General features: G+C 43.3%; 162 protein-coding genes, 7 tRNA genes, 3 rRNA genes and 30 pseudogenes (2 of these 202 running past the window's edge). 142 read left to right on the top strand and 60 right to left on the bottom strand.

Annotated elements, in window-relative coordinates:
- The 7 genes from ilvN to ACOBWA_RS03560 form a co-directional block, all read left to right on the top strand.
- Positions 1-86, top strand: partial view of an acetolactate synthase small subunit gene (gene ilvN / locus ACOBWA_RS03530; protein WP_057758828.1) — the 3' end only. It extends 412 nt beyond the left edge of the window; 86 of the gene's 498 nt are visible here — the last part of the coding sequence; the start codon falls outside the window, past its left edge; it ends in the stop codon at positions 84-86.
- 134 nt (positions 87-220) lie between these two features.
- Complete coding sequence (ilvC, locus tag ACOBWA_RS03535) at positions 221-1,237, top strand: ketol-acid reductoisomerase (RefSeq protein WP_102092529.1); 1,017 nt, start codon at positions 221-223, stop codon at positions 1,235-1,237.
- A gap of 348 nt (positions 1,238-1,585) precedes the next feature.
- Positions 1,586-2,017: a hypothetical protein gene (locus ACOBWA_RS03540; protein ID WP_101204855.1), complete on the top strand. Its 432-nt coding sequence runs from the start codon at positions 1,586-1,588 to the stop codon at positions 2,015-2,017.
- 363 nt (positions 2,018-2,380) lie between these two features.
- A complete protein-coding gene (locus ACOBWA_RS03545) occupies positions 2,381-2,593 on the top strand; it encodes a cold-shock protein (protein ID WP_057758834.1) in 213 nt (70 codons plus the stop codon).
- Between the two features lie 265 nt (positions 2,594-2,858).
- The gene (locus tag ACOBWA_RS03550) at positions 2,859-3,428 is read left to right on the top strand and encodes a DUF421 domain-containing protein (protein ID WP_420230225.1); all 570 of its coding nucleotides are present in this window, start codon (positions 2,859-2,861) and stop codon (positions 3,426-3,428) included.
- Positions 3,429-3,885: 457 nt separating this feature from the next.
- A complete protein-coding gene (locus ACOBWA_RS03555) occupies positions 3,886-4,635 on the top strand; it encodes an electron transfer flavoprotein subunit beta/FixA family protein (protein WP_057758837.1) in 750 nt (249 codons plus the stop codon).
- A 152-nt stretch (positions 4,636-4,787) separates the two neighbouring features.
- Positions 4,788-5,720, top strand: coding sequence for an electron transfer flavoprotein subunit alpha/FixB family protein (locus ACOBWA_RS03560; RefSeq protein ID WP_414559108.1), 933 nt, complete (start codon positions 4,788-4,790; stop codon positions 5,718-5,720).
- 206 nt (positions 5,721-5,926) lie between these two features.
- Here the strand turns inward: ACOBWA_RS03560 and ACOBWA_RS03565 are convergent, their stop codons facing one another.
- Together ACOBWA_RS03565 and ACOBWA_RS03570 are read right to left on the bottom strand one after the other, a co-directional pair.
- On the bottom strand, positions 5,927-6,721 hold the full coding sequence (locus ACOBWA_RS03565) for a TrmH family RNA methyltransferase (RefSeq protein WP_414559109.1): 795 nt from the start codon (positions 6,719-6,721) through the stop codon (positions 5,927-5,929).
- Positions 6,722-6,826: 105 nt separating this feature from the next.
- On the bottom strand, positions 6,827-7,810 hold the full coding sequence (locus ACOBWA_RS03570) for a class 1 fructose-bisphosphatase (protein ID WP_420230226.1): 984 nt from the start codon (positions 7,808-7,810) through the stop codon (positions 6,827-6,829).
- A 389-nt stretch (positions 7,811-8,199) separates the two neighbouring features.
- Between ACOBWA_RS03570 and ACOBWA_RS03575 the strand changes: the two genes are divergently transcribed.
- From ACOBWA_RS03575 to ACOBWA_RS03585, 3 genes and pseudogenes are all read left to right on the top strand, one after another.
- A complete protein-coding gene (locus ACOBWA_RS03575) occupies positions 8,200-9,273 on the top strand; it encodes an aspartate carbamoyltransferase catalytic subunit (RefSeq protein ID WP_057758845.1) in 1,074 nt (357 codons plus the stop codon).
- 58 nt (positions 9,274-9,331) lie between these two features.
- A pseudogene (locus ACOBWA_RS03580) lies at positions 9,332-10,542 on the top strand (dihydroorotase).
- A 55-nt stretch (positions 10,543-10,597) separates the two neighbouring features.
- The gene (locus ACOBWA_RS03585) at positions 10,598-11,083 is read left to right on the top strand and encodes a DUF2127 domain-containing protein (RefSeq protein ID WP_371548220.1); all 486 of its coding nucleotides are present in this window, start codon (positions 10,598-10,600) and stop codon (positions 11,081-11,083) included.
- 78 nt (positions 11,084-11,161) lie between these two features.
- Here the strand turns inward: ACOBWA_RS03585 and ACOBWA_RS03590 are convergent.
- From ACOBWA_RS03590 to ACOBWA_RS03600, 3 genes and pseudogenes are all read right to left on the bottom strand, one after another.
- Positions 11,162-12,435 (bottom strand): annotated as a pseudogene (locus tag ACOBWA_RS03590) (cation:proton antiporter).
- 154 nt (positions 12,436-12,589) lie between these two features.
- Entirely contained in the window at positions 12,590-14,206 is a 1,617-nt protein-coding gene (locus ACOBWA_RS03595; protein ID WP_420230227.1) for a DUF2254 domain-containing protein, read from the bottom strand.
- Positions 14,199-15,782, bottom strand: a complete 1,584-nt coding sequence (locus ACOBWA_RS03600) for a YihY/virulence factor BrkB family protein (RefSeq protein WP_420230228.1) — start codon at positions 15,780-15,782, stop codon at positions 14,199-14,201. The genes ACOBWA_RS03595 and ACOBWA_RS03600 overlap by 8 nt, the downstream gene beginning before the upstream one ends.
- A gap of 256 nt (positions 15,783-16,038) precedes the next feature.
- Between ACOBWA_RS03600 and wrbA the strand changes: the two genes are divergently transcribed.
- Together wrbA and ACOBWA_RS03610 are read left to right on the top strand one after the other, a co-directional pair.
- Positions 16,039-16,656 carry an NAD(P)H:quinone oxidoreductase gene (gene wrbA / locus ACOBWA_RS03605; RefSeq protein WP_114701670.1) on the top strand — a complete coding sequence of 206 codons (618 nt, stop codon included), beginning with the start codon at positions 16,039-16,041 and terminating at the stop codon, positions 16,654-16,656.
- Positions 16,657-16,810: 154 nt separating this feature from the next.
- A complete protein-coding gene (locus ACOBWA_RS03610) occupies positions 16,811-17,260 on the top strand; it encodes a hypothetical protein (RefSeq protein WP_238069000.1) in 450 nt (149 codons plus the stop codon).
- Between the two features lie 109 nt (positions 17,261-17,369).
- On the opposite strand, the pseudogene ACOBWA_RS03615 reads toward ACOBWA_RS03610, so the two are convergent.
- A pseudogene (locus ACOBWA_RS03615) lies at positions 17,370-18,147 on the bottom strand (DUF3108 domain-containing protein).
- A gap of 478 nt (positions 18,148-18,625) precedes the next feature.
- On the opposite strand from ACOBWA_RS03615, the gene groES reads away from it, so the two are divergent.
- From groES to ACOBWA_RS03630, 3 genes are all read left to right on the top strand, one after another.
- Positions 18,626-18,916 (top strand): co-chaperone GroES, encoded by a 291-nt coding sequence (gene groES / locus ACOBWA_RS03620; RefSeq protein WP_057758860.1) that lies wholly within the window; start codon positions 18,626-18,628, stop codon positions 18,914-18,916.
- A gap of 123 nt (positions 18,917-19,039) precedes the next feature.
- Positions 19,040-20,680: a chaperonin GroEL gene (groL, locus tag ACOBWA_RS03625; RefSeq protein ID WP_238052264.1), complete on the top strand. Its 1,641-nt coding sequence runs from the start codon at positions 19,040-19,042 to the stop codon at positions 20,678-20,680.
- 381 nt (positions 20,681-21,061) lie between these two features.
- Positions 21,062-21,433, top strand: a complete 372-nt coding sequence (locus ACOBWA_RS03630) for a hypothetical protein (RefSeq protein ID WP_420230229.1) — start codon at positions 21,062-21,064, stop codon at positions 21,431-21,433.
- Between the two features lie 283 nt (positions 21,434-21,716).
- Here the strand turns inward: ACOBWA_RS03630 and ACOBWA_RS03635 are convergent, their stop codons facing one another.
- Entirely contained in the window at positions 21,717-22,172 is a 456-nt protein-coding gene (locus ACOBWA_RS03635) for an Lrp/AsnC family transcriptional regulator (protein WP_165598234.1), read from the bottom strand.
- A 147-nt stretch (positions 22,173-22,319) separates the two neighbouring features.
- Here ACOBWA_RS03635 and ACOBWA_RS03640 point away from each other — a divergent pair, with 147 nt between their 5' ends.
- The 4 genes from ACOBWA_RS03640 to ACOBWA_RS03655 all read left to right on the top strand — a co-directional run bounded on the left by ACOBWA_RS03640 (position 22,320) and on the right by ACOBWA_RS03655 (position 25,127).
- Positions 22,320-23,237 carry a DMT family transporter gene (locus ACOBWA_RS03640; RefSeq protein ID WP_420230230.1) on the top strand — a complete coding sequence of 306 codons (918 nt, stop codon included), beginning with the start codon at positions 22,320-22,322 and terminating at the stop codon, positions 23,235-23,237.
- A gap of 18 nt (positions 23,238-23,255) precedes the next feature.
- The gene (locus ACOBWA_RS03645) at positions 23,256-23,657 is read left to right on the top strand and encodes a hypothetical protein (protein WP_420230231.1); all 402 of its coding nucleotides are present in this window, start codon (positions 23,256-23,258) and stop codon (positions 23,655-23,657) included.
- Positions 23,576-24,433 (top strand): aminotransferase class I/II-fold pyridoxal phosphate-dependent enzyme, encoded by an 858-nt coding sequence (locus tag ACOBWA_RS03650; RefSeq protein WP_420230711.1) that lies wholly within the window; start codon positions 23,576-23,578, stop codon positions 24,431-24,433. Before ACOBWA_RS03645 ends, ACOBWA_RS03650 begins: the two co-directional genes overlap by 82 nt.
- Before the next feature lie 103 nt (positions 24,434-24,536).
- Positions 24,537-25,127: a glutathione S-transferase family protein gene (locus ACOBWA_RS03655; RefSeq protein ID WP_420230232.1), complete on the top strand. Its 591-nt coding sequence runs from the start codon at positions 24,537-24,539 to the stop codon at positions 25,125-25,127.
- A gap of 109 nt (positions 25,128-25,236) precedes the next feature.
- Here ACOBWA_RS03655 and yaaA read toward each other — a convergent pair.
- Positions 25,237-26,048, bottom strand: a pseudogene (gene yaaA / locus ACOBWA_RS03660) (peroxide stress protein YaaA).
- 497 nt (positions 26,049-26,545) lie between these two features.
- Between yaaA and ACOBWA_RS03665 the strand changes: the two are divergent.
- The 6 genes from ACOBWA_RS03665 (at position 26,546) to ACOBWA_RS03690 (ending at position 31,315) form a co-directional block, all read left to right on the top strand.
- On the top strand, positions 26,546-27,697 hold the full coding sequence (locus tag ACOBWA_RS03665; protein ID WP_420230233.1) for a Re/Si-specific NAD(P)(+) transhydrogenase subunit alpha: 1,152 nt from the start codon (positions 26,546-26,548) through the stop codon (positions 27,695-27,697).
- Positions 27,698-27,812: 115 nt separating this feature from the next.
- On the top strand, positions 27,813-28,148 hold the full coding sequence (locus ACOBWA_RS03670; RefSeq protein ID WP_219621845.1) for a proton-translocating transhydrogenase family protein: 336 nt from the start codon (positions 27,813-27,815) through the stop codon (positions 28,146-28,148).
- Positions 28,145-29,545, top strand: a complete 1,401-nt coding sequence (locus ACOBWA_RS03675; RefSeq protein ID WP_102092432.1) for an NAD(P)(+) transhydrogenase (Re/Si-specific) subunit beta — start codon at positions 28,145-28,147, stop codon at positions 29,543-29,545. The genes ACOBWA_RS03670 and ACOBWA_RS03675 overlap by 4 nt, the downstream gene beginning before the upstream one ends.
- Before the next feature lie 278 nt (positions 29,546-29,823).
- Positions 29,824-30,360 (top strand): acyl-CoA thioesterase, encoded by a 537-nt coding sequence (locus tag ACOBWA_RS03680; protein WP_420230234.1) that lies wholly within the window; start codon positions 29,824-29,826, stop codon positions 30,358-30,360.
- Between the two features lie 176 nt (positions 30,361-30,536).
- On the top strand, positions 30,537-30,746 hold the full coding sequence (gene iscX, locus ACOBWA_RS03685) for a Fe-S cluster assembly protein IscX (RefSeq protein ID WP_021812734.1): 210 nt from the start codon (positions 30,537-30,539) through the stop codon (positions 30,744-30,746).
- A 65-nt stretch (positions 30,747-30,811) separates the two neighbouring features.
- On the top strand, positions 30,812-31,315 hold the full coding sequence (locus ACOBWA_RS03690; RefSeq protein ID WP_420230235.1) for a GyrI-like domain-containing protein: 504 nt from the start codon (positions 30,812-30,814) through the stop codon (positions 31,313-31,315).
- Between the two features lie 140 nt (positions 31,316-31,455).
- Here the strand turns inward: ACOBWA_RS03690 and dapE are convergent, their stop codons facing one another.
- Together dapE and ACOBWA_RS03700 are read right to left on the bottom strand one after the other, a co-directional pair.
- On the bottom strand, positions 31,456-32,673 hold the full coding sequence (gene dapE / locus ACOBWA_RS03695) for a succinyl-diaminopimelate desuccinylase (protein ID WP_420230236.1): 1,218 nt from the start codon (positions 32,671-32,673) through the stop codon (positions 31,456-31,458).
- A gap of 62 nt (positions 32,674-32,735) precedes the next feature.
- Positions 32,736-33,491 (bottom strand): 2OG-Fe(II) oxygenase, encoded by a 756-nt coding sequence (locus ACOBWA_RS03700; protein WP_420230237.1) that lies wholly within the window; start codon positions 33,489-33,491, stop codon positions 32,736-32,738.
- Between the two features lie 141 nt (positions 33,492-33,632).
- On the opposite strand from ACOBWA_RS03700, the pseudogene ACOBWA_RS03705 reads away from it, so the two are divergent.
- The 7 genes and pseudogenes from ACOBWA_RS03705 to rrf all read left to right on the top strand — a co-directional run bounded on the left by ACOBWA_RS03705 (position 33,633) and on the right by rrf (position 41,508).
- Positions 33,633-34,519, top strand: a pseudogene (locus tag ACOBWA_RS03705) (23S rRNA (adenine(2030)-N(6))-methyltransferase RlmJ).
- Between the two features lie 26 nt (positions 34,520-34,545).
- Positions 34,546-35,460: a CDP-diacylglycerol--serine O-phosphatidyltransferase gene (gene pssA / locus ACOBWA_RS03710; protein WP_227543695.1), complete on the top strand. Its 915-nt coding sequence runs from the start codon at positions 34,546-34,548 to the stop codon at positions 35,458-35,460.
- A 774-nt stretch (positions 35,461-36,234) separates the two neighbouring features.
- Positions 36,235-37,773 (top strand): 16S ribosomal RNA (locus ACOBWA_RS03715).
- A 75-nt stretch (positions 37,774-37,848) separates the two neighbouring features.
- Positions 37,849-37,925, top strand: a tRNA-Ile gene (locus ACOBWA_RS03720).
- 9 nt (positions 37,926-37,934) lie between these two features.
- Positions 37,935-38,010 (top strand) — tRNA-Ala (locus tag ACOBWA_RS03725).
- 346 nt (positions 38,011-38,356) lie between these two features.
- Positions 38,357-41,211: ribosomal RNA gene (locus tag ACOBWA_RS03730) — 23S ribosomal RNA — on the top strand.
- Positions 41,212-41,394: 183 nt separating this feature from the next.
- Positions 41,395-41,508 (top strand): 5S ribosomal RNA (rrf, locus tag ACOBWA_RS03735).
- Together the 16S, 23S and 5S rRNA genes with 2 tRNA genes alongside form the textbook arrangement of a ribosomal RNA operon.
- Positions 41,509-42,408: 900 nt before the next feature.
- On the opposite strand, the pseudogene ACOBWA_RS03740 reads toward rrf, so the two are convergent.
- From ACOBWA_RS03740 to ACOBWA_RS03750, 3 genes and pseudogenes are all read right to left on the bottom strand, one after another.
- Positions 42,409-43,391 (bottom strand): annotated as a pseudogene (locus ACOBWA_RS03740) (purine-nucleoside phosphorylase).
- A gap of 777 nt (positions 43,392-44,168) precedes the next feature.
- On the bottom strand, positions 44,169-45,173 hold the full coding sequence (locus ACOBWA_RS03745) for a hypothetical protein (protein ID WP_420230238.1): 1,005 nt from the start codon (positions 45,171-45,173) through the stop codon (positions 44,169-44,171).
- 293 nt (positions 45,174-45,466) lie between these two features.
- The gene (locus ACOBWA_RS03750; protein WP_420230239.1) at positions 45,467-45,886 is read right to left on the bottom strand and encodes a hypothetical protein; all 420 of its coding nucleotides are present in this window, start codon (positions 45,884-45,886) and stop codon (positions 45,467-45,469) included.
- A gap of 121 nt (positions 45,887-46,007) precedes the next feature.
- Here ACOBWA_RS03750 and ACOBWA_RS03755 point away from each other — a divergent pair, with 121 nt between their 5' ends.
- The 3 genes from ACOBWA_RS03755 (at position 46,008) to ACOBWA_RS03765 (ending at position 47,682) form a co-directional block, all read left to right on the top strand.
- The gene (locus ACOBWA_RS03755) at positions 46,008-46,421 is read left to right on the top strand and encodes an OsmC family protein (protein ID WP_165597480.1); all 414 of its coding nucleotides are present in this window, start codon (positions 46,008-46,010) and stop codon (positions 46,419-46,421) included.
- 1 nt (position 46,422) lies between these two features.
- The gene (locus ACOBWA_RS03760) at positions 46,423-46,887 is read left to right on the top strand and encodes a flavodoxin family protein (protein WP_420230240.1); all 465 of its coding nucleotides are present in this window, start codon (positions 46,423-46,425) and stop codon (positions 46,885-46,887) included.
- A gap of 105 nt (positions 46,888-46,992) precedes the next feature.
- Complete coding sequence (locus ACOBWA_RS03765) at positions 46,993-47,682, top strand: DUF938 domain-containing protein (protein ID WP_420230241.1); 690 nt, start codon at positions 46,993-46,995, stop codon at positions 47,680-47,682.
- Positions 47,683-47,796: 114 nt separating this feature from the next.
- Here the strand turns inward: ACOBWA_RS03765 and ACOBWA_RS03770 are convergent, their stop codons facing one another.
- A complete protein-coding gene (locus ACOBWA_RS03770; RefSeq protein WP_420230242.1) occupies positions 47,797-48,588 on the bottom strand; it encodes a dienelactone hydrolase family protein in 792 nt (263 codons plus the stop codon).
- A gap of 558 nt (positions 48,589-49,146) precedes the next feature.
- Between ACOBWA_RS03770 and ACOBWA_RS03775 the strand changes: the two genes are divergently transcribed.
- The 3 genes from ACOBWA_RS03775 (at position 49,147) to ACOBWA_RS03785 (ending at position 52,349) form a co-directional block, all read left to right on the top strand.
- Positions 49,147-51,234, top strand: a complete 2,088-nt coding sequence (locus tag ACOBWA_RS03775; RefSeq protein ID WP_420230243.1) for a catalase — start codon at positions 49,147-49,149, stop codon at positions 51,232-51,234.
- Between the two features lie 327 nt (positions 51,235-51,561).
- On the top strand, positions 51,562-52,185 hold the full coding sequence (locus ACOBWA_RS03780; RefSeq protein ID WP_420230244.1) for an MBL fold metallo-hydrolase: 624 nt from the start codon (positions 51,562-51,564) through the stop codon (positions 52,183-52,185).
- On the top strand, positions 52,185-52,349 hold the full coding sequence (locus ACOBWA_RS03785) for a hypothetical protein (RefSeq protein ID WP_420230245.1): 165 nt from the start codon (positions 52,185-52,187) through the stop codon (positions 52,347-52,349). Before ACOBWA_RS03780 ends, ACOBWA_RS03785 begins: the two co-directional genes overlap by 1 nt.
- Before the next feature lie 86 nt (positions 52,350-52,435).
- Here the strand turns inward: ACOBWA_RS03785 and ACOBWA_RS03790 are convergent.
- The 4 genes and pseudogenes from ACOBWA_RS03790 to ACOBWA_RS03805 all read right to left on the bottom strand — a co-directional run bounded on the left by ACOBWA_RS03790 (position 52,436) and on the right by ACOBWA_RS03805 (position 56,478).
- Positions 52,436-52,511: transfer RNA gene (locus tag ACOBWA_RS03790), tRNA-Lys, on the bottom strand.
- A 159-nt stretch (positions 52,512-52,670) separates the two neighbouring features.
- Positions 52,671-52,746 (bottom strand) — tRNA-Lys (locus tag ACOBWA_RS03795).
- A gap of 194 nt (positions 52,747-52,940) precedes the next feature.
- Positions 52,941-54,889: pseudogene (locus ACOBWA_RS03800) on the bottom strand (MacB family efflux pump subunit).
- Positions 54,890-55,159: 270 nt separating this feature from the next.
- Positions 55,160-56,478: pseudogene (locus tag ACOBWA_RS03805) on the bottom strand (efflux RND transporter periplasmic adaptor subunit).
- 252 nt (positions 56,479-56,730) lie between these two features.
- Here ACOBWA_RS03805 and ACOBWA_RS03810 point away from each other — a divergent pair.
- Positions 56,731-57,291, top strand: coding sequence for a hypothetical protein (locus ACOBWA_RS03810; RefSeq protein ID WP_420230246.1), 561 nt, complete (start codon positions 56,731-56,733; stop codon positions 57,289-57,291).
- 29 nt (positions 57,292-57,320) lie between these two features.
- Here the strand turns inward: ACOBWA_RS03810 and ACOBWA_RS03815 are convergent, their stop codons facing one another.
- The 3 genes and pseudogenes from ACOBWA_RS03815 to leuS all read right to left on the bottom strand — a co-directional run bounded on the left by ACOBWA_RS03815 (position 57,321) and on the right by leuS (position 62,136).
- Positions 57,321-58,418, bottom strand: coding sequence for a DNA polymerase III subunit delta (locus ACOBWA_RS03815; RefSeq protein ID WP_420230247.1), 1,098 nt, complete (start codon positions 58,416-58,418; stop codon positions 57,321-57,323).
- 162 nt (positions 58,419-58,580) lie between these two features.
- Positions 58,581-59,294: a hypothetical protein gene (locus tag ACOBWA_RS03820; RefSeq protein WP_102092981.1), complete on the bottom strand. Its 714-nt coding sequence runs from the start codon at positions 59,292-59,294 to the stop codon at positions 58,581-58,583.
- 66 nt (positions 59,295-59,360) lie between these two features.
- Positions 59,361-62,136: pseudogene (gene leuS, locus ACOBWA_RS03825) on the bottom strand (leucine--tRNA ligase).
- A 135-nt stretch (positions 62,137-62,271) separates the two neighbouring features.
- Between leuS and ACOBWA_RS03830 the strand changes: the two are divergent.
- A complete protein-coding gene (locus ACOBWA_RS03830) occupies positions 62,272-62,643 on the top strand; it encodes a Spx/MgsR family RNA polymerase-binding regulatory protein (protein ID WP_420230248.1) in 372 nt (123 codons plus the stop codon).
- Positions 62,644-62,770: 127 nt separating this feature from the next.
- Here ACOBWA_RS03830 and argB read toward each other — a convergent pair whose 3' ends face one another.
- From argB to ACOBWA_RS03860, 6 genes and pseudogenes are all read right to left on the bottom strand, one after another.
- Positions 62,771-63,682, bottom strand: coding sequence for an acetylglutamate kinase (gene argB, locus ACOBWA_RS03835; protein WP_057758912.1), 912 nt, complete (start codon positions 63,680-63,682; stop codon positions 62,771-62,773).
- A 77-nt stretch (positions 63,683-63,759) separates the two neighbouring features.
- A complete protein-coding gene (locus ACOBWA_RS03840; RefSeq protein WP_420230249.1) occupies positions 63,760-64,671 on the bottom strand; it encodes a hypothetical protein in 912 nt (303 codons plus the stop codon).
- A gap of 44 nt (positions 64,672-64,715) precedes the next feature.
- The gene (locus tag ACOBWA_RS03845; protein WP_420230250.1) at positions 64,716-65,567 is read right to left on the bottom strand and encodes a hypothetical protein; all 852 of its coding nucleotides are present in this window, start codon (positions 65,565-65,567) and stop codon (positions 64,716-64,718) included.
- Positions 65,568-65,693: 126 nt separating this feature from the next.
- Positions 65,694-66,158, bottom strand: a complete 465-nt coding sequence (gene dut / locus ACOBWA_RS03850) for a dUTP diphosphatase (protein WP_420230251.1) — start codon at positions 66,156-66,158, stop codon at positions 65,694-65,696.
- Positions 66,159-66,265: 107 nt separating this feature from the next.
- Positions 66,266-67,669: a magnesium transporter gene (gene mgtE, locus ACOBWA_RS03855; protein WP_101206268.1), complete on the bottom strand. Its 1,404-nt coding sequence runs from the start codon at positions 67,667-67,669 to the stop codon at positions 66,266-66,268.
- Between the two features lie 156 nt (positions 67,670-67,825).
- Positions 67,826-69,858, bottom strand: a pseudogene (locus ACOBWA_RS03860) (UvrD-helicase domain-containing protein).
- An 825-nt stretch (positions 69,859-70,683) separates the two neighbouring features.
- On the opposite strand from ACOBWA_RS03860, the pseudogene ndhC reads away from it, so the two are divergent.
- The 14 genes and pseudogenes from ndhC to ACOBWA_RS03930 all read left to right on the top strand — a co-directional run bounded on the left by ndhC (position 70,684) and on the right by ACOBWA_RS03930 (position 88,034).
- Positions 70,684-71,306, top strand: a pseudogene (gene ndhC / locus ACOBWA_RS03865) (NADH-quinone oxidoreductase subunit A).
- Between the two features lie 174 nt (positions 71,307-71,480).
- Positions 71,481-72,149: a NuoB/complex I 20 kDa subunit family protein gene (locus ACOBWA_RS03870; RefSeq protein ID WP_101206265.1), complete on the top strand. Its 669-nt coding sequence runs from the start codon at positions 71,481-71,483 to the stop codon at positions 72,147-72,149.
- 152 nt (positions 72,150-72,301) lie between these two features.
- Positions 72,302-74,077, top strand: a complete 1,776-nt coding sequence (gene nuoC / locus ACOBWA_RS03875; protein ID WP_420230252.1) for an NADH-quinone oxidoreductase subunit C/D — start codon at positions 72,302-72,304, stop codon at positions 74,075-74,077.
- 146 nt (positions 74,078-74,223) lie between these two features.
- The gene (gene nuoE / locus ACOBWA_RS03880; protein WP_057758927.1) at positions 74,224-74,733 is read left to right on the top strand and encodes an NADH-quinone oxidoreductase subunit NuoE; all 510 of its coding nucleotides are present in this window, start codon (positions 74,224-74,226) and stop codon (positions 74,731-74,733) included.
- Positions 74,730-76,154: an NADH-quinone oxidoreductase subunit NuoF gene (gene nuoF, locus ACOBWA_RS03885; protein ID WP_420230253.1), complete on the top strand. Its 1,425-nt coding sequence runs from the start codon at positions 74,730-74,732 to the stop codon at positions 76,152-76,154. The genes nuoE and nuoF overlap by 4 nt, the downstream gene beginning before the upstream one ends.
- Before the next feature lie 10 nt (positions 76,155-76,164).
- Positions 76,165-79,245 carry an NADH-quinone oxidoreductase subunit NuoG gene (gene nuoG, locus ACOBWA_RS03890; protein WP_420230254.1) on the top strand — a complete coding sequence of 1,027 codons (3,081 nt, stop codon included), beginning with the start codon at positions 76,165-76,167 and terminating at the stop codon, positions 79,243-79,245.
- Between the two features lie 52 nt (positions 79,246-79,297).
- Positions 79,298-80,290, top strand: coding sequence for an NADH-quinone oxidoreductase subunit NuoH (gene nuoH / locus ACOBWA_RS03895; RefSeq protein WP_420230712.1), 993 nt, complete (start codon positions 79,298-79,300; stop codon positions 80,288-80,290).
- 55 nt (positions 80,291-80,345) lie between these two features.
- Positions 80,346-80,894 carry an NADH-quinone oxidoreductase subunit NuoI gene (gene nuoI, locus ACOBWA_RS03900; RefSeq protein ID WP_010198902.1) on the top strand — a complete coding sequence of 183 codons (549 nt, stop codon included), beginning with the start codon at positions 80,346-80,348 and terminating at the stop codon, positions 80,892-80,894.
- The gene (nuoJ, locus tag ACOBWA_RS03905) at positions 80,891-81,634 is read left to right on the top strand and encodes an NADH-quinone oxidoreductase subunit J (RefSeq protein WP_101206260.1); all 744 of its coding nucleotides are present in this window, start codon (positions 80,891-80,893) and stop codon (positions 81,632-81,634) included. The genes nuoI and nuoJ overlap by 4 nt, the downstream gene beginning before the upstream one ends.
- Before the next feature lie 98 nt (positions 81,635-81,732).
- Complete coding sequence (gene nuoK, locus ACOBWA_RS03910) at positions 81,733-82,041, top strand: NADH-quinone oxidoreductase subunit NuoK (RefSeq protein ID WP_025653102.1); 309 nt, start codon at positions 81,733-81,735, stop codon at positions 82,039-82,041.
- Between the two features lie 4 nt (positions 82,042-82,045).
- Entirely contained in the window at positions 82,046-83,920 is a 1,875-nt protein-coding gene (gene nuoL, locus ACOBWA_RS03915; protein WP_420230255.1) for an NADH-quinone oxidoreductase subunit L, read from the top strand.
- Positions 83,921-83,922: 2 nt separating this feature from the next.
- Positions 83,923-85,548: an NADH-quinone oxidoreductase subunit M gene (nuoM, locus tag ACOBWA_RS03920; RefSeq protein WP_420230256.1), complete on the top strand. Its 1,626-nt coding sequence runs from the start codon at positions 83,923-83,925 to the stop codon at positions 85,546-85,548.
- Positions 85,549-85,551: 3 nt separating this feature from the next.
- Positions 85,552-87,030 carry an NADH-quinone oxidoreductase subunit N gene (locus tag ACOBWA_RS03925; protein WP_201555948.1) on the top strand — a complete coding sequence of 493 codons (1,479 nt, stop codon included), beginning with the start codon at positions 85,552-85,554 and terminating at the stop codon, positions 87,028-87,030.
- A gap of 176 nt (positions 87,031-87,206) precedes the next feature.
- Positions 87,207-88,034, top strand: a complete 828-nt coding sequence (locus tag ACOBWA_RS03930; RefSeq protein WP_420230257.1) for a ferredoxin--NADP reductase — start codon at positions 87,207-87,209, stop codon at positions 88,032-88,034.
- Between the two features lie 108 nt (positions 88,035-88,142).
- Here ACOBWA_RS03930 and ACOBWA_RS03935 read toward each other — a convergent pair whose 3' ends face one another.
- Complete coding sequence (locus tag ACOBWA_RS03935) at positions 88,143-88,922, bottom strand: hypothetical protein (RefSeq protein ID WP_224737876.1); 780 nt, start codon at positions 88,920-88,922, stop codon at positions 88,143-88,145.
- A gap of 581 nt (positions 88,923-89,503) precedes the next feature.
- Here ACOBWA_RS03935 and ACOBWA_RS03940 point away from each other — a divergent pair.
- Complete coding sequence (locus ACOBWA_RS03940) at positions 89,504-90,391, top strand: energy transducer TonB (RefSeq protein WP_420230258.1); 888 nt, start codon at positions 89,504-89,506, stop codon at positions 90,389-90,391.
- A gap of 183 nt (positions 90,392-90,574) precedes the next feature.
- Positions 90,575-91,450, top strand: a complete 876-nt coding sequence (locus tag ACOBWA_RS03945) for a mechanosensitive ion channel family protein (protein ID WP_101206253.1) — start codon at positions 90,575-90,577, stop codon at positions 91,448-91,450.
- Positions 91,451-91,499: 49 nt separating this feature from the next.
- Here ACOBWA_RS03945 and ybeY read toward each other — a convergent pair whose 3' ends face one another.
- Both ybeY and ACOBWA_RS03955 read right to left on the bottom strand, forming a co-directional pair.
- Positions 91,500-92,099, bottom strand: coding sequence for an rRNA maturation RNase YbeY (ybeY, locus tag ACOBWA_RS03950; RefSeq protein WP_420230259.1), 600 nt, complete (start codon positions 92,097-92,099; stop codon positions 91,500-91,502).
- 313 nt (positions 92,100-92,412) lie between these two features.
- Entirely contained in the window at positions 92,413-93,516 is a 1,104-nt protein-coding gene (locus tag ACOBWA_RS03955; protein WP_179798643.1) for a PhoH family protein, read from the bottom strand.
- A gap of 599 nt (positions 93,517-94,115) precedes the next feature.
- Here ACOBWA_RS03955 and ACOBWA_RS03960 point away from each other — a divergent pair.
- The 4 genes and pseudogenes from ACOBWA_RS03960 (at position 94,116) to ACOBWA_RS03975 (ending at position 98,160) form a co-directional block, all read left to right on the top strand.
- Positions 94,116-95,443: pseudogene (locus tag ACOBWA_RS03960) on the top strand (UbiH/UbiF/VisC/COQ6 family ubiquinone biosynthesis hydroxylase).
- Between the two features lie 183 nt (positions 95,444-95,626).
- Positions 95,627-96,892, top strand: a complete 1,266-nt coding sequence (locus ACOBWA_RS03965; protein ID WP_420230260.1) for an FAD-dependent monooxygenase — start codon at positions 95,627-95,629, stop codon at positions 96,890-96,892.
- 37 nt (positions 96,893-96,929) lie between these two features.
- Positions 96,930-97,421 (top strand): PIN domain-containing protein, encoded by a 492-nt coding sequence (locus ACOBWA_RS03970; protein WP_420230261.1) that lies wholly within the window; start codon positions 96,930-96,932, stop codon positions 97,419-97,421.
- 139 nt (positions 97,422-97,560) lie between these two features.
- Positions 97,561-98,160 carry a hypothetical protein gene (locus ACOBWA_RS03975; RefSeq protein WP_420230262.1) on the top strand — a complete coding sequence of 200 codons (600 nt, stop codon included), beginning with the start codon at positions 97,561-97,563 and terminating at the stop codon, positions 98,158-98,160.
- Between the two features lies 1 nt (position 98,161).
- Here the strand turns inward: ACOBWA_RS03975 and ACOBWA_RS03980 are convergent.
- Positions 98,162-99,072: pseudogene (locus tag ACOBWA_RS03980) on the bottom strand (lysine exporter LysO family protein).
- A 264-nt stretch (positions 99,073-99,336) separates the two neighbouring features.
- Here ACOBWA_RS03980 and ACOBWA_RS03985 point away from each other — a divergent pair.
- From ACOBWA_RS03985 to ACOBWA_RS03995, 3 genes are all read left to right on the top strand, one after another.
- Positions 99,337-102,045, top strand: a complete 2,709-nt coding sequence (locus tag ACOBWA_RS03985) for an alpha/beta fold hydrolase (RefSeq protein ID WP_420230263.1) — start codon at positions 99,337-99,339, stop codon at positions 102,043-102,045.
- 77 nt (positions 102,046-102,122) lie between these two features.
- A complete protein-coding gene (locus ACOBWA_RS03990; RefSeq protein WP_420230264.1) occupies positions 102,123-103,241 on the top strand; it encodes a patatin-like phospholipase family protein in 1,119 nt (372 codons plus the stop codon).
- Positions 103,238-104,065: an SDR family NAD(P)-dependent oxidoreductase gene (locus ACOBWA_RS03995; RefSeq protein WP_420230265.1), complete on the top strand. Its 828-nt coding sequence runs from the start codon at positions 103,238-103,240 to the stop codon at positions 104,063-104,065. The genes ACOBWA_RS03990 and ACOBWA_RS03995 overlap by 4 nt, the downstream gene beginning before the upstream one ends.
- 26 nt (positions 104,066-104,091) lie before the next feature.
- Here ACOBWA_RS03995 and ACOBWA_RS04000 read toward each other — a convergent pair whose 3' ends face one another.
- The 3 genes and pseudogenes from ACOBWA_RS04000 to nadA all read right to left on the bottom strand — a co-directional run bounded on the left by ACOBWA_RS04000 (position 104,092) and on the right by nadA (position 108,226).
- A complete protein-coding gene (locus tag ACOBWA_RS04000; RefSeq protein ID WP_420230266.1) occupies positions 104,092-104,985 on the bottom strand; it encodes a phosphatidate cytidylyltransferase in 894 nt (297 codons plus the stop codon).
- Between the two features lie 121 nt (positions 104,986-105,106).
- Positions 105,107-107,017, bottom strand: coding sequence for an L-aspartate oxidase (gene nadB / locus ACOBWA_RS04005; protein ID WP_420230267.1), 1,911 nt, complete (start codon positions 107,015-107,017; stop codon positions 105,107-105,109).
- 70 nt (positions 107,018-107,087) lie between these two features.
- Positions 107,088-108,226: pseudogene (gene nadA / locus ACOBWA_RS04010) on the bottom strand (quinolinate synthase NadA).
- Between the two features lie 359 nt (positions 108,227-108,585).
- On the opposite strand from nadA, the gene ACOBWA_RS04015 reads away from it, so the two are divergent.
- From ACOBWA_RS04015 to ACOBWA_RS04025, 3 genes and pseudogenes are all read left to right on the top strand, one after another.
- Positions 108,586-109,617, top strand: a complete 1,032-nt coding sequence (locus ACOBWA_RS04015) for an NUDIX hydrolase (RefSeq protein WP_420230268.1) — start codon at positions 108,586-108,588, stop codon at positions 109,615-109,617.
- A gap of 160 nt (positions 109,618-109,777) precedes the next feature.
- Positions 109,778-110,638 carry a carboxylating nicotinate-nucleotide diphosphorylase gene (gene nadC, locus ACOBWA_RS04020; protein WP_420230269.1) on the top strand — a complete coding sequence of 287 codons (861 nt, stop codon included), beginning with the start codon at positions 109,778-109,780 and terminating at the stop codon, positions 110,636-110,638.
- Between the two features lie 350 nt (positions 110,639-110,988).
- Positions 110,989-111,593: pseudogene (locus ACOBWA_RS04025) on the top strand (MarC family protein).
- 116 nt (positions 111,594-111,709) lie between these two features.
- Here ACOBWA_RS04025 and ACOBWA_RS04030 read toward each other — a convergent pair.
- A pseudogene (locus ACOBWA_RS04030) lies at positions 111,710-112,311 on the bottom strand (LysE/ArgO family amino acid transporter).
- A gap of 166 nt (positions 112,312-112,477) precedes the next feature.
- Here ACOBWA_RS04030 and ACOBWA_RS04035 point away from each other — a divergent pair.
- The 3 genes from ACOBWA_RS04035 to ACOBWA_RS04045 all read left to right on the top strand — a co-directional run bounded on the left by ACOBWA_RS04035 (position 112,478) and on the right by ACOBWA_RS04045 (position 114,657).
- Positions 112,478-113,206 (top strand): hypothetical protein, encoded by a 729-nt coding sequence (locus ACOBWA_RS04035; RefSeq protein ID WP_420230713.1) that lies wholly within the window; start codon positions 112,478-112,480, stop codon positions 113,204-113,206.
- Positions 113,207-113,486: 280 nt separating this feature from the next.
- Positions 113,487-114,065: a hypothetical protein gene (locus tag ACOBWA_RS04040; protein WP_420230270.1), complete on the top strand. Its 579-nt coding sequence runs from the start codon at positions 113,487-113,489 to the stop codon at positions 114,063-114,065.
- Between the two features lie 40 nt (positions 114,066-114,105).
- Complete coding sequence (locus tag ACOBWA_RS04045) at positions 114,106-114,657, top strand: hypothetical protein (protein WP_420230271.1); 552 nt, start codon at positions 114,106-114,108, stop codon at positions 114,655-114,657.
- A gap of 137 nt (positions 114,658-114,794) precedes the next feature.
- Here the strand turns inward: ACOBWA_RS04045 and rluB are convergent.
- A pseudogene (gene rluB / locus ACOBWA_RS04050) lies at positions 114,795-115,720 on the bottom strand (23S rRNA pseudouridine(2605) synthase RluB).
- Between the two features lie 322 nt (positions 115,721-116,042).
- Between rluB and folD the strand changes: the two are divergent.
- Together folD and ACOBWA_RS04060 are read left to right on the top strand one after the other, a co-directional pair.
- A complete protein-coding gene (gene folD / locus ACOBWA_RS04055; protein WP_420230272.1) occupies positions 116,043-116,921 on the top strand; it encodes a bifunctional methylenetetrahydrofolate dehydrogenase/methenyltetrahydrofolate cyclohydrolase FolD in 879 nt (292 codons plus the stop codon).
- Positions 116,922-117,115: 194 nt separating this feature from the next.
- On the top strand, positions 117,116-117,538 hold the full coding sequence (locus ACOBWA_RS04060) for a phosphate-starvation-inducible protein PsiE (protein WP_420230273.1): 423 nt from the start codon (positions 117,116-117,118) through the stop codon (positions 117,536-117,538).
- 77 nt (positions 117,539-117,615) lie between these two features.
- On the opposite strand, the pseudogene corA reads toward ACOBWA_RS04060, so the two are convergent.
- Positions 117,616-118,769: pseudogene (gene corA, locus ACOBWA_RS04065) on the bottom strand (magnesium/cobalt transporter CorA).
- Between the two features lie 162 nt (positions 118,770-118,931).
- A complete protein-coding gene (locus tag ACOBWA_RS04070) occupies positions 118,932-119,321 on the bottom strand; it encodes a DUF2237 family protein (protein WP_057759025.1) in 390 nt (129 codons plus the stop codon).
- Between the two features lie 488 nt (positions 119,322-119,809).
- Here ACOBWA_RS04070 and ACOBWA_RS04075 point away from each other — a divergent pair, with 488 nt between their 5' ends.
- The 15 genes and pseudogenes from ACOBWA_RS04075 to ACOBWA_RS04145 all read left to right on the top strand — a co-directional run bounded on the left by ACOBWA_RS04075 (position 119,810) and on the right by ACOBWA_RS04145 (position 136,717).
- Positions 119,810-121,108 (top strand): ATP phosphoribosyltransferase regulatory subunit, encoded by a 1,299-nt coding sequence (locus tag ACOBWA_RS04075; RefSeq protein WP_420230274.1) that lies wholly within the window; start codon positions 119,810-119,812, stop codon positions 121,106-121,108.
- A gap of 198 nt (positions 121,109-121,306) precedes the next feature.
- On the top strand, positions 121,307-122,596 hold the full coding sequence (locus ACOBWA_RS04080; protein WP_057759029.1) for an adenylosuccinate synthase: 1,290 nt from the start codon (positions 121,307-121,309) through the stop codon (positions 122,594-122,596).
- Positions 122,597-122,854: 258 nt separating this feature from the next.
- The gene (locus ACOBWA_RS04085) at positions 122,855-123,271 is read left to right on the top strand and encodes a lysozyme inhibitor LprI family protein (RefSeq protein WP_101206216.1); all 417 of its coding nucleotides are present in this window, start codon (positions 122,855-122,857) and stop codon (positions 123,269-123,271) included.
- Positions 123,272-123,693: 422 nt separating this feature from the next.
- Positions 123,694-124,125, top strand: coding sequence for a nucleoside-diphosphate kinase (gene ndk / locus ACOBWA_RS04090; protein WP_057759031.1), 432 nt, complete (start codon positions 123,694-123,696; stop codon positions 124,123-124,125).
- Between the two features lie 513 nt (positions 124,126-124,638).
- Entirely contained in the window at positions 124,639-125,868 is a 1,230-nt protein-coding gene (gene rlmN, locus ACOBWA_RS04095; RefSeq protein ID WP_420230275.1) for a 23S rRNA (adenine(2503)-C(2))-methyltransferase RlmN, read from the top strand.
- A gap of 210 nt (positions 125,869-126,078) precedes the next feature.
- On the top strand, positions 126,079-126,522 hold the full coding sequence (locus ACOBWA_RS04100; RefSeq protein WP_420230276.1) for a tetratricopeptide repeat protein: 444 nt from the start codon (positions 126,079-126,081) through the stop codon (positions 126,520-126,522).
- Positions 126,516-127,013, top strand: coding sequence for a hypothetical protein (locus ACOBWA_RS04105; RefSeq protein ID WP_420230277.1), 498 nt, complete (start codon positions 126,516-126,518; stop codon positions 127,011-127,013). Before ACOBWA_RS04100 ends, ACOBWA_RS04105 begins: the two co-directional genes overlap by 7 nt.
- Entirely contained in the window at positions 127,010-127,822 is an 813-nt protein-coding gene (locus ACOBWA_RS04110; RefSeq protein ID WP_420230714.1) for a helix-turn-helix domain-containing protein, read from the top strand. The genes ACOBWA_RS04105 and ACOBWA_RS04110 overlap by 4 nt, the downstream gene beginning before the upstream one ends.
- 158 nt (positions 127,823-127,980) lie before the next feature.
- Positions 127,981-129,095 (top strand): annotated as a pseudogene (gene ispG / locus ACOBWA_RS04115) (flavodoxin-dependent (E)-4-hydroxy-3-methylbut-2-enyl-diphosphate synthase).
- 123 nt (positions 129,096-129,218) lie between these two features.
- A pseudogene (gene hisS / locus ACOBWA_RS04120) lies at positions 129,219-130,507 on the top strand (histidine--tRNA ligase).
- A 69-nt stretch (positions 130,508-130,576) separates the two neighbouring features.
- Entirely contained in the window at positions 130,577-131,371 is a 795-nt protein-coding gene (locus ACOBWA_RS04125) for a YfgM family protein (RefSeq protein ID WP_420230278.1), read from the top strand.
- Between the two features lie 146 nt (positions 131,372-131,517).
- A complete protein-coding gene (locus ACOBWA_RS04130) occupies positions 131,518-131,754 on the top strand; it encodes a hypothetical protein (RefSeq protein ID WP_420230279.1) in 237 nt (78 codons plus the stop codon).
- A gap of 2 nt (positions 131,755-131,756) precedes the next feature.
- Positions 131,757-132,725 carry an outer membrane protein assembly factor BamB gene (gene bamB / locus ACOBWA_RS04135; protein WP_420230280.1) on the top strand — a complete coding sequence of 323 codons (969 nt, stop codon included), beginning with the start codon at positions 131,757-131,759 and terminating at the stop codon, positions 132,723-132,725.
- Positions 132,726-133,118: 393 nt separating this feature from the next.
- Complete coding sequence (der, locus tag ACOBWA_RS04140) at positions 133,119-134,540, top strand: ribosome biogenesis GTPase Der (protein WP_057759046.1); 1,422 nt, start codon at positions 133,119-133,121, stop codon at positions 134,538-134,540.
- Positions 134,541-134,746: 206 nt separating this feature from the next.
- Positions 134,747-136,717 (top strand): sensor histidine kinase, encoded by a 1,971-nt coding sequence (locus ACOBWA_RS04145; RefSeq protein WP_420230281.1) that lies wholly within the window; start codon positions 134,747-134,749, stop codon positions 136,715-136,717.
- 184 nt (positions 136,718-136,901) lie between these two features.
- Here ACOBWA_RS04145 and ACOBWA_RS04150 read toward each other — a convergent pair whose 3' ends face one another.
- Together ACOBWA_RS04150 and ACOBWA_RS04155 are read right to left on the bottom strand one after the other, a co-directional pair.
- A complete protein-coding gene (locus ACOBWA_RS04150) occupies positions 136,902-138,068 on the bottom strand; it encodes a D-alanyl-D-alanine carboxypeptidase family protein (protein WP_420230282.1) in 1,167 nt (388 codons plus the stop codon).
- Between the two features lie 500 nt (positions 138,069-138,568).
- Positions 138,569-139,003 (bottom strand): MCR_0457 family protein, encoded by a 435-nt coding sequence (locus tag ACOBWA_RS04155; protein WP_057759051.1) that lies wholly within the window; start codon positions 139,001-139,003, stop codon positions 138,569-138,571.
- A gap of 540 nt (positions 139,004-139,543) precedes the next feature.
- On the opposite strand from ACOBWA_RS04155, the gene surE reads away from it, so the two are divergent.
- From surE to modB, 12 genes and pseudogenes are all read left to right on the top strand, one after another.
- Positions 139,544-140,362: a 5'/3'-nucleotidase SurE gene (gene surE / locus ACOBWA_RS04160; RefSeq protein WP_420230283.1), complete on the top strand. Its 819-nt coding sequence runs from the start codon at positions 139,544-139,546 to the stop codon at positions 140,360-140,362.
- Positions 140,363-140,497: 135 nt separating this feature from the next.
- Positions 140,498-141,286 (top strand): peptidoglycan DD-metalloendopeptidase family protein, encoded by a 789-nt coding sequence (locus ACOBWA_RS04165; RefSeq protein WP_420230284.1) that lies wholly within the window; start codon positions 140,498-140,500, stop codon positions 141,284-141,286.
- Positions 141,287-141,355: 69 nt separating this feature from the next.
- Entirely contained in the window at positions 141,356-142,654 is a 1,299-nt protein-coding gene (locus tag ACOBWA_RS04170) for a lytic murein transglycosylase (protein WP_420230285.1), read from the top strand.
- 420 nt (positions 142,655-143,074) lie between these two features.
- Positions 143,075-144,370: a gephyrin-like molybdotransferase Glp gene (glp, locus tag ACOBWA_RS04175; RefSeq protein ID WP_420230286.1), complete on the top strand. Its 1,296-nt coding sequence runs from the start codon at positions 143,075-143,077 to the stop codon at positions 144,368-144,370.
- A gap of 130 nt (positions 144,371-144,500) precedes the next feature.
- Positions 144,501-145,613, top strand: a complete 1,113-nt coding sequence (moaA, locus tag ACOBWA_RS04180) for a GTP 3',8-cyclase MoaA (RefSeq protein ID WP_420230287.1) — start codon at positions 144,501-144,503, stop codon at positions 145,611-145,613.
- 128 nt (positions 145,614-145,741) lie between these two features.
- Positions 145,742-146,272 carry a molybdenum cofactor biosynthesis protein B gene (gene moaB / locus ACOBWA_RS04185; protein ID WP_420230288.1) on the top strand — a complete coding sequence of 177 codons (531 nt, stop codon included), beginning with the start codon at positions 145,742-145,744 and terminating at the stop codon, positions 146,270-146,272.
- 56 nt (positions 146,273-146,328) lie between these two features.
- Complete coding sequence (mobA, locus tag ACOBWA_RS04190; protein ID WP_420230289.1) at positions 146,329-147,042, top strand: molybdenum cofactor guanylyltransferase; 714 nt, start codon at positions 146,329-146,331, stop codon at positions 147,040-147,042.
- 30 nt (positions 147,043-147,072) lie between these two features.
- Positions 147,073-147,578, top strand: a pseudogene (moaC, locus tag ACOBWA_RS04195) (cyclic pyranopterin monophosphate synthase MoaC).
- Positions 147,579-147,671: 93 nt separating this feature from the next.
- A complete protein-coding gene (locus tag ACOBWA_RS04200; protein WP_420230290.1) occupies positions 147,672-147,953 on the top strand; it encodes a MoaD/ThiS family protein in 282 nt (93 codons plus the stop codon).
- A gap of 94 nt (positions 147,954-148,047) precedes the next feature.
- Positions 148,048-148,539 carry a molybdenum cofactor biosynthesis protein MoaE gene (locus ACOBWA_RS04205; protein WP_420230291.1) on the top strand — a complete coding sequence of 164 codons (492 nt, stop codon included), beginning with the start codon at positions 148,048-148,050 and terminating at the stop codon, positions 148,537-148,539.
- On the top strand, positions 148,532-149,401 hold the full coding sequence (gene modA, locus ACOBWA_RS04210; RefSeq protein ID WP_160021605.1) for a molybdate ABC transporter substrate-binding protein: 870 nt from the start codon (positions 148,532-148,534) through the stop codon (positions 149,399-149,401). The genes ACOBWA_RS04205 and modA overlap by 8 nt, the downstream gene beginning before the upstream one ends.
- 74 nt (positions 149,402-149,475) lie before the next feature.
- Complete coding sequence (gene modB, locus ACOBWA_RS04215) at positions 149,476-150,177, top strand: molybdate ABC transporter permease subunit (RefSeq protein WP_201579381.1); 702 nt, start codon at positions 149,476-149,478, stop codon at positions 150,175-150,177.
- Between the two features lie 157 nt (positions 150,178-150,334).
- Here modB and ACOBWA_RS04220 read toward each other — a convergent pair.
- Positions 150,335-150,411: transfer RNA gene (locus tag ACOBWA_RS04220), tRNA-Asp, on the bottom strand.
- Positions 150,412-150,448: 37 nt separating this feature from the next.
- Positions 150,449-150,524, bottom strand: a tRNA-Val gene (locus tag ACOBWA_RS04225).
- A gap of 549 nt (positions 150,525-151,073) precedes the next feature.
- Here ACOBWA_RS04225 and ACOBWA_RS04230 point away from each other — a divergent pair.
- From ACOBWA_RS04230 to ACOBWA_RS04270, 9 genes and pseudogenes are all read left to right on the top strand, one after another.
- On the top strand, positions 151,074-151,844 hold the full coding sequence (locus tag ACOBWA_RS04230; protein WP_420230292.1) for a phospholipase D-like domain-containing protein: 771 nt from the start codon (positions 151,074-151,076) through the stop codon (positions 151,842-151,844).
- Entirely contained in the window at positions 151,784-152,602 is an 819-nt protein-coding gene (locus tag ACOBWA_RS04235) for a phospholipase D-like domain-containing protein (RefSeq protein WP_420230293.1), read from the top strand. Before ACOBWA_RS04230 ends, ACOBWA_RS04235 begins: the two co-directional genes overlap by 61 nt.
- A 118-nt stretch (positions 152,603-152,720) precedes the next feature.
- Entirely contained in the window at positions 152,721-153,887 is a 1,167-nt protein-coding gene (locus ACOBWA_RS04240) for a sel1 repeat family protein (protein ID WP_420230294.1), read from the top strand.
- A gap of 59 nt (positions 153,888-153,946) precedes the next feature.
- Positions 153,947-154,174 (top strand): hypothetical protein, encoded by a 228-nt coding sequence (locus ACOBWA_RS04245; RefSeq protein WP_420230295.1) that lies wholly within the window; start codon positions 153,947-153,949, stop codon positions 154,172-154,174.
- 132 nt (positions 154,175-154,306) lie between these two features.
- The gene (locus tag ACOBWA_RS04250) at positions 154,307-155,863 is read left to right on the top strand and encodes a 3-deoxy-D-manno-octulosonic acid transferase (protein ID WP_420230296.1); all 1,557 of its coding nucleotides are present in this window, start codon (positions 154,307-154,309) and stop codon (positions 155,861-155,863) included.
- A pseudogene (locus ACOBWA_RS04255) lies at positions 155,860-156,581 on the top strand (16S rRNA (uracil(1498)-N(3))-methyltransferase). Before ACOBWA_RS04250 ends, ACOBWA_RS04255 begins: the two are co-directional and overlap by 4 nt.
- A gap of 263 nt (positions 156,582-156,844) precedes the next feature.
- A pseudogene (locus tag ACOBWA_RS04260) lies at positions 156,845-157,968 on the top strand (extracellular solute-binding protein).
- 171 nt (positions 157,969-158,139) lie between these two features.
- Positions 158,140-159,815: pseudogene (locus ACOBWA_RS04265) on the top strand (ABC transporter permease).
- A gap of 124 nt (positions 159,816-159,939) precedes the next feature.
- Positions 159,940-161,265: an ABC transporter ATP-binding protein gene (locus ACOBWA_RS04270; RefSeq protein ID WP_420230297.1), complete on the top strand. Its 1,326-nt coding sequence runs from the start codon at positions 159,940-159,942 to the stop codon at positions 161,263-161,265.
- 33 nt (positions 161,266-161,298) lie between these two features.
- Here the strand turns inward: ACOBWA_RS04270 and ACOBWA_RS04275 are convergent.
- A pseudogene (locus ACOBWA_RS04275) lies at positions 161,299-162,148 on the bottom strand (methyltransferase domain-containing protein).
- 56 nt (positions 162,149-162,204) lie between these two features.
- The gene (locus ACOBWA_RS04280; protein WP_420230298.1) at positions 162,205-162,486 is read right to left on the bottom strand and encodes a hypothetical protein; all 282 of its coding nucleotides are present in this window, start codon (positions 162,484-162,486) and stop codon (positions 162,205-162,207) included.
- Between the two features lie 415 nt (positions 162,487-162,901).
- On the opposite strand from ACOBWA_RS04280, the gene ACOBWA_RS04285 reads away from it, so the two are divergent.
- From ACOBWA_RS04285 to ACOBWA_RS04320, 8 genes are all read left to right on the top strand, one after another.
- Positions 162,902-163,126 carry a hypothetical protein gene (locus ACOBWA_RS04285; protein WP_420230299.1) on the top strand — a complete coding sequence of 75 codons (225 nt, stop codon included), beginning with the start codon at positions 162,902-162,904 and terminating at the stop codon, positions 163,124-163,126.
- 243 nt (positions 163,127-163,369) lie between these two features.
- Positions 163,370-166,162: a DNA gyrase subunit A gene (gene gyrA / locus ACOBWA_RS04290; RefSeq protein ID WP_201605403.1), complete on the top strand. Its 2,793-nt coding sequence runs from the start codon at positions 163,370-163,372 to the stop codon at positions 166,160-166,162.
- Between the two features lie 174 nt (positions 166,163-166,336).
- A complete protein-coding gene (rarD, locus tag ACOBWA_RS04295) occupies positions 166,337-167,407 on the top strand; it encodes an EamA family transporter RarD (protein WP_420230300.1) in 1,071 nt (356 codons plus the stop codon).
- Positions 167,408-167,645: 238 nt separating this feature from the next.
- Positions 167,646-168,716 carry an EamA family transporter RarD gene (rarD, locus tag ACOBWA_RS04300; protein ID WP_101206186.1) on the top strand — a complete coding sequence of 357 codons (1,071 nt, stop codon included), beginning with the start codon at positions 167,646-167,648 and terminating at the stop codon, positions 168,714-168,716.
- A gap of 194 nt (positions 168,717-168,910) precedes the next feature.
- On the top strand, positions 168,911-169,336 hold the full coding sequence (locus ACOBWA_RS04305; RefSeq protein WP_420230301.1) for a glutathione S-transferase: 426 nt from the start codon (positions 168,911-168,913) through the stop codon (positions 169,334-169,336).
- The gene (locus ACOBWA_RS04310) at positions 169,333-169,569 is read left to right on the top strand and encodes a glutathione binding-like protein (RefSeq protein WP_420230302.1); all 237 of its coding nucleotides are present in this window, start codon (positions 169,333-169,335) and stop codon (positions 169,567-169,569) included. Before ACOBWA_RS04305 ends, ACOBWA_RS04310 begins: the two co-directional genes overlap by 4 nt.
- Before the next feature lie 209 nt (positions 169,570-169,778).
- Positions 169,779-169,982 (top strand): hypothetical protein, encoded by a 204-nt coding sequence (locus tag ACOBWA_RS04315; RefSeq protein ID WP_227522978.1) that lies wholly within the window; start codon positions 169,779-169,781, stop codon positions 169,980-169,982.
- A 103-nt stretch (positions 169,983-170,085) separates the two neighbouring features.
- Positions 170,086-171,234, top strand: a complete 1,149-nt coding sequence (locus ACOBWA_RS04320; protein ID WP_420230303.1) for a ribonuclease Z — start codon at positions 170,086-170,088, stop codon at positions 171,232-171,234.
- A gap of 40 nt (positions 171,235-171,274) precedes the next feature.
- Here ACOBWA_RS04320 and ACOBWA_RS04325 read toward each other — a convergent pair whose 3' ends face one another.
- Entirely contained in the window at positions 171,275-172,246 is a 972-nt protein-coding gene (locus ACOBWA_RS04325) for an ATP-binding protein (RefSeq protein ID WP_420230304.1), read from the bottom strand.
- A 192-nt stretch (positions 172,247-172,438) separates the two neighbouring features.
- Here ACOBWA_RS04325 and ACOBWA_RS04330 point away from each other — a divergent pair, with 192 nt between their 5' ends.
- The 3 genes and pseudogenes from ACOBWA_RS04330 to ACOBWA_RS04340 all read left to right on the top strand — a co-directional run bounded on the left by ACOBWA_RS04330 (position 172,439) and on the right by ACOBWA_RS04340 (position 174,643).
- The gene (locus tag ACOBWA_RS04330) at positions 172,439-173,464 is read left to right on the top strand and encodes a serine/threonine protein kinase (RefSeq protein WP_420230305.1); all 1,026 of its coding nucleotides are present in this window, start codon (positions 172,439-172,441) and stop codon (positions 173,462-173,464) included.
- Positions 173,465-173,631: 167 nt separating this feature from the next.
- Positions 173,632-174,191, top strand: a pseudogene (locus ACOBWA_RS04335) (DJ-1/PfpI family protein).
- Between the two features lie 176 nt (positions 174,192-174,367).
- Positions 174,368-174,643, top strand: a complete 276-nt coding sequence (locus ACOBWA_RS04340; protein WP_420230306.1) for a ribbon-helix-helix domain-containing protein — start codon at positions 174,368-174,370, stop codon at positions 174,641-174,643.
- A 212-nt stretch (positions 174,644-174,855) separates the two neighbouring features.
- On the opposite strand, the gene ACOBWA_RS04345 is transcribed toward ACOBWA_RS04340, so the two are convergent.
- From ACOBWA_RS04345 to ACOBWA_RS04355, 3 genes and pseudogenes are all read right to left on the bottom strand, one after another.
- Positions 174,856-174,940 (bottom strand) — tRNA-Leu (locus ACOBWA_RS04345).
- Between the two features lie 206 nt (positions 174,941-175,146).
- Positions 175,147-176,928 (bottom strand): sigma 54-interacting transcriptional regulator, encoded by a 1,782-nt coding sequence (locus ACOBWA_RS04350; RefSeq protein WP_420230307.1) that lies wholly within the window; start codon positions 176,926-176,928, stop codon positions 175,147-175,149.
- A gap of 90 nt (positions 176,929-177,018) precedes the next feature.
- A pseudogene (locus ACOBWA_RS04355) lies at positions 177,019-178,382 on the bottom strand (two-component system sensor histidine kinase NtrB).
- Positions 178,383-178,516: 134 nt separating this feature from the next.
- On the opposite strand from ACOBWA_RS04355, the gene rimO reads away from it, so the two are divergent.
- The 12 genes and pseudogenes from rimO to ACOBWA_RS04415 all read left to right on the top strand — a co-directional run bounded on the left by rimO (position 178,517) and on the right by ACOBWA_RS04415 (position 193,676).
- Complete coding sequence (gene rimO / locus ACOBWA_RS04360) at positions 178,517-180,103, top strand: 30S ribosomal protein S12 methylthiotransferase RimO (protein WP_420230308.1); 1,587 nt, start codon at positions 178,517-178,519, stop codon at positions 180,101-180,103.
- Between the two features lie 172 nt (positions 180,104-180,275).
- Positions 180,276-181,001: a UMP kinase gene (gene pyrH, locus ACOBWA_RS04365; RefSeq protein WP_057759121.1), complete on the top strand. Its 726-nt coding sequence runs from the start codon at positions 180,276-180,278 to the stop codon at positions 180,999-181,001.
- 112 nt (positions 181,002-181,113) lie between these two features.
- On the top strand, positions 181,114-181,656 hold the full coding sequence (frr, locus tag ACOBWA_RS04370; protein WP_420230309.1) for a ribosome recycling factor: 543 nt from the start codon (positions 181,114-181,116) through the stop codon (positions 181,654-181,656).
- A gap of 400 nt (positions 181,657-182,056) precedes the next feature.
- Complete coding sequence (gene uppS / locus ACOBWA_RS04375; protein WP_420230310.1) at positions 182,057-182,815, top strand: polyprenyl diphosphate synthase; 759 nt, start codon at positions 182,057-182,059, stop codon at positions 182,813-182,815.
- Positions 182,816-183,004: 189 nt separating this feature from the next.
- Complete coding sequence (locus ACOBWA_RS04380; RefSeq protein ID WP_420230311.1) at positions 183,005-183,814, top strand: phosphatidate cytidylyltransferase; 810 nt, start codon at positions 183,005-183,007, stop codon at positions 183,812-183,814.
- A 185-nt stretch (positions 183,815-183,999) separates the two neighbouring features.
- Positions 184,000-185,201: pseudogene (gene ispC / locus ACOBWA_RS04385) on the top strand (1-deoxy-D-xylulose-5-phosphate reductoisomerase).
- 96 nt (positions 185,202-185,297) lie between these two features.
- Entirely contained in the window at positions 185,298-186,674 is a 1,377-nt protein-coding gene (gene rseP, locus ACOBWA_RS04390) for an RIP metalloprotease RseP (RefSeq protein WP_238053219.1), read from the top strand.
- A gap of 262 nt (positions 186,675-186,936) precedes the next feature.
- Entirely contained in the window at positions 186,937-189,336 is a 2,400-nt protein-coding gene (gene bamA, locus ACOBWA_RS04395; RefSeq protein WP_420230312.1) for an outer membrane protein assembly factor BamA, read from the top strand.
- A gap of 146 nt (positions 189,337-189,482) precedes the next feature.
- On the top strand, positions 189,483-190,499 hold the full coding sequence (gene lpxD / locus ACOBWA_RS04400; RefSeq protein ID WP_394124294.1) for a UDP-3-O-(3-hydroxymyristoyl)glucosamine N-acyltransferase: 1,017 nt from the start codon (positions 189,483-189,485) through the stop codon (positions 190,497-190,499).
- A 52-nt stretch (positions 190,500-190,551) separates the two neighbouring features.
- Complete coding sequence (gene fabZ, locus ACOBWA_RS04405; RefSeq protein ID WP_420230313.1) at positions 190,552-191,061, top strand: 3-hydroxyacyl-ACP dehydratase FabZ; 510 nt, start codon at positions 190,552-190,554, stop codon at positions 191,059-191,061.
- A gap of 183 nt (positions 191,062-191,244) precedes the next feature.
- Positions 191,245-192,024, top strand: a complete 780-nt coding sequence (gene lpxA / locus ACOBWA_RS04410) for an acyl-ACP--UDP-N-acetylglucosamine O-acyltransferase (protein ID WP_420230314.1) — start codon at positions 191,245-191,247, stop codon at positions 192,022-192,024.
- A 299-nt stretch (positions 192,025-192,323) separates the two neighbouring features.
- Positions 192,324-193,676 carry a sodium-dependent transporter gene (locus ACOBWA_RS04415; protein WP_102094408.1) on the top strand — a complete coding sequence of 451 codons (1,353 nt, stop codon included), beginning with the start codon at positions 192,324-192,326 and terminating at the stop codon, positions 193,674-193,676.
- A 141-nt stretch (positions 193,677-193,817) separates the two neighbouring features.
- Here the strand turns inward: ACOBWA_RS04415 and tgt are convergent, their stop codons facing one another.
- Positions 193,818-194,969 (bottom strand): tRNA guanosine(34) transglycosylase Tgt, encoded by a 1,152-nt coding sequence (gene tgt, locus ACOBWA_RS04420; RefSeq protein WP_102078127.1) that lies wholly within the window; start codon positions 194,967-194,969, stop codon positions 193,818-193,820.
- A gap of 321 nt (positions 194,970-195,290) precedes the next feature.
- Here tgt and ACOBWA_RS04425 point away from each other — a divergent pair, with 321 nt between their 5' ends.
- Entirely contained in the window at positions 195,291-195,884 is a 594-nt protein-coding gene (locus ACOBWA_RS04425) for an SOUL family heme-binding protein (RefSeq protein ID WP_420230315.1), read from the top strand.
- Between the two features lie 63 nt (positions 195,885-195,947).
- Here the strand turns inward: ACOBWA_RS04425 and asd are convergent.
- Positions 195,948-197,080, bottom strand: a pseudogene (gene asd / locus ACOBWA_RS04430) (aspartate-semialdehyde dehydrogenase).
- A gap of 439 nt (positions 197,081-197,519) precedes the next feature.
- Here asd and ACOBWA_RS04435 point away from each other — a divergent pair.
- Positions 197,520-198,650, top strand: a complete 1,131-nt coding sequence (locus tag ACOBWA_RS04435) for an endonuclease/exonuclease/phosphatase family protein (RefSeq protein ID WP_420230316.1) — start codon at positions 197,520-197,522, stop codon at positions 198,648-198,650.
- A 479-nt stretch (positions 198,651-199,129) separates the two neighbouring features.
- Here the strand turns inward: ACOBWA_RS04435 and ACOBWA_RS04440 are convergent, their stop codons facing one another.
- Positions 199,130-200,473, bottom strand: coding sequence for a peptidylprolyl isomerase (locus ACOBWA_RS04440; RefSeq protein ID WP_420230317.1), 1,344 nt, complete (start codon positions 200,471-200,473; stop codon positions 199,130-199,132).
- A 203-nt stretch (positions 200,474-200,676) separates the two neighbouring features.
- Positions 200,677-203,769 carry an LPS-assembly protein LptD gene (locus ACOBWA_RS04445; RefSeq protein WP_420230318.1) on the bottom strand — a complete coding sequence of 1,031 codons (3,093 nt, stop codon included), beginning with the start codon at positions 203,767-203,769 and terminating at the stop codon, positions 200,677-200,679.
- 380 nt (positions 203,770-204,149) lie between these two features.
- Here ACOBWA_RS04445 and ACOBWA_RS04450 point away from each other — a divergent pair, with 380 nt between their 5' ends.
- Together ACOBWA_RS04450 and murU are read left to right on the top strand one after the other, a co-directional pair.
- Positions 204,150-205,253: an aminoglycoside phosphotransferase family protein gene (locus tag ACOBWA_RS04450; RefSeq protein WP_420230319.1), complete on the top strand. Its 1,104-nt coding sequence runs from the start codon at positions 204,150-204,152 to the stop codon at positions 205,251-205,253.
- 46 nt (positions 205,254-205,299) lie between these two features.
- Positions 205,300-206,037, top strand: a complete 738-nt coding sequence (gene murU, locus ACOBWA_RS04455) for an N-acetylmuramate alpha-1-phosphate uridylyltransferase MurU (RefSeq protein ID WP_420230320.1) — start codon at positions 205,300-205,302, stop codon at positions 206,035-206,037.
- Between the two features lie 178 nt (positions 206,038-206,215).
- Here murU and ACOBWA_RS04460 read toward each other — a convergent pair whose 3' ends face one another.
- The 7 genes from ACOBWA_RS04460 to ACOBWA_RS04490 form a co-directional block, all read right to left on the bottom strand.
- Positions 206,216-206,332 (bottom strand): DUF2474 domain-containing protein, encoded by a 117-nt coding sequence (locus ACOBWA_RS04460; RefSeq protein ID WP_101206161.1) that lies wholly within the window; start codon positions 206,330-206,332, stop codon positions 206,216-206,218.
- A gap of 95 nt (positions 206,333-206,427) precedes the next feature.
- On the bottom strand, positions 206,428-207,444 hold the full coding sequence (cydB, locus tag ACOBWA_RS04465; RefSeq protein ID WP_057759155.1) for a cytochrome d ubiquinol oxidase subunit II: 1,017 nt from the start codon (positions 207,442-207,444) through the stop codon (positions 206,428-206,430).
- A complete protein-coding gene (locus ACOBWA_RS04470; protein WP_101206159.1) occupies positions 207,444-208,940 on the bottom strand; it encodes a cytochrome ubiquinol oxidase subunit I in 1,497 nt (498 codons plus the stop codon). The genes cydB and ACOBWA_RS04470 overlap by 1 nt, the downstream gene beginning before the upstream one ends.
- Before the next feature lie 452 nt (positions 208,941-209,392).
- On the bottom strand, positions 209,393-211,798 hold the full coding sequence (locus tag ACOBWA_RS04475) for an esterase/lipase family protein (protein WP_420230321.1): 2,406 nt from the start codon (positions 211,796-211,798) through the stop codon (positions 209,393-209,395).
- A 372-nt stretch (positions 211,799-212,170) separates the two neighbouring features.
- A complete protein-coding gene (locus ACOBWA_RS04480; RefSeq protein ID WP_420230322.1) occupies positions 212,171-213,220 on the bottom strand; it encodes a tetratricopeptide repeat protein in 1,050 nt (349 codons plus the stop codon).
- 250 nt (positions 213,221-213,470) lie between these two features.
- Entirely contained in the window at positions 213,471-214,109 is a 639-nt protein-coding gene (gene coq7, locus ACOBWA_RS04485) for a 2-polyprenyl-3-methyl-6-methoxy-1,4-benzoquinone monooxygenase (protein WP_201571247.1), read from the bottom strand.
- A 252-nt stretch (positions 214,110-214,361) separates the two neighbouring features.
- A complete protein-coding gene (locus ACOBWA_RS04490) occupies positions 214,362-215,693 on the bottom strand; it encodes an MFS transporter (RefSeq protein ID WP_420230323.1) in 1,332 nt (443 codons plus the stop codon).
- 483 nt (positions 215,694-216,176) lie between these two features.
- On the opposite strand from ACOBWA_RS04490, the gene ACOBWA_RS04495 reads away from it, so the two are divergent.
- From ACOBWA_RS04495 to ACOBWA_RS04510, 4 genes are all read left to right on the top strand, one after another.
- A complete protein-coding gene (locus ACOBWA_RS04495) occupies positions 216,177-216,566 on the top strand; it encodes a hypothetical protein (RefSeq protein WP_420230324.1) in 390 nt (129 codons plus the stop codon).
- Between the two features lie 26 nt (positions 216,567-216,592).
- On the top strand, positions 216,593-218,017 hold the full coding sequence (locus ACOBWA_RS04500) for a hypothetical protein (protein ID WP_420230325.1): 1,425 nt from the start codon (positions 216,593-216,595) through the stop codon (positions 218,015-218,017).
- Between the two features lie 35 nt (positions 218,018-218,052).
- The gene (locus ACOBWA_RS04505) at positions 218,053-219,735 is read left to right on the top strand and encodes a BamA/TamA family outer membrane protein (protein WP_420230326.1); all 1,683 of its coding nucleotides are present in this window, start codon (positions 218,053-218,055) and stop codon (positions 219,733-219,735) included.
- Positions 219,736-219,837: 102 nt separating this feature from the next.
- Positions 219,838-224,832: a translocation/assembly module TamB domain-containing protein gene (locus tag ACOBWA_RS04510; RefSeq protein WP_420230327.1), complete on the top strand. Its 4,995-nt coding sequence runs from the start codon at positions 219,838-219,840 to the stop codon at positions 224,830-224,832.
- Between the two features lie 150 nt (positions 224,833-224,982).
- Here the strand turns inward: ACOBWA_RS04510 and hemP are convergent, their stop codons facing one another.
- The gene (hemP, locus tag ACOBWA_RS04515; RefSeq protein WP_227672156.1) at positions 224,983-225,141 is read right to left on the bottom strand and encodes a hemin uptake protein HemP; all 159 of its coding nucleotides are present in this window, start codon (positions 225,139-225,141) and stop codon (positions 224,983-224,985) included.
- A 299-nt stretch (positions 225,142-225,440) separates the two neighbouring features.
- Here hemP and ACOBWA_RS04520 point away from each other — a divergent pair, with 299 nt between their 5' ends.
- From ACOBWA_RS04520 to cgtA, 4 genes and pseudogenes are all read left to right on the top strand, one after another.
- Positions 225,441-226,562: an NUDIX domain-containing protein gene (locus ACOBWA_RS04520; protein WP_420230328.1), complete on the top strand. Its 1,122-nt coding sequence runs from the start codon at positions 225,441-225,443 to the stop codon at positions 226,560-226,562.
- A gap of 449 nt (positions 226,563-227,011) precedes the next feature.
- Positions 227,012-228,244, top strand: coding sequence for a lipocalin family protein (locus tag ACOBWA_RS04525; protein WP_420230329.1), 1,233 nt, complete (start codon positions 227,012-227,014; stop codon positions 228,242-228,244).
- A gap of 353 nt (positions 228,245-228,597) precedes the next feature.
- Positions 228,598-230,039: pseudogene (locus ACOBWA_RS04530) on the top strand (glyceraldehyde-3-phosphate dehydrogenase).
- Between the two features lie 290 nt (positions 230,040-230,329).
- Positions 230,330-230,686: the beginning of an Obg family GTPase CgtA gene (cgtA, locus tag ACOBWA_RS04535; protein WP_057759175.1), read on the top strand. Its footprint extends 849 nt past the window's final position; only the first 357 of its 1,206 coding nucleotides appear in the window; its start codon is at positions 230,330-230,332; its stop codon lies beyond the right edge, outside the window.

The raw sequence follows: 230,686 nt of genomic DNA on the forward strand, positions 1-230,686 counted from the left end.
ATGTGATTGGCCGTGAGCGTATCATGGAAGTGGTTCGCTCAGGTGTTATCGGTATTGCCCGCGGTGAAAAAACCCTAAGCATTTAAGTATTTATCAAGACCAGTTTAAACCAATATTTATTTATCTAATCAACAAAGCGCTTATCTTAGTCATTATATTGACTACAGCATAAGCGTTTACTATCCATGGCAAGCCATGATTGAGAACAAGGACTCTATTTATGAACGTTTATTATGACAAAGATTGTGACCTATCTATTATCCAAGGTAAAAAAGTTGCCATTATCGGTTACGGTTCACAAGGCCATGCACACGCGCTTAACCTACAGGATTCAGACGTCGATGTAACTGTTGGTCTACGTGCAAACTCAGGATCATGGAAAAAGGCTGAAAATGCTGGTCTAAAAGTTGCTGAAGTAGAAGAAGCGGTAAAAGCTGCTGACGTTATCATGATTTTGACGCCTGACGAGTTCCAAAAAGAGCTTTATAATGATGTGATCGAGCCAAACATCAAAGAAGGCGCTACACTAGCTTTTGCTCACGGTTTCGCAATCCATTACAACCAAGTGGTACCACGTGGCGATCTTGATGTCATTATGGTTGCACCAAAAGCACCAGGTCATACTGTACGTTCAGAGTTCGCTAAAGGCGGCGGTATCCCTGATCTTATCGCTATCTATCAAGACGCTTCTGGTCAAGCCAAACAGTTAGCATTATCGTATGCTGCTGGCGTTGGTGGTGGTCGTTCAGGCATCATCGAAACAACGTTCAAAGATGAGACTGAAACGGATCTATTCGGTGAGCAAGCCGTACTTTGTGGTGGCGCAGTAGAGCTAGTTAAAATGGGCTTTGAGACGCTAACAGAAGCGGGCTATGCACCAGAAATGGCTTATTTTGAATGTCTACATGAGCTAAAGCTGATCGTTGACTTGATGTATGAAGGCGGCATCGCTGACATGAACTACTCAATCAGTAACAACGCTGAATACGGTGAATATGTTACTGGCCCTGAAGTTATCAATGAGCAGTCACGTGAAGCCATGCGTAATGCACTAAAACGCATCCAGTCTGGTGAATACGCGAAGATGTTCATCTCTGAAGGCGCAACCAACTATCCATCAATGACTGCGCGTCGTCGTAATAACGCTGATCATCAAATCGAAATCACTGGTGCCAAGCTACGTGGCATGATGCCATGGATCGGCGGCAACAAAATCATCGATAAAGACAAAAACTAAGTTTTATACCGATAAAAGTCTTATACCGATAAAAGTCTTATACCGATAAAAGTCTTATTCAGATAAAAATCTGATTTAGATAAAAATCTGATTTAGATGAAGTAGCCCGTGTTATCACTTGATAGCATGGGTTTTTTTATGCAAAGTATTTGATAGGCGCTTTGCGCTTTGATTTGAATCGGGGTTATCGGTTGAAAACTATTAATTGCTACCCAATATAAGCAGGCACCTTAACATTGGCCAAAGCGCCTTTGCGATCAACATTTATCATTGTTCTTACCCGTTTCTAAATATTCGAAGCGGGCGGATGCTTCATTCTCACTTTCTATAGATAATAGGTTGTATGCTGTGCAAATATCTTATTCAGACTGGCTAACGCCGCAATTCGTATATATTACTCTTAGCGCTGTGGTAGCAGTTTTAATTTGGATAGAAGGGGAGATGCTCAAACAGACCGATGGCAAACTGCCTCAATCTAAATTCTTCAAAGTCAGTTCATTGTTAGATACTCTATGGTTCTTCATATCAGTGGTGATTTTATACGTTATTGATTTGACCCCATTAGCTATCGCAGTGCCAGCAGCATATGGCATATACACGACCTTTGGCTGGATATATGGTACCAAGCTACTGAAGCGTAAAGGCATCCCTGACTCTCCTAAAGACTTGGTCATTCCAGCAAAATATATTGCCTACAGTCAGTCATTTTCATTGGTGTTTTTTGCGTTATGTTTGCTCGTATTGAGTTCAGCATGGTTACCAACATCACCATTGCAGTGATTGATATTCCAACCTACTATCATCTATGTCGACTTATTTAATTAGTGGTTTATTGATGAAGTTATGGTGCATTTATAAATAAAAACTATTTCATATCAATAAGATATGGATCTGATTAATATCGATGTTAGCTTGCAACAATAGTGAGTATTTATTTACAAAAATCAGCAATTTAGACTGTTCCTACCATAGAAAACTGTTATAATCAGACTGTACTCAAAATATTTGAGGCAAAAAATGCAAATTTTCTTTAAGATTATTTAGCATTTTTGGCCGCCGCATTTAGCAGAAAATATTAGGGTATATATCAATTAATCGGTGATGACACAAGTCTCGCCAACAGTTAAAGAGTCAGGAAAATTTATGTCAGATAAAGTTGAAGGCACTGTAAAGTGGTTTAATGAAGCTAAAGGTTTTGGTTTTATCGCTCAAGACAACGGCGGACAAGACGTATTCGCTCACTACAGCGCTATCCAAGGTAACGGTTTCAAAACTCTAGCCGAAGGCCAAAAAGTGTCTTTCATCTTAGGTGATGGCAAAAAAGGCCCACAAGCTGAGCAAATCGAAGCTATCTAATCTCATTTATTATTAGGCTAACTGCTTGCCAGTAAGCTTAATGACAATAAGATTATCAATACGCATTGATTACTTTGTTTGTTAAAACAATAAAAATACTGTATCGACTTTAAAAAGAAGCAACCTCTTATCAGGTTGCTTTTTTATGGGAGTTTTTGGTATGACAAAGTGTTGGTAATGTAAGGTACTATTGATTTTGACGGTCAACATCATCAGGTAATAACGAACAATGATTTAATAAAAATGTAATAGATAAGGTTGTATTATGAAGTGGGAAAATTGGCTTTCAATTGACTGGCAACAGGTGCTCGGGATTTCTTTATCTGCTGTAGGCTTTTATGTAGGGCTGATGTTGTTTACTCGATTGATGGGTTTACGCAGTTTTTCTAAGTTATCAAGCCATGATTTTGCGATGACGGTTGGTATTGGTAGTATATTGGCGTCGACAGTATTGTCAGATAAGCCATCTCTATTTCAAGGGTTATTCGCTGTTGCGGTATTATTCTTAATTCAGGGCGTTATTTCAGTTATCAGACGTAAGATCAAGCCGCTAAAAGCTTTGATAGATAATCAAGCTATTATCCTAATGGCTCATGGTGAGTATCTAGAAGACAACTTAAAAGAAGCCAATCTTAGTACTAGCGATGTCCAAGAAGTGCTGCGTAAAAATGGTATCAAAGCGAAAACAGAAGTGTTTGCAGTGATTATGGAAACGACAGGTGATATGAGTGTCATCAAGAATAATGATGTTGAACCTGACTGGTCTTTATTTGACGATATACGAGATAGCGAATTATTGCTTGGTGCTAGTAAGAATAGTAAGTCGCAGGTCTAGCCTGACTAATTAACTAACTATTCTTATCCGTTAACATCAAAGAGATAAATAATAACAAAATATTAAGTAAAGCTAAGGCTTAGAATGCTATAAAGGTACGAGTATTTTAAGCTACTGAACAATAAAAATCGTGAAACGATGTGCTTATAGAGTATTTATTATAGAGTGTTGACAAATTTATGACGCATTATTCACGGCGTTGTCTTGACCTTATCTGCCTGCTGACGCAAGATACATAGGTCTGATAATAACGGTTGGCTTAGCTTTAGCAGATTTCATTAGTAAGAGATACAATGCTAATATGCTCTTAGATATTGGCTCATCTTTCTTAGTTAACTATATTCTGTTGATGTAGTAATAACCTTGAGCAGTATTTTGAACGACAATTTGAACCACAACGAACCTTTGGTTCTTAACTGACAATTTTTAACTCATAACATTAATAAACGAGGAACGTATGAAAGCATTAGTAGCGGTCAAGCGTGTCATTGATTATAACGTAAAAGTTCGTGTAAAAGCCGACAACTCTGGCGTTGACTTATCAAACACTAAAATGTCAATCAACCCTTTTGATGAAATCGCAGTAGAAGAAGCGGTTCGCCTAAAAGAAGCTGGCGTCATTGATGAGATCATTGTTGCTTCAATCGGTCCAAAAGAGTCACAAGAGCAGATTCGTGCAGCCCTAGCGCTAGGTGCTGACCGTGGTGTGTTAGTCGTAAGTGACGAAAAACCATATCCATTACAAGTTGCTAAGATTCTAAAAAGTATCGCCGAAGCTGAAAGCACTGATATTATCTTATTAGGTAAGCAAGCGATTGATGATGACAACAACCAAACTGGTCAGATGCTAGCGGCATTGATGGGTATCGGTCAGGGTACGTTTGCATCAGAAGTGAAAGTTGAAGGCGACAAAGTAAACGTAACGCGTGAAATTGATGGCGGCCTACAAACTGTTGCTCTTGATTTGCCAGCGGTTATCACGACTGATCTACGTTTGAATGAGCCACGTTATGCTAAATTGCCTAACATCATGAAAGCGAAGAAAAAGCCACTTGATGAGAAAACGCCAGCTGATTTCGGTGTTGATATGACATCTAAGCAAGAAATTATTAAAGTCGTGCCACCTGCTGACCGTAAAGCTGGTATTACAGTAGGGTCAGTTGATGAGTTGGTCGATAAGCTAAGAAACGAAGCAAAAGTCATTTAATGTTTTAATGATTGGATGCTTCGCTACGGCATATCCTGTACAAGACTATGAATTTGACTGCTTTATCTTAGATTAAATGATAGTTGCTCAAATAGCTTTGTACACAAACAACCGCATGAATAGATAATACGAATATATAAAGGACTAAAACCATGGCAATTTTGGTATATGCAGAACATGACAATGCCAGTCTAAAAAAGGCAACTTTAAACACCATCGCTGCTGCTAAACAAATGGGTGATGATATCCATGTATTGGTTGCTGGTAGTGGTAGCCAAGCTGTTGCTGATGAAGCGGCAAAAGCAGAAGGCGTGACTAAAGTACTATTGGCTGACAATGCTGCTTATGAGCATCAATTGGCAGGTAACGTAGCGCTATTGGTTGCTGATATCGCTGGTGATTACAGCCATATCCTAGCGGCTGCGACCACGACTGGTAAAAACTTTATGCCACGCGTTGCTGCGTTACTTGACGTCAGCATGTTGTCTGAAATCTCAGGTGTGGTAGATGCGCAAACGTTTGAGCGTCCTATCTATGCAGGTAATGCGACAGCGACAGTAAAAACCACAGAAGACAAAGTGGTACTAACAGTACGCACTACGGCGTTTGACCCAGTGGCAAGCGAAGGCGGTTCAGCTACTGTTGAAACTATCGATAACGTACAAGAAACTGGTAAAGCTCGCTTCGTTAACGAAGAAATGGCTAAGTCTGATCGTCCAGAATTGACCTCAGCTGGTATCGTTGTTTCTGGTGGTCGTGCCTTGGCAAACGGTGAAAACTTCACCAAGTACATTGAGCCATTGGCTGATAAGCTAGGCGCTGCTGTTGGTGCATCACGTGCTGCTGTTGACGCAGGATATGTACCAAACGATATGCAGGTCGGTCAAACGGGTAAAATCGTTGCACCGCAGCTATATATCGCAGCTGGTATCTCAGGCGCAATTCAGCATTTGGCTGGTATGAAAGATTCTAAAGTCATCGTTGCTATCAACAATGACCCAGAAGCACCTATCGCTAGCGTTGCTGATTACTTCTTAGAAGCTGATCTATTTGAAGCATTGCCTGAGCTAACTAGCAAGGTTTAATATATAGTCACAGAACTACTAAACGGCTACGGCGTTACCCTCCTTAGATGTACTATTTGTACAATCTGCAGTCGGCTGCCTTGTATTCGTCTTAGACTTCTTTGACTATATCAGTAGTAGACAGATAATAAAAAACCCACTATTAAATGATAGTGGGTTTTTTTATGCTTGATAGATAGGGTTTTAATAGCAGGTATAAATGGACGCTAAGAGTATTGTCTTTGACGTAAGGTCTCATATAGACATAAAGACCCTGCAATCGCTACATTTAAGCTCTCTTGACCGTTTGGCTGCGGTAATGCTATCGGCGTGGCACATTGCATTAGCTCATCGCTAACGCCTTGACCTTCATGACCCATAATCCAAGCCACAGGCGCAGATAAATCGTGCTCGTAAATGATAGTATCTGTATGTGAGCTAGTCGCCAAAAGCGGCACTTGTACATGATCTAAAATATTTTGCGTACTCAAGCCTTCATAAATAGTCAGGGCAAACTGTGCACCCATACCTGCTCGTAGTGTCTTGGGAGACCAAGCTTGAGCGGTCGCACTGGTACATAGAATATTGCGGATACCGACGGCTGCTGCTGTACGTAGCAGCGTACCAACATTCCCGCTATCCTGCACGTCGTTCAAAATTAAGCAGTCCTCATCGATCATCGATAGGCTAGGCGTTGGCACTTTGATCACTGCCATGATATCGATGCCAGTACCTAAGCTACGAATACTCTCATAAAGTGCGTCTGACAAAGTAAAAATAGGCGTATAAGTGGGCAGGCGAGTCAATACCTGCTGAACTTCAGGGTGACTACGCGCTGATTCAGATAGTAGTATCTGAGCAAAAGGATAGTCACTACGTAGCGCAGCATCTATCAAATGGACGCCTTCTATGACTGTCTGACCGTTCTTCTTACGCTGGCGTGCTTGGGACAACAGTGCTTTTACAAGCTTCACTGTTGTGTTCTTATCTGAGGTAATCAGCTCGGTGGGATTTAATACCATAGTGGATCGCTTAGAGAAGGGTAAAGGAGTCGTTTAGATAACCAACACAATGCCTATTATTGATTTAGCATTATGTTGGCTACTCTTAACAGGTGCGTCAATCAATTATTTTTCAGAATAATTTACGTGTAAATCTTTCACATAATTGACTTCGTTTTTGCTACCGAGTACTACAGGAACACGTTGATGGATATCAGTCGGTTCGATATCTAGGATACGATTGACCGCGTCTGTCGCAGCACCACCGGCACGTTCAATCAATAGGCTCATTGGGTTGGCTTCATACATCAAACGCAGTTTGCCCGCTTTATGAGCATATTTGGTATCAAACGGATAAGTGAACAGACCACCGCGGCATAAGATGCGATGGACGTCACCAACCATGGCTGCTACCCAACGCGTATTAAAATCGCGTCCACGTACACCTGTTTCACCAGCGATTAACTCATCAATGTACTGTTGCATCGGTTCACGCCAGTAACGATAATTTGAGCTATTGATAGCATATTCGCTTGTATCGACATCGATTTGCACATTGTCTTCTATCAGCACATAGTCAGACGTCTCTGGATCTAGGCTAAACATCACGACTTTATCAGCGATAGTTAGCGCTAGGACAGTAGAGGTGCCATATAGCAAATAACCGGCTGCTAGCTGTTTATTGCCGGCTTGCAAATAGTCGCTGTTTTCACTGGTTTGACCTTGGCGATCATACGGTAAGATAGAAAAAATCGTACCTACAGCCATATTGATGTCGATATTTGATGAGCCATCTAATGGGTCAAATAGTACCAATAGGCTACCATCGTCATTAGCAGGGGTCGCGTCATCGAGCTCTTCTGACGCAACACCAGCACAATGTGTATTTTTTGCCAATGCATCTAGTAGTAGGTCATTGGCCAGTACGTCTAGTTTCTTCTGATCTTCGCCTTGGACGTTTTGATTACCTGCTTCGCCTAAAATATCTGCCAGAGCACCTTTTCTAAGCAGTTGTGAAATTGTCTTACCGACATCAGTGACAGTGGTAATCACGTCATTGAGTGCAGGGCTAGTGGCATGTTGGTTTAGATAGTCTGCTAAGGTCGTCATAAGGCTTCCTAATAAAGGGTATGGAAAATAAAAGAACGGATAGGTGTCAAAGTAAAGAAGTAGGTGGTATTTAGCACACCTGAAATAGGTAAATTCTTAAATAGCTAATACGGCATCTTTGTCCCGACCACAAAATCGGCTACACTATATCTATTGTTATTCATTTATAGTTTTGTCAGAATTATTCTCTATGAGAATACAGCATGTCTACTCACGCTTTCTGATTGTCTGCTGAGGCTATTTTTTGGTCGAATTTGATTACGGTAAATTGTAGCAAATAAGCGTCAAAATGTCCTTTGTATCTATGCCTATCAGTGATAAATGATCGAACAAAGATGAATAAGTGATTACTATAGACTCATATAAACCCACAATAAAGACTCGCCATTATGTCAAATTCTATCGATAGTAGCGCTACACAACCAGTCTCACCGACTGATTATGCAAAATTTGATCCCAGTACGATTCATCAAAGGCTCAATACTTCACTAAGTCGTCCGCAGCTCAACACCGATGGCAGTATCAGGCATTTCTTAGGTGTTGAAGGTCTTAATAAAGCACAGCTCAAAGCTATTATTGCAAAAGCAGAGACTTTCTTTGATGAAAATGGACAGCTAATCAATCGTCCTGAGTTAGACGGCTACACGGTCATGAATTTGTTTTTTGAACCATCGACTCGTACACGGACGACATTCGAGGTGGCAGAAAAACGTTTGGGTGCCAATGTACTCAATATCGATATCGAACGTTCTAGTACCAAAAAAGGCGAGAGTCTGCGCGATACGTTGTGGAATCTACAGGCTATGACCGCGGATATCTTTGTAGTTCGACATTCAGCATCAGGTGCCGCGCATTTTATGGCGACAGAAGTGACGCCTGATATCGCTATTATCAATGGCGGTGATGGCTGGCATGCGCATCCCACTCAAGGAATGCTCGACATGTTGACCATTCACCGTGAAGCGCCGCGCCCGTTTGAAGAGCTGTCTATCGCAATCGTTGGTGATATTAAGCACTCACGCGTGGCACGCTCTGATATCAGTGCATTGCAAACACTAGGTGTGACAGACATCCGTGTTTGTGCGCCGCGCACTTTACTGCCAAAAGGTATTGAGCGTTTTGGCGTGCAAGTATATGAAAACATGGACGAGTGTGTCACCGACTGTGATGTGATCATGGGATTAAGAATACAAAATGAGCGTATCGGTTCGCCGCTATTGGCATCCTCAAGTGAATACTATAAGCATTATGGAATCACGCCAGAGCGAGTAGCGCTCGCTAAACCTGATGCACTAGTGATGCATCCGGGGCCGATGAACCGCGGTGTTGAGATTGCCTCTAGTGTGGCTGATGGCGCGCAATCCGTTATCTTAAAGCAGGTAAATAACGGCATTGCCATTCGCATGGCAGTCTTATCACTTGCGATGGAAGGTCAACGCGCTCATCAAGCGGCTGGCAAATAATAGGCTGCCGAGCGACTTATTCTCATTTATTTCATTTTATTGATACGGTAATAACGTTATGTCTACCATGCTTAATACGGATGTACCCATCCTTAATCATTTACCAAAAGCATTTAAAGATGCATTGCCGCAAATTGCAACAGAAAAACTATCTACACTCGATTCTGACCGTGAGATGTGGTTATTGCCACCACTAGTAGATCTATGCGCGCGTTTGCGTGAGCCAGGCCAGCAGCAACACGGTACGCTAAAATCAGAAGGCAGCGCTGCTCGTGGTAATGGATTTTTGCATGTGGTGACGCCACCTGATACCAATCCTATTTTAGAAAATGGCTCACTCTTAAAAGGTTTACGTGAGCGCGCCTTGAGTGATGGCGGGATTTACTTGCATATTTTGGGTGCATTGACCACAGGGTTAGAGGGCGAACGACCATCTAATATCGCAGGGCTTAAAAAGGGCGGCTGTATTGCGGTATCTAATGCGCGTAGACCTTTTCGTAATGACTTAGTATTGCTACGTACACTAGAATACGCGGCGACTTTTGGTATGAAAGTATTCTTTTATCCTGACGAGCCAAGTCTGTCTGGAGATGGCGTGGCACATGAGGGCTATATTGCTTCTTATCATGGTCTACAAGGGATCCCTTGGATTGCAGAAACGGTTGCACTGTCTACGCAGCTATTGATGGTGGAAGAGACTGGAATCGCTGCTCATTTTAGCCAGTTATCATGTAAGTCTTCCATTGAGCTCATGCGCTGGGCAAAAGACAAAGGTCTGCCGGTTACGTGTGATGTTGCGATGCATCAGCTGTATTTAACTGATGACAATCTTGAAGGCTTTAATGCTCAGGCATATGTGTTGCCACCGCTACGTAGCAATACTGACCAACAGGCAATCCGCCGCGGATTAAAAGATGGCACTATTGATGCTATCTGTAGTCATCACGAGCCATTGAACAGTACCGCCAAAAAGCACCGTTTGCTGAGAGTACGCCAGGTATCTCAAACTTTGATACGTTTATGGCGCTGGCTTGTCAGCTGGTAAATGATGAGGTGTTAACACTCTCGCAACTGGTAGACAAAATCTGCCTAAATCCTGCAAAAATCGCAGGTATTAGCGAGCAGTATGAAGCTATCGGCGGTGCAGTATTAGTCGATCCTAACCTTGAGTGGCAAGTAACCGCGCAATCGATGCTATCGAGTGGTAAAAACACGCCGTTTTTCAATCAGCAGTTGCAAGGACGTGTTGTGGAGACATTCTTTGGCTAATTTGCCCCGACAGGATAACCGTCTGCCGCCATCCTCGAAGGATAAAGGGGTTACCATGAATGGTCAGCAAGAAAAATCGCGCAGTACGGCGAGTGAGTCTATCAAAGCGGTGGCCATTTATGAGGTAGTCAAAGGTGTTGGTGCGTTACTAGGAGCAGGGGCATTATGGTGGTGGCATACCAATCTTGAGCATTGGCTGACGACCGCAACCGTTACTTGGCAGCACAGTTTCGGCCATATGCTTGCCCCGCAAATTGACAGTGCCGTACGTATTGCTCAGCAAGCAAGTAAAAACTGGCCGATGTTTTTATTATTGATATTCGCTTATGCCAGTTTGCGCTTCCTCGAAGCCTATGGCTTATGGCATGACAAAACATGGGCATATTGGTTTGGGGTACTAGGCTACGGGGTATTTATTCCTATAGAAATCTACTATCTGATCGTTAGCCCGTTTGACTGGTTTAAGCTTGGGATACTGGTTTCTAATCTGCTTATTATTATCGTGGTTTATCGCAATATGAAACGAAAGGGCTTGATATAACGTTTAAATTTAAGTCAAAAAATCCAGCATAAGACAAGTATCTTATGCTGGATTTTTTGTGCCTGTTATATTTTTAGCTTATACGTTTGCTACTCTTTCATCCTTACGAATGCTTTTAGCGACTTTACCGACGCTTAGACCTTGTACCAAGATGGAGAAAATCACCACCGCATAAGTGAGTGCCAATAGAATCTCGCGTTCAGCCCCGATTGGTAGCTGTAATACTAGCGCGACTGAGATACCACCGCGTAAGCCGCCCCACGTCAGAACTTTCCATGCGCCTGTAGGCAAATCAAGCTGACGATGAAAGGTCTTGGTCGTCATGCCTACCACGATAAATCGAGCAATCAGCGCAATCAAAATCGTCAAACCACTCGCAATAAATAAATTGCCTGAATAAGCAATCATCACCACTTCTAGACCAATGAGTACAAACAAAATGGCGTTTAAAATCTCATCAATCAATTCCCAGAACAAATCAATATAGTGACGTGTCTTATCACTCATGGCTAGCTCGCGACCACGATTGCCAACCATCAGACCCATCATGACCATGGCGAGTGGCCCTGATAAATGCCAATGACTGGCCAGCGCATAGCCACCGATGACACCTGCCAACGTTAATAGCACTTCTTCTTGATAACTATCAATACTTTTAAGCAAGTAATACAAAATCGCACCAAGTACCAGTCCGAATACAACGCCGCCACCAGCTTCAACCGCCAATGTATGAGCGACGTAGTTGGCAGTAGGGATATCACCGCTAGATAAAATCCCTAGCAGTAAGACAAAAATAACCACGCCGATACCATCATTGAACAATGACTCGCCAGCGATGACAGTCTCGATGCTCTTTGGAGCACCTGCTGACGACAGGATACCCATGACAGCAATAGGATCGGTAGGGAAATAAGCGCCCCAAATAACAGACACCAGAGAAACGGCAAGCCGAAACCAAACAACGGCAACATAAAATAAATCGCGGTCGCAATGAGCATCGCCGATATGATCGTACCAAGTCCAGCAAGGATGCCGATAGGTAGCTTGTATCGTCTTAAATCACCAATATTAACGTGTAATGCGCCTGCAAATAGCAACATCGACAGCATACCGTCTAAGAGTACTTCGGTAAAATCAAGTTGCTCCAATAAACTGACTTCGTAATCAATTAGCTGATCAAATCCTAAGAAGCCTAAAAATATCGCACCGATTGACAATAAGATAGAGATGACCATGACGCCGATAGTTGTCGGCAAACCGATAAAGCGGTGGTTAATATAAGTTAATGAAGCGGTAATCGACAAAAATATGGCGCTGATTTCTAGGATGGTGAGGCTGGTTGCAGATGCCATAAAAAGTAGGTCTCATATAAATATAAAAAGTATCCAAAGCGCAGGGCTTATAGGGACGTTATAAGTGTTGTTAGCTCTAGGTGTTGTGCTTATAAGTAATGTACTTATAAGGGCTGGTACGGTTATTTATTTAAACAGTTAATTGGTCATATCATTAACTAGACTGTGTCTGTAACGCTTGACGAATATCCGCTTCAAAATTACTAACATAAATAAAATGCTTGTGCTGAGCATCCTTATCAAGGATGAATTTCTTGGCTTGTTCGCACATAGCGACCAAATCATCGACCAGCTCTTGATAATTTAAATTCTCTTCACCAGCGCGCTGAATCAGATGCAATTCATGTAATAGTGTTTGCTGCTGTGCGCTGTTTACCCGTGCATAGTTGAGATTTACCATTGCCTGACATAATGCTTTTAATACCATTAGGTCAGCAGCTGCATAACGACGTATCTCACCGAGTGATACATTGATAAAGTCAGAAATTTTGGGGATATGAGTGACTAGTGCCAATATGGCCAGTCGCTTCTGTTTGATAGTATTTTCAGAGCTATCGTTAGTCTCTGATTGCGGTATGTGAAAATGATAAGGGCTTGGTGGCTGACGCCGCATCATGATACTCAGACAGCTGGTTAGAGACTGGACGCAATTGACCGCAGTCTTTGGATCATTGATACCAGGGGATAGTGCGCGTACAGCAATTTCCGTCATTTGACCTAAGCTATAGGCGATGTCGTTGGAGTGCGCCAATCGTTGCTCAAGTCGCAGGCAACCTGCCAGACGTTGCCAAAACAGTCCATCAGGTGCTTTAGGTATTACTGCTAGATGCGGGGTCGCTGTCCTTTGGCGATTATTTGGATGAGATGCAGGCCGTTGATAAAAGTAACCAATGACATTTTTGTCAGTGACGTAATTACCGAGGTTGATATGCATTTGTACCACGCCCCCATAGTCTTGTGACAGCGCAATCAATGACTCAAGATAAATCTGCTGTAGATAACCTGAATTTGGTGAATAAATCGGCATAGCAGGCCAGTTTTGGAACTGCTCGATATCATGGTGCTCAGCATCGCGTTGATGTTGGATATCACAATGATCGTTATACCAATAGTAAATGTTTGCAATTGCATCGTTGCTAGCATTTTGAATGACGTGTGACGCTTGAATGGCATGTACCATATGCTGCACAAAATAAACTAAAAGCAGCGCACAGATAATTGCCATGATAATAGCAAAAGTTACTGCCAATTGCGGCACACCATAAGCTACGTCAGACTTATGGATAGATTTTAGTACCAGTAAGCTATAGCTAAATGTACCGATAAAAGCGCCAAGGACAAACTGATTTGGTGTGTCGGTCAAAAAGTTACGTAGCAGCCTTGGACCAAACTGTGAGGATGCCATCGACAAGACGGCGATTGTAATCGAAAACGTCGTACCTGCCACGCCCAGTACCGCACCAGCGATGGCTGTCATAATCGCGCGCGCCGCTTCGTCATCACCAGTAAAGGCAAAGGAGATCTCTTTTACCGTTTCACGATCAAAATGCTGATCAATCGCGACTAGTAAAGGAGCAAGCAAAATACCCACGATGACACAAGCGGTTGGGATAAACCAATAGGAGCCAATCAGCCACTGCCACAAATTATTTAGGCGATCAGGCAAGTCGGTCAGCGTTTGTATTGACCACAACTTAGTGAACTGCTTAAGCCTGTTTTGACTTGCATTGATCGTACGTGTCCAGACACTGTCTCCATCATTTTTATTCACTGTGATGAGCCTTAGGGTTATCTGCTTCTGTAATAATAGCGTTTTTATGCGCACTTCTGGTCATATCTGTCTCAGCATGACTATCACTAGTCCCTAGAGGTATGATGGCTTCATTGTCGTGATCGTCATATTCAATAGCGCTGTCTTTGTCATAAGCCATCGGCTCTAGGTGCGGTGATGCTTCTAGATGTGGATCATTACCGTTGTAAGCACTCTCATTATGTCTATCTAGATTATCATGTCGTTGTACGTTTTCAGTGGCGGCAGAGGTTTTTCTAAATAATTTATGGTCATCGCCATGCTTATTAGTAGACTGTTTACGCGGTTCGCTATTGGCAAAGATAGCATTTAGCGGCAGATGCAGTTGCTGTTTGGCATACGCTTCAGTATTTTCAAAACGTTTTACCAATAAACTTAGCCAAGGCTTTTGACCTTCCAGTTTCATCTCATCCAACTCGTCCTTGATAGGAAGTGGGTAGGGCAAGGTACGATAAAAGTCCCATAACGTCATTCTACTCAGGTCTCTTTTGAGTACGTAGTCATCATCATCTGTCATGGTGATAAGATTGCTGTCTTGCAGGTAGTTGATATAGGTATACCATTTCGGCAGCTCTTTGCGACCTAAGACATTGCGCAGCGCTTGTTCGCTAACGGCTTCACCTTTTAAGTGGTGGGTATAGACCAAATTCAACATATCTAACAAGCTGAGTAACGGGTGACGAGGGTAGACTTCTTCTGTCTCAAAAATGGTCAAGGTATAGCTGATTTCAACGCCTAATAAAATCAAATTCCACGACAGATAAATCCATAGTAGAAAGATAGGCAATGCGGCAAAAGCGCCATAAATCGCTTCGTAGCTGGTAAAGTTAGCCATCACTGTACCAAACAGATGCTTCATTAATTCAAAGACAATGGCCACAAACACGCCAGCGATGGCTGCATTTTTTGCTGGTACACGCGCCTTTGGAATAAACCAGTACATACCGATAAAGCCCGCCATCGTAATACCAATCGATGCCATTTGTACCCAAAAGCTCCAGTCGATACCGTAGCCTGCAATTTGACGATTAAGAAAGCTCAGACTCTGTACGGTACTTGAAGCGATAAAAGCGGTGCCCAATACCAGCGGCCCTAGGGTAACTATAGTCCAATAACGCAGCATGCTTTTGATGCCACCAGAGCGATCTTCTACTCGCCAGATTTGGTTAAACGCGCGCTCGATGGTGGTCAAGGTCATGATAGTCGTAAAGAATAAAATCATGGCACCGATAATGGTTAGATTGGATGATTTTTCGGCAAAGCTATTAATGTACTCACTAACTTGCATGCTCGATTGCGGCAATAGATTACTATAAATGACGTCATAGATCTGCGCTCTAACCGATGCGAGAGCTGGTACGGATGATAAAATCATCAGTAATACCGTTAATACCGGTACGATCGACAGCATAGTGGTGTATGTCAGCGAAGCTGCCTTTTGCTGGCAATTATCTTCAAAAAAATGCCGAGTCAAAAACCGTAAGAACTGAAACCAACGCTGTTGTAAAAACGGGAGTTTTTGAGATAATTTTTCCATGTCGACCATTAAGCAAAAGTAAGAGTGACAATAGTGTAACAAAGATGAACGGTTATCATCTGCGGTTTAATTGTGTCAAAATGCACTACCTAGCACATCAGATACAATATAAGTCAGGTTATCAATCATGGTTATTTGCATGACAGTGAATGACTCGGGCATAATGTGCACATATTCTACAATGCCAGTTAGTCATATATTTCGCCGCATTTTTGGTGGCCAGTATGGCTAACGATTTTATAAGGAAGCTTTGCTAATGAGTCAGACCGACCCTTATGTTTTGGTGCTTTATTATTCTAATTACGGTACGACTAAGACATTAGCATATGCTATCGCTCAAGGTATTGAAGATGCTGGCATGACCGCGCGTATCCGTACGGTACCGACAGTGGCACCTGAAACCACGTCAAGCAAGCCTGCGATACCTGATGAGGGCGACTTGTACTGTACGATGGACGATCTCAAGGACTGTAGCGGTCTTGCGCTTGGTAGTCCAACCCACTTTGGTAATATGGCCGCACCCATGAAGTATTTTTGGGACAATACCGTGACCCTATGGCTGGCAGGGAACCTACAAAACAAGCCTGCATCGGTGTTTACGGCGACAGGTTCCATGCATGGTGGCCAAGAAACGACGTTGTTGACGATGATGTTGCCCCTGATGCATCACGGTATGGTTATCGTAGGTGTGCCCTATGCAGAGCCAGCATTGAACCGTACTCATCGCGGCGGCACGCCTTATGGTGCTAGCCATGTCAGCGGTGCATCGCATGATCAGCCAATATCTGCTGACGAGCGAGATTTGGGTATTGCGCAGGGTCGCCGTTTAGCGATTACGGCAGCTGCATTAGCACAGGCTAATTGGAGCCGATAAGTAACTTTTATAAACCTGCTGTCTAGAAGCGTCTGAGTCTCAAAGTTTATGATTGAATTCCTATAATCACTTGATTATAAGCAAGTGGTTATAATCAAGCTCTACTTATTCACATTCAGCAGTATATTATTCATTTAGGAAATCAAAATATCTAATGGCCACAACCCGCTCTAATACAAAGCCTCTTAAAACGGTTAAGCCTATCGCACCTATTGCACAGCGCTTAAAGGTTACGTGGTTAATTTGGCTCGTTTATAGACTGCTCGGATTGCCTATCTTTATTAGTATCTTTAATCCTAGTAGCCCTGATATTGTTGGCGGTATTGCTTGGCAGGCATTATGGCTAGTGCCCGCATTGATTTTGACGCCATGGATATTGCGCGGTCGTTCACCTTATGCATTGTTAATAAGCAGCATGTTTACCTTGGTATATTTGGGTGCGAGTGGCGTGGTGTTGTTTACTCGTATATATGGCAGTAGTTGGGCAGAAATCGCCGTATACTTAGCGGATTTCTTACTATTGCTTGCCATTAATGTTTGGCTATTTATTCTGCTTAAACGCCTGCCTTCGATGAACAATGTTGTGAAGAAACCTCGTCAATAATTGAAGTTATCTAAAGCCTAATAAGTTATACCTATCAATCTAAAACCATAAAAAGCGGCACTCCATCTAGAGCGCCGCTTTTTTGTTTATAACTTTCAAGATAAGTAGATTAGTTAATCTTAGTTAATTCTAAATCCATTTTCTTACCATCGTTAATTTGGCTAACTTTAACTGGCATATAGTCCAAGCTTGGGGCTAACCAAAAACTGGTAGAGCGGCTATCGTCATCGTGGACGCGGTCAATGCGTACCGTATCAAAGGTACCCGCTGGTACGGTAATCTTAGTGCTGCCTGATTTTTTAAATGGCGTCTTCTCGATTTTGTCTTTTTTGCCATGTAATAATTACCAGAGAATTTACCGTTCAATAAATCCTGACGAATTTGTACCTCAAGGCTCAAATCATCAAAGGCTTGTTGCGACATATTCATAGTCGTCGACTTGCCTTTATAGTTACTGGTGACTTTTTTACTGCTTGGGTTAAAGTCTAGTTTGTGCGTGCGACCCATGCCAAGTAGTTTGTACGTAGTGCTTGCCTGCGTGGGACTGACATTGTTGCCATTAATCGTAAAGGTGCTGTTTTGTGAGGCGCTAGCCACACCAGCGACGCGAGCCTTAACGTTATATTTCCACGTATTACCAGATTTACTCAGCGTACGAGTTGCTGTGCCTTTGTATTTGTCCTCAACGGTAAAACTATAATCGGCAGTTGATGGTTGGACGGTTTTTGCGCTAGCTAGGTAGGTGCGGTCATACTCAAAGCTCCAACGGTAGAGATACTGATGCCTGTTACTAAGGCAGATAAAAATTTAGATGGACTGCGTTTTGCGTTATTAGCATTATCAATATTGTCGCTTGATGACTTTTTGTGCATTGATGAAAAACTCATAGATACCCCTTCATTAATTTATTGCCGATATAGCAATTTTTTTCGTTCGTTCTTATTATGTTTACCAGACCTATAATGGTCATACGCTGTTACATTTTCAAGCGTAGTGTCATACCGCTTCGTGTAGAGCTTGTAGCAAATGTTTCTATAGTTGATTTGGTATTGGTCAAAATATAAATTCAGCTCACTAATATTTTTAAATATTCCTATTTCTTGCCCTTTATTTTACTAGCATATCGACTCTATCAAATGTAAAGCATCGATATGAGATGTTGGTTGATCAATTTCTGCAAAATAATCTTGTAAATTTTTGGGCTTTACACTTGAACCGAACTCACCTTGCCCCCACTTTTTGTTACAAGCTCAAGGCTTATCTATAAAGCATTGTTTTTGGCAGTGTTTCCTATAGATACTGGTATTGAGACCATTAATTCAAATAAACCCTTAATTTTATTAACCAACTTTTGGAGTCATATCGATGAACATTCGTCCTTTACATGACCGTATTGTCGTCCGCCGCATAGAAGAAGAAACAAAGACTGCTGGTGGTATCTTGCTTCCTGGTTCAGCACAAGAGAAACCTTCACAAGGTGAAGTGCTTGCAGTTGGTAATGGTCAAGTTCGTGACAACGGTGAAACTCGTGCGTTAGATGTAAAAGCTGGCGACAAAGTTTTGTTCGGTCAATATGCTGGTCAAACCGTAAAGGTTGACGGTGAAGAACTATTGATTATGAAAGAGTCTGATGTATTGGGTGTGCTAGAAGGCTAGTCCTTTTGAGTATTATTTTATACTCAGCGCATTTTGATAGCAGTTTCTGATAATCGCTTTTGATAAGCAACTATCAAATCAATCAATTGTATTCTCATACTTATAATAGTGGAGTAATTTAACATGGCAAAAGACGTAAAATTCGGCATTGATGCCCGTAAACAAATGATGGACGGCGTAAACGTTCTAGCAAATGCAGTACGTGTAACACTAGGCCCTAAAGGTCGTAACGTTGTTATCGACAAATCATTTGGCGCACCTACCATCACTAAAGATGGTGTTTCAGTTGCCAAAGAAATCGAGCTAGAAAACAAATTTGAAAACATGGGTGCACAGCTGGTACGTGAAGTAGCTAGTCGCACTAATGATGTCGCTGGTGATGGTACAACCACTGCAACTGTATTGGCTCAGTCAATCCTACAAGAAGGCATGAAGTCAGTTGCTGCTGGCATGAACCCAATGGATCTTAAGCGCGGTATCGACAAAGCGGTACGTGAAGCAGTTAAAGAAATTCATAAACTATCAACGCCAGCTGACGATCACAAAGCAATCGCTCAAGTTGGTTCTATCTCTGCAAACTCAGACACCAAAATCGGTGAGCTGATTTCACAAGCGATGGAAAAAGTTGGTAAGCAAGGCGTTATCACTGTTGAAGAAGGTTCAAGCTTCGAAGATACCCTAGAAGTTGTAGAAGGTATGCAGTTTGACCGTGGTTATATCAGCCCATACTTTGCTAACAAGCAAGATAGCCTAACTGCTGAATTTGAAAACCCATATATCTTGCTAGTTGACAAAAAAATCAGCAACATCCGTGAGATCGTGCCATTACTTGAGCAAGTAATGCAGCAGAGCAAGCCGTTGCTAATCATCGCTGAAGATGTAGAAAACGAAGCACTAGCAACACTAGTTGTAAACAACATGCGTGGCGGCTTGAAAACTTGTGCCGTTAAAGCACCAGGTTTCGGCGATCGTCGTAAAGCAATGCTAGAAGACATCGCAACGCTAACTGGCGGTACTGTAATTTCTGAAGAGATTGGTCTAAGCCTAGAGACTGCTACTCTAGAGCAACTTGGTACTGCTAAGAAAGTGACGGTCGGTAAAGAAAACACCGTTATCGTTGATGGCGCTGGCAACAAAGCTGACATCGAAAACCGTGTTGAGTCTATCAACCGTCAAATCGAAGAGTCTACTTCTGACTATGACAAAGAAAAGCTACAAGAGCGTGTTGCTAAACTAGCAGGCGGCGTAGCAGTGATCAAAGTCGGCGCAGCAACTGAAACTGAAATGAAAGAGAAGAAAGACCGTGTTGACGATGCGCTACATGCGACTCGTGCAGCGGTTGAAGAAGGCGTTGTACCTGGCGGCGGTGTTGCCTTAGTTCGTGCGATGAATGCATTGTCTGAACTACGCGGTGATAACGACGATCAAAACGCTGGTATGAACATCCTACGTCGTGCGATGGAAGCACCACTACGTCAAATCGTAACCAACGCTGGCGAAGAAGCTTCAGTTGTGGTTAACGAAGTGAAGAGTGGCAGTGGTAACTACGGTTACAACGCAGCGACTGGCGAATATGGCGATATGCTAGAGATGGGTATCCTTGATCCAGCTAAAGTTGCTCGTTCAGCGCTAGAAAATGCTGCATCTGTGGCAGGCTTAATGCTAACGACTGAAGTTATGATTACTGACTTACCGCAAGGTGATGATGGTATGGCTGCTATGGGCGGCGGTGCTGGAATGGGTGGAATGGGCGGCATGATGTAATTTTACTTCTGCTGCAAAGCGATTTATCTTTGTCAGATACGCTCAATGTACAATAAGTACTATTTTTGCTTATCTTCCTCGGTAAATCGTTTTTCGCTAAAAGTATGATTTTGTCATAAAGTCTATTTGACTACTAAAGGCTCTGTTATCGAAAGATAGCAGGGCTTTTTTTTGTTTGATTTAAAGTAATAATTGGCATTGTGCAGAAAATCAGAATAGGGATAACTGATTAAAATTATCCATTACTTAATAATATTAGTATTACTAATATTAATTTAAATTTTCAATTAATAATTTATTAGGATATAGTTGATATAGCGAATATATTCGCTAACAGCGTTTTAACTTAGAAGGAATAAATTAATCCAAAAGGAATTCAAAATGAAGATTTTATCGATTGCGATGGTAGCATCAGCCCTAGTGTTAGTTTCTGCTAGTAGTTCAGCTGATCCTAGTTTAGATAGGTTTAAAATGCAAAAGCCGATGGAGATGTCTAGCGTTACTCATTCTAAAGTTATGCAGTTATCGTTTAACAATAAAGAGCGCTACACAAGCGAAAAAGAAATTTATGAAAAAGTTATGAGAGGTGCCAAAGCAAACGGCTTTGAGCTTAAAGAAATAGAAGCAATGAAAATCGCTCACATCGTTGACGGCGCTTTGGACAATGAGCCACCAGAAGCGGCTTCTATTAATATAAAAGTCACTATCCATTTAAAACGACCAATCAAAATAGAAGTTGAGATTTCCCTATAATATGGTGAATACAAATCTATTGTTAATAAGCTACCTACTATGAACGACTTACTTATCCCTCTAAAATAAAGTCCTAGTAATATTTCCTATATTAGGGCTTTGTAGTTAAAGCTCATCAAGTCCTCTATTAATCTGCCGTATCTCGTTTAAACGTCCATGTCGTCATATCATACACTTCTTTATCATAGCCATATTTTATCAAATTCAAATGAACTCATTATAGGTCTTTCTACTCAATAATTATCGAGCGAGACATTGTGCTCCTAGTCGGTACAAAAGAATCTCACACAAAAATAGGTAGAGTCGTCTTATTGATTACCTTTCTCACCGATAAATGAGTGTGTATATCTTTTACGCTAGCAAGCTTGTGCAGCTTACGTGTGAACCGCTCATAACCATCGAGATTGGGGCTTACCACTTCTAATAAATAATCATAAGAACCCGATACCACATGTCCATTAATCACCTCGTCCATATTGGACAGAGCGCGTTCGAAGGCTGCGATAGATTTTTCTTGGTGGCTGTTGAGACTGACCTCCACAAAGAAACTCATCGCAATACCTGCTTTGGCTTTGTTTACGTTCGCTTGATAGTTTTCTATATAACCTTCGTCCTCCAAACGCTTTAGGCGTCGCGCGCAAGGAGAAGGCGACAGCCCTATACGTTCGGACAGTTCGGCTGTAGATAAGCGCGCTTCTTTCTGGAGCACTTCCAAGATATGGCGATCGATTTTATCCATAATTTACCTTTTGGCTTTTTAAGCCAATAATTTTTATTTAATTAGCATTATCCACCAAATATTTGTAAAATTGCAATGAATAAATAGAGATAAAAGCGTGTATTTTAATCGATAATTGGTCTTTGTATAGCAGCCTAAGACACGACTATGAATACGATATTCCACCCCTCATCGCGCAAAAATCCTTTGTTTATTATGTCGCCACTAACCAAAGGCTATGTGGCTATGAGTATTGTATTATTGATTTGGTCAGGATTTGCGTTGACTGTACGAGCGGTTAGTACATCGTCGCTAAGTATTGCGGATGTCATGCTCATTCGTTTTAGTGTACCGCTGGTCTTATTGACTCCTTGGGTACTCTCTAGTTGGCATGAAGTCAAAAATATAAGACTGCCAGATATCATGTTCGTTTTACTTGGTGGCGTGCCTTTTCTTTTATTGGCTGCTTTTGGTGCAAGTACGGTACCAGCAGCTTATGTTGGTACTATTTTGACAGGGACGCCAGTTTTCTTTGCCGCAATATTGTCTTTTATTTTTTATCGTCAACGAATATCATTAAGAAAATTTGCCGCATTAATTCTTATTCTCTTTGGTATCGCTACTATGATTGGCGGGCGTGCACAGTCAATACCTAATAGTCTTCTGTACGGTGTGGGGTTATTGTTGATGGCAAGCCTGATTTGGGCGGGTTATACCTTAGGGTTAAAAAGCACCAAACTGAGTCCAATAGCTATTGCGATCGTGCTCTCTTATACCTCGTTTTTTCTGACATTGATGATGGTTCTGTCTGGTATTGTAGAGACGAATATAGGGTCTGTATCTTTTGATGAAGCGCTTCCGTTTATCCTAGTACAAGGACTTGGTGTAGGGGTGGTATCAACCATCGCGTTTTCTTATGCAGTCAAACAATTGGGCTCCATTCGTACCTTATTACTTGGCTCTTTATCCCCAGGATTAACCGCTATACTGGCTGCGCTGATACTCAATGAGTCTCTATCAGTCATTATGATATGCGGCATCGTACTCAGTACCATTGGTGTCATCTTGTCCAATCGAGCGAAATAAACTAATTAAGGAAGTATCATGATGTTAAACAATATGCCTATCATCAATGGTGATCCACTGTGGGCATTGTTAGGTAGGTTTCGCGCTGACCAGCGTAAACATAAAATAGATCTATTGGTTGGTGTCTATCGAGACGAGCATGGCAATACACCTGTGATGAAAACAGTGCAAGATGCAGAAATACATCTTGCTCATCAAGCGCATTCAAAGGCTTATGGCATGTTATCGGGTAACGCTAATTTTAACCAGCAAATGGCAAAATTTGTACTGGGTGACAGTCCAAGTCTAAAAACCAATGCACGATTCAGACGGTTGGGGCATCAGGTGCATTACGACTCATTGCTGACTTTATCGCCACGCTCTCTCCAGATTCAACCATTTGGATCAGCGACCCTGGCTATATCAATCATCGTCCGCTGATGGAAGGTGCTGGGTTAACGGTTGATACGTATCCATGGCAAAATAAAAATGGCCAGTTAGACATTGATGCGTGTTTTGCCGCGCTAGAAAAAGCAAAAGAAGGAGACGTACTGCTATTGCATGCGTGCTGCCATAATCCTACCGGTATAGATCCTTCTTTAGAGCAGTGGCAAATTTTTTCTGATAAATGTAAACAGAAAAATATTGTCCCGTTTATTGATATGGCGTATCAAGGTTTTGGAGATGATCCTGATGCCGATGCTGCAGGACTTCGTTTAATGATTGAAGACGCTGACTTTGCATTTATCGCCGCCAGCTGTTCAAAGAACATGGGTCTATACAATGAGCGTACTGGTATTGCCACGGTGATGACGACGAACCATGAGCGTCACGCAGATATACAGACACTCTTAGAAACCATCACACGTGCCAACTACTCCATGCCGCCCAATCACGGTGCCGCAGTGGCTTCTTATTTGCTAGACAGCCCAGACGCTTGGTTAGTCGAGCTGGCAAGCTACCGTGATAGGGTAGATACTATTCGCCAAGCATTAGGCGCAGCACTAAAAGATAGGGGTGCACCTGCAGAGTTTTTGGACATTTCGCAACAAAAAGGCATGTTTTCTCTATTACCGCTAACAGAAAATCAAATGCTGATACTGCAAGATGAGTTCGCTATCTACGGCATGCCAAATGGTAGAATCAATATTGCCGGTTTGAAAATGACGGAAATCCCTCAACTGGCGGGCGCCATCATATCGATTATTTCACGTTAGAGAATAATCTTTATAACTCAGTGCAATGGTTTTATCCATCAATCGCCACAGCAAGAAGGACACGACTATTTATACTTTATATTGGGATAAGGGTGGTGCCAATATGGCCACCCATGCTGTCTTTGAGGAGTTAGGCGCGTCTTATGAAATGATAGAAATAGACCTGTCTAAAAATATGCAAAAATCAGCTGAGTATCTAGCCATTAATCCAAATGGCAAAGTACCTACGTTGGTGCATCAGGGACAGGTTATTTATGAGTCTGCGGCAATTTTAATGTATGTGTTAGATCAGCACCCAGAGTCTGGGCTAGCACCTGACACAGGATGCTCTAAGCGCGGTGTCTATTACCAGTATTTGTTTTGGATGTCTTCTACACTACAAGAAGCTGCCAATCGTTGGGCACATCCCGAGCAGTACATTAGCGGCGAGCACAATTTGCAACAAGTGAAAGATAAAGCGAATGACGTACTAACCTACTGCTGGGGTATTGTTGAAAAGGGATTAGCAAATAATGGTCCATGGTTGTTGGGCGATAAATTAAGTGGGGCTGATTTTCATTTATTTATGATTGCTCACTGGAGTCAGCGATATGCGAGTCGAGCACAAGACTGGACACACCTAAGTGCACACTATCAAGCCATGCTAAACCGCGCCTCGATACAAGAAATGATGGCACAAGAAGGATTGTTGTGATCTGTTCATATGTTCAACCAAAGGATATCTGATGATTGGGCTAGAAGCACTGAATGCAATGCTTCTAGTGACCTCTAGGGATTGTAGTAAATATAGTTTTTATATCAAGCTACTGATCCGCCGCATCTCGTCTAAACGTCCACGTCTTATCATCAGACGCGTCTTCACAGTAGTAATACCCTGCCAAATCAAACTGCTTTAGCTGCTCAGCATTGGTCAGCTTATTATCAGCAGCATATTTGACCATCAGTCCACGTGCTTTTTTGGCATAAAAGCTAATCACTTTGTATTGACCATTTTTCTCGTCTTCAAATCGTGGCGTGACGATATTTGCCTTCAGTGCTTTCTTTTTACCGATTTAAAGTATTCATTAGAAGCCAAATTCACTAATACCTTGTCATCGCTGTCAGCCATACGCGCATTGATAACGTTAGTCACTTCCTCACCCCAAAACTCATAAAGATTGTCACCGCGCTCATTTTTCAGCTTGGTGCCCATCTCTAAACGATATGGCTGGATCAGATCGAGTGGCTTTAGTACTCCATACAGTCCAGACAAAATACCTAAGTGCTCATTGACATAAGTAGCGGTATCTTTGTCCATATGATACATATCAAGTCCAGTATAGACATCGCCATCGAACAAATAGCCTGCAGGCTTGGCGGCATTATCAGAGGCATCGTTAGTAAATGGTTGCGCTTCACTCCAATGCCATTGTTGATTGCGCGTGGCATTAAGCTGAGCCAAATCGTCAGATATGCTCATCAGCTCTTGTAGGTCAACAGGCTCTTTTGACTTCAGTACTTTCATCAATTCTTGTGAGCGCTTGATTAGCTCGGGCTGGCTATAGTAGTTGCCTAAATTCAATGGTATAGCGTCTGTTTCGTTCAGGGATTTGGCAGGTGAGAGTAAAAAATACATGGTTATTCCTTATTATAATGAATCGATGACGGGTTTTTTCGAGTGTCAAGTATTCTTATTATACGGTATGCATGGGTGGAACTTGACTTCACCTTGCTTATTTTATGTTTATTGACGTTATATTTTTAATAAAAAAACAGATTTAGGGTTAGAGAATAAATAGAGGTAGGCCTGTATCTATAAGGGCTAAGCGTTTTTCGGAAAAATAAAAGGCTTTAATATACCAACAAAAAGTATGCCAATGGTGTAAATACCTAAATTTTTATTTTACTTGTGGGTCATCATTAGACAATGAAACTTGACGAACGATATCTCTATAATAAAAAGGCATGATGGTAAAGTAGCTATCATTTATTAAATTGATAACCTTTGGTCGCTGTAATGGATTAATCATGATCAAAGGGTTTTGTCCCCTGTGCTTTTTAGATGTGCGTTGAGGGTATTAAAGGTAGTCGTGAGACGTAAATATAGTCATTGGACGTAAGTAAGGAGACGGTATGAAAATCGGTGTAATCAGTGCAGATATCACGAGCGAGAGCCGTGTAGCCATAACCCCAGACGCAGTCAAAAAATTGCGTAAACTTGGGTTTGAAGTCGTCATTCAGTCAGGTGCAGGCCAAGCAGCATACTATGCTGATGAGTTGTATCAGGCTGCGGGTGCCGACATTGCCAGTAGTCGCACCGAGGTGATTACCCAGTCCAAGATTATTACCACCGTCAGTGACCTACCAGCGGAAGCCACTGAAAGCTTATCGTCTGGTCAGATCGTCATTGGCATGCTCGACCCATATCGCAACACTCAGCTTGATACTTATGCAGCCAAAGGCGCGACAGTCTTTGCGATGGAGTTATTGCCTCGTACACTGTCACGCGCACAGAATATGGATGTATTGTCGTCACAAGCCAACCTTGCTGGTTATAAAGCCGTATTGCTCGCGGCCAATGAGTATTCACGTCCTTTCCCAATGTTTATGACTTCAGCAGGTACGGTTAAGCCAGCTAAGGTCGTTATCCTAGGTGTTGGTGTTGCAGGTCTACAAGCGATTGCGACAGCCAAGCGTTTGGGTGCAGTGGTAGAAGCCAGTGACTTACGTCCGACCGCTCGCGAGCAAGTGGAATCACTTGGTGGTAAATGGCTTGATGTGCCGATGAGTGCAGAGGAGGCTGAAACAGCTAAGTCTACCGGTGGTTATGCATGGACGCCATCAGAGCAATATGTCAAAGATCAAGCAGCTGTCGTAGATAAAGCGCTCAGTAATGCTGACATCGTTATTACCACGGCGCAGATTCCTGGTCGTAACGCACCGCGTTTGGTACATGGCGCAACGCTTGCCAAAATGAAGGCAGGTTCTGTACTGATCGATATGGCGGCTGGTACCGGTGGTAATGTCGAAGGCAGCGTGCCTAACGAAACCATCACCACAGACAACGGCGTACGTATCGTTGGTGCCGCCAATATCCCATCTATGCTCGCCGCACAGTCGTCAGATTTGTATGCCAATAACCTTGTTAACTTTATTACGACATTGATTGCACCTACTGGCGATGATGCATCGGCTAGCTTGGCACTTAACTTAGACATGGAAGACGAGATTCAGGGCGCACTGGCAGTGACACATGACAGTCAGGTACGACTGGCCAAACGCTAGTTTGAACAGTCTATTACCACATATTTCGTCACTACACATTTGCCAGTAATGAATAAATTTTTAGGAGGATTAGATGATTGCCACTATTTTAGCTGCAGCGCCAGCCGGTGCGGCCATGAGTAGCACACCATTTGTAGCGATTTTCACTGTATTTGTGCTCGCTATTTTTGTCGGATACTACGTGGTTTGGGGCGTAACGCCTGCATTACATACGCCATTGATGGCGGTAACCAACGCTCTATCAAGTATCGTCATAGTGGGTGCGATGCTACAGACTGTCACGATTGATGGTTCAATGTTTACACCGACCAGCTTGCTTGGTGCCTTTGCGGTATTTTTAGCCAGTATCAATATCTTCGGTGGCTTTGCGGTGACTGAGCGTATGCTTGCGATGTTTAAGCCGAAAGTGAAAAAAGCACCTGTAGCAACAGAAAATGGAGGTGACGCATGAATGATTTCTCAACAATGATTGCGGCAAATGCAGATTGGTTCTATCTAGTCGGCGCTATCCTCTTTGTTTTAACGTTACGTGGTTTGTCTAGCCCAAAGACAGCGATTCGCGGTAACCGTTTTGGTATGGCAGCGATGGCAATTGCCGTTGTGACTACCTTCTTTTTAGCAGAAGGCCCTGTGCTTTGGTTGATAATCGGTGCGATGGTGTTGGGTGCCCTTGTTGGTATGTGGAAAGCAAAAACAGTCGCAATGACCCAAATGCCAGAAACAGTAGCTTTGATGCATTCATTCGTCGGTTTGGCAGCGGTTGCGATTGCACTTGCGACGGTATTACACACTGAACAGCAGCATGGTGCCGTTGCTCGCATAGAGCTATTTATCGGTTGCTTCATCGGTGCGATTACATTCTCAGCCTCGGTCTTTGCCTTTGGTAAATTGGCAGCGAAAAGCTGGGCGAAAACATTGGTTGGCGGCTGGGTAAAACCGGTTCAAGCGCTACTATTCATTGCGATGATTGGGTTCGGTGGGGTGTATTTCGTCACTGATTCATTACCAGCATTTTATGCGATGGCAGTGATTGCGGTTATCTTTGGTTGGATGTGGATTGCCCCAATTGGTGGCGGTGATATGCCGGTGGTTGTATCACTACTGAACTCATTCTCAGGTTGGGCAGCAGCAGGTATTGGTTTTACCCTTGGCAACTCGATGCTGATTATCGCAGGTTCGCTAGTGGGTTCATCAGGTGCTATCTTGTCTTATATCATGTGTAAAGCCATGAATCGCTCACTGCTTAATGTCTTGTTTGGTGGCATGGGTACGTCAGCTGTTGCCGCAGGCGGCGATGATGGGGCACCGAAGAATTACAAAGCAGGCTCAGCAGAAGACGCAGGGTTCCTGATGTCTAATGCCAGTAGCGTGGTCATCGTACCAGGTTATGGTATGGCACAGGGCCGCGCACAGAATGCAGTAAAAGAGCTATATGAGTTGTTAAAAGAAGAAGGTGTTAACGTACGCTTTGCTATCCATCCAGTCGCGGGTCGTATGCCAGGTCATATGAACGTGCTGTTGGCTGAAGCTGATGTACCTTATGATGACATTTTAGAAATGGACGAGATCAACTCAGACTTTGCAAGTACAGATGTGGTCTTGGTTATCGGTGCAAACGACGTTGTGAACCCATCTGCGAAAGATGATCCTACTTCGCCAATCTTCGGTATGCCGATTCTAGAAGTCAGCAAAGCGCAGACGGTCATGGTCATCAAGCGTTCAATGAGTACTGGTTATGCAGGTCTGGATAACAGCTTATTCTACATGGACAAAACCATGATGATCTTTGGCGATGCCAAGAAAATGGTAGAAGAGATGGTACGTACTATCAATGGCGGCGGTCATTAATCTCTAAGCTATGTTTTTAACCATTATTATTTGCAGATAAGTTTTTAGATAAAGAAAGTCACTGAGGTGGCTTTTTTGCGTTAAAGTGGGCGACATTTATGAGCCGACTATGGATTGAGATTATTTCCAATTACGGTCAGTTTTTAATGATCACAATATTAACTGCGCTTTATGTACTCACTATACGGTATGCGCCTGATTAATTTTTTAGCTAATTTGAACTGCTTTAACGATTTACGATTACCAATTATAAATACGATGAAATAAGAGAAAAATTTATGAACATGCTACTGCGTTTTTTTATTATGGTTAGCTTGCTTAAGCAACAGCTCAAGCATCAATCGACGAGCGAAACTATCAATCTAGAGACATTGACTGCACCGACTGTACGTCATTATCGAATTTTGCCCCACGATATGGGATTTCGCGATCATTTACCCAATTATCGTTATTTATCATTTATTGAGCTAAACGTGACACGCTGGGTAAAGGCGTGCTGTCACGAGAAAGGCATTAAGTCGCTCAATTGGGTGATTGCCATGCAGGAGATGATTTATCTTAAGCAAATTAAATTTTTGGATAAAATGACGCTTAGCAGTGCAGTCGCAGGATGGGATCATAAATACGTGTATTTTGAGCATCGGTTTTTTGTCAAAAATCAGCTGATGGGCGTTGGTATGACCAAGTTTGTTTTTACAGATAGTAAAGGTATGCGCACACCAGAAGTATTAGATATGATGGGCGAGCAGTTGACAGATACGATTAACACATGGAATGAGCACCAAGTCGCGGTAAAATCGACCAAATCAGCCTAAGCCACATCGCAAAACAGTATTGAAACCCAGTATTGAAAAATAGCATCGTAAAATAACTTGGCTATAATCATTTGCTGAATTTTGGTAGGATAGAGCCCATCAAGTCGTCAATGTTAGGACGATAGCATCGTTTTTAAAATGATGATTCTCAAAACGACTAAAAATAAGGTACCGTTATGACCCCACAAAAATTAAAATGGACAGACAGCTTAGATATCGCGATTGAGCTTTATGAAAAATTCCCAGAAACAGATCCACAGTATATTCGTTTTACTGATTTGCATCGCTGGGTAACTGAGCTTGAAGGCTTTGATGATGATCCACAAAAATCAAATGAAGGCATCTTAGAAGCCATTCAAATGAATTGGATTGATGAAGCCGATTAATCGATTCAGTCTGCCAGCATTGCCACAAACAGAAAATCAAATAAACAGATAGAGAAGGCCGCATCATGACCTCACAAATTAAAGAGCTACCAGAAGCGATAGCTTGTCGCGGTATCAGCGTTCGTACCACTAATAACGCTGAGATAAGCCATGACACTGCCAAACTTGGTAGATTATGGCAAAAGTTTTATCAAAATCACGCGGGTGAACTCCCTGAAGGTGAAGACATTTATGGTGTCTATCACAACTATGAAAGCGATGATCTGGCAGGGGCGTTTGACGTTGTGGCCAGTTGGAAAGTAGCCAGCGAGCAAGATGCTCAGTCAGAAAGCGACAGTGTAGCCAGTACTAGTAATGTAATGACGGTTGATATTCCTGCAGGAAAGTACTTGGTATTTTCTGAAGAAGGTTACATGCCTAACACTGTGATGAATGCATGGGAAAGTGCTTGGGAGTATTTCAATGCGCCCGATTGCGAGCATACCCGAACGTTTAATATAGACTTCGAGCATTATATCGGTGGTAACTTAGAATACGGTCAAGTTGATGTCTATATTGGTATTGAATAAAGCTAGTAATTGGCTTAAGTAACTTAAGCTGATCAAGCCATTTTTGATAAAATAATGACAAAAAAGCGCTAACCTAAATCAGGTAGCGCTTTTTCTTTGAGCGGATGTCATCAATTAGACAGTCGCAATTAATACTACATTCAATCTAGCAACAAATTTTCCAAAATGCCTTCATAAATCTGGGCCAGTTTACCCAAATCATCGACTTCTACTTTTTCATCCACTTGATGAATCGTCGCATTACGCACACCCAGTTCAACGACTTGGGCACCAGTTGGCGCGATAAAGCGTCCATCGGAGGTACCACCAGAAGTCGATAGGGTGGTATCGACATCGGTCACTTTTTTGATGGCATTTTGACAGGCCGAAACCAGTTTTCCTTCAGGGGTCAAAAACGGCTGACCAGATAACTTCCAATGAATATCGTAGCTCGCTTTACTGTTGGCAAAGTGCTTATCAAAGATAGCATGCGTTTTTGCCTTTAGTTCATCTTCAGTCGTTTCAGTTGAGAAACGGAAGTTAAAAACCACGTTTAGCGTTTCAGGAATGACATTGGTTGCGCCAGTGCCGCCGTTGATATTCGATATTTGTAATGATGTGGCTGGGAAGTAGTCGTTGCCGTTGTCCCATGCGGTAGAAGTCAATTCAGCAAGGGCAGACATCGCCGCATGAATTGGATTAGATGCTAGATGTGGATAGGCGACATGGCCTTGTTTACCTGTAACGGTAAGCTCAGCACCTAGCGAGCCACGACGACCGTTTTTGATGATATCACCTAACGTATCAGTACTTGACGGCTCGCCAACGAGACAGTAGGTGATTTTTTCTTGACGAGCTTCTAAAGTTTCGATCACTTTGACCGTACCATTAATTGACGGCCCTTCTTCGTCCGAGGTGATTAAAAAAGCAATTGAGCCATTGTGCTCAGGATGATTGGCGACGAAACGTTCGGCTGCAACAGTAAAAGCTGCAATACCCGTTTTCATATCGGCGGCACCGCGTGCCCATAAATACCCATCAGCGATAGTTGGAGTAAACGGAGGGTAGGTCCAGTTTTTCTCATCACCTGTTGGTACGACATCAGTATGTCCAGCAAAACAAATCACTGGATCGCTAGTACCGCGGCGTGCCCATAAGTTTTTGACTTCAGCATGTTCACCGCTTTGTTTTCTATCGCCAAAATACATAAACTCGCAATCAAAACCTGCCTGCTCTAACCGTGCTGACAACATATCTTGGCAACCATCGTCATCGGGCGTTACTGAAGGGCGCTCTAACAGTGCAATACTTAAATCTAAGGTTTCTTGCTGATGAGTTGTGTGTTGCGACGTGCTTGATTGGTGATGAGAGTCAGACATGAATAAGCCTTTTGTATAATAAATTAAAATGGTAAATATAAATGAATAGTAGAGAATAAGTGCTAAATGGCTACTTCGACAAAGGGTACAAGACCATCACGGCGCATCCAAGTAGCGATAGAGTAGCGTTGGCGATGCGCGGTTTGTACTTGATGACGTAAATCGCTATCAAAAATGATTAGTCTATTGGCAACTGGCATCACTTCATGGTGCGTGCCATGCTTATCAACGACTTCTAGTACGCCGCCGTCAGTTGTTTCCCAATCATCATTGAGATAAAACACTGCTGAGATAACCCGTTCATCACGTCCAGCAGGGTTGTCACTGTGCCATTGATAGCCAAAGCCAGTCGGATAACACGCATAATGCGCTTCACTATGGCGAATACCAGCAAACAAACTACGATTGAATAGCAAGGCCAAAGCATTGATGCTTTGTAGATAGTAATAACCTGCAAAAAAGTCTTCGGTAATCCAGCGTATTCTATCACCGCGAATATCACTGATGCGAACACCAGCGGTCAGCTCTGCATCACGATAGTCAATAAAACCGCTTTCTGCTTGTAGTGCTAATAAGGCAGTACTATTGAATACGTCATCAATGATGAGCCAGCCGTCAGTGACAAAGGTGTCGAGCTGTTTATCCGTCAGCTTATCTTCCCAGTCCACTGTAAAGTCAGACATTTGCAATACGTGCTGAGTAGGAATTTCTTGGCTAACATTATGAGTATCTGGCAGCAGTAATGGTGGATTATCCTGACCTATCGGATGATCAATGACCAACGCTGTCTTGTTAAGGTTGCTAATAATCTGCGTCATTTCATCTCATTATTATCAATCAGCTGTCAATATACCGTCATTCAATACGTTTTTATTGAAAGCACTTACTAAAACCACATTATCTTTTACTCTGCCTATGCTACCATAGATGCAATTTTTCTTATTTAAACTTTTGAGATTATGAACTATAAACACGCCTACCACGCTGGTAACTTTGCTGATGTGGTTAAACACATTTTATTGGTACAACTGCTTAATCAACTGGGGCAGAAAAACAAACCGTTTTATGTGCTTGACGCTTATGGCGGTCGTGGACTGTATTCACTAAGCAGTGAAGAAGCGCGCAAAACAGGTGAGGCCAAAGGCGGTATTCAAGCTTTTCTAAAAGCAGATACCGAAAAGGCACCAGCTGCTGTCAAAGATTATATGGAAGGCATCAAGCAAGCCAAATTTACTTACGACAATAAAGTCTATCCTGGTTCGCCATGGTGGGTGGCCCATCACGTCGAAAAACCGCAGCTAAAAATCCTGATGCTGGCGTGCGTGCTGAGGCTTTTGAAGCCAAAGCGACTGAATACGATGCGTTAAACTATCAGCTACATAAGTTGCCAATTGGTATCCAGCATCGTGATGCTTTTGAAGGTATCACCGCTGTTATTCCACCAAAAGAAAAGCGCGGTTTGATTTTCCTTGATCCCCCTTATGAGCAAGAGCACAAAGATTTTACGCGCCTGATCGATTTATTAGTCGCAGCTTATAACAAATGGCCACAAGGAACTTATGCGCTTTGGTTCCCAATCAAAAACATCGAAGCCGTAGAGCTCTTCTACAAAAAGCTCAAACGTACTGAAATGAGACGTCAGTTGGTTTGTGAGCTAAACATTTATCCTAATGATGTTGCAGTCGGCCTGAACGGTACAGGTCTACTGGTTATCAATCCGCCATGGCAGTTTGATAACCATGCACGTGAGATATTACGTTTCTTACAGCCAGTACTAAAAGTAGAAGACGCGCCAAACTTGACGCCTGATAGTGCGACCAATGTGCGCTGGCTCGTCGGCGAATAGCAATAACGGCCAATAAGGATATTAAGATGACGACTCAGCCACCTATCGGCCAGCCGAATAATGCACCTGTGAACAATTCGTCCTTAAATGACGGCTCGTTGCAAGATAATGCAGCGACTCAGCCACCGTTTATTGATGAGCACGAATTTAATATTCGCCTAGCGGATAACGACAGCTATGATGGTTTGACATTTGAGGTGATTGAAGCTGAAGTAGCCGAAGGTAAGCGAGTAGTTAGTCGCGGTGTTTATTTGGCACCCAATCTGATCACAACCTTGTCGCTACTGTCAGGCTTTTACTCTATTTTGGCGAGTACGCAAGGCGAGTTCTATAAGGCAGCTTTGGCTATCTTTTTATCCGCTATTCTTGATGGCGCAGATGGACGTGTCGCACGTATGCTTAATGCGCAAAGTCCATTTGGTGAGCAATATGACTCTTTAGCAGATATGCTAGCGTTTGGTGTTGCCCCTGCTATTTTGATTTATAGCTTTGCTTTAGAGCCTTTGGGTCGTATCGGCATTGGCTGTGCGTTTGTCTTTACCGCTTGTGCTGCTTTTCGCCTTGCACGTTTTAACGTTCAGGTTGGTATTGTAGATAAAAAGTACTTTGTTGGTTTGGCCAGTCCACTGGCTGCTATATTGGTGACGTCCGCTGTGATGGTTGCAGTCGATCATAACGAGTGGATTGGTAAATACGATACAGCCGTCATGCTATTGTTTGCAGCTTGGGTCGTGACTTGCGGTCTACTGATGGTCAGCAATGTCAAATACTATAGCTTTAAAGAGTTCGATAAAAAGAAAGTGCCTTTTGTAGTGCTTATCATTGGGGTGCTAGTCATGAGCATCGTGCTCTATGATATTCCTGTTGGTATCTTAGCGATCGGTATTATTTATGCGTTATCAGGTATCGTGACTACGATTAAAACGAAAGTGAAAAGCTAGATACTGTATTTAGATTTTATATAAAGGAACTTACCGTCAGGTAAGTTCCTTTTTTACGCACTCTATATACTGCTGAAGTACACCAGCCCATATAAAAAAGCTAAATCTATAGATATAAAAGACAGTATTTAAAGTTTGATAGCGATAACAATAGGTTAGGTAAATAGAGTATCGCTGATAGAAAATAACTGAGATTATTTATAGAGTTTCCTTGTTTTCTATCTAAAACTCCGTATAATGCCACCCAGTCGAAAGGGAAGTGGTTTACTAATTTGGACGATGTAGATTGTTTGAATTAAATAGAAAATACTTCTTGACTAAATAAATATAGCGTCTATAATACGCACCTCATCAAGACGAGCTGGAAGTAGCTAGTGTGTAGATTACACATTGATAACCCAGTTAACTTGTTGAAACAAATTAAAAAAAGAAGTTGACAGACTATTAAATCATGATATGATGGTCAGCTCGCTAAATAGGATAAACCACATTGGCTAACTTATTTAGTTTGAAATACTAGCACTGGACGACAGTGTTAGACATTATTTAAAAGCATAACTAAAGAACAACTTGTGTGGATTTTTGCTGATTCAGAATGCTAAAAAATAAAGTTGACTATCTTTTCTTTTCGGGAAGATTATTAACTATAAAAATTATCATTTAAGACAGCAGAAAAACTCAAAGTTAATTCATTACGAACATAATTTTTAGCGATTTTGCCAGATTAGATGAGCCAAGTTTAGAAGCTTCTTTAAAGAGCTTCATAGCAAGATTAAACTGAAGAGTTTGATCATGGCTCAGATTGAACGCTGGCGGCAGGCTTAACACATGCAAGTCGAGCGGAAACGATGGTAGCTTGCTACCAGGCGTCGAGCGGCGGACGGGTGAGTAATACTTAGGAATCTACCTAGTAGTGGGGGATAGCACGGGGAAACTCGTATTAATACCGCATACGACCTACGGGAGAAAGGGGGCAGTTTACTGCTCTCGCTATTAGATGAGCCTAAGTCGGATTAGCTAGATGGTGGGGTAAAGGCCTACCATGGCGACGATCTGTAGCTGGTCTGAGAGGATGATCAGCCACACCGGGACTGAGACACGGCCCGGACTCCTACGGGAGGCAGCAGTGGGGAATATTGGACAATGGGGGAAACCCTGATCCAGCCATGCCGCGTGTGTGAAGAAGGCCTTTTGGTTGTAAAGCACTTTAAGCAGTGAAGAAGACTCTTCGGTTAATACCCGGAGACGATGACATTAGCTGCAGAATAAGCACCGGCTAACTCTGTGCCAGCAGCCGCGGTAATACAGAGGGTGCAAGCGTTAATCGGAATTACTGGGCGTAAAGCGAGCGTAGGTGGCTTGATAAGTCAGATGTGAAATCCCCGGGCTTAACCTGGGAACTGCATCTGAAACTGTTAGGCTAGAGTAGGTGAGAGGGAAGTAGAATTTCAGGTGTAGCGGTGAAATGCGTAGAGATCTGAAGGAATACCGATGGCGAAGGCAGCTTCCTGGCATCATACTGACACTGAGGCTCGAAAGCGTGGGTAGCAAACAGGATTAGATACCCTGGTAGTCCACGCCGTAAACGATGTCTACTAGTCGTTGGGTCCCTTGAGGACTTAGTGACGCAGCTAACGCAATAAGTAGACCGCCTGGGGAGTACGGCCGCAAGGTTAAAACTCAAATGAATTGACGGGGGCCCGCACAAGCGGTGGAGCATGTGGTTTAATTCGATGCAACGCGAAGAACCTTACCTGGTCTTGACATATCTAGAATCCTGCAGAGATGCGGGAGTGCCTTCGGGAATTAGAATACAGGTGCTGCATGGCTGTCGTCAGCTCGTGTCGTGAGATGTTGGGTTAAGTCCCGCAACGAGCGCAACCCTTGTCCTTAGTTACCAGCGGGTTAAGCCGGGAACTCTAAGGATACTGCCAGTGACAAACTGGAGGAAGGCGGGGACGACGTCAAGTCATCATGGCCCTTACGACCAGGGCTACACACGTGCTACAATGGTAGGTACAGAGGGCAGCTACACAGCGATGTGATGCGAATCTCAAAAAGCCTATCGTAGTCCAGATTGGAGTCTGCAACTCGACTCCATGAAGTAGGAATCGCTAGTAATCGCGGATCAGAATGCCGCGGTGAATACGTTCCCGGGCCTTGTACACACCGCCCGTCACACCATGGGAGTTGATTGCACCAGAAGTGGATAGCTTAACCTTCGGGGAGGCGTTCACCACGGTGTGGTTGATGACTGGGGTGAAGTCGTAACAAGGTAGCCGTAGGGGAACCTGCGGCTGGATCACCTCCTTATAGACGCATTCGGTCAGCAAGAATTCACAACAAGTTGTTCTTTAGTTTAAGCTTACGTTTTTAACAAACGTATTAGGGTCTGTAGCTCAGCTGGTTAGAGCACCGTGTTGATAACGCGGGGGTCGGTGGTTCAAGTCCACCTAGACCCACCATTTTACAATGGGGCCATAGCTCAGTTGGTAGAGCGCCTGCCTTGCACGCAGGAGGTCAACGGTTCGACTCCGTTTGGCTCCACCACTACTAAGACGGTTAAGTAAGCTTTAGATGCTAATAAATAAATAGGTATTAAATAGAAACAAGTGATTTTAACTGATTACTTCTTTCTGTTTTATACAGAATCTGTGACTCGACGAGAGCATAGAGACTATTTAAAAACATAGATATGAGTCTGGGTTAGGAAGAGCGTGTTCACGCGCACTTCTTAACCTTAATAACTCACCTCTTAACGACATCAGTTGTTATCCCAGGGGTGAGTTATTAAAAAAGTAAAGAGAACTGAATCAAGCGTATAAACATAGGTGATATCGTTATCATAATTAGATTGTATGACACTTAGAAGTCGAAAGACTACTTGGGGTTGTATGGTCAAGTAATGAAGCGCACATGGTGGATGCCTTGGCAGTCAGAGGCGATGAAAGACGTGACAGCCTGCGATAAGCTTCGGGGAGGCGGCAATATCCTGTGATCCGGAGATTTCTGAATGGGGAAACCCACTTACCATAAGGTAGGTATCCTAATTTATTAGGAAGCGAACGAGGGGAAGTGAAACATCTCAGTACCCTTAGGAATAGACATCAATTGAGATTCCCCTAGTAGCGGCGAGCGAACGGGGAGAAGCCGATTAATTCTAATGTAGAAGAACAGCGTGGGAAAGCTGACCGTAGTAGGTGATAGTCCTGTATTCGAAACATTAGAGTTAACATATTAAGTAGAGCGGGGCACGAGAAATCCTGTTTGAAGATGGGGGACCATCCTCCAAGGCTAAATACTCCTGACTGACCGATAGTGAACCAGTACCGTGAGGGAAAGGCGAAAAGAACCCCTGTGAGGGGAGTGAAATAGAACCTGAAACCGTGTGCGTACAAGCAGTGGGAGCCCACTTGTTGGGTGACCGCGTACCTTTTGTATAATGGGTCAGCGACTTATATTCTGTAGCAAGGTTAACCGTTTAGGGGAGCCGTAGGGAAACCGAGTCTTAATAGGGCGTTTAGTTGCAGGGTATAGACCCGAAACCGAGTGATCTATCCATGAGCAGGTTGAAAGTGCCGTAACAGGCACCGGAGGACCGAACCCACTGTCGTTGAAAAGCCAGGGGATGACTTGTGGATAGGGGTGAAAGGCTAATCAAACTCGGTGATAGCTGGTTCTCCCCGAAAGCTATTTAGGTAGCGCCTCGGACGAACACCATTGGGGGTAGAGCACTGTTTCGGCTAGGGGGTCATACCGACTTACCAAACCGATGCAAACTCCGAATACCGATGAGTGATATCCGGGAGACACACGGTGGGTGCTAACGTCCATCGTGGAGAGGGAAACAACCCAGACCGCCAGCTAAGGCCCCAAATTCCTAGTTAAGTGGGAAACGAGGTGGGAAGGCATAGACAGCTAGGAGGTTGGCTTAGAAGCAGCCATCCTTTAAAGAAAGCGTAATAGCTCACTAGTCGAGTCGGCCCGCGCGGAAGATGTAACGGGGCTCAAACTAGGAGCCGAAGCTGCGGATTTGAATTTGTTTTCAAGTGGTAGGGGAGCGTTGTGTAAGCCTGTGAAGGTGTGTTGTAAAGCATGCTGGAGGTATCACAAGAGCGAATGCTGACGTGAGTAACGATAATGCGAGTGAAAAGCTCGCACGCCGGAAGATCAAGGGTTCCAGTCCAACGTTAATCGGGGCTGGGTGAGTCGACCCCTAAGGCGAGGCCGAAAGGCGTAGTCGATGGGAAATCGGTTAATATTCCGATACTTGTTTATAATGCGATGGAGGGACGGAGAAGGTTATGTCAGCCTGGCGTTGGTTGTCCAGGTGAAAGGATGTAGGTTTATAGCTTAGGTAAATCCGGGCTATTCTATACCGAGATCTGATAGCAAGCTGTACTTGTACAGCGAAGTGGCAAATACCATGCTTCCAGGAAAAGCTTCTAAGCAATAGTTATAAACGAATCGTACCCTAAACCGACACAGGTGATCAGGTAGAGAATACCAAGGCGCTTGAGAGAACTCTGCTGAAGGAACTAGGCAAAATGGTACCGTAACTTCGGGAGAAGGTACGCTGTTGGTGGTGATAGGACTTGCTCCTTGAGCTGCTGGCAGTCGCAGATACCAGGCTGCTGCAACTGTTTATTAAAAACACAGCACTCTGCAAACACGAAAGTGGACGTATAGGGTGTGATGTCTGCCCGGTGCTGGAAGGTTAATTGATGGGGTTAGCGTAAGCGAAGCTCTTGATCGAAGCCCCAGTAAACGGCGGCCGTAACTATAACGGTCCTAAGGTAGCGAAATTCCTTGTCGGGTAAGTTCCGACCTGCACGAATGACATAATGATGGCAGCGCTGTCTCCAGCAGAGACTCAGTGAAATCGAAATCGCAGTGAAGATGCTGTGTACCCGCGGCTAGACGGAAAGACCCCGTGAACCTTTACTACAGCTTTACATTGAACTTTGACCTGACTTGTGCAGGATAGGTGGGAGGCTTTGAAGCCGAGACGCTAGTCTCGGTGGAGCCAATCTTGAAATACCACCCTGGTCATGTTGGGGTTCTAACTCAGGTATAACAATACCGAGGACAATGTATGGTGGGTAGTTTGACTGGGGCGGTCTCCTCCTAAAGAGTAACGGAGGAGTACGAAGGTGCGCTCAGACCGGTCGGAAATCGGTCGTAGAGTATAAAGGCAAAAGCGCGCTTAACTGCGAGACCCACAAGTCGAGCAGGTACGAAAGTAGGTCTTAGTGATCCGGTGGTTCTGTATGGAAGGGCCATCGCTCAACGGATAAAAGGTACTCTGGGGATAACAGGCTGATACCGCCCAAGAGTTCATATCGACGGCGGTGTTTGGCACCTCGATGTCGGCTCATCTCATCCTAGGGCTGAAGCAGGTCCTAAGGGTATGGCTGTTCGCCATTTAAAGAGGTACGCGAGCTGGGTTTAGAACGTCGTGAGACAGTTCGGTCCCTATCTACCGTGGGCGTTGGAAATTTGAGAGGATCTGCTCCTAGTACGAGAGGACCAGAGTGGACGAACCTCTGGTGTTCGGGTTGTCACGCCAGTGGCATTGCCCGGTAGCTACGTTCGGATGGGATAACCGCTGAAAGCATCTAAGCGGGAAGCCCACCTCAAGATTAGATTTCCCTAAAGAGCCGTTCAAGACTAGGACGTTGATAGGCAGGGTGTGGAAGCGCAGCGATGCGTGTAGCTAACCTGTACTAATTGCTCGTTTGGCTTGACCATACAACACCCAAGTGGTTTGTATGCAAGTCTAATTAATCTATCTTGTATAGCTCAGGCTATAGAATAAGAAAGAATATTTCGATATCACCTTTAACCTTGATTCAGTTAGGTTACAAGTTGATCGACAACAAGCTTAAACTTGAAGTCAACAATAACAACAACAGACTCATATCTAACCCCTTTGCTGACGACAATAGCGCGATGGCCCCACCTGATCCCTTCCCGAACTCAGAAGTGAAACATCGTAGCGCCAATGGTAGTGTGGTTCGCCCATGTGAGAGTAGGTCATCGTCAGCTCTCTATTCTGAAATATCCCCCGACATTAGCTTGTCGGGGGTTTTTCTTTGTGTCTATCTTTTATTCCTAGTGACCTACGTAGCAAATCCTATTTAAAGGTGAGCAGGAGTAACGACTGTCTGGGAGACAGTCGTCCGCAGTGCAAGGCAAGAGCTATGCTCGCAGTTAGCAGTGTTTTGCTTTAACGGCGCTCTTCTCGTTCGTCAACTTTCTATACCTAGATAAAGCCCCCAACGCTCAAGCAAAGAGGGCTTTTCTTTGGCTAACATTAAGAATTATTTTGCCAATGCTACAACGTATATGCGAACCTTACTACTTACAGAACCACAGATGTTTTCATTGCGTATATATTATTTTAAAGCGAAACCCGTGCCCTAAAACAAAAGAGATATCTATCATCAGGCAAGACTATGCCGTTGAATATAACCAAATGTATTAGATTATACCTAGCCAGTAAAGTTTATAAACGATAAAAGACACCATAATATCCGCTTCTACCCTTTTAGTATGCTAGAGGAGAGAGCCGTGAGGTATTAGGCATTGATATTGGGACAAGAAGCACCTTTTACTGCGAGTAATAAGGTATCTTTATTATTTAGCTGAGTGGCACTGTCATCTTTTGAGTAACTTAAATAGAATGATGAAACTTGCTAAAGATTGAATAGAGCTCTATATCAAGGATGAATCTTATAGCTTATTAATCGTATGCTATCTAATGAGCGTAAGTGGATAGAGGGATTAATCATTTTCTAATGAAGCTGAAATGGAAGAGCTATACTGATAGTAGATATATAAGCCATAGCAGTTTCCAGAATGAGCGTAAACCCATTCTAGAAACCACTTACTGACTGCTAACTATTAACTGTTTGTTGTATTACTTAAAATTTATCTTGGAGTTCTTTATTCTTCTTTAAATTTTGGCACACCTTTTTCCCAGACATCCCAATTGTCAACGATGTGATCGACAGTTTTTGATCCTACTAGCACGATATTTTCTACTGTTTCTGCAAAGCCACCAGCTGTTTCCCCTGGCGCTGGATCTAGATGTTGAAGCGTGGTCTCATTTGGATTACCTTGGTCAAAATTCACTGCGCCACGTAAGCTCATGATGCGTTCAATACCTACCGTTCTGTTAAGTACTTGTGCTATTGCAGCGGCTTCCATTTCAGTGATAATGTAATCATCTGCGTTATACAATTCAGCTATATATTGCGCTTGTTTAGACAACCCTGGTCCATGAAAAAGGTATCTCCTGTCATATGAGTGCCTACGGTGATAGCTGGGCTCCGTCGTGCTGCTGCATCAGGATATTTCATTCGATAGGCGCTGGCTTCTTTTGAGTCTTTTAAGGCAACTGACTGGCTTAGATGTAGATTCCATTTTAGCAGGTCAGAGTTAAGTTGATAGCGGCGAATATCTTCATAGCCTTTGCGTGGTGTAAACGTAGGTGCGCCTTTTTCACCTTCTTCAGCTTTCCAGCGGTGACCTAAGTCATAATCTACGAGCCAAGACGCCCAGCTTACATCACCTATCGTGCCTTTACTCGGTGATGTTCCTGCGACACCACTTAGAACAAAGTAGCTTTTGCTAAAGTCAAATTTGGGAGAAAGTGTGATTGCTTGCATGGACGCTGAAGACCCTACTTTACCCATCCCTAATACCGAACCACAGACACCTTCTGAATTACAATAAACTGGGCTATGGGCACCTTTTACTTTTATAGGCTTACTATCTGTAAAATATTGATTATACCAATGCTGAAATTCGCCTGCTTTATCCCCACTATTTTCACCAATTTCAAACATCGCTGCGATAAATACCTTCACTTGGATTTTATCTTGATGAGTTTCAGCTTGTGCATTACTGCAAAGTATGAATATCATGGTAAAAATAGATAAATGAAAAAAATGTTTTTTATAAACATATGGGACGCCTATTTAAAGTATTTGAGTCTGGATTTATAATTTAATTAGCAATAACTAAAAAATTCGCTAAAACTAAATAAATGCTTATATATCCAATACAGAATAGCATAATCTTTAGATAGGCTGGAGCGTTCAGTCAGTGTAGAGGGTAGGTCAAAAGGTTTTAGTTGGAGTAGAGTTTGCTTTCTCTACTAATTTTATTTAATTATTTATGCCGTGCAGTTGGTTTTTTCGATAAAGTATCTCAGGTATAGTTTTATCTATATCTTTGTGACCATATGCTATATTTCTTTGTTTATGAACTAACTATATATACAGCATCTGTGTTAATGGGTATTGGACTGGATATTTATTATTGTACAGCACTTAATAGCGACTCATACTATTTATGCTTTTCGTTATTTTAGGGCTTACTGATACTATTTTTAGGTTATCGGATATATATTTCAGTGTGTAGTAGAAAAAGACATTTTTCTACTACACATTCTAGCCTTCTTTTTTTGGGGTTACCTACTTACTACGATATTTTCTAAAGAAATGAAAACAATGTTGTTTGTCAAAAATTCAAATAATAGACTCATATCTAACCCCTTTGACTAACGCAAAAGGGGCTCTTTTTCGTCTGTAGATTGGTGTGGGAAAGCTACTAGTAATTGAGTTCATGAACTCTCCATATGATAGTCAAATAAAACTCTTATACGAAAAATTTGTCTAGAAAATATATAAAATAACAGATCATGATACATGTTTCTTGTCGAATATAAATACGTTGTGATGAATTGCTTCATTAGTCTTTTGAATATTAAATGTTTTCTTATCTTCAGGTAATCGTAGTACCTTTGGTAGTCGTGCTATTGCCATCTTTTCATTAGCAATGGCATAGTGACGATAGTATTCATTTAAGACTTCATTGCAGTCAAATTCTACGTAAACAATATTATCATTATGTTTTTTAGCTAAATTTATAATGGACAGAAAAAACTCATTTTTCGCTTCATTCTTTGAATGTTCCACATCTTCTAAAGTATAATTTGGTGGGAAACCGACCTTTATTTTTTGCCAAATACTACCATTTTCCTTAGTTTCAAGATAAAATTTTAATTTTTCTTCTAATTGATTTAACTGTATCAGGTTCTGTTCAGTACTATCGAAAGCTTCCTTGACAATTGCAATTATTTCTTTAGAAGCATTAGTGAAATTTTTAATCTCAAATTTTTTATCCTCTAATGAATCATAAATCGTATCTAGAAAATATTTGAAGCTAATTAGCCTGGCAATCATAACTTCTACATTAGAAGAATATGTAGCGATAGGTCGTAATTGAAAGTTTTGGAGATTATCTATAAGTTTATTAAAAATTTTAGTCAAATAATAAAATAAATAGTATCGATCATCACTATCAGTGACTGCATTATTAATTATATTAGGTAATTTATTCAAAATCGAAATTGTGATTTGGTGCTCATAGTCATTCATACGCTTACTGATATGATATTCTGTCTCTTCGCCGTCTTTTTTCAATTCTTTTTTGAGTAGAGGTATAATTTGTGTCTTACAAAGATGTTGTGCTTCTGCTATAAATTTGATGATTGTGTCTGATACACCAGCATCCAAAGTGTATAGTCGACTTGTACAGTATTTAACGTGTCGTATATAACGTTCTTCATCTATAAGCTCTTTTCTAATGACAACGTGTGTCAGATATACAAATAAATCATTACTACCGCCATCTTCATGCAAAAAACGTTTAATAGAATAAGGATTTTGTCTTGATTTGTCGGCAATACCTATTAAAAACCAGTAACGCTCACTTTCAATGACAAAGAACTTTTTACGCTTTGCCTCTCTTTTTATAATATCGGGTAATTTATCTTGTTCCTGAAAGTCTATATCAGTAGAATCCCATGCGCGAAAGTCTCGCCCCTGAATCTTTTGCTTAATAAATACTTCTTTAAAGTATGTTTTTACGATATCAGTATTTAAGTGCCTTATACCAGGTTGTACTATAAGATTTACATTATCGATCCAAAATGCTAAATCGTATAAAAATGCTTTTTTATACTTTCACGACTTTTTTGGTCTAAAATATGATCACCTATATCAATACGGTTAAGATAATCGATCATCGCCTCTACTTTATCAGCAAGTTCAATAGCATCATATGAATCCGGCTTGGACTCAATAAATTTCAACATCTGTATAGCAATTGCTTTTAGCTCTCGATGACGAATTGCTGTTTTAGATAACAAACTTCTCAAATCATCTGGAATGATATAAGTAAAATTTGGGCTAATATTCCTTTTTGATAATATTTTTTCGTACACACTTTTACGACTGGGTATATCGAGCTGCGGCAAAATACTGATAAGAATGGTTTTCCAGTTACCACCTAATGCTGGGTCTATCGATTTTAATTGATAAACTTGGTATTCTGAGAGCTCATACACATACATATTACAATTTCCTTTACAGAACTAATGTTTGCACAAATGCTCGCTATCTTAGCATCTATCAAATAACTATCACAGCATCTTTATTTCTCAGGCAGCTAGTTTAATAAACTAAGGTAAGATTATGACCACCTCAAAAGTAACCTACCAAGGCAATTTACGCACCCAAGCCATTCACCTACAGTCGAATAATCAAATCATCACTGATGCGCCGACAGACAATCATGGTAAGGGCGAAGCGTTTTCTCCGACTGATTTGCTAGCGACCAGTTTGGGTAGTTGTATCTTAACAATTATTGGTATCAAAGCCGAAGCGATGGACATCGATATCTCAGGTACGACCGCAGAAGTTACCAAAGTCATGGCGGCGAAACCAAGACGTGTAAGTGAAATACACGTTGTGGTTAATTTTTCGAAAGCATTGGACGAGAGTACCTTAAAACGGTTTTATAAAACCGCGTTGACCTGTCCAGTAGGCAATAGCTTGGATCCTGCCATTACTCAAAATCTAGTGTTTAACAATGGCACAGACGCCTAATATGTCTACTAAGACTTTACTCATCGTCGCTCATACGCCATCGCCCAATACTCAGAAATTGGCGCAGGCAGCTTATGACGGTGCCAATCATCCTGATATAGATATCACTGTCATTTTGAAATCACCGCAGGATACGCAGCCTGAAGACGTGTTGGCTGCTGATGCGTTACTGCTAGGTACGACTGAGAATCTGGCGTATATGGCAGGGCTGACCAAGGACTTTTTTGATCGTTGCTACTATCCTATATTAGAGAAGAAGCAGGGCATGCCATTTGCGGTATATATACGCGCAGGGCATGATGGTACAGGTACCAAGCTTGCGCTCAAAACGATTACAACGGGGCTACGTTGGTCATGGATTCAAGAGGCGCTGATACTACAAGGCGATTGGCAAGATAGCTTTGCTGAGCAAGTAGAAGAGCTTGCTATGACGTTGGCTGCTGGGGTAGAGGCAGGTATTTATTAGTTGTGAGTTGTGAGTTGTTTGGTAGTCACTAGGGCAGTATTAGACAGTGCTTGTTAATCTACTGCTACCAACGCTTAGCATAACAAACGGTCTGGGAGTATAGTGATGCATGACGATAATCTGGATAGCGATAATCCAAATAGTGAAGCAGATATTTCTGCATTGCCGTTTTCTCAAGCGTGTGAGAATAATAAACAGCCTATTCTAGAAGTACTCCAAACAGAGCTACAAGGCTTTAGTCATGTATTAGAAGTTGGCTCTGGGACGGGTCAGCATAGTGTCTACTTTGCGCCTCATTTGTCACATTTAAAATGGCAAACTAGTGATGTCACTGGTAATCATCGCCATATAATCGCTTGGCACAATGCGTATCCTACGCCCAATTTATATTCGCCATTAGCGTTTGATTTGGCGCATGACTCAGTACCTGTTAGTAGTCATTTAGATAACAGTCATTTAAATAGCAGTGATATAGACAAACCTTATGATGTGATATTTACGGCCAATACGCTGCATATTATTAGCTGGGCTTTGGTTGAGCGGTTATTTGCATTGGCTGGTGACGCACTACCTGTGGACGGTAAGCTGATTGTATATGGCCCTTTTAATGAGCATGGCAAATATACCAGTGAGGGCAATCAGCGATTTGATAGGATGTTGAGAGCAGGTAATCCTGATAGTGGCATTCGCGATAAAGAAGACATAGTCAGTTTAGCAAATGCTCATCATCTACAACTTTCTAAAACTTATGCAATGCCTGCTAATAATCAGCTATTGGTATTTCGAAAGAATTAAATACTTAGGACTGTATAAAAAAGACACCTCAATGAATCGTTATCAGATCTTAATTGAGGTGTCTTTTTGTTTGGGTTTGCTTATATTATTACTTATTCAACTTGTGCTGCTAGGTTATTTATATTCTTCTGCTAAAAAATCCAAGTAGCGTTTCCAAGAGCGCTCATCGGCGCGGGCATCATATCTATCGCTGCCAAATACGCTAAAGGCATGTGGCGCGCCGCTGTAGGTAACCATTTCGTGAGGTATCTTAGCCGCTTCTAATGTCTTGCCTAAAGTCGCAAAGCTCTCTAAAGAGACAGATTCATCAGCAGAGCCATGAAATACTAGGATTTCTCCCGTAGTTTTGTCATAGCTTTGACCCGTTGGAATATCGAATGCACCGTGGAAGGGTACAAAGGCTTTTTGCTCAAAGCCTGAGCGTGCTAACTCTAACGCGACCGTACCACCGAAACAGTAACCCATAGTCGTGCCTTTACGCACATCATTGCCTTGTAGTTGTCCTGCTGTTAATGCCCCTGCCAATATGCGACGCATTTTATTACGATCATCATATAGCTCCCCAGTTAGGCGTTTGTTTTCTTCGATAGAAGTGGGGCGAATACCTTGTCCAAACATATCGGCCGCTAATACGTTGTAGCCTTCAGCCGCTAACATCTCAGCACGTTTGCGCTCATAGTCAGTTAGACCATCCCAATCATGAATCAATAAGATAAAAGGGGCATTAGCTTTGTCCGCCTTGGCGTAATAGCCTTCGTACGCTTTGTCATCGACCGTATAGGTAACGCTCTTGGTCGTGATAGCAGCAGCCGTTTGACTGAACGTTAATGCCATTAGACCCATTGACGCGCCTACTAGCAATGAGTGATAAGGTTTTTTAGTCGGGGAGCTTAGAGTTGGTAACATGGTAGGTAGCCTTATAATTATATAAAAATAGTCGCATCGTCAAATCCAGATAAATCCGCCACATCGTCATCCTCGCCAACCATACTAAGGTATAGCTTGGGCTCGGTTTTCTTGTATCGAAATTATCTGAACTCAACGATATAAAAAGATAAATATAAGGCTAAAACCCTGCCAATTTATTTATCAATAGTCTCTGATACTTCATAAAAAGCATACCTTAAAGAATAACTACATTACAAGATTCTATTGTTAACGTTTATGTGCCTTTAAGACCATCTAAAGCAGCTGGTTTATAGCGTCTATAAACCTTAACCAAACATCAACAAGGTTTACTATATACGCAACTATATTTGACTTATTTTTTGGGTAGTATAAGTCCTAAGCCTATTATTCCTTTACGAATTTTAGTGCGGTATCAATTTAACGCTCGACAATGCTGAAAACATAGATAAATAAATGATAGATGAAGTCACCACTATCTCAAAGGATATCAAACCTGTGTAGGCACTCTTTTAATGATTTAAAAGATCACTCTCAATCTATTAGCTAGGACTTTTTATGAATAATAATATCGATCATACGGACCCCGCCAAAGACATGAACACGGAACGTGGCAATGGCGGTGAAACCCATCAGCGTGCAGGCGACGACACTAAAGTATTAACCACGCAGCAAGGTGTGGCCATCGCTGATAATCAAAACTCTCTAAAAGCAGGCTCACGTGGGCCGACGTTGTTAGAGGATTTTGTATTACGTGAAAAAATCAATCATTTTGACCATGAGCGTATCCCTGAGCGTATCGTCCATGCTCGTGGTAGTGCAGCACATGGTTATTTTGAGCTGACAGAGTCATTAGAAGAATATACGACTGCTAAAGTATTGACCGAAACAGGTAAGCAAACGCCACTATTTACGCGTTTCTCAACGGTAGCAGGTAACAAAGGTTCAAAAGATACGCCACGTGATGTGCGCGGTTTTGCTGTGAAAATGTATACAGGAGAAGGTAACTGGGATATCGTTGGTAACAACATGCCAATCTTCTTTATCCAAGACGCGATGAAGTTTCCAGATTTGATTCATGCGGTAAAACCAGAACCAGATCGCGGTTTCCCGCAAGCGGCATCTGCTCATGATACGTTTTGGGATTTTGTCTCACTAAGTCCTGAAACCATGCACAATCTAATTTGGCTAATGAGTGATCGCGGTCTACCACGTAGCCTACGTATGATGGAAGGTTTTGGTATTCATAGCTATCGCTTAATCAATAAAGACGGTAAGAGCACTTTTGTACGTTTTCATTGGAAGCCAGTATTGGGCGTACAGTCAACCACGTGGGATGAAGCAGTGAAAATCTCGGGCGCTGATCCTGATTATCATCGTCGTGACTTATTTGAGTCAATCAACAACGGTGACTATCCTGAGTGGGAGTTTGGCGTACAGTTATTTACTGAAGAAGAAGCCAATGAGTTCCCATTTGACCATCTCGATGCGACAAAACTGATTCCAGAAGAATTGGTACCAGTAAAAGTCGTGGGTAAGATGGTATTGAACCGTTATCCAGATAATTTCTTTGCAGAGACTGAGCAGGTAGCATTCTGCCCATCGCATTTGCCACCTGGTGTTGATTTTAGTAATGACCCATTATTACAAGGTCGTTTGTTCAGTTATCTAGACACACAGCTATCACGTCTAGGGTCGCCAAACTTTGCCCAGATTCCTATCAATGCGCCAAAATGTCCGTTTGCTAACAATCAGCAAGATGGTCATATGCAGATGCAAGTGCCTAAGACGCGTGTACTCTATGAGCCCCAAAGTCTAGATCCAACTCGTCCTCGTGAAAGCGCTAAACGTGGTTTCAACTCATTCCATGAGCAACTAGATGATGGCGTAAAAGGCCGCGTACGTGACGAGAGCTTTGCCGATCATTATAGTCAGCCACGTATGTTCTATCGTAGTCAGACAGCAACTGAGCAAGCACATATAGCAACTGCTTATGCGTTTGAGCTAGGTAAAGTAGACACAGCCCATGTGCGTACGCGTATGCTTAGCCATTTGATTCATATCGATGAAGACTTGGCCAATCGCGTAGCAACGGCCTTGGGTATGGAGCTACCAGAGCCAGCTGACGCAGCTGCACCTGTCCAAGACTTGGGAATCTCTAAAGCGGTACAAACTATTGGCCTAACGCCTGATAGTCTAAAAGGTCGCATGATTGGTATCTTAGTTGCAGAAGGCTCTAATAGCAGTGAAGTCAAAAAATTCGAAGATGCCGCCAAAGCGCAGGGTGCTAGCGTCAAGATTGTAGCGCCTAATAAAGAAGTCGTATTGGATGATGGTACACGCATACAAGCTGATGAGCGCCTCGCTGGTGGTCCGTCAGTGATGTTTGATGCTGTCGTTAGTATCATTATGCCTGACCAAGCTAAAAAGCTGGCCATGGACAGCTCTGCGTTAGATTGGTTCAATGATGCGTATAACCATTGCAAAGCCATCGCATATTGCGGTGCGACTGATGAATTTATCCTAAGTAAACTACCAGTTGAAAAAGATGATTTTGTGACGCCATTGGCCGAGTTAGATGCCTTTATTAGTAATGCTAAGTCTCGTCTATGGGAACGTGAGCCAAAGGTTCGTGATCTTGCATAGTTGATAAGTAGGTAATTTACGAAGTATCTAAAATAACAAATAAGATATTAAGTGTTTCCTTAAACCCAGCCTAAGCGCTGGGTTTTTGCTTTTGCTAATAAGGTGAGAGTTATCATGGATAGAATTATATAGGCGGTTATGAGTAGTAAGTTGTCCATAGTTAATTGTTAGCCGCATCGTCTCTTTATGTCGCCTTACTCTTGTATATAGTCACAAGCGTTCACTCAAAATCATTTCATTTGTGGTGACGGGCGCTATACTAAAGATTGGCTATAAAACTGAACAAAAGCCTCACAATAATAATGACGAATGAGGTAGGGAACACCAATGAGTCTATGTGAAATTGTACGTTTAGAAGGATATATCCAGAGTAGCTATCTGGCAGTATATCCAGATAAAATAATGCTGTTAGATGGCTGTTGTCGTGCTGATGTACCGATGGTGCTTGACTATATTGAGACAACATTGAAACGACCCATCACCGACCTAAAAGTAGTAGTAGTCACGCATATGCATCCGGATCATGCAGGCGGTGCGAATAAGTTTCGAGAAGAGACTGGCTGCCTGATTGTCTCAGCTGATAAAAAGAAGCAGTGGTATAGCGGTATTGGCGGGTGCACGATGCACTTCGTAGATATACATCTAGGATATTATGTGGCCAGACGTCAAGGTAGGCCATTTAAAAACCTATATTACTCGGCAAGTCTGAAACCAGATATCACCGTCACAGATGGTGAGCTTGTGCCACACTTTGATGAATGGCAAGTATTAGAGACCCCAGGTCACACGGATCGCGATTTGTCTTTGTTTCATCTGCCCAGTCGCGAAGTATATACCGCTGATTTAATCATTAAGTTGCGACACAAGTTCGTAGCACCATTTCCTGTCTACTACCCTAAGGACTATGTTCAGTCGCTAAAAAAATCAGAGCATTACAACCGTCAATGGTGATGATGGCTCATGGACGAGAGTTGGCGATGAGTAAGGCAGAGTTTGATGAGTTTATTGCTCATGCTCCTAAGCACCCACGTACCATCAAAGATACGATCAGACATAAACTACTATGGCGCAAGAGAGATAACTTTCGACTGTTTAAACGCAAGCATAATAAATAGAGGTGTATAAAAGCTAAAAAACATGTTCAAAAAGCCCAGACGAAAAAAAGCCCAATTACTAAGATAGTAACTGGGCTTTCTAAATATGGTGGGCTGTCCGCGACTCGAACGCGGGACCAATTGATTAAAAGTCAACTGCTCTACCAACTGAGCTAACAGCCCTGAAGAGTATATAAAAAAGCGATGCTTTTTAACTCTACAAGAGAAAATTCTAACTAAAGAACTTTCTAAAACTAAACATCTTAACGATGTCTTTTAAACTTATCTTTATTAGTCTACTACCGGATAGGGTAGAACGACTAATAAAGATTAAACTAAATATGGTGGGCTGTCCGCGACTCGAACGCGGGACCAATTGATTAAAAGTCAACTGCTCTACCAACTGAGCTAACAGCCCTAACGTTTAAAGTGTTTGTATCCCTAAACGTGAGAGCACATTATATATATTATTATGACAATTACAACCCCACATGATAAAAAAAGTGTAATTCTCTTATAAAATCGCCAATTTATTCCAGTTTCTTTAAATTTTTGCCATTATATCGATATTGACTGCTCTATTTTTGGCTAAAGCGAGTCAATAATCGATTATTAGTCTCGAGAAAGTGCTTCAACAGGATCTAATTTGGCGGCATTACGTGCTGGCAAGAATCCAAATACTACGCCAATTAACGTCGAACAAACAAAAGCAGCAATAATAGAGGTTGATGAATAGATAACTTTGAAATTATCACCGCCCACACTATTAATTAATTCACCAATGGCAAAGGCCAGTCCAATACCAATCAGCCCTCCTAAAATACAGACCAGAACGGCCTCAATAAGGAACTGCTGCATGATATCGCTCTGACGTGCGCCTACTGCCATACGTACGCCAATCTCGTTGGTGCGCTCGGTGACAGAGACTAGCATAATATTCATCACCCCAATACCGCCGACGATCAATGAAATAACAGCGACTGATGAAATAAGTAGAGTCATCGTTCCTGTCGTCGACTCGATTGTTTGACGAATAGAGTCTGAATTACGCAGCTCAAAGTCATCTTTACCATGGCGACTCTCTATTAAATCAGAGATGGCCGTCTCTGCGGCACTAGAAGAGATACTGTCATCTAACAACGCCACAAAGCGGTCGATATTGGTACTACCAGTGACGCGCGACATCACCGTTGTATAAGGCATATAGATGGTAGGCGTCGTCACACTGGGACCAAAGCCACCATCATTCTCTTCGAGGACGCCAATTACGCGTCCAGGTACACTACCAACCAGTATCACCTCACCAACAGGATTATCAATATCTGAGAAAAGGTCTGTTTAGCGTTGTCATCGATGATGATATCTTGACTACGTAATGTAATGCTTTTTGCATCAAACCCTTGCCCCAATGTTAATGCCTCACCAGTGACGTTTAGATAGTCTTCACCAACGCCATTGACGGTAGCATCCTCTTGTATATTACGATAGCGGACACTAGAGCTGGCATTTACCTGAGGGCTGACACTGATAATATAGGGCTGATTGCCGACCGCCTCTGCATCTTCTGGTGTCAAATTGTCATCATTATAGCGGCGTCTAGGATCGCCTCTAGGGTAGCCATCATTGACGGTAATGGTATTGGTACCTAACGAGCTGATATTGGCAAGGATTTGCTGCTGAGAGCCTTGTCCAAGACCTACGATAGATACAACCGCAGCGATACCGATGATAATGCCGAGCATAGTCAGTAGGGTACGCATCTTATGCGCGCGCATGGCAAGCAAAGACATTTTAAATGCTTCAAGCAGTCGATCAATAAAGCTACCAAAAGCACTTTTTCGATGTTCACCAAGGATAGACTCTGGTTTTTTGTCGGTGTGCTTATAATGCTCAGTTTGATAGTCAGCGATGACATAGCCATCTTTTAGCTCAATCACACGCTCCGCTTGTGCCGCTAGCTTTGGGTCATGAGTGACCATGATAATGGTATGACCTTGTGCGCTGAGGTCATGCAAAATTGCCATGACGTCTTCGCCAGACTTGCTGTCTAGAGCACCAGTTGGCTCATCTGCTAAGATAACATCGCCACCATTCATCAGTGCACGAGCGACAGAAACACGCTGCTGCTGTCCACCTGAGAGCTGATTGGGACGATTGTTGACCTTATTGCCAAGGCCGAGGTCAGTTAGTAGCTTCTCAGCACGATTGGTGCGTGCCTCGGTATCCATGCCCGCATACACGGCAGGGACGGCGACGTTGTCTTTGGCACTGATATCACCAAGCAAATGATAGCGCTGAAAAATAAAACCAAAGTGCTCACGGCGCAGTTCTGCTAGCTGATCGGCATCAAGCTTACGGGCGGATTGACCATAAATCTTATAATCACCAGCAGTGGCTTGATCTAGACAACCTAAGATATTCATCAAGGTGGACTTACCAGAGCCTGATTGTCCAATGATGGCAACCATCTCACCTTGGTGAATCGTCAGATTGATATCATGCAAGACGCGAATGGTTTGCTCACCAGCAGGGAACTCTCTGATAATGCCAGACAGCTCCATAATGGGCTTGCCTGATGCAGGATGGTTAGCGGTATTGGTTTTTGCCGGATTACTTAAGTTATCTGAGCTGTTTGAAGGGTTAGCAGTAGTGTGTGACCCTAAGTTTTGAGCCGTGCTACTTTCAGAGCTATCTTCACTCGACGGTTTAGGAGATTGAGATATAGTCATAGCAGTGTCTTTAATAAAGGCTAATAAGCGTTATAGTGTTGTTATGAAAGGGCTGCTATGTTTTTAGCAAGCCTTTCTTACTCAACATAGTCAAAGCACAAGTTACATTTGAGGTCCACCAGGTACGCGGCCGCTATCTGATTTCTTACCGCTCTCTTCACTGATGATTACTTCTTCCCCTTCTTTCAAACCACTTAAGATTTGCGCATTTACTCGGTTATCAATACCGACTTCTACAGTACGCTCTTCTACGGTTCCGTCATCTCTTAATACACGTACAAACTTGCCCGTTGTTGATTTGCCTTTTTCTTTAGTTCGCTTTTCTTGTATCACTGTTGATGGTACTAATAGAGTATTTTTGGCTTCGTTGACGATGATATATATCTGTGCCGTCATATCGATTCGAAACAAGCGGTCAGGGTTTGGTACTTCTACGTAGCCGACGTAATAGATAGCAGCGTCTGTCGAGCTGGTGCTACTGATCTGCTCTGGGGCAGGTTCGATAGCGGTTAATGTCGCATCATACTGTTTGTCTGGATTACCGATAATATTGAAATAAGCAGGCATACCAGCACTGACGTTAATGACATCAGCTTCTGAGATTTGCGCGTTGATACGTACGGTCGATAAATCTGCCAGCGTCACCAATGTTGGTGCCGTTTGATTAGCGTTAACCGTAGTGCCTTGCTCAGTGGTAATAGAAACGACGGTACCTGATATTGGGGCGCGAATCGTGGTATAGCTCAAATCTTCTTCAGCGGTACTCACATTGGTTCGTGATTTGCGTAGCGCCGCTTGCTGACTGTTGATATTGGCTTCAGTGGTCGCAATCGCGGCTTTTGCTGTATCGATAGCCGCACGCGCATTGGCAACGGCTGCTTTTGCGGTCTCAACACTGGTCGCTTGCGTGTCGTATTCTTGCTGCGAGATAGCATCGATAGCGACTAAGTCTTGCAAGCGTGCAAAATCAGACTGTGCTTGTTTGAGCTCAGACTGACGGCTGGCAAGGTCGGCATAGGCACTTTTCAGACTGGCTTGTTTGCTTAACGATTCTGCTTGCGCACTTTGTAGCGCGGCTTCGCTTTGTTCAAGACTGGCTTGTTCATTGCTCAGGCTGTTCTTCTGAGTCACTTGATCAATCTGCGCAATCAAATCGCCTTGTTTGACTTCGTCACCGACTTCAACATACAGGCGTTTTACTTCACCAGATACCTGTGCCCCTACATCGACGGTGTTTAACGCTTTTACTTTACCGGACGCCATGACATTGTTTTCAATATCACCGACTTCAACGGTTGCGGTTAAATAGTTAGGTGTGGTTTCTTCTGGTTTTAAAAAGTATAGGCCAAAGCCCCTAATGCTACGATAATTAAGGTAATGACACCCCATTTGATAGCAGACTTTTTGCTTATTTTGCGCATGACAACAATCCAATCACAATTAAATCAAGTGTAGATATAGTAGAGACTTCACCTACAAAAGGGAATGGAAATTAGTTTACGAAAGGTTAAGGGAATCTAGTTCTAAATAATTACTTTGAAGGAGTAAAATTTATTTTAATTTTATTAGACTTTTATCTACAATTTCAATAAAATGTAACTTTAATTACAATCAGTTATTAACCAGCAATATTCTCATAAAAAGTATTGCTATTAGCTTCAGGGATAAGAAGAATGTCGTCAATAATCATTCATAACAAAGAATATGGTATTTATCAATTTATAGGAAAAGTTGAAAGCACTTCAAAAGATAGAGAAACACATGTACATGGCGGTGGTGGTGGTGGTGCTGTTAGAAATGGTAATGGTGGTTCTGCACCAGTAAGAATAAGCTCGACGACAACTGTACATGATAAGTTTTTTCTGTTAAATGAGGAAACTAATATTGAAAAAGACGTTAGTCTTCAAAATTGGGACGTTTCATTAAGAGAAGGGCATATTGTACAAGTAATATGGGCAATTGCTCCTGGGAAAGGTGAAGGCCCTTATGTTGTAGTTAATAACAAAAATTTAAATAAACCGGTATGGTCAAAATCTCAGATTCATATGCTAACTAAAAGCCACTACCGCAAACAGTTTTGGGGTAGCTTAGCTATAACCATTCTTATCTCGTTTATATTTGAATCTTTTTTAATTTTTTTAATTCTTGGTATAGCATCTGTTCTGTGGTGGTCTAAGAAAAGGACTGACGTGTCGAGAGAGTTAGAAAGTTCAATTCAAAAAGTTGTAATTTAATAGATATCATAAGAAGATTCTAAACTTTTTTATCGCTTAAATAGTTTTTTACCTGCAAGCTCTAGTGCTGCTTGCAATAATAGCTCCCATGCTGGCTGACGAACAAGACCTTTAATAGCTTGGTCACATCGGTAAAGCAGAGCAGGCCATTCACTCGTTTGTTGTTTTGACTGACGGCGGCAGGCTTGTTGGTACAACCCTTGTTTACTACGCCAAATGCCTAATGCTTGAGGGTCTTGACCGTCCATAAGTTGAATGATTTGACGCATGTCTTTGCTGATAGCCCAGAGCACTAAAGTAGTGGGCTCATCGGTCGATTTTAGCTGAAACATGATTTTGGCGACCTGCGTACTATTACCCGCGAGCATCGCATCAGACAAATCAAACACACTAAACTGCGCATCGCTGACCAACGCTGCTTGTAGGTCTGCAATATCCAATGCCACATTATTCACAGGTTGTGAAAAGCTATTAGATTGTTCGGTACTTGTGTCATTAGCACTATCTTCACTAGTACTGTTATTAGCCACTAGCTGCGGTGCAAACAGATAAGACAATCGCCATAGGGTTTGATAAGCACTTAGCAAATGATGCTCAGTGTGTGACATGAGTAGCTGCCACGCCTCTTGAGACAATCGTAAGCCAAAATTCTGAGCTTGTATTTGTAATAGCTGTTGGCGCTGCTGCTCATTGTACAAATTGCAATCAATAATATTGCCATATTGCGCAAAAGGAGCAAACCATTTGCTGCTCTGGCTGCGTTTGTCTTGCTTAGGTGTGAGCCACAACACACTATGACCGTGTGTGCCAGCTTGTGCCTCGACCGCAAAACGTTCCAACTCAGCGATAACTGCCTTATCGGGTTTATGGTTGCCCGTCACGATTAAGGCACTGGCATCATCAAATAAAGACTGACTGCCAAGCTCGGACAGTACTTCTTGCCAGCTTTTGACAGAAATCAGCTCTATACGTTTGATTGCATAGTTCTGCGCGCGCCAGTGTGGACGCAGCGCATCTATCAACCATTGACTCAGCAGTGGCTCGTCACCGTGTGCCAGCCACAAGCCCGCTACCGCAACGGAAGGCTGCAGTAGTTTTGGATAGGCTTTTATGAAAGTATCTTGCATAGCGTGGTGTTACACAGGTTGATGAGCAGGTAATACCAATTCCAAAAATATGCTTAACAGTATTAAGCTAGCCCAGTCTACTCAATGTAGTACTTACACTCGCTTAGTTTGCTACTCATTCTTCTAGAAATGGTATCGTTTGATAATCAGAACGACTAACTCTTACGGTTGTGGTACGACGACAACGGTTGGTGTCATGCCTTTATTTATTTGCAGAGATTGTTTGGCAGCGGGTGCGACTTTAGGAAGCGAGATAGCAACGTACTGGTCAGTGATACGGCGAGCTAAAGTATCATAGAGCCAATCGCGAGTCTGATCGCCTTGCTGATCGTCAGTACTAACAGAGGCTTCGTTGTACTGATAGCTTCGCTCGACCTGAATGGGGTTGCTCAGTGTTACAGGCTTACCATTTTCCATCGTTTGATAGCTGACATCTGCTGATAGTACCAAGCGAATCTCTGTTAATACACCAACCAATTCGTAACGCTTAAAACGTACATTACGAATGTCGATAGCGGCAATAGACTCAGCCCCTGCTTGTTGGTTATTACGAGCAACTTCTTCTGAGCTAATATTACCAATAACGTCGACACCTAACGTCTTTAGGCGACGCGTCAATGGTAGTTTCAGCGGGAATGAGGTGCGATTGTCTTCGATGATGACCGCTGTTTTTTCGACGTCAAGCAGCATCGCTGAGTCGTAGCCACGCAGCTGGAAGCCGCAGCCGCTAAGAGCAGCGGCTGCACCTACCACCGCAAACATTGGCAGCGTGGCAAGTAAGACTGCTCCGAGCTTTTGGCCATGGGACTTTTTATTAGCTAGGCTGTATGCGCTTGATTCTGGTTGCGCCTGCTCAGCTCGATGCTTGTATGACATAAACGCTATCCTCATATGATAAGAAGGCTTAGAGCACTAAGCCTAAAATGCTTAGCTCAAGATACCTTAGCCTACAACCACGATGTTAACCAATTTGTTAGGCACGACGATTTCTTTTTGATCTCGCCCGTGATGAATTTTGCCACGCTTTCCATGGTGCGAGCTTGCTCTTTTAGCTGCTCAGGATCGCTGTTTGGTGCGACATCCATCTTACCACGCATCTTACCATTGACCTGTACCACCATCGTGATCATGTCCTGTACCAGCGCACTTTCGTCCACGGTTGGGTAGTCTAAGGTTAAGGTATCAAGACCTAACTGCTCAAGCAGATGCTCACCGACGTGCGGTGCATATACAGATAGCATAATCAGCAGATTGGTCAATGCTTCGTGTTTGACGTGCAGCTCTTGTTCATTACTCGCGTTAAAACCAGTCAGCTCATTAGCAAGTTCCATCAGGCTTGATACAGGTGTGTTCAATGCCAAACGGTCACCTAAGTCACTGTCAATCTTAGCAATTGTTTCGTGCGTTTTACGGCGTAAGTTTTTGGCTTCTTTGCTTAGACCGTCTGTGTTCAAGGTAGCACTATTAAGCGCATCAATGCTGATATTGGCGGATGTTAGCGCTTGCATATGGTCGGCTGCAATACGCCATACTTTTTCACAAAGTTATAAGGGCCTTTTAGCGCGTCGTCTGACCATTCAAGCGTTTGATCCGCAGGCGCAGTAAATAGCGTATATAGACGAACCGTATCAGCACCATATTTATCAATGGTTAGCTGTGGATCGACACCGTTATTTTTTGATTTAGACATTTTTTCGATTTTGCCAATCGTCACTGGCTGGCCGTCTGACTTCAAGATAGCTTTAATGGGTTGACCACGTTCGTTGAAATCGATATCGATATCTTCTGCAAAGTAGTAGGTCGTACTGCCATCTACATTGACGCGGTAGAACGTACCAGCAAGCACCATACCTTGGGTCATTAGATTGGCAAATGGCTCGTCGCCTGTGACTAAGTTTTCGTCACGCATCAGCTTATGGAAGAAACGCGCATACAATAGATGCATCACCGCATGCTCGACACCGCCGACGTATTGATCAACAGGCAACCATTTATTGGCAGCAGATTTGTTGACCATATTTTGTGCATCATTTGGGCTAGCAAAGCGTGCATAGTACCAGCTTGACTCTACAAAGGTGTCAAAGGTATCGGTCTCACGCTCAGCAGGGTTGCCACATTTAGGACAAGTAGTATTAACAAACTCTGGGATGTTCTTGAGTGGGTTACCGCGACCATCAGGTACGACGTCGGTTGGCAACACAACTGGTAGGTCTTGCTCTTCAACAGGTACCGTACCGCAATGCTCACAGTTGATCATTGGGATAGGGCAGCCCCAATAGCGCTGGCGAGATACACCCCAATCACGTAGGCGATACTGGATCTTTTTCTTAGCCAGCTCTTTTGGCTCAAGTTTGGCTAGCATTGCTTCAAATGCTTGCTCGAAATCTAGACCGTCAAACTCACCTGAATTAACCAAAGTGTTGCGCTCAGTATAAGCAAGATTGACTTCACTATCGTTCGCTTTAGCATCTGCTTTTAGCTCATCAAAATAACCTTCAGGCACATTGATGACTTGTTTGATCGGTAGGTCGTACTTAACCGCAAATTCATAGTCACGCTCATCATGAGCAGGTACTGCCATAACTGCGCCTGAGCCGTAGCTCATCAATACGTAGTTGGCAACCCAAACTGGGACTTCTTCACCAGTCAAAGGATGCGTCACAGTGAGACCTGTATCCATACCGATTTTTTCAGCTTTGGCCAGATCAGCTTCAGCGACTGAGCCTTTTTTACATAATGCACAGAATTGAGCGATTGCGTCATCTTGCTCAGAGGCATACTGTGCAAGTGGATGCTCTGCGGCAACAGCAACATAAGTCACACCCATCAAGGTATCAGGACGAGTGGTGAACACGTCTAAGGTGTTTTCTTCACCAGCAAGCTCATAAGGGAAGTGCACTTCCATACCGGCACTACGACCAATCCAGTTGCGCTGCATGGTTAGTACTTCAGACGGCCAATGACCTTCTAGCTGATCCAAATCATCCAATAGCTCATCAGCATAGTCAGTGATGTTGAAGTAGTACATAGGGATGTCGCGCTTTTCGACGGCAGCTCCACTACGCCAGCCTTTGCCATCGATGACCTGCTCGTTTGCTAAAACAGTGTTGTCAACAGGATCCCAGTTGACCGTCGATAGTTTTTTGTAGACCAAGCCTTTTTGTACAATTGCAAAAATAACCACTGCTCCCACTGATAATACTCAGGGCTACAAGTGGCAAATTCACGTGACCAGTCAATAGACAGGCCTAGCAATTTAAGCTGCGCACGCATGCTGTCAATATTGGCAAATGTCCATGCCGCAGGTGGGGTTTGGTTAGCAATTGCCGCGTTTTCTGCTGGCAAGCCAAAACCATCCCAACCCATTGGCTGCATGACTTCATAGCCTTTGAGGCGATAATAACGGCTTAATACGTCAGAAATCGTATAGTTACGTACGTGGCCCATATGCAGCTTGCCACTTGGATAAGGGAACATCGACAGCATGTAACGACTTGGCTTGTCGCTTGGCTCGTTACTTACTTCAAAGCGCTTGTCAGTGGCCCATTTGGTCTGCTGCGCGGCTTCTATCGCTTGTGGGTTATAATAATTGTTTTCTGTTTGGTCTGCTGTCACGGCGTTGCTCATAGTCGGCTCGAAATTGGTTGATACTGATTTGTTTGATACGGATTTGTTTAATACTGATCAAAATAGGTGGAATTTGACAATGCCATAGCATAGCGTAATTTGGCGAAAATTGCGACGATATGATGCAGTTGCTTACTAGGTTTGACGATTAAAAGTAATGCATTCTCTATATCTAGTCAGCCTTAGGTATAATAGACAAATTAATGAATATTTATGAGGATTTATCATGATCATCACCATTTACGGTATCAAATCTTGTAGCACGATGAAAAAAGCGTTCACTAAGCTAAACGATCTAGATGTCAGCTATGATTTTCACGATTATAAAAAACAAGGTATTGAGAAAGATACAGTACAGCGCTGGGTAAATGAGCTAGGTATCGAAAAAGTGCTCAATAAGCGTGGTACGACATGGCGCAAGCTAGACGACAGTCAAAAGCAAGCAGCTGATGCTAGTGTAGACACCGCAATAGATTTACTCGTGGCAAATACCAGCATGATTAAACGCCCGATTGTAGAAGGTCAGTTGGCAGATAGAGATCAAGCAGTATTACTATGCGGCTTCGATGAAACGGAGTTTGATAAAGTTTTTTCGTAAATTTGAGCTATAAAAATTAAGCCAGTCTCATTATTAAAGATAAAACTGCACAAAAAAGCCCGAGCGTTTGTATTCACTCGGGCTTTTCTACATTTAGCTTTCTTACATTTAACATTGCTAGATTTTGCTAGCTCAATGATGAATCTATTTCTCGACTGATGAGCGTACCAACCCCTTCGTTGGTGAAAATCTCAAGCAAGGTCGCATGAGGGACACGGCCATCAACGATTACCGCGCTTTTGACGCCGCTACGTACCGCATCAAGCGCACATTGAATCTTAGGAATCATGCCGCCTGAGATAGTGCCATCTTCGATTAAGCTATCGACTTTCTTTGGCGTGAGTCCAGTTACCACTTCGCCATCACGGCCCAATACACCTTTGATATTGGTTAATAGCATCAGCTTTTCTGCTTGTAAAAATTCCGCTACTTTACCTGCAACGAGATCAGCATTGATATTATAGGTATTGCCTTCAGCGTCAACGCCAAGTGGCGCGATTACAGGGATAAAATCAGAGGCAATTAACATGTTAATCACGTCTTTATTGACGCTGACCACATCACCGACGAATCCTAAATCAACTGGTACAGCGATACCGTCTGCGCCAATTTTTTCCATCATCAGTTTTTTGGCTTGAATCAAGTTGGCGTCTTTACCTGTAAGACCAATCGCGCGACCGCCATGTTTGTTAATCAAGCTAACAATCGATTTGTTAACGCTACCGCCCAAGACCATTTCTACGATATCCATGGTGCTTTTGTCAGTGACGCGCATGCCATCGATACGGTCTGATTGACGACCGAGCTCTTTTAGGAGATTGTCAACTTGCGGACCACCACCATGTACGACTACCGGATGCATACCGACGGTTTTTAACAACACAATATCGCGAGCAAACGAGCTCTCAAGCTCAGGGTCGGTCATGGCGTTGCCGCCGTATTTTACGACGATGAGTTTATCAACAAAACGCTGGATATAAGGCAGAGCAGTGGTCAATACTTCAGCGGTGTTTTTGGCATCATCTAAATTAAGCGTCATTACAAACTCCTAAGGGCCGGGTTTAAATTGGTTGTTTTTCTATTATGTCTAATGAGACAGTTATATGTTTTATGAGGCTACTCCACAGGAATAGCAAGAATCTGTTCTGCTAGCGCTGCGTTAAATGGTCGGCATAAAGCGGCAAATGTATCCTGAATATCTTTTAGGTCATCCACACTGTCACCTGCAAAGCGCGCGGTCAGGCTATTACTGGTATTTGATTGGCGCAGTACGCCAAAGCCATGCGCAAAATCTAAACGCACACCATCGATACAGCTCAGCTTGGTTCCTACAGGTAATAACTCATACGTCTGTTTTAATGCTATTTGCGCCTTCGCAGTAGCGCAAGTACACGCTGATGACTTGCATGTTGTGGCGGGCAGGCAAGTATCTTTTAACTGCTGACTAGATGAAGAATCAGTATGAGTAGACATATCTACTAGATACTGCAAGTAATGACAAAATCTCGTTAATTGCTCTACGAGTGAGCAGTCGGTAATAGCCGTTTGCGGCATTGGCAAGTAATGGTCAGCAGTACTGACTATAGTGGGTAAGCTTTGGATGATATCTGCTAGCGGTTTTTTATCATTAATATCATTATGAGTTTGGTCAAGCCAATGCAGCAACCGTAATGCAGCATACATCGCATCATCGTAGGGAATAAAGCGGCTGTCATTAAAGATGAAATGCCCTGATAATTCACCAGCGAAGACAATCTGATTGTCAGGATGCTGTACCTGCTGGCGCATAAAGCTGCTGCCAGTCTTGCTAATCACAGGTGTAGTACCAAGCTCAGATAACAGTCTTGGCAAATGATGGGCGCACTTAATATCGAAAAGAACTTCAGATGCTAATAAAGAGTCGCTAAGAGAGTTAGGATGTTCAGTAATAGCAATACGTGCCAATAAATAGAGCAAATGATCGGGCGTAACTATCTTGCCGTTGTTATCAACGATCATCAAACGATCGCCATCACCATCAAACGCCAAGCCTATATCTGCTGCATTCGAAACAACGGCTCGCTGTAATTCGTTTAAACGGTTTGGTTCGGTAGGATCTGGATTACCAAGGGGAAATTGCCATTGGGGGTATCATTGAGAAAAATAACCTGCTGGCAAAAAAGTTCGAACAAGCGTTGAGCAATTCTACCAGTTGCACCGTGCATACAGTCAATAACCACGATCAAATCAAGTTTATAAGCGCTTTTCTGATTGTCTGCAGTTGCCGAGTGATTATGCTGAAATAATTGTTCAAATACCTGCGCAATAGCATCGATATAAACGTTTGCTACTTGATAAGCAGGTAGTTGCTCAAGCAAGTCGCTTGGTAATTCTGAATCGTGGCTACTATCAATATTTTCAGTACACAAGATAGAATTGTTAGCTTGACCATCGGGATAAGAGTGACGATCATGACTGGTCGTTAGCTGATGATAGAGCGTCTGTATCTCTGAGCTACTAGGAGATTTGTTGTTCATCAACCATTTGATGCCTAATATGTCTTTAGCGGAATGGCTCGCTGTTACGACTATGCCATGACCTTGATATTGCGCTGCCCAAAATGCCATCATCGGCGTAGTAATCAGGCCTAACTGGATAACACGTAAACCATTATGAGCTAGTACAGTAGAAAGCGTATGGGCAATGGCTTCACTACCAATACGCATATCATAACCAATAACGACAACATTCTGCTTAGTAACAACAGAGGTACTAGCATTAGAGGCATTAGCATTGATGTTTTGAGTCGGTTGGCTATCTTGGGCATTGTAGAGAGTGGCAAAAGCATCGCCTAACGCGTGTATAAAACTGCTAGTGAAATACTGGTTGGCACCACGAATATCATAAGCACGGAATAAGGATTGCTGCGCCGCAAAAGGTGGCATTGCTTACTCTCCTTATAACCGTGATAGGTGTTCAATGATAAATAAAAAATGAATAGCGCAAGGTTTTAGATATAGCTTAAGCAAAACCTTAAAGGCTATCTAAAAAATTGACCAACAAAATAGCTACTATTGACGACCTGAGTGTCCAAACCCGCCTGCACCGCGTACGCTTTCATCACTGAATTCTGCAACCAATTCAAACTCAGGACGCGCAACAGGTACCACGATGTACTGTGCCATACGCTCAGCTACATTAAGAACAAAGTCATCCCCACTGCGGTTCCAAATACTAACCATCAGCTCGCCTTGATAGTCAGCATCGATTAGCCCAACCAAGTTACCCAAGACGATACCGTGCTTATGACCAAGACCTGAACGCGGTAAAATCATACCTGCATAATTAGGGTCTTGAATATAAACCGCAAGGCCTGTGCCAATTAAATGGGTTTCACCTGCTTTAATCGTTAATGGCTCATCGATGCAAGCACGCAAATCAATACCTGCACTGCCATCGGTTGCACGAGTTGGTAGAGAAAACGCTTCGTCTTCAGTAATTTTAGGGTTTACCACTTTAACTTGTACAGCTTGCATAACACACTCACTTAACGATTTGATGGTTTTTTAAATTAGTACTTTGAACTAGGGTTTTAAACAAATAACAATTCTATATTTTAATTATTCAGTAATTCAGCAAAAAACTAAAGTATCAATACGCTGGCCAATCCTAAAAAGGACATAAAGCCGACGATATCCGTGACGGTCGTTAAGATAACCGAAGCAGATAGAGCAGGGTCGATATTCATTCGTTTTAGCATCAGCGGTATGCTGATCCCCGAGACATTAGCCGCAGTCATGTTGATTGCAATGGCAAAACCAATGACGGCACTGATCTTAATATCATGAAACCATAACTGAGCAATAAACGCCATAATTATTGCCCAGATGATACCGTTGATTGCGCCCACCCACAGCTCTTTATTCAACAGCCAGACACGGTTAGAACCACCGATCTGACCCATCGCCATCCCGCGGATAACGACCGTTAGCGTTTGCGAGCCAGCAATACCGCCCATACTGGCGACCACTGGCATCAATATCGCTAGCGCCACGACTTGTGCCAATACTTCTTCAAATTGTCCAATCACTGCTGCGGCTAAAAGGGCGGTACATAAATTGATACCTAGCCAAACGCTACGGCTTTTGGCACTGGTTAGGATAGGGGCAAACAGCTCTTCATCTTGGCTAACACCAGCGAGGTTTTTCATGGTGCTGTCGACATCATCTTGGATGATTTCCATGATGTCTTCACCGTTTAGTTGACCAACCAGCTCACCATGGCTATTGATTACTGGCGCAAAACGAATGTCTTCTGAACGAAAAATCGCGGCAGCATCTTGGATATCCAAGCGATCATTAATTGTAATGGCAGTGTCAATCAGCTCCGAGACCAAGGTGTTTTGTTTATGCTTGATTAAATCTACTAGACTCAGTAGTCCCAGTAATTGCTGGCTTTGATCGACAACGAGTAGCTCTTGGCTCTCGTCATCGAGCAGGTCATCGTTTTCACGCAGCCACTCTTGCACATCAGCCAAATAGATATCATCCCTTATCTGGATAATATCGGGATCCATATAGCTACCCACTTCCCAGTCAGCATAGGTATCAAGCTTATTGACTTGAACCCGCGTCTCTTCGTCCAGCGTTGCCATAACCGAGGTACGTACGCTCTCAGTGACAGTATCCAAAATCTCAGAGATATCTTGCGCATCGAGGTCTTGGGTAAACAAGGAGATTTCTTGAGAAGAAATATTCTCCATCAATGGCTGGCGCGTATCGACATCTAGCTCGGCAAGCACTTCACCTTTGATGTGCTCTGGCACCTGCGCCCAAATCAACAGACGGTTTTGAGTTGGGAAGGACTCTAATAGGTTGGCAATCTCATATTCGGACTGCTTTTCTAAGAACTCGGTAATGGCCTCGTATGCTTTATCAGCAACCAATCCCTGCAGATACAGAAGTTTATATTCGGCACTATATTCGGCCGAATTATAGTCTCCTGACAGCATGGCAGTTCGTTCCTGATTGGGCGTCGGGGTAGGCATAAGTGTTCCAAGTTTTTACAGTCAATTTTTTACAGTATATAAAGAACAATAACAATAACGATTATAACAATCGTTTTTTGCGCAGTCTAAAGCGTGTTCTCGCAAGCATTTTACTTAGGTGTTTATTACTCAGGTGCTTAAATGTCTTGATTAAGATCAACGCTTGCCCAATAACGCTCGAATATTGGCCAGATATTCATCAGCGACGGCTTCTGGATCTTTGGTCGCTTTTTTCTTTTTCGCTTTGGCAGGCCAGTCAATATGATCCTCGGGCAGCTCATCCAAAAACCTCGATTCTGATGTAACGCGCATTTGACCACCGGCACGGCGCTGGGTCGCGAGCGTCAATGTCAGCTCACGGCGTGCACGAGTAATGCCCACGTACATCAGACGGCGCTCTTCTTCGACCGTCTCGCTCATGATAGAGTTGCGATGCGGTAACATCTCTTCCTCAAGCCCCATAATATAAACAAAATCAAACTCCAAGCCTTTTGCCGCATGTAAGGTCATCAAGTTAACTTTATTAGTATTCTCTTCTTCTTGCTGCTGCTCAAGCATATCAAGCAAAACCAACTTACGAATGATGGTGTCAATCGTTCGGTCTTCATCTTCTTCAGCACGATTAATCAACGACTGAATACTGGTGTAGAGCATATCGATATTATCGATACGGTTTTTTTCTTGTTGCGGCGTTTTGGCATCGCTACGGACAAAGTCAATATAACCTGTCTCATCAATCATCTGGCGTACGATAGGTACAGGGTCTGGGTGTTGATCCAGCTCACGCGTATAGTGTTCAATGAATTCACCAAACTCTTTTATCGTACCATAAGCCTTTGATGGCAATACATGAGTCAGGCCAGCATGGGTACAAGAAGCCAATAGCGATATGCTGTGCTCTTGCGCAAATAAACCAAGTTTTTCTAGCGTTGCAGGTCCCATACCGCGCTTGGGCGTATTGATAATACGCAAAAACGCACTGTCATCTTCAGGGTTCAAAATCAGGCGTAGATAGCCCATAATGTCTTTGATTTCACTACGCGCAAAGAATGACTGACCGCCTGATAATTTATAAGGTACTTGCAGCTGGCGCAGTTGTGCCTCTAGCATACGTGCCTGAAAGTTACTGCGGTACAGTACGGCATACTGTTCCCACTCATTGCCGAAACGCAGCTTATGCGTGACGATTTCTTTGGCCACACGCTCAGATTCATCGTCGTCATTACGGCAGTTAATAATGCGGATTTTTTCGCCTTGACCTTTATCTGACCACAGTTTTTCTCGAATAAATGCTCGTTATTTAGAATGACGGCGTTGGCCGAGGTCAAAATACGCGTGGTTGAGCGGTAATTTTGCTCAAGCATAACGATTTTTAGTTTTGGGAAATCTTCTTTTAGCAGTGCCATGTTTTCAGGCTTTGCTCCGCGCCATGCATAGATAGATTGGTCATCATCACCTACTACGGTGAAGCGACCTTGCGGCCCGACCAAATACTTAATCATTTCATACTGGGCGGTATTGGTATCCTGATACTCATCGACCAATAGATAACGAATACGGTTTTGCCATTTGTCACGCAGTTCTCTGTTCTCACGTAATATCTTGGTTGGCAGTACAATCAAATCATCAAAATCGACCGCATTATACGCACGCAAGTTACGCTCATAAAGCGCATATAGCGTGGCAAAAATCATGTCTTCTGGATCGTCTAGCGTTTCCATCGCCTTATCAGGCTCGACCAAGTCATTTTTCCAATCCGAAATCATTTTGATGGCTTTACCGACCAACTCGCGACTTTCAGCGCCACTCAAGTTGTCGCGCATCATCAGCTCCATCAGCAAACGCTTACTGTCATCGCTGTCCATGATGGAAAAATTGCCTTTTAACGGAGTATGAATCAGCTCATAGCGCAAAAACTGTAAACCAAATTGGTGAAAGGTCGATACCGTTAACCCGCGCATTTTTTCGCTTGGTAGCAGTTTACTGACACGTGCTTTCATTTCACGTGCCGCTTTATTGGTAAAGGTCACGGCGGTGATACGCTCAGCTGGCATGTCGCATTCTTGGATTAGGTAAGCAATCTTACGCGTAATCACAGAGGTCTTGCCGGAGCCCGCACCTGCAAGTACAAGTAATGGACCAGATACGTAGAGCATGGCCTCGGATTGTTTGGGATTGAGTTGACTCATAACGTGACCTGTAAGACAAAAGCAAAAAGAGGGTAGCGCTGATATGACAAAGATAGATAAACGCAGCGCGCATCATCAAAACTCGTATCGTTGCGATATTTTAATAATCTTTATTATAAGAATAATAGAATTTAAGGTTTGATGATGGCATATCATAAAAATCTGGTGGGTCATTATAAAGCAAAAATGCTCACTTTGGGGGAGGACTTGGGTGATGAAAGTGGAGTATTCGGACACTTGATTTTTGACAAATAGCGTGGCAGTGTTTGCCCATAGCCAAAAGTACGGATTTGGGGTTAATATAAGGTAAGGTCTATATCATAATTCATAGTAAAAAAACACATTTTTTTACACAGAAAGTGACCGTTCAATACAGTTAAAAACTAGCTTTTAGGCACTGATATGCGTATAGTACGTAAATAATTTATGCCAGTTGTCACGTCATTGTTGACCACGTGTAATGAGCTATTAAATCAATTAAGTAAGCAGTCGGATATGATATTGATTTAATACGTTGATCTTACGTTGTTAGAAGATGCGTTGGGCGACCAGCCTTTATCCGCGCGCATACCGGAATCTCTACAGTTGGTCACGTCTGACATCGTCGTCAATAAGCTTGATAATTGGTTGTTACCAGCAAAATACCTAACATGTGACTCAATGACAGTTACTTAAACACAGTGACAGTTACTGAAGTGCAGTGACAATTACTTAAATAAAGTCACTTTGTGTTTTCGTCTGCGTTATACCTGTCGCAACATGGCCTGAGTGGGTCAGTGCTTGCGCTGTGTCTAACACTCGATTGGGTGAGGAGCACGTATTATCATGTCTGCTTTTAATTGGTCAGCCATTGCTTTTATCTTAGCCGCTATTGGGCTAGTTGTCTTTATGCTGGTCGTACCGCGCTTACTTGGCGGTCGCTCTCAAGGCTCACAAAAGGAAGAAGTATTTGAAGCGGGTGTTGTCGGAGCTGGCAACGCCCGTATTCGTTTGTCTGCCAAATTCTATTTGGTCGCAATCTTCTTTGTGATTTTTGATTTAGAGGCGCTATATCTCTACGCTTATGCTGTGTCGGTACGAGAGGCTGGCTGGCTTGGCTTTGCCGCCGCTGGCACGTTTATCACTATTCTGATTATCGGTTTGATTTATGAGCTGAGCTTGGGTGCGATGAACTGGGCACCTGCTGATAAGTTACGCAAAAAGCACGCTTGTATGCGGCGCCTGCAGGCTTTAATTTGGCAGACATCACCAAGTTTGATGGTGCTCATGAGCTAATGGTCGATCCGACAGGTAAAGTGCCAGCGCAGTCATCCGGTCAAATCAATGTCTCAAACAATATTGAGACCAATCGTCGTCATCTACAAAACATCGATCATATTAATACCACGGGTAACGTTACTTCTGTGGATTTTGCGACGTCTGCTCAGCAGGACAAAACTGAACGTTAGTAGCAGTTGATGCTCAGCTTATAGCGTTTGCAAAAACGAGCAGCAATGTATGAAGGCGTCAGTTCTGTTTGTATTAATGATCGCTGATGATTAGCCACTTATTAATAATAAAGTTATGGTGACAGCGCGAGCAAGATGATTGCCACGCCAAGCCTAATATGAAGGTTGTATGTTATGAAATACACATTAACAAAAGCCAACCCCGATGCAGATACCTATCCTGCACAGACCAGTCAAACGGTCAACGACCCTATCGAAGATGAAGTGAATAAAAACGTCTTTATGGGTCGTCTCGAAGACCTCGTTCATTCAACAGCAAACTGGGGGCGTAAGAACTCACTTTGGCCATTTAACTTTGGTACTTCTTGCTGTTATGTTGAATACGCTACTACCTTAACCGCTGTTCATGATTTGTCACGTTTTGGGGCAGAGGTTATTCGTGCCTCGCCTCGTCAGGCGGACGTCATGATCGTCGCTGGTACTTGTTTTGTCAAAATGGCCCCTGTTATTCAGCGCCTATATGAGCAAATGCTTGAGCCAAAATGGGTTATCTCTATGGGTGCCTGTGCCAACTCGGGCGGCATGTACGATATTTATTCTGTCGTACAAGGCGTCGATAAGATTATCCCTGTTGATGTCTACGTGCCAGGTTGTCCGCCGCGTCCAGAAGCGCTTATTCAGGGTTTGATGTTATTGCAAGAATCTATCACCAAAGAGCGTCGTCCGCTGGGTATCCATGTCAATGAGCAAGGTATCTATCAGCCACAAATGACGCCTGAGCGTGACCGTAAGCAGGCAGATCGTATCGCTGTCAAAAACTTGCGCAGCCCAGATAGTATTTAAGTTTCAAACAGCATTTAGACTTATAGCAACAGTTTCAATATTTTATGCGCTTATCATAGTTCGGTTATGATTAACATAGCTCAGTTATGGTTGACATAGTTCGGTTATGACTAACATAGTTCAGTTATGATTAATGAAGGAATACATCATTCATGGTCACGGTAGTCGAAAACATAGATCCTAAGATCAAGCCCGTCCCAGCAGTCATCACAGAGCTGGAGCAAAAGTATGCTGGTAAATTTGTCGTGCAGCAGACTGTGGATGAGATTCCAACGGTTTGGGTTGCGCGTGCGGATTTGCTCGATGTTCTCTTATTCCTGCGTAAATTGCCACAGCCATACGTCATGCTATTTGACTTGTCAGCGATAGATGAGCGTCTGCGTCAGCATCGCGCGGGTTTGCCTGACAGTGACTTTACGGTGTTTTATCACCTAATGTCGCTTGAGCGCAATAGCGATGTACGTATCAAGGTCGCGCTGAGCGAAGACGATGTCAATGTACCGAGCGCCACCAATATTTGGCCAAATGCCAACTGGTATGAGCGCGAAGTGTGGGACATGTTCGGTATTGTCTTTACAGGTCATCCGCATTTGACCCGTATCTTATTGCCAAAATACTGGGAAGGTCATCCACTGCGTAAAGAGTATCATGCACGCGCGACGGAATTTACCCCGTATTTCTTGAATACCGCTAAGCAGCAATACGAGCAAGAAAACCTGCGTTTTGTTCCAGAAGAATGGGGCATGAAGCGTTCAGGTCGTGATGAAGACTTTATGTTCTTGAACATCGGTCCTAACCATCCCTCTGCTCACGGTGCGTTCCGTTTGGTGCTACAGCTCGATGGCGAAGAAGTCGTCGATTGTATTCCTGATATCGGCTATCACCATCGCGGTGCAGAAAAAATGGCTGAGCGTCAAACATGGCACTCATTTATTCCTTATACCGACCGTATCGATTATCTTGGCGGTGTGATGAATGAACTGCCGTACATCATGTCGGTCGAAAAGCTGGCTGGAATCACCATTCCACCACGTGCTGAAACCATCCGCGTGATGATGAGTGAGTTCTTCCGTATTACCAATAACTTACTATTCGTCGGTACGTTCATTCAGGATGCGGGCGGTATGACCCCTGTATTCTATATGTTTACCGATCGCCAAAAAGCCTATGACGTCATCGAAGCCGTGACTGGCTATCGTATGCATCCAGCTTGGTTCCGTATCGGCGGTACTGCTGCTGATCTGCCACGTGGCTGGCAGCGTTTGGTTCGTGAGTTCTTAGATTGGATGCCAAAACGCTTGGACGAATATGTCAAAGCGGCATTACAAAACAGCGTGCTCAAAGGCCGTACCCAAGGGGTTGCTCAATATAATGCCAAGCAAGCACTTGCTTGGGGCGTGACGGGCGCTGGTCTGCGTGCGACGGGCGTTGACTTTGATCTGCGTAAAGCGCGTCCATACATGGGCTATGAGAATTACGATTTTGAAGTGCCAGTTGGCTACAACGGCGATGCGTATGATCGCTGTATGGTCAAAGTCGAAGAGATGCGTCAGTCATTGCGTATCATCCGCCAGTGCATGGACAATATGCCACAAGGTCCATACAAAGCTGATCATCCGCTAGCAGTACCGCCGCCAAAAGATCGTACCTTAAATGATATTGAGACGTTGATTAACCACTTTATCTCTGTGTCTTGGGGTCCTGTGATGCCAGCGGGCGAATGTACGACGATCGTCGAGGCGACTAAAGGTCTGAACAGCTATTACATTACCTCAGACAAGGCCACGATGAGCTATCGTACCCGTATTCGTACGCCGACATTTGCGCATTTGCAGCAGATGCCATCGGTTATTAATGGCTCGCTGGTTTCTGATGCCATTATGTATTTGGCATCGATCGATATTGTGATGGCGGATTGTGATCGTTAGAGCCGTGCTTCAAAAGTATTTGTTCATCAATATATTATTGCCTGATGGCACACCAAAATGCTGTCACTCGCCAATATAACCATAGTTTTAATCAGACTGTTGTTGGCTTGTGATAGAGCAGGATGAGTGAGGAAAGACAGAAGATTATGAAAATTGTTTCCGACAAAATGCCAAAAGTAGATGTGGAAAGCATTCTCACCAGTGATGAAATCGCTGCCATTCATGAGTTTATGCACCATTACCCACAGGCGCGTGCCGCCTCGCTAGATGCACTAAAAATCGTGCAAAAGCGCAACGGCTGGGTCGATGATGCGCAAGCAAATGCCATTGCCAATATCCTAGATATCCCGATGTCAGATATGGACGGCGTTGCGACTTTCTTTAACCGTATTTATCGCCAACCTGTCGGTCGCCATGTGATTCTCATATGTGACTCTGTGGCTTGTTATTTGACAGGTTATGAGGCGCTGTCAGCTGAGATTAGATCACAGCTGGGTATTGAGTATGGTCAGACTACTGCTGATGGACGTTTTACCCTATTGCCAATTTGCTGCTTGGGCAACTGTGATAAGGGACCAGCGGTACTGATTGATGAAGACACTTACGGCCCTGTCCAGCCATCTGAGGTCGCGCAATTATTGGAGCTATACGCATGAGTTTAACGATTTCAGAGCAAATTGCTCGTCGCGGTCAAGGTCAAGCGCCAAGCCAGCTAAATGCACAGCGTGTTCCAATCTATGGTGATAAAGCGACAGCCACTAGCGAAACCAAGCCTTTGACTTGGCGTTTAGCCCATCATGATGCGGTGCTTGATTTAGCTACTTATGAATCTCTAAAAGGCTTTACAGGTCTAAAAGAAGCGTTATCTAAGTCGCCTAAAGACGTTGGCAATATGATTAAAACGGCCAATGTTCGAGGTCGCGGCGGTGCAGGTTTTAACGCTGGTCTTAAATGGTCATTTATGTCGCCGCCGGACGGTTTGCCGCGTTATCTCATCTGTAATGCTGATGAAATGGAGCCGGGCACGTTTAAAGACCGTCTGCTCATGGAGCGTCTACCGTTTCAGCTTATCGAAGGTATGCTAATCACCGCTCATGCGATTGGTGCCACTGACGGTTATATCTTTATCCGCGGTGAGTATATCTTGGCTGCTGAGCGTTTGGTCGCTGCTATCGAAGAGTGCTTGGCCAATAATCTCATGGGCGACAATATTTTAGGCTCAGATTTTAGTTTTAATCTGCATGTGCATACGGGCGCTGGACGTTATATCTGCGGTGAAGAAACAGCGCTAATTAACTGTCTAGAAGGCCGCCGTGCTAACCCACGTACCAAGCCGCCGTTTCCACAAATCTCTGGTGCATGGGGTCGTCCAACCGTTGTTAATAACGTTGAAACTCTGTGTAATATGCCAGCGATTTTGAATCATGGCGTTGAGTGGTATCAGTCGTTGTCGGAAATTAAAGGCAAAAGTAAAACGCCAGGCACCAAACTATTCGGCTGCTCAGGATTGGTTAATGATCCAGGCCTTTGGGAATTACCGTTTGGTTATACAGCTCGCGAAATCATTGAAGATTTAGCGGGTGGTATGAAAGATGGTAAAACACTCAAAGCTTGGCTACCGGGCGGTGCATCTACTGACTTTTTGACCGCAGAACATTTAGATGTGGTGGTGGATTTTGACACCATTCAAAACGCTGGTAGCCGTATGGGTACTGGTCTGATTATGGTTGTTGATGAATCACAAGACATGGTGCCATTACTGCGCAACCTTGAGATTTTCTTTCAGCGTGAGTCATGTGGTTGGTGTACACCATGCCGTGATGGTCTGCCGTGGGGCGTTAAACTGCTTACCGCTATCAATGATGGTGAAGGGCAAGTGGGCGATGTAGAAAAACTAGAAGGCCTGACGCGTGACTTATGGATTGGTAAAACATTCTGTGCGCATGCGCCAGGTGCGATGGAACCACTAATGAGTGCGATTAAATATTTCCGTCCAGAGTTTGATCAAAAAATCGCGCAGGCGGTTGGTGTCGATGTTATTGATGCTGCAGCCAACCAACAGCCAGTAGTGAAATAAGGAGAGCGGCATGGCAGTCATACATATTGATGGAACCACTGTCGAAGTAGATAGCAGCGACAACTTACTACAAGCCTGCTTATCACTCGGCATTGATGTGCCGTATTTTTGTTATCATCCAGCCCTTGGCTCAGTAGGCTCGTGCCGTCAGTGCGCGGTCAAACAATTCCAAAATAAAGAAGATATGGAAGCGGGTCGCGGTCGCCTTGTGATGTCTTGTATGGTCGCTCCTGGCGATGATATGTACATCTCGGTCACTGACGATGAAGCCAAAGCATTCCGCAAGTCGATGGTTGAGCTACTCATGACCAACCATCCACATGACTGTCCAACCTGTGAAGAAGGTGGGCATTGTCATTTGCAGGACATGACGTATATGTCAGGTCACAGCCGTCGTCGCTATCGCTTTACCAAACGCACACATCATAACCAAGAGCTTGGCCCGTTCATCGCGCATGAAATGAACCGTTGTATCGCTTGCTATCGTTGTGTACGTTTTTATAAAGACTACGCGGGTGGCGAAGATTTAGGCGTTTATGGCTCAAACAACCGCGTTTACTTTGGCCGTGATAAAGATGGTCAGTTCGAAAGTGAATTTTCAGGCAATTTAACCGAAGTATGCCCAACAGGTGTATTTACCGACAAAACTCACTCTGAGCGCTACAACCGTAAATGGGACATGCAGTATGCGCCAAGCATCTGTCATGGTTGCTCAGCTGGTTGTAATATTTCACCGGGCGAGCGTTATGGTGAATTGCGCCGTATCGAAAACCGTTATAACGGCGAAGTAAACCGCTATTTCTTATGTGACCGTGGCCGCTTTGGTTATGGCTATGTCAATCGTGATGATCGTCCAACGCAAGCGCTTGAACGTATCAATGATAAGCATGTCAAAATCAATATTGACTACGCACTTGATGAAACCATCAAACGTATCAAAGATAAAAAAGTCATCGGGATTGGCTCACCGCGTGCCAGTTTAGAGACCAACTTTGCGCTAAAAAATCTCGTTGGCTTTGATAACTTTTCAACAGGTCTGAATCATCAGCAGCAAGCACTGGTCAATAAATGCATCGAAGTGCTTAGCACTGAAGGCATTTATAACCCTAGCATGACCGATATCGAAACGCATGATGCAGTGCTCGTATTAGGTGAAGACATCACGCAAACTTCATCACGTGTTGCGCTGTCAGTACGTCAAGCCGCAAAAAATGAAGGCTTGAAAATGGCAGCGGCGCTGCAAACGCAACCTTGGCTTGCTGAACCAGTTAAGCGTATCGCTCAAGATGCGCTAAGCCCAGTCTATGTCATCGATGTAACGCAAACTAAGCTAGAAGATATCAGTAAAGTGAGCGTAGTGGCAACTCCTGAAGACATCACTAAACTTGGCTTCAAGGTTGCTGATGAAATCGCTAATTTCGCTGATGATTTAGCAGACATAGCAGATCCACAAACAGCTGAACAAGATACTGATGCAAGTACTGAAACTGACGGTATGCAAGCACTGGCGCAGCAAATCGCTTATGACTTGATTCAAGCTGATAAGCCGTTAGTTGTCTCGGGCAGTAGCTTATCGTCTACCGCATTGATAGAAGCGGCGGCACAGATTACCCAAGCATTGACCCAAAAACGCGCAGTAATTAAAGCGACTGAGCAACAGCAGGTTGAGGCACATAATGCCAAGGTACAGGCAGCGCAAGCAAAAGCGGCTAATGACCAGCCTGAAGAAGACCAAGATTTATCTGCTAAGCCAAACAAACCTGAAACGGGCGTGAATACAGAAGCACAAGATGACGTTGAGCGCGAGCCTGCGGAAAAACTTGAGCTAAAAGAAGTCAATAAAAAATATCATGCACAAGCAGGTATTTACTTAACGGTGCCTGATGCCAACAGCATGGGTGTCTGTATGCTTGGTGGTCAGTCAGTTGAAGAAGTATTAGCCACTGACTTTGATGTGGTTATCGTCGCTGAAAATCAGCTGACTGATGCCATCGACGCCAATAAGCTAACACAACTATTGGCAGACAAGACCGTCATTGCACTGGATCATCAACTGCTTGATTGGCATAAAGACGTCGACATCGTCTTACCTGCCGCCAGTTTCGCTGAAGCAGATGGTACGCTGATCTCTGCTGAAGGTCGTGCTCAGCGCTTCTTCCAAGTTTATGATAACGAATACTACCATCCGATGAGCAGCATCAAAGAAGGCTGGCGCTGGATACATGCTGTGCATAGCAGCATCGAAGGTCGTGATGTCGATTGGACGCAGCTAGATGATGTTATCAATGCATTGATTGCCACCCATCCTAAACTTGCAGGTATCAAAGGCGCTGCGCCTGATGCTGATTACCGTATAACGGGTCTGAAAATCGCGCGTCAACCGCGTCGTTATTCAGGTCGTACTGCTATGCGTGCGCCAATCTCAGTGCACGAGCCAATGCAGCCAAAAGATTTGGACACTGGTCTAACTTTCTCAATGGAAGGTTATAGCGGTAAAGAAACGCCAAGCTCGATGATTCCTTTTGCCAATGCGGCAGGTTGGAACTCACCGCAAGCATGGAACAAATACCAAGACAAAGTCGGCGGTCATCTGAAAAATGGTGATCCAGGTGTGCGTTTGTTCGATCAGCTAGAGCGCCTAGCTACTCGTCAATATGTGGCGCCAGAAGCGATGTCTTCGAATACAACTGACTTGCAGCAAGGTCAAGCGAAACTGGTACCGATTCATAATATCTATGCCAGCTCAATGATGGCATCACGTAGCCCAATCGTCGCAGAGCAACTACCTGTTGCTGCATGGCGTATCGGTATAGATGATGCCAAAGACTGGAATATTGCTGCTGGTGATTACTTGGCGATAGAAATCGATAAGCAACAAATCACCTTGCCAGTACAGCTGGTCGGTTATTTGGCAGAAGGCTGTATCGGTTACCCCGTTGGGCAGGTGAGTATTATTCACCCATCAATGCCAGCATCGGTACGTAAAGTGGATGCACCAGTAACGATGATGGGTAGCATGGCTAACGACATGATGAATAATAACGATACTGCGCAAATAAACGCAGCGCCGACCACCACACAGGAGGTGTAATATGCAAGTTACCCGTATTATCCCTGATGTGCCAAGCTTTTTGGCCAATAGCATGAGTTTTGATACTTGGTCTATTCTGTTTTTGGTGGGTCAATCACTAGTTATCTTTTTAGTCGTGGTATTGGTTGCCGCGATGATGATTATCTATGAGCGCCGTATGTTGGCCTTATGGCAAGATCGTTATGGTCCAAACCGTGTTGGGCCTTTTGGTTCGTTGCAGTTAGTCGCCGATATGCTCAAAATCTTCTTTAAGGAAGATTGGACACCGAACTTTACCGATAAGTTTATGTTCACGTTGGCACCTGCAGTCGCAATGTTTACTGCCTTAGCTTCATTTGCCATTATTCCTATCTCGCCAACGCTTGGCGTGGTTGATTGGGATATTGGTATTCTGTTTTTCTTTGCCATGGCTGGTATTGCTGTTTACGCCGTGATGTTCGGTGGTTGGGCATCTGCCAATAAGTTCTCGCTACTTGGTGGTTTGCGCTCTGCTGCACAGACAATCAGTTACGAAGTGTTTTTGGGTTTGTCGTTGATGGGCGTTGTTGCGCTAACAGGTTCATTTAACTTACGTGCCATTGTCGAAGCACAAGCGGATGGCTGGTATATCATCCCGCAGTTTTTTGGCTTTTTGACCTTTGTGGTGGCTGGTGTAGCCGTCACTCACAGACATCCATTTGACCAACCAGAAGCAGAGCAAGAACTGGCTGAAGGTTATCATGTCGAATATTCTGGCATGAAGTTTGGTATGTTCTTTATTGGTGAGTATGTCAACGTTGTCTTGATTTCTGCATTGATGACTTGCTTGTTCTTTGGCGGTTGGCTTGCGCCGTTCAATTTAGATGTTCCATTTATTCCACCAGCTTTTTGGTTCATGATTAAAACGCTGTTCTTTATGACAATGTTTGTTTTGGCTCGAGGCTCACTCATGCGTCCGCGTTATGATCAGGTGATGAACTTTGGCTGGAAAGTATGTCTGCCCGTAACCTTGATCAATTTGTTGATTACTGCTGCGGTCATTTTGATCTTTTCCCCAACGTTATAGTCATTACTAGCCATCACTGATGAACTAGGGTAAAGCTGATAAGGATAATAATCCCATGTTTACTACCATAAAAAAGACCGTCATTGGTATATTTACCATTGTCCGCAGCATGTGGATGGTCAATAGTCATGCGCTCAGACCGCGTGATACCATCCTTTATCCTGAAGAGCCGGTACCTGTACCGCCGCGTTTTCGTGGACGTATTGTCCTAACGCGTGATCCTGATGGAGACGAGCGCTGTGTCGCTTGTAACTTGTGTGCGGTGGCATGTCCGGTAGGGTGTATCTCATTACAAAAAGCCGAGCGTGAAGACGGTCGCTGGTATCCAGAGTTTTTCCGTATCAATTTCTCACGCTGTATCTTTTGTGGATTGTGTGAAGAAGCCTGTCCAACGACAGCGATTCAAATGACCCCAGATTTTGAGCTGGGTGAATATAAGCGCCAAGATTTGGTCTATGAAAAAGAGCATTTGCTCATTTCAGGACCAGGTAAATACCCTGATTATAATTATTATCGTGTGACAGGTATGGCGGTAGCAGATAAACCAAAAGGCGCAGCACAAAATGAGTCTGCACCGATTGATCTAAGGAGCTTGCTACCATGATGAATATTTTGAACCATCCTGAACTGGCTGGGTTTTATTCACTTGCAGCAGTGGCGATATTTGCCAGTTTGCGCGTCGTGACTCAGGCCAATCCAGTGCATGCTATCTTATCGATGATTGTGTCGTTATTGGCAATTGCTGGGATATTTTTTGTATTAGGTGCGCCGTTTGCAGGAGCATTAGAGATTGTTGTCTATGCTGGTGCCATTATGGTGCTATTTGTTTTCGTTATCATGATGCTTAATTTGGGCATGAGCAATGATGAGCGCGAAGAGCGTTGGCTCGATGCAGGCACTTGGGCAATACCAACAGGATTGACGATAATCATTGCCGTTGTGCTCTATGCGATGATTGGTCTCAATCATGATGAAGCTGTCATGATGGGTGGTACGACTATCTCTGCCAAAGCAGTCGGTACGGTGCTATTTACCAAATACATTATGTTGGTTGAAGTAGCAGCATTGCTATTATTGGCAGCCTTGGTCGCCGCTTATCATTTAGGTAAAGAGACAGTCGACGATGAGGTCATCGGTAACGATAGCCAAAACTTTAAGCCAAGTGTAGGTAGTATCAAACAATACGACAATGATAGTACGCTTACACAGCATGACGGCGTAGAAATGGCTAAGCCTTATGAATATAAAGATGTTGACCCGCATGACTATGTAGGTATGAAGGTTGGCACGAAAGCAGGTAGTCAAGTAGGTGCGAACAAAGTTACGCGCAAGGAGTCAGACTAATGGTACTAGCAGCAAGCGTGGCACAAGATGTGTCAAACGTGCCGTTTGCCCATGAGGTGGCAGGCTTAGTACAGCCAGTTGCTGAGGCGCAAAATGTACTGGGTATGATACCCATGAGCCATGGACTGATTTTGGCAGGTATTTTATTTGCCATCGGTCTGTGCGGTGTCATGGTACGACGTAACTTCCTATTTATGCTAATGAGTCTTGAGATCATGATGAATGCGGCAGCATTGGCATTTGTAGTAGCAGGTAGTCGCTGGGTCGATCCAGACGGACAGATTATGTTTATCTTTATTTTGACCTTGGCTGCGGCTGAAGCGTCAATTGGTCTGGCAATATTATTGCGTTTTTATCATCAGCGTGGGCATCTCGATGTCGATAGCGCCAATGAGATGAAAGGATGATGTCATGAGTTTATTACCATTAACCTTTATATTCCCGCTCATTGGCTTTTTGATTTTAGCCTTTATGCGCGACAAATTATCAGAGACGGTCGCAGCGATTGTTGGCGTGGGTAGCATGCTGTTATCAGCATTATGTACGCTAGTGGTTAGCTATACCTTTTTGACCACCAATCCAGCTGGAACGGTAATTGACGTTCCGCTATGGACATGGTTCCAAGTTGGCGATTTTGCGCCACATTTCGGTTTGAGCTTTGATGGTCTTGCATTGACTATGACAGGTGTTATCACTGGGATTGGCTTTTTGATTCATCTGTTTGCCTCTTGGTATATGAAAGGCGACACTGGCTTTGCTCGTTTCTTTAGCTATATGAACTTGTTCGTGGCCAGTATGTTGTTACTGGTACTCGCAGATGATCTGTTCTTGCTATATCTCGGTTGGGAAGGCGTGGGTATCTGTTCGTACCTATTGATTGGTTATTATTACCATGACAGAGCCAACGGCCGTGCTGCGATGAAAGCCTTTACCGTCACGCGTGTCGGTGATGTATTCTTAGCCTTTGGTTTGTTTCTATTATTCCGCGAATTCGGCACGCTCAATATTCAAGAAATTATTACGCGCGCGCCAGAAGTGTTTGATATTAATAATCCAACGATGATGCTTACCACCATGATGTTGGTCGGCGGCGCGATGGGTAAGTCAGCGCAGTTGCCACTACATACATGGCTTGCTGATGCGATGGCAGGTCCAACACCCGTATCGGCATTGATTCACGCGGCAACAATGGTGACGGCAGGTGTTTATTTGATTGCTCGTCTACATCCATTGTTTGAGTTGACCCCAGGTATCTTATTGTATTGGGTTGGCGGCGTAGGGGCATTGACGTTGGTTGTTGCTGGATTCTGTGCGCTTGCACAAACGGACATCAAACGTATCCTTGCGTACTCAACCATGAGTCAGATTGGCTATATGTTCTTAGCGCTTGGCGTGGGCGCGTGGCAAGGGGCAATCTTCCACTTGATGACGCACGCCTTCTTTAAAGCATTGCTGTTCTTATCATCAGGTGCGGTCATCCTTGCGGTACATCACGAGCAAGATATCTTTAAAATGGGTGGTCTACGTAAAAAGATACCATTGGTATTTTGGTGTTATATCGTCGGTGGTGGTGCGCTCGCTGCCATACCTTGGGTTACCGTTGGTTTTTATTCTAAAGAAGCAATTCTTTGGGAAACCTATGCTACAGGTCATCTAGTATTATTCTATATGGGTGTATTTGGTGCGTTCTTAACGGCCATTTATACGTTCCGTATGATTTGGATTATCTTCTTTGGTGAAGAGAAAACCCATGCTCATAAGCTATCAGGTGTGTCGTATTGGTTGCCTTTAACCGTGTTGCTAGTGCTATCTACAGCAGTTGGTGCTTGGATTACACCGCCATTAGATGGTGTATTGCCAGAGAGCGTTGGCCATCTATTAGAAGTTGCTGGTCAAGCGCATGCTAAACATACCGCAGAGTATATCGCGATGGGTGCCATGGCAGCAGGTTTGATATTGGCCGCACTATTGTATGTCGTCAACAAAGGTCGCTTGCTTACTAGCTTTAAGCGCTCACGTATTGGTGGGGCGCTATATCACTGGTGCTACCATGGCCTAGGCTTCGACGCGCTATATGATGTGATTTTCGTAAAACCCTTTTTATTCATCGGCCGCTTATTAAAAGCCGACCCTATCGATAAAACGTGGTTGCTGTTACCTAAGCTGGCCTCAGCTGGTAATAAAGTATTGTCTGCGACGCAAACAGGGTCTCTTCGAGGTTATGCCACAAGCTTTGGCTTGGGTATGGCTGTATTGCTGGTGCTGGTAATGATGACGGTGGTGTAAAGATGATTGAGTTACAACAAACGTGGATGCTACCAGCATTAATCGCAATTCCTTTTATTGCAGGATTGCTATGCTGGTTGGTAGAGCGATTTAATAAACGTCTGCCGCGCTGGATTGCCTTAATCGGTATGATGTTGACCTTTGCGTTGTCATTAGTACTTTGGCAGCAAGGTGATTTTAGCGGTATGAGCCAGCAGGTCATTGCGCCAGATGCTGCAGTGCCTTGGGTAGCAGAATTTAGTGTGCCGTGGATACCAAGTTTTGGTATTAGCTTTCACTTAGCACTAGATGGTTTGTCACTGATGATGGTGGCCCTAACAGGGTTGCTTGGTGTGGCAGCCGTTGCTTGTTCGTGGAATGAGATTCAGCGCCGCGTTGGCTTTTTCCACCTAAACTTGCTATGGAGTTTGGGCGGCGTCATCGGTGTTTTCTTAGCCATTGACCTATTCTTATTCTTCTTCTTCTGGGAGATGATGCTGGTCCCTATCTACTTCTTGATCGCAATTTGGGGTCATGATGTGGTTGGCAAAACCAAAGAATACGCTGCAACCAAATTCTTTATCTATACCCAAGCGTCTGGGCTTATCATGCTCATCGGTATTTTGGTATTGGTCATTATCAGCTATGCGCAAACTGGGGTGGTCAGCTTTAATTATAATGACTTGCTCGGTACGTCACTTGGCGGCTGGGAATATCCCATTATGCTGTGCTTCTTTATCGGTTTTGCGGTGAAGTTGCCGATTGTACCTTTTCATGGCTGGTTGCCTGATGCGCACGCTCAAGCGCCAACAGCAGGTTCGGTGGATTTGGCTGGGGTTCTAATTAAGACTGCCGCCTATGGTTTGATTCGTTTTGTGTTGCCGCTATTTCCAGTAGCGTCACAAGAGTTTGCACCGATTGCGATAACCTTAGGGACGATTGGTATCTTCTACGGTGCTTGGCTCGCGTTTATGCAGACCGACATGAAGCGTTTGCTAGCGTATACCAGTATCTCGCACATGGGCTTTGTGGTATTAGCAATCTATGCTGGAACGTTACTCAGCCTGCAAGGTCTGATGATTCAGATGCTTGCGCACGGGCTTAGCTCAGCCGCACTATTTATCATGGCAGGGCAGCTATATGAGCGTCTGCATACACGTGATTTGACCTTGATGGGTGGTATGTGGGGACAGTTCCGTTACTACGCACCGATCTTGATGTTCTTCTGTGCAGCGTTGCTTGGCATTCCAGGTACAGGTAACTTCATTGGCGAGTTCATGATTCTATTCGGCTCATTTGCTCAGTATCCCGTGTTTGTGGTATTTGCGACATTTAGCTTGGTACTCGCAGGACTATACTCGCTCATTTTGATTCATCGCGCACTATTTGGTGAAAACAATATCGCCGCATTGGCAGAGCGAGAGACTAAGTCACATGGCTTACCGGCACGCAAATTAAAAGATTTGGGCAAGCGCGAGCTGTCATTACTACTGATGTTAGCCGCTGGTTTGGTATGGCTCGGACTGTACCCACAGCCGTTCCTTGATACCTCAAGTCACGCAATGCAGTGGATCAATAACGCATATATATACAGTCAAGTGACACAGGTAGATGCGTCGCAGCTGCTTGATGTAATGGAGGCACGTTAAGTCATGAATGATATTACGATGAATGATTTGATAGGATTGTTGCCTTACGCGCCGATTATCGCCGTAGTGATTACGGTACTGACGGTTATGATCGCGATTACCTTTAAACGCTCGCACATGGTCACTGGTACGATTACGGTGGCAGGCTTAAACATTGGTCTATTCACCCTTATCGGTCAGATGATCGGTGTGATTGAAAGCGGATCTATCGCGCCAAACGCTGAGCAGTTATTTGTTATTGATAACTTTGCTCAGTTTAATATGGTGGTGATTTTTATCTGTGCCTTGGCTTGTTGTACGCTGTCTTATGCGTATTTAGCTAACCTAAAAGACAATAAAGAAGAGCTGTACTTGCTCATGCTGCTATCGACCATTGGTGCATTACTCATGGTAAGCGCGCAGCATATGGCGTCATTCTTTATGAGCCTAGAGATGCTATCAGTACCGCTATATGGTTTGCTTGCTTATACTTATATGCGCAACCAGTCACTTGAGTCGGGATTGAAGTATTTGGTATTGTCGGCGACTGCATCAGCGACGTTGCTGATGGGTATGGCCTTTATCTATGCAGAAGTAGGCTCGCTAGCATTTAAGCCAATCAGCATGGTGCTAGGCAATATCTTTGAGTCGCCACTACTGATATTGGGCGCGGCAATGATGATGTTTGGTATCGCCTTTAAACTCTCGGCTGCTCCTTTCCATATGTGGACGCCAGATGTTTATGAAGGTGCACCAGCGCCTATCGCTACCTTTTTAGCATCAGTATCAAAAGTGGCGATGATGGCACTAGCCGTGCGTTTCTTAATCGATACTGCTTTGCTGGCATTGCCATCAGTGCAAATGCTATTAATGGTCATGGCAACATTATCTATCTTGGTAGGTAACTTATTGGCAGTACGTCAAACTAGCCTCAAGCGTCTACTCGGTTACTCATCTATTGCTCATATGGGATACGTGATGATCGTGATTGTCAGCATTGGCTCGGCCGCTGATAGTATCTCTAGTATGTATATGGCGGTTTATGCCTTTACCTCTATCGGTGCCTTTGGTGTAGTGACGTTGATGTCGAGTCCGTATCGCTTATCTGGTGAAGCTGATGAGTTGACGCATTATCAAGGGCTATTCTGGCGTCGTCCATTATTGACCGCTGTGATGACTATCATGATGTTATCACTGGCTGGTATTCCATTGACCGCCGGCTTTATCACCAAGCTATTTGCGATATTGGCTGCTGTACAAGGTACCAACTGGTTCTTAGCGGCGATGATTATCCTAGGTAGTGCCATTGGTCTATTCTACTACTTGCGCGTGTTACTCACACTGTTCAAGCGTCCTAAGCAGTTCATCGAGTTTGATGTGTCTGGACAATGGGGTATTCGTACCGGCGGTATTATGGTTATTGCGGTGACGGCCATTATCCTGTTCTTTGGTATTTTGCCAAATAGTATGATCGAATGGGCAAGCTTGGCTCGTATTTGGTAGATTCAATGATTTATGCGATAAGATAAGCCATTTGTTGCTTATCTGTTGTTACGGTTAAAAAACCAAGATGCGCCCGCTTTATGATAAGCTTGGCGCATCTTTTTTGCTTAATTTTTGTCTTTGGCAAACTTATCTTATAAAAATACCATTTAATAAAATATGAGTGATGAACAGTTATGAGTGATAATATTCAAACAGTAACGGTGCTCAGTAAAACTACATGGACGCCGAACTTATTTAGCTTTACCGTCAGCCGTCCCGATAGTTTTAAGTTTACAGCGGGGCAGTTTGTACGTTTAGGCGTCAATCCCAGTCAATTAAAATATTACCAGCAGACTGATGCAAGTGATGAAACTGCTGATAGCGCATTGAATGAAGATGTCTTTCGCGCGTATTCGATTGTCTCTTCGCCCTTTGATGAGGTGATAGAGTTTTTCTCTATCGTGATTCCTGATGGTGCATTTACGTCGCAATTGCAGCACTTACAAGTGGGTGATGAACTGCTACTTAATACGATGCCATTTGGATTTTTGACGTTAGCACGTTACCAAAAACCATTGCCCAAAGACTTATGGCTGCTAGCAACAGGGACTGGTTTAGCACCGTTTTTGTCAATGCTGCAAGATTTAAAGACATGGGAAGATTACGAGCACATCGTATTGGCTTATAGCGCACGTTCGCTCGATGAACTTGCTTACGTTGAGAAAATCGAAAGCCTACAAGAAGACTTCGGTACACTGGTTGATAATCCAGCAAAGCTTATCTTTATCCCAACCGTCACTCGTGAGCCTGTCGAAGGTGCATTGTCAGAGCGTCTGCCGAAGCTACTACTAGAGGGTACGTTGCAAGAGCGCGCAGGTATCGCATTAGATATTGATACTACGCATGTCATGCTATGTGGCAACCCAGACATGGTAGAAGATACCAAAGAGGCGTTAAAGACATTGGGACTGGTAATGAATCGCCGCGGTGAGGGTAATATTGCCGTAGAGAACTACTGGTAGTTGACGACTCCAATAAAAAAACGCTGCATTTATAAGGCCAATAACCTCTAAGCTGCAGCGTTTTTTTATGGGATAAAACATTGTCTTATGGGATGAAACATTAGCGACTTACTCTTGGCTTGGTTCAGTCGCATCGTCTACAGGGTTAATAGGGCCTTGCATCAATTCAGGATCATCATCATCACCGATGATATCTTCGTTACTGCTGGCCGCCAGTAAATCACGATAGTTGATTTGAGCCTTCAAAATCATTTGCTCTTCTTCTAGCTCGCCATAATTTATCTGTACCTTATGCAAGGTACTCATGATTTTCTTGTTGTTTTTTAACCAACGATGGATATCGAGATAAATCACTTCGTCTTTTGCGCGAGCAATATTGACGTACGACAGAATAAAGCCTAAAGGGTCTTTTTTGAGGACGCTATGATAAAACCAAATCGCCAGTTTGACGCCTTGACGTTTCACGAAAGATTCGCAGCGCAGATTCAATATATCGGTATAAGTTTGCTGACCAAATACAAAGCGTTGCACATTGCGATCGAGTTGGACGTGAACTAAGCTAAAGTTACTTGCCACCTCGGCATAGATGCCGCCTGCATTGACAGTGCAGTACAAACGAAACCAATCCTCATGCATCTCGACACGTAGCTCTAAAATGGCTTTTACATTGTCGGTGACGAATTTTTGTAGTGCATCATTAACGTAAGTCTGTGCCACTGGCAATGACAACTCATCTTCGAACTTGTCCGTCGTCTTATTATAGATATCTTTAACCGATTGGGCGATACGCTCCCAACCACTGCCGAATGACTCGTCAAAACGATAGCCAATACTCTCGAAGAACTCATCAAAATTGTCTGAATTATTCACGTTATCAAAGTCACTCAAACTTATTATCCTTATAGGGCGCGTCATTCAATCGGTGGCGTAAAAATGGCTAAACAAACTTTGCAGGCTATCATTAATTTAAACGAAAGCTAATTATCTATACTTTCTGAATATCTACGACCATTAGTAATTTTTATACTGATAGGTAGCAAAAGCGAAAAACTGACCTCTGATACTAGTGCATAGTAAATCTACATATACTGTGCTGCTTGATCATCTGCCGTGCCTAATCAAGACGATGCACAGTTTTGATTGTTGCAAAGTATCGTGCTACTAATTCTATTGTGCTAAAGCAGTATATAACAAATACAGTGGCTTCAAAATGAACACATGCGTTTTATAGCAATTCATTTGGTATAGACAGTATTTCGTCTGCCTTATATATTCCCAAATGCATGTTTTTCAATTAGCGGATAAGGTTACCAATACTGTATGGCAGATGTCAAAATGCCGTCTCAGCGCTTATACTGGCGACATAATTCTATGTCATGTTATGATAGCGCCAGTATAAATCATGCCTATCGTTACAACACTTGTTAAATAGTGCTTTGTACTGATGTGCTCACAAGCTGAGATTCATTGTGGCCTATATAAAAGACTCACAGAGCTATCATTTTTCCGCGCAAGCGCCCAAGCGCGATATAAGTTTGCCTGTTGCTATTGGCATTGCGGTGGCTGTTCATGTGCTGATTATTTTCGGAATTAGCTTCTCTATGGGAAAAGACCCAGCTGCTATGATGCAAGATGTGGCAAAGGCGCTGACCGACAATATGAAACCCAATGAAGATGCACACTTTATTGCCAACGCTTCACAAGAGGGCGGCGGTACAATAGAAGAGCAGCTCAGACAAGAGAACAATCAGTTAAGTGCAATGTCTGCTGAGCAAATGAGCGAGACACAAGACGTCATCAATCTACAGCGCCAAGTTCGACAGCAGCGCTATCAAGAGAGCTATCTGCGCACCACGTTAAGCTGGCGTCGGGCGAGCGTAGAGTCGGATAATGATAGCGAGCAAGCGCAAGATGATGCGATGGCGCAAGAAGAGCGGCTACGTAAGCAGATTGCAACCTTAGAAGCTCAGCTATCTCAGCGTCAGCAGGTCTACGCGACCAAATCCAAAGTCGTGACGATGGATAGTAATTCGACCACACGGGGTGCGGCAGCAGACTATATCAATACATTCCGTGAGCATGTCGAGCGAGTGGGCAACTTGCACTATCCCGTGCAAGCGCGCGCCCAAGGTATTACGGGCGAAGTACGTCTTATGGTTATCATCAGTAACGACGGCAATATCAAAGCCATTCGACTGCTTGAAAGCTCGAACTCTACGATATTGGATGAAGCGGCCAAGCAGTCGGTACGACAAGCTGCACCCTTTGGTAAATTCACCGAAGACATGAGCGATATCGTCGAGCTGCGCTTGATACGTACTTACCGCTATAGTGATACAGTCGAAGTAACGTACTAAGGTTAGTGCAATAAGAAGACAGGTGCTAAGAAGACAAGCACTAAGAAAAAAGCTACTGAAATTAAAGTTACTGGAAAAAATGTCACTGAAAACACAACTGTTAAGAATAAAGCTTAACGCACCATTTTTTATTATTACAGATACCCAAGTTCATAACACACAGCTATAAAATAAAGAGTCAGTATGGAATTTTTAGGTTTTACCGTCGATGTCGCTACCTTAACGAGCAATGCCCTAGAGCTGGTCATTAAAGTCGCTTTAGCAATACTTATATTTATCGTTGGACGTTGGCTTGCCAAAAAGGCAGTCGCTTTTTCCGATCGCTTGATGACGCGTAGCCATCTGGACGAGACAGTTGCTAGTTTTTTAAGTCGCCTATTGTATGGCGTGCTACTGGTCGTGGTGATTTTAGCTGCACTTAGCAAAGTCGGTGTACAGACTACGTCGGTCGTCGCAATCTTAGGTGGTGCCGCTGTTGCCGTTGGTTTGTCACTAAAAGACCAGTTATCAAATTTTGCCGCTGGTATTATGATTGTGACGTTTCGCCCGTTTGTACGCGGCGATTACGTACAGATTAGTAGCTACACAGGTACAGTGACAGAGATTACCTTGGTTAATACCCATCTGACGACCATTAACAATCACGATATCATCATTCCTAATAGCGATATCACGACTTCACCTGTGGTCAATTATACAGCGCTACCCAATCGCCGCGTCGATATTACAGTCGGTATTGGCTACGATGCTGATATCAAAACGGCTAAAGACGTGATGTTAAGTCTGGCAAGAAATAACCCATTGGCTTTCACTGATCCTGAGCCTATCGTACGAGTAACCAATCTAGGTGACAACTCAGTCGATCTTACCCTAAACGTTTGGACAACCAATGCCGACTGGTGGTCGATGCAATGCGAGTTACTAGAGCAATTCAAGCAAGCTCTAGATGATGAGAAGATTGAGATTCCATTCCCGCAGCGCAGTGTCCATGTTAAAGGCTTGGATCATATGATCAATCAGATGGGTCAAGCACAAAAGTTGCCATTAACTAAAGATTAATGAGTAGCTGTCTAAGAGTTAGAAGACTGTTTAATAAAGCAGTGCTAGTTTAGATATAAGGATTTGGTAGGTTTAGGCCTGCCAAAATCTCAATTTCAAAGTACTCCATCTCATCTTGCTCAGCTTGTCCGAGCTCATGATCAAAACCCAGTAGATGTAGCACGCCATGCACTAGCAAATGGCTGATGTGCTGCGCCACGGTTTTGTCCTGTTCAGCCGCTTCACGTACCATCACTTCATGACAGATAACCAGCTCTCCAAGAGGCAATGTTGGCATCAGCTCAATGACGGCAGCAGGTAATTCGCTTGGATAAGACAAAATATTGGTCGCATAGTCTTTACCACGTGCTTCTAGATTTAAAGCACGGCCTTCGACGTCATCAGTGATATATATATCCAATGTTTTAGACTTTTCCTGCCACAGCTCAGGATCGATATCTGCAAAATAGGGTAGGGTCAGACCATTATTAATACGACCGTCTATATAATCCAAAGTCGCCATCATGACTGATAATAAATGCTCGCGATTATAAAAAGTATCTAATATTTCATCATCAATACTGTCGGTCGTACTGATATCAAGGGCTGCTAAGCTGGCATGGTTGCTAGCGATCTTGTCGTCAAAATTAGTATTGTCAGGTTGGCTCATATTGCTGTCCTTTTTATTATAAATGTGTTTCTAATGCTGCATCGTCTAGGTGATTTATTTGCCAGCTCTTTTAATATAAAAGTAGCTTAATTATTGTCTTTCATTGCTAAATTTTTGGCCAATAAATAGAGGCCAATGTATAGAATGTATAGAGGCTACTATAGCTAAGTTACTGGTAGGCGACTAGTAGTGAAAGAGCTAAATTCAATAAACTGTCGGTAAGAAAAAACCGGACTACTTTTAGTAATCCGGTTTTCTTATGCAAGATAAATGCTTATAGCAAATGACTGTAATTCAGTGATTAGCTTGATTATTACAGATTGGCTGCTGCATTAGCGACAGCTTGTCTACGCTCTTGTTCTTTAATACGTTCAAACTTACGTTTTTCTTCTAAAGCCATTTGCTCTTCATCAAATACGTCATAGGCTTCAACGATTTGTTGTACCAATTGATGTCGTACAACGTCTTTTGAATCAAACTTTGTGATATGAATCTCTTCGATATCTTTTAGAATATCCATTGCTTGTGCCAAGCCTGACTTATGACCCCGTGGCAAATCGACCTGAGTAATATCCCCAGTGATGACGGCTCGTGAGCCAAAGCCCAAGCGGGTCAAAAACATTTTCATCTGTTCAGGCGTGGTATTTTGCGCTTCATCTAGAATGACAAACGAGTTATTCAAAGTACGACCACGCATATAGGCCAGCGGTGCCACTTCGATAATCTGACGCTCAATCATTTTACCGACTTTCTCAAAGCCTATCATCTCATAGAGTGCGTCATATAGCGGGCGTAAGTACGGATCGATTTTTTGGGTCAAATCACCTGGCAAGAAGCCCAACTTTTCGCCAGCTTCTACTGCTGGACGTACTAGCAAAATACGCTCAATCTCATTACGCTCAAGCATATCGACGGCACATGCCACTGCTAGATACGTTTTACCCGTACCAGCTGGCCCAATACCAAACGATACATCAGAGCTCAGGACGTTTTTTACGTAGCGCTGTTGGTTGCCACCACGCGGAACGATGCGGCCTTTACGTGTACGTAAACTGATGGGCGTAAACTCGCTAGCCTCATCCAAATCTTCATCATATTCCATGTCATCGTGATCTTGTTCGTCTTCTTCGATGTCTTCATCACGAGAGAGGCTAGATTGGATGATAAGATGCAGCTCTTCTGCACTGATGTCTTTGGTGTTCTGTGCTTCATCTACCATTTTGTAGATAATACGTTCACCGCGTTCGACATTGGTCACATCGCCACTCAGGCAAAAATCGCCTTGGCGCTGCATGATTTTAATATCGAGGCGTTCTTGGATATATTTCATGTGATTGTTATATTCACCAAGCACGGTTTTTAGCTGTGCTGGGGTCAATGATTCAAACTTTATACGGCGGCTCATGGAATCAGTCAAGCGATTATCCTTTTATTGTGTACCCGCCGCTATGATTTGGTTTTAATTGCGTGACGGGTTGCAGAGATAAAATAGTTAGTGGTATTACAGTTTTTAGGTGATGCAAATATTGTAGATAATAAAAATGACGGCGATATTATTGTTGTTTTTGTGAAAGGTCGTAAATGAAAGTAATGAAAGTCTTGCCTTCATTATGGTAGAGAATTTTTAAATTTCAAGCCATACATCAGATAGATAACGCTGTTTTTGTATGCTGATTGCAACTGCTACAGCGATTTTCTATAGATCGATTCGATGTTGCTATCAGTTCTATATAATTCATCGCTACCCATCGTATGATAGTGCTTTAATAAGATTAAGATATTTGAGTTTTATAAATATAAATCTCATTTACGATAATAGTGGAGAAACGATTTGTCTACGGTTAAGACCACGGCAGAATAGACAATTTGTGGTAATCTATGGGCGTTACCATAGGTTGCTGCAACTCATCTAACCAGAGCAGTAACATGATAAAAATTATAAAATAAAGTCAGTGACGAGCGGCTATCTATCATTAATAAATGGCTTGTCCAAAAAATTATACTAGGAAAATAACAATGCAAGATACTGATTCACATTTATCCAATACTGACAACATACCTAAAAAGTTCGACAGCATCTCTAAAAAGAAAGAAGCGATAACTGACCAGCAAGTGCTTATCGCGGGTGGTGGTCATGTTGGTTTGTCCTTTGCATTGCTATTGGCCCATCACGGTATTGCGAGCACCTTGTTAGAAAAAACAGCTATCCAACCATCAGTCCAACGGATGATAGTACTCGCAGCCATTATTTAGACAGTCGCAATACGGCTTTATCGCGGCGCACGGTACAAATATATCAAGAGATTGGACTGTGGGATGAGTTACAGAGCCATGCCTGCCGTATCGACACTGTACAGATTAGTGAGCAAGGCAGCTTTGGGCGCGCGCAGCTAAATAAAGCAGAAGAGCGCGTTGAGTCATTTGGGCAAGTCATCGAAAACGCTTGGCTGGGTCGTAAGCTTTTATTAGCCGCACAGCAAGCGCCATTAATTACCTTGATAGATAATGCCAATGTGACGACTGTCCAGCAGCAAGCCGATAGTGTGACACTTAGCTTTAATTATAACGATGAAGCCGAAAACGAGCAGCAGCTACAAGCTAGCGTATTAGTCGCTTGTGATGGGCGCGATTCTACAGTACGCCAACTGCTAGATATTAGTACAACTACGTATGACTATCAGCAAACGGCCATCGTCGGCGTAGTAGAGACAGATACGCCACACGAGCATGCAGCGATTGAGCGTTTCAGTCCAGCTGGCCCACTTGCCGTACTCCCACTGACCGATCCAAAGGGTGATAGCAATGATGAGTATCAACAAGGCTACAGACGCTCTGTGGTGTGGGTATGCCCAACAGGTGAAGAAACCAGATACTTAGAAGACGACGCCCATTTCTTGCAGACGCTACAACAAGCTTTCGGTCAACGCGCTGGCAAGTTCACAACTGCAGGTCGCCGCGGCGCCTATCCATTGACCCGCGTACTAGCAGATAAGCAGGTAGAAGGGCGCTGCGTCATTATGGGCAATGCTGCTCACACCTTACACCCTGTCGCTGGTCAAGGGTTTAATCTCTGTATGCGAGATGCGCATGTGCTGGCACAAATGCTAAATGCACAAGTGCTCAAAGGCGCAGATATCGGTGATGCACAGCTATTAAAGCGTTATGAAAAAGCACGTCAAACTGACCAGAAGCGAGTGATTCGTTTTTGTGATGCGGTGGTACATGGCTTCACGCATCCTAACCCAGCGATTAAGCTGGCACGAAATATGGCGCTATTGGCCTTCGATAAATTGCCGAATATCAAGCCATTAGTCGCCACTTATGCGATGGGTCTAAAATCATAGCGCTATAGTTAATCTTCTTTAAAAGAGTGACAGCGTTAACCTCGCTTGAAGTATTGCCTATACATCTGCACTCGGTTGCCTTGTCTCTCTTTTAAACTGAATCAACTAACTGTAATTAAGATTGATAATAAGCATTCTAATATTGAGCAATGTTGAGAGACACCTTATGAAAAAAACCATACGTTGATCATCGGTAGCGGTATCGTTGGGGCAACGCTTGCTCTAAAGTTGGCACAAGCAAAAATGTTAGTGACGTTGATTGATGCCCGTCCTGAGCGCGATGAGTCAGCTTGGCAACATGTACTTAGCAAACGTGATGCACGTGTCTATGCACTCAGTATGGCTAGTATTAATTTGCTTAAAGATATTGGCGCTTGGCAACATATTGCCGCCTCTAAACGCAAAGCAGACTACTCGCAAATGCAGGTATGGCAGCTCAATGGGATGGGTGAGCTATTATTTGGCGAAAGTGAAGATAGCGGCGCTGAGGATAATAGCAGTAAAAATTATGAGCCTATATTATTAGGTAGTATGGTTGAGCCTGCTGTTATCGAGCACGCATTATGGCAACGCTTGCATGAAGCTGATGTCAGTGACTATCTGACCCTTATCGCTGGTCATAAAGTTATTGATATGGATTGGCTAGGGGCGCAGCAAGGCTACCGTGTAACTCTAGACAATGGCGAGGCGATTGATACACGTCTATTAGTTGGCGCTGATGGGCGCGGTTCATTTGTCCGTCAGCAAGCAGGGATTGGCGTAGATACGTTAGATTATAATCAAACCGCAATTTGCTGTGCGATTCAGACTGAGAAACCGCATCAGGCAACTGCACGTCAAGCCATGCTACCGACGGGTACACTGGCACTATTGCCATTAGCAGATATAACCGATGCTGATAAGACAAATCCGCAGCATTGGCAGTCGATCGTATGGACATTGCCGCGCAATCAAGCATTGGCATTGATAGAGGAAGAAGATCGTTTTATCGCTGATAAGTTAGCAGCTGCTAGCAATTACGAGCTGGGTGCGATTAATCAGATTGAGTCTATCGCTAGTTTTCCATTAGCGGCACAGCAAGCGAAAAGCTACGTGGTTGATAACTTGGTGCTGATCGGTGACGCTGCTCATGGCGTACATCCGCTGGCAGGTCAAGGACTGAACCTCGGTATGCTCGACGTGACAGTATTATGTGAGCAGCTAACGCATGACTTTACACGTAGTGGCGGTACGCTTTGGGGCAGCAATCAAACGCTACGTCATTATGAGCGTTCGCGTCGTCCGCATAATAGCCTAATGATGCATAGCTTTTCTGCGCTTAACTGGTTATTTGCAGGGTCGCTTGCCCAAATGCGTCCTGTGCAGCAAATTCGTAATGAAGGCATGTACCGCGTTGGTAAAATCAAGCCATTGATGCGCTTATTTGCTAAGCAGGCGAGTGGGGTATAAGTAATCGTAACTTTTATTAAATGATAAGAATATTTTGATGAAGCATATTTTAATTGATTATGAAAACATTCAGCCTAAAAGCTTCGATAATGTAGAGGTGGATAAATGCCATGTATGGCTGTTTTTGGGTATCAATCAGCAGAAGAGTTTACCTCTTGAATTGGTTGAAAACTTGCTCAGGTTTGATAATGAAAATGTGCACATTATTAAGATGCAACATGCAGGGAAGAATGCGCTAGATTTTTACTTGTCTTTTTATCTTGGCAAAATCTCTGAAATTGACCCTAGTGCTGATGTTTGTATTTTAGCAAGAGATAGTGGTTATGATATCTTGGTTGAGCATCTCAATAGTGCTTATGATGGTATGAACATCATGCGGTTAGAAAATGCTAATCAGCTAACTGTGGCTTACGAGTCAAACATAGAAAGTGCATCAGATATAAAAAAAGCCAACTTGTCATCGAAGATAGTCATCATGTTTTGTGTGATGACGTTACTAGCGTTGCCATGGACAATAAGAAATCTTTAGCGCAAAGCCTTGAAGGAAGCGTTCCCAAATCGGTTATACATGAGTGTTACGTGTTGGTTTTTGATAGCATTGTCAATCGTAAGGTTTTTTACCGAGCTATAAATCCAACCTATTGTACTCGATAAAGAAGTACGTTCCAGTGACAGCACTAGAGAGATTTAATAGTACTGAGCAAGACTATATTTTTGAACAGGTTTTTGATAAGTTTATTAAATTAGGTCTTATTAGGCACGATCAAAACGAAGAGAAACTAAGTTATAAAGTAGACAGTCAAGGAGTATTAGATTTAGTCACTGATCAAGTTTTACGAAGTAAGGCAAAAGAAATTGATGGATTGAATAATGTGATAAAGCAAAAACTTGCAAGTTATCGCCAAGCAAATAGTCAAGATCAAATTGATTTAGTTATAAATTACCTCAAAAAGAAGGAAATAATAAAACAGGATAACAAAGCTATCTATTACTCACCTTTCAATAATGTCAAAGGAAATTCGAGTAAAGTTTCACAAGATGATAATAAGAATAGTAAAGACTCTGCTACAACATATCAACGTGCAATAGCACAGCTAAAAAGTAGACCAGCAGGTACTCGACCATCCAAAAAGTCAAGTTTAATAAACTATCTTAAAAGCCATTTACGCAATGAAGACTCTAAAACCATCGATAAGCTAGTTAAACAGATGGTTAGTAATAAAATAATCGTAATATCAAATACGAATAAGCTGATCTACAAAATATAGCTTAGCCAAGCGCCGAAAAGAACACCATCAGTACTGGCGAGACAATGTTAATCAAAAAGCCAAAGCTAATCGCTAGTGGCACGACTTTTAGACCACCTGACTGCTGAATGATAGGCAAGGTAAAGTCTAAACTGGTCGCGCCGCCAAGCCCAACCGCAGCGGAGGGGTATTTGCGCATAAATACCGGAATAAAGATTAACGCAAAGAACTCGCGTACCAAGTCATTAAACAACGCGACACTACCCCAAACCGCGCCATAAGCATCGGTCATGACAATCGCTGATAGCGAGTACCAACCAAACCCTGACGATAGTGCTAAGCCTTTCGTCCATGACACATCAGTAAATAGTAGTGCAAAGATAAGCCCACCCGCCAATACCGCTAGCGTAAAGATGACACTCATTTCTACGCCGCGTTTATTCAGTAGTACTTCTTTTAAGGTGATGCCCGATCCTTTTAAGCCTATACCGACCAGTAAAATCAAAATCATCAGCATGACAGTCATAGAGTTTTCAGGCGGCATATAATCAGCAGGCAAGAAATAGCCAATCACCATCCCGATCACCACACAAACCACTTGCGCCAAGCTACCTCGAATGCTCACCCGATGCTCTTTAGATTTTACGCTTGGTTTTTGGCATGCCACGGGCGCAGATGATCGAACAACATCAGCCCAAATAAACCTGAACCAATCGTCAGTATCGATAATACAGTGACATATAAGGCAATTTCACCCAACTGATTACCTAGACCTTCTACCTGAGACAGCTCAATACCGATCAACGCTAGGATAATAAATACCAAGTATGATAGACCTTTGTCGGCCAATTTTGTCATAGTAGGGTTAGACGGAATGGCAAAGCCAATAAACATTGGCATTAATACCAGAACAAGGGTGACTAGGCTTTCCATGATAAAGGGCTCGCAGCATTTTTAATAAGGCGTTTTTAAGAAGCTGAAGATTGTACCATATAAGGTTAATAGTATTGATATGAGCCACTGAGATTCATTGTAAATCATCGCTCATTGTTGGCTAAACTGGAAAAACTGGACGATTATAATGATGTTAATAAATATCTTTTTCAAAATGTTTGAACGTTTTTGAGCGCTTTGTAATTCTTTACCTTACAAACTTTTGTTGCTACATTAAAGTACTGAAAATATTTGGCTAGACTCATGTCGCTATATCAGCTCAAAACTCAGTTTCAAAATCAACTACGCCCGATAAGTAATACGCTGGTTGAGCAAAATATTACCGCTAACCAAGTGACGGTATCCGCTGTTTTATTAAGTATCGGTACTGCTTATGTGATTGCCAAACCAGCGGCTGAACAGCAGCGGCTGTGGCTTTTATTACCATCATCATTGTTTGTACGTATGGCACTCAATGCCATCGATGGCATGATGGCGCGTGAGCATGGACAGGCATCAAGGCTAGGAGCCGTGTTAAACGAGGTAGGTGATATGGTTGCCGATACGGCGCTATTGGCGAGCCTGGCGCCTCATATTCTGACCCATCATATCAATGATAAAGAACAGCAAACGTTAATAGTTAATTTGCCAACGAATATATCAACTTCTCAGCATCATATCACTGCTCTGATTGCCCTTAGTGTTGGCACCGAGCTGTTAGGTGTTACTAGTAATGCCATGTTAGGTGTTCGTGCTAACCAAGGGCCTTTGGGCAAAAGCGATCGTGCCTTCTTATTAGGTATGCTTGGTGCGTTTATGGGTATTAGAGCCAAAGCGCCAGTAGCTATTAAAACGCAGACGTCTTCGCCTGCCGTCAGAATAGGTCAATTATTTATACTAACAGAGATAATGCTACTAAAGACCTGTCTCAATCGACTACGTTATATGACAGAGTTATACTTGAGGCGTAACCCACCTCAGCTGCGATCCGTACTGGGTGAGTCAACAAACAACTCACTATCTCTTACTGTTGTTTTGCCAAATACTTCTACTGATAACGCTCGCCCATTGGAGTTCAAAGAAATGCCAACCACAACCGTTGATAGTCAAAAATTCGAAGAACAGGCCAGTGTTGGTTTTGATTTACCTGCATCTGAAACCATCAATGGTGAAAGCTGTTATAACGCTTACGACGGCACAGCTATTTATTATCGCTATTGGCTAACAAAGCCTTTAGAAGACATGAAAAAATTAGCTATCAAGCAAGCCAACCAACCGTTGCGCCAAGTTATCTTATTACACCGAGGGCATGAGCATTCCGGACGATTGGTAGAGCTAGGAGAGCAGTTTGCAACAGCTGGCTATCAAGTGTTTGCTTGGGATGCGCGCGGCAATGGGCGCTCAGGGGGTATCAAAGATCATGCTGATAGCGTTACCGAGCTTGAGCGAGATTTAGAGGGTTTTGTACAACTGGTGATTGGGCAAACAGGCATTGCTATCGAAGATACACTGATTGTCGCTAGCAGTATCGGCGCAGTGTTGGCAGCAGCATGGGTACACGATTATGCGCCTAATATTCGCGGGATGATACTTGGCACGCCTGCGCTCAGTATTCGCTTGTATTTGCCCTTTGCCATACCATCACTGAAGGTAGCACGTACGCTAGGTCTGATGTCACGTGTCAGCAGCTATGTTAAAGCACAAGTACTGACCCATGATAAAGACGCGCAGCAAGCTTATAATGCCGATCCATTGATATCGAATAGTATCTCGACTGATTTACTCATTGATACCCATGCAACGGGTCAGCGTCTACTCGATGATGCTGGTGCTATCACCGTACCGACGTTCGTCTTATGTGCGGGCAAGGATTATGTGGTCGATAAACAGGCTGAGCGCACATTTTATGAAGCGATTAACACACCGATCAAACGCTGGCAGTTGTATCCAGACAGCTACCATGCAATCTTTCATGAGACCAATAAAGCCGATGTCTTTGCCGACTGTATTGAGTTTGCTGAGCAAATATTTAGCACACAAGTACAAGTCCCTGATCTAAGTACGGCTCACTTGAACAGTGCCAGTAAGGATAAAGTGGATCGTTTAGCGATTAAACCATTCAATCCAAACTTTGCGATTACCCGTTTTGCGATGCAAAAATTTGGTCATGTTAGCGATGCGATTGCGACAGGGCTTGAGCATGGATTTGATTCAGGTCATTCACTGGATCATGTCTATTACAATAAGCCTAGCGGTCAGAATAAGTTTGGACAGGCGGTCGATAAGTTTTATTTAAATAATATCGGCTGGCAAGGTATTCGTATTCGCCGTGAGCACATATTGGAGTTGGCACGCGTAGCACTTGCAGATATCAAAGATAAAAACCAAAGCAGCAATAAACCATACCAACCAAAACTGTTAGATATCGCTAGTGGACATGGTTTTTATGCGTTTGATCTGCTGACAGAGTTTACAGAATTACATGCTGAATTACGTGATTATGAGATGCATAATATACAGGCATTGCAAGCAAAGGCGGAGCGTTTGGCCGTGAGTAATCGAGTAATGACCAGTCAAAAGGATGCCTTTGATCCTGCCAGTTATATCGATGCACATACGAATGACACTAGCGCCGATACTAAAAAATTAGATCTTGCTATTGCTTCAGGGTTGTTTGAATTGTTCTCTGATAATGCGCTACCAGCGACAGCTTTGGCAGGTATTTATGACAGTTTAAAATCGGGCGGTTATCTGATTTATACCAACCAACCGTGGCACCCTGAACAGGAGTTTATCAGTAAAACACTAAATAATCACCGTGGTAGTAGTTGGGTAATGCGTTGTCGTTCGCAAGCAGAGATGGATCAACTGGTTGAGCGTGCAGGCTTTAGGAAAATCACGATGCGTATCGATCGCTTTGGGATATTTACTGTTTCGTTAGCGATTAAAACTGTACCAGCTGATAATGAGTAACAGATGAACAATGAGCAGGTTAAACCTTATGAGCGTGTTCAGCTGTTTTCAGGGGAGGGTCACGTTTTGGTTACTATTTGGGCAGTTATGCAGCACTAGCAGCGCATGATTTGACGCCAGACATTATCGTTGGTACTTGCGGTGGTAGTTTGTCTGCTTACTTAGTACAATTTGCGCCTGACCCCAAGGATTTGCAAGCGTTGATATGTAGTCGTGAGTTATATCGCGTCATCACAGCCATCAGACATGTCGCGCCAGATGAAGCCAATAAACGTCTAAAGCTGCGTTATATGACCCATGCACTTAAGCGTTGGCGGTTATCAAAGCAAAAGGATAATGGACAAAGACAACGTCAAGCAGACAGCTACGAGCGACTGTTAAGTGAGTTGCAGCAGTTAGCGATGTTTCGTATCGATAACGAGCAGTACTGGCTAGATGAGCTGTCGCAGTTTGCTGCTAGTGATAGTGGTAGCGCTGCTGGTAAAACAACGCCAGAGATAGCTATCATTGCCAGTCGATTGTATCAAGCACCTGCTGATGGCTTATGTAATAAAAAACCTGTACTGCAAGAGTTGTTATTCGCGCCGCCGTGCTTAGCAAATTTACCAAATTCTGCATCAGGTCTGGCTGACGAACAAATAACGTCACCAGCGCATATATTTGCAAACGGACGCATACACCCGTCTGTAAAAGTACAAACACAATGGGATTTTGCCCCAGTGATTCGCGCGTCTATGGCTGACATGTACTATCTACCGCCAACACATATCACAGAGCTTGGCTGGTGTTTAGGAGGTGTGATTAATCTCACACCGATTGAGTTGGCCTGTCAGTTGGGTGATAGCGTATTTGCAGAGACTAAGGCAGGTTATGACCCATGGCTGGCTGCTCCCGCGATTCAGCGCGTCTTTGGTTTTGATCCCAATGAGCGCTTGGCAGCAGTACACAGTTATCAACCAGTCAGTGTGTCGGCGCTCACTGAAACCATTAATAAAAACCGTCAGCTACATTGGTTACCATTTGCCGATAATGAACAGCAGTTAGCAGGTCAAAATGTGCAAAAGCGGTTTAACCTAAAGCAAATGACTGTTGAGCTAATACACAGCGACTATGACGGTTTTGTGCAGCAAATGCAGGCGCAATGGCAATATGGCTATCAGCGTACGGTCAACTATATACAGCAACATAAATTATGAAAAACATCGCAAAAGGTATCACTAGAAACCATGCGCCGCATATCATTATCGTTGGTGGTACGAGTGGCCTTGGCTTAGGATTGGCGTTGCATCATCAGACGCTTGGCTGGCAAGTCAGCGTTGTTGGAAGTAGCATAGAAAAGATAGCTGATATCAACAGCCAGCATCCTGCTATCGTGACTTATGTGTGTGATTTAACTGACTCAAGTCAAACGCAGACGCTATTAGACAATTTATCAAGTATTCCATTTCAAAGGCTGATCTATAGTGCGGGTAGCTATACCAATGAGCGTATCCATCACCTAAATCAAGCAGATAGCGACCAAATGCTAGCGATCAATTTGCAGGCGTTTGAGCAAGTTTTTAGATGGGCAAGCAGTCAGTTAAAGCAGCAATTAAAACAGTCATGTCAGGCATTAGATGTGACTGGAAGTGAGAGACCTAGCCTTATTTGTATTGCCTCTATCGCAGGTACGATGGATTACCCTTATGCCAGCCTCTATGCAAAAAGCAAGCGCGCAATGATTGTTACGGCTAGTGCTTATCGAGCGGCACTTGTACCTTGTGATATCCAAGTGAACTGTATTGCTTCAGGCTATATCGATACCCAAGCATTACGTGATTTAAACGATGGCGATGCTAGCCATAAGCCATTTATCATGAGCACAAAGACAGCGGTTCATCATATTATGCAAGCGATTGACGATGATGTAGAAATAGCCATATTTCCACGCTCGATGCGCTATATCACAAGTGCCTTAAATCATTTGCCTAAGCCTGTGCTCAATTGGATATTGCGCAGTAAACTAGATAAAGCCAAATAATATGTCTATCAATACTTTGACTAGGTTTAACCAAGTAGCCAATAGAGTAGGGTAAATACTGGCACTCCAATTAGCAAACTGTCTATCCGATCTAATACCCCACCATGACCAGCGAGCATCGTTCCGGTGTCTTTTACCCCGTGCTGGCGCTTAAAGGCTGATTCTAATAAGTCTCCAAATATACCGCTTACAGCCAAGCCATAGGCAGCTAATAGACAGACCCACCAATCAAAAGGAGTGAGCCAAAGACCTAATACCGCTGCCAAGATTGCCGCAACTAAACTACCAAAGACAGCACCTTCAATGCTTTTATTCGGGCTAATAGTCGGCGCTAGACCTCGTTTAAACAGCTTACGTCCAAGCAGTCTCCCACATAGATATTGGACAATATCGTTGAACTGACTGGCAAATAATACGAAGAGTAAAACGCCATATTGTTCGCGTTGCCAGGTCAATTGCTGTAAGGCTACAAGGCTAATGATGAGTGAGATGAATACAATACTCAGTAGCAGGTCTAAGTAATTAAGCCGCGTATAGTGTTGAGTCGAGTTGAGAGAGGTCTTCGGTAGTAGAAAAGTACTTGGCTGTACGCCTTGCGCTTGGAGTTTATGAATGAGCACGGCTTTACTGCGCAAACACCATAGACGTTTAATCTCGTAGCTACCGCGTAGACCAATTAATATAAAAAATAAAATGAGCAGCCATTGATAGGCATATACTTGCGAATAAGAACCTTGCGTATCGTTCGTTATTTTTGCAATCACATAGCAAGTGCAGAGCGCGGCTAGCATCAACCACCACGAGCGGGCTATCAGGTAGATTTTTGGCAAACGTTTGCGCAGACGAGGTACGGCAAGTACACTCCAAGCCAAACTGACAATTATCATCAGGGCAATCACAAACACAATATCAGAAGTCATACCGTGGATACTCAAAGAAAAGGTAATATTTTAAGCCTATCCATAATGATAGCTTAAATGCCTCTTTAACTATAGTGTTAGATATCGCCCTTAATGGGTTTGGCTATTATCTGTCGTACGCTTAAATATGGTCAGTAACAGGTATCGGACAACACTCATTTTCTATAATGTGAGAAAATGAGCTAAGCGTAGTTTTTCTTAATGGCAGAATGATACTGGTTAAAGGCGTTTCAGCTAAGTTAGGATAATCCTCACGGTAATGCCCACCGCGACTCTCAAAACGCTGATAAGCCGATTGAACAATCATCGTTGCTAACGCTAATTGCCTCGCCAATTGAAAAATGACAAGCTCACTGTAAGTAGTAGGGGCTTTACTGCTCATATCAGATAGCATGGTTTTATTATATTCGATTGACTCTTGCCACTGCTCAATTTGTCGCAATGCTTGCTCTAATTTTTCATTGCTACGTGTGATGCCCATATTGGCTGTCAAAAGAGCTTTCAATGCTATAGTTATCTCTGCAATATCTACGTCAGAATGCAACGCCTTATCGACCTTATAAGTTGGATACGATGACTGCTTGGAAGATGCCAAGATGACAAATTGAGTATTTTTTAGTGTCGGAGATTGCCAAATATCGGCAGCTAACTGATGCAGTCCATAATAGGCAGTCGTATATGGCTGTGCCATTTTTTCTAAAGCTTCAGCCGTTTTCTTTAAAGCTTCTAAGTTTTTTAAGCGTTCCAATTTTTTTAGATAACAAGGCAAATTAGCGGCGATGTTGCGACCAACCACCACACACTCCAACAATGAATTACTTGCTAAACGGTTGGCTCCATGTAGTCCTGTATAAGCAACTTCACCTGCTGCATACAGCCCTGCAATGTCGGTCAAACCATTGGCGCAAGTCACCACGCCGCCACAACTATAATGGGCAGTCGGAGCGACCGGAATAGGGTCTGTGGTCATATCGATGCCGAGTGCTAGCAGCGTCTGATAAATCTGCGGGAAATGTGCCTGTATAAATGCGGCTGGCAAGTGACTGACATCAAGATGCACGTAGCCAAGTCCGTTACTACTAATCTGATTGGCTATTGCCCGAGCGACGATATCGCGTGGCGCCAACTCAGCGCGCTTATCAACGTCTAACATAAAGCGCGTACCAGTCTGTGGACAATAGAGTCGTCCACCTTCACCGCGTAACGCTTCAGATATCAAAAAACTACTGTCATCTAATGCCAGACCCGTTGGGTGAAATTGAATAAATTCTAAATTTGCTAAGCGGCAGCCTGCCTGCCATGCCATCATGACGCCATCACCAACACAGACATTAGGCGCGCTGGCACGCTTGAATAGTTGACCTAAGCCACCACTAGCGAGTACGACAGCTGAACTATAAATGGTGAGTTGGCGCTCATTGATATGATCAAAGACCAGCGCCCCTCGGCAATATTTAATCTCGCTATCGTTCATGCTAAAAGAAGAGTCACCAATCATAGGTGAAGTTAGTAACTCTAATGCTTCATGATAAGGCAAGATAGTGATATTGGCCGCAGTCTGTGCTTTGATAGTTAATGCGTCCATCACGTGTCGACCCGTTGCATCATCCGCATGAGCCACACGTCTACAGCCATGACCGCCTTCTTTAGTCAAGTGTAAGTCACTGGTTTTTAAGACTGCAAAATCAGATGCATTATCATTTTCTTTAGTTAAAGTGGTTTGAGTAAATGGCACACCTTGCTCACATAACCACTGTACCGCCTGCTGTCCTGCACCCAAAATACTGGCAGTATTGTCAGGTGTGCAAAGTCCTGCACCAGCCACTAAGGTATCAGCAACATGCTCAGACACAGAGTCATTTTTGTCTAAGCTGGCAGCAATACCACCTTGAGCATAGTGACTTGAGCAAACCTCAAGTGCCGCTTTGCTTAAAACAGTGATATTCAGCGATTTTGGCAGAGATAGCGCGGTGCTCAAACCTGCCAGACCAGCCCCAATGATAAGAACATCAGTTTTTATAATATTACTCATATCACTGTTGCCTCTGTTATTTATATAACTAGTGGTGCTGGAACGATCAACTGAATGCGACTGACTCATGCTAGGCTGCCCCAACGTTAGCGAACAGTGTACGGTCTTTTACTATGTCGCCACTGGCGGCTACACGTTGCTTTTGTGCTTCAGCAAAATCAAGCATCCGTTGTAATGGTTTTTTGCTGCAGTCGCCAGCTCAGGTGTCATTAGCACTTCACCGCTTTGATTGGTTAAGCACTGCTCAATACCTTTTAGACCGTTCATGGCCATCCAAGGACAAAACGCGCAGCTCTTACAGCTTGCACTCTCACCAGCAGTTGGTGCGGCCAAGAATCGCTTGTTTGGTGAGCGTTTTTGCATCTCGTGCAATATGCCTAAATCAGTAGCGACGATAAAGGTATCAGCATCCATCTCGTACGTTGATTGCAAAAGCTTGCTAGTCGAGCCGACAACATCGGCTAGTTCAACCACGCTATCAGGTGACTCAGGATGCACCAAGACTTTGGCCTCTGGATGTTCCTCTTTTAATTGCATTAGCTCAGTGGCTTTAAATTCGTTATGTACCAAGCAAGACCCTTGCCACAGCAGCATATCTGCACCAGTCTCACGAGCGATGTATTTGCCTAAATGACGGTCAGGGCCCCAAATAATTGGCTCACCTTGGGCATGTAAATGACGGACGATGTCGATACCGACAGATGAGGTGACCACCCAATCAGCTCTCGCTTTTACTGCGGCGCTGGTATTGGCGTAGACGACCACAGTACGTTCAGGATGGGCATCACAAAATGCTGAAAACTCGTCAGCAGGACAGCCTAAATCGAGCGAGCATTCGGCTTCTAAATCTGGCATGAGGACGGTCTTTTCCATGCTCAATATTTTTGCCGATTCACCCATGAAGCGCACACCAGCGACAACCAAAGTCTGAGCGCTATGAGCTTGTCCAAACCGAGCCATTTCAAGTGAGTCACCGACGCAGCCACCGGTTGCCAATGCCAAGTCTTGGATAAAAGGGTCGACATAGTAGTGTGCTACCAGTACGGCATTATTCTCTTTTAGTAGCTTCTTGATATTTTCTTCGACTACGATGCGTTCAGCGCGAGGCAAGTCTGCTGGCATTTTAGCCTTGGCGTATTCAATGTTCATCTGAGTGGCGATGCGATTGTCCGTACTCATGATAGGTGCGTCGTAAGGATATTTTTTCATAATGGCAGCCTTTTTTGGTGCAATAACGATAAATGTATGTGCTAAAAATGTGGGAATTGGACATAACAAATCTATAAGTTGTCTTAATTATGCTCATTTTGAGCATAATTACAAGTGGTTTTTATACTCAATAAGTCAAAAGATTGGTTTTTAGTGCCCAAAATGACGTGCAGTTAAGCCGTGCTGAGCTTGGAAATGATGCTAATTCATGCCTCTTATGACTATTTATCGTTATTGATTTTTCATACTTACAACCACAGACTATGATAGTTTTAGATTCGAGCTATACTAAGTCATACCATAGCTATTAACCCCAGTAGCCTTTCACATTTCAGAGAAAAAGGATAATTCCCAAAGCCATGACGTTGTCTTATTCACATGCGCACCAGCAAGGTAGCGGCACGACAGAAGTGGTCGCCGTATTGGTTGCTATCACCGATCATATCGCGCGCGTTCTAACCGTTGACCAAGGTAAGCTGTTGCCAAATGGGCCACTTATGCCGCTACATCGCTCGCTACAAGCGGGCGTACGTCAGTGGGTAGAAGAGCAAACGCAGCAACCGCTTGGATATTTAGAGCAGTTATATACCTTTGTCGATACCAATAGACGCAACATAGACGGTCATGCGTTGGTGTATGTGAGTTATTTGGGTTTGGTGCAAGAGACGCAAACGCAGGTACTCCAAAGCAAAGCACTCTGGCGAGATTGGTATGATTACTTCCCATGGGAAAATCATTTGGACGGTATGCCCAGCATCATTATGGACTTTATCGTGCCAGCACTACTCGAATGGGCCAATACTGCCCACGGCCCGATTGTCCAACAGCGCAGGCGTCAGCGCATTTGCTTATGTTGGGGGCTGGACGAAGCGTTTTTAGCAAGTGGTAAATTGACAGACAGCCAATCAGTCAACGAACACGATAATGAAAGTAGAGGATGGATTGCAGAGCATGTATTACTACGCTATGAGATGCTTTATGAAGCAGGTCTGATACCCGAAGCCCCTAATTATCCGCCCAACTATCAGGCTGTTGCTTTGCCAGAAGACTGGTCACAACGCATAGGTGTACCGATGTATTACGATCACCGTCGCGTGATCGCTACTGCTATCTCAAGACTGCGCGCGAAGATTGAATATAGACCGCTTATTTTTGGTTTGATGCCAGACGTCTTTACCTTATCGCAGTTGCAGCAGAGTGTTGAGGCGTTATCAGGAGTGCGTTTGCACAAGCAAAACTTTCGTCGATTGCTTGATTCGCAAAATCTAGTGATGGAGACAGGAGAGAGTAGTACTGCTCAGCGCGGTCGTCCTGCCAAGTTATATCGCTTCCGCCATGATATCGAGCTACAGAGTTTACTGATGGATAGCAAACTTCCTAAGCGCAAATAGTCATGTCAAGCCAGTCCGTTGTATCTCTAAATCGGTTTGTAAGACGAAAAATTTGCCACCTTTCCTTGCAGGGTCGCTAACTTTACGCTATATTTATGCTCATTTTGAGTTTAAATGACGAGCAGTTTCTATCAATATCATGCCTAGATAAGGGTCAAAGATGACAATTGAAAAAGAGCCAGCATTGGATGACGTATTGCTCAAGCCATTGGTTGAGAATGCACTAACTGAAGATTTGGGTAGGCGTGGTGATGTAACGTCACAAGCTACTATCCCAGCAGATATGCAAGCGCAGCTACAGATCAAGGCGCGGCAAGCAGGCGTTATATGCGGTATCGATTTGGCATGTTTGTCTTTTGCCTTAGTCGATACGCAAATTGAGTTTATTGCACAAGTACAGGATGGCGAAACAGTAGAGGCTGGCGCAGTGTTAGCGACGGTAAAAGGTAACGCGCGTCACCTGTTGACAGCAGAACGCACGGCACTGAACTTTATGACCCATCTTAGCGGTATTGCGACAGCGACCCGTCAAATTGTCGATAGTGTGGCGCAATATCCTGCGCAAATTACTTGTACACGCAAGACCATTCCAGGCTTACGTATTGTACAAAAATACGCCGTACGCTGCGGCGGCGGACGTAATCATCGCTTGGGATTAGATGATGCGATTTTAATTAAAGACAATCATATCGCTATTGCTGGTGACATCAAAACGGCCATTCAGCAAGCACAGAAATTTGCTGGGCATCTGATTCCTATTGAGGTCGAAGTCGATACGCTAGAGCAATTAGAGCAAGCGCTCGATGCAGGTGTGAGTTTAGTGCTATTAGACAACATGTCGCCTGAAACATTGTCGCAAGCGGTTACTATGTGTAAGGGTCGCGCAAAGACTGAAGCCTCAGGTGGTATTACGCCTGAAACAGTACAAGCGGCGGCAAGTACAGGGGTTGATTTTATCGCGATGGGTTATTTGACGCACAGTACGACTGCTTTAGATATTGGGTTAGATTTTAGTGCATAAGTGCAGGCGTAATAAAGGCTAATAGCGTTATATACGCTTGATTTTATGACAAGGGCTATCACCGAGTTAATAGAATGGCAATTTATACTGACAGCTTGTACTGATAATCGGTTAAATGCTTGTTTTTACACTGAAACTTTACTAAGGTGACATGTAGGCATAACGGCGCAAAGTTAATGATTTTATTAGCTTATCTGCCTATGTTAGAATATAAGCTACAATGTCGTTTTTAACTGCCTATTGGGTCATCGTTGCACTTGCACGATGGCCTTATCTTTTTGCACCAGTGGTATCAATAGACAAGTGAGCGCTCAGTGAATACTGAAATTATCAAGATAATCCTAGCCTTCATGGTATTGATCAATCCCTTCAGCGCATTGACGTTGTTTTTGGATTTGACTCGCGGCTATTCGATGAACAATCGACGTAAAGTCGCGCGCGTTGCTTGTCTGACTATTTTTATCACCATCAGCTTTTTACGCTTGCAGGTGAGACGCTCCTAAAAACCCTTGGTATTTCTATTGGATCGTTCCAATTGGCTGGCGGTATCTTGGTGTTTTTAATTGCCCTAAATATGATGAATGGAGAGGGTAACCCTGTTAAACCTGATCAAGAGAACTTCGATGTTGATCATGTGAAAGATGCACCAGTCTCGATGGCGGCTGCCGTGGTTCCCCTCGCGATTCCGATGATGATTGGGCCTGGTGGTATCTCCACGGTTATTATTTATTCTTCACAAGTATCAGGTATTTTGCAGGTATCTGCCATTTTGATTGCTGGCTTATTTATCAGTCTGTTTTGCTATTTGGCATTGATGGCGGCAGGTCGTATCAGTCGCTTACTAGGCGATACTGGCTTGAACATCATGAGCCGAATCATGGGTATGCTATTGGCAGCCGTTTCTATCGAGATTATCGTTAATGGACTGCGTACGCTCTTTCCTAGCTTGATGTAAATGATCAATACAATATTATCGCTAACCATATATATTTATACAGTGGTTAGCGGATATCGACGTCATTCAGTTTATTCAACAATCAGCTTATTTATCATTTCTCAGTCATACTTCTATCAGCTTTGATACAAATGCCAAGCCAGATACAGCATCAGTAACCCCACCAAAGCATCCAGTATATTCCATGCCTTAGGCTTCTCGAATAGAGGCCTGAGTAATCGCGCACCATACCCAAGCGCAAAGAAGAAAAAGAACGAAGCGCTAATTGCACCTGCGGCAAACGTCAATTTACTGCTTGCACCCGTAGAAACCATACCGACGAGTACCAATGTATCTAGATAGACGTGCGGGTTTAGCCAAGTAAAGCCAAAGCATAGTAACAAAGCTTTTTCAAGCTACTCACGACTTGCCCTTCGACAGTCATTGCATGTGATTTTCTAATGCTGGCATATAGGCTCTGCAAGCCGTAAATTAGCAAAAATAGTGCGCCTGCCAGTCTGGCTATGTCGACAGCATGTGGATAACGAGCCGTTACAGCACCAAAACCAGCGACACCCGCCGAAATTAGTAGTGCATCGCTCACTGCGCAAAACAGGCAGATAAAAAAGATATGTTCACGTTTGATGCCTTGTTTGAGTACAAAGGCATTTTGGGAGCCAATCGCTAAGATAAGTGAGAGGCCGAGTAGGAAACCAGAAATATAATCGGGAGCATTCATAGTACGGTGCTTAACGGTTGGCGTGTAGGAATGGTGACATTTTGATTACTGGCAGGCCAGCAAAAACCTGCTAAGATACGCTATTGAATGAATGTATGCAATATGAGCACAATGTGAGTGTAATAAACGAGGGGCAGAGCAAGTCATGGTAGTCAGTTTGACAAGAATGCTACAGTCATTTGGGCAAGCTCAAGATGACCTACCGACATTGGCAGCAAGGAATGCTCAGGAGATGAGTGTCAATCATGAACAGGATGCGGCTGCCAATAGTGATAGCAATCATGCAGTACAAAAGCGTTCTACACTGACTCCGCCTGAACGTGTAAACCGTATATGTGATGCGTTGGCACAAGTCAGTGATAGCCAATCATCCACACCCTTGACCGATCGCTATCTGAGTAATCGTGCTCAAATGCGCCCAACCAATAGACCGCCTTTTGACCCAGATACTTTGTGGTATCTCAAACATGGACGTTGTCCGATTATGACTGAGCTTGTTGATGTGGTCGATGAAACCACCCTAAATGCCATGCCTATCGAAGCCGTTGCGATATTAGATCGTATCAACGGTAAGCTAAAGCGTTATCGTGAGTGGAGTAGTGAGCTAAACGAACAGCAACAGCAGCAACATAATGAGCGTCAGTTCGTCATCGACAAGCTAGTATCCGAAAGTATCCCTGAGGCATTGCATCATTATGAGCAGCTACAACGCTTCAGTCCGCATCGCACCAAAAATAACATGGTGCAGGGCAAGATGACGGCCGGTGATATGCTGACAGATTTGTTTTTAGAGATTGACTATGAGCTTGACGAACTATTGGATGAATTGCATCAGACAGTTTTGAACCGCCTTGCCTCAACCCACCGTTATGTTAAGAGCCGTACGCAAAGTTAAATGTTCTTTGATGATGTTTTTTTGAACACTTGCAAAGGTTAAGTATTATCAAAAGACAAAATCGACCCGGTGCATAACAATATAGGGCTTTAATAGAGCCTTATTTTTTTGTTTAATGATATCAACCATAAGAAATCAGCCACGACATTCTGATAAGTAATAAGGACAATATAATGACCCAAATGACTGCGATGTTCGTAATGTTTGTTCTGTATGGGCTGTTGCCAGCGGCTGGATTATATCTAGGTTACCGTGGCATTAAAAAGTCACAGCACCCAAAATGCTCGAATATAAGGCGATGCCGCAACTGGGTTATATACCTGAAAAAAGCCTACCCGTCGAAGTCAAAACTGCTCTGGAGCAAATTAACACAAAAGGCGAAAAGCTGCGTGTCATGTATGGCGATACCAATAATGATGGCAAAATTGATGACAAAGACACTGTCAATGAAACTTATATTATGATTCAAAACCTAATGGATAGGCATGTACCACAAGCAGTCGCTGACTATCGCCGCTTGCATGATTTAGATGTGGCAGACAGTGCAATCGCTGACACTACCAAAATTAAACATTCTAATGTCACGGGCAAAGAAGCCTTGTTAGATGTGCTTAAGACAATTAACATACAGTTCGATGACCTGCTCAACGCGTCATATCATCAAGACGGTCAAAAACTACTTGCAACCAATCGCTATCTCCAAAAACGTTTTGATAACCCTGCTAATAACACAGATATTCAAAAGCCCGATAGCAATGTCAGTCGTAATATCAGTAGTGATGCGAGCAGTTATGTAAATATCCAAGCGATTGAAAGCCCAACTGGTGAAAATGTGAGCGCTAAAGATATTAAGCTATAAATACAAAGTTGAATGGTGAAAGGGTAAAGAGCAAGCGTATATGAGTATCTTAATAGGCATCGGTATTGTAACGACCGTCACTACCTTTTACTTAGGTAGAAAAGGCTGGCAGGCTTTTCATAAAGCCGTCGGTATCTCACCTGGCGTACTCACTTATCAGGATTACGATGTACCCTTGTCATTAGCCACATTAAGTTTGCAGCAGTTAACGTTAAATAAACAGCACTTAAAAACGTTTTCTGAGCAGAAATTGCGCCAGTTAAAACGTATCGATGAAAAAGTAAGCAGCTATCACGCTTATCAAGCAGCCCTACAAACTCAACATAAGACACCGGCGATAACAGAAGCGCAGTTTGTATTAAATAAAATGCTGCAAACACGGTTACCCGAAATGCTAGCTACTCATTACCAATTAACAAATATAAATGCCAATAATGAGAATAACGAAAAGAGGCTAGAGGCTAGTAAGTTATTGCAGAGTGTTTTAGATAGCATCGAACAGCGTTTAGATAGACTACTGGCACAAATAGACGAGGAGCAGCTACAAGAGCTGCGAGTCATGAAACACTATATTAATAGTCACGATAGCTGAGCCGCTATATCTATACTGAGCGACTGTAAGGCCTGTAAAAAGACACAAAAAGCGGTCAATGACTATTCATCATTGACCGCTTTTTCATGCTTCTCCTAAATCTATCAAAGATTTAGGGTAATGTTAAACCAAATCAACTAGCGCTTATCATTGCGATCACGGGTGTTACGTGTACCACGGCTGGCAGGGCTAGCACTACTTTTAGGTTTCGCGCTGCTGTTGCGGTTATCGTTACGAGTGTCAGTGCGACGCGCTTTAAGCGGCTTGTTTCTGATACGTTCTTGTTTTTCTTTGGCTGCGCCATGTAGACCCGTGCCATAACGTGGACGCAAGCTGACCAAATCCGTCAACGTGTTGATTTCTTTTTATCAAGCTCTAAGAAACGACCAGTACGTAGCTCTTTTGGTAGAACAATCGTGCCATAGCGTGTACGTAGTAGACGACTAACTTTTAGACCTTGTGACTCAAACAAACGACGTACTTCGCGGTTACGGCCTTCTTTTAGCTGGACGTGATACCACTTGTTGACGCCTTCGCCGCCGCCTTCTTTGATGTCTTCAAATTTTGCAAGGCCATCTTCTAGCATGACGCCAGCGGTCAATGCACGGGCGATATCAGGCGTTACTTCACCCAATACACGTACCGCATATTCCCGAGTAACTTCACCAGATGGATGCATCAAGCGATGCGCCATTTCACCATCGTTAGTAAATAACAATAGGCCAGTTGAGTTAATGTCCAAGCGTCCAACCATTACCCAGCGGTCATGAGTCAGCTTTGGCAAACGTTCAAAGACAGTTGGGCGACCTTCTGGATCTTTAGCAGAGCAAACTTCGCCTTCAGGCTTGTAGTAAGCGATAACACGGCGACGCTTCTCATTTTCAGAAGTGTATTTGATTTGACGGCCATCAACGCGAATCTCATCACCTTGCGAGACGCGATCACCGATGGTCGCAGGACCGTTATTAACCGTTACGCGGCCAGATTTGATGACTTCTTCCATTTGACGGCGTGAACCAAGTCCCATACGGGCGAGTGCTTTCTGTAATTTTTCGTCTTTCATCATAATATCCTTGAGTCGGTGGGTTTACATTTCTCAATGTAAAAAATTGGATTGACTATTCTACGCTATTTTAACAAATTTAGCACGTAAACCAATACCTTACTGGTTAATGATGTATTCACCCATAAATACGTAATACTATTTAATTGACTTATTATGAAAATTTATCAGTGCGCAGGCTTTATCTTACGCTAGGATTTTGTAGCGTACACAGGTACAATATTACTCTTAGTCAAAGATTGACGAACCAAAGGACAGGCATGCAAAGTATTTGCGCGCGCTGTCTTTATTTTTTTATATCGTACCCTCTATTGGAGTTACTATGTCTACTGCCCAAGAATCCGCTACCGTTTTGGACGGCAAAGCACTTGCCAAACAAATAGAACAGGATCTGCGCACGCGCGTAGATACGATTAAGGAAAAGACTGGCCGCACCCCAAGCTTAGCGACAATATTGGTTGGTGACGATCCAGCCTCTGCCACTTATGTTCGTATGAAAGGCAACGCCTGTAAGCGTGTTGGCATGGACTCTATACGCGTTGAGATGCCGAGTGCCACGACCACTGAGCAGCTCATGGCAAAAATAGATGAGTTAAATAGCAATCCAGATGTACACGGCATTTTGCTACAGCATCCGGTTCCTGAGCATATTGATGAGCGTGCTTGTTTTGAGCAGATTGACTTAGCAAAAGACGTCGATGGCGTGACTTGTCTTGGTTTTGGTCGTATGGCGATGCAGCAGTCAGCTTATGGCTCATGCACACCGCAGGGCATTATGCATTTGTTAGAGCATTATAATATCGAGCTATCAGGTAAAGAAGCCGTAGTCGTAGGGCGTAGTGCTATCTTAGGTAAGCCAATGGCGATGATGCTATTGAATGCCAACTGTACAGTGACTATCTGCCATTCAAGAACTCAAGATTTGGCAGCACATATCAAGCGTGCAGATATCGTGGCTGGTGCCGTAGGCGTACCTGAGCTTATTAAAGCGGAGTGGATCAAATCAGGAGCGGTTGTCATTGACGCAGGTTTCCATCCGACAGATGATGGCGGTGTTGGTGATATCGAAATGCAAGGCATGGAAAACATTGCCAGTGCTTATACGCCAGTACCAGGCGGCGTTGGCCCAATGACTATCAACACGCTTATTCGCCAAACGGTCGATGCTGCTGAAAAATCAGCGGGTTTGAATAACGGCTAAAAAGATAGTCATACGAATACTGATTGCCGATACATAAGGGGCCTGAGGTAACATAAACTCAGGCTAAATCAACCACATTTCAGTTGATAGGACCTAAACATGGCTAAAAAAACGTAGGTGTTCATGAGCGACTACAAGGTATTGGTAGAGAGTTTGTCGATGTCTGTCATTACGTTATTTTATTTCTAATCAGTGTGGTTGTTGTTTGGACCGCAGGTAAAGAGTTTATTTATATTGTCCAAAAGGGTTCAGCGGATCTAAAAGACATATTAATGTTATTTATTTACCTTGAGCTACTGGCTATGATAGGTATTTACTTTAAAACCCACCGACTGCCAGTACAGTTTTTGATATTTATTGCCATAACAGCATTGTCACGACATTTGGTGGTTGATGTGCAGGCGGTTTCAGACTATTTCCATTTATGGCTGCTAGCGACAATTTCCGTGGCCATCATGCTACTGAGCGGCTCTATTGTAATCCTGACTTGGACGGCCAAAACATTTGGTCGCCCAGAGGATAATCTTGATAAGCAGCATGCAAATCTAACGGTTAAAGCACTGTTGCCTGATAATGCTCAAGCGCCCGATAGCCATACCAAGCATCGCCGTGAATAGTTAGATAGTAATATAAAAAGATAGCAACATAAAAAGAGCGACTAGCGGTTGCTCTTTTTTATGCCTGGCGTTTGGTATTACAACCATTTCAATCTTTTGAAGTTATAGTACAGATAGCTACATAAGGTGATAATAATGACCATTATGACAAGGTAAGAGTATTTCCAATGCAGCTCAGGCATAAAGTCAAAGTTCATGCCATAAATGCCAGCGATAGCTGTCGGCACTGCCAGAATACCTGCCCATGCAGCGAGCTTACGCACGACTTCATTCTGACCCATATTGACCATCGCCATATAGGTGTTCATCACCACGCTCAGCATTTCATTAAGACCATTAATAGCATCTAGGGAGTGCAATAGGTGATCGTTAACATCGCGAAAGTAAGGCTTAGCGGCTTGAGAAAATCCAGAGATAATCTCACTTTTTTATGATTGATAAAAAAGCTACAGATGTCTTGCACAGGTAAGATGATGGCGCGCATATGTACCAGTTGCGATTTAAGCTCGTAAAGATTTTTTAGCGTGCCTTTATCAAACTCAGAGGTAAATACATAGCGTTCTTGCTCGCGCAAGTAACGGCCCAATCGATCGGTAATCGGCATATAGTTATCAACGATAAAATCGAGGATAGCATGCAGTACAAAGATAGGGCCCATGCGTAACTTCTCAGGACGACGATGACAATGCTCACGTACTGGCGCATAAGAGTTTGACGGACCATTGCGAATCGTAATGAGGTAGTTTTTACCCATAAATATCGCAGTAGTACCATAACGAATGACATTGTCTTCTAGCTTGGCCGTACGTAGCACCACAAAGACCATGTCATTATCGTAGTTTTCGACTTTGGCACGTTGATGATCAGCAAAGGCATCCTCAATCGCTAGCTCATGCAGGTCAAAGGCTTCCTTTACTTTGACCATGGTTTCTAAGCTTGGATCATATAGCCCAAGCCAAATAAATTGACCGTTGTTCCCTAGCGTACGACTCACATCATTGAGCGCCACTCTATTAAGGTTCTCACCTGTTTTACGTGAGTAAGCGTAGCAATTGACCACTTCGCCTGCACTTGATGAGTCAATATCTTCATAGCGTTCAGAGTCAGGATCGTAGACCGTCATGGTCTCGATAGTGTCTTCAGTAGTGGCGTCCACATCACCATAGATATAGCTATCATCATCGTCCGAATAGAGATGCTTGTCACTCATATTGGCATAGATATGATTCATACTGGAATCAGGCGCAATATGAGCCGTTTTTTTAATCAATTGATTATTATCATTTTCCATATACTTTCCTGTCATATAATAAAAAAATTCAATAATCCAAATATGCTGTGAACGCTGCTACGGTTTTATCGTGTGCCAATACTAACTATAGGGCATAGCTTTCTATAGGGCGTAGCTTTTTAGCGTATCGATATCTACCAATGCCAATAGACTCTCGTGACAAGCTTCTAGTTTGATTTGCGGTGCGATATCGAAGTCCAATGCTTCAACCCAACGTAGCGCACAGATGCACCAGTAGTCACCAGGTTTGAGACCAGGAAAGTTGTATTCAGGTAGTGGGGTAATTAGGTCATTACCGCGACTGGCAGAGAAGTTTAAAAACTCGCTGGTCATCTTAGCGCAGACGGTATGTTGACCAACATCATGGTTGCCAGTATGGCAAAAACCATTGCGATAATAGCCAGTAATTGGATCGAAACAACAGCTGGCAAGTGCAGTGCCTAAGACATTGGTTTGGTTGATGGCAGGGTTTGGGTGGTAATCAGATGACATAAGGCTTCCGAGATAAAAATATGTGTTAGTGTATCATGAGTCTGTGCCGAAGACGCTGCCGTAATCACGCTCATTATCTTATGGTTAACAAAAAATAAACCTCTCGGCTATTCGCCCAATATTGAGCCAAATACATCAACGATGACTGTCACATCTGCTAAGCTCATAAGCAGCAATTGAACTGTAATTAGATGGTGATTGTGGCTAATTGTCACTAGGCGAACCTTGAGTGCTATGCTAAACTAAAGCATAAAGTGCCTTGATTATTTGTCGCAATTTTTTAGCGCATAAAGATACTCGTCTTATCATTCTAAATTATACTTATTATTCACCCTTTTGCGGTTACCTGGTTTGTTTATAAATAATTGGGTCAATGATGTTGCGCGTTAAAAATAAATACTCACAGCGTCAATACCCGGCAAATCACCCTTTAAGTACCGCATCAGTACCGCGTTTTTGGTAAGCGATACGCCAAACAAGGATTTATTGTGTCTGTTAGTTCTGATTCTGCAAAACCTGCCCAGCCAAATTCTACCAACGAAACAGTGTCTCAGCCTGCCGAAAACAGTGCTGCACCCAATCGCATGCCATATTTGAGTAACTTTGGCAGTGATGTTGCCAATAGTTGGCTATTGCCTGATGGGGTGGTTGATGTCCTGTTTGAAGATGCGCATAAGCAAGAAGTGCTTAGATATCAGTTAATCGAGCAGCTTATTACTCATGGTTATCAGCTGGTTTGCCCACCGATGATTGAGTTTACTGAGTCTTTGCTAAGTGATGCATCAGAAGATCTCAAACGTCAAACCTTTAAGATTATCGATCAGTTGACTGGTCGCCTAATGGGCGTTCGCGCTGATATTACCCCGCAGATTTTGCGTATAGATGCGCATCATGGCGGTACGGGTATTGCGCGTTATTGTTACGTTGGTGATGTGATTCATACCTTGCCATCAGGTCTGTTTGGCTCTCGTACGCCGCTACAGTTAGGTGCTGAGATATTTGGCTGTGCATCACTAGCGGCAGATATTGAGCTGATAGATGTGCTATTTACGATGGTAAATAAACTCAATATGAGTGCAGCGCTTCATATCGATTTGGGTCATGTAGCGATATTCAAACGTTTGGCTGAATTGGCTGAGTTATCAGACAGTGATACTGAGCAATTGATGTATTTATATGCCAATAAAAACCTACCAGAGCTCAAACGTGTTTGCCGTGCTTTGCCAATGGGTGATGATTTTTATGTGTTAGCACGCTTTGGTCATGATATCGCAAATCTATTAGCCAAATTATCAGATGCAGCGCAGCAAGACAGTCAAATCGCAACGGCAATCGATGAGCTACAGCGTCTGAAAAACTATCTACAAGACCAATGGCAGTGCCCAGTCAGTATTGATGTGACTGAGCTATCAGGTTATCACTATCACACTGGCATCGTCTTCAATGGTTATATCAATAGTGAAACACAGCCACTAGTACGTGGTGGTCGTTTTGATGGTATGCAAAGCCAGACGCAAGCGTTACGCGCGGCCACGGGCTTTAGTATGGATGTTAGCCGATTGCTGGCTCATACACAGTTAGATGCGCCAACCGTTGTCTTGGTTGATTTTGCCGCTTTGTCTAATGCAAATACAGATGAGATGCAGACGCTACTGCAACAAGTAGAGAGTCTACGTCAGCAAGGCTATCGCGTCACTATGCCGTTAGATGCACAGGACAGTCCAGATGATGTTACGCATCGTTTGAGCATGGCTGATGACAGTCAATGGCAGCTACAGACTATTTAACTGTCTGATAGTAGGCTATTGAATGGCGCACGCAGCCAAAATTATTCAGTACAAATTATGAGAACGTAAAATTATTTGTTAGATATCTCAGTGTTTCTATTTCATAAATCACTGAGATAAAAAGATATAGCTAAGAAAATCATTTTAATTTTCAGCTTTTATTGCACACACCTCAATACATAAAGGTAAGGATTGATCATGGGTAAGAATGTTGTAGTTTTGGGTAGCCAATGGGGCGACGAAGGTAAGGGTAAAATCGTTGATTTACTTACCGAAAAAGCCTCAGCAGTAGCCCGCTTCCAAGGCGGTCATAATGCTGGTCACACGTTGGTTGTCGATGGCAAAACCACTGTCTTGCATTTGATTCCATCAGGTATCTTGCGTGAAGGCGTCACTTGCTTTATCGGTAATGGCGTGGTATTAGCACCTGATGCACTACTAAAAGAAATGAAAGAGCTAGAAGACAACAACGTACCAGTACGTGAGCGTCTACGTATCTCTCCTAATTGCCCACTTATCATGCCTTATCATGTGGCACTTGACCAAGCTCGTGAAGCCAAGCGTGGCAGCGGTAAAATCGGTACAACAGGTCGCGGTATCGGTCCTGCATACGAAGACAAAGTAGCACGTCGTGCGATTAAACTTGCTGATTTGTTCCGTGAAGATCTAGAAGAAAAACTACGTAACCTAATCGAATACCATAACTTCCAACTGACTGAATACTATAAAGTTGAAGCGATTGATTTTGATGAGACGCTTAAGCTTTGTAAAGAGTGGAAAGAAGAGATTAAAGGTATGGTTACTGATGTAACTGAAGACCTAAATCAATTACGTCTGGCTGGCAAAAACCTAATGTTTGAAGGTGCTCAAGGTACGCTACTTGATATCGACCATGGTACTTATCCGTTTGTAACCAGCTCAAGTGTAACTGCTGGCGGTGTATCAACGGGTACAGGTATCGGTCCATTGTATTTAGACTATGTACTTGGTATCACCAAAGCGTACACTACGCGCGTTGGTAGTGGTCCGTTCCCAACTGAATTGTTCGATGATGTTGGCGCTCACTTAGCCAAAGTCGGTCATGAATTTGGTGCAACAACTGGCCGCGCCCGTCGCTGTGGTTGGTTCGATGCTGAAGCATTACGCCGTGCAGTAGTACTTAACTCTATGTCAGGTATTTGCTTGACTAAGCTTGACGTACTAGATGGTCTTGAAGAATTGCTAATCGGTGTGGGTTATAACCTACCTGAAACTGAGTGTGCAGGCGCGCATGATGCTGAATTCTACGAGTCAGTCACGCCTAAGTACGAAACAATGCAAGGCTGGAGCGAGTCTACTGTTGGTATTACTAACTATGATGAGCTTCCAGAAAATGCTAAAAAATATATCAAACGTATCGAAGCATTGATTGGTTGCCCAGTTGATATTATCTCAACTGGTCCTGATCGCGAAGAAACGATCGTACTGCGTGATCCGTACGACGCTTAGTTTTTACTACAAACTTGATTAAATAGTTTTTAGTATTAATAAAAAACCTCAACGCTAAGCGTTGGGGTTTTTTGTGTGTGCTACTTCAAGAAATTGATTGATTACCTTGAATTTCAACAGTGTAAGAGTAGGGCTACTAGCTATAATATCATCTAAAAATATCATAAATAATGGATATACTGACATTATTTTGGCTTAATTAAGTGTAAGATATTATAGACGGATTTGGTTTTATCAACATACAAAAAGGAATTTGCTATGACAACGAATACGCTTAAATCCACGATTCGCAATACCTCTATAGCAATAGTTACATCCGCAGCTTTCATGTTGCCTATGTTTGCTTGGGGTGCAGAAAACTGTGACAAACCAAACAATGACTTTGATGGGCTATATTGCCTGACGAAAGTATACTTAGAAGCAGATAAAGAGCTTAACAACTCTTACAGTAAATTGAGTAAACTCCTAAACAAACAGCAAAAAGCCACGCTTAAACGCGGACAATTAGCGTGGATGCGCGAGCGCAACGACCAATGTAGTTATAACGATGGTGATGGTTTCTTTGTCAATATGAGCTGTGCCACCAATAAGACAGCTAATCGAGTTAATTTTTTGAATGAACGTGTGCGTGAATGCAATGCAGGTAGTTGTCGAGACAGTCGCTTAGATGATTAAATGTTTTGATTGGTAGTATGTATTAGCAAAACTCTTAGCAAGGTGTGTTGAGGGTTTTCTAATCATTAATAATGATATAAATGCTCTATAAAATCAGTCTGGTAGCTATAAGTGATAAATATGAGTAGCGATAAGGTAAGTAAGTCGATAGCTCATGCATCTGTTGTTGATGAGTACTTAACTTGGATGTAAGTAAGATACTGTTATAAATTTACTTTTATGCAAGGTATGGTCATAAATTAACCCTATCATTTATGGCCTTAATCATTATAATAGGCAGCAATCCGATGTTGGCGCTTATGGTTATACACTGATATACCATGAGTTGTGTAAAACAGTCCAAGTCAACATTGTGGCTAAAGCTAAAACAACGCATTAATTTTTCATATTTTATTGAATTTATCATTTATTAGGAGCTTCTCATGGCTAACGAACGTACTTTATCTATCATCAAACCTGATGCAGTTGCTGGCAACCACATTGGCGCTATCTATAGCCGTTTCGAACAAGCCGGTCTAAAAATCGTTGCAGCTAAAATGCTACAACTTGATGATGAAAAAGCAGGCGGTTTTTACGCTGAGCACGCTGAGCGTCCATTTTACAACGACCTAAAATCTTTCATGATGTCAGGTCCAGTATTGGTATCAGTACTAGAAGGCGAAAACGCTATCGCTCAGCATCGTGAAATCATGGGTGCAACTAACCCAAAAGAAGCTGCTGAAGGCACTATCCGTGCTGACTTCGCTAGCAGCATCGACGAAAACGCAGTACATGGTTCAGATTCAGCTGAATCAGCAGCACGTGAAATCAGCTACTTCTTCAGCGATGATGAAGTTTGTGCACGTACACGCTAATATAGTAAACCAGCTATAAGCTCTTACGGCATTCGATTTGTTTGAGGTAACTGCTATAATAAGACAGCTACGATTTAGACTGATCTTACCTGTATGAGTTTTATACTTGATTGACTATAGACGAATTATTTACAACATTGATTGTTTATAATTGGTTTGCGAGACGGCTTATATCTTATGGGTATAGGCCGTTTTAGCTATTATAATAATCCTATAGTCCGATAATTACTAAACTGCTAGGGCGTTACCCTCATCAGATGTACTACTTGTACAATATGCAGTCGGCTGCCTTGTATCCGCTTTAGAGTTCTATAGTTATATTATTCATTGAAATTCTTAATGATTTGCCTCATTATTAATTTTACTTAGCGTTATCAATCCCTTATCAGCATGTTTTCATTAATTCGAAAAACTGCGCTCATAGCGGATTGCTCATGCACCCATGTATGTATGGCAAAGCCCATATAAATAATTGCACCGCTTATCTAAGCTTCTGCAAAAAGGTTACCTATTATGTCAACTGTTCAAGCACCTACTCAGCACGTACCTGCTAAGATTACTGATAGCATTAAGCTAGTAGATGAGGCACATGCCAAAACCAATCTATTGGGTATGACGCAAGCGCAACTGGCTGATTACTTCAAGAGTATTGGCGAAAAGCCATTTCGATCTACTCAGGTGATTAAGTGGATTTATCAGCATGGCGTGACAGATTTTGAGCAAATGACCAATTTGAGTAAATCGTTGCGAGACAAGTTATCGCTTAATGCTTGTGTGGTACCGCCCAAAGTGATTCATCGTCAATATAGTGATGATGGTACGCGTAAGTGGGTATTTGAAGTCACTGGCGGCTCGTTGGTTGAGACGGTGCTTATCCCTGCAGATGATAGCAAGTTAAATGGCCGTAAGACATTATGCGTGTCTTCGCAAGTAGGCTGTGCACTAGACTGTAGTTTCTGTAGTACGGGCAAGCAAGGGTTTGAGCGTGACTTAAGTGCGGCTGAAATTATCGGTCAGTTATGGGTCGCTAATGCGTCATATATGACAGATGAAAATGAAAGTTTAGAAAACGTCGACCATAGCCTATGGGAAAACAACGTCACCAACGTGGTGATGATGGGCATGGGTGAGCCGCTATTGAACTATAAGCCTGTGGTAGGTTCAATGGAGCTGATGCTAAGCGATCATGCTTATGGATTGTCAAAGCGTCGCGTCACATTATCGACTTCTGGTGTCGTCCCGAAAATGTATCAGTTAGCGCAAGACATTGATGTGGCACTGGCCATTTCACTGCATGCACCAAATGATGAGCTGCGTAACGAGTTGGTACCAATTAACAAGAAATATCCGTTAGAAGAGTTGATTGCAGCGGCAAAAAACTATGTCTATGATGTCAATCCACGTCATAAGAAACACGTTACAATCGAGTATGTGATGCTTGATTGCGTCAATGATAGCAATGAGCATGCCCATCAGTTGGTTGCTCTATTAGAAGGGTTACCAAGTAAAATTAACCTTATTCCGTTCAACCCATTCCCACATGCACCCTATGACAAATCAAGCAACAACCGTATTCATGCGTTTAGCAATATACTGAGCGAAGCAGGTTTTGTTTGTACGATTCGTCAAACACGTGGTGATGACATCGATGCCGCCTGTGGTCAGTTAGTTGGACAAGTTGCCGATCGTACCAGACGCTCAGCCGCGTGGCAGCAGAGCATCAAAGATCGCGAAAGTGTTTAGTAGTTCTTTAGAAAATAAGCGTTGTATCTGATTGGTATAGCGTTTTAGCTGTCTTTTGTCTGTCGCAATGGTAAGAAAATGTAGCAATGACTGCCAAGATTGCAGAACGTGGCAATTAATAACAACTAAATTGTACTTATAGGGGTTAAATCTATTAAACTGAGGTCTCGAAGATCGAACGCATTGAATCCCAGTTTTATGATGGCGGCTATGATGACTTCTAAAAATTCTTGTCAGTTCAAATATCAAAAATCATTTTCTAAATTTTATAAGCAGTCGAGTATCAATGCTGCCCAAACCGCTTTGCCAAAGCGTGCAGTGCTGTCGGCAGTATTTGGCGTCCTTGTATTAAGTGGCTGTCAGACCACACCGACTAATGATTTGCTAGGTAACTCTCCTTATCAAACATCTACGCGTGCTAGCAACGATCGAAATTTAGATCAGCAGGAAATCGCCCGTGTACGTACCTCACTTGCCGCGCAATACATCCGAAAAAATGAGCTTGATACCGCGCAGCAGCAGCTTGAAAAAGCCTTTGCTGCCGATAGCCGTTATGCGCCAGCCTATGATATGATGGGCGTTTTGTTGCAGCAAGAAGGCAGCCGTATCAATCTAGCCAAAGCTGATGAATACTTCAAAAAGCAATCGTGCTAGATAAAGACTTTGTACAAGCACACAATAATTATGGCGTGTATCTGTCACAGACAAAGCGCTATCGTGAAGCAGCAGAACAGTTTGAGATTGCAGGGGCGACGCTAGGCTATGAAGGCCGTATTGGCGCGCTAGAAAACCTAGGTCGCACTTATCTACAGTTAGGTGATAATAGTGCTGCTTCAAAAGCATTTTTACGGGCACTTGATGGCAATCGTAATAGTATTATTGCTCATATCGAACTGGTAGATTTATTGCTCAACCAACAGCGTGTACCGCAGGCACAGAGACTGTATGATGAGACGCTGATATTGGTGCAGGGGCAGGGTATTAGCCCGCGCTTGCTCTTACAAGGTATCAAGCTTGCAGCAGCACAAAATAATATAACAACGCGCCAGCAATTGGCACAGCAGCTTTTATCCGCTTATCCGCTAAGTGATGAAGCAAAACAACTTAAGACTTGGCTTAACAATCCAGAGGCACCATGGAAATGATCACCCCATCATCTAACACTCAATCTAACGCTCAGGGATCATTTGGTGCCGTGTTGCAGCAAGCCCGCAAAAACAAGCAAGTAACTTTAGAAGCAGCGGCGGCTGAGCTGTTCATTCTAAAGCGTCATTTGGAGGCCTTAGAAAGCGAAAACTTCGCTGAGCTACCACAGGCTGCATTTGCTCGTGGTTTTGCGATTAACTATGCCAAATATTTGGGCTTAGATTCAGCAAAAATCGCTAGTAGCTTCGATGCTGCCTATCCTAATGAGCTAAAGGCCAAATCAACCAGCAATATCGATACGCCACTACGCCCAATGGGGACTTTGCAGCGTGATACTCACAACCGCATCCGCTTTAACCCACTATTGATCATAGGCGTTATCGGATTGATTATCTTGGCGGTGTTCCTATTCCGCATGGTGAGTAACGCTAGCAAAGAAAACACGCAAGAGCCTGTATCAGCTGTTGAAGACATGTCAGCGATAGAGCAAGCCCAAGGTGCCGCCATCAATAGTGATGCAAGTGGCGTGGGTGCTTCTGGCTCTGCATTGAATTTAGGTACTGCTGCAACGACTGCTACCCTAAACCTTGTATTGACAAGCGACGCTGTGGTTAGTATCACGGATGCTTCTGGAAACAGCTTAATAAACGGTTCTCAGTCTGCAGGTAACTATGACTTGTCAGGTATGCCACCGTTTAATGTGCAAATTGATAATATCGACAATGTTAGCTTGATGCTTAATCAACAACCAGTCGCGTTAGATACGTATGCAACAGATAAGCAAGCTACTTTTGAATTAGCACCATAGTTAATTGTATAAGCGCCAAATTTAAATAAAGCACTCATATGTTTGAATGAAGCACTCATATGTTTGAATAAAGCGCACATGTGTATCCGGATTTAGCTGGTTTATATTATATGTACAAAGGCCTAGGGCTTTTCTATTTTTGATTCAAGGATTTATGTATGTCAATGCCATCGCCTATTAATCGTCGTCTGACCAAAAAAATCTATGTCGGTGATGTCGCGGTTGGTGGTGATGCACCAATTAGCGTACAGAGCATGACCAACACTGACACCTGTGATGTAGCAGCGACGGTCGCTCAAATCGAGCGTTGTGTCGAAGCAGGTGCTGATCTGATGCGCGTATCAACGCCAACAATGGATACCGTTAAAGCCTTTGGTGAAATTCGTAAATTGGTGAGCGTGCCTTTAATCGCTGATGTGCATTTCGATCATAAAATCGCTTTGGCCGTTGCTGAAGCGGGCGCTGACTGCTTACGTATCAATCCGGGTAACATTGGTAGCGATGCCAAAGTACGTGAAGTGGTCGCTTGTGCTAAGTATCATAATATCCCGATTCGTATTGGCGTCAACGCTGGCTCTTTAGAAAAAGACATACAGCGCAAGTATACTGAGCCAACTGGCGAAGCGATGCTAGAGTCGGCAATGCGCCATATTGATATTTTAGAGCGTCTTAACTTTGACCAGTACAAAGTATCTGTCAAAGCCAGTAACGTGTTTTTGACATTGGATGCTTATCGTTTAATATCAGCGCAAATTGATAACCCATTACATTTGGGCGTGACGGAAGCGGGTGTCTACCGTACGGGTGCTGTCAAATCTGCTATCGCGCTAGGTGGATTATTGCTAGATGGTATTGGTGATACTATTCGTATCTCATTAGCTGCTGAGCCTGAAGAAGAGATTAAGATCGGTTTTGATATTCTAAAATCGCTTAATATTCGCTCGAACGGTGTAAACTTTATCGCCTGTCCAAGCTGCTCGCGTCAAGAGTTTGACGTGATTAAAGTAATGACAGCGTTAGAGTCTCGCTTAGAAGATATTCGTGAACCGATGAATCTATCTGTGATCGGCTGTAAGGTGAATGGTCCAGGAGAAGCAAAAGAGGCCGATATCGGTATCGTTGGTGCTGCCCCTAGATCACTGGTCTATCGTATGGGTGAAAAAAGCCACCTTATTGATACAGGCAATCTGGTTGATGAAATAGAAGGTATGGTTCGCGCCCATGCAGAAGATTTGGCAAAAAACGTGAAAATGAAATCATTCGCGTAAAATAAGCCATAGAATAGATTGATACGTTAGGCTATACCGTCACAGTATCAATCAGATATAGCGCTTATTTGAATATATAGAAAACAATAATAGAATACCTGTTAAACATTTAAGGATACGACCGTACCATGATCAAAGCTATCAAAGGTTTTAATGATATTTTGCCTGACCAATCAGCAAAGTGGCTGCATTTAGAAGCGATATTGGCTGATGTACTTGGTAGGTACGGTTACGAGCATATTCGCTTGCCTATCGTTGAACAAACGGATCTATTTGCCCGTGCTATTGGCGGCGCGACTGACATTGTCGAAAAAGAAATGTACAGCTTTACTGATAAATCTGAGCCACCAACGCCATTAGCGTTGCGTCCTGAAGGCACAGCTGGAGCAGTACGTGCAGTTATCGAGCACAACTTGCTACGTGGTGATACGCCCAAGCTTTGGTATATCGGTCCAATGTTCCGCTACGAGCGCCCGCAAAAAGGCCGCTATCGTCAGTTTCATCAGTTAGGTGTCGAGAGCTTCGGTAGCGCACTACCGGATGCTGATGCTGAGCTGATTGCGATGACTCATTTGATGTGGCAAGAGCTAGGTCTCAACAATGAGATGCGTTTGCAACTAAACAGTTTGGGTGAGTTGGATGAGCGTTATGCTTATCGCGAAGCATTGGTTGCCTATTTAACTGATAAAAAGACCAGCTAGACGAAGACAGTAAGCGCCGTCTAACGACTAACCCTTTACGTATCTTGGATAGTAAAGAAGCGAGTACGCAAGCAGTATTGGCAGATGCGCCAAAGCTTGCTGACTTCTTAGGTGAAGAGAGTGTGGCGCATTTTGAGCAAGTTAAAGCCTATCTGACTGCGCTTAACATCGATTTTGAAATCAATCCGCACTTAGTACGTGGCCTTGATTATTACAATAAAACGGTATTTGAGTGGGTAACAGATAAGCTTGGAAGCCAAGCTACCGTTTGTGCGGGTGGTCGTTATGATGGGCTAGTCGGGCAATTAAAATCAATCGGTACAGATGGTAGTAAACCAGTAAAATCTGAGCCTGGTGTTGGTTTTGCGATGGGGCTTGAGCGTCTATTGTTATTGATAGAAGCGGTTGCGCCGATTTCTGATATACCTGCTTGTGATGTATTCGTTGTGGCCCATCCTGAGGTATATAGTGCTGGTATAAGCTATGCACAGAACTTGCGTCACAGTCGTCCAGATGTACGAGTAAAGATGGCCAGTGCCACGAGTCTAAAAGCGCAAATGAAGAAGGCGGACAAGTCAGGCGCGGCATTGACAGTCATCATCGCACAGCAAGAGCTGGATGATAATACGATTAGTATTAAAGATATGCAGACAGGTGAGCAAAAGACGGTCGCCCAAGATTGGCTATCAAATAAAGATAACTTCTCTCGTCGCTAATTGACTTTGACTAATCAGCTTTGTTTGTCGCACTAGCAATTTAATGTAAATTTTATCAGGTAAATATATATGGCTCTGACACCTAATTCGCCAAATGCAGATAACTCCATGCAAGCGTTAAAGCAATATGGTAGTTATATCGTTACTGCGATTTTGTTAGCACTGGCCGCCTACTTTGGTTGGACATACTGGCAAAACAACCATGCGCGAGTAGATACCGTCGCCGCCGATCAATATGCTGATATTCAGCAGCTAAACGAAGAGGTCAAATTGGCCTCGCAAAACCCAGATTTAGAAGCAGAAGCTCAAGAAGCACTTACCCAAAGTCGTAGCCAGCTAGACAAAGATATTGATACTTTGGTCAGTACGCACGGTGAGTCGGTTTATGCATGGCAAGCGCTAATGATAAAGGCACGTCAACAAGTAGACAATGATGACTTTGCAGCAGCGACTGAGACATTCAAAAAAGCATTGGCCATCGATTTGGGTGATGCTGGTCTAGAAGCGATTACTCGTTTGCGCTATGCAAAAACGCTGTTGGCCGCAGGCGATACAGATGCTGCACTGTCAGAAGCAAACAATGACATGCCAAGCTCGTTTGAAGCAAGTCAGCAGGAGCTACTAGGGGATATTTATTTAGCACAAGACAATAAAGATTCAGCGATTAAGTCGTATAGCAATGCGTGGGAGCTATTACGTAGCCGTCAAGAAACGCGTGCAGTATTGGCATTAAAGATGGAAAGCTTAGGTATCACGGCTGAGCCGATTGCTGAGCAAACCAGTCTTATTCAAGAGCCATCTTCTCCTGAGCCGTCGCTAGTGATGGATACCTCGAACGAAGTCGCTGTCGAAGCAGGGCAGTAAGTCAGTAGGCTAGATGTTAAGTCAGTAGTATAGTATTGAGAGTTGGTAATCATCCAAAGCTCTTTTTTAATATAACCTAATGATTACTAATTTGCCGTTGGCCAATTTACCAATTAATAATAATTTATCTGTAGTGAGAACATACAATGACTCAATCTATTCGCTCTAGCAAAATGTTAAACACCAAGACTATCAAAAAGACAGTCATGCATGTGGCCGTACTGGCAGTAATGAGCACGGCAGTGATTGGATGTAATCGCGGTATTAAGCCGGTCGTTAATGATCCGGTAAAATTGGTACAAATCGCTCAGCCGATTAGCGTACTACAGCCTGTTTTTAGTACCGATGTTGGCAATAAAAAAGCCAGCAAAAAGATCCGCTAGATTTGCAAGTTGGCTATGCCAATGGTCAAATCGTTACTGCATCACGCGGTGGTGAACTGTCAGGGTTCAATAGTGCAGGCGAGCGCATATGGTCAATCAATGTTGATGATCAAATCACCGGCGGTGTTGCAGTAGATGCATTGAGCCAGACAGCTATCGTTAGTACTCGTGGTGGCAAGGTTATGGCGTTCGATAGCACGACTGGTGCAAAGCGTTGGCAGCAGCAGTTGTCAGGTTCGGTTTTGACGCCAGCACTGATTAACAATAATCGTGTGGTATTATCAGCGAATGATGGTTTCTTACATGGTCTGTCGCTGCAAACTGGACAGTCAGTATGGCAGTTCGCAACTCAGGTACCTGCTATCAGCGTTCGCGGTAGCGCTGCACCAACTTTATTAGACAATGAGACAGCACTTTTGGCGACAGCTGATGGTCGTTTGCATGCAATTACTGTCGATAACGGTCTTCCGCTATGGTCAAGACGTGTTGGTGTAGGCGCTGGTAGTAGTGAAGTTGAGCGCATGAGCGATGTCGATGGCAAACCTATCTTAGATAAAAATCAGTTGTTTGCGATCAGCTATAGTGGTCAGCTATTAGGTATTGATTTGGCCTCGCGTCAGGTGATGTTCGTCAATGAAATTGCGAGTCTCAAATCACTGGCGGTAAATCCTCAGCAAGTTATCGCTACCAGTCTAGATGGCAAAGTAGTTGCTTATGATCGCAACAGTGGCGAGACACTATGGGAAAGTGACGAATTGGCTTATCGTGATCTTACCAATCCTGTGATGATTGGCAACTATATTGCCATTGGTGATTTCGATGGCGTAGTGCATTTGTTTGACCCTGCTACGGGTAGCATCGTTAGTCGTGTAGAGACAAAAGGTGCGTTGACCAACTTGCAAGTCCAAGGTAGCCGTTTAATGACTCAAAGTACGTCAGGACAAGTTGCTATCTGGCAGTTAGTGCGCTAATAACTATATAGATAGGTGCTTATAGATAATCAACGAAGTGTAATATTTCACTATAGCCCTTAAGCCTATTCTTGATTATCATTTATAAAACACAAACGCTGCTTAGTCAGCGTTTAGTGCTTTGTGTAAATTGCTTGTTTAAACACAGGCTTTCGCGTACTCTATGCGACCGATGTGCTATCCATATATACTACTTATTTATGTATAATAGGTATTATGAAGCCATTCTATATACTATTTTTAATCGTAAAATAGCCATCTATTATTTTTGCTATTGTTCTATCATTCATTTTAATTCACGGTCAATTGCAGCATATCTATTACTATTGTTATGTCACTGGTTATAAGAATAACTGTACTGCCCGTCATTGTGCCTTTCACTGAGAGTAACCCATGAGTATCAAGCCTGTGGTCGCCTTAATTGGTCGTCCAAACGTCGGTAAATCCACCTTATTTAATCAGTTCACAAAAAGTCGGCAGGCATTGGTCGCTGACCTTTCAGGATTGACTCGTGACCGTCAGTACGGTGATGCAACTTATGAAGACAAATCTTTTATCGTTGTAGATACGGGTGGTATCGGTGAAGCTGATGACGGTAGCGGTAATATTGATGACTATATGTCTGAGCAGTCGCATACAGCAATCCATGAAGCAGATATCATCGTATTCGTCGTTGACGCTCGTGCCGGTATGATTGGCGCTGATGCTGAAATTGGTAAGTTTTTGCATACGTTAGGCAAGCCTGTCTATGTTGTTGCCAATAAAGTCGATGGCGTACATGATGCAGCACCTGCCGAGTTTTATGCACTAGGATTGGGCGAACCGTATCCGATGGCAGCCAGTCATGGTCGCGGTGTCGGCAACTTGCTTGAAGTACTAACGGCTGATATGCCTGAGCAAGAAAACATAGTAGAGCCAAGAGGCTTAAAGCTTGCTATTATCGGTCGTCCAAACGTTGGTAAATCGACGCTCGTCAACCGCCTGCTTGGCGAAGACCGAGTAGTGGTATTTGATATGCCAGGCACGACGCGCGATAGTATTTATATTCCTTATCAGCGTGAAGGTCGTGACTATGTTTTGATCGACACTGCTGGTGTACGTCGCCGTGGTAAAATCGATGAAAAAGTAGAAAAATTCTCTGTCATCAAGACCTTGCAAGCGATTGAAGATTCTAACGTAACCGTGATTGTCATTGATGCTCACGAAGGTATCGTGGATCAAGATTTGCATATGATTGGTTACGCACTTGACGCTGGCCGAGCGTTAGTCGTTGCGATCAATAAATGGGATGGTCTAACGCAAGATCAAAGAGACTATATCAAGCTTGAGATGGATCGCCGTTTTAGCTTTATTCCTTATGTAAAAATACATTTGATTTCAGCACTGCATGGTACAGGCGTTGGTAATTTATATCCTTCTATCTTACGTGCGTACAAATCTTCGATGTTCGAAGTATCGACCAACCGTTTGACCCAGATTTTGCAAGATGCAGTAACGGCCAATCCGCCACCAACTGTTGCTGGTCGTCGTATCAAGTTGCGTTATGCGCATATTGGTGGTCACAATCCACCCGTTATTGTTATTCATGGTAACCAAACCAGTGCGCTTCCTAAGAGCTATCAGCGTTATCTAGAGAATCAGTTCCGTCAAGTATTTAAGTTAGAAGGCACACCGCTCAACGTTATTTTGAAGCAGAACGATAACCCATATGCGAATAAGAGCGATACGCCGACTAAGGCAAAAGCTCAGCAATTGCGTCAACGTGAGCGTAATAGATCACAGAAATTTACTACCAAAGATAAAAAGCCTCGTTAATCCTCGTATTTTAGGCTTTATATTTTTAGCTTTATGATTAATGTCATCGCGTTCGATAGCGCGATGACATTTTTCTATTAATACGCTGTAGTTTAAGCTCATCAATAGCTACTTCAATGCTTCAAAAATACTCAAATGTTTTACTTATCACATCTTTAAAATACCTGTACTATAAATGAAAGCTGCCCGCGACTCAGTAGAGTGATATGAACAACCGTTCGTTTCAAACCATACCCGTACTTATCTGGCGTTCTGTCATACAAGCTGTCGTATTGGCAGTGTTGGCAGGTTTTTTATTGCCTTTTATTTATGGTTTAGTGCATCACTATCAAGAAAAAGAACAGCATATTCAACAATTGGCATCTTTACTAACGACTAGCGCATCGACTGCAGATGGCGCAGATGTTGTGGCTGAGCAAGTCAATATCTTGTTAGAAAACGAGCCGACTATTCAGAGTATTGTGTTTTATTCAACCTCTGAGCCAATTGAGGATATAGATCAGTCGCTTGCTGATTGGAAAAATGCTTTATTTGCGCATACGGTCAGTTTCAACTATCCAGTGATTAGTAAAGACCTCGATGCCAGTATTGTGACGTCCAATAAGTCCGATTCCAATCAGCAGTTAGCACTGACTTTATCAAACATTATGAGCGAATCGTCAGCGCCAGATGAGGCGATTGATACAGCTACCGAAAATAGTACATTGATTGGTTATATTAATATTACGATGGACGTAGAGTTGCTACGTTTACATTGGTTCCAAAATATCCTGTGGTTATGGCTAACAACAGTGGTACTGATTGTTATGTTTGCCTTATACATTTTTAGGAAGCTTAATTGGCCAGTTAAAGATATTGAAGTGTTAACTGATGTTTGTGACATTGTTATAAGTAACTCTAATGTAGAGCAGTTGCCAGTTATTCCGCAACAATTCAATTTCCAAGAACTGACCCAAATCAAAAAAGCATTAATTGTGTTATTCAATCGATTACAAGAAGCAAGGCAAGGTTATGAAACCCTTGCGGCCTTTGAACAGCAATTGCACAATAAAGATATGTCACTTGATGTGCAGTTGCACAATTTTCAAAGCATGATTTCTCACGAGTTAAAAACGTCGTTGAATGCAATTGTAGGCGGTTTACAACTGTTAGATTATGAGACTCTCAGCAGAGAGCAAAAAGACGCGGTAGAGATTATCAGTAGTGGTAGTGATAAATTGGTATTGTCGTTAGATCATATTATACAGTTGAACCAGATCCAAAAAGGCCAGATAAGAATTCATAAAAATGAGTTTAACCCATTACAGCTAATCGCTGATCTGTTAGCTAAGTTTGAAAATATGGCTACGCAAAAAGGGCTAGAGTTAATCAGTAATATTCATCATATAGACTATAGCCTATATGGTGATTCAGAAAAAATATATCAGATACTATCGATACTGCTCAATAATGCGATTAAGTTCACGCCTGTCGGGAAAGTTACGATTACGTCGCAACTGACACATTTTAATAAAAGTAATCGTTGGCAGATTAGCGTGAAAGATACGGGTATTGGTATCAATAATGAGCACCTAGACGATATATTTAATCCGTTCTTTCAGGTAGATTCGTCGCAAACTCGCCAGTACGAAGGCTCAGGGGTTGGCTTACCGATTGTTAGACAAATGGCGCAGCTTATGGGTGCTACGATTGATGTTGATAGTGTGCTTGGTGTAGGTACACAGTTTACGCTGACCATAGCGATGCCCAATCAACAGCAATCAAAACAGCAGCGCTTATTGTCTGGTCTAACGATTATTTATTATTACTATCATGAGACAGGCTCCTTATTAAATGAACTGGAATATCTAGGGGCTACGATTATTTGTTGCCAAGGTAACCAACTCGTCATAGAGGAGATGCGTAAGCAGAAAGTTGACATGGTGATGTTTGGTGAAGATGTTTTCCCGGAAAAAGCTGCGATGCTAGCCAAACGTATTCGTCAGTATGAAAGCGATGAGGGTAGTAAGAGCGAGCATCGTGCGTTATTGGTATATTGGTATCCACAGCATCGGGCGCGCTATGTAGGCAGCTTTGAGTATGGTTTAAAAGCAGCTGGTATTGACTATTGTCATATTGCTACTTATAAGGACAAAGCGTTAAGCGACTTATTAAAACAATGGTTGGTTTGGACGTAGAGCTGTTCTACCAAATCCGTGTTCCTAGTTAGGTTCATTTTATTAGGTAGCATTTTTTATATTTTCTACTTTTCAATATTGAAGCACTTTTAAAATAAAGTAGGCATAAAAACAAAAAAGACGCCCATTTTGAGGCGTCTTTTTTAAACAGTTTTTAGCTAAAATTACTTTTTAAAAGTTTCTCTTAGAAAAGATTCTTTATCCAGCGTACGATATGTTCCCACGTACGGCTCATAAAGCCTGACTGTTCGATATCGTTGGTTGCAATGATAGGAACTGAGGCTACCGCTTTACCATCAATGACAGCCATCATTTTACCAACTTCCTGACCTTTTTTGATCGGTGCTTCTAAACTCTCAGGAATATCCACCACTGTGGTAATTTTATTTTTCTGGGTTTTACTGGTTAGGATTTGCAAGTTGTCGCCAGTTGCAAGCTCTACCTCGTCAGCTTCTCCAAACCATACTGGAAGCTTACTAACGAACTGCCCAGCAGGCGCCTTGGTAACCGTTGTAAAGTGACCGAAACCCCAGTTAAGTAGTTCGCGTGACTGATCAGCGCGAGCCTGTTGGCTCTTGGTACCCATAATGACAGAGATTAGACGCATGCCTTCACGGTTGCTTGATGCAACCAAGCAGTAGCCTGCTGCATCAGTGTGGCCAGTTTTTAGGCCATCAACGGTTGGGTCAGTAATCAGCAGAGCATTACGGTTACCTTGGGTAATACCGTTATAAGTGAACTCTTTTTCTGCGTAGATACTATAGTAGTCGCCGCTGTTTTTGATAATAGCGCGCGCGAGTTTAGACAAATCCAAAGCAGATGCTAAATGACCTTCATCAGGCATACCCGTAGCATTGACAAAGTTAGAGTTCTCCATGCCAATTTTTTGCGCTTGTTCGTTCATCAAGATTGCAAACGAGGCTTCGCTACCAGCAATATGTTCAGCCATGGCTTTTGATGCATCATTACCTGATTGAATAATAATACCGCGTAGCATATCGATGACGCTGGCGGTTTTGTTCACAGGCACATACATACAAGATTGGCTGCTACTACCACGGCACCACGCGTTTGGACTCATCAATACCTGTTCATCTTCTTTCAGGTCGCCTGATGCTAAGCGTTGCTCAATGATATAACTGGTCATCATCTTAGTCAGAGATGCTGGCGGCAGCGCCTCATTGGCGTTCTTTTGAGCCAAAATTTCGCCAGTGTTATAGTCCATCAACACATAGGCAGTATTGTCCATTTCAGGTGGTTGAATGGCTGCGTTTGCCACTACTGCACTCATCGAGATACTTACACCAACTACCAGCTGTATCAGCTGATTTTTTACACGCTTTACTGTCATATATCATTACACCGCATCATGGAACCAAATGTATCTATCGCTTATGTTTTGTACCTATTTCCATACATTATTTTAAGCAGCATGTCTTAAATGCAGTGTTTAAAATAATGTATCGATGAAAATAGTAACGCCTACACAATAGACATAAAATTAACGCCTTATCTTAGCAAAATGACTACCGATGGGGAATCGATAAATGCAAAAATAAGGCAAGTTTGAAAAGAAAAATGAAGGCCTATCATATATTTGTTGTGTCTATCATCTGACCAGTCTCTGTAATAAAAATTTAACGCTCACAAAAAAGCCTGCTGCACTGCTTGTGAATAACAAGTAAAGTGACAGCAAGCTTTGATGCTACAGATATCTAGACAATCAGTTGATAAACTTTGCTTAATTGATGTTATAAAGAGTACATAGCTTTTATTTTATTATCATTGATACCAATATTATTAACACATTAAGCAGAGGACGCTAGTTATTGAATTAAACTAGCTAGTTGTCTAATAATCCGCGTTTGCCAAATCTTCACATAGTGCTTTGTTTTCTTGCTTTGAGAATCCCATCGTCCAACTACGAATACCTTGTAGTATCTGGCGGTAGTCTTGCTGTGTAGATAGGTATTGAATAGCCGCTTTTGGATCTTCTAGAGAAGGCATTAGCTCATGCAGCTGTACAGTGTACGACTTATAGAACCGCTGTTTTTGCTTACCATTTAGCATTGGTGGGCATATCTCTGATAGTACCTGCATCACCGCAATTTCGTGCTTAGTGATATTGATGCCAGACATGTCTAGCGGAATGGTAGTGCCAGAGTTATTCGCAGCATTAGAAGCTTGAGACAGCATAGCAACAGACGTTATCAGTCCTGCAATCCCAACTTTTGAGGCAGTATTTGCTATCACAGAAGCTATAGATAATATCGATTGTTTATTCATTCAGTATTACACTCGCTCGTCTTTATTTAATGGTCATATGTTAATCGGTAAAAAAACAAAAGTCACATAAAATATTGATTTATGTGTAGATATCTTGTGAGCCAACACCATTTTTTAGCAACATATCAGTAGCATACCCTAATGACGTTACTTCAGTATCAGTACATCGGTTTGTATTGTTGTGGGGTGTTGCGTATTGTAACGCGATGCTTAATCTACTGGTTGTTATTCGTTTGATACAGATCTTGTTACGCTACTTTCATCGTATAATTATCAGCATAAGAAGAGCATGATACTTTGCTAAACACAGGGTTCGTGTCTTTATATTATTCAGTTATAATCGCCCATGCTATTAAAACGATACTTTTTCGCTAGACTGAGACGTCATGTCATTGGAGAATTAGAGTATCATGTTTTCATTTTAAATATGAGCATCGTGTTTTTATGCCATATTTTAAACAGATATGGCACGATAGCAGAATTACCAAATAGAGATATAGAAAGACAGCTAACAAAATATTAACCACATACTGAGTAGAAATGAGATTTTTAATTAGTAATGATGACGGTGTGTATGCGCCAGGATTATTGGCACTATCTCAGGCATTATCGACGATTGGTGAAGTAGTGGTCGTCGCCCCGAACGATGAACAAAGCGGCTATGCCAGCGCGCTGAGTGTCTCAAGACCACTGCATACGCATCAGTTGCCTTCTGGATTTGTAGCGGTAAATGGTTCACCAGCTGATTGTGTTTATCTAGCAATCCATGAGTTGTATCGTGATACTGACTTTGACTGCGTGATTACAGGCATTAACTCAGGGGCTAACTTGGGACAAGATGTGATGTTCTCTGGTACGTTCGGTGCTGCATTGACCGCGCAACTATCTGGTATCCCTGCTATAGCAACGTCTTTGGTAGGCGGGGGTGTCAAAAACGGCGGGCAAGAATCAGCCAGTGATTATCAAGTGGCTGCACATGAAATCGTCAAGCTGCTTACTGAAACTTCGGTTTTAGAGATGCTCAAAAGTTTGCCCTATCATGTATTAAACGTTAATATTCCTGATGTGCAGCATGCCGATGATATCAAGGGTCGAAAAATAACCTCGCTAGGCCATAAGCAGGCTGCTCAGCCAGTACGCCATATGATAGACCCACGCGGTCGAGATGCGTATTGGTTGTCTCTACGAAAAGGTAAAAATGAGCGACCATCAGAGACGTCAATCGATGCGATACAAGCAAAGCAGGATGTGATGACAGATTATCAGGCTGTAGCGGCAGGGTATGTCAGTTTATCACCAGTACGCCTACATCATACGCCAACGGCAGCGCTGGAGAGATTATCAACACTCGCGCTATAAATTCTATAAGATATAGTCCATACCGGCTTATTAAACACTGACGTGTTATGAGAATATCAGAAGACTCTTGTATGATATCAAGCGCTTTTGAATGATTAAACAATGAATGAGCAACACAAAGAATAGGAACCTTGTATGAAAAAAATCATAGCTGGATCGCACCTTGTTAAAGCCGCGTTGATTGGTACTATGGCAGTCGCTACTCTATCTGTCGTTGGCTGTGCAACGAAGCCTACCTATCAATCAGCAAACCAAGCAGGTCCTAAGATTATTACTAACGCGCAAGGCGTCCCTAACTATCACCGTGTACAACGCGGCGATACGGTCAGCCAGATTGCAGCGCGCTATCGTCTGAACTACCGCCAAATCGGAGCGATGAACAATCTAGATAGTAAATACACCATCTATAGTGGCCAATGGCTCAAACTATGGCAAGGCAATGTGGCAACCACTGCAAGTAACAATAGCTACAGTGCTCCAGTTCAAACGCAACCAACTTATACGCCACCTGTGACCCAATCTCAAACACCAGCTTATGAGGCCACTACCAACTCGACCTCTGGTTATGATTATCCTACGCGTAACCCAGTGACTCGTAATATTGACCCTGCTACGGGCAATATGGGAATGTGGTTTGCGGGCAAAGTTGGTGATCCAGTACTTGCCAGCCAATCAGGAACTGTGCTTTACTCAGGCAACGGTCTGCCAGAGTATGGCAATCTAATTATGATTCGTCATAGTGATAACTACATCACAGCCTACGCGCACAATAGCCAATTATTGGTGCAAGAGGGCGATACAGTACAGCGTGGCCAACGTATTGCTAGTATGGGTAGCAGTGGTCAGACCAATGAGGTAGGCTTAGAGTTTCAAGTTCGCTTAAATGGTAATCCTATTGACCCACGTAGCGTACTTGGGCGTTAAACTTAAATAATAGCTACGGATAGCTTGGCCACTGTGAGCCATTTTATTTATTCATGTTTGAGATTTTTTATGAGATTAAAAAAGCAATACCTCACCCTTATGCCAGCATTAGTGATGGTCGGGTGTACAAGCCAGCAAGCAATGCAAAGTAAGCCTGTTCGTCAAGGCGGCGTTGAGATTACTCAAACCCAAACCGTTCAGGTCAAACCAACACCTGTGCCAGTCGTAAAGCCGCAGCCTGCGCCCAAGCCTAGCTACAGTAGCTTTTCTGATTGGAAGTCAGACTTTTCTATGCGTGCCATATCGTCAGGCTATGATGCCCAAGTGATTGGTCGATTGCTTGACTCTGCTTATCTAAATCAGCAAGTCATCTCATTAGATTCAGGTCAGCCCGAGTTTTCTAAGATGCCGTGGGAATACGTAGATTCTGCGGTATCAAGTGGACGCGTCAGTGTAGGTAAACGTAAATTTGCCGAGCAGCGTGCTTATTTGTCTCAGCTAGAGTCTCAGTATGGAGTTAATGCAGAGATTATCGCTGCGATATGGGGCATGGAGTCATCGTATGGCGCTGTGACCGGTAATAGTGATTTGCCAAGTTCGCTTGCCAGCCTTGCCTATGATGGTCGTCGTCAAGAGTTTGCTGAAACGCAGTTGCTATCGTTAGCGACACTGCTACAACGCGGTGATGCATCATGGTCACAGCTCGATGGTTCTTGGGCAGGTGGTATGGGACAAACCCAGTTTATCCCTGAGACTTGGCTCAAACAAGGGGTTGATGGTGATGGTAATGGGCATCGCAATCCTTGGGCCACTGGTGATGCACTAGCCTCGACGGCCAACTATCTTAGCAATTCAGGTTGGGTTCGTGGCTTAGCACCGTTTTATGAGGCAACGGTGCCAGCATCGTTTGATTACTCAGTGGTTGGTAGCAAACAACCTGCTGCTAGATGGGCTGCGATGGGTGTCGATACGATAGCGGACGTTTACCTAGATGCCAATACTCAGATGGAGCTATGGTTACCCGCTGGTAAGGATGGTCCAGTATTATTGCTAAGCCCAAACTTTGATGTGATTAAAGTCTATAACAACTCATCAAGCTATGCGTTGGGTGTCAGTCTGCTAGGCAAAACGATTAATGGACAAAGCGGTTTGCAAAAATCTTGGCCTCGTTATGAGCGTCCATTATCGACCACGCAAGTGACTAACCTACAACGTCGTTTGACTAGTATGGGTTACGATACCAAAGGCGCTGATGGTATCGTGGGCACGAATACTCGTATGGCATTCCAGCGCTGGCAAGCAGATAATGGTCAAACGCCAGATGGATTCATTACTCAAAACAGTGCGTCTTCACTGGCTGGATGGTGAGGTAGGCTGACGGTATTTATACATTGTATAAAAGTGGCTCTTTTTAATGGTATTTAGCCATTATTAATTAGCCACTAGCCAACGAACGATAATTTACTTTGTTCTACAAAAAGCACCTTGCCAAGGTGCTTTTTTGTCTCAATCTATGTCTGATTTTGCTGACAACTTTAACACAATGGACCATGCAATAAATATCAAATATTAAGACCAGTGTAATCTGGCTTTATTCAAAACTTATCAGGACAAGGTTAATACAAGAAAGTTGATACTTTGAATGATAGACTCTAGATAATGTGTTTTTTGACGATGACTTTGACGCATAGTGTTTAGTAACAGTTTTCAATGACCATTTTAAATAACAGTTTCGATTACGAATAATTAGAACGACAGTAATTAGAACGACAGAAAGAGCGTGACCTTATGATTACCATGGAAGAACTACAAGCTGCGATACAGCAACGGATAGATAATTATCATATTACTGACTTTCCACTACAAAAAAGAGCCGTCAATACTCTAGAGTTGCTAGACAGCCTAAACCATATACTGGCTCAAGATATTGCTTCGCCCTTTGATGTACCGCGACAAAACCTGTCTGCAATGGATGGTTATGCGATTGCCAAAGGTAGTGAGTTATCAGAAAACAGTACTATCGAAATCATTGGCGAGTCGCAAGCTGGCAGTGCTTATACTGGTAAGACAGCAGCAGGGCAAGGGGTACGTATTTTTACGGGTGCAGTCGTACCAGATTGCTGTGATACGGTCATTATGCAAGAGAATACGAATTTTGCAGATATCAGAGCAACCATTGATAAATCTCGACCTTATAACATTACGCTCACGCAAACTGCCGAAGTTAACAATAATATCCGCTCACAAGGCGAAGAGATTGAGTCTGGCGAAGCCGTACTAAAAATTGGCAAACGCCTCAATTCTGCCGATATTAGCTTACTGGCTAACCTTGGTATTAGCCAAGTGTACGTGTTCCAGCCGCTTGTCGTAGGTGTGTTAGCAACAGGTGATGAGCTCGTAGCTATTGGCTATGAGCTGCAAAGCCTAGCCCAAATATATAACTCTAATACTCCGACGCTCAAAAGCTTGCTATCAGATCTGCCTATCACTATTCGTGATTATGGCATTATCCCTGATAACCTAGAGCAGACAACTATCGCAGTCAATGAGGCCATGCAGGACTGTGATGTACTGATATCGACGGCAGGTGTCTCAGTTGGTGACTATGATTTTTTGACCACTGTGATTGAAACACTAGGTCAGATTAACCATTATAAAGTGGCGATGAAGCCTGGTAAGCCTTTCGTATTTGGTGAATTGAATAAAAATATTGATAAGCCGGTATTGTATTTTGGCCTACCGGGCAATCCGCTCTCTACGGTTGTAGGTACGCTACAGTTTGTGATACCTGCATTATGGCAAATGTCAGGTGCTAGCGTATCAGAGCAGCCGATGCCGCTAACTATTAAAGCCAAACTTATCAGTGATATCAGAAAATCTCCCGGCCGCAAAGACTTTCAGCGTGGCGTATTGTCACGAGATGAGACAGGTCATTATCAAGTTGAGTGCTTTTCAAGACAGCAGTCACATAGAATCAAACAGCTGAGCCGCGCTAATTGCTTCATTGTGTTGGATAAAGACAGTGGGAACGTAGCAGCTGGTAATGACGTCGTTGTACAACCGTTTCCTTGGCTACATCGCTAATTCATCGTTTGCCAATTTATTGTAAGGTGGTCGCACAAAGCTAGAGAGCAATCCTATAACCTTACACTGGTATGCTAAACACGAATAACAAAATAGTGCTTATAGTAAGCAGTACTGATGGCAGTAACATATGATTGATGACAACATAGATGACAAACACAAAATAGACAGCCCGCAACTGTATTCACCGAGCTTGGCACCGGCATTATCTGACGGCTACATAGAGCCTTCCTTGGTCGTGCCTACTGAGCAGATGAGTGACTATCACCAGCCGCTAACCGATGGGTTTGCACGGCGTCTGACTTATTTGCGTCTGTCTATTACTGACTTTTGTAATTTTCGCTGTGAGTATTGCCTGCCAAATGGCTATCAAGGTAAACGCCCTGATGATGAGCTGAGTATCTCTGAAATTGCCACCTTGGTGCGTGGCTTTGCTCAAGTAGGTACTAAAAAAGTTAGAATTACAGGTGGTGAGCCCTCTATTCGTCGTGATGTTGTCGAAATCATCGAAACGATTAAGCAAACTGACGGTATCGAGACGGTTGCGATGACCAGTAACGGCTATAAATTGGGTAAACATATAGCCAACTGGCAAGCGGCTGGACTTGATCAGCTCAATATCAGTATGGACAGTTTTGATGCCGCTACTTTTCATAAAATGACAGGCTTTGATACCTTGCCGCAGATATTGGCTGACATGGATACGTTGTTAGAAACGACTGATATCAAACTGAAAATAAATAGTGTCTTAATGGCAGAGACTGCTTTTGAGAACTTAATCACGGCGATCGACTATGTCAAAGACAGACAAGTGACCTATCGCTTTATTGAATTTATGCAGACCAGTGACAATAGAGATTTGTTTTTTGCTCAGCATGCTCAGTCTGATATTATCACCGATTACTTATTAGAAAATGGCTGGCAGCCGCACGAGCGCGGTAGTGCCGATGGTCCAGCAGTAGAGTACAGTCACCCTGAGTATATCGGTCGTATCGGTATGATTGCCCCATATGCGGCGCACTTCTGTGATACCTGTAACCGCTTGCGGGTAAGCAGCCAAGGCAAGGTGCATTTGTGTCTGTTTGATCAAGGCAACTATGATATCCGTCCATACTTACAGCAAGACGATATCCAAGGACTGGTGAACACTTTACATAGCTTTATGCCAATCAAGCCTGAGCATCATCATCTGCATGACTCTAACAGTGGCATCATGCACAATCTATCGATAATCGGTGGTTAAGATGTCTTGAGTCTGCAATCATGACGCTGATAGAAACGGTTTTCCAACGCAATCTTTTTTAACATAGCTCTTTTTGATTCAACCGCCTTTTAATACAATTATAAAATAACATCTATAAAGGATTATTTATGAATAAGCCTGCTGCACAATTTACACCGCTTAATATTGCTGTATTGACCGTTTCTGATAGCCGTACGCTGGCAGAAGATACGTCAGGCCAGTACTTAGTAGATAGCTTGACCGAAGCAGGTCATCATTTAGCAGATCGTCAACTAATTATCGACGATATTTACCAGATTCGCGCAGTCATCAGTGGTTGGATTGCTAGTCCAGACGTTCATGCGGTTATTACAACTGGCGGTACAGGGTTCTTCATTAGAGATAGCATGCCAGAAGCGGTGAGGGTACTGTTTGATAAATCAATCGATGGTTTTGGTGAAATGTTCCGTTTAATCTCAAAAGATGAGATCGGTATGTCTACCGTACAATCGCGAGCAGTGGCTGGCATGGCCAATGGTACGGGTATATTCTGTCTACCAGGTTCTTCTGGTGCTTGCCGTACTGGTTGGGAAAATATCTTAAGAGATCAGTTTGATAGCCGTACTCGTCCGTGCAATTTTGTGCCGCATTTTTTGGCACAAAATCCTAGCCATGATTGAGTTATAAATAATTGAGCTATGAGTGATATACAATCAAGCCTGACAGGTAATGGTAGATGAAAAACTGCTCAAATAATCTGGATGGTTTGGCAGGTGTGGTTATCTTGGCAGGCGGAGCCTCTAGACGTATGGGAACGGCTAAGGCTATGCTGACACTACCGTCAGGTGAGCAGCTGTTAGATTATCATGTTCGCCATGCGAGTAAGTTACAAGTTCCTATATTGATTGCAGATAATGGTCGCGACTTTCAAACTGGTTTAGATGTCCATTTAGAAAGCCTCAATGTGCCTGTTATTCATATTACTGATTATGGTGCTGATCTTGACTCTAGTGAGCATGATGAGCAGATTAAAACTGGCGGCGCTTTGGTCGCTATTGAATCAGCCTTACAAACATTGAACGGTTTGATCAGCTTGAATGATTCAGGCGTATCAAAAAACGTACAAGCTTCGTGGTTACTGGTTATTAGCTGTGATAGCTTAATACCAGCAACTGACTTGTGGCAAAAACTAAAATGTGAAATAAGCCGTGCTGCTGATAAGAAAGTAATTTGCTTGAAAGATGACAGTCACCTATATCCATTGTTAGGGCTGTATCAGTTAAGCATTGAGCGTGATTTGAAAAACTATATAGATAGCGGACAGCGTAGAGTAATGCAGTTTATTCAACCTTTTGTACACTCCGTACCATTTAGCAAAGAGTGGCAAAATTTGACCAACTTCAATACGCCTGAAGATTTCAAGCAGGCATGTGCTGCTCTATCAAAATAATAAAAATATCACATAAGAAAGGTTATATAAATGAATGACAGCGTTCAGATAAATCAGCAATCTACTTTATCTCACTTGGATAGTGATGGTGATATTACCATGGTCGATGTCAGTGGCAAGACAGCAACGACGCGAGAAGCCAATGCCTCTGGGCAAGTTCGTTTTCCCAGTGAAATTTATACGCAGATTAAAGCGGCTGATGGGATGACCAAAAAGGCAGTATCACGCAAACGGCTCACATCGCTGGTATCATGGCGGCCAAACGCACTCATGATCTTATACCGCTTTGTCATCCACTACCGTTAGACAAGATAGGTTTGAGCTTTGAGTACAATGACGCGCTCAGCAGCCTCACGGTCAGTGCGGTGGTCAAGGTTACGCATAAGACAGGGGTGGAGATGGAAGCGTTAACAGCGGTTAGTGTTGCCTGCTTAACTATCTATGATATGACTAAAGCACTATCGCATGACATCGTTATAGATGATATTCATCTGGTCAAAAAGACAGGTGGTAAATCAGACTACAGTCATGCTTAAAATAACAAAATTGCAGAGTGCGTCATCAATTAATTAATCAATAACAATGTGCTAAGTGTCAAGCAAGGAAGCTTGCGCAAGAGGGAGAGGGTTATGAGTGCTATCGATATGACAACTGATATCGAATCAACGATGAATATTAATGTCATGTATTTTGCCAGTTTGGCTGACGAAGCCAATTGTCAGCAAGAGACAGTAAACGTGCAGCAGGATACGTCATTAACTGAACTATACGAACAGCTTAGTCAAAAGCATCGCTTTAGCCGTCCACAGTCAGAGCTACGCGTTGCAGTAAATGACTATTTTGCTAAATGGACTGACCAGATAAACGATGGTGATAGCGTGGTTTTCATCACGCCAGTCGCTGGTGGTTAAACAAGCGTTTATTAGTGTCCATTTTGTCAGTAGCTATTCAATGTCAGTGGCTATCCAGTGGCTATAAAGAAAAAATAATAAATAGAGAAGAAAAATGACCGACAACGTCCACGATCATTCAATGAGCATCAAACGTAGTGCTGACGACGCTTACCTTATCGCTGAGCGTGATGGCTTTGCGCTACTAGATATTGCGATTGATGAAGATAGGCTAAAAAGTACGTTAGATAATGACAGCTGCGGTGCTTTCGTTTGCTTTGAAGGGCGAGTGCGCAACCATAATAACGCTACGAGCGTTGATCGTCTTACCTATTATGGTTATGAAGATTTGGCCATCAATCAAGGCCGCGCCATTATAGAAGAGGCCCAAAAGCGTTTTGAAATTACGCATGCTATTGCGATACATCGTATCGGTGCGTTAGAGATTGGCGATGTAGCTGTGTGGGTTGGGGTAGTGTCAGCGCATCGTTATCCAGCATTTGATGCTTGTCGCTGGATATTAGATACCATCAAAGCAGACATTCCTGTGTGGAAGCAAGAATACTACGAAGACGACTCGTCTAAATGGCTCAGCAATAATGGTTAAGTCATTAGTTACTGTCTGTGTATCTGCTTGTCTGCTATTATCACTAAATGCTTGTACGCAAGACAAAGACGCTAATACGACGCTTACTGATACTACTGAGCAATCTCATACATTGCGTATTGCTGCGGCTGCTAACTTATCTGATGTACTCCCTCATATCATTGATAGCTATCAGGCTGATAATAGCTCATCTGCCCAAAATATTTCAGGTATCTCAGATATTGAAGTTACTTATGCCTCTTCTGGCAAGTTATATGCGCAAATCAAAGCAGGGGCACCGTATGATATATTCTTGTCTGCCAATCAAGATTTTCCTGCTAAATTGGCTGATGAAAATTCAGCTGATGTTACTAGTAAAGAGCGTAAACTAACTAAGCCCTTTACATATACTAGAGGACAGTTAGCGCTCTATAGTGTCAGCAAACCTTTAAACGATTTTACGCCAACATCGCTGGGTGATGTGTTTACCAGTGCTGACTTTACTCAGGACAGCAAGGTAGCTATTGCGAACCCTGACCTTGCGCCTTATGGTGCGTCTGCCAAAGCCTATCTGCAATCACAAAATATGTACGATAAGTTAAATGCTCAAAAAAGCTTGATACAGTCAGAGAATATCGGTCAAGCGTTTCAATATGCGTATACGGGTAGTGTGGACTATGGGTTTGTAGCACAGTCTCAGCTTGTTGCGATTAAAGCCAAGCCTGAGCAGTTTATTACCTTATTGCCAGCGTCTTATCCAGCTATCTTACAAGATGGCATAATTATCAATAACACCGCCCCAGCAGCAGACTTCACCGACTACCTGCGCTCAAAAGCAGGGCAGCAACACTTCTTACAAGTAGGCTATCTGGCCGTCCAGTAATACGTTAGACTAGGGTTGCTTGAATGTTCAACAGACCCTAACCCCTCTCATCATAGAACGAGCAGTGACATTATATGATCGACCAGTCTCTTATGTCAGACATGCTCAGTCCATTTTGGGTGAGCATTAAGCTCGCTTGCGTGACTACCTTATGTCTATTGCTATTTGCAACGCCTATCGCTTATTGGTTGGCTAAGCCGAGCCGTATAAAAGCAATAGGACGTCTTAAGGTACTGCTCATGGGCATCATTGCGATGCCTCTGGTGCTACCACCTACCGTGATTGGTTTTTATCTACTGTTACTGCTCAGTCCTAGTGTGGGTATCGGTAAATGGTTGAGCGAACATAATATTAGCCCGCTGATTTTTACCTTTGAAGGTCTGGTCATTGGTTCTATTATTTACTCATTACCTTTTTATATACAGCCTGTGTATGCGCAGTTTTTGCGTATTCCGCAAAGTGTCACGGAAGTTGCTCATCTCCTAGAACCAAGTCGTATGCGACGGTTTATGAAAGTAGCCTTACCGCAAGCGCGGGTAGGTATTATTTTGGGCAGTTTGGTAAGCTTTGCCCATACCATTGGGGAATTTGGTGTCGTACTGATGATAGGGGGCAGCATCTCAGGCGAAACTAAGGTGGTATCGATTGCTATATATGAGCAGGTAGAAGCGCTCAACTATGAGGCGGCGCATATGATGTCTGGTATTTTGATTATCATGGGGGTAATGATGGTAGCGTTAATCGCTAGTGTGAGCCGAATAAGTCAACGTCCATAGCACTGAAATATTTGTATGCGAGTTAAGACGTGTTAGCTGGCGCAGTAGCTATATAAACAATGTCTAAGCAAAATATGTAGACATAAAAAAACCTCAAACAATCTAATGTTTGAGGCGAAACTTGCTTAAACCCAAAGGTTTAAATTCGTTTTAAATATGGCGCAGCGGACGGGACTCGAACCCGCGACCCCCGGCGTGACAGGCCGGTATTCTAACCAACTGAACTACCGCTGCTTAGGTCTCTTAGCTTGTTTAGCCACTTGCTAAGAAGTGGTGGGTGATGACGGATTCGAACCGCCGACATTCTGCGTGTAAGGCAGACGCTCTACCAACTGAGCTAATCACCCTGAGCGAGGAGCAAACGAAGCACTGCTTCGTCCGAGCGCAAGAGAATTTACATTTTCGTAAATTCTAGAAGCTCAGTACCCAATATAAGGTATAACTTCTACTACAAGAGAAATTCTTTAAATAGAATTTCTGTATTGCTTCATTAACATTAGCTGTCACACTCAATGTTAACTTAATCAGCTGGGCTTATCTAAGTAAGTCCCCTTGCTGTGGGAGTGTATTATATAGATTTACAGTTGGGTGTCAAATATTATTTTAATATTTTTAGAAAATAATTATAAATCGCACTTGTAATCTATCAAAAATAGCACTCAAAGCCATGTATTATATAGCATTTCTAAAAGTACACTTATTATCATTACTTGTTGTTTAGAGGTGAAAAGCTACTATACTATGGATGCTTTGCTCGTTATGGATGCTTTATTCGTTGAACACGGTTGATGGAGGCCAATATAAACACTTTTACTATTAAAGATACTTTTACCAGCTGGACCTGGGGAGACTTAGCGGGTCTAGGTCTGGTGCTGCATATTGTACTTATGATAGTAATGACGCTGCGCGTGGTTTCTGTGCAGCGCAATATTGGTGTGTCTATTGCTTGGGTGGCTGTGCTTTATACGTTACCAGTATTTGGTTTTGTGGCTTACATTTTGCTCGGTGAGCCGATGATTGGACGACGCTATCGTGAACGCGTAGATCAAGCCAGCATCTTGATGAACGATATGGCAAGGCGTGAGCATCTGATTTTTGATAAAGGGCAGGACTTATTACCAGCCAACTACCGCGGTGTTAGCCAAATAGGAACGCGCTGGACAGGGTTTGGTGTATTTCCCAATCATCAAATGCAGCTGTTGACGGATCCTGCTTCTATCTTTCAGCGTTTGATTGAAGATATCCATGCCGCCCAGCGTATTGTCCTCATGGAGTTTTATATTGTCTATCCAAAAGGACAGGTGTTAGAGGTCATAGAAGCGCTGTCTGTAGCGGCTCAGCGCGGCGTAGAGTGTCATATATTGGCTGATAGTGTGGGCAGCTTTAGCTTTATTAATAGTAGCGTGCACCGCAAATTAGAAAAAGCAGGAGTTTATGTCCATCAGTCATTGCCAGTAGGGTTATTTAAGACATTATTTAAACGTTCTGATTTGCGCAATCATCGCAAAATGGTGGTTATCGATGAACATATTGGCTATATCGGCAGCTTCAATCTGGTTGATCCAAGGTTTTTAAGCAAAACAAAAATGTCGGTCAATGGATTGATGTGGCGCTACGAACGACTAGCCAGCACTCAATTAGTATCAATACAGCGATGGCCAAGGTAATTGTTACCGACATCGGTGCTGAAAGTAATGACAATCTTGCCGAGCTGCATCAACGGGTTAATAACTACACCCGTAAGTTATATGTGATGCATCCGACCATCAATGATCTAAATAGCCGAGTGAAGGTATTGGCGGATACGATTGATGATCATGAGCAGCCAGATATTGGCGCCACTTCGATTGTCGTACCAAAGATGCCTGTCGTGGACAAAGTCTTAGCGCAACTAATACCTTCAGCACCGCAGTTAACGGCTCATGTGATTTACAATACGTTAGTTTCTGTGATTCATCGTGCCAATAAGCGCATTCGCATTACCACACCTTATTTTGTCCCTGATGAGTCCCTATCGGGTGCGCTGACGATAGCGGCTAAGCGCGGCGTTGAGGTGACGATTATTGTTCCTGAAAAAGTCGATTCGTTTTTGGTACAGCATGCTTCTCAGGCTTATTATCAAGAGTTGTTGGATGCAGGGGTAACGATCGCATTGTTTAGAGGTGGTTTGCTACACGCAAAAACAGTGGTTATCGATGATGACTACTGTTTATTTGGCACCGTCAATATTGATATGCGCAGCTTTTATTTAAATATGGAAGTCAGTTTGGCGATTTATACGCCAGAAATGGTCGCCCAAGTAGCGGACTGTCAGGAAGTCTATTTAGAAAACTGTCGAATCTTGGATAGTGATGAGTGGCAACAGCGTCACGGATCAAAACGCTTGTTTGATAATGTCGTGCGCTTGTTCAGTCCTTTATTGTAGCACTCGGATTTTTAGGGTAAGGTAATCTACCAGTACCGTTCTATTATTTTAGTAGTATTAGCACTTTTATAGCCTATGCTTTTTGGTTTATCTATCTGTAAAGAGGACTCGCCTGTCTATGTCTGCATCACCTTTAACGCCACTGGACTATATTGCAGAAGGCTACTGGCAAGATTTCTTGGCTGAGCGTTCTATTGCAGGCGGTATTGCTTACGAAACTGAGCTGCGCGCTTGTACGTTAGATGAGTCGCTTGAGAGTTTACAGCGTGTCGATACGCTATTGTCCCAAGTGCGCCGAGATATGATTAAAAGTGGTATGTGGGATGAGATGACGCTGTTGGTTGATGAGCGCTATCGTAATTTTATGGTGTTTTTGGCGTTTTATGCCGGTCGTGTATTGGCGCAGCAGTGGCAAAACAAGCCACATTGGTATGGTCAGTTTGAGCTGCGTAAACGTTACCCTGAGCTAACGTTGATCACCGATGATTTTTATCAGCATATGGCGGTTGGTTATGATAATGACGGGGTTAAAGAGCGCTTATTTTTTGCTTTAGAGCCAATAGGGCTACGTCTGTTTGGTCATATTGATCGGCAGTTTGATGCAGTACAAGGTGGGCAGGTAGAGAGTGGGCTGTATCAAGCGGTTAGCCTTAGACTACCAACTATTTTAAGTAACGACGTTCATTCAGTGTCCGAATTAACATCGAATAAAGTAGCAATAAACAAAATAACAACACATAAAGCAACCACTCATCAAGTCGCTGATAGTGGTAATCCGAGCGCAGATTCAAATACGCATGTCGGTACTAGCCAATTAAATGCTCATCTTAACAAGCCAGAGGAAGTATCGATAGGAGCTGAGCATAACCTAGCTAATGTAGTACCTCCTGAGTCTGAGAGCTCGATAAAGCCTGAGCTGACTAAAGTAGCGCAACCAACGGCTAAGCCTACGTCACCTGTAAAAAACACATCAACGCCAGAGATGTTTACGCAACTGCTGGTAGAATTAGATGAGATAGCGGTGCCACAACCAACTGGTGATGTGCAATATCAGCAAGCACGCAAAGTATTAGATCAGTTCGAGCAGCATATTGCCAAACAGAACAAACCTCGTCGCCAAGTTATATTTTCAGATGATCATATCGCAGCAAAAAACAAAGCGTTGCTATTACTACAAGCGGCTGCTGAAGATGGTAATACAGCGGCTATGTTACGTTTGGCCATGTATGAATTGTTAGGTGAAGGTTTGACAGCGGACAGTGACAATCAAAAAAATCTGGCGTAGATTGGGTTAATCAAGCCGCTAGCAAAAACGACAGCCGTGCTCAGCGTCTACTCAGTAAAATGTATTACCAAGGAGTAGGGCTATCTCAAGATATAGATAGCGGTAAATACTGGTTAGAGCAAGCAGCGGATAATGGTCATGCAGAAGCGGCCAATCTGGTCAAGCAATGGCAGCAAGCAGAAATGCTGCTGACCACACAGAAGCAAGAGCAGCATAGCACCAAGCGTTATCAGCTGTTAATTGGTGCAATTATCGCAGTCGCTTTATTGATAATAGTCATTATCTAACAATCATTATCTAATAACTATTTACTCAGTAACTTTTTAAAAGCTTATTGTTACAGCTTAAATTCAGGTAGAATTGGCGCGCTTTACCTTTACCCTTTTATTGTTTGATTCATAACTAATTTGGGCTGTTCCATGCCATCATCTAATACCCCGTCTGACCACTCTGCAAATCCAATTGACTCTGTATTATCGTCTAGTCGAGCGGTATATGAGACACCTTTATATTATCAGTCTCTTATTGGGTTACTAAAGCCACTATATCGTCTGCAGGTATGGCGTCGATCTCATAAAAACGACAATTATCAGCAGGAAATCGATCAGCGTTTTGGTAAGCAGTATCCACCATGTCCAGTGGTCGATGCTGATAGCGATAAAGGGGTGATTTGGTGCCACGCAGTCTCATTAGGCGAGACCAATACGGTCGCGCCTTTATTAGATATGTTATTGGCTAATGGCTATCAGATATGGTTGACCAATACGACTCAGACAGGTTTTGCTCGTGGCGCTAGTCGTTTTGCAGAAAAGATAGCTCAGGGTCAGATGAGTCATAGTTATGTGCCAGTCGACAGCCCTGCTGTTATCGAGACTTTCTTGACGCATGTACAGCCTATCGCTGCATTGTTTGTAGAAACAGAGCTGTGGGCAAATATCTTGACCAAATTATCTCAGCACCGTATTCCAAGTATTCTGGTCAATGGTCGACTATCTGCTTCTTCTTTTCAGAGTTATCAAAAAATTGGTGCAGTCAGTGCCAGTATGATGAAAAATCTTTCCTTAATTATTGCGCAAGACAGCGACTCTGCTAAACGCTTTAGGCAACTAGGGGCTAGTAGCGCCCAAATTCGTGTGGCAGGCTCATTAAAGTGGGTAATCAATGCGTCCAAAACTGATGACAAAGTGGTAGAAGATAACCGTATTTATAATAAGAAAGCTGATCTGCGAGCAGAGTTTGGTATAGCAGATCGTCCTGTGTGGGTAGCTGCGAGTACTCATGATGGCGAAGAGGCCGCAGCGTTGTCATTGCAGCATCAATTACTGTCTCAAGCCACATTAGCAGATACGTTGCTTGTTATTGTCCCTAGGCATCCTGAGCGTTTTGATGCAGTAGCAGATCTCATTCAAAAAACTGGGTTAAATATGGCTCGGCGCAGTGATGGAGATATGATTAGTGCAGATACGCAAGTCTATCTAGCAGATAGCATGGGTGAGATGATGACTTGGTATACATTGGCAAATGTAGCATTTGTGGGCGGCTCGCTGGTAGATATTGGCGGGCATAATCCAGTGGAGCCTGCTAGTGTGGCAACGCCTGTATTGATGGGATGTTATACTCAGTCGTGCCAAAGCGTGATAGACAAATTGGCTGAAGTAGGCGCTTTATATCAGCCAAATAATGACTTCTATCGTCCAATCGAGTCAAATCGCGCAAGTAGTTCGGATGCACAGATAGTCAGTGATGATCAGTTAAAGGCGAACAAAAAATCCTCTCGTAAGAAAACAGCTTATAACCGTGAAGACGCTGTGAGTATTTATACGCAGCTAGAGACTTGGCTGTGCAATTTGTCATTGGCCGCACAGGCAGGGCAAGCTGGCGAGCAAATGACGATACAGCAGCAAGCGGTATTGACCCGCCAATTTACGATGATTGAAGACGCAATCGAGATGTCTTCTAACCAAGATAACTTATGAACTGTATATTATTGCCTGCTGAAAACCTCTCATCAGACGCAGCAAAAATCGATGCCTTGTCTCAAGTCAGCCATGTAACTAAAGTGCTGGGTGCAAAAGTCGGTGATAGGCTTAAAATTGGACAAATCGGCGGCAATCTTGGTACTGCTGTTATCGAAGATATTACCTCTAATAGCATTCAGTTAAGTAACGTCCAGCTCAATACTGTGCCGCCGGCCAAATTGGATTTGACTGTTATTTTGGCGTTACCGCGTCCTAAAGTGCTACGGCGTTTAATCATGGATATGACAGCGCTTGGTGTGCGCGATATCATTCTTATCAATAGTTACCGTACCCAAAAAGCTATTGGCAAAGTCCCATGCTTGAGCGGATAGACGAGTTTGTATTAGAAGGCCTACAGCAAAGCATCGATACGATCGTTCCTAGTATTACGCTACAAAAACGTTTTAAGCCATTTGTTGAAGACACACTTGCAAGCTTAATGAGCAGTCGAGCGATAGTCGCGCATCCTTATAGTCAGCAGTCCTTTTCTGAATTTTTACAACAGCAACCATCACGAGAGCTACCGAGTATAGTTTGCATAGGCGCTGAAGGTGGTTGGATTGACTATGAGATAGAGCTGCTGTCGGCACAAGGTTGCACGCCTGTACATATAGGCTCTCGTATCTTACGTACAGAAGCTGCGGTCAATGCAATTTTAGGACAATGGCTGCTATAGATGGACACTAAAACGCGTCGTTAGACCAAACTATTGAAAGAGCTAGTAAAAAATAGTTCTTAAAAATCAATGCTAAAGACTCATCACAGGTATATTTGCCAGTTAAACAAATGTATTGATAATTAATCTCACTTCCATTAGTATGTTGCTTTGATATATTATGGCCTGATTACTGTTAACGCTTAGCAAGTCATCGTTATAATCACTGTTATTTTGTCTCACCATCCGTCTTACTTTTTTATAGCATTACTATGGGGAAAACCATGTCATTGAACGCTATCAGCGCTAATCTAACCTCTACGAAGCTTATCCTACCTGCAGCCGTATTTAGCATGATGTTGGGTCTGGCAGGTTGTAGTAATTCTTCAACCACAGAAGAGAGCGTAGAAGTAGAGTCAACAGAAACAGGTGCTGAGCAGCAAGCAGCAACTGACGAAGCTACGACTGCTGATGGTCAGACAATTACTATCTACTCATCACGTAATGAGCAGCTGATTAAACCATTGTTAGATCGCTATACTGAGCAAACAGGTGTAAAAGTTGAACTGGTTACAGACCAAACTGGGCCTTTGATGGCACGTCTAAAAGCTGAAGGTCAGAATACTCCTGCTGATATGCTATTGACCGTTGACGCTGGTAACTTATGGCAGGCTGCAGAGCAAGGCCTATTACAACCAGTGTCATCTACTGTATTAGAAGCCAACGTCCCTGCAAAATACCGTGATCCAAAGGTCAATGGACTGGTCTGTCACTACGTGCACGTACTATCTTCTATGATCCAAGCAAAGTCACTGCTGACCAGCTATCTACTTATGCAGATTTGGCCGATCCAAAATGGAAAGGCAAACTATGCTTACGTACCTCTAAAAAGGTTTATAACCAATCGCTTGTTGCTAGCATGATGGAGCATTTGGGCGAAGAGAAGACCGAAGCGGTTATCAAAGGGTGGGTTGATAATCTAGCGACTGATGTGTTCAGTGATGATGTTGCGATGCTAGAAGCTATCGCTGCTGGTCAGTGTGAAGTGGGTATCGCCAATAGCTACTACTATGGTCGTCTATTGGACGAAAAACCAAACTTCCCTGTTAAGATATTCTGGGCAAACCAAGATACGACTGGTACGCACGTAAACATCTCAGGCGCTGGCGTGGTTGCAGGTTCGGACAATCCAGATGGTACGCTTAAACTGATAGAGTGGTTGTCATCTGACGAGGCACAAGGTCTTTATGCCAGCTCTGACAAAGAATTCCCAGTAAAAGTAGGTGTCGATGAGTCAGACATGCTTAGATCATGGGGCGAGTTCAAAAAAGACGATATTAATGTACAGAAATTCGGTGAACTACAAACTCAAGCTATCCAAATGATGGATAAAGCGGGTTATAAATAAGGGAACGCCAGTAATACTGATACCAATCTCAAAGCCATAACTTCGAGACAATAGTTCTTAAAGAATAGGTTCAACGGTTAGTTATTACAGATGAGTTATTGAGGTAATGACGATTTTTGAGGTTGGTACAAGCTTACAAGGTCTCTATACGTATGACACGGTAATGATAATATGATCACAACGCCAGATGCGTCTGTTAGTCAGAACGATACTGTCAATGACAGTGTTAACGACCAGCAGACTGTCAGCCAAGACCACGCCCTTCGTAAACGTATTATCTCGAAATCAGTCTTAGGGCTGATTTCGTTGTTTATGCTAGTACCGATTTTAATCGTGCTGCTGTCGTGGACTCAGCCAGTGGCAGAGATTTGGACACACATGGCAGATTATGTACTGCCGCAAGTGCTCAAAAACACGGCGATTTTATTGCTTATGGTGACTGTCGTTTCAGGTACTATTGGTACTGCTTTGGCTTGGGTTACTAGTATGTATCGTTTCCCTGGTCAGCGTTTCTTTTCGTGGGCATTGATGTTACCACTTGCCATCCCTGCTTATGTGTTGGCATTTGTCACTATCGGGATTGTTGATTTCAGTGGGCCGCTACAGACAGCTTTACGCGATTCTGGTATTAGTACCGCTATACCGTCGATAAGGAATGTATGGGGCGCAGGCTTGGTATTATCGCTAGCGTTTTACCCTTATGTATATCTGCTCGCGCGTCAGGCATTTTTGTCACAAGGCAGGCGAGCGATAGAAGCGGGGCAGATGCTAGGTTTGAGCCGTAGCCGTGTGTTCTTTCGGTTGGCATTACCGCAGGCACTGCCTTGGATTATAGGTGGCTTGTTGCTAGCCAGTATGGAAACCTTAGCGGATTTTGGTGCAGTATCGGTATTCAATGTCGATACTTTTACTACCGCCATTTATAAAGCATGGTTTGGTTTTTTAGTTTGACCACAGCGGCTCAGTTAGCAGCCTTGCTCATTGGTGTGATCTTTATTGTGGTATTGTTTGAGCAGTATTGGCAAGCAAAGCGTGGTAGTTCACTTACCCAAGGTAGCAGCCACCGCTTTGACGCTAGCAAACCTGCCAAACTAGCCATGACGCTGCTGTGTACGCTGATCTTTTTAGTTGCCTTTTTAATTCCTTTCTTACAGCTTATCTATTGGACAGCACTTAATTTTCGCCAAGATTTTGATGCGCGTTACATTGATTTTGTCACCAATAGCCTCATGATTGCTAGTATGACCACGCTGTTTATTGCCTTTTTGGCCATTATCATTGCGTGGATCAAACGGCAGTACCCTGATAAATCGACTAAGCTAATGACCACTTTAGCCAATTTAGGCTATGTCGTACCGGGGACTGTGTTGGCGGTAGGGATATTTATACCCATTGCGTGGCTTGATAATCAAATGATTGCCTTTGGTATCACCTCACAGCAAGTGCTCTCTGGCAGTGTTATTGTTATGCTACTGGCGTTATCGACGCGTTTTATGACAGTGAGTTTTCAGCCTGTTGACAGACAGTTGCAGCGATTGACTGTCAATCAAGAAGCTGCTGCAAAATTACTTAGCGACAGTCCTTATCAGCGCTGGCGTCATGTAATGCTACCTGTGCTTAGCCCTGGTGTATTGACTGCACTATTGATGGGCTTTGTCGAAGTGATGAAAGAGATGCCCATTACGCTAATGACACGGCGTCAAGGCTGGGATACGCTTGCAGTACGAGTGTTTGAAATGACGAGCGAAGGTATGTGGGGACGAGCCGCTTTGCCGAGCTTACTAATTGTACTAGTTGGTTTGCTCCCTGTTTGGATATTACTGCGTCAAAGCGACAAACACAGCTAGTAACAACAAAGCTAATAGCAATAATTTGGCATAAGTTTAACAGCACACTCGTAGTGTCAGCTATATTATAATTTGCTCTGTTTTATCGATGGTTTTACTTACTAATAGCGAACTGGTACCGTCTATGTACACTAATTCAATGAACGACTCTACAAATTCTAAGTCAGAAAAGGCTCGGGCTAGTCACATGCCTGTAGCAAAATCACCACTGTCACAAAATAGAATCAATCCAGTTCAGACGAATAAAATTGTAGAACAAAGCAATACCTCACAACAAAATACTGAGAAACATATCGCGACAGATCCTTATTTTAGTGTGCAAAATCTTATCGTAGGCTATGACGATACTATCGTCGTTAATGGTCTATCGTTAATGCTGGAGCAAGGCGAGATTGGTTGCTTCTTAGGTTATAGCGGCTGCGGGAAGACCACAGCGCTTCGAGCTATCGCGGGACTGGAGCAAAGTCGCGGCGGCACTATCTACCTAAACAACCAACGCCTAACTGAAAAGACAGCTCGCCAATCATTTGCAGTTGCGCCAGCCAAGCGTGGCATGGGCATGGTGTTTCAAGACTATGCTCTGTTTGGGCATTTAAGCGTGGCAAAAAACATCGCCTTTGGTCTTAATAAATGGTCATCTGCTGACAAAAAAGCTCGAGTGGCTGAGATGCTAAGTTTAGTTGAATTGACTGAACATGCAGACAAACGTCCTAATGAGCTTTCTGGTGGTCAGCAGCAGCGTGTGGCGCTTGCAAGAGCGCTAGCACCCAAACCAAAACTACTATTACTTGACGAGCCGTTCTCTAATCTAGATGTGGTGCTGCGTGAATCACTAGCAATGAATGTCCGTGATATTCTCAAACGTACTAATACCACAGCGATTTTGGTCACTCATGATCAAAACGAAGCGTTTGCGCTAGCGGATAAAGTAGGGGTAATGGATAAAGGACGATTGGTACAGTGGGCAAGGCCAAGCGAGCTGTATCATGAGCCTGTCAGTCCTTTTGTTGCAGAGTTTGTAGGCGAAGGTGCCATGATAGACGGTATCATCAAAGAAGGTCATGTTGAGACGGCGCTAGGGAATATTTATCGTCGCATGGAAGTCTATGATGAATCAGGACAACCACAGTACTGCGAATATGATTATCCAAATGGCACACCGATCAAAGTACTCGTACGCCCTGATGACATTGTTCATGATGACGACAGTACACAGACAGCTTTGGTTATAGGGCGTGTGTTTCGCGGTGCCAACTATTTGTACCGACTGCAGTTAGATGACGGACAGACTGTCTTATCCTTGGTTGCGAGCCATCATAATCATGCAATCGGCTCGCATATTGGTATTCTGCCTTTGCTAGAGCATGTCGTAGTCTTTGATGAAAAAGACATCAATGCCACTACTTGGTCAGAATACGATAGATCATCGAGAATGGATGAAGAGGTTTAGTAGTCTTCATCATTCTTGGGTAATCTTCTAAATTTACCGTTTAGCCAAAATGTGTAAGTAACGACCAAGCCATTTATACGGCTCTAACTGTGAGTAGCGTAACTCCATTCTTATCACTGCATCTGGATCGTTATGACCGCCACGTTTGAGCGGTGCATAGTCATGAAACACCCGTAAACCACTGTTACGTACCGTCTGATAATCATGCGCTTTGAGCCAAGACTCGACTTCTTCTTTGGCCACGGGATGGTTGGGGTTAGGCTTTTCTTATTGTCTGCCTTATAGTCTGTATTATCGAGTAGATTAAAATTTCCCATGATAAGGTTACGATAATCAAAGCTTGCAGGATTGTAAAAGCACAAAGATAGCGCGCCATCATCTGTTAGATATTGATCAAAGAAGTCCATGACGGCAGCGGGCTCTGCCAACCATTCAAGTAGCGCGTGCGACATAATCAAATCAAACTTTTCTGTTTCTGTCTGAGCCAGTTTTTCCTCAAGCGCTTGATAAGGGCAAACATACCATGTGATGTTTAGTTCTTGCTCGATGTGTTCTGCGCTCGCTTTTGCTTTCTCAAGCATATTTGCGGATATATCATTGATGACTACGCTATGACCTTGAGCAGCCAGCTCTATCGCAATTTGCGCAAGCCCTGCACCCACATCCAAAATACGCAAAGGTCGCCCGAGCGTCTGACTCATCTGCGCACTATATTCAAAAATATCACGGCGTAGTACAGCCAATCGAATCTCGCCTTTTAAACCACCATAAACCTTTTTTCGAAATGATCGGCAATGGCATCGAAACTACGATCTGCTCGTTTGTCTTCTGCTGGTATAGAAAGGTTTGAGTCAGGCTGGCTATCTTGATGTTTAATTGGCATAAGGTATTTAGATCAATAAGTAAGAGGTTTAAATTAATAAAACTATTCAGTATTAACTAGCGTTTCAGGCGTCTGTTAATTACCCATTTAAAAACGACTTTCGCTAATACAATAACGACAAATACCACGATAACAAACACCCACATACCATTGCCTTGTAGGTTTTCTTGATAGGCTTTTGACAAGTATGCTGACAGAGCCATAGCGGCTAAAATTGCTCCCCAACGGACATAGGGTACAGCGCGATTATTATGGTTAGGAAAGCTAGCAACGTAATCGCTCGAAAAGCTGTATAGCACCATTGCTAAAATCCAAACAATTGCAAGAATGATATCCATAATAAAAGTAGCCTGTTAGGTAGTTATGTAAGTGCTATAAAAGATTAGGTAGTGTAGCGTTTAGAATTTTTTGTCCAGTATCACTAAAAAATAACTGCATTAAAGGGGTTTAAATCACAATATACTTATGAGAATAATATGACTTTGAAAGCTATTAGCTCATGACAAAGCAAGTTGTATGCATCGTTGGACTAGCTAAATATTCTAAGCATCCTAGTTGTTTGGCCAATAGAGCTTATATGCAAACCACGTATGAGCCCTATGCTCAAGATTTTAGCGTTAAATTAAATGTCATGTTGAACTGTAGATAGAAATATAAGTATTCACTCAGTTAGGCAAAATAAATCTTGTCGAACTGTAGCTAATGAGTATAGTATTTTTCTATTTAATATCCATCAGATACGGAGAATAAACAATGAAATCAATCAGCACAGCGCTACTCGCCCTAGTATTTGCCTTTACATCTATGAGCCAAGCACAAGCTCGAAATACGCCTTGTTCAGGTAAAATGGGCGGGCTGTCTCATTGCTCAGCAGATGGTAAGTTCGTCTGTAAAAATGGCAAAATCAGCCAATCAAAAAAACCTGTCATTAGAATTATTTTAGCGTGTGTCAATAATTCAAAATATCACTGTGAATGAACCGTCTAGCTTGATTTTAATGGTACTCAGAACCCCTAAATCAGCAAATTTGTGCTAAAATAGCTTCTTTTATTAAACATTAAAACTATCGCTATTTTCCTATTGTTTTGCACGTGTAGCAGTGTTTTTTATGGTATCTATTTTGGTCATGACTGCCTATTTATGTGGCAGTATTTTTATATGATCTATGGGTGCCATAAGCGATGTGTCAACGTTAGAAAAAATGTGAGTGAAGGAGTGTATATGAGCGAATCGGTCAGTCCTATTGGCATCGTAGATGAACTAAAGCAGTCGTATTTGGATTATGCGATGAGCGTGATCGTCTCGCGTGCGCTGCCTGATGTGCGTGATGGGTTCAAACCTGTACACCGCCGCGTGATGTATGCCATGCACGTGCTATCAAACGATTATAATAAACCGTATAAAAAATCAGCACGTGTGGTCGGTGATGTTATCGGTAAGTACCATCCACATGGCGATAGTGCCGTCTATGATGCCATCGTCCGTATGGCGCAGGATTTCAGCTTGCGCTATCCAATGGTTGATGGTCAAGGTAACTTTGGCTCGATCGATGATGATCCTCCGGCAGCGATGCGTTATACCGAAGTACGTATGACCAAACTGACCCACCAGATGCTCGCTGATTTGGACAAAGACACGGTCGATTGGGAAGACAACTACGATGGCTCTGAGCGCATGCCAAGTGTGATGCCAGCGCGTATTCCTAACCTATTGGTCAATGGTGCGACGGGTATTGCCGTTGGTATGGCGACCAATATGGCCCCGCATAATCTGACCGAAGTGATCAATGCCTGTCTGGCCTATGCTGAAAACCCACAAGTTTCAGCCGAAGAGCTGATGTCGCATATCTCAGGTCCTGATTTTCCTACGGGCGGTATTATCTATGGCCGCGCGGGCATTTTAGATGCTTATCGTACGGGTAAAGGCCGCTTGCATATTCGTGGTCGTTATCATATCGAGCCGATGAGCAATTCTGGCGTCAACCGCGATCGTGAGCGCATTGTATTTACCGAAGTACCTTATCAGGCTAACAAAGCCAAGTTGATTGAGCGTATCGCAGAGCTTGTTCGTGATAAAAAGATCGAAGGTATTAGCGAAATTCGTGATGAGTCTGATAAAGATGGTATGCGTATAGCTATTGATTTGCGTCGCGGTGAGACGGCTGAAGTTATCGTTAATAACCTATTTCTACAAACGCCGCTAGAGTCTAGCTTTAGTATCAATATGGTGGCGCTGGATAATGGTCAGCCAAAACTATTGACCTTGCGTCAGCTTATCGCTGCATTTGTCCGTCATCGTCAAGAAGTGGTGACACGTCGTACGATTTATGAATTGAACAAAGCCCGCGTTCGTGGTCATTTGCTAGAAGGTCTAACGGTTGCTCTAGCCAATATCGACGAAATTATCGCGACGATTAAAGCTTCTGCAAACCGTGGCCTAGCACGTGAAAGCCTATTGAACAATACGTGGGGTTCAGGTAGCGTCGTTGCGATGCTTACAGCTGCTGGTAGTCAATCAGTACGTCCTGAGTTTATCGAAGGCGAAGATCCTAAGGCGCCGTTTGGTCTGATCGAAGGCGAAGAGCGCTATCGCTTGTCACTTGAGCAGGTCAATGCGATTTTAGATATGCAGTTGCATCGTTTGACGGGTCTTGAACAAGACAAGTTGACTGAAGAATACCAAGACTTACTGCGTGAAATTGCACACTTAGAGTCTATCCTTGGCGATTTTGATAAGCTGATGGCTATTATCTCTAATGAGATGATTGAGATTCGTGATAACTTTGGTGATGAGCGCCGTACCGATATCATCGATTCACGCATGGACTTTAGTCGCGAAGACCTTATCCCTGAGCAAACGGTCGTCATGACGGTATCGCGTACTGGCTATGCTAAGACTCAGCCGATTGATGATTATGTTGCACAAAAGCGCGGCGGTAAAGGTAAGTCTGCTACGGCAATGAAAGAAGATGATGTAATCGATCACTTAGTCGTGACATCAACGCATTCGACGGTACTGTGTTTCACTGATAGTGGACGTGTCTTTAGCTTACGTGGTTTTGAAGTGCCGATTGCCAGTCGCGGTGCTCGTGGTCGTCCATTGGTCAATCTAATTGGCCTAAATAGCGACGAAACCGTTACAACCATACTACCAATTCCAAAAATCGTAGAAGATACATCAGTAGTAAGTGAAGTATCAGAAGTAAGCAATGATGACGATTCGGTAGAAGATAGTAACCAAGCAGAGCCACCTTTTGTGTTCTTTGCCACTGCCAATGGTACAGTGAAGCGGGTAGAGCTGAAGCAGTTCGCCAATATCAGATCGAACGGTTTGATTGCGGTTGGATTAGAAGACGGTGATAAATTGGTCAGCGCTCGTATCACTAACGGTAGCCAAGAAGTAATGTTGTTTGCTTCAAGTGGTAAAGCGATTCGTTTTGATGAGAATGATGCGCGTGCGATGGGCCGTACGGCTAAAGGCGTCCGCGGTATGCGTCTGGCTACTGACGAATTTATCAAATCATTAGTCGTTATCGAAGATGATGTACGTGAAATTTTGATTGCTTGTGAAAATGGCTTTGGTAAACGTACCTTTATCGATGAGTTCAATACGCAAAATCGTGGGGGTGGCGGTGTGATTGCTATCAAGACCAGTGAGCGTAATGGCGCACTAGTACGAGCGACCAAGGTTGACTCTACTGATGATATTATCTTAATCTCTGATAAAGGAACGTTGGTTCGTACCCCAGTTGAGCATGTCGCGAGCTCTGGTCGTAATACGCAAGGCGTAACATTGATTCGTCTGTCAAAAGATGAAAAACTGGTTGCCATGGCGCGTGTTGAGCACGAAGAGAGCGATGACGAGCTTATCGATGCGATGAGAGAGGACGGTACGTTTGAGGTAGAAGGTCAGGAGCAGATAGATATTGATGCGACAACTGACAATACCGCAACTACTGACGTCGATGATGTGATTGATATTGCAAACGATCATAAACCAAGTGACAATCTATAATAGACTCACTATGCATAAGACGATGACGAGTAATAATCTTGGTAATTAGCTTTTGAGTCTAGTCTCTTAGCATTTTTCTAGAAAAGAGCCTCTGACGTTATCGTCGGAGGCTTTTGTTTTTAACTCTCATATTTTCAATACTGTAAATAAGGTTCTATTTTTAAGGCTGTTGTTATGCTTACGACCAATCAAACTTTTCAGGGAACGGTTGCTTCGGTATCATCGAGCTTTTTATTCTCGATGATGTTTTTGTTTGGACTGTTTATGCTGCCTTTAACAGGGACGCAGGTAGCATCATGGCGTGTGCTCATGATGTTGCTCAGTTTGATTATATTGGTCAGTTTGACTAAGCAGTGGCAACGTGTTTTTGATTATATAAAGACGCTAAAGACAATCAAGGAATGGCTTATATTTATACTGCCTGCGCCAATCCTAGGTGGGCAGATTTGGTTGTTTATGTGGGCACCAGTCAATGGGTTTGGTCTCGATGTCACGTTGGGTTATTTCTTATTGCCGCTAGTGATGATTGTGCTTGGTCGATTCTTTTACCACGAGTATATGAGCATCTTGCAGTGGGCTGCCGCGATATTTGCAGCGCTCGGCATCGGCTACGATATTATTCAGTATGGTTCGGTCTCTTGGGTGACACTGTTTGTATGCTTGGGTTATCCACCGTATTATCTGTTACGGCGCACCCTTTCTGTACCGCCCATTACAGGGTTATTGTTTGATTTGACGCTGTTGACACCAGTAGTGCTCATCGTGCTCTACATGACGGGCGGTTTTGATGTTGCGGCGCAAGACATGAAGTTCTGGTATCTGTTACCGCTGCTTGGTGCTTTTAGTGCGCTTGCGATGTCGCTGACGATGATTGCCAGTAGTAAGTTGCCTGTTTCACTGTTTGGAGCGCTAAGTTATATAGAGCCGATGCTATTATTTGTGTTGTCTATCACGATTCTGAGTCAAAGCCTTGAAGAAGGTGGTTCGCTCTTTATGTATGGCATGATTACGCTTGCGCTACTGGTCATGATGGCTGATAGCGTAAAAGGCTACCTTGTTCGTCAGCGTAATGACCGCTTGCATGGTTATAGAGAGCTTCAGATTGGCGGCTTTCCACCGCGTCGTCATTTTATCAATCAGCGTATCGATGGTGTGCTAAAAGCCCATCGTTTTCGTAAGATTCGTCGTTACCAAAAGAAGATGGATAAGATACAGCAAAAAATCGAACAACTTGATGCAAAATAAGCACTTACCTGCATTAAATTTACTCAATTTAAAAGTTTAGACACTAGATGAACAGTGGCATTGCTTATTCATTCTGACTTTGACATAATGCCGACCATGATGTAAGTCTAGTACATCAAAAGCGTTCAACTTAGATTGCGCGACGACCTTATATGCAAAAGCCTCAGACGTTCTCGTCTGAGGCTTTTGTTTTTTAAAAATTGCCATGGATGTGCCCCAATCTTTAAAGGCTGTTGTGATGCTGACTACTAACCAAACCTCGCAGGGTACAATCACCGCTGTCGCTGCAAACTTCTTATACTCATTACTGTTCTTATTTGGTCTATTGCTGCAACCATTATCAGGTACGCAAGTCGCTTCGTGGCGCGTGCTGACAATGTTTTTTAGTCTCGTGCTGCTGGTCAGCGTACTAAAGCAATGGCAGCACATTTTTGATTATCTAAAAACACTAAAGAACGCAAAAGAGTGGTTTTTATTCATATTACCCACACCGATTTTGGGCGCGCAAATCTGGATATTTATGTGGGCTCCAGTCAATGGTTTGGGGCTTGAGGTCACGTTGGGTTACTTCCTATATCCGATGATTATGATCGTTGTCGGCAGGTTCTTTTACAACGAAGACATGAGCTTACTTCAGTGGGCTGCTATCGTATGTGCAGGTCTTGGTATCGCTTACGATATTTTTGAGTATGGTGCTATTTCTTGGGCAACTTTATTTGTTTGCTTGGGTTATCCTCCTTATTATCTACTACGCCGCAAGTTGGCAGTACCGCCTATTACTGGTTTGATTTCAGACCTCGTATTGTTGTTACCAGTCGTACTGGTCGCGCTGTATATGAATGGTGGTTTTGAAGTAGCAATCACCAACCACAAGCTTTGGTATCTGTTACCGTTATTAGGCATCATCAGTACCGCTGCGATGTCACTAACAATGGTAGCGAGTCAGAAGCTGCCTGTCTCACTATTTGGCACTCTGTGTTACCTTGAGCCAATATTCTTGTTCATCTTCTCAATCGCAATTTTAGATCGCAGCCTACATGATGGTGGCTCCATGCTGATGTACAGCATGATTTTCATCGCACTGCTGATTATGATTGCTGATAGCGCGTTGGGCTATATGGCGCGTAAACGTGAAGACCGCTTACATGGCTATAATGAGCCACAAGTGGGCAGTTTTCCACCACGTCGCCGTCTCAAAAACCGCCGTATCAAAGGCGTGCTAATCGCGCATCGATTCCGCCAAATCAAAAAATATCAGCAAAAGATAGATAAAATGACGCGCAAGATTGAAGCATTACATTTAGATTGATGTCAAAGAGTACACCGTCTTAGACAGTATCGATACGGTAGGCATTGTTTTCCATCATGTCTGCCAACTCATAGTATTAAAGAAGTAGAAATTACGCTATTATCGAGAGCAGTAGGGCCGCGATTGAGTGAACATATGGCGCTATATCTGAGATATTATGGCTGATTTACTACAATATATAACTAGGACGGTTTATGTTACATCTTCATCATTTAGCAAACTCGCGCTCATTTCGTATTCTCTGGTTATTAGAAGAGCTTGGCGCCGATTATAAATTGACTTGTTATGAGCGCAATAAAGCATACCGTGCTCCTGATAGCCTAAAACAAGTGCATCCGATTGGTAATGCACCGATACTAGAAGCGGACGATCGGGTGCTGATTGAGTCAGGGTTTATCATTGAATATTTGATTAAGCACTATGATAAAGAAAAGCAGTTCAAACCTGACGATAATAACGAAGCAGCGTGGGAAGCCTACACGTTTTGGCTACACTTTGCAGAGGCTTCATTGATGCCACTGTTGGTCATGCGTTTGGTATTCACAAAAGTAGTGTCTCAGTCGCCGATGCTAATCAAACCTATCAGCAAAAAAATCCAAGGTCAGATTGAAAAAACATGATCAGTAGCGGTTTGGAGAAGATGTTAGATATGATGGAGCGTCATCTACATGAAAACCATTGGTTTGCAGGTAGTGAATTTAGCGCCGCTGATATTCAAATGCATCTTGCAGTCTTGGGTGCCAATGCTGGTGCAGGTTTAGATCAGAGTAAATATACCAATCTTTTGAACTGGCTCAAACGCTGCGAAGAACGAGATGCCTTTAAGCGAGCAGAAAAAAGGGCGGCCGTCTGAATTTCTAGAGGATACTGGTATAATCATCTCTCAACGCTTAAGTAGCCATGTAGACCAAAGGCTTTGTTTATGAATAAACAAAGCCTTTTTAGGATAATATCATGAAAGATCTAAACACCTCGAATAAAGACCATCTGAAACAAGATAGCCTAGACAAAGATGACAATCAGTCAGCAACTCAAACATCACTTAATAAGTAAGATACCAGTATGCAAGAAAATAATAGCCAACAGATTAATAGCCAGCAAGTCTCTATCAAATCGTGGTCACAGAAAATTCTAGTGGTAATTCTGTGTGCAGCGAGCTTTTATGGTGGCTGGAAATCTTACGAATCAAATATGGTAAATGAGTGCACCGCCAATGGTGGACAAATGGTTGAAGGTCAAAAAACCATGATATGCCAACTGTCGTAGCTAGGGCATATTCTTCGTTTATCTTATTTCTGTCATTGATTTACGATGAAGAGATGCTCTCGTACTTCTGAGCCAGTACTCCTGATAAATAAAAGGCATCATTATGTTAAAGCTAACCTTTTTGGGTACCTCTGCGGGTGTACCGACTAAACAGCGTAATGTGACTGCACTGGCAATAGAGTGTTTGAATTCGCATACCTCTGGCGTACAGCAAGGAAGTCGTCAACAGAACAATCAGAGTAAGAAATCGCGCCCATGGGTGCTGATTGATTGCGGAGAAGGCACACAGCAGCAATTACTACATACCAAGCTCTCCCTACATCAATTGGCTGCTATCTGCATCACCCATGTGCATGGTGACCATTGCTATGGCCTACCAGGGCTGCTAGCTAGTGCTGCTATGTCAGGACGTCGTGATGCGCTGACACTTATTGCACCAAAAGCAATTGCTACTTTGCTTGATGCCATTACTGCCACTACAGAGCTGTATTTACCTTTTGCTCTCAATTTTATAGCAATTGAAGAGGTGTTAGCTGAGCAAGGTGCTACGAACAAAGTCAGTATTAGCTTAAGCGACCAACATCAGCTTGATATTGATATCACGCCGCTCTCACATCGGGTTGCTTCTCATGCCTTTGGTATTACTCAGACTATTAGCCGCCGCATCCTTAATACAGATAAGCTTGTGGCAGATGGTATTCCAGCCAGTGCACTATGGGGCAAGTTACAGCAAGGCGAAGATGTCATGACTGAGGATAGTAGACAATTGCACTCAGTAGACTATGTCGACGATGAGGTACAGCGGACGCGAGTGGTGGTGGCAGGAGACAATGATACGCCAAACTGTTTGAGCAAAGCCGTTGTCAATGCGGATTTATTGGTGCATGAAGCCACTTATACCCATGAAGTGCTGACTAAGATTCAAGCTAAAAATCCAGACTATGATCCGATGCATAGTAGCGCCCAATTGCTCGGCGAATTTGCGCAAGCGGCTGGACTTAAAAATATAATTTTGACGCACTTTAGCGCCCGTTATCAGAACTTTGATAATCCAGATAGCGAAACGCCAAATATGGCATATATTCGTTTAGATGCTGAGAGCGTCTACAAAGGCAATCTCTGGTTAGCAATAGATTTTGACCAATATATGGTTGATGGTGCAGTTGAATTAGTAAGCAACCAAGAGGGTAGTCAAGAGGGCTGTCAAGAAGAGAGTCGCGTGCAGTATATAGGCTCTGCACGCAGTGATTAGACATGGTTAAGCTTAGATATGATTTAGTGTTAAATATGACCTAGCGCTTACTGTCTTCGATAGCCAATTGTATTTCACCACTCCAAAAGCGGCTGAACTGGTAAGCAACTCGTCCTGAGCGACCACCACGTTCAGAGGCCCAACGTAGCGCATCCTTTCTGATCTTATCAGGCATAGACTGACTTGCTAAAATGTCCTTAGCATCATTATCCACATCAGCTGAGATTTTTTGCTGCTCTAAATTCAGATAATGCTGAACGATTTGCAGATAAGTCTGCTGATCCATAGGATGGAAGGTGAGGGACAAACCGAACCGATCTGATAATGACACGGTTTCGTCAATGGCCTCATAGGGATTGACTTCATCCGTCTGCCCATTATAGATATCGACATTGTCTTTCATCATCTGCGGTAGCAAGCGACGGCGATTACTGGTGGCGTAGACCAGTAGTTTGTCTTGCTCAGAGTCTAGCGAGCCATCGAGAACGCTCTTTAGCGCACGATAGCTTTCGTCTTGACCATTAAAAGCGAGGTCATCACAGTATACGATATAGCGGCAATGACAATCTGCTGGTAGGGCATTAATAGCAGCACGAATCTTATCCAATACTTGCAGATCATCGCGGGCCACCTCAATAATACGTAAGCCTTCACTATGGTGAGCTTGTAGTAAAGCACGAATCAATGATGACTTACCGGCACCGCGTGTCCCTGACATCAGTACATGGTTGGCAGGGTAACCTTTAATAAACTGACGGGTGTTTTGTACCAGTTTCGACTTTTGCGTATCGATACCATGCAAGTCATCTAAGCTCAAAAACAAATTGACCGACAAAGGCTGGAGGTGACCAGTGCGTCCACCAACCCAGCGATAAGCAAGCTGACTCGGATCGATTTCAATAGTTGGTGTGACTCGCTCTTGTAAGTACTGACTGAGTAAATCTAGCAAAGGTGCGGGTAGGGCGTAAGTAGGTTGATCAGATGGCGTGGTTGGGATATTTGGTTGGGACATAGTGGCTCTAGCAATTAAGGTTGTCTTTAATACCATACCCAAAAATACAATTAACGTTGCTAAAATTTCAATGCCTACAATCTTAGTACCTATTAATCGTAGTACTTGTAACCATTATTCGCGCTATTATTATCTTTGGAAATGATACGAATGGGAAGGCAATAATCTCACTATATTATGAGAAACAATACCATGGAAAATAGTGCCAGTAATCCGTCTATTACGCAAGCCTTGCAAGCGCAGGCGATGCAGCTACTGCCCATTATTTCCCAAGAACTGGACGCACAATATTTTAGGGAGATAGTGCATCAACGTATTGCTCAGCAAAGCACAGAACAAACGCAAGATATCAAAACGCAAAATATCGACAAGACTTACTTCCAAGGTTTAACACGTGCCCAGCATCCACAATTTGGTAGCGTGATGATTAAATGGCAGTTGAGTGATGGCGTTTATCCTATCGCTTCTGATTTAACTCACGAAGCGGATATTTTAGCTGCTGTAAATGCTTCATCGAAAATCAAAGATAATGCTATCGTACCTCCGCTATTGGCTCATCATTGCGTGGATGTTCAGATACTATCGCAGTTGCAACGACTAGTTATAGTAGTCACACCTTATTACTCTAATGGTAGCTTGGCGAGTCAACTGACCGCTTCAAAACATCTGTCATTGAGAGCATCACAAAAGCATCATTTCATCACTCAGGCTGCATACTTGATAGCCAATTTGCATCACGCTGGTTGGCTACATAATGATATTAAACTCAGTAATATCTTGGTTGAAGGTGCTCACGATGAGTGGTCAGCAGATACTATGAGTAATGGTCTGCCCCCTAGATTGTTACTCACTGATTTTGCTTTATCACAACGTATGACGATGGCTAATAGCCAACCAAATCCTGCTGGCACACCAGCGTATCTCGCACCTGAGCGCTGGCAAGGTCAGGGTGCAACGGTGCAAAGTGATATCTACGCGTTTGGCGTCATGATGGTTGAGATACTAACAGGGAAACGCCCGTTTCAGGTAAGCGCCAATAGCCATGATAAATTAAAAATGTGGGCGATTCAGCATTGCCAGCAACCTATTCCAACGTTGCCAGCAGAATATAGTCACTATCAATGTATGGTCGATAAAGCATTGGCTAAACAAATAGAGAGACGGTATCGGGATATGGATAAGATATTGATAGATTTAAAGTTATTAGAAAATAGCTGAATTTATTATTTTATTTTAAAAAGTGATTGTTTGTAGTATTCACATATTACCTAGTCGTTGTTTTTTATGTTTGAATGGATATTCAGGCTCATTTTAAGCAAAGTCGCTATAAACTAATTTGGGTTCCCGTATTTCATTACAATGTTTTATTACAATACAGTGAGAATATCATGGCTAAAGTACTTATCATTACCGGTGATTTTGTTGAAGACTATGAAAACATGGTTCCGTTCCAAGCGCTTCTAGCGATGGGGCATGAGGTTGATGCGGTCTGCCCAGATAAAGTGGCAGGTGATAGCATCGCGACCTCAATACACGACTTCGAAGGTGATCAAACTTATACCGAAAAACGCGGTCATAATTTTGTCCTTAATGCGTCTTTTGCTGATATCAATGTAGAAGATTACGATGCTTTGTATTTGCCAGGTGGACGTGCACCAGAATACTTGCGCTTGAATGCTAAGGTCATTGCCATGATTCAGCATTTCGCAAATACTAATAAACCGATTGCCTCAGTTTGTCATGGTCCACAAATGCTGACGGCTGCTGGCGTATTGAAGGGTAAAAAGTATCTGCTTATCCTGCGTGTCAGCCAGAAATAGAAATGGCTGGCGCTGAGTATGTCAAGTTACCTATGGATGGCGCTATTACAGATGGCCAACTGGTAACGGCACCTGCATGGCCTGCTCACCCAGCGATGCTAAAGCAGTTTGTTGCTTTGCTATAAGCATTAATTCGGGTCTGTTGAATGTTCAATAGACCCCAGTATCGAGAGAGGATATATGTGCCAACTTTTATTAGTGCTGATGACAGCTTGTGGAGCTCTAAAACCAAATCACTTCGAATTCAGGGCGTTGTCACCTCAATTCGTTTAGAAGTGTTTTTTGGGATATATTAGAAGAGTTGTCATTTCGTGATCAAATGACGGTTAATCAACTGATCACTAAGCTATACCTTGAATCTCTCGATGCTGATCATGATATTGGCAATTTCACCTCTTTTTTAAGAGTTTGTTGTTCTCGTTATTTGTCTTTAATAGCCGATGGTGATCTTTCCCGCGAAACAAGATTACCTTTAGAAAAAGTCGATGCGAAAAATATCATTCAACGTGAAGCTCTTCGTAAAAATCAACGTAGTGCATTATTCAATGATAGTGAGGAAAACCTTTCTATTAATTAGTTCTGTCTATGGTAGGTGCATGAAAGCATTGATTCAGAGGGTAGAGTGTCGCTATTAGCGTATGGATGAAGTGTTAAAGGACTTATAAAGGGTAGAAAAGTAGATTAATACTTTTAATAAGATGTTTTATAGTTCTAATACCAAATTTCAGACACAAAAAAACCTGCTAAAAGCAGGTTTTGATATTTGGTCTAAGATGTACTATCCGAAAATGGTGGGGCTGGAGAGACTCGAACTCTCACACCTTGCGGCGCCAGAACCTAAATCTGGTGCGTCTACCAATTCCGCCACAGCCCCATTTTCGTTACTCTATCATCAAAAGCGATTAAACTCAAACGCTATCTAGACAGTTAACTGATTCGGTAGTGCGTCTCAGTGGTTGGCTATTATATAGAGTTTTAATTGTTTGGCAACCCCTATTTGCAATTATTTTTAATTATTTATCATTTATTTTTGATATTAATTTTAAGTAGTTGATATTAATAATAATTTATTATCGTTTTTTATTCTTTAGTTGGTACTCTCGGGGCAGAGATATCCAACTGCTGCAATTTGCGCGTCAGAGTATTGCGTCCCCAACCAAGTAAGCTCGCGGCTTCTATCTTTTTACCGCCACTATGATTGAGTGCTGCTGTTAATAAAACGCGCTCAAACTCAGGGGTTGCTGTTTGCAAAATATCAGTTTCACCCGTGCTTAACGACTGCTCAGCCCAATCAGCCAATGCTTGCTGCCAACTTTGGTTTTTAGGCAACGGGCTACTTCGCTCATTTTGATGACTGTTTAATGAACTGCCATTTAACACATCGCCACTTTGTGCCAAATGCTCTTGAGCATCTTCCTTCAATGAGCCATGCTCTTCATAAAGCACCGTATTAGGTGAGATGTTTTCAAGTAGCTCTGGTGGCAAGTCTGTCGCCATCACCGTATCACCAGTGGCCATCACCGTGAGCCACAAGCAGACGTTTTCTAATTGACGCACATTACCGCGCCAGTCAAACGTCTGCATAATTTGCAATGCGGCAGGATGGAGATGCTTCGGGGTAGTACTCATTTGCTCTGCGGCAGACTGCATAAAGTAGAGGGCTAATGCAGGAATGTCTTCAGGACGTGTACGTAATGATGGTAGGGGTAATCGAATGACATTGAGGCGATAAAATAAGTCTTCGCGGAATCGGCTTTGTTTTACCAGCTCTTCTAAGTTTTGGTGGGTGGCTGCGATGATACGCACGTCGACCTTGATTGGCTGCTGACCACCAACACGATAAAACTCACCATTGGCCAGTACGCGTAACAGCCGTGTCTGAGTGCTAAAAGGCATGTCACCGATTTCATCTAAAAATAGAGTACCGCCATCTGCCTGCTCAAAACGGCCTTGACGCATCGTCGTTGCACCAGTGAACGCGCCTTTTTCATGACCAAATAGCTCAGACTCGATCAAGTCATGTGGTATGGCTGCCATATTAAGCGCAATAAACGGTTGCTGCTTACGCGGAGAGTGTTGGTGCAATGCACTGGCTACCAACTCTTTACCCGTTCCAGACTCTCCAGTGATTAAGACGGAAATGGGGGATTGAGCCAGTCTGCCAATAGCACGAAACACCGTTTGCATGGCTGGAGACTGTCCAATGATGCCGCTAGGGTTCCCATTACTTTTGTTTTCGACGGCACCTTTGTTCTTATTGTCTTTGGTTGTCTTACTGGCAGGTACTGCTTTAGGTTTTATCAGGTCTTCAGTGAAAGTATCAGACGTTATATTGGTACTGGGTTCATCTGAAAGGGGGACAGAAGTTGTTTCTAAATTAGGCTGATAATTAATGGCTTTATAAATCGTTGCAACTGCATCATCTAAGTCAAAAGGCTTGGGCAGGTATTCAAAAGCACCAGTCTGATAGCTATTGATAGCAGAGGTCAGGTCTGAATGTGCCGTCATAATTACGATTGGCATTTTGGGGAAATGCTGATGGACCCAGTCGCTAAAAGACAATCCATCCATCATTGGCATACGAATATCGGTCAGTATGACGTCAGGTAATTGCTCAGCTGACTCTTGCTGTTTTAACACATCGTTAAGGCGAGTCCATGCTGCTTGTGCTTGAGTAAAACTGATAACGGTCAATCCAGCATCTTCAAACGTGTCGGCCAGCACCATACGTAGGGCTGCATCGTCATCGATTAACCACAATGTTGCAGGGTGGTCGCTGGGTGCATTATTCACAGTTACTATTTGTGATTGTGGTGATTGATCATCGCTTTTAGGTTGGAGGTCGTCGCTATATTCAGTCATGTATTGGGCCTAATCAGCAATTATTGATGGTAAGTTGGGGATTGGGAGTTGGCGTTATTAAACTTAGCAGCCTTTAATTCATAATTTATTTTATGTCTCAGTGATGGGTTGAGTAAATGGTAGATATAGCGTAAATCGGGTTTGCTTATCTTCTTGCTCTTTTGTCGAGCTCACATCAATCATACCATGATGATGACTGATAATATCTTGGACGATGGATAATCCAAGACCTGTACCGGCTGCACGGCTAGTGACCATTGGGAAAAATATCTGACCGATCAATGCTGGATCAATACCTGAGCCATTATCAGTAATAGTAATTTGCATCACTTGCTTGTGCTGCTGCCCGACGATCGTATGCTGAAAGGCAACCCGCGTTTGGATATGCAATGTCGGTTGATAATCAGAATTGCTATCAGTTTGCATAGTAGCTTGTGGTGATTCTTGAGACTCTGAAATTTTATTCTGTTGTAGCGTTTGTTCGAACTCAGTCATCGACTCACAAGCATTATTAATGAGGTTTAAAAACACTTGAATCAGCTGATCTTTATCAGCGCACAACTCTGGCAATGATAAATCGTAATCACGCTGTAACACTACCTGTGGATACTGATTGGTCACTAAGGTTAAGACATGCTCCAGAGGCTCATGGATATTGAGCGTTTGCCAGTTTGGCAGTTGATTGGAACCCAGAAGCTGCCCAATAAGATGAGTCAATCGATCAGTCTCTGAAATAATAATGTCCGTATAGTTGCGCAGTTTTTGATTCATTTTTTGCAAATCATGATGCGTGTCAGCGTTGGTGGTTGTCAAAGCATTATCAGCGCTAGAGGTGTTAGTAGTAGATGCGTCGCTGAATTTAATGAACTGCCGTTGCAACAGCTGGGCTGCCCCGCGAATACCAGCAAGAGGGTTTTTATTTCGTGCGCCACTGAGCGTAGCATATGACGGGCAACTGTATATTGCTGCTGTTGACGCTGCTCCTCAGAGATACGACTTTGCCGATCTTTGCCCCACATCTCGATAATAAAATAAGGCTGCTGTTCATAGATGACTGGCGTGACGCTATAGTCGACTGACAATGATAAATTACCATTTAGCGGTGTTTTTATGATGTGGTCATGATCGATAAAAGGTTGTTGATAGTTTTGCGCTTGCACAAAGCGCTCGGTCAACGAGTATGCTGGCTCGCTCGAAGGCTCATTTTCATTTGCATCATTACTATTATTATCGATAAATGCAGTATCTTTAGTCTTTAATTCATCGGGTGCGAGCAGTGTCAAGATGGATTGATTGATTAATCTGCCGCTACTAATGGCAAGTAGCTGCTCGGCTTGAGCATTCAACCGCGTGATTGATAGCTCATCGTTGACCCATAAAATAGCGGTGAATAAATGCTGAGATATAAATGCGAGGTCAGGGGTTGTTTTGGCGGTTATAAAATCAGCGTTCATCAGTAGGGCCCAAAAAAGTCAGATGCTTGAGATAATATTTAACCACAAATCAAGACTATAGAGCGGCAAAACTGGTGATTTTTGCAAAAAAACGTACAATGCGCTCAGCCAATTTATCTCTAGCAAGGTCAGCCATGTCCAAAACTTCTACCGAGTCAGTGAATACGACAGCAACAGCTCCTCTATCTGCCGTAAAAGACACTGCCACTATCTTCAATCCTGCCGCGCCTACCATAGTACAAGCGCAGAGTCAGGCAGATGTCAGTCAAACAGATGCTAAACAACCTTACCATCATAAAGCTAACCACAACCAGAACCGTAGTGTAGCCCAAAGCAGCGATGTTACGACTGCCAATGCGACTGCTACGATGCCAGTTAGTGCGGCGCCAAAGATTGGTTTTGTGTCACTAGGTTGTCCAAAAGCATTGGTGGATAGTGAGCGTATTATCACTGAGCTAAGCCGTGACGGCTATCAAGTGGCCAGTGATTATGACGGTGCCGACTTGGTCGTAGTAAACACTTGCGGCTTTATTGAATCAGCGGTACAAGAGTCGCTTGATGCGATCGGCGAGGCCATTAGCAAAAATGGTAAAGTGATTGTTACTGGTTGCTTAGGTAAAGAGGCGGACAAAATCCGTGAGATGCATCCAGCTGTACTAGCAGTGACGGGCGCACATGCCTATGATGAAGTGATTACGGCAGTAGCGCAGCATGTGCCTAAGCCAAATCGCAGTCAGGACGCCAACTATGATCCAAAAATAGATTTGATTAATGAAGCGGGTGTCAAACTGACCCCAAGCCATTATGCCTATCTAAAAATATCAGAAGGCTGTAATCACCGTTGTACGTTCTGCATTATCCCAAGCTTGCGCGGTGATTTGGACTCGCGTCCGATTGATAATGTGATGAATGAAGCACTGGCACTCAAAAAAGCTGGCGTGAAAGAATTACTTATCATCTCGCAAGATACCTCGGCATATGGTCTTGACCTAAAGTACAAGACCAGTTTTTGGAATGGCATGCCGCTCAAGTCTAAGTTTTATGACTTATGCCAAGCATTGAACGATTTGGGTATTTGGGTACGCTTGCATTATGTCTATCCGTATCCACACGTAGACAAAGTCGTTGAGTTGATGGGTGAGAAGAAACTACTGCCTTATCTAGATATTCCGTTCCAGCATGCCAGTCATCGCATCCTAAAGGCGATGAAGCGTCCTGCACATAGCGAAAACACCTTGGCCCGTATCAAAGCGTGGCGTGATATCTGTCCTGATATCGTGATTCGTTCGACCTTTGTGGTTGGCTTCCCTGGTGAGACCGAAGAAGATTTTCAGTGCCTGCTTGATTGGCTAGTTGAAGCACGTCTTGATCGCGTGGGCGCATTTACTTATTCAGAAGTAGAAGGCGCAGTTGCCAATGACTTGCCTGACCATGTCCCTGAAGACGTCAAGCAGTCTCGCTATGAGCGACTAATGGCATTACAGCAAGATATTTCAGCGCAAAAGCTACAAGAAAAAGTCGGCAAGACCTTAACGGTATTGGTCGATGAAATTGATAGCGATGAAAATATTGCTATCTGCCGTAGCTATGCTGATGCACCTGAAATTGATGGTCATGTCTATGTTGATGACATCAACGCTCAAGTTAAAGTAGGGCAGTTCTTAACCGTGACTATCGACGATGCTAGCGAATACGATCTATTCGCCAGTTATCAAGGCTAGATATCCAATAAGATATGCGAGTGAAAATTGCCCAATGATGGGCAGTTTTTGCTACAATTAGCGCAATTTAGCCTTTTTAATACGCTTAGCTGTAAGTGTAGCGTTGTGGGCAAACTCGATTTGTATTTTACCGATAATTTTCTTTATAATTTCATGATAACAAGGTGACCTCATGTCTGACAAAAACCCGCGTTACGCTCGTATCTTGCTGAAACTCTCCGGTGAAGCCTTAGCTGGTAGTAAAGACATGGGTATCGATACCGAAGTCCTTGATAAAATGAGCTTGTCTATCGCTCACTTGCGTGGACTTGGTGTCCAAGTTGGTATCGTGGTCGGCGGTGGTAACTTATATCGCGGTGCGCAATTACAAAAAGAAGGTCTGGTTGGCCGTGTTACTGGTGATCAGATGGGCATGCTAGCGACCGTTATGAACGGACTGGCAATGCGTGATGCGCTTGAGCGTCGCAACATCAAAACTCGTTTGATGTCAGCGTTACCGATTGGTGAAGTTACCGAAAGCTATAGTAGTCGTAATGCGATTCGTTATCTCAAAAACGGCGAAGTTTGTATCTTTGTTGCAGGTACTGGTAACCCATTCTTTACCACTGACACCGCTGCTTGTTTGCGCGGTATCGAAATCGAAGCTGGTTTGATTTTAAAAGCGACTAAGGTTGACGGCGTTTATGACAAAGACCCAAGTCTACATGATGATGCAGTCAAATATGATGGTCTGACTTTTGATGAAGTACTAGAGCAAAAGCTAGGTGTCATGGATTTAACGGCTATCGCATTATGCCGTGAGCATAACGTACCGTTGCAGGTGTTTGATATGACTAAGCCTAATGCATTATTGAATGTCATTATGGGTGAGAATGAAGGCACACGAGTTTTTCATTAATTGATGCGATACTGGAAACTAACGTCAGTAAATAGCTAACGATTAGCAACACATAATTAATATCCCAATAGCAAATAAAAAATTTGTCGGTAACGACAAATAAGGATACACAATGATTAAAGAGATTAAGCAAGACGGCGAAGCACGCATGCAAAAAACATTGGAAGCGCTTGAAAGCACTTTCAGTAAAGTTCGTACTGGTCGTGCGCATCCAGGTATGTTGTCAGGTGTGATGGTCAGCTACTACGGTTCTGATACACCATTGAACCAAGTGGCAAGCGTGAACGTTGAAGACTCACGTACCTTACTGGTTCAACCGTTTGACCGTACGATGGTACAAGCAGTAGATAAGGCCATTCGTGAAGCAGATTTGGGTCTAAACCCAATGTCTGCTGATGTGATTCGTGTGCCGATGCCAGCATTGACAGAAGATACTCGTCGCGATATGCAAAAACTTGCACGTGGGGAAGCTGAGAGCAGCCGAGTGTCTATCCGTAACATTCGCCGTGACATGATGAATGACATCAAAGATTTGGCAAAAGAAAAAGAAATCTCAGAAGACGATGAGCGCCGCGCTAGTGATGACATTCAAAAAATCACTGACAAATACATTGAAACGATCGATGCTCGCTTAAGCAAAAAGAAAGCGATTTGATGGAAGTTTAAGACTAATATACTTGTCATTTATAGCAAGAATCAGTTCGGTAGATTATCTGTAATTGAGCAGCCAATACTTTGTAGCTATTGGCTGTTTATTATTGTGTAGGCTGATATAGTTAATCCTTTATAAAAGAGTCGCAGCGTTAACCTCGATTGAAGTATTGCATATACATCTGAACTCGGGTGCCTGGTTTCTCTTTTAAACTGAATCAACTATATGCAGCCATATCTAGAACATGCCAAAGACGCGATTGATTAGACTTTGTTCATCGCATTCTGAGCATTAAAAATTCACAATATAATTATGATAAGTTAGTGAATTATATAAATGGCACTTTTTATTCGCCGTTGCACACGTTATTATTATTTTACCTTAACAATAAGCAAGTCCGCCTATGTCCACTTCAGCCGTTTTGGCGTCCGCTATTCTTCCTCGTCATATTGCCATTATTATGGATGGTAACAATCGCTACGGTAAGGCCAATAATTTAGGCCAAGGCCAAGGTCATGTAGCGGGTAAAAATGCGCTAGATCCCCTCGTTGACTACTGTGTCAATACAGGCATTGAGGTGCTGACAGTTTTTGCATTCTCTAGCGAAAATTGGCAGAGACCGCCTAGTGAGGTAGCACTATTGATGCAGCTACTCACGTCGACGATTCACGAGCAAATGCCGCGCATGAATGAGTATCGCATTCGCTTGCGTTTTATTGGTGATCGCAGTCAACTCAGTGATTCCTTGCAAACACTAATGGCTGATGCAGAAGAAAAGACAGCAGAGTTTGAAGCGATGACGCTGGTGATTGCGATTAGCTACGGTGGACAGTGGGATATTGCAAATGCAGCAAAGCATCTGGCTCAGCAAGTGCAAGCTGGTAAGTTAAAAGCTGAAGATATCAACAAAGAGCTACTAGGTAATCATGTACAACTTGCCGACACGCCAGCAGTGGATATGCTAGTGCGTACGGGCGGCGAGTATCGTATTTCTAATTTCTTATTGTGGCAATCTGCCTATGCTGAGCTGTTTTTCACTCCGACACTATGGCCGGATTTTACGGCAGAAGAGCTGGCAATGATGGTCGCAGAGTTTGCTAAACGTCAACGCCGCTTTGGCAAAACCAGCGAGCAGGTAGTGATAGAGCAGCAAGGGCACTGAGCAGTGAGCTGATAGATAAGTTTAGTCGGTTCAGTTCAGTTAGTATTGTATAACTGGTCAATAGGGTTGGTTTATGCAATGATAAACGGCTTGAATTAGTATTGAATGCTATCACTAGGCCATCGTTAGTTAGCTGCTATAATGCATTTTTTGACCATCTGTTCTTCATTATTATAAGGCTCGATAAGTATGTGGCAACGAATTAAGACGGCAATTGTTCTCGTTATTATCGTTGGTATTGCAATGTTTGCGAGCCAAACGCCTATTTTATTTGCACCACTGTTGGCCATTGGGGTCATTATCGCCGCTCATGAGTGGGCTAAATTGATGCCTAAATGGCGCCAGCCTGTGGTATTCGTTCTATTGATTTTAGCGCTTACTATATTCTCACTGATGTTCAAGGTAACTTGGTTGTTTTGGTGGGTGGCGTCACTCATTATATGGCTGATGGCGCTGTCTTGGGTTCGAGTCTTCCCAACACAGACGAGATGGTACGGCAACCAGCTGGCAATGATGGGCGCGGTTATTTTGACGGCATCTATCACGGCGATGTTCTATCTCTGGCAGTTATCTGCGTGGTGGCTGCTGTATGTGTTCTTATTAGTATGGTGTGCAGATAGTGGCGCATATTTCGTTGGACGCAAACTTGGTCGCCGAAAAATGGCACCCAATGTCTCACCCAATAAGAGCATGGAAGGGTTGGCTGGTGGCCTCGTCACAGGGCTGTTAGTTGTGGTAGCCATTAGCGTCTTTAAATTACAGCTGACCGGTGTACCGTTAATCGCATTTGTAGCGTTATCGGCCATCACTATTCTTGCCTCTGTACTTGGGGACTTGTTCGAGTCGATGCTCAAGCGCCGTGCTGATGTAAAAGATTCAGGCACTATCTTGCCAGGTCACGGTGGTATCCTTGACCGTATCGATTCTCTGTTGTCTGCAACACCGATATTTGCCCTTGGTTTTTGGGCGATACAGCAGCTTGGTTTGATAGTGGTGTAAGGTTATATAGCAGCACTGTTCTATTTAGACCTGTTCTGTAGTCAGTTCACCATAATATTGGTATAAGTCAGCCGAGAGCGAGCAATGCATTGGTATGGCAAGCGTGGCTACTAGCATGACAATTTTATAGTTAATAGACGATATTCTATTTTTATTATTTTTAAGTATCATGGGCATTGATGGTTATGACGCAACGCATCGCCGTACTAGGCGCGACAGGCTCGATTGGCGATAGCACCTTAGCAATATTAGCGGCGCAACCGCAAACTTATGAAGTCTATGCTTTATCAGGCTATCATCGCTTAGATAAGCTATTTGCACTCTGTCAGCAGTTTTTGCCGAAACGCGTCAGTGTGCCAATGTCAGCCGTGGATGATTTTGCTAACAGGCTTAAAGCCGCAGGGATTGATAGTGAGGTCGTAGGGGCGAGGCAGGATTAGTAGATATTGCCACTGATCCGCAGACTGATACGGTGGTAGCGGCGATTGTAGGGGCGGCAGGGTTGCCGTCTACATTGGCAGCAGCACGTGCAGGCAAACGTATCTTATTGGCCAACAAAGAAGCCTTAGTCATGGCAGGTAAGGTTATGATCGATGCGGTCAAGACGCACAAAGCCACTTTGCTGCCGCTCGATTCTGAACACAATGCTATTTTTCAATGCTTACCACTTGCTATTCAGCAAGATAATACGCAAATCCATCAGTCAAATCATGGTGTCCGTAAACTATGGTTAACAGCCTCTGGTGGGCCATTTTTGCAGCAGTCGTTTGAGCAAATGCAGCAGGCAAGCGTCGCAGAAGCGGTCAAACACCCGAATTGGTCAATGGGTCAAAAGATATCTGTCGATTCGGCGACGATGATGAATAAGGGGCTTGAGCTGATAGAGGCCTGTCACTTATTTGATTTGCCTGAAGATAAGATAAATGTGGTTATTCATCCACAAAGTATCATTCACTCAATGGTAGAATATAGCGATGGGAGTTTTTTAGCACAGCTGGGCAGTCCAGACATGAAAACGCCCATTGCGCACGCGCTGAGCTATCCTGATCGCATTGATAGTGGCTCGCAGCCGTTAGACTTATTTGCACTTAGTGGTTTGGAGTTTATTGAGCCTGACTTGCAAAAATTTGCCTGTTTGCGTTTGGCCCGCCAAGCTATGCAAGCCGGAACGCAAGCCACAATTGTGCTCAATGCGGCAAATGAAATTGCAGTAGCGGCATTCCTCGATGGTAAAATACGTTTGACGGACATTGCTAATATTAACGAACAAGCCTTAAATGACATACAGCTGCCACCATTGAAAGAAACTGCTGACATAGAAGACATATTGGCAATCGATAAGATTGCACGCCATCTGACTGATAAGTTGGTAGCAAAGCTGACATAATCGTAGCAAGCGTCTCTTAGCTGATATATGACATTGATAAACGATATTAGCGAAGATGTTAATAAAAATGCTGAGAGACAATACTGAGAAAAAATCATGACGTTTTTACTAACACTTCTTGCTGCCATATTTGTCTTGGGCCCGCTTATTGCCTTACACGAGTGGGGGCATTATATTGTGGCGCGGCTTTGCGGTGTCAAAGTGCTAACGTACTCTATCGGTTTTGGTCCTAAAGTTTTTGGTTGGACCAGTAAAAAGAGCGGCATCGACTATCGTATCTCAGCATTGCCACTTGGCGGTTATGTAAAGATGCTAGATGAGCGTGAAGGTAATGTCGCAAAAGATGAGCAGCACCTTGCGTTTAATCGGCAACATCCGCTCAAGAAAATTGCTATCGTTGCAGCTGGCCCTATCATGAATTTTGTTATCGCTATCGCGCTATTTTGGGTACTATTTATGACCCCATCTGAGCAGTTGGCGACTAAGATTGGTCAGGTACTACCAGATACGCCTGCTGCGATGGCACAGCTGCCAGTCGGTGATAAGATTGTTGCGATTGATGGGCACGATGTGCAGACATGGGAAGGTATTAACTATCGCCTTGCAGGACGTATGGGTGAGACGGATAATGTCAGCATTACCTTGCAGTCAGACGCCCAAACCGATCAGTCGACTAAAACCTATCAAGCACCAGTTACGCAGTTTATGCAAGGCGAGGCTCAAGGCAAAGACGCACTGACCAGCTTTGGTATGTTGCCATGGCAGCCGCAGATTGCGCCGATTGTAGGTGGTTTGGCTCCCGATGGTGCCGCTAGCCGCCAAGGTCTAAAGGTTGGTGACCGCATTACTGCTATTAATAATGAGTCAATCGAAGATTGGATTACTGCGACGCGTATCATTCGTGATAATCCTGAAACGCTGTTGAACTTTACGGTGTTGCGTGATGACAAGCCTGTACAGTTGCAAATTATGCCCCAAGGCAAAAAAGACAACTTGGGTAATGATTACGGACAGATTGGTGCGATGGTGGATCAGACTGAGATTGTGATTCCTGATGATTACAAGACTACCGTGGTCTATGGCCCTAGTGAGTCGTTAGTTAAGTCGTTTGAAAAGACTGAGCAGCTCGCAGTAATGACCGTAAGCTCGATGGGAAAAATGCTGTCAGGTATGATTGGTTTAGACAATCTATCAGGGCCAATTACCATTGCCAAAGTCGCCAAGCAAAGCTTTGATATCAGTTGGCAGATGGTATTATCGACAGCGGCGCTTATTAGCTTAAGTCTTGCCGTCTTAAACCTTTTGCCGATTCCAGTATTAGATGGTGGTCATATTGTCTATCATTTTATTGAGCTGATTCGCGGTAAGCCACTGTCTGAAGGTGTGCAAATGGTCGGTCTAAATATCGGTTTACTCTTACTGGCAGGTTTCATGGTGTTAGCAATTGGTAATGACATCAGCCGGCTATTTTAGTCAGCTGATGAGCAATATGGCTGATAAAGCACGATATACTAATGGTTTTACGCCTATTATAGGCTGATTATTGTTATGATAGGCATGCTACTCTGTGTCGCAGCCTCTGTACTAATCGTAATTTTTAGTTTATTTTGTGATGCAATTTATATAAAGTGTTCTGAGTTACCCTTGCATGGGTTTATAACCTTATGCGCACGGGTTAGACAATACGTGCCTTTTAACTTAACTTAAGCAATTTTTTTATTGACGGATAGTGTTTATGCGTACGCCTTTAATTATGAGCGCGGCTGGGTTGCCGTTAGTTGTAGCGATGATGAGTATGCCAGTACAGGCTGCAGAATTTGTAGTAACTGACATCGGTTTTAATGGCTTACAACGCCTAACCCCTGATAGCCTCTATCCGGTCTTACCTGTTACGGTAGGCGATACGGTGAATGATAGTAGCTTAGCTGCCAGTATTAAGGCGCTATATGCAACTGAAAACTTTGCTGATATTCAAAGCCGTGTCGAAGGTGGCAAGCTAAGATTTGACGTTATTGAGCGTCCAACGATCGCTGAAGTAACCTTTGAAGGTAACAAGCTTATTCCTAAAGAAGGGCTTGAGCAGGGACTGAAGAATGCTGGTCTTTCTGCTGGTGACGTGCTCAAGCAGTCTACTTTGCAAGGCGTGGCCAATGAGCTACAACAGCAATATATTAGCCAAGGTTACTACAATAGTAATATCGAAATAGATCAAACGGTACTTGATGGCAACCGCGTAAAACTTGACGTACGCTTTGTAGAAGGCAAGCCTGCTAAAGTTGTCGATATCAATATCATTGGTAATAAGCACTTTAGTGATGAAGAGATCAAAGACGTTTTCGCAGTAAAAGAGTCTTCATGGACGCGTCTATTATCTAAGTCTGATCGATACGCTCAAGAAAAACTGGCCGCTAGTCTAGAGAGTTTAAAGGCGCTATATCAAAACGATGGTTATGTGCGTTTTTCAGTTGATAATGCCGTATTGAACATCAGCGAAGATAAAAGTAGTGTGTTTATCGAAGTCAGCCTAAGCGAAGGCGAACAATACCAGTTTGGCGAAGTGAACTTTTTAGGTAAACCTACTTTTGAGAACAGTGAGCTAAAAGAGCTGGTGAGCTTTGCATCTAACGAAAAATACTCGCAAGCAAAACTAGACGAAACCACTGCTTCTCTTAAAAGACGCTATGGTAACGAAGGCTATTATCTAGCTCAAATCAGACCAGTACCACGTATCAATGACGATACGAAAATGGTCGATGTTGATTACTATATTGACCCTGCTCGTCCTATCTACGTTCGTCGTATCAACTTTACGGGTAATATCAAAACGCAAGACGAAGTATTACGTCGTGAAATGCGTCAGTTAGAAGGTACGCTGTCATCTAATGATAAAATTCAGCTGTCACGCACGCGTTTGATGCGTACTGGCTTCTTTAAAAATGTCACTGTCGATGTTAAGCCAGTACCTAACCAGCCGGATCAAGTCGATGTGAACTATGTGGTTGAAGAGCAGCCTTCTGGTAGCTCAACGATTGCAGCCGGTTACTCACAAAGCGGTGGTGTGACTTTCCAGTTGGATTTGACCCAAAACAACTTTATGGGTACCGGTAACCGTGTTAAGGCTGCGCTTTCTCGTTCAGAGACACGTGACTCTTATAGCCTAGGTTATACCGATCCGTACTTTACAGAAAACGGTGTCTCTCAAGGTATCAGCGGTTATTATCGCAAAACCAAATATGACGACGACAACGTTAGTAACTATGTGACCGATTCATATGGTGCGACGCTGAACTATAGTTATCCTATTGACGAAACCAAACGTCTTAGTGCTGGTCTAAATGTAGACAACACAAAGGTTCGTGGTGGTCGTTATCTAGGTATATCTAATGTCCAAGAAATTCTAGACGAGGGCGGTACGAAAACGCCGGAAGTCGAGACTGATGGTGTTGCTAGCTTCAAGAATGACTATCAGACTTACAACCTATTGTTTGGTTGGGACTATAGCACCCTAGATCGTCCAGTATTCCCTACCAAAGGGATGAGCCATGCGGTTGATGCAACCATCGGTCTTGGCGATGCCAACTACCAAAAGCTAACTTATAGCGGCAATATATATTACCCTATTTATAAAGACGTGATCGCGCGTGGTTATACTAAGCTTGGTTATGGTAATGATTTACCGTTCTATGAGAACTTCTATGCTGGTGGTTATGGCTCAGTACGTGGCTATGAATCATCGACACTAGGACCTAAATCACAAGTTTATCTTGATGCGGTCAATGATCCAGACAACCAAACCTTTACCGCAGAAGAGGTTGGTGGTAATGCGCTAGCTACGTTTGGTGCTGAACTAATTTTGCCAATGCCGTTCAAAGGTGACTGGGCAGATCAAGTACGCCCAGTATTGTTTGCTGAAGGTGGTCAGGTCTTTGACACTTCTGATAAAGAAGATCGTACTTTTAATGACTCAGATGTTCCATTGCTGACTCAAGATAATGACTTCCGCTACAGTGCGGGTGCTGGTATCACTTGGTATACGCCAATTGGTCCGATCTCACTTAGCTACGCGGTACCATTTGGTGACAAAGAGGGCGATGAGACTGAAAAAGTCCAGTTCCAGATTGGTAATACATTCTAAATTAATGACATTTTTCATATCTATTTGAGTAATTGTAAAGATTGTTTCAAATAGACGGAAATATCATTAGAGCTTAGTAGGTCGTCAAAACGCATTGTTATTTTGGCGACCGTTTCATTTATAAACACATTTTATTAATAGTCATTATGATAACGATTGAGCAACTCATTACTCGAATTGAGCAGCGTCAGCCTATTATTAATAAGGCTGAGATTGATACTGAGCAATTGTGTCAACCATTCAGTAGCGTCGGTAGTTTGACGACAGCCAGTCAGCAGCAGTTAAGCTTTTTGGCAGATCCTCACTATATTTCTAGCTTGGCGAGCAGTGACGCAGGGGCAGTGTTGGTAACGGAAGCATATCGTGACCAGGTGCCTACCTCAGCGATAGCGCTAGTCGTTTCAAATCCATATCTGGCTTATGCCAGTGCCAGTCAGCTGTTTGCACGTCATTCTTTATCTAACGGAATTCATCCTAGTGCTGTGATTGCAGACAGTGCTGTTATTGGCGAGCAAGTCAATATCGGTCCTTTTTGTGTGATTGGTGACAATGTACAAATAGGGGCGCGTAGCTCACTTGATGCTCATGTCGTGGTTGAGGCCAATACCAGTATCGGTACCGATTGTGTCATTAAGTCGCAAGTCGTTGTTGGGCCTGAGTGTGTCATTGGCAATCACGTTAGATTGCATGCAGGAGTAAGCATCGGATCTGAAGGGTTCGGTTTTGCGCCTACTAAAGATCCTAGTAACACAGGTTGGGAGCGCATTGCCCAGTTAGGCCGTGTCATTATTGGTGATTATGTACGAGTTGGTAGCCAGACATGTATCGATCGTGGCGCTATCGATGATACCGTTATTGGTAATCACGTGATTATTGATAATTTGGTACAAGTTGCCCATAACGTCCGTATCGGTGACGGCACTGCTATTGCTGCTCAAACCGGTATTGCGGGTAGTACTACGATAGGTAAGCGCTGTATAATAGGCGGCGCTGTCGGTATCACAGGGCATATCGAGATTACAGACGATGTTGTTTTATCTGGCATGACCATGGTAACCAAATCCATTAAAACCGCTGGCTCATATTCATCTGGTACGGCTGCAATGCCAACTGCTAATTGGCGACGTGCTGCTGTACGTTTTCGTCAGCTAGGCAATAACTAATGCAAACACAAACAAATAATAGATATTCAAAACACAGCAAGGAAGCGTCATTATGAGCAATAACAATATAGATATCCCAACTGATGAAGACGTTAAAAGCTTAGCTGAGCAAGGTCTTACGCTACCATTAACGTATCATACGATTAAGCATTACTTACCGCATCGTTATCCTTTTATGCTGGTAGATCGTATTGTAGCTTGTACGCCAGGCGAGTGTATTACTGGTATCAAAAACGTGACTATTAATGAAGAGTTTTTTAATGGGCATTTTCCTGACGAGCCAATCATGCCAGGGGTATTGATGGTAGAAGCAATGGCACAGGTTTCAGGCATACTTGGGTTCATTACCGCAGGTCTGACTTCAGAAGATGGCTATCTGTATTTGTTTGCTGGTGTGGATAAAGTGCGGTTTAAGCGCCGAGTGATTCCTGGTGATCAACTCATTATTCGTGCCAAGACAGTGATGCAGCGCCATGGTATTTATAAGTTTGATTGTACGGTACATGTCGAAGACGAACTTGCTGCGAGTGCTCAAATCATGATTGCGCGTCAAGAGCAGTAAAAGTGCCTAAGTTTGCAATGAGTTAGCATTCATAAAGCGCTATATCGAATCGATCTTCACAATTATAATGAGCTATTATATTGATATTTAACAAAGCAGCGGATATTGGCCTCATTCATGAAGCCAAACCAGCTGCATTTGGCTGACTATTTATTTGCATTAAATGATACAAGGGCCCACATCATGAGTCAGATTCACCCTACAGCAATCATCTCGCCATCTGCACAGATTGATGAGACTGCCATCATTGGTCCCTACTGTATCATTGGTGATGAAGTATCAATTGGACCACATACTGTGTTGCATAGGCATGTCGTTGTAACTAGGTTGACTCGTATTGGCGCGCACAACCAGTTTTATCAGTTTGCGAGTGTTGGAGAAGATCCTCAGGATCTAAAGTATGCAGGTGAGCGTACTTGGCTTGAAATTGGCGATCACAATACGATTCGTGAAGCCTGTAGCCTACATCGCGGTACAGCGCAAGACGGCGAGCTGACTAAAATCGGCAGTCATAATTTACTGATGGTAAACACCCATGTCGCACATGATTGTGTCATTGGCGATCATAACGTACTGGCTAACAATGTCGGTGTAGCAGGGCATGTGACTATCGGCGACCATACCATCATCGGTGGTAACTCAGGCATACATCAGTTTTGTACAGTAGATGACTATAGCTTGATTGGCGGAGCAAGCCTCATTCTAAAAGATGTGGCTGCATTTACGATGGTATCTGGCAATCCAGCAAAGGCTCATGGACTCAATATCGAGGGTATGCGCCGTAAAGGTTGGTCAAAAGAAACTATTAATGTCTTACGTCAAGCGTATCGTACGATTTTCAGATCAGGTTTGACCACTGCACAAGCGTTGGAAGTCTTACATAATGAGCTATTGGCTAAAGAGCCAAAAATTCAGCTACTTATTGATTCTTTGCAAAATAGCAGCCGCGGTGTTGTCCGCTAAAAAAACAACTCGATTAATGATGAGTTAGATACTTTTAATCAGCTAAATTCTTATGGAATGAAGGTGAATTAGATAAAAGCCATAACTATTTGTTATGGCTTTTTATATTTATGAGCACTTGACTTTTTTGGTCGCTTAGCAGAAACTGAGCGTTTACGATATTGTAATCAATTCTTTCTTAATGTTGCTGGGCGTTTCACATCGAAGCGTTTACTAAATAGCTCAATGGTAAGGCCGACTATTTATGTTGATCAAGGAAGATTATCAGTAACGTTAATTGAAGCACGAGGACGGAAAAAATGGCTATCAATAAACAAGAACATGCCCAATGGAGCTCAAGCTTTGGCTTCGTATTGGCAGCAGTAGGCTCAGCAGTTGGTTTAGGAAACATATGGAAATTTCCATACATGGTTGGCGAAAGCGGTGGTTCAGCTTTTGTTATTGCCTATTTGTTCTGTATCGCGCTGGTCGGTTTTCCGATATTAGTTGCTGAATGGTTAATTGGTCGACGTGGTCAAAAAAACCCAGTCAATACTTTTTCAGACGTAGCAGCGACTGAAGGTAAGTCACGTAGCTGGGGCATCGTTGGTGCTACTGGTATCTTAGGTGGCTTCTTAATTCTATCGTTCTATAGTGTGATCGGTGGTTGGGCGCTGAACTATATCACTAAAGTTGCAACAGGTAGTTTTGCTGGTCAAGACAGTGATTCTGTTGCTGCAACCTTTGATGCTATGCTTGCATCAGCTGGCACATTGACGATTTGGCATACGGTATTTATGATTTTAACCGCTGTCATCGTTGGTATTGGTGTGACAAGTGGTATCGAAAAAACAGCTAAGATTTTAATGCCATTATTGGGTGTGATTCTGTTCGTTATCGTCGGTTATAACGTGATGAACGGTGGATTTGGTGAAGCAGTTGCTTACCTATTTACACCAGATCTTAGCAAACTAACGGCTGATGTTATGCTTGCAGCATTAGGTCATGCATTCTTCACCCTATCAATTGGTATGGGTATCATGGTTGCTTATGGTTCGTATTTGGGCCGTGAAGTGAACTTGCTAAAAACAGCACGTACCGTTGTTATTTTGGATACGGTTATTGCGTTGGCTGCTGGTCTTGCCATCTTCCCAATCATCTTTAGCAATGGTCTAGATCCTGCATCAGGTCCTGGTCTTATCTTTGTGAGCTTGCCAATTGCTTTCGGTAGCATGGGTGCGGGTACCATTATTGGTGCATTGTTCTTCTTGCTTATTACCTTTGCCGCTATCACCTCATCTATCTCGTTGCTTGAGCCAACCGTTGAGTTGTTAGAAGAGCGTACGTCGATGAGTCGTACTGTATCTACTATCGTGGCAAGTACAGTAATCTGGTTGTTAGGTATTGCAGCATTGCTATCGTTCAACCTATGGTCTGACTTCACTATCATGGGTAATGGTATCTTTGATGCATTAGATAAGCTTACTAGTAAGTTCCTATTGCCTCTAACAGGTCTGGCTGCAATTGTATTTGTTGGTTGGAAAATGGATCAACGCAATATCCAGCAAGAGCTTGGTTTATCTAATGGTACATGGCAGCTGTGGCAAATCGTTGCGAAATTTATCGCGCCAATCGCTGTTATTGTAGTATTTGTGACGTCATTGATGGGATAGTAGTCAAAATAGACTCTACTTAAATCATTAAGTGATAATCATTGAGTGATAAAAGCAGCACAGAAAAAGGGCTTAAGATTATTCTTAAACCCTTTTTTATTTCAACAGATTTAGATAACAAGTAGTAAATATTAAACAGGATTAACGCAAGTTTAACTCAGGAACCGTTTGACCGCGTTTGGCATAAAACTCACTGACAAACTCATCAAATTTATCTTGCTCGATAGCATCTCTGATACCTTGCATCAAACGTTGGTAATAGCGTAAGTTATGAATGGTCGCTAACTGAGCACCTAGCATCTCTTTGCACTTATTAAGATGGTACAGATAAGCACGGCTAAAGTTTTGGCAAGTATAGCAGTCACACTCAGGATCTAATGAGCCTTCATCATTGCGATATTGGCTATTACGAATACGTACCACACCAGCATTGTCTGCATCGCCCGTCACAAAGTAATGGCCATTACGCGCGTTACGAGTTGGCATCACGCAGTCGAACATATCCACACCGCGACGTACGCCCTCAACTAAATCCTCAGGCTTACCAACACCCATAAGATAGCGTGGCTTATCTGCTGGCATATCATCAGGCAGGTAGTCTAGGACATCTATCATCTCTTCTTTAGGTTCGCCAACTGAAAGACCACCAATAGCATAACCATCAAAGCCAATCTCTAACAGGCCTTCAAGTGATTGCTGACGCAAATCAGGATACATACTGCCTTGTACAATACCGAATAATGCGTTGGTGCTGCCCAGTCTGTTGTGCTCATCGATACAGCGCTGTCCCCAACGTAGCGATAGCTCTAACGACTTTTTCGCTTCATCATGAGTGGCTGGATACGGCGTACACTCATCGAACTGCATGACGATGTCTGAGTTCAAGCTGTACTGAATCTGCATAGATTTTTCTGGTGAGAGAAATACCTTTGCGCCATCGATAGGAGATTTAAAATTTACGCCTTCTTCGGTAATTTTACGCATTGCGCCGAGGCTGAATACTTGGAAACCGCCCGAATCGGTCAAGATAGGCTTGTCCCAATGCATAAACTTATGTAAGCCACCGAATTTATCAATGACTTCAGTACCCGGACGTAACCAGAGATGGAAGGTATTGCCCAAAATAATATCAGCACCGATGGCTTCGATATCACGTGGCAGCATGCCTTTGACCGTACCATAAGTACCAACAGGCATAAAAGCAGGCGTTTGCACGTCGCCATGATTGAGATGAACCGTACCACGGCGTGCACGCGTTGCACCGCTGGCCGTTTTATGTAAGACAAATTGCATATGATAACCGCTATTTAAGCTATGAAAATGGCGCTAATTATAGCATTGTTAGCGGTTTTTTTGGACATGGATATTTAGTGGTATCGATACATAGTTAATATGTTCTTTAGGGATTTTATTTGACATCCCTTTTTCATAACCAAAAAATACAGATAGCACGCCAAAAGACACAGACAGTGCTAGAGGTCTATTGATACAGTAGAAGTTATACAGGTGAGGTAATAATCATTGCCACACCATGCTTTTAGATGCTGGAGACATTATATGAAAAAGACAGCTTACTTATTGTTGAGTGGTTTATTATTGATATCAGGAGGGGCTATGGCTACTGAAGAGCCGAAATACACAGTATTGACCCAAGTAGATGACTTTGAGCTGCGTCGTTATGATGAGCAGCTAGTAGCGCAAACGTGGGTGAGTGGTGACCAAGAATCAGCAAGTCGTGAAGGATTTAAGGTTTTAGCGGACTATATTTTTGGTAATAACACAGCACCAAGTGGAGACAGTAGTAAAATCAGTATGACGGCACCTGTTACGATGCAAGCTAATAACAAAGAAAGTGATAATGAGTCACAAAAAATTGCCATGACAGCACCAGTCAGTATGCAACAAGACGATGGTAAGTGGCGCGTACAATTTACGATGCCTAGTAAATATACGATGCAAACACTGCCAAAGCCAAATAATCCAGACGTTGAGATTATAGAAGTACCCGCACAGACGTATGGTGTGATTAAGTTCTCTTGGCTCGCAGGAGAAGACAAAGTAGCGGAAAAAACCGAAGCGCTGCAAACATGGATGCAAAACCAGAATTTGACGCCTATAGGCGAGCCTGAATTAGCACGTTATAACCCACCTTGGACGCTACCATTCTTACGTCGTAATGAGGTGATGATTGCTTATCGATCTAAATAGTAATCAGCACATAAAAAAGACAGCAATCGCTGTCTTTTTTGTGCTTCATCTAAAGTATCTGAGTTAGACGTTTTGCTCACGGATGATATTAAGCATACGACGTAATGGTTCTGCTGCGCCCCATAACAACTGATCACCAACGGTAAAAGCACCTAGATACTCAGGGCCCATATTAAGCTTACGTAAGCGACCTAGGGCAACAGTTAAGGTGCCAGTTACGGCCACTGGAGTTAGGCGATTCATGGTAGCTTCTTTGTCATCTTCGACCAAGTCCAACCACTCGTTGCCACTGTTTTTGAGTGCAGCTTCGATTTCTTCTAGTGGAATGTCTTTTTCAGCTTGATCGTTAAACCTTGCGCATGACAACGCATAGCGCCGACGCGTACACACATACCGTCGATAGGAATCGTACTGGTATCATCGTTACCCAAGATCTTATTGGTCTCGACGCCGCCTTTCCATTCCTCTTTTGACTGTTTGTTTTCTAGCTGCGCATCGATATAAGGAATCAAGCTACCTGCCAATGGTACACCGAAGTATTGTGTAGGGAAGTCTGCTGAGCGCTGAGTCTGAGCGATTTTTTTATCAATCTCAAGAATAGCGCTAGCAGAGTCAGCCAATTCGTCTTGGACGGCATCATGTAACACACCCATACCGTTGATGAGCTCGCGCATGTTGTTTGCGCCAGAGCCACTAGCAGCTTGATACGTCATCGCGCTGACCCATTCGACCCAACCTTTATTAAACAGCTCACCGATAGCCATCAACATCAATGATACGGTACAGTTACCACCGATAAAGTCTTTTTTGCCGTTGGCTAGGGCACTATCAATAACGTTACGGTTGACTGGATCAAGAATGATGATGCTGTCATCTTTCATTCGCAGCGTACTTGCCGCATCAACCCAATAGCCGTTCCAACCACTATCACGCAGTGGTTGATGGACCTTTGACGTATAGTCACCACCTTGGCAAGTAATAACGACATCACAAGCAGCAAGTGCTTCAATATCATGAGCGTCTTTTAGTTGGCCGGTTTCAATACCATCGAATTTTGGTGCATCACCACCAGCATTACTGGTAGAAAAAAACACGGGTTTGATCCCGTTAAAGTCATTTTCTTCCTGCATACGTTGTATTAATACTGACCCTACCATACCGCGCCAGCCTACCAAACCTACTGTTAAATCACTCATGAAGTTCAATCCTATTTACAATTATTTGTTGCATCGTCAACCGATAACAATGCCGTGAATGGCGCGAAAAAGCAAGGCGTTTTGGCTATTATTTGGTCGTTTTCTATACACTATTAACTATGTCGACTATAACTTTAAGTTATTACTATTGAAGAAATACTTGGCTATCTGACGACCTCAAAAATATGGTGTTTAATAAAGCACTCATTATATTGAATGAGCCAATATTGTAACGTTTTATGATAGTTGTCGCATAATTGAGACTCACCAGTAGGCGAGAATCTTCTGAAATGCTAAAGTAAGTCTCAAACACAATTACTCGACGTTAGTTATTTAATGTCAGGTGAGTTACAACCACGATATTTCTTATCAAACAAAAGCTTAACCAATATACATCATCGGCTCTATCAACATTTCAATCAACGGTTAGTACCTACTTATGGATCTCTCACTATTATATTACGCCTTACAAGGTCTAGCAGGATTCATCGCCTTTGTCACAATCTGGGGCTGGCTGCCGCTAGATAACTGGTGGGTGCGTGGTGTTGAGTTTCCACGCATTCAAATAATGGTGCTTGGTATTATTGCTTGGGTTGGCATGATAGTGTTTTTCTCAGAGTGGGAGTTATGGCAGTGGATATTATTTGTTGTACTGAGCGGTACGTTAGCATTTCAGCTGAGAATGGTACTGCCGTATACTAAGCTGTGGAAAAAAGAAGTTCAAAAGGCAAAAGACAAGCCAGAAGGGCAAGCGCATCAAATAAAAATCATGGTATCAAACGTATTGACGCCCAATGACGAAACGCAAAAGCTGGTCGATTTAGTTAAGCAAAAGCAGCCTGATATCTTAATTACATTAGAAAGTGATAAGAAATGGGAGCAAGCCTTACAGCAAGTTGAGTCTGACTATCCCTATACCGTGAAAGTGCCACTAGATAATTTATATGGTATGCACTTGTATTCTAAGCTTGAGCTAATTGATCCTGAAGTTAAGTATTTGATGATAGATGATATACCTTCTATCCATACACAGTTACGTTTGCAAGGAGGTCGCGTCGTTTGGTTATATTGCTTGCATCCCATGCCGCCTAGTCCAACTGAAGCTGATAAGTCCACCACGCGTGATGCTGAGCTGCTCATGGTGGGTAAACATATAAAAGAAAACGACCAAACGGCGATACTGGCAGGTGACCTCAATGATGTCGCATGGTCAAAAACCACACGTCGTTTCCAACGTATCTCTGGCCTGCTAGATCCTCGCATTGGTCGACATTTTATTAATACCTTTCATGTTAAATACCCATTTCTGCGTTGGGCTCTAGACCATATCTTTCATAGTGCTTGCTTTACGGTAGTTGATATTCAGCGTATGCCATCCGTAGGATCTGATCACTTTCCTGTGATGACTACCTTACAATATGAGCCAGAAGAAGCAAGCAAGCAAGAAGGCAATGCGCCTACTGCACAAGCAGAAGATATCCAAGAAACTGACAACAAAATCGAAGAAGGCAAGAAAGAAGGCGAAAAAGTGTCAGAAGAGCACAGACAAGAACAGCGCAGTTTTGGTTGATAAAAGAGGCCGTTTATTAACGGTAATGCATAAAAGTGATGTAAGCATATGCTTACGCAAAATAGAGTCTTTAGCTTCTATCGGCACCAAATTCATTGGCCTATAATACAGCCATCAACACAAGGATACGCATGGATGTAGTGTTGAGACGGTATCAATAAAAGCACAGGTCAGCCCGCTGTCTTATATAATACTGTTAAATGACTTAGGATGAGTCAGCACGGAAGAGAGATAATAACAATAACATGAAGTATTGAAACCCTGAACCAATCGCCCTAGGTTCGGGGTTTTTCTTTGCATATAGATTTTGGTTTATCAAGATTTAAACTATTTAACTTTGGGATTTTCTCATCAAAGCTTCCAGTTAAATATCTAACTGCGCGAAATAAAGAAGGGTATATGCAATGGTATATACCCTTCTTTATTTAACTCGATTCAGTGCTTTCGCTAACTTAATACTATTAGCTTATTGCAACATATCAGCCAAGTATCTGAATATAAGCGCCAGCACGTAGCTCTTGTAACCAGTCTTCTTGAGCTTGTGGAGCTAGGCGTTGATACAATGCTTGACGTGCCATATTGCGACGATATTGCTCGCTAATATCTTGATCGCGCTTACCGTCGACTTTTAGGATATGCCAACCAAATTGCGTCTTAAATGGCGCAGAGTAGTCACCAACAGCCGTATTTTTCATTGTGGCTTCAAATGGACCAACCATATCTTCTTCGCTAACCCAATCAAGGTCGCCGCCACGTCCCGCAGAACCTGGATCGTCTGAATACGTTGAGGCTAAACTAGCAAAGTCAGCGCCGCCACGAAGCTGCTCGTATAGATCGTTAATTTTTTGTTCAGCAAGCGCGTCAGTCTGTAAATCATCGACTTTAACTAAGATATGGCGAGTATGCCACTGTGGTATCAACATTGTATTGCTGGCTTTTTTATCAGCAAGTTTGATGATATCAATCCCTTCAGGAGTCAATAATGGCTCGCTTACGGTACCAACGTCTAACTTGGTAATTTTGCTAGACAGTTCTGTCGGTAAAGAAGCAGCCTTGTGAAAGCCCATATCTCCACCTTGCAATGGAATCGGATAGCTACCTTGGCTAGCAGCAACGGCTTCAGCGACGTTGACATTTGGCTCAAGCAAACGCGTACGTAATGCTTGCGCGACTTTTAATGCTTCTTCACGTTGAGCGGCTGATAGGCGACTATAGTCATCTATATAAGGCACACGTACGTGAATGGTTTGATATTCGCTTTGATTCAGACGTTTGGCTTCAGGTGAGGCCAAAAATGCATCAATATCTTGCTCGCTAATACGTACTCGGCGAGTAATTTGACGCTGCTGTAGCGCTTGGATAGAAGCCTCTTCGATCAGTTTGGCACGTAGATTGGCATAACTACCAGGTTGTGCGGCATCTAGACGTTGCTGCAATGCTGCAATGCTATTAAGGCCTTCAGCTTGAGCGATTTGACCAAGACGTTGATTGATTTCTGCTTCATCGGCAGACAGTCCCGCACGTTTGACCATAGACAGTTGTAGTTCACGCAAAATAAGCGCGTTTAACACTTCAGACTGTAGTTGTGCTGAGTTTGCGATAGGCTCACCAGCCGCTTTTGCACGTGCTTGGGTCTGCTCGATAGCATCAACCAATTCGCTTTTTAAGATAGCATTTTCATTGACTAAAGCAATAATACCGTCTGTGCTATTGGCTGGCGTCAAGCGATCAACTGAGCTTTGCGCAACAGAAGTAGAAGCTTGAGCTGCTGCAGGTTTGACAGTAGCAGCGTTGGCACTTAACGTAAGCGTAAGGCCTGCCATAGATAGCAATACTGCTCTGCTAGTCTGACGTAAAGAAAAAATCTCATGATGCTCCTCATCAATGTCATTGCATCGTATAGTAGTTGGTCAACTCTATCCGATACCCTTAATAATAAAATATTCGACAGCGTTTCCCATAATAGGGGTTCAAATAGTGTCTTATAAATATTTACGTAAATAACTCTAATCTAGCAAAAAACTGGTTAGTCTTTCCATGCCGTCTGTACAGGTTCAAAGCCCAAAATCTTATCAGCAAGCAATCGTGTCAAGCGGCTACTACCGCTGCCAAGACCATTTAATCTAACTTCTGCCATAATAGCTTGTGTTGGCTCGTCTTTTACGTTTAGGTCATTGTAATAGCGGCGACCATAAACAGCAAAGCCGAAACAGCAGTCTTCATAATCAACGCCAATGAGTGAATCAAGCATTCTGTCGCTGTTCAGGTCATATTGACCTTGAGCCAATATTCGCCAGCTGTTATTGATAGGGAAAACAGCGGAAGCTGTAAACGCGGATAGTGGCAACTGCTCGGTATTGTCATCACGCTGACGTTTGACATAGCCCACATTAAATAAACTATTATTTGATGGTTGATAACGTAGTTCAGTCGTAATGTAGTTCAAATCATAATTACTGGTTAGGGCACCGCTAACATCAACCCAAAAATTATTATAAGGCTGAGTGTTGGTTTCCCATACCATACCTGAAGAAGACGAGGTAAAAACGGGCTGATCGTCATCAAATGTTACACGTCCATCATCTAGATAGAATTGTTCTGCAATGCTACCATCAAAACGTGTCACACCCGTTGCATCGATGTAACGATAATTGACGCCAGGCGTAATAGAATGCAAATCCTGCAAACGATCATGACCTAAAAACCAACTGTCTGAAAATAGCTGCTCATAGTTAATAGAGGCAATACGCGTATTAAAGTTAGGAATGTCGTTTTGGTTCTTATACGGTGAATACGTATATTTTACGCGCGGACTAAGTAAACGATAGCCGCCCATCGTATCGTCAAACGCACCAAATGGTGAGCCCGCTTGATAGAAGTGTAGACCTGCATCGATGCTGGCTTGTGGAACAAACACAGATTGACTGCCATCTTCTTCACTAAGCTGATTATCTTCTAAGCTATCTTCATCATATGACGTATATAGATGCTGCAAGCTAAGCTTAGGTTTAATATAACCCCAAGAGGTTTCCATCGGATAGGCGGCGCTCAGTTTATTATAAATACGTGCGCCACTTTTTTCGTTTTCAGAGCCATCATCGATAGACTTTTTGAAGTATGCAGAATCATGAATACCAGTGATATCGAAACGCTCAGCCCAAGGCAGGCGATAATTTAATTTGAGCTGTGGCAAGCGTGAATAGGGCTTGTCTTTGTCTTCTAACGCTTCACCACTATCAGTGAATGCATCTAGAGTCTGGAAGGTTTCTACCTTCAGTTCACCATCGACATAATCATTGTAGTAATTGACGCGAGCACGACGTGGCAAGTTTATGGTGCTATCCGACAAGCCCAACGTATCAAAATCATTAAGGTAATCGGCATCCGACACATAGTTGTATTCGGCATCAGCGCTTAATCGTGGAATGCTTTTCGACGCCCAAGTATGGTCATAAAACAAGCTGGTACGATCTTCGTCGTCATACTCTTTATCGTTTGGTAAGTATGAACCGTTTAAAATACCTTCCCCATAACTCTCAGTCAGGTAACGGAACTCACCTGACAGCATCGGGTTACGGTCAGTATAAATATGCGTGTTAAGGGTAGCATCATAATTAGGTGCCAAGTTGAAATAATACGGAATATCAACTTCAAGACCGCTTTCACTACTGACGCTAGCACTTGGCAATAAAAATCCACTACTACGGCGACTATCTATCGGGAAGTTAAAGTAGGGGAGATAAAATACGGGTATATCAGCCACACGGAAAGTGGTGTTATACGCTTCGCCGCGCCCTGTATCGGTATTTAGATCGATACTTTTGGCTTCAAACTGCCATTTGCGGTTGGTAGGTGGGCAGGTACTAAACATAACCTGATCCAGCTCGTATTCACTCTCATTCGGTTTGTTTAAGCGTTTGGCATAGCCGTGCGCTTGTAGACCAACACTGGCAAATGCCACATCATTGGCCGTTGATTGACCAGTCTCAGTATTGTAATTCAAGCTGTCTGCAACGCCAATTAGGCCGCCTTGTGCCGCTCTATCATTAAAGCTGGCTTGGCTGTTATTTGTAGCGGCATTGTTTGTAGAGACGTTGCTTGTACGCTGTCCAGTCGCATTATCTGTAAACATGACTTTGCCTTGAGCAGCCGCAACGCCATTGCTCAAGTCAATCATGACTTTTTCTGCTTCGATATGCTGAGTGCCTTGGTCAATTTTTACATTGCCTGATAGCTCAGCATAATTAATATTATTGTAATAACCGTAATCAGACTCAGTAAATAAAGGGGCTTGATTGTTCGGAACGCTAGCCACATTTGGTGCTGGTTGTCCGTTTGCCGTACCAGCTTCATTCACAGCACGTTGATAATTAGGGTTACTCTGCGGATATACCCATTGACCTTCACAGCGCTGGGCACTGTCCACGGCATTTGGCAGTAGACGTAAATCTCTACCGACCTTTGGAATCGTCTGTGCGGCAGGCATGGCGTTATTATGAGTATTGTTTGCTTCAGTGCTGATAGCCTCATTGTTTAATGTTGAAGCATCGGTATCTGGTGTTAGCTCATAAAACTCTGCTAAGCGCATTAAGCTGGCTTGAATACTCTCATCATTAAGGTTTAGTTTTCCATTGTCCGTTGTTATCGCTTTAGGGACAAAGGCACTGCTATCTGGTGTGTCACTGCTTGGTTGGTTGCTAGTTTCTGTATTTAGATTACTAGCATTAGAAACTTCGTTGCTAAAAGCTTCAGAGTCAGCAGCCTCATTAATATCTGTAATATCTGTAATATCTAAGTCATTGTTCTCAGAAAATCTACTATCTAATGCAGTATCATTCGATAAAGCAGCGTTATTCGTATTAGCAGAATTAGCATCGTCTGGATAGCTGTCATTTAGAATATCTGCTTCTTGATAGCCATCATTACTTTGAGTACGACTAATACTATTGGCGTCAGTCGCCACACTATTAGACGCATAGCTGCCTGTACTGTCCGTAGTGAGTGATTCAGTTTTTTGCGTATTGGCATCACCAATGGCAGCACTGACAGTTAGGCTAGATAAACCTAAGGCACCAAATAAGATCAAGCGGATGCTTTGGTAAAGCGGAGAATATAACAAGGGCACACCTATGATTGCAGAGCTTATTGGATTGCATGACTGAGTTTAGTAGCGGTATCACCGAACGACATAGAGCGATGAATAAGCGACTAAAATATGACTAATGTATTCTCAAAAATTTGGATGTTTTACATATAATGACGACTAATCATAGTCAAAAAAACCAAATCAGCTACACTATTTACCAAAATTTATAATATAGCCATGCTGATTTTTAAGTAGCGATAGCGATTCTATCCGACATCAAGTATTGAATGATATAGCAATACGTCTGTGGCAGCTTGTTTAGCACCGCCGCATATCGCTATTTTAGCAAGTATTTGTCCGACTTATCACTACTTTAATTATTTATGACTTATATTTAACCAGCGATGCCTAATATGACTGACAAAATGACTTTAGAGACTGATATGATCGATGAAAATAACAACCGCCAACAGCAATTAGAACAATGGTTACAGCAAGTATTTTTAGATCAAACATTTAGTCTAGATAGCTTACCTGGTGACGCTAGTGCCCGCCGATATCATCGTATCGAACTATCAGAGACAGACAAAAGCGCCAACAAGCATTATATCGTCATGGACTCTGCTGACGAGCAAGATGCGATGCTGCAGTTTATCAATGTTGCTAAGCTGATGGCACCTGCTGTCAACGTGCCGACTCTGACTGCACAAAATGTAGAAAAAGGATTTTTGGTATTACAAGATTTTGGCACAGTAGAGTTTGCCCATTTGCTTGTCGATGCCACCGCAGACCAAATCAATGACTACTATCAGCTAGCAATGCAGACATTAGTTGCGCTACAAACGGTACCAGTAGAAACGGCAAAGTCGCAACACCAGCTACCAGATTATGACACAGCACTATTAGACCGCGAGATGGATTTATTTAGCGAATGGTTTATGCCTTATATTGGTATAGTGCTAAATGAGCAAGTCTGGGGAAAACTAAAAACAGCATTAATGAATGAGATTTTGCGACAGCCACAAGTAGTGGTCCATCGTGATTATCACAGCCGCAACCTTATGCAAGATCAAGCAGATAAATCAAAGCTGGGCGTGATTGATTTTCAAGATGCCGTCATTGGTTCGTATGCTTATGATCTAGTGTCGTTAGTACGCGATGCTTATGTTGAGTGGTCAGAGAGCCAAATATCTGCATGGATTAATGACTTTTGGCAGCTACAAAAGCAAAAATCACTGACCACTGCTGATAGCGCGGTGCAGTTTGAAAACGATGTAAATGTCATAGGCGTACAACGTCATCTAAAGGTATTAGGGATTTTTATTCGTTTGTCTGAACGCGATGGCAAAGACCGCTATTTGGCGGATATTCCTAAAGTCATGCGTGATTTGATTATTGAATTAAACTGGCTTGCCAAACATGGCAGCGATGAACTCAAACAATCAATTATACCGTTTAACCAATGGTTACAAGAGGCAGTGCTACCTGCTTATAAAGAGAAGTTTGCTTCCGCGTAGATGACGCTCAGCTAAATTAATTTAAATAATAAAGATAGGAGCGCAGATGTCTACCTCTACGATTACACAAGCCATGATTTTGGCAGCGGGCAAGGGCACACGCCTACGTCCATTAACGCTTGAGACGCCTAAGCCTTTGGTTGAAGTCGCAGGTCAACCGCTTATAGTTTGGCATATTAAAGCACTACAAGCAGCAGGCATTACTGATATCACGGTCAATGCATCATGGTTGGCAGATAAGCTGGTGGACGCCTTAGGTGACGGTTCACAATATGGCGTAAAGCTGCATTGGTCAGTAGAAGACGATGAGCCACTTGAGACTGCAGGCGGCATTTTTCAGGCATTACAATCAGGTAAACTAAAGGATGAGCCATTTATTCTGGTCAATTCTGACGTTTGGACTACCTATGATTTTTCTCAATTAACAGACTATACATTGGGAGCGGATCAGCGCGCCCATTTATTATTGATTGATAATCCAGAGCACAATAATGGCGGCGATTTTGCGATTAATAATGGCCTTGCGAGTGAACAACCAGTGGGCGATGCGGATAAGTATACCTTCGCTGGTATTAGCGTAATGTCACCCAAATTGGTAGAAGGTCTGGTATCAGGACAACCTGCTGCATTAGCACCACTACTAAAGCAAGCAATGATAAAGTTTCAGATTACCGCTGAAGTGAGGACAGATAATTGGATAGACGTGGGGACACCTGAGCGTCTAACACAGGTTAATGAGTTTATCGAACAGAATGATATCGAGCATGCAGGTAAACCAAACTGATAAATTTAAGATAAATAAAAAGCAGCATTGATTATTCAACGCTGCTTTTTTATGCATATAGAGATATTTTTTACGACATGTCTAAAAGGTATATTGGCAAGACAAAAATGCAAATTTAGCATCTATCAAGCTACTCATTAGCTAACTAAATGCTCAATCGTATGATTATACAATTACGCTAAACACCCATGGCCAGTTTAATTAGCTGAGCAATGGTAAACACCACTAAAAACCCTGCCAAATATAGACCAACGAACCATGCCCATTGTGATTGTTTTTTACTGAACTTTTTCATAGAGATCTCCTGACTAGCGTATGAAGTGTGACTACCATCTATAAACGATGATAGCCATCCTTTTTAGCCGATCCGTTACCCGTCTCGATTAGCGACTAGTACATCGGATTGTGATCAGACTTACCTTTGAAGGTGTAGTAAGCAAATGCTGTATAGCTCAAGATAATCGGTAACATGATACAGGCGCCAATCAGCATGAATGATAATGAGGTATCGGCAGCAGCAGCCTCATAAATCGTCATTTGATACGGCACGATATAAGGGAATAGGGCAAAACAAACCCCGATATAACCCATTAAAAATAGAGCTACCGTTAGTAAAAATGGACGATACTCACGCTCAGTTTTTAAGTCTTTACGCATGATAAAGAATAAGAGCATGACAATGATAGGCATAGGAGCAAGGTACAACAAATCTGGGAAACTAAACCAGCCTTCTAATGCGTCGATGTCTGAGAAGTACATAAACGCTGTGACCACAACCATCGCTACTAGTAACGCAGTAAGCATCCACCTAGAAACTTGGCGCGCCCACACTTGCAACGTGTGCTCTGTTTTTATGATAAGCCACGTTGAACCAAGTAAGGCATAGCCAATAATCATGGCAAATCCGCACACAATCGAGAAGGGTGTGAGCCAATCAAATGGGCCACCAGTATATAGACGGTTACTGGCTTCTAACCCTTGCACTAACGCCCCAAGCATAATGCCTTGAGAGAAAGTGGCGACGACTGAGCCGACAAAGAAAAAGGTATCCCATACATGCCGGCGCGAAGAGGATTTGAAGCGAAACTCAAACGCCACGCCGCGCATGATAAGACCGAACAACATGGCAGTTACTGGCAAATATAGACCTGTCATAATGATGCCATAAGCAACAGGGAATGCTGCGAATAGACCACCACCGCCTAGCACTAGCCACGTCTCGTTGCCGTCCCAAAATGGCGCGATAGAGTTCATCATGCGGCTACGGTTTTTATCTGAGCCTGCAAAAGGGAACAAAATACCGCAGCCCAAATCAAAGCCATCAAGCAGTACATAGACAAAGACAGACAAAGCAATCAAACCGCCCCAAATGAGAGGTAAATCTAATACATCACCGAAGTTAAACATTAGCGTAATCCTCCATCATCGACATCATTTGCAGGCTCATCTAAGCCTTCTTCAGTACCTTTGGCAGGATTACTATCACCACTTAATGCGCGGCCTTGGCTCTCAGTCACTGAGTGCTCGTAGAAGTTATCTTCTGCAGGGTCTGTATAAGGTTTCGGTCCTTGAGCAATCAAGCGCAAGATATAAAAGCTGCCTGCACCAAAGACAAATATGTACAACACGATAAAGCCAATCAATGTCGTCGCTACTTGCTGTGCTGCAAGCGGAGACATACTTTCAGCAGTACGAATGACCCCATAAACCGTCCAAGGCTGACGTCCTGTCTCGGTTACGAACCAACCTGATAATAAGGCGATAAAACCAAGCGGAGTCATCATCATCCAAGCACGGTGGAACCATACACTGTCAGTATTGAACTGCTGTTTTTTGAAGTATTTGTAGAGACTGAATAGGCCGACCAGTACCATAAGCATGCCAATACCAACCATGATACGAAACGCCCAAAACACGATGATAACGGGTGGTTGATCTTCAGGTGCCCAGTTTTTTAGCCCTTTGACTTCACCATCTAACGAGTGGGTTAGGATTAAACCAGTCACATAAGGAATTTTTACTTCGTACTTATTGGTCTGATTTTCTTGGTCAGGAATCGCGAATAAGCGTAGTGCGGCACCGCGTTCATCCTCCCAGAGTCCTTCCATCGCAGCAACTTTAGCAGGTTGATGCTCAAGGGTATTTAGACCATGCTCATCACCAATTAATACCTGCGCTGGTGCAACAAAGATGGCCATAATCATCGCCATACCTAGCATCACACGACCATGCGCGCGGTGCTCGACGTGCTTTTTGGATTGAATGTAGTATGCGCCGATACCACCGATGACAAAGGCAGTGGTCAGAAAGGCTGCGGTCATCATATGAGCATAACGATAAGGGAACGAGGGGTTGAAAATAATTTCAAGCCAGTCAGTAGGATAGAGCAGGCCATCTGCACCCATCATAAAACCTTGAGGGGTTTGCATAAAGCTGTTGGCGGCTAATATCCAAAAACCTGAAATCAAGGTACCGATAGCAACGATGGCGGTTGAAGCAAAATGCATACGTTTGCTCACGCGACCCCACCCAAATAGCATAATACCTAAGAAGGACGCTTCTAAGAAGAACGCTGTCAATACCTCATAGGCGAGTAATGGGCCTAAAACGTTACCGGCCTTATCAGAGAATACTGCCCAGTTGGTACCGAACTGGTAGGACATCACCACACCTGATACTACGCCCAAACCAAAGACGACAGCAAATATTTTGACCCAATGCTTGTAAACTTCAGCATAGATAGGTTCACCAGTTCTTAACCAACGGAACTCAAGCACCGCAAGCCAGCTGGCAAGACCGATAGAAAAGGCAGGAAAGACGATATGGAACGAGATAACAAAAGCGAATTGGATACGCGCAAGCATCAGCGCATCGAGCTGGTCAATCATAAATGTAGCGAACATAAACGGTTACTCTCATCTGTTAGCTGAATAGCGCTGACTTCCATACAACGCTCAAGTAACTGTCCGTAAACTATCCATCGATCAAAGTGGCAAGCATTACGGGCAATAGCTCAGTGACGTGGACTTAGCTCCATTAGACATAAATTGTGGCTAAGTTTGCGACTCACTGTTTAGCTGAATTGAATAATTTATGTCCTTATAAATTTACATATTACTGTCATGTGCTATAGATATATTATGCGCTCACCTAGATATACACGCAAGCAACCCAGTCTGTCTGTTGCAGACCTAAGAGTCATCAAAATAACATAATTCAAACATTGAAAAATAAAATTAATATTATTAAAAACAAAGCAGTATGCGTGAACATACTGCTTATTTGAAACCTATAACTGATGTTTGAAGGTTGCGATTTATACGTCAAAAACTTTGTGAAATAACAAAAATCTACATCATTTTTGTAGCTGCTTGTGCAAAATTCTTCGCAACGTCAAAATGGTCTGCGGATTGGTCTGAATACTATGGCCGCCATTGATAATTGTCTCAGACGCGGCGCCATCGAGATGGGCGCTATTATAAGGAACGATACCATCTGACAAACGCTCGGTCAGTGCTTGACTGATATCATCATTAACTGTCACAGCGGCAACAAGCGGCTCAGGTGGTAGCTGTGATGTCTCAGTATTATCGCTGACATCAACACTCGCCGTTTCATTTCCAGAGTTGTCTTTTACCGCTTGAGACAAATCAATCTTGGCACCGTTTGGTTGCGTTTGTGCCAACCCTTTAGTGATATCGGCATCGTTATTGGCAATGATCGAATGGTAAGTGATTCGCTCATTCATAGTTATATCTTTGGTTAACTCTATAAAAGAAGACTTGTCACTTAACTGGCTGGCACCGTTCTGCAAATATAACGCGCCCAGTGGGTTTTGCGCCAAATCGCCTTGTGTGGCAATGGTCGCTAAGTTATCTGTGAATGTCTTGACCAGCCCTACGGGTAAGTAAACGATGCGGCGTAGCGCACGGGTGAACCAACGATCTGCATAATCTGTACCACGGAAAGGTGCAGATAGAAAAACAGCGGTGTCTACTTGCGGCAATGCCTGTAGCTCAAATCGTTCCTTTAATTCATTTTCGCCAAAAGACGTTTTGAGCGCGTTACGGATTTGCTGTTTCTCATTACTAGAGAGGATATCTTTGTCATTGAGCTTATCTAAATCATCGACTAAATTTTCATCAGATAGCATCATACGAGCGATAATGGCACCCATACTATGACTGATAATCACACTGTTTTGACTGGCACGATTTTGTCCATTGGGATCAGTCTGCTGGTAGGTGCTGTTAATTAACTGCTGAATCTGATAACGATTTTCTAAAATAGGCAGATTGGTTGGATAGAATATTTGCCAAACTTGGTAATTATCACGCAGCTTGTCATCATTAAGAATATCGTTGGTTAGATTGACCCATGTGGCTGGACTAGAGGCTAGCCCATGCAACATAATCAACACGCGTTTATCAGGATCATAAGGCTCAAGCATGAAGAGTTTGGGCAGCTGAGCATTTGGCTGGCGCGTAATCAAGTTTAAATAACCCACACCATCTAACTGGTTTTCTGATAACCATAAGCCATATCCCGCGGAAAAATTGGCTGCCAGTGGGTAGTCATCATTGAGGATATTTACGGATTCAGTTTGGTACGGATTGTATAAATGAATATCAAGCTTACGACTGCTCAGCGCATCTAATACGCTATCGCCGTCTGGCTTAATCAGACCCGTTAGTAAAAGATGTCCAGTCGGATAAATACGTGAGCTTGGCTCGCTGTCGTCGGTGTTTTTATCTTCATTTGTTAGTCGACCAGATAAGGAGGCGACCAGTAACTGACGGATTGTGGTGGTATAGCGATCATCCAACGACGCCACCAAGCTGATGCCTAAACCGGGACGCTTACTCACAGAATTGAGACCGGAGAGCCGTAGCTCATAAGTGGATGATAAGTCTGCCAAAGCGGAAGTTTGTTTATGAGCGTTTTGCAGATAGTTGTTTTCGTTGGGCAAATAAATATCAAGATTGTAATCATCTACAGTCACTTTCATGACTTTGACTTGGTCTGTTGCTTTGCCCTTTAGCGGTGGTCGATTAGCAATTGCTGCTTCATCCGTGTTATCACGCTTGGTAGAGGTTATTGGCAGGTATTCTACTGTCGTATCACCCATTAATTTATTGGCATTTTCAGTCGACTGATAGATTTGAGTGATAACGTCGTTACTGGCAGCGTTATAAATGTCTTGGGTTTGAATGTCATTGTCATTTGGAATACGGTTTTGCGCACGAGTGCTATTGCTGTTTTGCTCTGCACCTTCAAAGTCATGGGTCAAACTGTCATAAAACAGATAGGTGTAGCTGTATTTGACGGCATCAAATAACCTTGCTTGATAATCGGTTAAGCACAGGTCGGTCTCTTCTTGCTGTGTTTTTGCGTCATCATCACTTAAGGGCGCGTTGGCGTAATACGGATCAAGTGGCGGGCGTGCAAGTGCATTACGACAGTTTTTTGAGTCAGATAGTTGACGCGCTTTTGCATAGTGCAGCTCTGCAAAAATGGCCAAAGCAGGCCGATAGTGCTTGTTAAGCATACTGTCAGAGAGCTGAGTCAAGCATAAGTCAAATTGCTGCATACAGGCTTGCTCATTCAGTCCTGCTGATAATAAAGCAGATGCTGTGTCGCTACTTAACGCATTGTCAGTGACGATATTGCCGCGCTGGGCTGAGATGGTCTTGGCCGAGGCTTGTTTATCGACCGTCACCGTACTACACGCTGGTAGCAATACTGCTGCCGCCAAAAGCATAAGTGAAGTAATAGGCAGTTTTTTTTATTAATAGGCATTACTGTCTGTTTGCTAAAGCCAGCGAAAGTCATAAGTCAGTCCAATAAACGGTAGTTATGAGAGTATGAGTAATGAAAGTAGCAATTGATAATGAGTGTAGCGCAACTTTTGGCGTTAGACTATTCATTTGCAGTTTTACAAAGGTATGTTTCAAAACGAATGGGTTTCTGCTAGTCGAAAAAAGCGCTTTTGTCTTATAGATATAAAACAAAAGCGCTTGGTATTTGAAGCTTAGATTATTTATTAGAGATTTGACCTAATGAAAGTCTTATTAAACAAATATCTTTTGAATCAAACCCTCAGTAGCAGCTAATCTCAACAAGCACATAATTTCTAAGCACCTGGTTTTACACTGATGTCAGGGGCAGGAATATCCCAAATATAGAATTTGCCTTCTTCAACAAGTTTGATTTGTTGAGGAATGACAGTGTTGTTAGGGTATTGCCCTTCAAGACGACGTAGGCGCTCTAACGCATTAGCACGGCGGTCACTGAGTAGATCTGACTGTGCCAAGCTTTGTTCTGCTTCGGTGTATCCTAAAGCGACAGCGCGATCTAGATACTTTTGACCTTCTTTGAAGCCGCCACCTTCTGATAGCATCATGCCGTATAGGAAGTTAGCCTCACCACTATCAGGTTGCAGCTTGATAGCGCGATCGACGTACTGGCCACCACGTACCGTGTAGTCTGAACCTAAGTCTAGGTTACGACCCATGCCGTTTAGCTTAGCGGCACGAAGCAATACATCAAAAGACGCGTCTGGCGACTTGGCATATGGCTCGATCCAATCAGCCAATACTTTGATTTTTTCACGTGTGTAATGGCGCTGTGAGCGGTTAGGGAAGTTTGGTGGATAGTGACGCGCGTTAGGGGATACGTCAGCGATGAAGTCATCTAATAAACTGACATCAAGCTTATCAGTACCTAGCCCTTTTTGTTGTGGAATTAGTACAGTTTTGACAAAGCTCATATCTGATAATTGTACTTGCGGTGTAGGAATATTCGGAAGTTGTCCGCTACGCAAGTCGATACCAGTAGCTGTCATTGGACCAGGCTCATAGACACGAGTAGTGCCGTTCATAACAGGTGCAGCAGCAGGCGTCATCATTTGTGCATTAGTCGGCTGGCTGTTGCTCGCAGATGCTGCTGGCAAGCTTGTTTGAGCAGTGTTGGCTTGAGCAGGACTGATGGCTGCATTAGGACGAGCAAGACGAATCACACGTTTGCTTGAATCCATCGCACTAGGTACAGCCGTTGCGGTGGCATCAGTTTCTGCTGCATTCACAGGTGCAGATAATAACATGGCACAGGTTGCAGCCATAACGGTCAACGTCGCAAACTTTGGTGACTTAATAGAGTGGCTACTAGAGAGAATCGCTTTCATAAAAATCGTTACCTTGTTTAATTTATTTGGTTGTTATTCATTGATCGGACGGTAATATAAATAGCGCATTGCTGCAAAATCGTACAAATTTTTAATACCGTAGCAAATTAAGCTTCACGCTATCTGTGGTAGGATTGTTAATTGCTAGAATTAAGCAAACCTACGTAAATCTGTGCAGACGTTGATGAGTAAGAAAGTCGACAACAGCAGCTAACAATAGTACCTGTAACCATAAGCCATAAGCCATAAGCTATAAGTGATAAGCGGTATCTTTCATACGATTTGCCATCCATCGCATGGTACGACGTACTGGAGGAGATAAAGCAGCGCCGCCGCTTGCAAGTGCTAGCTCACGATGATGCAGCTCCTCTTTATCCATTTGTGCCAGTATTTCTTTTGAGCGCTGATCATGTTCAGGTAGCTGCTTAATATGATCCTGTAGATGCTCGCTGACCTGTGCTTCTGTCTCTGCTACAAACCCTAGACTAAACTCATTGGAGATCGCGCCTGCTACCGCACCGAGTCCAAAGGACATACCGTACCAAAGCGGCGTAAATACGCTGGCATGGCTACCAAGCTCGCTTAGACGAGTCTCGCACCAGACCAAATGATCGACTTCTTCTTCGGCCGATTGTTGCATGGCTTGTTTGACACCACTATCTTTCGCGGCAAACGCTTGGCCATGGTATAGACCTTGCGCACATACTTCACCTGTATGATTGATACGCATAAGACCTGAGACGTGCCGCGCTTCTGTGATGGTCAGCTCAGGAATCTCATCGCTACTGACGGGCAATGGACGCGTGCTTGGATTGGAATGTGGCACGACAGCTCGTAATGCCTTATCGACCCCAAGTAACAACTGGTCAATTTTAGATAAAGGACGCAGGGTCATAACTCACTCCTGATGGTGTTAAAAACTGTCAATAAAATAAAGTATGTTACCGTCCAAAAGCAACGGCATGATGCGTATTACTATAACAAACAATCCAAATTATCGGCCCGAATATTACTGTCTAGATAGCTCATAAATAACCTATAGATAGTTCGTAGGTTGCTATAGCAATAAAAGCAACGAAGTCATCATCGCAACATTAGACTGTATTTATGGAGCCAAACTTATTTACGGCGTTAACCATATTTAAGGCGCCATACCATCGTTGGTTTGGATAACGGCATGCTTAATATGTTTATTGAGTTTGATGTATAAAAATGCGCCAAATACGATATTCAATAGCCCTGTCACCAAAAATAGCTGTGGTAGCGTAAACCCTAAAACGTTTAAGATAACAATCGCAAAAATCGCTGATGTGACCATAAATATCGCATTAAAAATATTATTCGCGCCAACAATACGTGCTCGATGACTCTTAGGTGCGTAGGCTTGCATAGAAGCGTATAGCGGTACGATATACAAACCACCGCTGAATCCTAATAAGAATAAATCCGCGAAGACACGCCAGCTACCACTTATATTAAACAAATCACCGATGCCAAGTAATGTGTCATTATTCACATTTATATCTAAACCTGAAAGTGAAAAATACAAATCAATAGCAAAGATACTTAATCCAGCAATACCAAAAGGCAATAAACGCAAGCTGACTTTATTTCTGGTCAATGTTTTGCACAGCACCGAACCGATCGACACGCCAACAGAAAACAATGTGAGTAAGAAAATAACAACTGACTCATCACCAAGCAAAATCACCTTGCTGAACTCTGGAACTTGGGTCAAAAACGTCGCCCCATAAAACCAAAACCAGCTGTTACCAATAATGATAAAGAACAAAAAAGGCAGAGAGTATAAGTAACGGACAGTGGCTAAGCTGGTTGTAATAATATTCCAGTTAATCTTCAGGTCAGGCTGCATCGCTGGCATAGTAGGGATATAGCGCGCAGCTAGATATCCTAAAACAGCGACAACCAACACTGTGGCACTAATCCAATATAATGATTGTGATAGCTGAGTCAAAATACCAGCGACAATCATACCGACTAAAATAGCCAGCGAAGTACCCATCTGAAAAAGACCGTTGGCGCCGACCAACTCATCTTCTTTCATCGCTTGTGGCAGATAAGCGTATTTAATCGGTCCAAAGAAAGTCGAATGTGTACCCATCAAAAATAACGCGACAAATAGCAGTGCATACCATTCAAAGACAAAGCCGACTGCGGCAACCGCCATGATGACCAGCTCAAGAAGTTTGATAAACTGCGTGAGCTTTGATTTTTCGTACTTATCAGCAATCTGTCCTGCCAAAGCAGAAAACAAAAAATAGGGCAGGATGAATAACATGGCGGCCAAGTTATTAAGGATGCTGACCTCTACGCCTAATTTACTGGCGGCAGTATAAGTGAGCACCAGTATGAGCGCCTGCTTAAAAATATTGTCATTGAATGCGCCCAAAAACTGGGTGAAAAACATAGCGCTAAAACGACGGCGCTTGAATAACTGAAACTGGTTGGACATGGACATTCCTACAGATAAATCGCGACTGATAGAGAAAATACCGGCGCTGAACGACAATTTTTTTATGATAATAATCGTCAATTTTATTAAAAACTATATCAAGATATAGCATAGGTTTTATCAATATTAAGCCGTATAATAGCAAGGCTTCGGTGAAAATACATGCAGTCAATGCTATGATTCGATATTTAACTAAGTTATGATTTATAAATTTTATGTGATTGCGGTTTAGGGTATAAATAGTAGTGAAAACAAAGGCTACTACTCATCAACACTATCTATAAACTAGTAGCCTTCTCTAAACTAGTAGGCCTACAAGGCGATAGACACACAGTGCTAAAGCCGACACTATAGATAACCAGTCACGAAATGAAAGTAGTAAACCATTAATTCCAGATAACTGCTATAAGTTTATTCACCGGTCAGACTTGACGATCGTTATCGTTGATAAGATTGTGCCGCGTGAGCTGATAGGACGTAAAGATGATAAAGCAGCCTTCAACTCGAGCATGCAAGGGTCTAATGATGCAGCGTGACACAGCCATAATCCAAAACGATAGTAATAATCCAAGTACATATCCAGCAGCGCCGCGTAAAAATTTCAGACGCTCTGCACTGTGCACTGCGCTTGCGACCAGTTTGTTCGGTATGACACCTGCGGCAATGGCAGATACCATTAATAATGCAAACAATACGGCTATCACCAACTCATCTGCTGCTGACCAAACTGATAGCAGTCAAACGTTTAGTAACCAGAATAACAATAGTCAAGCTGCTAATGAGCAAGCATCTATAAAGCAGTCAGCTACATTGTCAGATGACGACACTCAGCTAGATATGGCTCTAGATGCGCTACGTCTAAAAAAGCAGTAGAGCAAGGCATCATCGATCAGTCAGTATTGGACGACTATAGCGAACAGAGCTTGGGCATTAAGAAACCTAACTCGACAAAGTCAGGATCTAAAAACTCGTCCACGCAAAATGCCAATGCTCAAAACGCAACTTCTCAAAACAACAACACTCAAAATCTAGAAACTTTCACTGATAGTCCAAGTACTTCATATAATCCAAATAACGCTCAATCAATCGCTTCTAATGATGACTTGTTGCAACAAGCAACCGAGATACAGCAGCAGGGTTATCAAATGATGACCCCTGAGCAGATCGATCGTGAGCTAGCGGCAATGGATGCGCAGAATGCTCAAGATATTGATAGTATCAATATCAGTAATAACGACAGTGACTTTGATGCGCCAATCGCTACGTTAGATGACACAACATCGCCAATTGGTCTCGATGTAGAGCTAGATGCGACAAACTTGCCAGCGCCTAGCAATCTTGATACGTTGGGTAGAAATGAAACAACGCAAGAGCAGGCGAGTACAGCTGAAGGGATGTCACGTCCGATTGAGGTGAGTGGCGCTGTTAGCAATGAAGATGTCGTTAGTAATGAAGCTATTGTTAAGAATGAAAATGGTCTGACGACTGATGATAGTAGTGATGAGGTGATAACTGGTACGAATGTGCCTGCCAATGTAGAAGGTACGACGACAGATATTATCAATCCGAATGACTACCTACCAGATTATCAGAATGATACTCAGGCCGTCGATCAAAGTATCGAACAAGCCAATAGACCACGGCCACGCGCGCGCAATAGAGGTAATATCGTGACGCGTCTGTACAATCGCTTTTTTAATGACGGTGGCGTGGTAGCTTTGCCAAATGTAGAAACCGCTATTTATCTAGAGCAAGTATCTGCTGAAGACTCTCCTAATGGTAAGGCTCAGCTGATTGAGGCTGATAATGATATTCAGCCAATGAAAAACATCAAAGCAGCACTAGATGATACTTCCGTTCAGTCGGTTATAGACTTTACTGCAGCATTGCCACGTTTGCGCGAAACAGCACAGAATGCTGCTAAAGCCGTTGGTTACTACGAGGTTGAGCTGCGTCTGACCCAACCTGATCGTGACACAGTTAATGTTGTGATTGAAGAGCTGGGCGAGCCGGTACTGGTAGATAGCCGTATTATTGAGATTCGCGGTGAGGGCAGTGAGCAAGAAGAGTTTGCATCGCTTGAGGCAGACTTGCCGCCACAAGAAGGTGATATTTTTAATCACCGTGTCTATAAGAGCAGTAAAGCGGCTTTAGAATCTTTGAGTAATACCTACGGCTACTTTGACCAGTATTGGCTGAACAAATCCGTTGATATCATCTTGCCGGACAACAAGGCAGATGTCTCGTTGGTTTACAACACAGGTGATCGTTACGAGTTTGACGATGTGGTGTTTTTACCTACGACAAAGAAACCAATACGCTGACCCAAGACCCTGACAAGCTACCAGTAGAGCTTTCATTGTTACAACAGCTCTATGGCTTTACGCCGGGTGAGCCGTTTTATCGTCCCGCAGTTACGAAGTTTAGTAATGACTTATCGGCAACTCGTTACTTTAATACGGTCAACGTCGAGTCGATACTACCACCAACTGATAGTGGTGAAGCTAGTACCTTGGCGTTTGACAATGCTGCGACCGAGGGTAACGACACATTAGATGACGACATTAACAATGTAGACAATGATGGCGTCGCAGGTCTGAGTAGTAATGATGGCGCAGCTGCCTCAAATGTCACTGCTAGCAAAGAAGATACGGTCAATGATAATAGCGATATAGGTGCAGAGAGCGATAATGCTCTGAGTGCTAACAGCGGCGAGACAGTCAATGAAGCGGATATCGCTGCTATTGATTTTGAGGCTGATGAAGCAACCCTTGATAAGCTGCAAGCTATTAGACAAAAAGCAGAACGCCTAAGCCGCTTGCCAAATGATCGGGTATTAGACGAAAAAGATCAGGAAGCCGAAAATCTACTGGGCAAAATCAGTGACTCAATCAGTAACGTCGCACAGAAAATATTCCCTGATGAAAAGAGTCTAATCGCTGATGAAAACTTTGTACCGCCAACGCTAGCAGGACGTAAAACGCCGCAAGACGTTGCAGAAAGCAAAAAAGTACCTTTATATGTGTTTGTATACGCGGATAAACCACGTGATGCTCAAGTTGGTCTTGGTTATGGAACAGATACAGGCGTTCGCGCCACTGCAAAAATAGACTATAACTTGATTAACCGTCAAGGCTATCAAGCAGGTGCAGAAACAGAAGTATCGAGAATCAGTAAAAACGTGGCTGTGTATGCCAGTCGACCATGGAAGCATCCGCTCAATGATAAGCTAGATGCACGTCTTACTTATGAAGAGGAAGTGATTGACCAAGGTGAAGGTAACTTTGATCTATCAACCACAACACTAAAAGCGGCTTTGGCACGTAACATCCGTAGTGATACTGGATGGAACCGTAGCTACTCTGTGCGTTACCGCTTGGATGAGCTTGAGACGGGGGTTGATGGAGCAGCACTAGATGATCTGCCTATCCGCTTTACCTCTTCAAGTCCGAAACAGCGCGCGCTGCTATTTGGCTATGGTGTGAATAAAACAGATACTGACAATGCGACCAATCCAACGCAGGGCATGCGCCAGTACTACTCAATCGAGGCTGGCACAGATAGCGCATTCAGTGATACTGATATGGCGATTATTCGCGCAGGCGTTAGTGGTATCTATAGCTTCGGTGAAGACAAAAAGCATCAAGTATTAGGTAGTGCCAATGCAGGTTATATCTGGGCAGATGATTTTTACGATGTGCCTTATAAGTTGCGTTTCTTTGCAGGTGGCGATCAGAGTATCCGTGGTTATGACTATGAGAGCTTGTCACCATTAGACAAAGGCTATCTAACGGGCGGACAGGTGCTAGCGGTCGGTAGCGCTGAGTATAACTATGAATTTAAACCAGGTTTCCGGGGTGCATTCTTCACTGATGTCGGTAATGCCTACGACAAAGATTTTGATACTGAGACAAAAGTCGGCGTCGGTGTCGGTATCCGCTGGGCATCGCCTGTAGGAATGGTACGTGTCGATGTGGCTGCTGGCGTGACAGAGGAAAGCATTCCAGTACGACTACACTTCTTCATTGGTTCACCGTTATAATCGCTTAATGTAGTCGCTCTAAATGTTTAGTAGTTCCAAATGTTCTAATTATCACTTATCGTACCGATTGCTGGTCTTCATTTTTTAACGTAGTTGAGTGTCATGCTGACAGAAAATACCCCGCCTAATAATGCTCCAGATGAAGATCCAGCACAGCGTGATGCCCGTGCCGTTAGGCGTTGGTATCCGTTGTCATTTCTGCTTAAACTGCTGGTATTGGTGCTTATCGTACTAGCCATCATGTTTGCCATATTCTTTTATGCGGCTGGTACGGACGCTGGTACGAAGTTTATATTAGAAAAAATCAGTGTTGAAACAGGTATTGATTTCAAGTACGGACGCGGTAACTTGCGCGATGGTATTTGGGTCACTGATATCGATATTGAAGCGACTGAAGATCTTGAGATATTAGTAGATAAAGCCTATGTAAAAATAGGCTGGCGTGCAGTATTTGCAAAAGAAGTGCATTTAAGCGATGCAGATATTCAAACCATAGAGATTATCAATAAAAAACCGCCGACTGGTGAACCGTTTGATTATAAAACTTTAAAGTTGCCAGTAAACTTGCGTTTTGATCAAGCAAAAATTAAGAAAATCACTTATAAGCAAGTAACCAAAGATCCTATCGTTATTCAAGATATTACGGCGCGTGACCTGACGTGGGTAGGCAGCACGGTGACTGTTGGCCGTGGTGACCTGCAGTATGCTGATATCGTGAAAGTCAGTGCCTTACAAGGAGAGATTGACCTACAGGGCGACTATCCATTAGATTTGAGTGCGATTGCGGAAGTCAGCGCTCTTGAAAAAGCCTATATTGACCCGTTGAATATTTCTGCAACAGGAACACTCAAACGTACTGTTGGTAAGGTGCGCAGTCGTTATAACGATAGCGATGTGAAAGGCGACTTTGTAGTACAGGGACTAGATGCGGGTGCGCCGTTTGATGCAAAACTACAGTGGGATGATATTCTTATCCCTTATGCTGATAGTCAAAACATTCGCCTACAAAGCGGTACAGCCACAGCTTCTGGTGTCATCTCTGAGATACGATTGCGTATCAATACTGAATTGACAGCCAAAGACATTCCATCAGGTCATTATCAAGGCCGCGCCGTTATTGCGAATAGTCAGCTACGTATAGATCGCCTAGATGCTGACGTGCCAGCGGGACGTTTGGCGTTACAAGGTATTTTAGATTGGAAAGACAGCTTTGAAGCCACGGTGCGTGCGACGGGTAGCAATTTTGATATTCGCCAAGCTATTCCGGCTGAGTATACTGACTTTAAAGCTTATGCGCCGCAAACCCTTAACGGTAGACTGTCACTGCGTTATCAGCAGCAGAATGCCACTGGTAACACGCAGATTGATGCAGATTTGCGTCAGCGTGATGGTGAGCATATCAATGCCAATATGGTTCGTGGTAAAACTTCTGCTAAATCTAAGCAGGTCGCGCCTTGGTATATTGATGCTAACTGGAAAAACTTGACCCGCCGTAACGTACCCAATATTGGCAATATCGACAGTCCTAGTGGGCAGGCAGACGTCATCGTTCGTGGTTCAACCCTATCAGTCGATGCCAATGCCGTTATCAATGAGCTAAATGCTGCCCCCAAGGGCAACTATGATATACGTATACGTAAGGCTGGTGATGTTATAGATATCAATCGTCTTAATTATAACGGCATCGTAGGAGATTTATCCGGCACAGGACAGATTCAGTTAGCGAGCAAACAGCGTCCACTGACATGGCAAATTGATGCCAGTACTAAAGGTCTACTCCCTAAGAAATATCGTAGCGATCTACCACTTGAGCGCTTAATAGGTAGTATAAGTGCGCGTGGTCGATTGCTAAACATCACCAAAAATGGTGTCAGCGGTCAACGTCATGTGATTACTTTAAACAATACCGATATGCAAGCGCAGCTCGATGCGTCGCAAGCAGATCGTGCTATTGGTATCACAGGTGCTGGTGATGCCAGTGTCGATATCGTAGGTGGTGAGCTGTCAGTGTTTGATGCGCGTTTTGATGGTCGGATTGATACAGCAGATGTACCGCAGGGACGTTTATCTATCGATGCTGCGGGTACGCCAAAGCTGATTAGTATTCGTAAGCTGAATTATAAGGGTGAGGCGGGCGCAGTTGATGCGAAAGGGGTCATCGACTTACGTAAAAATATCGGCTGGAATATAGATGGTCGTTTTGACCAGTTCAACTTGGGTTATTTTTTACCCAATAATCCAGCGATAATCACAGGCGATCTAAAAACCAGTGGCGAGTGGCAAAATGCGCCAAAAAACAGCAAAAACACCGCAGGTACCTTGCAGCGTTTTGCCGTAAATTTCAACGGCATATTAGATGCCGAGCAATTGCCAGCAGGTAAGCTGAACATAGAAGCCAGTGGTGACAGTCAGCTGATACGTATCAATCGTTTCCGTCATGTGGGTGCGGCAGGTAGTATTGATGCCAGCGGTACCGTTGACGTGCGTCAAGGCGTTGCGTGGGATATTAACGCGGTGATGGATCGTTTTAATATTGGTTATTTCCTAAAAGATACCCCAAGCCTTATCACTGGTACGATTGATACAGATGGCCGCTGGAGTGACACGCAGCAGATTGTCAATATTAAACAAGTCAATCTAAATGGCATGCTAAAAGGGCAGCAACTGAGTGCCAAAGGCAGCCTATCAGCGAAGATGCGTTTGCCTAAAGATTTAGCAAGTTATTTTAAACAGCTTCAGACCCAAGATGCCCAAGCACAATATAAGCAAGTGAATGCTTTGATTGATAGCCTAAATGCTAATAATCTGGTGCTGCGTTGGGGTGACAACTATGTCACGGCTAACGGCAATGCCAAACAGTTACAAACCAAAATTAACATCACCAGTCTAGATCAGTTGTCTAGCCAATTAGCTGGTAAAGTCACTGGCGGTGCCACGCTGTCTCAACCAGCTGGTCAAGCACTGCCTACTATTTATATTGATTTGGTCGGTGAGCGACTCGCGCTACCTGGATTTATATTGCGTCAAGGCCGTGTACGCGGCAAGCTTGTCAACTTGGCTAATAGCCCAAGCCAGTTAATCGTGACGGCTGAAGGTCTAGATGCTGCTGGTCAAAGTTTCGATAGTGTTAAAGCGTCTTTTAATGGTACCGAAAAATCTCATGTGGTCGATCTAAATGTGGCCAATAAGCAACTCGATGTCAGTGCTAGGCTAAAAGGTGGTTTTGATCGAGACAGTCTAAGGTGGTCAGGTGTCATTGGAAAAGGCCGAATCAAATCTAAATATGCGACTTTGAATCAATTACAACCTGCACAGCTGATTGTGAATTTACCTTACAATCAGGGTGGTGAGAACCGTGATCTAAAAGTACAGCTTGCCGCTCACTGCTGGCAGGCCACGGATCAAACTGGCAAGCTTTGTCTACGTGAAAAACTAGTAGCATCGCCGGACCAAGGCGAAGTCAATGTAGCGTTGCAGAATTTAGATACGTCGTTATTCTCAGTGTTCTTGCCAGAAGATATTGACTGGAATGGCAAGATTAATGGTAAAGCAATCGTTGGATGGCAACGTGGTCGTCCGCCAACTATCAATACCACGCTATATTCAGATAACGGCAAGATTGGCCTTGTTCAAGATGGCGAGAGCACATCAATGACTTTGCCATACAAACGTGTCTCTCTCATTGCTCTGTCTGTGCCTGAGGGCATCAAGCTGCGCACCGATATCAATACTGGACGCGGGGCGCGTGGCTATGCTGAGGTGATCGTCGATCCTTATAAAGACCCTAAACCAATCTCCGGTGCATTGGTACTGAACGAGCTTGATCTTGCGATATTTAAGCCTTTCTTCCCTGGTATGCGCGTCCTAAGAGGTAACGTCACAATGGCGGGTGGTCTAGGTGGTACCTTAACCAAACCGCAGTTCTATGGTGACGTAAAACTCTCTGACGGCCGTATAGCCATGCTTGATTTGCCAGTAAATCTGTCCAAAGTAAATGCGACAGCCAAAATACGCGGCACGCAAGCGACCATTGATGGCACATTCAATAGTGGTACAGGTGAAGGCGAATTGTCAGGAACAGTCAACTGGCAACAAAAACTGCAAGCCAAGCTGAGTGTCGTCGGTGAAGGCCTAGTCATTACACAGCCGCCATTACTGGTCGCTGAGATTGATCCTGATATTGATATTATCGTGCGCCCAGGCGATCGTTATGTTGATATAAAAGGAGCGATTAGTGTGCCGTCTGCGACCATTCGTCCGCCTGAAGCCAGCGAAGATATCATCACTCAAACCGAAGATGCAGTCGTACTAGATCGTCGTTTGATTGGTAATATCGATGAAGTACTGGCTATCTCAAAACCTTGGTCAATCAATGCTGATATCGGTGTTGATTTGGGCGATGATATCAACTTCCGTGGTTTTGGCGCCGTCATTCCATTGGCAGGTGCGATTAATGTGACTCAGAATGGTACAGGTATCATGCGTGCCAGAGGTGTTGTACAGGTCTCACGCCGTACCAACATCAATGCCTTTGGCCAAAGCCTAGAGTTAAATTATGGTCAAGTGCGTTTCAATGGTGATGTGATGAAACCGAGTCTGAGTATTGAAGCGGCCAAAACGATTAACGGCAAAACAGTCGGTCTGCGTGTCAAAGGGACGACTGAAAGTCCTAATATTATCGTCTTTAACAATGCAGGACTGACCCAGCAACAAGCAATGAACGCATTGGTGACAGGCCGCATCGATAACAAGAGCGCGACACAAATCAGTGAGCAAGGGTTTAAATCGCAAGTGACCAATAATCTGGCTGCCGCTGGACTGAGCTTTGGTCTGAGTGGCACTCGTAGCCTGACTAATCAAATCGGGCAAGCGTTCGGCTTGCAAAGTCTGACAGTCGATGCCTCAGGTAGTAGCGAGGACACCAATGTCAACGTTACAGGTTACGTTACCCCTGATTTGTACATTCGCTATGGCGTGGGTGTTTTCAATGCGCAAAACAGTCTTTCTGTTCGTTATCAATTGACACGCCGTATCTATGTAGAAGCAAGCTCAGCAGCTGAAAATGCAGTAGATGTGGTCTATAGTTGGCAGTTCTAAGTCGTTTGTTCAGAGGATAACTGCTTTCTAGTCGATGTCAACTGAGAGAGCTTTTTAAATTATTTTTAAGTTGGATAACCTATAAAAAACGCCTCATAATGAAGGCGTTTTTTTATAGAAGTATTGAAAAAGGTGTCACTGAAATAGACGTTACTTGGTTAGAATCAAGCGATTGTTGCGAGTTAGGCGTAGTCGATACTCTTCGCCTTCATGCTCGATACGTACCTCTTTAGTCAGTGCAAATAGATGTTGTGATTGCAGAGTAGGTAAACGGTTTTCACGACAGTTTAAATAACGAGAGATGACCATGCTCATAGTAAATTCCTTTTGAGAAGAAGTGGCTTAAAAAATTGGCTAACCATAGCGTAATTGTTTTTAACGATAATAATTATCATTTAGATTTGATAAATTTGCAAGGCAATTGATAAAATAAAATGCAGTTATTATGTAAACTTATCTAAGTTCGCTGTCATAAACCATCTCGAATGAATTTTTTATCTATATAAATTAATAGGTTAGGTGATAAATTTAAATAAGTCATCTAGCCTATAAAAACTATTAAATTATTAAAAATAATCAGAGTAAACACTGAAATAAAGGATATAAGTATGTCGAATAGGTCAAATCAACACTCAGAGACGAAGCCGGAAAGTAAGACGAAAACTAACAAACCTAGCATCGTAAATGTTGCAGTGGCTGTCATTCATTATAAAGATCAGTATTTGCTTGGGTTTCGAGATGCTACTCAGCATCAGGGAAATCGTTACGAGTTCGTCGGCGGAAAGATAGAAGCGAATGAGTCAGCAGCGCAGGCGTTGATAAGAGAAGTGGCGGAAGAGACGGGGATCCTGCTTGATAATAATACTATCGTTAAGCTTGGGCGTTTGCATCATGATTATGGCGATAAGCAGGTCAGCTTACAGGTTTATAAGATTGAGCTGACAGCAGAGCAGTACGAGCAGCATAAACACCGTGAGCAGGGTTTAGAAGGGCAGGCATTAACTTGGGTAAGCAAATCACAGCTTTTGGCAGGAGCGTATCATCTGCCCGCTGCTAATAAGACAATACTTGAATGGTTGAAGCTCCCATCGAAGATAACGATTACTTATCCTCTAGCACATTTCGGCACACACACTGACGCAGCAGCATGGCTACAATATCACCAAGAAAATCTAGCATCAGAATCGTGGGTATATATCCGCTTGAAGGACGCAAATTCTAAACATCTTGCTGAGCAATTGATGACGGCACGTCCAGATATTTTAGCGATTTTACCTAATGACGAAGAACAACCTTTGAATGTTGAGGAATCACTAACCGCTAATGAGACAGAAACTGGCCAGCGAATAGTTGCCAAGCATTTGACGCACTCGACACTGATGCAGTGTTTCAATGATGTAGGCAGTTCTACAGCTCTCACGCAGTCGTTACCTAAAGACCATCCGCTTATCGTCAGCTGCCATGACATCGCGAGCATAACGGCAGCCAACAAACTTGCCAGCATGCGAATACAGAATGCATTACCACCAGTGATTGGTGCTTTCGTATCGCCTGTGCTCGCTACCCAAACGCATCCTGATGACACACCACTTGGCTGGGAAGCATGGTCGGAGTTAGCAGAGTTAGCTGATATGCCTGTCATTGGGTTAGGCGGGCTGGAGCCTGCTATGCTCAATCAAGCATTGCAGTATGGTGGTATCAGTATGGCAGGTATCCGTCAGTTTATATAATCCGCATGACTCAAGAAAGCTATCTACAATCTATAGTTCCATTTGCCTGAATGTGACCCGCATTAGACTTCTGTATTAAGCTTAGTAAGTTCAAATAACTGATTTTTAACTTAGTTATCCAGTAAGTAACTGTGTGGTTATGATGTGTTCAAACAACACTCAAACCTCATAGTTACTTACAAACCGTTGCGTTTTCCTACATTGCACTACTGTTTTAATAGTCCAGTTGTCCTTAATATATATTGCATATCTACGATACGTTGATCTTATTTCTATAGACGAGTGACTAACCAAAAGTAATGTTCAAAATACAATAATAAAAAAGCTTTTGTAGAGTCAAGTTTTGCACGAATAATTTATACCAAAGCAAATGGCTTTTAGAAAACGAGACCAAATAGATGCCGTACATAAAGCGTTTTTAACAATCACTATTTAAGAATGGTACTCCTATGAAAACCAATAAGTTACCTGAGTCAGCATGGACTGATTCACAGGCAGCTGGTTCTCAACTTCAGCAGCCTAAGCAATCGCTCAATGACAATGAATATGGCGATGATACGCAACAGACAAACCAAGCTAGTAACGATGCTAGCTATAATCATGACAGCTCGAATGGCGAATATTCGCACCATCTGGCAAAAGACACGTCTTCGCAAGACAGCTATTTTGGATACAAAAGCGCCGACAAAAGCCCTAGGGCAAAAGAGTCAGCTATGAGTAACAATGAAATAAGCAAAGATCTAAAAAATAGCAATGAGGACAATCATGACGTGGCTGGTGGCTATAAATCATCTGGTTATAAGTCAGCGCAAAATAAGCAACCACAAAAGCTAAATGAAGATGAGCCATTAATGTCAGGACTGTTAGAGGATCAAATAGATAATCTAAACAGTAGTTCTGAACACGCCATCGACGCTGAGCAAATGAGTGATGCATCAACAAATAATTCATCCTACAAAGAAATACCGGAGCGCATATTTATGAATGGACTGATCAAACATACAGGCATTGCCTTAGCAATTATTATACCGTTAGCAGCGTTCTCAGCCTATGCGGCCACGCCGCCAGTGAACACGGCAACTAATAACACGGCAACTAATGGCATGTCCGATGATGCGATGAGTGAGAAGGTCACGACCGATATGCTACTGGTTAAGCCGAGTGATATCATTCATAAAACTGCAAGCACGCCAACCACCGTAGATAGCGTAGATCTAAATACCTATGCAGGTACTTGGTATGAGATTGGCCGTTTGCCGATGTATTTCCAACGTAAATGTGCAGGCGATGTGACCGCCAACTATGCTCAAAAAGATGACGGCTCAGGAATCACGGTTACTAATAAGTGTGTGAGCAAGGACGGTTCAGGTATCGTGGCAGAAGGTTTGGCTAAGCCAGTCGATGAAAGCGGCAGCAAACTAAAGGTGACGTTCTTACCGAAGTGGATTCGCTGGATTCCGGTCGGCCGTGCTGATTATTGGGTGCTAGCACGTGATGCAGATTATAAAACTGCGCTAGTAGGGACACCTGATAAGAAATACTTATGGCTACTAGCACGCTCGCCAAATATCAGTCAGGAAACGTATACCAAATATCGTCAAATTGCTCAGCAGCAAGGTTATGACTTAAAAGAGTTTACCTTGACGTCGCAGAGCAACCAAACGGTGAATCTAGCACCATAAGCGTTATAACTAAATTTACTGCTTTAATTAAACCATATAGCGATTATTATTTAATTACGTCTCGAATAAGGCAGCATATATAGCTGCCTTTATTTTTATTATTAGCTGTATATGAGAATTATATATAGGAGCTATATACGAGAGTAAAACCTATTATGGACGCTAGCTAATCGGTTACTACTGGCAAAATGAGGCGTTTTAGGCTAAAATCTAGGCGATTCAAATACTCTAGCGTCAATAACCCATATTGATAGTGGTTGATTATCATATTAGAGTCGCCATTTAGAGCATACACGACCTATCTATTTTACACTTCTTCATATTTTATTGATCATACATTACTGACCATAAGGATGTTTCTCGTGAGCAACGCTGATACCTTACGCCAATTACATCAAGACCACTTGAACAACTACAACAATCAAGAGCAACAAGCGATTGAGCTTATGGGGCTACTAAACAAGCTCTATAACAAGCAAGACGTACAAGTGACTTTGTTTGGCGAAACGCTAGACTCTACCTCAGTTGGTCAAATACTTGCTTTACATCAAAAAGTAGCACTACGCGACCATGGCGCCAAAGCTATCGATATCGCTGATACTCTAGCAATGGTAAAAGTTATCTCAGAAAATACTGATATCCAAGCCACTCGTATCGATGTTGGTCAACTGATTGCTAATGACACTGACTTACAAACCGCTCTACAGTCTATCAATAACGCTGGTGCTGTAAATGGCGCAACGGACGTTGTACTGTATGGTTTTGGCCGTATTGGTCGTATCTTGACTCGTCTGCTATTGTCACAAGCGTCAAGCGCAAAAGGTCTACAACTAAAAGCGATCGTTGTACGTCCAGCAGCTGCTGGTGACTTGGCTAAGCGTATCTCATTGCTTGAGCGTGATTCAATCCATGGTAGATTCTTAGGCGGCATCAGCATTGATGATGATAATAACGGTATGATCGTTAACGGTCGTTTTGTACAAGTTATCTATGCGAAAGATCCAAGCGAAATCGACTATACTGCTTATGGTATCGACAACGCTCTTGTTATCGATAACACGGGTATTTGGAAAGACGAAGCGGGCCTTGGTAAGCATCTGCAGTCTACTGGCGTGAAAAAGTGCTACTAACAGCACCTGCTGGCGGCGATATTAAAAATGTCGTTTATGGTGTAAACAATGATACCGTTGGTGACGATACGATCGTTAGTGCTGCTAGCTGTACGACCAATGCGATTACGCCAACGCTGAATGTATTGAATGATGAGTACGGTATTGTAAATGGTCATGTAGAGACTATTCACTCATTTACTAATGATCAGAACTTGGTTGATAATTATCATAAAGCAGACCGCCGTGGTCGTAGTGCTGTGATGAACATGGTTATCACTAGTACTGGTGCTGCAAAAGCTGTTGGTAAAGCATTGCCAGAACTAAATGGTAAGCTAACGGGTAACGCTATTCGCGTACCGACGCCAAATGTTAGCTTAGCCATCTTGAACGTGAATCTGAAAACTGCTCCAGCAAGCGCTGATGCGTTAAATGAGTTCTTGCGTAAAATGGCTAACAGCAGCACTTGGCAGTCGCAGATTGCTTATACAGATTCTACAGAAGCGGTATCAACGGATTTCGTTGGTACGACTCATGTTGGTATTATCGATGCTCAAGCGACTATTTTGACTGACAACCAAGCCATCGTATATGTTTGGTATGACAACGAAGTAGGTTATAGTACTCAGGTATTGCGTTTGGCGACGCAAATGGCCGGAATCAGCTACGCTCAGATTCCAGCATAGATTACTAAATACAGTAGAGCAATAACGTCATACCAAGTATAGTAGCGCTATCGTGTCACAAGAATGGCGCTGTAGCAGATGCTACTTTGAATAGCTTGGTAGGACTTTAACTGTCATACTTAAACACCCGATAGTCCGATTGATTATCGGGTGTTATTGTCATAATGGGCACTAAGTAAAAGTAGACTTTATACAGTGTTTATTTTGACGCAACAACATAGCAAAACCCCAAAATACAACCGTTGGTTGTAACCAGTTTATAGACTGGATTGTGAATTAAGGAACGTAAGATGCGATTTATTGATGAAGCCGTCGTAACGGTAAAAGCAGGTGACGGTGGTAACGGAATCGCCAGTTTTCGCCGAGAGAAGTATGTCCCACGTGGTGGACCTGATGGTGGTGATGGCGGCAAGGGCGGAGATGTATATGTCATTGCAGAAGATAACACCAACACTCTAGTTGACTATCGTTATACGCGTCGTCATGATGCCATGCGTGCTGAGAACGGCCATAGTAGAAACTGTTCAGGTAAAGGGTCTGATGATCTTTATTTACCAGTACCAGTTGGTACCACGGTAGTTGATACCGAAACAGACGAAGTATTGGGCGATTTGATTGAGATTGGCCAGACACTACTGATTGCCAAA

Origin of the sequence: Psychrobacter sp. ER1, assembly GCF_048631835.1 — a bacterium.
Taxonomy (GTDB): domain Bacteria; phylum Pseudomonadota; class Gammaproteobacteria; order Pseudomonadales; family Moraxellaceae; genus Psychrobacter.

Excerpts from the sequence above, each read along its gene's own strand:
- ilvC (WP_102092529.1), top strand. The coding sequence starts at position 221 with ATGAACGTTTATTATGACAAAGATTGTGACCTATCTATTATCCAAGGT.
- ACOBWA_RS03545 (WP_057758834.1), top strand. The coding sequence starts at position 2,381 with ATGTCAGATAAAGTTGAAGGCACTGTAAAGTGGTTTAATGAAGCTAAA.
- ACOBWA_RS03550 (WP_420230225.1), top strand. The coding sequence starts at position 2,859 with ATGAAGTGGGAAAATTGGCTTTCAATTGACTGGCAACAGGTGCTCGGG.
- ACOBWA_RS03555 (WP_057758837.1), top strand. The coding sequence starts at position 3,886 with ATGAAAGCATTAGTAGCGGTCAAGCGTGTCATTGATTATAACGTAAAA.
- ACOBWA_RS03560 (WP_414559108.1), top strand. The coding sequence starts at position 4,788 with ATGGCAATTTTGGTATATGCAGAACATGACAATGCCAGTCTAAAAAAG.
- ACOBWA_RS03565 (WP_414559109.1), bottom strand. The coding sequence starts at position 6,721 with ATGGTATTAAATCCCACCGAGCTGATTACCTCAGATAAGAACACAACA.
- ACOBWA_RS03570 (WP_420230226.1), bottom strand. The coding sequence starts at position 7,810 with ATGACGACCTTAGCAGACTATCTAAACCAACATGCCACTAGCCCTGCA.
- ACOBWA_RS03575 (WP_057758845.1), top strand. The coding sequence starts at position 8,200 with ATGTCAAATTCTATCGATAGTAGCGCTACACAACCAGTCTCACCGACT.
- ACOBWA_RS03585 (WP_371548220.1), top strand. The coding sequence starts at position 10,598 with ATGAATGGTCAGCAAGAAAAATCGCGCAGTACGGCGAGTGAGTCTATC.
- ACOBWA_RS03600 (WP_420230228.1), bottom strand. The coding sequence starts at position 15,782 with ATGGAAAAATTATCTCAAAAACTCCCGTTTTTACAACAGCGTTGGTTT.
- wrbA (WP_114701670.1), top strand. The coding sequence starts at position 16,039 with ATGAGTCAGACCGACCCTTATGTTTTGGTGCTTTATTATTCTAATTAC.
- ACOBWA_RS03610 (WP_238069000.1), top strand. The coding sequence starts at position 16,811 with ATGGCCACAACCCGCTCTAATACAAAGCCTCTTAAAACGGTTAAGCCT.
- groES (WP_057758860.1), top strand. The coding sequence starts at position 18,626 with ATGAACATTCGTCCTTTACATGACCGTATTGTCGTCCGCCGCATAGAA.
- groL (WP_238052264.1), top strand. The coding sequence starts at position 19,040 with ATGGCAAAAGACGTAAAATTCGGCATTGATGCCCGTAAACAAATGATG.
- ACOBWA_RS03630 (WP_420230229.1), top strand. The coding sequence starts at position 21,062 with ATGAAGATTTTATCGATTGCGATGGTAGCATCAGCCCTAGTGTTAGTT.
- ACOBWA_RS03635 (WP_165598234.1), bottom strand. The coding sequence starts at position 22,172 with ATGGATAAAATCGATCGCCATATCTTGGAAGTGCTCCAGAAAGAAGCG.
- ACOBWA_RS03640 (WP_420230230.1), top strand. The coding sequence starts at position 22,320 with ATGAATACGATATTCCACCCCTCATCGCGCAAAAATCCTTTGTTTATT.
- ACOBWA_RS03645 (WP_420230231.1), top strand. The coding sequence starts at position 23,256 with ATGATGTTAAACAATATGCCTATCATCAATGGTGATCCACTGTGGGCA.
- ACOBWA_RS03655 (WP_420230232.1), top strand. The coding sequence starts at position 24,537 with ATGGCCACCCATGCTGTCTTTGAGGAGTTAGGCGCGTCTTATGAAATG.
- ACOBWA_RS03665 (WP_420230233.1), top strand. The coding sequence starts at position 26,546 with ATGAAAATCGGTGTAATCAGTGCAGATATCACGAGCGAGAGCCGTGTA.
- ACOBWA_RS03670 (WP_219621845.1), top strand. The coding sequence starts at position 27,813 with ATGAGTAGCACACCATTTGTAGCGATTTTCACTGTATTTGTGCTCGCT.
- ACOBWA_RS03675 (WP_102092432.1), top strand. The coding sequence starts at position 28,145 with ATGAATGATTTCTCAACAATGATTGCGGCAAATGCAGATTGGTTCTAT.
- ACOBWA_RS03680 (WP_420230234.1), top strand. The coding sequence starts at position 29,824 with ATGAACATGCTACTGCGTTTTTTTATTATGGTTAGCTTGCTTAAGCAA.
- iscX (WP_021812734.1), top strand. The coding sequence starts at position 30,537 with ATGACCCCACAAAAATTAAAATGGACAGACAGCTTAGATATCGCGATT.
- ACOBWA_RS03690 (WP_420230235.1), top strand. The coding sequence starts at position 30,812 with ATGACCTCACAAATTAAAGAGCTACCAGAAGCGATAGCTTGTCGCGGT.
- dapE (WP_420230236.1), bottom strand. The coding sequence starts at position 32,673 with ATGTCTGACTCTCATCACCAATCAAGCACGTCGCAACACACAACTCAT.
- ACOBWA_RS03700 (WP_420230237.1), bottom strand. The coding sequence starts at position 33,491 with ATGACGCAGATTATTAGCAACCTTAACAAGACAGCGTTGGTCATTGAT.
- pssA (WP_227543695.1), top strand. The coding sequence starts at position 34,546 with ATGACGACTCAGCCACCTATCGGCCAGCCGAATAATGCACCTGTGAAC.
- ACOBWA_RS03750 (WP_420230239.1), bottom strand. The coding sequence starts at position 45,886 with ATGTATGTGTATGAGCTCTCAGAATACCAAGTTTATCAATTAAAATCG.
- ACOBWA_RS03755 (WP_165597480.1), top strand. The coding sequence starts at position 46,008 with ATGACCACCTCAAAAGTAACCTACCAAGGCAATTTACGCACCCAAGCC.
- ACOBWA_RS03760 (WP_420230240.1), top strand. The coding sequence starts at position 46,423 with ATGTCTACTAAGACTTTACTCATCGTCGCTCATACGCCATCGCCCAAT.
- ACOBWA_RS03765 (WP_420230241.1), top strand. The coding sequence starts at position 46,993 with ATGCATGACGATAATCTGGATAGCGATAATCCAAATAGTGAAGCAGAT.
- ACOBWA_RS03770 (WP_420230242.1), bottom strand. The coding sequence starts at position 48,588 with ATGTTACCAACTCTAAGCTCCCCGACTAAAAAACCTTATCACTCATTG.
- ACOBWA_RS03775 (WP_420230243.1), top strand. The coding sequence starts at position 49,147 with ATGAATAATAATATCGATCATACGGACCCCGCCAAAGACATGAACACG.
- ACOBWA_RS03780 (WP_420230244.1), top strand. The coding sequence starts at position 51,562 with ATGAGTCTATGTGAAATTGTACGTTTAGAAGGATATATCCAGAGTAGC.
- ACOBWA_RS03785 (WP_420230245.1), top strand. The coding sequence starts at position 52,185 with ATGATGGCTCATGGACGAGAGTTGGCGATGAGTAAGGCAGAGTTTGAT.
- ACOBWA_RS03810 (WP_420230246.1), top strand. The coding sequence starts at position 56,731 with ATGTCGTCAATAATCATTCATAACAAAGAATATGGTATTTATCAATTT.
- ACOBWA_RS03815 (WP_420230247.1), bottom strand. The coding sequence starts at position 58,418 with ATGCAAGATACTTTCATAAAAGCCTATCCAAAACTACTGCAGCCTTCC.
- ACOBWA_RS03820 (WP_102092981.1), bottom strand. The coding sequence starts at position 59,294 with ATGTCATACAAGCATCGAGCTGAGCAGGCGCAACCAGAATCAAGCGCA.
- ACOBWA_RS03830 (WP_420230248.1), top strand. The coding sequence starts at position 62,272 with ATGATCATCACCATTTACGGTATCAAATCTTGTAGCACGATGAAAAAA.
- argB (WP_057758912.1), bottom strand. The coding sequence starts at position 63,682 with ATGACGCTTAATTTAGATGATGCCAAAAACACCGCTGAAGTATTGACC.
- ACOBWA_RS03845 (WP_420230250.1), bottom strand. The coding sequence starts at position 65,567 with ATGCCACCTTTTGCGGCGCAGCAATCCTTATTCCGTGCTTATGATATT.
- dut (WP_420230251.1), bottom strand. The coding sequence starts at position 66,158 with ATGCAAGCTGTACAAGTTAAAGTGGTAAACCCTAAAATTACTGAAGAC.
- mgtE (WP_101206268.1), bottom strand. The coding sequence starts at position 67,669 with ATGCCTACCCCGACGCCCAATCAGGAACGAACTGCCATGCTGTCAGGA.
- ACOBWA_RS03870 (WP_101206265.1), top strand. The coding sequence starts at position 71,481 with ATGAAATACACATTAACAAAAGCCAACCCCGATGCAGATACCTATCCT.
- nuoC (WP_420230252.1), top strand. The coding sequence starts at position 72,302 with ATGGTCACGGTAGTCGAAAACATAGATCCTAAGATCAAGCCCGTCCCA.
- nuoE (WP_057758927.1), top strand. The coding sequence starts at position 74,224 with ATGAAAATTGTTTCCGACAAAATGCCAAAAGTAGATGTGGAAAGCATT.
- nuoF (WP_420230253.1), top strand. The coding sequence starts at position 74,730 with ATGAGTTTAACGATTTCAGAGCAAATTGCTCGTCGCGGTCAAGGTCAA.
- nuoG (WP_420230254.1), top strand. The coding sequence starts at position 76,165 with ATGGCAGTCATACATATTGATGGAACCACTGTCGAAGTAGATAGCAGC.
- nuoH (WP_420230712.1), top strand. The coding sequence starts at position 79,298 with ATGAGTTTTGATACTTGGTCTATTCTGTTTTTGGTGGGTCAATCACTA.
- nuoI (WP_010198902.1), top strand. The coding sequence starts at position 80,346 with ATGTTTACTACCATAAAAAAGACCGTCATTGGTATATTTACCATTGTC.
- nuoJ (WP_101206260.1), top strand. The coding sequence starts at position 80,891 with ATGATGAATATTTTGAACCATCCTGAACTGGCTGGGTTTTATTCACTT.
- nuoL (WP_420230255.1), top strand. The coding sequence starts at position 82,046 with ATGAGTTTATTACCATTAACCTTTATATTCCCGCTCATTGGCTTTTTG.
- nuoM (WP_420230256.1), top strand. The coding sequence starts at position 83,923 with ATGATTGAGTTACAACAAACGTGGATGCTACCAGCATTAATCGCAATT.
- ACOBWA_RS03925 (WP_201555948.1), top strand. The coding sequence starts at position 85,552 with ATGAATGATATTACGATGAATGATTTGATAGGATTGTTGCCTTACGCG.
- ACOBWA_RS03930 (WP_420230257.1), top strand. The coding sequence starts at position 87,207 with ATGAGTGATAATATTCAAACAGTAACGGTGCTCAGTAAAACTACATGG.
- ACOBWA_RS03945 (WP_101206253.1), top strand. The coding sequence starts at position 90,575 with ATGGAATTTTTAGGTTTTACCGTCGATGTCGCTACCTTAACGAGCAAT.
- ybeY (WP_420230259.1), bottom strand. The coding sequence starts at position 92,099 with ATGAGCCAACCTGACAATACTAATTTTGACGACAAGATCGCTAGCAAC.
- ACOBWA_RS03970 (WP_420230261.1), top strand. The coding sequence starts at position 96,930 with ATGAAGCATATTTTAATTGATTATGAAAACATTCAGCCTAAAAGCTTC.
- ACOBWA_RS03985 (WP_420230263.1), top strand. The coding sequence starts at position 99,337 with ATGTCGCTATATCAGCTCAAAACTCAGTTTCAAAATCAACTACGCCCG.
- ACOBWA_RS03995 (WP_420230265.1), top strand. The coding sequence starts at position 103,238 with ATGAAAAACATCGCAAAAGGTATCACTAGAAACCATGCGCCGCATATC.
- ACOBWA_RS04000 (WP_420230266.1), bottom strand. The coding sequence starts at position 104,985 with ATGACTTCTGATATTGTGTTTGTGATTGCCCTGATGATAATTGTCAGT.
- nadB (WP_420230267.1), bottom strand. The coding sequence starts at position 107,017 with ATGAGTAATATTATAAAAACTGATGTTCTTATCATTGGGGCTGGTCTG.
- ACOBWA_RS04015 (WP_420230268.1), top strand. The coding sequence starts at position 108,586 with ATGACGTTGTCTTATTCACATGCGCACCAGCAAGGTAGCGGCACGACA.
- nadC (WP_420230269.1), top strand. The coding sequence starts at position 109,778 with ATGACAATTGAAAAAGAGCCAGCATTGGATGACGTATTGCTCAAGCCA.
- ACOBWA_RS04035 (WP_420230713.1), top strand. The coding sequence starts at position 112,478 with ATGCTACAGTCATTTGGGCAAGCTCAAGATGACCTACCGACATTGGCA.
- ACOBWA_RS04040 (WP_420230270.1), top strand. The coding sequence starts at position 113,487 with ATGCTCGAATATAAGGCGATGCCGCAACTGGGTTATATACCTGAAAAA.
- ACOBWA_RS04045 (WP_420230271.1), top strand. The coding sequence starts at position 114,106 with ATGAGTATCTTAATAGGCATCGGTATTGTAACGACCGTCACTACCTTT.
- folD (WP_420230272.1), top strand. The coding sequence starts at position 116,043 with ATGTCTACTGCCCAAGAATCCGCTACCGTTTTGGACGGCAAAGCACTT.
- ACOBWA_RS04070 (WP_057759025.1), bottom strand. The coding sequence starts at position 119,321 with ATGTCATCTGATTACCACCCAAACCCTGCCATCAACCAAACCAATGTC.
- ACOBWA_RS04080 (WP_057759029.1), top strand. The coding sequence starts at position 121,307 with ATGGGTAAGAATGTTGTAGTTTTGGGTAGCCAATGGGGCGACGAAGGT.
- ACOBWA_RS04085 (WP_101206216.1), top strand. The coding sequence starts at position 122,855 with ATGACAACGAATACGCTTAAATCCACGATTCGCAATACCTCTATAGCA.
- ndk (WP_057759031.1), top strand. The coding sequence starts at position 123,694 with ATGGCTAACGAACGTACTTTATCTATCATCAAACCTGATGCAGTTGCT.
- rlmN (WP_420230275.1), top strand. The coding sequence starts at position 124,639 with ATGTCAACTGTTCAAGCACCTACTCAGCACGTACCTGCTAAGATTACT.
- ACOBWA_RS04100 (WP_420230276.1), top strand. The coding sequence starts at position 126,079 with ATGATGACTTCTAAAAATTCTTGTCAGTTCAAATATCAAAAATCATTT.
- ACOBWA_RS04110 (WP_420230714.1), top strand. The coding sequence starts at position 127,010 with ATGATCACCCCATCATCTAACACTCAATCTAACGCTCAGGGATCATTT.
- ACOBWA_RS04125 (WP_420230278.1), top strand. The coding sequence starts at position 130,577 with ATGGCTCTGACACCTAATTCGCCAAATGCAGATAACTCCATGCAAGCG.
- ACOBWA_RS04130 (WP_420230279.1), top strand. The coding sequence starts at position 131,518 with ATGACTCAATCTATTCGCTCTAGCAAAATGTTAAACACCAAGACTATC.
- der (WP_057759046.1), top strand. The coding sequence starts at position 133,119 with ATGAGTATCAAGCCTGTGGTCGCCTTAATTGGTCGTCCAAACGTCGGT.
- ACOBWA_RS04145 (WP_420230281.1), top strand. The coding sequence starts at position 134,747 with ATGAACAACCGTTCGTTTCAAACCATACCCGTACTTATCTGGCGTTCT.
- ACOBWA_RS04150 (WP_420230282.1), bottom strand. The coding sequence starts at position 138,068 with ATGACAGTAAAGCGTGTAAAAAATCAGCTGATACAGCTGGTAGTTGGT.
- ACOBWA_RS04155 (WP_057759051.1), bottom strand. The coding sequence starts at position 139,003 with ATGAATAAACAATCGATATTATCTATAGCTTCTGTGATAGCAAATACT.
- surE (WP_420230283.1), top strand. The coding sequence starts at position 139,544 with ATGAGATTTTTAATTAGTAATGATGACGGTGTGTATGCGCCAGGATTA.
- ACOBWA_RS04165 (WP_420230284.1), top strand. The coding sequence starts at position 140,498 with ATGAAAAAAATCATAGCTGGATCGCACCTTGTTAAAGCCGCGTTGATT.
- ACOBWA_RS04170 (WP_420230285.1), top strand. The coding sequence starts at position 141,356 with ATGAGATTAAAAAAGCAATACCTCACCCTTATGCCAGCATTAGTGATG.
- glp (WP_420230286.1), top strand. The coding sequence starts at position 143,075 with ATGATTACCATGGAAGAACTACAAGCTGCGATACAGCAACGGATAGAT.
- moaA (WP_420230287.1), top strand. The coding sequence starts at position 144,501 with ATGATTGATGACAACATAGATGACAAACACAAAATAGACAGCCCGCAA.
- moaB (WP_420230288.1), top strand. The coding sequence starts at position 145,742 with ATGAATAAGCCTGCTGCACAATTTACACCGCTTAATATTGCTGTATTG.
- mobA (WP_420230289.1), top strand. The coding sequence starts at position 146,329 with ATGAAAAACTGCTCAAATAATCTGGATGGTTTGGCAGGTGTGGTTATC.
- ACOBWA_RS04200 (WP_420230290.1), top strand. The coding sequence starts at position 147,672 with ATGAGTGCTATCGATATGACAACTGATATCGAATCAACGATGAATATT.
- ACOBWA_RS04205 (WP_420230291.1), top strand. The coding sequence starts at position 148,048 with ATGACCGACAACGTCCACGATCATTCAATGAGCATCAAACGTAGTGCT.
- modA (WP_160021605.1), top strand. The coding sequence starts at position 148,532 with ATGGTTAAGTCATTAGTTACTGTCTGTGTATCTGCTTGTCTGCTATTA.
- modB (WP_201579381.1), top strand. The coding sequence starts at position 149,476 with ATGATCGACCAGTCTCTTATGTCAGACATGCTCAGTCCATTTTGGGTG.
- ACOBWA_RS04230 (WP_420230292.1), top strand. The coding sequence starts at position 151,074 with ATGACGCTGCGCGTGGTTTCTGTGCAGCGCAATATTGGTGTGTCTATT.
- ACOBWA_RS04240 (WP_420230294.1), top strand. The coding sequence starts at position 152,721 with ATGTCTGCATCACCTTTAACGCCACTGGACTATATTGCAGAAGGCTAC.
- ACOBWA_RS04245 (WP_420230295.1), top strand. The coding sequence starts at position 153,947 with ATGTATTACCAAGGAGTAGGGCTATCTCAAGATATAGATAGCGGTAAA.
- ACOBWA_RS04250 (WP_420230296.1), top strand. The coding sequence starts at position 154,307 with ATGCCATCATCTAATACCCCGTCTGACCACTCTGCAAATCCAATTGAC.
- ACOBWA_RS04270 (WP_420230297.1), top strand. The coding sequence starts at position 159,940 with ATGTACACTAATTCAATGAACGACTCTACAAATTCTAAGTCAGAAAAG.
- ACOBWA_RS04280 (WP_420230298.1), bottom strand. The coding sequence starts at position 162,486 with ATGGATATCATTCTTGCAATTGTTTGGATTTTAGCAATGGTGCTATAC.
- ACOBWA_RS04285 (WP_420230299.1), top strand. The coding sequence starts at position 162,902 with ATGAAATCAATCAGCACAGCGCTACTCGCCCTAGTATTTGCCTTTACA.
- gyrA (WP_201605403.1), top strand. The coding sequence starts at position 163,370 with ATGAGCGAATCGGTCAGTCCTATTGGCATCGTAGATGAACTAAAGCAG.
- rarD (WP_420230300.1), top strand. The coding sequence starts at position 166,337 with ATGCTTACGACCAATCAAACTTTTCAGGGAACGGTTGCTTCGGTATCA.
- rarD (WP_101206186.1), top strand. The coding sequence starts at position 167,646 with ATGCTGACTACTAACCAAACCTCGCAGGGTACAATCACCGCTGTCGCT.
- ACOBWA_RS04305 (WP_420230301.1), top strand. The coding sequence starts at position 168,911 with ATGTTACATCTTCATCATTTAGCAAACTCGCGCTCATTTCGTATTCTC.
- ACOBWA_RS04310 (WP_420230302.1), top strand. The coding sequence starts at position 169,333 with ATGATCAGTAGCGGTTTGGAGAAGATGTTAGATATGATGGAGCGTCAT.
- ACOBWA_RS04315 (WP_227522978.1), top strand. The coding sequence starts at position 169,779 with ATGCAAGAAAATAATAGCCAACAGATTAATAGCCAGCAAGTCTCTATC.
- ACOBWA_RS04320 (WP_420230303.1), top strand. The coding sequence starts at position 170,086 with ATGTTAAAGCTAACCTTTTTGGGTACCTCTGCGGGTGTACCGACTAAA.
- ACOBWA_RS04325 (WP_420230304.1), bottom strand. The coding sequence starts at position 172,246 with ATGTCCCAACCAAATATCCCAACCACGCCATCTGATCAACCTACTTAC.
- ACOBWA_RS04330 (WP_420230305.1), top strand. The coding sequence starts at position 172,439 with ATGGAAAATAGTGCCAGTAATCCGTCTATTACGCAAGCCTTGCAAGCG.
- ACOBWA_RS04350 (WP_420230307.1), bottom strand. The coding sequence starts at position 176,928 with ATGACTGAATATAGCGACGACCTCCAACCTAAAAGCGATGATCAATCA.
- rimO (WP_420230308.1), top strand. The coding sequence starts at position 178,517 with ATGTCCAAAACTTCTACCGAGTCAGTGAATACGACAGCAACAGCTCCT.
- pyrH (WP_057759121.1), top strand. The coding sequence starts at position 180,276 with ATGTCTGACAAAAACCCGCGTTACGCTCGTATCTTGCTGAAACTCTCC.
- frr (WP_420230309.1), top strand. The coding sequence starts at position 181,114 with ATGATTAAAGAGATTAAGCAAGACGGCGAAGCACGCATGCAAAAAACA.
- uppS (WP_420230310.1), top strand. The coding sequence starts at position 182,057 with ATGTCCACTTCAGCCGTTTTGGCGTCCGCTATTCTTCCTCGTCATATT.
- ACOBWA_RS04380 (WP_420230311.1), top strand. The coding sequence starts at position 183,005 with ATGTGGCAACGAATTAAGACGGCAATTGTTCTCGTTATTATCGTTGGT.
- rseP (WP_238053219.1), top strand. The coding sequence starts at position 185,298 with ATGACGTTTTTACTAACACTTCTTGCTGCCATATTTGTCTTGGGCCCG.
- bamA (WP_420230312.1), top strand. The coding sequence starts at position 186,937 with ATGCGTACGCCTTTAATTATGAGCGCGGCTGGGTTGCCGTTAGTTGTA.
- lpxD (WP_394124294.1), top strand. The coding sequence starts at position 189,483 with ATGATAACGATTGAGCAACTCATTACTCGAATTGAGCAGCGTCAGCCT.
- fabZ (WP_420230313.1), top strand. The coding sequence starts at position 190,552 with ATGAGCAATAACAATATAGATATCCCAACTGATGAAGACGTTAAAAGC.
- lpxA (WP_420230314.1), top strand. The coding sequence starts at position 191,245 with ATGAGTCAGATTCACCCTACAGCAATCATCTCGCCATCTGCACAGATT.
- ACOBWA_RS04415 (WP_102094408.1), top strand. The coding sequence starts at position 192,324 with ATGGCTATCAATAAACAAGAACATGCCCAATGGAGCTCAAGCTTTGGC.
- tgt (WP_102078127.1), bottom strand. The coding sequence starts at position 194,969 with ATGCAATTTGTCTTACATAAAACGGCCAGCGGTGCAACGCGTGCACGC.
- ACOBWA_RS04425 (WP_420230315.1), top strand. The coding sequence starts at position 195,291 with ATGGCTACTGAAGAGCCGAAATACACAGTATTGACCCAAGTAGATGAC.
- ACOBWA_RS04435 (WP_420230316.1), top strand. The coding sequence starts at position 197,520 with ATGGATCTCTCACTATTATATTACGCCTTACAAGGTCTAGCAGGATTC.
- ACOBWA_RS04440 (WP_420230317.1), bottom strand. The coding sequence starts at position 200,473 with ATGGCAGGCCTTACGCTTACGTTAAGTGCCAACGCTGCTACTGTCAAA.
- ACOBWA_RS04450 (WP_420230319.1), top strand. The coding sequence starts at position 204,150 with ATGACTGACAAAATGACTTTAGAGACTGATATGATCGATGAAAATAAC.
- murU (WP_420230320.1), top strand. The coding sequence starts at position 205,300 with ATGTCTACCTCTACGATTACACAAGCCATGATTTTGGCAGCGGGCAAG.
- ACOBWA_RS04460 (WP_101206161.1), bottom strand. The coding sequence starts at position 206,332 with ATGAAAAAGTTCAGTAAAAAACAATCACAATGGGCATGGTTCGTTGGT.
- cydB (WP_057759155.1), bottom strand. The coding sequence starts at position 207,444 with ATGTTTAACTTCGGTGATGTATTAGATTTACCTCTCATTTGGGGCGGT.
- ACOBWA_RS04470 (WP_101206159.1), bottom strand. The coding sequence starts at position 208,940 with ATGTTCGCTACATTTATGATTGACCAGCTCGATGCGCTGATGCTTGCG.
- ACOBWA_RS04475 (WP_420230321.1), bottom strand. The coding sequence starts at position 211,798 with ATGCTTTTGGCGGCAGCAGTATTGCTACCAGCGTGTAGTACGGTGACG.
- ACOBWA_RS04480 (WP_420230322.1), bottom strand. The coding sequence starts at position 213,220 with ATGAAAGCGATTCTCTCTAGTAGCCACTCTATTAAGTCACCAAAGTTT.
- ACOBWA_RS04490 (WP_420230323.1), bottom strand. The coding sequence starts at position 215,693 with ATGTCCAACCAGTTTCAGTTATTCAAGCGCCGTCGTTTTAGCGCTATG.
- ACOBWA_RS04495 (WP_420230324.1), top strand. The coding sequence starts at position 216,177 with ATGATAAAGCAGCCTTCAACTCGAGCATGCAAGGGTCTAATGATGCAG.
- ACOBWA_RS04510 (WP_420230327.1), top strand. The coding sequence starts at position 219,838 with ATGCTGACAGAAAATACCCCGCCTAATAATGCTCCAGATGAAGATCCA.
- hemP (WP_227672156.1), bottom strand. The coding sequence starts at position 225,141 with ATGGTCATCTCTCGTTATTTAAACTGTCGTGAAAACCGTTTACCTACT.
- ACOBWA_RS04520 (WP_420230328.1), top strand. The coding sequence starts at position 225,441 with ATGTCGAATAGGTCAAATCAACACTCAGAGACGAAGCCGGAAAGTAAG.
- ACOBWA_RS04525 (WP_420230329.1), top strand. The coding sequence starts at position 227,012 with ATGAAAACCAATAAGTTACCTGAGTCAGCATGGACTGATTCACAGGCA.